215 protein-coding genes, 3 pseudogenes and 1 riboswitch (2 of these 219 running past the window's edge) are annotated in these 230,686 nt (G+C 45.8%); of the genes and pseudogenes, 38 read left to right on the top strand and 180 right to left on the bottom strand.

Annotation, left to right across the window (positions count from 1 at the left end; genetic code table 11):
- The 16 genes from B9N86_RS18745 to adhE form a co-directional block, all read right to left on the bottom strand.
- Positions 1–715, bottom strand: the 5' portion of a protein-coding gene (locus B9N86_RS18745) for a metal ABC transporter permease (protein WP_208914659.1). It extends 92 nt beyond the left edge of the window; only the first 715 of its 807 coding nucleotides appear in the window; its start codon is at positions 713–715; the stop codon falls past the left edge of the window.
- Between the two features lie 36 nt (positions 716–751).
- Positions 752–1,501, bottom strand: coding sequence for a metal ABC transporter ATP-binding protein (locus B9N86_RS18750; protein WP_208914660.1), 750 nt, complete (start codon positions 1,499–1,501; stop codon positions 752–754).
- A gap of 43 nt (positions 1,502–1,544) precedes the next feature.
- Positions 1,545–2,501: a metal ABC transporter substrate-binding protein gene (locus B9N86_RS18755; protein WP_210190590.1), complete on the bottom strand. Its 957-nt coding sequence runs from the start codon at positions 2,499–2,501 to the stop codon at positions 1,545–1,547.
- Between the two features lie 193 nt (positions 2,502–2,694).
- Positions 2,695–4,671, bottom strand: coding sequence for a methionine--tRNA ligase (gene metG, locus B9N86_RS18760; RefSeq protein WP_208914661.1), 1,977 nt, complete (start codon positions 4,669–4,671; stop codon positions 2,695–2,697).
- Between the two features lie 389 nt (positions 4,672–5,060).
- Positions 5,061–5,324: a membrane protein insertion efficiency factor YidD gene (gene yidD, locus B9N86_RS18765; protein ID WP_208914662.1), complete on the bottom strand. Its 264-nt coding sequence runs from the start codon at positions 5,322–5,324 to the stop codon at positions 5,061–5,063.
- Positions 5,321–5,812 (bottom strand): Fur family transcriptional regulator, encoded by a 492-nt coding sequence (locus tag B9N86_RS18770; RefSeq protein WP_244562752.1) that lies wholly within the window; start codon positions 5,810–5,812, stop codon positions 5,321–5,323. Before B9N86_RS18770 ends, yidD begins: the two co-directional genes overlap by 4 nt.
- A gap of 211 nt (positions 5,813–6,023) precedes the next feature.
- Positions 6,024–8,819 (bottom strand): copper amine oxidase N-terminal domain-containing protein, encoded by a 2,796-nt coding sequence (locus B9N86_RS18775; protein WP_208914663.1) that lies wholly within the window; start codon positions 8,817–8,819, stop codon positions 6,024–6,026.
- A gap of 175 nt (positions 8,820–8,994) precedes the next feature.
- Positions 8,995–10,617 (bottom strand): beta-N-acetylhexosaminidase, encoded by a 1,623-nt coding sequence (gene nagZ / locus B9N86_RS18780; protein WP_208914664.1) that lies wholly within the window; start codon positions 10,615–10,617, stop codon positions 8,995–8,997.
- A 51-nt stretch (positions 10,618–10,668) separates the two neighbouring features.
- Positions 10,669–11,457: a response regulator transcription factor gene (locus B9N86_RS18785; RefSeq protein WP_208914665.1), complete on the bottom strand. Its 789-nt coding sequence runs from the start codon at positions 11,455–11,457 to the stop codon at positions 10,669–10,671.
- Complete coding sequence (locus B9N86_RS18790; RefSeq protein ID WP_208914666.1) at positions 11,450–13,285, bottom strand: cache domain-containing sensor histidine kinase; 1,836 nt, start codon at positions 13,283–13,285, stop codon at positions 11,450–11,452. The genes B9N86_RS18785 and B9N86_RS18790 overlap by 8 nt, the downstream gene beginning before the upstream one ends.
- Before the next feature lie 25 nt (positions 13,286–13,310).
- Positions 13,311–14,138 carry a carbohydrate ABC transporter permease gene (locus tag B9N86_RS18795; protein WP_208914667.1) on the bottom strand — a complete coding sequence of 276 codons (828 nt, stop codon included), beginning with the start codon at positions 14,136–14,138 and terminating at the stop codon, positions 13,311–13,313.
- Positions 14,138–15,022, bottom strand: a complete 885-nt coding sequence (locus B9N86_RS18800; protein WP_208914668.1) for a carbohydrate ABC transporter permease — start codon at positions 15,020–15,022, stop codon at positions 14,138–14,140. The genes B9N86_RS18795 and B9N86_RS18800 overlap by 1 nt, the downstream gene beginning before the upstream one ends.
- A 93-nt stretch (positions 15,023–15,115) precedes the next feature.
- Entirely contained in the window at positions 15,116–16,471 is a 1,356-nt protein-coding gene (locus B9N86_RS18805) for an extracellular solute-binding protein (RefSeq protein ID WP_208914669.1), read from the bottom strand.
- A 174-nt stretch (positions 16,472–16,645) separates the two neighbouring features.
- Positions 16,646–17,383, bottom strand: a complete 738-nt coding sequence (gene pflA / locus B9N86_RS18810) for a pyruvate formate-lyase-activating protein (protein ID WP_208914670.1) — start codon at positions 17,381–17,383, stop codon at positions 16,646–16,648.
- A gap of 76 nt (positions 17,384–17,459) precedes the next feature.
- A complete protein-coding gene (gene pflB / locus B9N86_RS18815; protein WP_208914671.1) occupies positions 17,460–19,721 on the bottom strand; it encodes a formate C-acetyltransferase in 2,262 nt (753 codons plus the stop codon).
- Between the two features lie 270 nt (positions 19,722–19,991).
- Positions 19,992–22,607, bottom strand: coding sequence for a bifunctional acetaldehyde-CoA/alcohol dehydrogenase (gene adhE, locus B9N86_RS18820; RefSeq protein ID WP_208914672.1), 2,616 nt, complete (start codon positions 22,605–22,607; stop codon positions 19,992–19,994).
- Positions 22,608–22,923: 316 nt separating this feature from the next.
- Between adhE and B9N86_RS18825 the strand changes: the two genes are divergently transcribed.
- Both B9N86_RS18825 and B9N86_RS18830 read left to right on the top strand, forming a co-directional pair.
- Entirely contained in the window at positions 22,924–23,643 is a 720-nt protein-coding gene (locus B9N86_RS18825) for a Crp/Fnr family transcriptional regulator (RefSeq protein ID WP_208914673.1), read from the top strand.
- A gap of 143 nt (positions 23,644–23,786) precedes the next feature.
- Positions 23,787–23,945 (top strand): asparagine synthase, encoded by a 159-nt coding sequence (locus B9N86_RS18830; protein ID WP_208914674.1) that lies wholly within the window; start codon positions 23,787–23,789, stop codon positions 23,943–23,945.
- A gap of 236 nt (positions 23,946–24,181) precedes the next feature.
- Here B9N86_RS18830 and B9N86_RS18835 read toward each other — a convergent pair whose 3' ends face one another.
- The 10 genes from B9N86_RS18835 to B9N86_RS18880 form a co-directional block, all read right to left on the bottom strand.
- Positions 24,182–25,003, bottom strand: a complete 822-nt coding sequence (locus B9N86_RS18835; RefSeq protein WP_208914675.1) for a formate/nitrite transporter family protein — start codon at positions 25,001–25,003, stop codon at positions 24,182–24,184.
- Positions 25,004–25,061: 58 nt separating this feature from the next.
- Positions 25,062–25,382, bottom strand: coding sequence for a nitrite reductase small subunit NirD (gene nirD / locus B9N86_RS18840; protein ID WP_208914676.1), 321 nt, complete (start codon positions 25,380–25,382; stop codon positions 25,062–25,064).
- A gap of 22 nt (positions 25,383–25,404) precedes the next feature.
- Complete coding sequence (nirB, locus tag B9N86_RS18845) at positions 25,405–27,843, bottom strand: nitrite reductase large subunit NirB (protein WP_208914677.1); 2,439 nt, start codon at positions 27,841–27,843, stop codon at positions 25,405–25,407.
- 242 nt (positions 27,844–28,085) lie between these two features.
- Complete coding sequence (locus tag B9N86_RS18850; protein WP_208914678.1) at positions 28,086–28,829, bottom strand: hypothetical protein; 744 nt, start codon at positions 28,827–28,829, stop codon at positions 28,086–28,088.
- Positions 28,830–28,980: 151 nt separating this feature from the next.
- Complete coding sequence (locus B9N86_RS18855) at positions 28,981–29,298, bottom strand: winged helix-turn-helix transcriptional regulator (protein WP_208914679.1); 318 nt, start codon at positions 29,296–29,298, stop codon at positions 28,981–28,983.
- Between the two features lie 437 nt (positions 29,299–29,735).
- On the bottom strand, positions 29,736–30,464 hold the full coding sequence (locus tag B9N86_RS18860; protein ID WP_208914680.1) for a ThuA domain-containing protein: 729 nt from the start codon (positions 30,462–30,464) through the stop codon (positions 29,736–29,738).
- A 48-nt stretch (positions 30,465–30,512) separates the two neighbouring features.
- Positions 30,513–31,481, bottom strand: a complete 969-nt coding sequence (locus B9N86_RS18865) for a sugar phosphate isomerase/epimerase family protein (protein WP_208914681.1) — start codon at positions 31,479–31,481, stop codon at positions 30,513–30,515.
- Between the two features lie 59 nt (positions 31,482–31,540).
- On the bottom strand, positions 31,541–32,626 hold the full coding sequence (locus B9N86_RS18870) for a Gfo/Idh/MocA family protein (RefSeq protein WP_208914682.1): 1,086 nt from the start codon (positions 32,624–32,626) through the stop codon (positions 31,541–31,543).
- The gene (locus tag B9N86_RS18875; RefSeq protein WP_208914683.1) at positions 32,619–33,389 is read right to left on the bottom strand and encodes a sugar phosphate isomerase/epimerase family protein; all 771 of its coding nucleotides are present in this window, start codon (positions 33,387–33,389) and stop codon (positions 32,619–32,621) included. The genes B9N86_RS18870 and B9N86_RS18875 overlap by 8 nt, the downstream gene beginning before the upstream one ends.
- Before the next feature lie 39 nt (positions 33,390–33,428).
- Positions 33,429–34,538, bottom strand: coding sequence for a Gfo/Idh/MocA family protein (locus B9N86_RS18880; RefSeq protein WP_208914684.1), 1,110 nt, complete (start codon positions 34,536–34,538; stop codon positions 33,429–33,431).
- A 142-nt stretch (positions 34,539–34,680) separates the two neighbouring features.
- Here B9N86_RS18880 and B9N86_RS18885 point away from each other — a divergent pair, with 142 nt between their 5' ends.
- Complete coding sequence (locus tag B9N86_RS18885; protein WP_208914685.1) at positions 34,681–35,493, top strand: AraC family transcriptional regulator; 813 nt, start codon at positions 34,681–34,683, stop codon at positions 35,491–35,493.
- A gap of 101 nt (positions 35,494–35,594) precedes the next feature.
- Here B9N86_RS18885 and B9N86_RS18890 read toward each other — a convergent pair whose 3' ends face one another.
- Positions 35,595–35,921, bottom strand: a complete 327-nt coding sequence (locus B9N86_RS18890) for a hypothetical protein (RefSeq protein ID WP_208914686.1) — start codon at positions 35,919–35,921, stop codon at positions 35,595–35,597.
- Between the two features lie 98 nt (positions 35,922–36,019).
- Entirely contained in the window at positions 36,020–36,721 is a 702-nt protein-coding gene (locus B9N86_RS18895) for a TerC family protein (protein ID WP_208914687.1), read from the bottom strand.
- Positions 36,722–37,171: 450 nt separating this feature from the next.
- On the opposite strand from B9N86_RS18895, the gene B9N86_RS18900 reads away from it, so the two are divergent.
- Positions 37,172–37,786: a TVP38/TMEM64 family protein gene (locus B9N86_RS18900; RefSeq protein ID WP_208914688.1), complete on the top strand. Its 615-nt coding sequence runs from the start codon at positions 37,172–37,174 to the stop codon at positions 37,784–37,786.
- A 76-nt stretch (positions 37,787–37,862) separates the two neighbouring features.
- On the top strand, positions 37,863–38,831 hold the full coding sequence (gene msrA, locus B9N86_RS18905; protein WP_208914689.1) for a peptide-methionine (S)-S-oxide reductase MsrA: 969 nt from the start codon (positions 37,863–37,865) through the stop codon (positions 38,829–38,831).
- A 70-nt stretch (positions 38,832–38,901) separates the two neighbouring features.
- Here msrA and B9N86_RS18910 read toward each other — a convergent pair whose 3' ends face one another.
- Positions 38,902–39,582: a YitT family protein gene (locus B9N86_RS18910; protein ID WP_208914690.1), complete on the bottom strand. Its 681-nt coding sequence runs from the start codon at positions 39,580–39,582 to the stop codon at positions 38,902–38,904.
- Positions 39,583–40,125: 543 nt separating this feature from the next.
- Between B9N86_RS18910 and hmpA the strand changes: the two genes are divergently transcribed.
- Positions 40,126–41,331, top strand: a complete 1,206-nt coding sequence (gene hmpA, locus B9N86_RS18915; protein ID WP_208914691.1) for an NO-inducible flavohemoprotein — start codon at positions 40,126–40,128, stop codon at positions 41,329–41,331.
- 6 nt (positions 41,332–41,337) lie between these two features.
- Here hmpA and B9N86_RS18920 read toward each other — a convergent pair whose 3' ends face one another.
- Positions 41,338–41,730: a VOC family protein gene (locus tag B9N86_RS18920; protein ID WP_208914692.1), complete on the bottom strand. Its 393-nt coding sequence runs from the start codon at positions 41,728–41,730 to the stop codon at positions 41,338–41,340.
- 22 nt (positions 41,731–41,752) lie between these two features.
- Positions 41,753–42,253 carry a Crp/Fnr family transcriptional regulator gene (locus B9N86_RS18925; protein ID WP_208914693.1) on the bottom strand — a complete coding sequence of 167 codons (501 nt, stop codon included), beginning with the start codon at positions 42,251–42,253 and terminating at the stop codon, positions 41,753–41,755.
- Between the two features lie 184 nt (positions 42,254–42,437).
- Here B9N86_RS18925 and B9N86_RS18930 point away from each other — a divergent pair, with 184 nt between their 5' ends.
- Complete coding sequence (locus B9N86_RS18930) at positions 42,438–42,824, top strand: YhjD family protein (RefSeq protein ID WP_208914694.1); 387 nt, start codon at positions 42,438–42,440, stop codon at positions 42,822–42,824.
- Positions 42,825–42,855: 31 nt separating this feature from the next.
- Positions 42,856–45,006 carry a YhgE/Pip domain-containing protein gene (locus tag B9N86_RS18935; RefSeq protein WP_208920533.1) on the top strand — a complete coding sequence of 717 codons (2,151 nt, stop codon included), beginning with the start codon at positions 42,856–42,858 and terminating at the stop codon, positions 45,004–45,006.
- Positions 45,007–45,132: 126 nt separating this feature from the next.
- Here B9N86_RS18935 and B9N86_RS18940 read toward each other — a convergent pair whose 3' ends face one another.
- From B9N86_RS18940 to B9N86_RS18975, 8 genes are all read right to left on the bottom strand, one after another.
- Entirely contained in the window at positions 45,133–46,038 is a 906-nt protein-coding gene (locus tag B9N86_RS18940; RefSeq protein WP_244562753.1) for a hypothetical protein, read from the bottom strand.
- 19 nt (positions 46,039–46,057) lie between these two features.
- Positions 46,058–47,419 carry a nucleotide sugar dehydrogenase gene (locus B9N86_RS18945; RefSeq protein ID WP_208914695.1) on the bottom strand — a complete coding sequence of 454 codons (1,362 nt, stop codon included), beginning with the start codon at positions 47,417–47,419 and terminating at the stop codon, positions 46,058–46,060.
- Positions 47,420–47,481: 62 nt separating this feature from the next.
- Positions 47,482–48,282: a response regulator transcription factor gene (locus tag B9N86_RS18950; RefSeq protein ID WP_208914696.1), complete on the bottom strand. Its 801-nt coding sequence runs from the start codon at positions 48,280–48,282 to the stop codon at positions 47,482–47,484.
- Positions 48,283–48,337: 55 nt separating this feature from the next.
- A complete protein-coding gene (locus tag B9N86_RS18955) occupies positions 48,338–49,726 on the bottom strand; it encodes a glycosyltransferase family 2 protein (protein WP_244562754.1) in 1,389 nt (462 codons plus the stop codon).
- A 22-nt stretch (positions 49,727–49,748) separates the two neighbouring features.
- Entirely contained in the window at positions 49,749–50,942 is a 1,194-nt protein-coding gene (locus B9N86_RS18960) for a HEAT repeat domain-containing protein (protein ID WP_208914697.1), read from the bottom strand.
- 28 nt (positions 50,943–50,970) lie between these two features.
- On the bottom strand, positions 50,971–53,226 hold the full coding sequence (locus B9N86_RS18965; protein ID WP_208914698.1) for a hypothetical protein: 2,256 nt from the start codon (positions 53,224–53,226) through the stop codon (positions 50,971–50,973).
- 626 nt (positions 53,227–53,852) lie between these two features.
- The gene (locus tag B9N86_RS18970) at positions 53,853–55,085 is read right to left on the bottom strand and encodes an alpha-L-fucosidase (RefSeq protein WP_208914699.1); all 1,233 of its coding nucleotides are present in this window, start codon (positions 55,083–55,085) and stop codon (positions 53,853–53,855) included.
- A gap of 123 nt (positions 55,086–55,208) precedes the next feature.
- Positions 55,209–56,978: a glycoside hydrolase family 35 protein gene (locus B9N86_RS18975; protein WP_208914700.1), complete on the bottom strand. Its 1,770-nt coding sequence runs from the start codon at positions 56,976–56,978 to the stop codon at positions 55,209–55,211.
- A gap of 201 nt (positions 56,979–57,179) precedes the next feature.
- On the opposite strand from B9N86_RS18975, the gene B9N86_RS18980 reads away from it, so the two are divergent.
- Positions 57,180–58,031, top strand: coding sequence for an AraC family transcriptional regulator (locus B9N86_RS18980; RefSeq protein WP_208914701.1), 852 nt, complete (start codon positions 57,180–57,182; stop codon positions 58,029–58,031).
- A gap of 161 nt (positions 58,032–58,192) precedes the next feature.
- Here B9N86_RS18980 and B9N86_RS18985 read toward each other — a convergent pair whose 3' ends face one another.
- Positions 58,193–59,029, bottom strand: a complete 837-nt coding sequence (locus B9N86_RS18985; RefSeq protein WP_208914702.1) for an AraC family transcriptional regulator — start codon at positions 59,027–59,029, stop codon at positions 58,193–58,195.
- 119 nt (positions 59,030–59,148) lie between these two features.
- Here B9N86_RS18985 and B9N86_RS18990 point away from each other — a divergent pair, with 119 nt between their 5' ends.
- The 3 genes from B9N86_RS18990 to B9N86_RS19000 all read left to right on the top strand — a co-directional run bounded on the left by B9N86_RS18990 (position 59,149) and on the right by B9N86_RS19000 (position 62,569).
- A complete protein-coding gene (locus B9N86_RS18990; protein ID WP_208914703.1) occupies positions 59,149–60,144 on the top strand; it encodes a Gfo/Idh/MocA family protein in 996 nt (331 codons plus the stop codon).
- A gap of 25 nt (positions 60,145–60,169) precedes the next feature.
- Entirely contained in the window at positions 60,170–61,108 is a 939-nt protein-coding gene (locus B9N86_RS18995) for an aldo/keto reductase (RefSeq protein ID WP_208914704.1), read from the top strand.
- A 103-nt stretch (positions 61,109–61,211) separates the two neighbouring features.
- A protein-coding gene (locus B9N86_RS19000; RefSeq protein ID WP_208914705.1) for an IS3 family transposase occupies positions 61,212–62,569 on the top strand; the annotation gives its coding sequence in 2 pieces (ribosomal slippage) (positions 61,212–61,665 and positions 61,665–62,569; 1,359 coding nt in all).
- Positions 62,570–62,742: 173 nt separating this feature from the next.
- Here B9N86_RS19000 and B9N86_RS19005 read toward each other — a convergent pair.
- The 4 genes from B9N86_RS19005 to B9N86_RS19020 all read right to left on the bottom strand — a co-directional run bounded on the left by B9N86_RS19005 (position 62,743) and on the right by B9N86_RS19020 (position 66,953).
- Positions 62,743–63,813, bottom strand: a complete 1,071-nt coding sequence (locus tag B9N86_RS19005; protein WP_208914706.1) for a Gfo/Idh/MocA family protein — start codon at positions 63,811–63,813, stop codon at positions 62,743–62,745.
- Positions 63,814–63,897: 84 nt separating this feature from the next.
- Positions 63,898–64,989 (bottom strand): Gfo/Idh/MocA family protein, encoded by a 1,092-nt coding sequence (locus B9N86_RS19010; protein ID WP_208914707.1) that lies wholly within the window; start codon positions 64,987–64,989, stop codon positions 63,898–63,900.
- A 1-nt stretch (position 64,990) separates the two neighbouring features.
- The gene (locus B9N86_RS19015; RefSeq protein ID WP_208914708.1) at positions 64,991–65,944 is read right to left on the bottom strand and encodes an AraC family transcriptional regulator; all 954 of its coding nucleotides are present in this window, start codon (positions 65,942–65,944) and stop codon (positions 64,991–64,993) included.
- Positions 65,945–65,948: 4 nt separating this feature from the next.
- The gene (locus B9N86_RS19020) at positions 65,949–66,953 is read right to left on the bottom strand and encodes a Gfo/Idh/MocA family protein (RefSeq protein ID WP_208914709.1); all 1,005 of its coding nucleotides are present in this window, start codon (positions 66,951–66,953) and stop codon (positions 65,949–65,951) included.
- 227 nt (positions 66,954–67,180) lie between these two features.
- Here B9N86_RS19020 and B9N86_RS19025 point away from each other — a divergent pair, with 227 nt between their 5' ends.
- Both B9N86_RS19025 and B9N86_RS19030 read left to right on the top strand, forming a co-directional pair.
- Positions 67,181–67,366: a hypothetical protein gene (locus tag B9N86_RS19025; protein WP_208914710.1), complete on the top strand. Its 186-nt coding sequence runs from the start codon at positions 67,181–67,183 to the stop codon at positions 67,364–67,366.
- A 36-nt stretch (positions 67,367–67,402) separates the two neighbouring features.
- On the top strand, positions 67,403–67,951 hold the full coding sequence (locus tag B9N86_RS19030; protein WP_208914711.1) for a GNAT family N-acetyltransferase: 549 nt from the start codon (positions 67,403–67,405) through the stop codon (positions 67,949–67,951).
- A gap of 72 nt (positions 67,952–68,023) precedes the next feature.
- Here the strand turns inward: B9N86_RS19030 and B9N86_RS19035 are convergent, their stop codons facing one another.
- From B9N86_RS19035 to B9N86_RS19050, 3 genes are all read right to left on the bottom strand, one after another.
- Positions 68,024–68,569 carry a GNAT family N-acetyltransferase gene (locus B9N86_RS19035; RefSeq protein WP_208914712.1) on the bottom strand — a complete coding sequence of 182 codons (546 nt, stop codon included), beginning with the start codon at positions 68,567–68,569 and terminating at the stop codon, positions 68,024–68,026.
- 60 nt (positions 68,570–68,629) lie between these two features.
- Positions 68,630–69,811 carry a carboxylate--amine ligase gene (locus tag B9N86_RS19040; protein WP_208914713.1) on the bottom strand — a complete coding sequence of 394 codons (1,182 nt, stop codon included), beginning with the start codon at positions 69,809–69,811 and terminating at the stop codon, positions 68,630–68,632.
- 468 nt (positions 69,812–70,279) lie between these two features.
- Entirely contained in the window at positions 70,280–70,702 is a 423-nt protein-coding gene (locus B9N86_RS19050; protein WP_210190591.1) for a beta-galactosidase small subunit-related protein, read from the bottom strand.
- Positions 70,703–70,709: 7 nt separating this feature from the next.
- Between B9N86_RS19050 and B9N86_RS19055 the strand changes: the two genes are divergently transcribed.
- Entirely contained in the window at positions 70,710–70,913 is a 204-nt protein-coding gene (locus B9N86_RS19055) for a helix-turn-helix transcriptional regulator (RefSeq protein WP_208914715.1), read from the top strand.
- A 106-nt stretch (positions 70,914–71,019) separates the two neighbouring features.
- On the opposite strand, the gene B9N86_RS19060 is transcribed toward B9N86_RS19055, so the two are convergent.
- The 26 genes from B9N86_RS19060 to B9N86_RS19175 form a co-directional block, all read right to left on the bottom strand.
- On the bottom strand, positions 71,020–72,690 hold the full coding sequence (locus tag B9N86_RS19060; RefSeq protein WP_208914716.1) for a hypothetical protein: 1,671 nt from the start codon (positions 72,688–72,690) through the stop codon (positions 71,020–71,022).
- A gap of 761 nt (positions 72,691–73,451) precedes the next feature.
- Positions 73,452–76,115, bottom strand: coding sequence for a phosphoenolpyruvate synthase (locus B9N86_RS19065; protein WP_208914717.1), 2,664 nt, complete (start codon positions 76,113–76,115; stop codon positions 73,452–73,454).
- 373 nt (positions 76,116–76,488) lie between these two features.
- A complete protein-coding gene (locus tag B9N86_RS19070) occupies positions 76,489–76,941 on the bottom strand; it encodes an HTH domain-containing protein (protein WP_208914718.1) in 453 nt (150 codons plus the stop codon).
- 120 nt (positions 76,942–77,061) lie between these two features.
- Positions 77,062–77,751: an HAD family hydrolase gene (locus B9N86_RS19075; RefSeq protein WP_208914719.1), complete on the bottom strand. Its 690-nt coding sequence runs from the start codon at positions 77,749–77,751 to the stop codon at positions 77,062–77,064.
- Between the two features lie 24 nt (positions 77,752–77,775).
- A complete protein-coding gene (locus B9N86_RS19080) occupies positions 77,776–78,315 on the bottom strand; it encodes a GNAT family N-acetyltransferase (protein WP_208914720.1) in 540 nt (179 codons plus the stop codon).
- Between the two features lie 6 nt (positions 78,316–78,321).
- A complete protein-coding gene (locus B9N86_RS19085) occupies positions 78,322–78,783 on the bottom strand; it encodes an NUDIX domain-containing protein (RefSeq protein ID WP_208914721.1) in 462 nt (153 codons plus the stop codon).
- A gap of 22 nt (positions 78,784–78,805) precedes the next feature.
- Positions 78,806–79,378, bottom strand: coding sequence for a GNAT family N-acetyltransferase (locus tag B9N86_RS19090; protein ID WP_208914722.1), 573 nt, complete (start codon positions 79,376–79,378; stop codon positions 78,806–78,808).
- A 68-nt stretch (positions 79,379–79,446) separates the two neighbouring features.
- A complete protein-coding gene (gene pyrE, locus B9N86_RS19095) occupies positions 79,447–79,974 on the bottom strand; it encodes an orotate phosphoribosyltransferase (RefSeq protein WP_208914723.1) in 528 nt (175 codons plus the stop codon).
- A 40-nt stretch (positions 79,975–80,014) separates the two neighbouring features.
- Positions 80,015–80,479 carry a YdcF family protein gene (locus tag B9N86_RS19100; protein WP_244562755.1) on the bottom strand — a complete coding sequence of 155 codons (465 nt, stop codon included), beginning with the start codon at positions 80,477–80,479 and terminating at the stop codon, positions 80,015–80,017.
- A gap of 62 nt (positions 80,480–80,541) precedes the next feature.
- The gene (locus B9N86_RS19105; protein WP_208920544.1) at positions 80,542–80,835 is read right to left on the bottom strand and encodes a GNAT family N-acetyltransferase; all 294 of its coding nucleotides are present in this window, start codon (positions 80,833–80,835) and stop codon (positions 80,542–80,544) included.
- Between the two features lie 143 nt (positions 80,836–80,978).
- Positions 80,979–81,857, bottom strand: a complete 879-nt coding sequence (locus B9N86_RS19110; RefSeq protein ID WP_208914724.1) for a class I SAM-dependent methyltransferase — start codon at positions 81,855–81,857, stop codon at positions 80,979–80,981.
- Positions 81,858–81,922: 65 nt separating this feature from the next.
- On the bottom strand, positions 81,923–82,621 hold the full coding sequence (locus tag B9N86_RS19115; RefSeq protein WP_208914725.1) for a HEAT repeat domain-containing protein: 699 nt from the start codon (positions 82,619–82,621) through the stop codon (positions 81,923–81,925).
- A gap of 69 nt (positions 82,622–82,690) precedes the next feature.
- The gene (fosB, locus tag B9N86_RS19120; RefSeq protein WP_208914726.1) at positions 82,691–83,110 is read right to left on the bottom strand and encodes a metallothiol transferase FosB; all 420 of its coding nucleotides are present in this window, start codon (positions 83,108–83,110) and stop codon (positions 82,691–82,693) included.
- A gap of 45 nt (positions 83,111–83,155) precedes the next feature.
- Positions 83,156–83,290 (bottom strand): hypothetical protein, encoded by a 135-nt coding sequence (locus B9N86_RS30675; RefSeq protein WP_280174942.1) that lies wholly within the window; start codon positions 83,288–83,290, stop codon positions 83,156–83,158.
- Between the two features lie 38 nt (positions 83,291–83,328).
- The gene (locus B9N86_RS19125) at positions 83,329–83,814 is read right to left on the bottom strand and encodes a hypothetical protein (RefSeq protein ID WP_208914727.1); all 486 of its coding nucleotides are present in this window, start codon (positions 83,812–83,814) and stop codon (positions 83,329–83,331) included.
- A 167-nt stretch (positions 83,815–83,981) separates the two neighbouring features.
- Positions 83,982–84,368 (bottom strand): hypothetical protein, encoded by a 387-nt coding sequence (locus B9N86_RS19130; protein WP_208914728.1) that lies wholly within the window; start codon positions 84,366–84,368, stop codon positions 83,982–83,984.
- 464 nt (positions 84,369–84,832) lie between these two features.
- Complete coding sequence (locus tag B9N86_RS19135; RefSeq protein ID WP_208914729.1) at positions 84,833–86,176, bottom strand: alanine/glycine:cation symporter family protein; 1,344 nt, start codon at positions 86,174–86,176, stop codon at positions 84,833–84,835.
- 151 nt (positions 86,177–86,327) lie between these two features.
- Positions 86,328–86,427: riboswitch (glycine riboswitch) on the bottom strand.
- A 195-nt stretch (positions 86,428–86,622) separates the two neighbouring features.
- Positions 86,623–87,162 (bottom strand): GNAT family N-acetyltransferase, encoded by a 540-nt coding sequence (locus B9N86_RS19140; RefSeq protein ID WP_208914730.1) that lies wholly within the window; start codon positions 87,160–87,162, stop codon positions 86,623–86,625.
- A gap of 25 nt (positions 87,163–87,187) precedes the next feature.
- Positions 87,188–87,670, bottom strand: coding sequence for a class I SAM-dependent methyltransferase (locus B9N86_RS19145; RefSeq protein ID WP_342192880.1), 483 nt, complete (start codon positions 87,668–87,670; stop codon positions 87,188–87,190).
- A 44-nt stretch (positions 87,671–87,714) separates the two neighbouring features.
- Entirely contained in the window at positions 87,715–87,876 is a 162-nt protein-coding gene (locus tag B9N86_RS30840) for a hypothetical protein (protein ID WP_342192882.1), read from the bottom strand.
- A 90-nt stretch (positions 87,877–87,966) separates the two neighbouring features.
- Complete coding sequence (locus tag B9N86_RS19150; RefSeq protein ID WP_208914731.1) at positions 87,967–88,437, bottom strand: DMP19 family protein; 471 nt, start codon at positions 88,435–88,437, stop codon at positions 87,967–87,969.
- Between the two features lie 83 nt (positions 88,438–88,520).
- Complete coding sequence (gene csaA, locus B9N86_RS19155) at positions 88,521–88,850, bottom strand: chaperone CsaA (RefSeq protein ID WP_208914732.1); 330 nt, start codon at positions 88,848–88,850, stop codon at positions 88,521–88,523.
- Positions 88,851–89,148: 298 nt separating this feature from the next.
- On the bottom strand, positions 89,149–89,430 hold the full coding sequence (locus B9N86_RS19160; protein ID WP_244562756.1) for a histidine phosphatase family protein: 282 nt from the start codon (positions 89,428–89,430) through the stop codon (positions 89,149–89,151).
- Positions 89,431–89,597: 167 nt separating this feature from the next.
- A complete protein-coding gene (locus B9N86_RS19165; RefSeq protein WP_208914734.1) occupies positions 89,598–91,013 on the bottom strand; it encodes an MFS transporter in 1,416 nt (471 codons plus the stop codon).
- Positions 91,014–91,091: 78 nt separating this feature from the next.
- On the bottom strand, positions 91,092–91,517 hold the full coding sequence (locus B9N86_RS19170) for a MarR family winged helix-turn-helix transcriptional regulator (RefSeq protein ID WP_208914735.1): 426 nt from the start codon (positions 91,515–91,517) through the stop codon (positions 91,092–91,094).
- A gap of 120 nt (positions 91,518–91,637) precedes the next feature.
- A complete protein-coding gene (locus tag B9N86_RS19175; RefSeq protein WP_208914736.1) occupies positions 91,638–92,684 on the bottom strand; it encodes an NAD(P)/FAD-dependent oxidoreductase in 1,047 nt (348 codons plus the stop codon).
- A 443-nt stretch (positions 92,685–93,127) separates the two neighbouring features.
- Between B9N86_RS19175 and B9N86_RS19180 the strand changes: the two genes are divergently transcribed.
- On the top strand, positions 93,128–94,492 hold the full coding sequence (locus tag B9N86_RS19180; protein ID WP_208914738.1) for an FAD-binding oxidoreductase: 1,365 nt from the start codon (positions 93,128–93,130) through the stop codon (positions 94,490–94,492).
- A gap of 219 nt (positions 94,493–94,711) precedes the next feature.
- Here B9N86_RS19180 and B9N86_RS19185 read toward each other — a convergent pair whose 3' ends face one another.
- Together B9N86_RS19185 and B9N86_RS19190 are read right to left on the bottom strand one after the other, a co-directional pair.
- Positions 94,712–94,987 (bottom strand): HesB/YadR/YfhF family protein, encoded by a 276-nt coding sequence (locus tag B9N86_RS19185; protein ID WP_208914740.1) that lies wholly within the window; start codon positions 94,985–94,987, stop codon positions 94,712–94,714.
- Positions 94,988–95,163: 176 nt separating this feature from the next.
- The gene (locus B9N86_RS19190; protein ID WP_208914741.1) at positions 95,164–95,520 is read right to left on the bottom strand and encodes a HesB/IscA family protein; all 357 of its coding nucleotides are present in this window, start codon (positions 95,518–95,520) and stop codon (positions 95,164–95,166) included.
- A 172-nt stretch (positions 95,521–95,692) separates the two neighbouring features.
- Between B9N86_RS19190 and B9N86_RS19195 the strand changes: the two genes are divergently transcribed.
- From B9N86_RS19195 to B9N86_RS19205, 3 genes are all read left to right on the top strand, one after another.
- A complete protein-coding gene (locus B9N86_RS19195; protein WP_208914743.1) occupies positions 95,693–96,334 on the top strand; it encodes a helix-turn-helix transcriptional regulator in 642 nt (213 codons plus the stop codon).
- Between the two features lie 205 nt (positions 96,335–96,539).
- Entirely contained in the window at positions 96,540–97,154 is a 615-nt protein-coding gene (locus tag B9N86_RS19200; RefSeq protein WP_208914745.1) for a superoxide dismutase, read from the top strand.
- Positions 97,155–97,214: 60 nt separating this feature from the next.
- Positions 97,215–97,454, top strand: a complete 240-nt coding sequence (locus B9N86_RS19205; RefSeq protein WP_208914749.1) for a ferredoxin family protein — start codon at positions 97,215–97,217, stop codon at positions 97,452–97,454.
- 185 nt (positions 97,455–97,639) lie between these two features.
- Here the strand turns inward: B9N86_RS19205 and B9N86_RS19210 are convergent, their stop codons facing one another.
- The 29 genes and pseudogenes from B9N86_RS19210 to B9N86_RS19335 all read right to left on the bottom strand — a co-directional run bounded on the left by B9N86_RS19210 (position 97,640) and on the right by B9N86_RS19335 (position 123,700).
- A complete protein-coding gene (locus tag B9N86_RS19210; RefSeq protein WP_208914750.1) occupies positions 97,640–98,296 on the bottom strand; it encodes a DJ-1/PfpI family protein in 657 nt (218 codons plus the stop codon).
- On the bottom strand, positions 98,254–98,517 hold the full coding sequence (locus B9N86_RS19215; RefSeq protein WP_208914751.1) for a hypothetical protein: 264 nt from the start codon (positions 98,515–98,517) through the stop codon (positions 98,254–98,256). Before B9N86_RS19215 ends, B9N86_RS19210 begins: the two co-directional genes overlap by 43 nt.
- A 98-nt stretch (positions 98,518–98,615) precedes the next feature.
- On the bottom strand, positions 98,616–98,954 hold the full coding sequence (locus B9N86_RS19220; RefSeq protein WP_208914752.1) for a phosphotransferase-like protein: 339 nt from the start codon (positions 98,952–98,954) through the stop codon (positions 98,616–98,618).
- 342 nt (positions 98,955–99,296) lie between these two features.
- Positions 99,297–99,599 (bottom strand): hypothetical protein, encoded by a 303-nt coding sequence (locus B9N86_RS19225; RefSeq protein WP_208914753.1) that lies wholly within the window; start codon positions 99,597–99,599, stop codon positions 99,297–99,299.
- Between the two features lie 181 nt (positions 99,600–99,780).
- A complete protein-coding gene (locus B9N86_RS19230; protein ID WP_208914754.1) occupies positions 99,781–100,281 on the bottom strand; it encodes a hypothetical protein in 501 nt (166 codons plus the stop codon).
- A gap of 45 nt (positions 100,282–100,326) precedes the next feature.
- Positions 100,327–101,090 (bottom strand): IS5 family transposase gene (locus B9N86_RS19235; protein ID WP_208914755.1). Its coding sequence is split into 2 segments (ribosomal slippage): positions 100,327–100,754 and positions 100,754–101,090, totalling 765 coding nucleotides; the frame shifts between segments, so codons are not numbered across the junction.
- 317 nt (positions 101,091–101,407) lie between these two features.
- Entirely contained in the window at positions 101,408–101,899 is a 492-nt protein-coding gene (locus B9N86_RS19240) for a GNAT family N-acetyltransferase (RefSeq protein ID WP_208914756.1), read from the bottom strand.
- 231 nt (positions 101,900–102,130) lie between these two features.
- The gene (locus tag B9N86_RS19245) at positions 102,131–102,829 is read right to left on the bottom strand and encodes a nucleotidyltransferase domain-containing protein (RefSeq protein WP_208914757.1); all 699 of its coding nucleotides are present in this window, start codon (positions 102,827–102,829) and stop codon (positions 102,131–102,133) included.
- 120 nt (positions 102,830–102,949) lie between these two features.
- Positions 102,950–103,474, bottom strand: a complete 525-nt coding sequence (locus B9N86_RS19250) for a P-loop nucleotide/nucleoside kinase family protein (RefSeq protein ID WP_208914758.1) — start codon at positions 103,472–103,474, stop codon at positions 102,950–102,952.
- Positions 103,475–103,716: 242 nt separating this feature from the next.
- Positions 103,717–104,181 (bottom strand): NUDIX domain-containing protein, encoded by a 465-nt coding sequence (locus B9N86_RS19255; protein ID WP_208914759.1) that lies wholly within the window; start codon positions 104,179–104,181, stop codon positions 103,717–103,719.
- 300 nt (positions 104,182–104,481) lie between these two features.
- Positions 104,482–104,667: a DUF6985 domain-containing protein gene (locus B9N86_RS31025; RefSeq protein ID WP_425298616.1), complete on the bottom strand. Its 186-nt coding sequence runs from the start codon at positions 104,665–104,667 to the stop codon at positions 104,482–104,484.
- A 237-nt stretch (positions 104,668–104,904) separates the two neighbouring features.
- Entirely contained in the window at positions 104,905–105,150 is a 246-nt protein-coding gene (locus B9N86_RS19260) for an acylphosphatase (RefSeq protein WP_244562757.1), read from the bottom strand.
- A 275-nt stretch (positions 105,151–105,425) separates the two neighbouring features.
- Positions 105,426–106,340 carry a phosphotransferase gene (locus B9N86_RS19265; protein WP_078503234.1) on the bottom strand — a complete coding sequence of 305 codons (915 nt, stop codon included), beginning with the start codon at positions 106,338–106,340 and terminating at the stop codon, positions 105,426–105,428.
- Between the two features lie 80 nt (positions 106,341–106,420).
- The gene (locus B9N86_RS19270; protein ID WP_208914760.1) at positions 106,421–107,467 is read right to left on the bottom strand and encodes an IS1595 family transposase; all 1,047 of its coding nucleotides are present in this window, start codon (positions 107,465–107,467) and stop codon (positions 106,421–106,423) included.
- Between the two features lie 734 nt (positions 107,468–108,201).
- A complete protein-coding gene (locus B9N86_RS19275; RefSeq protein WP_208914761.1) occupies positions 108,202–108,360 on the bottom strand; it encodes a hypothetical protein in 159 nt (52 codons plus the stop codon).
- Between the two features lie 95 nt (positions 108,361–108,455).
- Positions 108,456–108,620 (bottom strand): DinB family protein, encoded by a 165-nt coding sequence (locus B9N86_RS30430; protein ID WP_244563156.1) that lies wholly within the window; start codon positions 108,618–108,620, stop codon positions 108,456–108,458.
- 8 nt (positions 108,621–108,628) lie between these two features.
- Positions 108,629–108,901 carry a hypothetical protein gene (locus B9N86_RS30435; RefSeq protein WP_244562758.1) on the bottom strand — a complete coding sequence of 91 codons (273 nt, stop codon included), beginning with the start codon at positions 108,899–108,901 and terminating at the stop codon, positions 108,629–108,631.
- 120 nt (positions 108,902–109,021) lie between these two features.
- A complete protein-coding gene (locus B9N86_RS19285) occupies positions 109,022–109,210 on the bottom strand; it encodes an HAD family hydrolase (RefSeq protein WP_244562759.1) in 189 nt (62 codons plus the stop codon).
- A gap of 7 nt (positions 109,211–109,217) precedes the next feature.
- Positions 109,218–109,343, bottom strand: a complete 126-nt coding sequence (locus tag B9N86_RS31095) for a hypothetical protein (RefSeq protein ID WP_483243738.1) — start codon at positions 109,341–109,343, stop codon at positions 109,218–109,220.
- Positions 109,335–109,817 (bottom strand): annotated as a pseudogene (locus B9N86_RS19290) (transposase); the annotation flags it as partial. The pseudogene B9N86_RS19290 and the gene B9N86_RS31095, both read right to left, overlap by 9 nt.
- Positions 109,818–109,981: 164 nt before the next feature.
- Positions 109,982–111,826 carry a glycoside hydrolase family 127 protein gene (locus tag B9N86_RS19295; protein ID WP_208914762.1) on the bottom strand — a complete coding sequence of 615 codons (1,845 nt, stop codon included), beginning with the start codon at positions 111,824–111,826 and terminating at the stop codon, positions 109,982–109,984.
- A gap of 27 nt (positions 111,827–111,853) precedes the next feature.
- Positions 111,854–112,684, bottom strand: coding sequence for a carbohydrate ABC transporter permease (locus B9N86_RS19300; protein ID WP_208914763.1), 831 nt, complete (start codon positions 112,682–112,684; stop codon positions 111,854–111,856).
- The gene (locus B9N86_RS19305; RefSeq protein ID WP_208920545.1) at positions 112,684–113,592 is read right to left on the bottom strand and encodes a carbohydrate ABC transporter permease; all 909 of its coding nucleotides are present in this window, start codon (positions 113,590–113,592) and stop codon (positions 112,684–112,686) included. Before B9N86_RS19305 ends, B9N86_RS19300 begins: the two co-directional genes overlap by 1 nt.
- Positions 113,593–113,723: 131 nt before the next feature.
- Complete coding sequence (locus tag B9N86_RS19310) at positions 113,724–115,118, bottom strand: ABC transporter substrate-binding protein (RefSeq protein ID WP_208914764.1); 1,395 nt, start codon at positions 115,116–115,118, stop codon at positions 113,724–113,726.
- Positions 115,119–115,236: 118 nt separating this feature from the next.
- A complete protein-coding gene (locus tag B9N86_RS19315; RefSeq protein WP_208914765.1) occupies positions 115,237–117,015 on the bottom strand; it encodes a cache domain-containing sensor histidine kinase in 1,779 nt (592 codons plus the stop codon).
- Positions 117,012–118,643, bottom strand: a complete 1,632-nt coding sequence (locus tag B9N86_RS19320) for a response regulator transcription factor (protein ID WP_208914766.1) — start codon at positions 118,641–118,643, stop codon at positions 117,012–117,014. The genes B9N86_RS19315 and B9N86_RS19320 overlap by 4 nt, the downstream gene beginning before the upstream one ends.
- Before the next feature lie 400 nt (positions 118,644–119,043).
- Positions 119,044–120,792: a glycoside hydrolase family 2 protein gene (locus tag B9N86_RS19325; RefSeq protein ID WP_208914767.1), complete on the bottom strand. Its 1,749-nt coding sequence runs from the start codon at positions 120,790–120,792 to the stop codon at positions 119,044–119,046.
- Between the two features lie 54 nt (positions 120,793–120,846).
- Entirely contained in the window at positions 120,847–121,854 is a 1,008-nt protein-coding gene (locus tag B9N86_RS19330) for an aldose 1-epimerase (protein WP_208914768.1), read from the bottom strand.
- A 67-nt stretch (positions 121,855–121,921) separates the two neighbouring features.
- Positions 121,922–123,700, bottom strand: a complete 1,779-nt coding sequence (locus B9N86_RS19335; protein ID WP_208914769.1) for a glycoside hydrolase family 2 protein — start codon at positions 123,698–123,700, stop codon at positions 121,922–121,924.
- A 173-nt stretch (positions 123,701–123,873) separates the two neighbouring features.
- Here B9N86_RS19335 and B9N86_RS19340 point away from each other — a divergent pair, with 173 nt between their 5' ends.
- Positions 123,874–124,791 carry an ArsR/SmtB family transcription factor gene (locus B9N86_RS19340; RefSeq protein ID WP_208914770.1) on the top strand — a complete coding sequence of 306 codons (918 nt, stop codon included), beginning with the start codon at positions 123,874–123,876 and terminating at the stop codon, positions 124,789–124,791.
- A 225-nt stretch (positions 124,792–125,016) separates the two neighbouring features.
- On the opposite strand, the gene B9N86_RS30035 is transcribed toward B9N86_RS19340, so the two are convergent.
- The 19 genes and pseudogenes from B9N86_RS30035 to B9N86_RS19430 all read right to left on the bottom strand — a co-directional run bounded on the left by B9N86_RS30035 (position 125,017) and on the right by B9N86_RS19430 (position 145,119).
- The gene (locus B9N86_RS30035) at positions 125,017–125,190 is read right to left on the bottom strand and encodes a group II intron maturase-specific domain-containing protein (RefSeq protein WP_425298617.1); all 174 of its coding nucleotides are present in this window, start codon (positions 125,188–125,190) and stop codon (positions 125,017–125,019) included.
- Positions 125,191–125,600: 410 nt separating this feature from the next.
- The gene (locus tag B9N86_RS19350) at positions 125,601–126,080 is read right to left on the bottom strand and encodes a DinB family protein (protein ID WP_208914771.1); all 480 of its coding nucleotides are present in this window, start codon (positions 126,078–126,080) and stop codon (positions 125,601–125,603) included.
- An 81-nt stretch (positions 126,081–126,161) separates the two neighbouring features.
- Positions 126,162–127,065 (bottom strand): annotated as a pseudogene (locus tag B9N86_RS19355) (IS30 family transposase).
- A 492-nt stretch (positions 127,066–127,557) separates the two neighbouring features.
- Positions 127,558–128,214, bottom strand: a complete 657-nt coding sequence (locus B9N86_RS19360) for an NUDIX domain-containing protein (protein WP_244562761.1) — start codon at positions 128,212–128,214, stop codon at positions 127,558–127,560.
- 39 nt (positions 128,215–128,253) lie between these two features.
- A pseudogene (locus B9N86_RS19365) lies at positions 128,254–128,835 on the bottom strand (histidine phosphatase family protein); the annotation flags it as partial.
- 701 nt (positions 128,836–129,536) lie between these two features.
- Positions 129,537–130,172 (bottom strand): hypothetical protein, encoded by a 636-nt coding sequence (locus B9N86_RS19370; protein ID WP_208914773.1) that lies wholly within the window; start codon positions 130,170–130,172, stop codon positions 129,537–129,539.
- Between the two features lie 217 nt (positions 130,173–130,389).
- Entirely contained in the window at positions 130,390–130,830 is a 441-nt protein-coding gene (locus B9N86_RS19375; protein ID WP_208914774.1) for a GNAT family N-acetyltransferase, read from the bottom strand.
- Positions 130,831–131,101: 271 nt separating this feature from the next.
- Positions 131,102–132,187 (bottom strand): CHAP domain-containing protein, encoded by a 1,086-nt coding sequence (locus B9N86_RS19380; RefSeq protein WP_244562762.1) that lies wholly within the window; start codon positions 132,185–132,187, stop codon positions 131,102–131,104.
- Between the two features lie 339 nt (positions 132,188–132,526).
- A complete protein-coding gene (locus B9N86_RS19385) occupies positions 132,527–132,787 on the bottom strand; it encodes a hypothetical protein (RefSeq protein ID WP_208914775.1) in 261 nt (86 codons plus the stop codon).
- Positions 132,788–132,838: 51 nt separating this feature from the next.
- Complete coding sequence (locus B9N86_RS19390; protein ID WP_208914776.1) at positions 132,839–133,027, bottom strand: hypothetical protein; 189 nt, start codon at positions 133,025–133,027, stop codon at positions 132,839–132,841.
- Between the two features lie 410 nt (positions 133,028–133,437).
- The gene (comI, locus tag B9N86_RS30440; protein ID WP_244562763.1) at positions 133,438–133,533 is read right to left on the bottom strand and encodes a competence inhibitor ComI; all 96 of its coding nucleotides are present in this window, start codon (positions 133,531–133,533) and stop codon (positions 133,438–133,440) included.
- Between the two features lie 1,080 nt (positions 133,534–134,613).
- A complete protein-coding gene (locus tag B9N86_RS19395) occupies positions 134,614–135,591 on the bottom strand; it encodes a zinc-dependent alcohol dehydrogenase family protein (RefSeq protein ID WP_244563157.1) in 978 nt (325 codons plus the stop codon).
- Positions 135,592–135,710: 119 nt separating this feature from the next.
- A complete protein-coding gene (locus tag B9N86_RS19400; RefSeq protein ID WP_208914778.1) occupies positions 135,711–138,278 on the bottom strand; it encodes a beta-mannosidase in 2,568 nt (855 codons plus the stop codon).
- A gap of 73 nt (positions 138,279–138,351) precedes the next feature.
- Positions 138,352–139,413, bottom strand: coding sequence for a BtaManbiosPhlase (locus tag B9N86_RS19405; protein WP_208914779.1), 1,062 nt, complete (start codon positions 139,411–139,413; stop codon positions 138,352–138,354).
- A gap of 34 nt (positions 139,414–139,447) precedes the next feature.
- Complete coding sequence (locus B9N86_RS19410; RefSeq protein WP_208914780.1) at positions 139,448–140,395, bottom strand: MTP-1 family protein; 948 nt, start codon at positions 140,393–140,395, stop codon at positions 139,448–139,450.
- 15 nt (positions 140,396–140,410) lie between these two features.
- Positions 140,411–142,054, bottom strand: coding sequence for an alpha-glucosidase (locus B9N86_RS19415; protein ID WP_208914781.1), 1,644 nt, complete (start codon positions 142,052–142,054; stop codon positions 140,411–140,413).
- Positions 142,055–142,098: 44 nt separating this feature from the next.
- Complete coding sequence (locus B9N86_RS19420; protein WP_208914782.1) at positions 142,099–142,938, bottom strand: carbohydrate ABC transporter permease; 840 nt, start codon at positions 142,936–142,938, stop codon at positions 142,099–142,101.
- Complete coding sequence (locus tag B9N86_RS19425; protein WP_241933888.1) at positions 142,925–143,803, bottom strand: carbohydrate ABC transporter permease; 879 nt, start codon at positions 143,801–143,803, stop codon at positions 142,925–142,927. Before B9N86_RS19425 ends, B9N86_RS19420 begins: the two co-directional genes overlap by 14 nt.
- Complete coding sequence (locus B9N86_RS19430; RefSeq protein WP_208914784.1) at positions 143,803–145,119, bottom strand: ABC transporter substrate-binding protein; 1,317 nt, start codon at positions 145,117–145,119, stop codon at positions 143,803–143,805. Before B9N86_RS19430 ends, B9N86_RS19425 begins: the two co-directional genes overlap by 1 nt.
- 484 nt (positions 145,120–145,603) lie before the next feature.
- On the opposite strand from B9N86_RS19430, the gene B9N86_RS19435 reads away from it, so the two are divergent.
- Positions 145,604–146,623 carry a LacI family DNA-binding transcriptional regulator gene (locus tag B9N86_RS19435; protein WP_208914785.1) on the top strand — a complete coding sequence of 340 codons (1,020 nt, stop codon included), beginning with the start codon at positions 145,604–145,606 and terminating at the stop codon, positions 146,621–146,623.
- A gap of 463 nt (positions 146,624–147,086) precedes the next feature.
- On the opposite strand, the gene secA2 is transcribed toward B9N86_RS19435, so the two are convergent.
- The 3 genes from secA2 to B9N86_RS19450 form a co-directional block, all read right to left on the bottom strand.
- Positions 147,087–149,378 carry an accessory Sec system translocase SecA2 gene (gene secA2 / locus B9N86_RS19440; RefSeq protein WP_208914786.1) on the bottom strand — a complete coding sequence of 764 codons (2,292 nt, stop codon included), beginning with the start codon at positions 149,376–149,378 and terminating at the stop codon, positions 147,087–147,089.
- A gap of 404 nt (positions 149,379–149,782) precedes the next feature.
- A complete protein-coding gene (locus B9N86_RS19445) occupies positions 149,783–151,099 on the bottom strand; it encodes an MFS transporter (protein WP_208914787.1) in 1,317 nt (438 codons plus the stop codon).
- A 264-nt stretch (positions 151,100–151,363) separates the two neighbouring features.
- Positions 151,364–151,729 (bottom strand): group I truncated hemoglobin, encoded by a 366-nt coding sequence (locus B9N86_RS19450; RefSeq protein ID WP_208914788.1) that lies wholly within the window; start codon positions 151,727–151,729, stop codon positions 151,364–151,366.
- A 160-nt stretch (positions 151,730–151,889) separates the two neighbouring features.
- On the opposite strand from B9N86_RS19450, the gene B9N86_RS19455 reads away from it, so the two are divergent.
- Complete coding sequence (locus B9N86_RS19455) at positions 151,890–152,885, top strand: MerR family transcriptional regulator (RefSeq protein WP_244562764.1); 996 nt, start codon at positions 151,890–151,892, stop codon at positions 152,883–152,885.
- 90 nt (positions 152,886–152,975) lie between these two features.
- On the opposite strand, the gene B9N86_RS19460 is transcribed toward B9N86_RS19455, so the two are convergent.
- From B9N86_RS19460 to B9N86_RS30450, 4 genes are all read right to left on the bottom strand, one after another.
- Entirely contained in the window at positions 152,976–154,472 is a 1,497-nt protein-coding gene (locus tag B9N86_RS19460; protein ID WP_208914789.1) for an alpha/beta hydrolase family protein, read from the bottom strand.
- Positions 154,473–154,670: 198 nt separating this feature from the next.
- Positions 154,671–155,084, bottom strand: coding sequence for a MerR family transcriptional regulator (locus tag B9N86_RS19465; protein WP_208914790.1), 414 nt, complete (start codon positions 155,082–155,084; stop codon positions 154,671–154,673).
- Positions 155,085–155,109: 25 nt separating this feature from the next.
- Positions 155,110–155,745: an alpha/beta hydrolase gene (locus B9N86_RS30445; protein ID WP_244562765.1), complete on the bottom strand. Its 636-nt coding sequence runs from the start codon at positions 155,743–155,745 to the stop codon at positions 155,110–155,112.
- Between the two features lie 33 nt (positions 155,746–155,778).
- Positions 155,779–156,564, bottom strand: a complete 786-nt coding sequence (locus tag B9N86_RS30450) for an alpha/beta hydrolase (protein WP_244562766.1) — start codon at positions 156,562–156,564, stop codon at positions 155,779–155,781.
- Between the two features lie 260 nt (positions 156,565–156,824).
- Between B9N86_RS30450 and B9N86_RS19475 the strand changes: the two genes are divergently transcribed.
- The 3 genes from B9N86_RS19475 to B9N86_RS19485 are packed head-to-tail and all read left to right on the top strand — an operon-like array spanning position 156,825 to position 158,800.
- A complete protein-coding gene (locus B9N86_RS19475; protein WP_208914791.1) occupies positions 156,825–157,187 on the top strand; it encodes a YhjD family protein in 363 nt (120 codons plus the stop codon).
- Positions 157,188–157,205: 18 nt separating this feature from the next.
- Positions 157,206–158,471: a DNA polymerase IV gene (locus B9N86_RS19480; RefSeq protein WP_208914792.1), complete on the top strand. Its 1,266-nt coding sequence runs from the start codon at positions 157,206–157,208 to the stop codon at positions 158,469–158,471.
- Positions 158,468–158,800, top strand: a complete 333-nt coding sequence (locus B9N86_RS19485; RefSeq protein WP_208914793.1) for a YolD-like family protein — start codon at positions 158,468–158,470, stop codon at positions 158,798–158,800. Before B9N86_RS19480 ends, B9N86_RS19485 begins: the two co-directional genes overlap by 4 nt.
- A gap of 151 nt (positions 158,801–158,951) precedes the next feature.
- On the opposite strand, the gene B9N86_RS19490 is transcribed toward B9N86_RS19485, so the two are convergent.
- Positions 158,952–160,253, bottom strand: a complete 1,302-nt coding sequence (locus B9N86_RS19490) for an NCS2 family permease (protein ID WP_208914794.1) — start codon at positions 160,251–160,253, stop codon at positions 158,952–158,954.
- Between the two features lie 422 nt (positions 160,254–160,675).
- On the opposite strand from B9N86_RS19490, the gene B9N86_RS19495 reads away from it, so the two are divergent.
- Positions 160,676–161,350, top strand: coding sequence for an SOS response-associated peptidase (locus tag B9N86_RS19495; RefSeq protein WP_208914795.1), 675 nt, complete (start codon positions 160,676–160,678; stop codon positions 161,348–161,350).
- Positions 161,351–161,514: 164 nt separating this feature from the next.
- On the opposite strand, the gene B9N86_RS19500 is transcribed toward B9N86_RS19495, so the two are convergent.
- From B9N86_RS19500 to B9N86_RS19515, 4 genes are all read right to left on the bottom strand, one after another.
- Positions 161,515–161,802 carry a stage VI sporulation protein F gene (locus tag B9N86_RS19500; RefSeq protein WP_208914796.1) on the bottom strand — a complete coding sequence of 96 codons (288 nt, stop codon included), beginning with the start codon at positions 161,800–161,802 and terminating at the stop codon, positions 161,515–161,517.
- 81 nt (positions 161,803–161,883) lie between these two features.
- The gene (gene recG / locus B9N86_RS19505; protein ID WP_208914797.1) at positions 161,884–163,935 is read right to left on the bottom strand and encodes an ATP-dependent DNA helicase RecG; all 2,052 of its coding nucleotides are present in this window, start codon (positions 163,933–163,935) and stop codon (positions 161,884–161,886) included.
- A 13-nt stretch (positions 163,936–163,948) separates the two neighbouring features.
- Positions 163,949–164,806 (bottom strand): DegV family protein, encoded by an 858-nt coding sequence (locus B9N86_RS19510; RefSeq protein ID WP_208914798.1) that lies wholly within the window; start codon positions 164,804–164,806, stop codon positions 163,949–163,951.
- A gap of 96 nt (positions 164,807–164,902) precedes the next feature.
- Positions 164,903–166,684 carry a DAK2 domain-containing protein gene (locus B9N86_RS19515; RefSeq protein WP_208914799.1) on the bottom strand — a complete coding sequence of 594 codons (1,782 nt, stop codon included), beginning with the start codon at positions 166,682–166,684 and terminating at the stop codon, positions 164,903–164,905.
- 367 nt (positions 166,685–167,051) lie between these two features.
- On the opposite strand from B9N86_RS19515, the gene rpmB reads away from it, so the two are divergent.
- Positions 167,052–167,240: a 50S ribosomal protein L28 gene (gene rpmB, locus B9N86_RS19520; protein WP_054957233.1), complete on the top strand. Its 189-nt coding sequence runs from the start codon at positions 167,052–167,054 to the stop codon at positions 167,238–167,240.
- A gap of 305 nt (positions 167,241–167,545) precedes the next feature.
- Here the strand turns inward: rpmB and spoVM are convergent, their stop codons facing one another.
- The 18 genes from spoVM to B9N86_RS19610 form a co-directional block, all read right to left on the bottom strand.
- Positions 167,546–167,626, bottom strand: a complete 81-nt coding sequence (gene spoVM / locus B9N86_RS19525; RefSeq protein WP_095263314.1) for a stage V sporulation protein SpoVM — start codon at positions 167,624–167,626, stop codon at positions 167,546–167,548.
- 161 nt (positions 167,627–167,787) lie between these two features.
- Positions 167,788–168,447, bottom strand: a complete 660-nt coding sequence (gene rpe, locus B9N86_RS19530) for a ribulose-phosphate 3-epimerase (RefSeq protein ID WP_208914800.1) — start codon at positions 168,445–168,447, stop codon at positions 167,788–167,790.
- A 4-nt stretch (positions 168,448–168,451) separates the two neighbouring features.
- Complete coding sequence (gene rsgA, locus B9N86_RS19535) at positions 168,452–169,360, bottom strand: ribosome small subunit-dependent GTPase A (RefSeq protein WP_208914801.1); 909 nt, start codon at positions 169,358–169,360, stop codon at positions 168,452–168,454.
- 37 nt (positions 169,361–169,397) lie between these two features.
- Entirely contained in the window at positions 169,398–171,620 is a 2,223-nt protein-coding gene (pknB, locus tag B9N86_RS19540) for a Stk1 family PASTA domain-containing Ser/Thr kinase (RefSeq protein WP_208914802.1), read from the bottom strand.
- Positions 171,617–172,393: a Stp1/IreP family PP2C-type Ser/Thr phosphatase gene (locus tag B9N86_RS19545; RefSeq protein WP_208914803.1), complete on the bottom strand. Its 777-nt coding sequence runs from the start codon at positions 172,391–172,393 to the stop codon at positions 171,617–171,619. The genes pknB and B9N86_RS19545 overlap by 4 nt, the downstream gene beginning before the upstream one ends.
- 7 nt (positions 172,394–172,400) lie before the next feature.
- Positions 172,401–173,441, bottom strand: coding sequence for a dual-specificity RNA methyltransferase RlmN (gene rlmN, locus B9N86_RS19550; RefSeq protein ID WP_244562767.1), 1,041 nt, complete (start codon positions 173,439–173,441; stop codon positions 172,401–172,403).
- A 135-nt stretch (positions 173,442–173,576) separates the two neighbouring features.
- Positions 173,577–174,902 carry a 16S rRNA (cytosine(967)-C(5))-methyltransferase RsmB gene (rsmB, locus tag B9N86_RS19555; protein ID WP_208920548.1) on the bottom strand — a complete coding sequence of 442 codons (1,326 nt, stop codon included), beginning with the start codon at positions 174,900–174,902 and terminating at the stop codon, positions 173,577–173,579.
- A gap of 56 nt (positions 174,903–174,958) precedes the next feature.
- Positions 174,959–175,900, bottom strand: coding sequence for a methionyl-tRNA formyltransferase (fmt, locus tag B9N86_RS19560; protein ID WP_208914805.1), 942 nt, complete (start codon positions 175,898–175,900; stop codon positions 174,959–174,961).
- Complete coding sequence (gene def / locus B9N86_RS19565; RefSeq protein WP_208920551.1) at positions 175,897–176,394, bottom strand: peptide deformylase; 498 nt, start codon at positions 176,392–176,394, stop codon at positions 175,897–175,899. Before def ends, fmt begins: the two co-directional genes overlap by 4 nt.
- 41 nt (positions 176,395–176,435) lie before the next feature.
- The gene (gene priA, locus B9N86_RS19570; RefSeq protein ID WP_208914806.1) at positions 176,436–178,964 is read right to left on the bottom strand and encodes a primosomal protein N'; all 2,529 of its coding nucleotides are present in this window, start codon (positions 178,962–178,964) and stop codon (positions 176,436–176,438) included.
- On the bottom strand, positions 178,964–180,208 hold the full coding sequence (coaBC, locus tag B9N86_RS19575; protein WP_208914807.1) for a bifunctional phosphopantothenoylcysteine decarboxylase/phosphopantothenate--cysteine ligase CoaBC: 1,245 nt from the start codon (positions 180,206–180,208) through the stop codon (positions 178,964–178,966). Before coaBC ends, priA begins: the two co-directional genes overlap by 1 nt.
- 183 nt (positions 180,209–180,391) lie before the next feature.
- Positions 180,392–180,592, bottom strand: coding sequence for a DNA-directed RNA polymerase subunit omega (gene rpoZ, locus B9N86_RS19580; protein ID WP_208914808.1), 201 nt, complete (start codon positions 180,590–180,592; stop codon positions 180,392–180,394).
- A 68-nt stretch (positions 180,593–180,660) separates the two neighbouring features.
- Positions 180,661–181,236: a guanylate kinase gene (gene gmk, locus B9N86_RS19585; RefSeq protein WP_208914809.1), complete on the bottom strand. Its 576-nt coding sequence runs from the start codon at positions 181,234–181,236 to the stop codon at positions 180,661–180,663.
- Between the two features lie 14 nt (positions 181,237–181,250).
- Positions 181,251–181,511: an extracellular matrix/biofilm regulator RemA gene (gene remA / locus B9N86_RS19590; RefSeq protein ID WP_006209218.1), complete on the bottom strand. Its 261-nt coding sequence runs from the start codon at positions 181,509–181,511 to the stop codon at positions 181,251–181,253.
- 51 nt (positions 181,512–181,562) lie between these two features.
- On the bottom strand, positions 181,563–182,447 hold the full coding sequence (locus B9N86_RS19595; protein WP_208914810.1) for a YicC/YloC family endoribonuclease: 885 nt from the start codon (positions 182,445–182,447) through the stop codon (positions 181,563–181,565).
- Between the two features lie 38 nt (positions 182,448–182,485).
- Complete coding sequence (locus B9N86_RS19600) at positions 182,486–184,366, bottom strand: bifunctional homocysteine S-methyltransferase/methylenetetrahydrofolate reductase (RefSeq protein ID WP_208914811.1); 1,881 nt, start codon at positions 184,364–184,366, stop codon at positions 182,486–182,488.
- Between the two features lie 177 nt (positions 184,367–184,543).
- A complete protein-coding gene (gene dapF, locus B9N86_RS19605) occupies positions 184,544–185,404 on the bottom strand; it encodes a diaminopimelate epimerase (RefSeq protein WP_208914812.1) in 861 nt (286 codons plus the stop codon).
- A gap of 73 nt (positions 185,405–185,477) precedes the next feature.
- Positions 185,478–188,270, bottom strand: a complete 2,793-nt coding sequence (locus tag B9N86_RS19610) for a calcium-translocating P-type ATPase, SERCA-type (protein ID WP_208914813.1) — start codon at positions 188,268–188,270, stop codon at positions 185,478–185,480.
- 181 nt (positions 188,271–188,451) lie between these two features.
- Between B9N86_RS19610 and B9N86_RS19615 the strand changes: the two genes are divergently transcribed.
- Complete coding sequence (locus B9N86_RS19615) at positions 188,452–190,212, top strand: Rqc2 family fibronectin-binding protein (protein ID WP_208914814.1); 1,761 nt, start codon at positions 188,452–188,454, stop codon at positions 190,210–190,212.
- A gap of 1,012 nt (positions 190,213–191,224) precedes the next feature.
- Here the strand turns inward: B9N86_RS19615 and B9N86_RS19620 are convergent.
- The 8 genes from B9N86_RS19620 to B9N86_RS19655 all read right to left on the bottom strand — a co-directional run bounded on the left by B9N86_RS19620 (position 191,225) and on the right by B9N86_RS19655 (position 199,256).
- Positions 191,225–192,106 (bottom strand): PHP domain-containing protein, encoded by an 882-nt coding sequence (locus tag B9N86_RS19620; RefSeq protein ID WP_244562768.1) that lies wholly within the window; start codon positions 192,104–192,106, stop codon positions 191,225–191,227.
- Positions 192,107–192,199: 93 nt separating this feature from the next.
- Complete coding sequence (locus B9N86_RS19625) at positions 192,200–192,637, bottom strand: hypothetical protein (protein ID WP_208914815.1); 438 nt, start codon at positions 192,635–192,637, stop codon at positions 192,200–192,202.
- Positions 192,638–193,016: 379 nt separating this feature from the next.
- Positions 193,017–193,280, bottom strand: coding sequence for a YlbG family protein (locus tag B9N86_RS19630; RefSeq protein WP_208914816.1), 264 nt, complete (start codon positions 193,278–193,280; stop codon positions 193,017–193,019).
- Positions 193,281–193,323: 43 nt separating this feature from the next.
- Positions 193,324–193,761, bottom strand: a complete 438-nt coding sequence (locus B9N86_RS19635; protein WP_208914817.1) for a YlbF/YmcA family competence regulator — start codon at positions 193,759–193,761, stop codon at positions 193,324–193,326.
- A 168-nt stretch (positions 193,762–193,929) separates the two neighbouring features.
- Entirely contained in the window at positions 193,930–195,819 is a 1,890-nt protein-coding gene (locus B9N86_RS19640; protein ID WP_208914818.1) for a helicase-associated domain-containing protein, read from the bottom strand.
- The gene (locus B9N86_RS19645; protein ID WP_208914819.1) at positions 195,816–197,642 is read right to left on the bottom strand and encodes a DNA repair helicase XPB; all 1,827 of its coding nucleotides are present in this window, start codon (positions 197,640–197,642) and stop codon (positions 195,816–195,818) included. Before B9N86_RS19645 ends, B9N86_RS19640 begins: the two co-directional genes overlap by 4 nt.
- A 158-nt stretch (positions 197,643–197,800) precedes the next feature.
- Positions 197,801–198,982 (bottom strand): M20 family metallopeptidase, encoded by a 1,182-nt coding sequence (locus tag B9N86_RS19650; RefSeq protein ID WP_208914820.1) that lies wholly within the window; start codon positions 198,980–198,982, stop codon positions 197,801–197,803.
- Between the two features lie 130 nt (positions 198,983–199,112).
- Positions 199,113–199,256: a hypothetical protein gene (locus tag B9N86_RS19655; RefSeq protein ID WP_208914821.1), complete on the bottom strand. Its 144-nt coding sequence runs from the start codon at positions 199,254–199,256 to the stop codon at positions 199,113–199,115.
- Positions 199,257–199,447: 191 nt separating this feature from the next.
- Here B9N86_RS19655 and B9N86_RS19660 point away from each other — a divergent pair, with 191 nt between their 5' ends.
- Both B9N86_RS19660 and ftsW read left to right on the top strand, forming a co-directional pair.
- On the top strand, positions 199,448–199,795 hold the full coding sequence (locus B9N86_RS19660; protein WP_208914822.1) for a YugN family protein: 348 nt from the start codon (positions 199,448–199,450) through the stop codon (positions 199,793–199,795).
- 10 nt (positions 199,796–199,805) lie between these two features.
- Entirely contained in the window at positions 199,806–201,032 is a 1,227-nt protein-coding gene (ftsW, locus tag B9N86_RS19665; protein WP_208914823.1) for a putative lipid II flippase FtsW, read from the top strand.
- A 35-nt stretch (positions 201,033–201,067) separates the two neighbouring features.
- Here ftsW and B9N86_RS19670 read toward each other — a convergent pair whose 3' ends face one another.
- The gene (locus tag B9N86_RS19670; RefSeq protein ID WP_208914824.1) at positions 201,068–201,454 is read right to left on the bottom strand and encodes an Asp23/Gls24 family envelope stress response protein; all 387 of its coding nucleotides are present in this window, start codon (positions 201,452–201,454) and stop codon (positions 201,068–201,070) included.
- Positions 201,455–201,611: 157 nt separating this feature from the next.
- Between B9N86_RS19670 and cax the strand changes: the two genes are divergently transcribed.
- Positions 201,612–202,682, top strand: coding sequence for a calcium/proton exchanger (gene cax / locus B9N86_RS19675; protein ID WP_208914825.1), 1,071 nt, complete (start codon positions 201,612–201,614; stop codon positions 202,680–202,682).
- Positions 202,683–202,853: 171 nt separating this feature from the next.
- Here cax and B9N86_RS19680 read toward each other — a convergent pair whose 3' ends face one another.
- The 5 genes from B9N86_RS19680 to B9N86_RS19700 all read right to left on the bottom strand — a co-directional run bounded on the left by B9N86_RS19680 (position 202,854) and on the right by B9N86_RS19700 (position 207,785).
- Entirely contained in the window at positions 202,854–203,141 is a 288-nt protein-coding gene (locus B9N86_RS19680; protein ID WP_208914826.1) for an Fpa/YlaN family protein, read from the bottom strand.
- Between the two features lie 147 nt (positions 203,142–203,288).
- On the bottom strand, positions 203,289–203,534 hold the full coding sequence (locus B9N86_RS19685; RefSeq protein ID WP_208914827.1) for an HPr family phosphocarrier protein: 246 nt from the start codon (positions 203,532–203,534) through the stop codon (positions 203,289–203,291).
- A gap of 95 nt (positions 203,535–203,629) precedes the next feature.
- The gene (locus B9N86_RS19690; protein ID WP_208914828.1) at positions 203,630–204,745 is read right to left on the bottom strand and encodes an aminopeptidase; all 1,116 of its coding nucleotides are present in this window, start codon (positions 204,743–204,745) and stop codon (positions 203,630–203,632) included.
- A 111-nt stretch (positions 204,746–204,856) separates the two neighbouring features.
- Complete coding sequence (locus tag B9N86_RS19695; RefSeq protein WP_208914829.1) at positions 204,857–205,660, bottom strand: hypothetical protein; 804 nt, start codon at positions 205,658–205,660, stop codon at positions 204,857–204,859.
- A gap of 136 nt (positions 205,661–205,796) precedes the next feature.
- Positions 205,797–207,785, bottom strand: coding sequence for a sensor domain-containing diguanylate cyclase (locus tag B9N86_RS19700; protein ID WP_208914830.1), 1,989 nt, complete (start codon positions 207,783–207,785; stop codon positions 205,797–205,799).
- A gap of 530 nt (positions 207,786–208,315) precedes the next feature.
- Between B9N86_RS19700 and rpsD the strand changes: the two genes are divergently transcribed.
- Both rpsD and B9N86_RS19710 read left to right on the top strand, forming a co-directional pair.
- Positions 208,316–208,915, top strand: coding sequence for a 30S ribosomal protein S4 (gene rpsD / locus B9N86_RS19705; RefSeq protein ID WP_208914831.1), 600 nt, complete (start codon positions 208,316–208,318; stop codon positions 208,913–208,915).
- A gap of 361 nt (positions 208,916–209,276) precedes the next feature.
- Positions 209,277–212,348, top strand: coding sequence for a transglycosylase domain-containing protein (locus B9N86_RS19710; protein WP_208914832.1), 3,072 nt, complete (start codon positions 209,277–209,279; stop codon positions 212,346–212,348).
- 255 nt (positions 212,349–212,603) lie between these two features.
- Here the strand turns inward: B9N86_RS19710 and acsA are convergent, their stop codons facing one another.
- On the bottom strand, positions 212,604–214,328 hold the full coding sequence (gene acsA / locus B9N86_RS19715; RefSeq protein ID WP_208914833.1) for an acetate--CoA ligase: 1,725 nt from the start codon (positions 214,326–214,328) through the stop codon (positions 212,604–212,606).
- A 281-nt stretch (positions 214,329–214,609) separates the two neighbouring features.
- Here acsA and B9N86_RS19720 point away from each other — a divergent pair, with 281 nt between their 5' ends.
- The gene (locus B9N86_RS19720; RefSeq protein ID WP_208914834.1) at positions 214,610–215,242 is read left to right on the top strand and encodes a GNAT family N-acetyltransferase; all 633 of its coding nucleotides are present in this window, start codon (positions 214,610–214,612) and stop codon (positions 215,240–215,242) included.
- Between the two features lie 97 nt (positions 215,243–215,339).
- On the opposite strand, the gene B9N86_RS19725 is transcribed toward B9N86_RS19720, so the two are convergent.
- The 4 genes from B9N86_RS19725 to B9N86_RS19740 all read right to left on the bottom strand — a co-directional run bounded on the left by B9N86_RS19725 (position 215,340) and on the right by B9N86_RS19740 (position 218,083).
- Positions 215,340–216,041 carry a 5'-methylthioadenosine/adenosylhomocysteine nucleosidase gene (locus B9N86_RS19725; RefSeq protein ID WP_208914835.1) on the bottom strand — a complete coding sequence of 234 codons (702 nt, stop codon included), beginning with the start codon at positions 216,039–216,041 and terminating at the stop codon, positions 215,340–215,342.
- Between the two features lie 159 nt (positions 216,042–216,200).
- The gene (gene ccpA, locus B9N86_RS19730) at positions 216,201–217,211 is read right to left on the bottom strand and encodes a catabolite control protein A (protein WP_208920556.1); all 1,011 of its coding nucleotides are present in this window, start codon (positions 217,209–217,211) and stop codon (positions 216,201–216,203) included.
- A gap of 106 nt (positions 217,212–217,317) precedes the next feature.
- Positions 217,318–217,665, bottom strand: a complete 348-nt coding sequence (gene ytxJ, locus B9N86_RS19735) for a bacillithiol system redox-active protein YtxJ (protein WP_208914836.1) — start codon at positions 217,663–217,665, stop codon at positions 217,318–217,320.
- 94 nt (positions 217,666–217,759) lie between these two features.
- Positions 217,760–218,083 (bottom strand): hypothetical protein, encoded by a 324-nt coding sequence (locus tag B9N86_RS19740; RefSeq protein ID WP_244562769.1) that lies wholly within the window; start codon positions 218,081–218,083, stop codon positions 217,760–217,762.
- 423 nt (positions 218,084–218,506) lie between these two features.
- Between B9N86_RS19740 and B9N86_RS19745 the strand changes: the two genes are divergently transcribed.
- Positions 218,507–219,040: a type 1 glutamine amidotransferase domain-containing protein gene (locus B9N86_RS19745; RefSeq protein ID WP_208914838.1), complete on the top strand. Its 534-nt coding sequence runs from the start codon at positions 218,507–218,509 to the stop codon at positions 219,038–219,040.
- A 162-nt stretch (positions 219,041–219,202) separates the two neighbouring features.
- On the opposite strand, the gene ptsP is transcribed toward B9N86_RS19745, so the two are convergent.
- The 4 genes from ptsP to aroA all read right to left on the bottom strand — a co-directional run bounded on the left by ptsP (position 219,203) and on the right by aroA (position 224,737).
- Positions 219,203–220,966, bottom strand: coding sequence for a phosphoenolpyruvate--protein phosphotransferase (gene ptsP / locus B9N86_RS19750; RefSeq protein ID WP_208914839.1), 1,764 nt, complete (start codon positions 220,964–220,966; stop codon positions 219,203–219,205).
- Positions 220,963–222,846 carry a glucose PTS transporter subunit IIA gene (locus B9N86_RS19755; RefSeq protein WP_208914840.1) on the bottom strand — a complete coding sequence of 628 codons (1,884 nt, stop codon included), beginning with the start codon at positions 222,844–222,846 and terminating at the stop codon, positions 220,963–220,965. Before B9N86_RS19755 ends, ptsP begins: the two co-directional genes overlap by 4 nt.
- Positions 222,847–222,969: 123 nt before the next feature.
- Positions 222,970–223,392, bottom strand: a complete 423-nt coding sequence (locus B9N86_RS19760; RefSeq protein ID WP_208914841.1) for a CoA-binding protein — start codon at positions 223,390–223,392, stop codon at positions 222,970–222,972.
- Between the two features lie 52 nt (positions 223,393–223,444).
- Positions 223,445–224,737 carry a 3-phosphoshikimate 1-carboxyvinyltransferase gene (gene aroA, locus B9N86_RS19765; RefSeq protein ID WP_208914842.1) on the bottom strand — a complete coding sequence of 431 codons (1,293 nt, stop codon included), beginning with the start codon at positions 224,735–224,737 and terminating at the stop codon, positions 223,445–223,447.
- Between the two features lie 144 nt (positions 224,738–224,881).
- On the opposite strand from aroA, the gene B9N86_RS19770 reads away from it, so the two are divergent.
- Positions 224,882–225,190 (top strand): rhodanese-like domain-containing protein, encoded by a 309-nt coding sequence (locus B9N86_RS19770; RefSeq protein ID WP_208914843.1) that lies wholly within the window; start codon positions 224,882–224,884, stop codon positions 225,188–225,190.
- Between the two features lie 90 nt (positions 225,191–225,280).
- Here B9N86_RS19770 and B9N86_RS19775 read toward each other — a convergent pair whose 3' ends face one another.
- Positions 225,281–225,814 carry a shikimate kinase gene (locus B9N86_RS19775; protein WP_208914844.1) on the bottom strand — a complete coding sequence of 178 codons (534 nt, stop codon included), beginning with the start codon at positions 225,812–225,814 and terminating at the stop codon, positions 225,281–225,283.
- A 180-nt stretch (positions 225,815–225,994) separates the two neighbouring features.
- Between B9N86_RS19775 and B9N86_RS19780 the strand changes: the two genes are divergently transcribed.
- Entirely contained in the window at positions 225,995–226,303 is a 309-nt protein-coding gene (locus B9N86_RS19780) for a hypothetical protein (protein WP_244562770.1), read from the top strand.
- Here B9N86_RS19780 and gndA read toward each other — a convergent pair.
- Entirely contained in the window at positions 226,287–227,696 is a 1,410-nt protein-coding gene (gene gndA / locus B9N86_RS19785; protein WP_208914845.1) for an NADP-dependent phosphogluconate dehydrogenase, read from the bottom strand. The genes B9N86_RS19780 and gndA overlap by 17 nt on opposite strands.
- A 196-nt stretch (positions 227,697–227,892) precedes the next feature.
- A complete protein-coding gene (locus B9N86_RS19790; protein ID WP_208914846.1) occupies positions 227,893–228,489 on the bottom strand; it encodes a hypothetical protein in 597 nt (198 codons plus the stop codon).
- 369 nt (positions 228,490–228,858) lie between these two features.
- Between B9N86_RS19790 and B9N86_RS19795 the strand changes: the two genes are divergently transcribed.
- Positions 228,859–229,482 (top strand): DUF1054 domain-containing protein, encoded by a 624-nt coding sequence (locus B9N86_RS19795; RefSeq protein WP_208914847.1) that lies wholly within the window; start codon positions 228,859–228,861, stop codon positions 229,480–229,482.
- A gap of 80 nt (positions 229,483–229,562) precedes the next feature.
- Here B9N86_RS19795 and B9N86_RS19800 read toward each other — a convergent pair whose 3' ends face one another.
- Positions 229,563–230,686 carry the 3' portion of an MFS transporter gene (locus B9N86_RS19800; RefSeq protein WP_208914848.1) on the bottom strand. The gene runs 172 nt beyond the window's last position, so 1,124 of the gene's 1,296 nt are visible here — the last part of the coding sequence; its start codon lies beyond the right edge, outside the window — the gene reads right to left on this strand; its stop codon occupies positions 229,563–229,565.

Below are 230,686 nucleotides of genomic sequence, written 5' to 3' on the forward strand. Positions count from 1 at the left end.
CCCCAGCTAATATAAGCCCCATAATGACCGCAATCTCCGATATGATGACTGACAGCACAATAGAAGATCGAAAGCTCTTCGCAAGCAGAAGACTGATGGCAACCGGAATGGTCAGAAGCGCAGAAACGAGCAGAGCACCTACTATTTTGATTGCTGTACTTACAACTAACGCTGTAAGTACCGTGATTAGCATGTTCATCATTTTGACGGGAAGACCGCTCACGCTTGCTGCATCTTCCTCAAAGCTAAGCAGGAAAAACTCCTTAAACAACAGTCCGACGACCACGACCACAACTAACGTTACACCACCGACCATATAAAGATCCATCGTATCGAGTGTATATATGCTACCGAATAGATAACTCATAACGTCTGTATTATAACCCATTCCTAATGTGAAAAAGAGTGATGCCAGCGCAATACCTCCAGACATTATAATCGCGATGGACAGCTCGGCGTAGCTTTTGTATGCCTTTCGGAGCTTCTCGATAGCAAATGAAGCCACTACAGCAAACACAAGTCCGGCTGCCAGCGGATATACCTCGATCAGAAAACCAAGTGCTACCCCCGCTATTGTAACGTGAGACAGCGTATCTCCAATCATGGACAATCTCCGCAGCACCAGAAAGATACCGATAAGCGGTGCTGTTAAACCGATCAAAATGCCGCCCAGGAGTGCCCGCTGGAAAAAATCACTTTGTATAATATCAAGCAATGATAACGACTCCTTCGCGTGCTCTACATAGATTCATTAAACGAGTGTGTGCTGCAAATCCTGCTCTGCACAATCCTCAATTTCGTGTGAATGCCGAACGAAAAACTGTATTTTACCGTTTTGCTGGACCGGTGAAGCTCCCAAATAATCCTTAACCATATCCATATCATGCGTCACCATTAAAAAGGTCATGTTGTGATGAGCATGCATATGTGTGATCAGTTCAAAAAAGCTTGCCTGAGTTTCAGCATCAATGCCAATGGTGGGCTCATCCAAAATAAGCAGATCGGGACGGTTAATCAAGGCTCTTGCGAGAAATACACGCTGCTGCTGTCCACCTGACAGCTGGCCTATGCGCTTATCCGCTATGTCTTGAATCCGCATAACCTCAAGCGCATCGTCGCACTTTTGCTGCTGCTGACGGCTTACCCGGCGGAACATATTTTTTCTGTTGTATAATCCCGACATAATAACTTCCCGTACGGTAGCCGGAAATAAAGGGTTGAACGCATTCTTCTGAGGCACATATCCAATACGCTCCCAGTCACGGAATTTACGTATCGGTTGTCCGAATAGCTCGATGCTGCCCTGTGCGGCAGGCAGAAGGCCGACAATCATCCGTAGCAGTGTTGTTTTACCGGCTCCGTTGGAGCCTACTATACCGACAAAATCACGTTCTTTGACGGCAAAATTAAGGTCTTTAATAACCTGCTGTTCCCGGTAAGAGAATGATATATCTTTCAGTTGTATAATCGATTGGTGGCAATCCTGAGATACCGGTATCATACCTTAGCCGCCTTTCTAGTAAATTTCTTGAGTCCATCCTTATTCATTGTAAAGCCTTAGTAAGATTTTGCAAATTTTTCTCCATCAGCGTAAAGTAGTTATCTCCCTTTTGCTCCTGCTCTTTGGTTAAACCTTCAACGGGGTTAAGTACGAGCGTCTCTACACCGGTCTCGGAAGCCAAGGTTTTGGCCAGTTTATCAGAAACTAACTCTTCAAAGAAAATGTAACGAATACCTTTCTCTTTAACCGTCTTTGTCAGCTTAACCAGATCTTGTGCTCGGGGCTCAGCATCCGGCGACAACCCCATGATGGCGTACTGCTCAAGGTTGTAATCTCTCGCCAAATAGCCAAACGCCTGATGGGAGACAACGATCTCTTGTTTAGGCAAACCGGACAGTTGAGACGAAAACGATTCATCCAGCTTCTCCAGTTTTTGTTTCAGTGCAGCGTATCGTTGCTCATATCTATCAGCATGGTCCGGGTCGATCTCTACAAGGCTGTTGCGGATATTCTCAGCCATAATCAAAGCAGACTTCGGACTAACCCATGTATGTGGATCTACATGGTGATCATGCTGCTCTTCTGCTCCTCCCTCATCTCCATGACCATGACCATCATCGCCTTCGGAAGAAATCAGCTTAACTCCCTTGCTAACCTCCACCGGCTTCACCTTCGTGTCTTTATCCAGCCCCTTCAGAAAGGCTGGAGCCCATCCTTCAAGACCTGCGCCATTGTACAGAAACAACTGTGCCTTTGAGGTGTTGACGATATCCTGGCTCTTTGGAGTCCAGTCATGCGGCTCTACGCCAGCAGGAAGCAGATTGATGACATTGACTTCATCTCCACCAATCTCTTTCGTAAATTCATAAATCGGATAAATCGTTGTCATCACATTGATCTTATCCTCAACGATTCCGCCCGATTTACTTCCGCAGCCTGAAATAACCAGCAAAAATGCCAGCATTAGTGCTCCGTAACCTATTGTTCTTCTATTGTTCATCTCTTAATGCACTCCGATCTGCTATTAAATCGTAATAATTACTAACAAGATTATAAGAGTATATAAAAGGTCTTGTCAACCTAATCGTAAAAATTACTATTAAGAATAAGGATGCTAGATTAAAAGAGAACAAAAACGGCATACCCTTTAACAGGGTATACCGTTATGAAAGTAAGCATTCATGAAGCTTTTTTTATTTTACGATTGCTCCGTTTGGCATGCTGTCTGGTACCGTTGCCAGCGTAAGCTCACTGCCTTTGGAAGCAGCCAAAATCATTCCCTGAGAAAGCTCTCCTCTAAGCTTGACCGGCTTCAGGTTCGTTACACAGATAACTTTGCGGCCGACAAGATCCTCCGGCTTATAAAACTTCGCAATGCCGGAGACGACCTGCCGTTGTTCATAGCCGAGATCGAGCTGGAGTTTAAGCAGCTTGTCTGCTTTTTTTACCGGCTCGGCTGAGAGAACCTGAGCTACGCGAAGTTCGACCTTCGCGAAATCCTCGATTCCAATCTCTTCTTTATGCTCAATCTCTTCATCCGGATCAGCGGAGACTTCAGATTTCGCTGCCTCTTCGGAAGCCTTGGCACCTCCAGTCATCGCCTCAACGATATAAGCAACCTCCTGTTCAACATCCAGACGCGGGAAGATCGGCTCTCCTTTTACAAGCTTCGTTCCAACAGGAATACTTCCCAACTGACGTCCACTCTCCCAAGTGGTCAGTTCACCTTCCTGTATTCCAAGCTGTTGCCAAATTTTAAGCGGTGTGCGGGTAAGGAACGGCTGCAGCAGGATCGAAGCAACCCGGAGAGACTCCACCAAGTGACTCATGACAGAAGCAAGCTCTTCACGTTTGCTGTCATCTTTAGCAAGTCCCCACGGCTGTGTTTCGTCAATATACTTGTTGCTGCGGCTCACGAATTGACCGATCGCTGTCAATGCTACCGAGAATTCCAGGTTTTCCATGGACTCCTCCACCTTGTCATAAACAGCCTTCGCTGCTTCTTCGATAGCAGCATCAAATGCGGTTACACCTGCTTTGAAAGCAGGTACTTCTCCGTCAAAATATTTATCAACCATCGCCACAGTACGATTCAGCAGGTTGCCGAGATCGTTGGCCAGATCGGAATTAACGCGTTCCACGAAGCTTTCCGGTGTAAAAGTGCCGTCCGCACCAAATGGAACTTCGCGAAGCAAGTAGTAGCGAAGCGCATCAAGCCCATATCGGTCAATCATGGTGACCGGATCGACAACATTGCCTTTAGACTTCGACATTTTTCCATCTTTCATGAGAAGCCAGCCGTGTGCGAACACCTTTTTCGGAAGCGGTACATCTAGAGCCATCAGGATAATCGGCCAGTATATCGTATGGAACCGGACGATTTCTTTGCTCATCAAATGTACGTCAGCAGGCCAGTATTTGTCATACAACGAACTGTTCTCGGTTCCGTATCCTAGCGCGGTAATATAATTCAAAAGCGCATCGATCCATACATAAATCACATGTTTCGGATCGCTTTTCACCTTAACTCCCCACTCATAGGTAGTACGTGATACGGCCAGATCCTCGAGGCCCGGCTTGATAAAGTTGTTGATCATTTCGTTCTTACGGGAGAGCGGCTGAATGAAATCCGGATTCTCATCATAGAACTGAAGCAGACGGTCTACGTACTTGCTCATCCGGAAGAAATAGCTTTCTTCCTTAACCAGCTCGACTGGTCTGCCGCAGTCCGGGCAGTTGCCGTTCACCAGCTGGCGCTCCAGGAAGAAAGACTCACAAGGTGTACAGTACCATCCCTCATAATCGCCTTTATAAATATCACCCTGTTCCAGAAGACGTTCGAACACATCCTGGACAACCTGCGTATGGCGCTTTTCCGTTGTGCGGATAAAATCCTCGTTCGAGATGTCAAGCTTCTTCCATAAATCCTTAATTCCCGCAACAATGTCATCAACGAATTGCTGAGGCGTCTTTCCGGCTTCCGCCGCTTTGCGCTCGATCTTCTGACCGTGCTCATCTGTACCGGTCAGATAGCGGACATCATATCCACGTAACCGTTTGTAGCGAGCCAAAGCATCGCCAGCTACGGTCGTGTAAGCGTGACCGATATGGAGCTTGTCGCTCGGATAATAGATTGGGGTTGTAATGTAAAACGTCTTCTTTTCAGTCATGATTCATACCATCCTTTTCACTGATTAGTGATCGATTTCGGAACGTGAAAATACAACAAAAAACCCCCGCCCCTATGGGACGAGAGTTGTTCTCACGTGTTACCACCCAATTTCCCTGTACCCTTACGGGTTCCAGGCTCACCGGTCATCTCTAAAGAAAGAACGACCGTCCATTAACGCTGGATCACGCCGCTCCTTTACGCCAGAGAATACTGGATCGCTCAAAAGCGGTTCCTCCAAGACCATATTCCGAAATACGCCCAGACCGGTTTGCAGCTACCCCGGCTCTCTGTACAAGGCTTGCCTTTCGTACTTATCTCTTCCTCGGAAATACTTTATATAACTTCAATATAATCAACGAACCCGCAGAGTGTCAAGGCTGCCTGTAATCAGTTCTGGACTTCTGTATCCTTCGGAGAACCTTTTCGAGGGGGAACCAGATCAATTCCGCCCAGATTAAAAGGATGACACCGGGCAATCCGCTTCGCAGCGAGCCATGATCCCTTTAGTGCTCCATGCACTTCGATGGCTTCCAGAGCGTAGGCAGAGCAAGTAGGATAGAATCGGCATGTAGCCGGTTTCAAAGGCGAAATACATTTGCGGTATATATGAATCGGCACCTGAACTACGCGTCTGGCCGTCAACTTACTCATAATGTGGATTCCGGCTCCCCGCCACCGCATGATGCATGGCTTTGTGCCAAGGGACGCTTTTTCGTGATCGTATTGTCATTGACACAGTCTTTACAGTATCCAAATACTTCAAATTTGTGCTGCACCACCTGAAAGTCCTTCGGCCCATCTGTCACCTGCATAGGGCAGAATTTAATCGGGTAGGTCTTCTGACACTGTAGGCAAATCATGTGATGATGATGGTGATCCTCACTGCAGCGTGCTCTAAATTTGATTCCTTCTTCAAACACAACCTGCTCCAGGACACCGAGTTCATACAACACTCTAAGATTGCGGTACACCGTATCAAAGCTGAGGCCGCTGTATTTTTTGCCCATATATTCATACACATCCTTGGCTGTTAAATACCCGGGATGCTCTCCAAACAATTTGGCAAGCGTTTTGCGCTGATCGGTGATGCGCAGCCCGTTCTCGGACATACCGTCTATGATCTGTTCCGTCGTCAGCATACGCAGTTAGCCTCCTGTATAACGTAAATGTCAAAAACTATCTTCTTCTAATAATGCATGAAAAAATCCGCCTCGTCAAACGAATCAGGCACAGCATCGTACCCAAAACCGATCACATGGAGCACTTTCTTATCCCTTAAAATAAATAGCCCCCGTTTGCCTCCGCTTCTGCGGAAACCCGGGGGACACTATTCATTAACGCAGGATTTGCTTAATTCGATTTCAGTTCCGGCAACGGCGTGAACAGAAGACTAATCGGCAAGCTGCTGCCTGGGGCAGCTGTAAACAAGATCTCTACCGACTGCTCATATTGGCCTGTACGGAATAAAACACTAGCTTCGTTAGGAGCGGATGCGGCGCCAGAACTTGGCGCACCTATAATATTGCCATTGACCATAATCACACCCATATACTTTCCTCCGCGCGGATTAAATGAGATCAAAGTATTCGGCGCTACACGGTTCATTTTGATGCGGTAAACGACGCCGAAATTACCTGCATTGGACGTTTCATATCCGGTAATGCCATCGTATCCGGTCAGATTCGGATCGTTCACTTTATCTGCGATCGATAGACGTGCAGGTGTTTTGCCAACTAGCTCGTTTGATTCAATCAAACGAGTTGAATCCGGATACGTGCCACGGTTGTGGATTCCATCACTCGGATGCAACTTCAAGAAAGGCAGTTTTTGAATCGGATCTTTGTTTTCTTCGATCATGACAATATTATATCGAATCGGTGAATCGGTATAAAGATCGGCGAACATAGATATAACCTGATCGTTTTTCATTGATTGAGCACTTAACTCTTTCAATATAACTTTACTTTCACCAGGCTGGAGTGTAATCGTCTGATAATCTTTACCGCTCTGCATTGATTCGAAATATCTCTGAACGGACGCTTTACCAGTAGCCGTCGGAATGTTAATCGGACCACCGAAACCGACGTTTTCTGTTGTCAATGATGCTCGTGTGTCATTGAAGTTTGTCGCTACGACATACATTTTTACATTTTTACCGGTTTCATTCAGGTGATGAATCATAAATCGTGTGGCCCCGACACCAGTCTCGCGGTATACAACGCCTTCTGTATAAACCCTCTCCGGGCTATTGCTGCGGATAAGCATTCTTGGCTCAGAAGTTCTTGTATACGGAACTAGATCCATGGAAGGTACATTTGCGCCGTTAAAAATGTATTTCTCACCAATCTCGGTGAACAATTGATTGAATTCATCCCGGGTGTAAAAGGTTTCACCATTAATGATGATCGTTTTCTCATAATAGCTCGTCGCACCATGCTTGTCTGTTACCGTTAATCCGATTGTTGCTGGTCCCGGTGCAAAAAATGCTAAAGCATTATTGTCCCAGTCCCACTTCACAATCGCATTCTCATCGTCTGTACTTTGATCAATATAGGTGATTTTTTCACCCATTTTATATTCTTCCTTATCCGTAGTGAACATTGCTACCGGCGGTTCGTTCGGGGCCAACACCCGAATGGTCACCGAATACGGATCGCTCCATTCTCCGCTTGAATCCTGTACGTAATAAGTTATTGTTCTCGTACCTGGCTCAGCAAATATGTCCTCTCGGCCTTCCCACTTCTCGTTAACGATCTGAAGCCCGTTAGGGGAGTAAGCATTCGTCTTGTATTTAACCTTTGTCTTTCCGGCAAAAATCTCATCGTTCTCTACAGTAAACGCAGCAACCGGCTTGGTGCCCAAGTTAAGAATGATGCGCTTGTTGGCTTGATCCACTTTGTAAGGAATATCAAGTGCTTGTGTAATGGACGTCAGCGGAACCATAAACACGTTATTGGTCTGATAAGCAGCACCTTTCATGCTAGTCTTAACACCGTTCACTGTATAGTACTTGCTGTCTGTCTTAAACCGCAGTTCATCGGATCCGCGAATAATGACCGTTTCTTTTGTTTTGCTGTCATAAGTAAGCTTTAGGCCAATGCGCTCAACCAAGGAACGAATGGCTACATATGATATACCGTTCTTCACAGCCATCGGCTGTCCCGCTATATACAGCTTTCCATTATGATACATTTTGTCACTGTTCATCATCAAAATAAGGCCTGGCTCATTATTAATCGGCGGTTTAGGATCTACAGATCCGCCTCCAGAACCGCTTCCATTGTCATTGCCGTTGATGCCGGACAAATCTAATATGACTTTCTTCTCAGGCTGGTTTACTTTATATGGAATACCAAGAGCCTGTGTGATGGAAGTGAGAGGAACCATAAACGTATTGTTGTACTGATAAGAAGGGCCCTTCATCGTCCGGGACTCGCCGTTAACTTTATAAGTGCTGCTATTCGTTTTAAAACGTAGTTCATTTCCGTCTTTCATAATGATGGTTTCTTTGGTGGTATTATTATATGAAAGCTTCAGACCTACACGTTCAACCATCGCACGGATGGAAACGTACGATACACCATTTTTCACAGCCATCGGCTGAGCTGCCTTATAATGCTTGCCGTTGTGGTACATATCGGCACTGTTCATGAGCAATATAAGCTCATTAATGGAAGAATCTACAGAGTTTGATTTAGGATCTTCCGTATTCGGGGACTGATCGTCCTGTGTTCCCACTTGATCTTCTTCATTCTTCTCTGCTTCTTCAGTTACTGATTCGTCATCCGGTATAGATTCTGATGGAGATTGGGTATCGTCAATCTTCCCGCTTTCATCAGCATTTGATTGAACAGAATCCGGATCGTTAAGATCGGTATCGGTGCTCTTATCAGGTGACGATTCTTCTAAGGGTACTGAGTTATCTGGCGTCAACGATGAGCTCGTTACAGATTCTGAGGCTTTATCTCTTTGCTGTAACAATTCTTGAGATTGCTGCTGTTCTACATTCCCGCTGTTCGCAGCCTCGGATTGAACCATAACTTGACCGGGCACCATGACAGCAGAAGACTGAGCACTCACAGGTACAACCGTTGACACTTGTGCCACTGCGAGTACAGTGATGATTGACATTCTCTTAAAGTTCATGCTCTGCTCCTTACTCCTATGTTATTCTGAATCTCTCTTTATAAACAGACATACTATTAGACGTCAAGTTCCGACAAAAGTTGCTATTTTTCTGGCAAAAAAGAAGAGGCCGGTATTTCTCCTGCCTGAGCAGGACTCCCGACCTCTGAAAAAGCATGAAAAATAAAAGAATATATTATGCCTTCGATCCTGATAGATGCTTGTCACTAAGACTGACTGGAAGACGGCCTTCCGGCTTCACTTCCCCATATAAAACCCCGGCTAAAGCATCCATATAATATGGTGTATTTTCATAACAGCACAAGTAGGTTGGTATATTAGGGAGGTCATTCAAATCATAAGGATTACGGGTTGAAGCCACAATCAGTTTAACCCCATCCAGCTGCAGCAGCTTCTCCACCAGTTTCCGCTGTCCTTCGGGAAGCCTACTCTCCGATGTGTAGGTCGCGACGACTACCTGCTTAAAGCGTCCTGCCTCCTGAACTGCTGCGTCAACTTCTTCATCCGACAAATCTGTTCCGATACGAATTTCCTCAATCCGTCCGCTACGGCCGTTAAGTGCGTCACCTAGTGTGAAGGAACGGCTCCAAGCTTCATCCACCTGGGTGGCACGAAGCAGCTCCGGCCAGTATACCAGCACGGACTCATCTTGATTTAATGGCAGCTGATCATGATCACGGACCAGCGTAATCCCTTTACCTGCGATTTCGGACAACAGCCCTTTAGCTTCTTGGCTTAATGAGGCCAAATCTACGGCCGGCAGGTTACGCACCGTATGAGCGTTTCTCGCCTTAAGGGTCAATATACGTTCAACAGACGCATCAATTCGATCCTCTGAAATCCGTCCGCTGCGCACCGCATCCGCTACAGCCCGGATAGCGGCTTCCTGATCCTTCAACGTGTGACTGACCAATACGCAATCCGCTCCAGCCTCTATAGAGCGGATAGCCCCCTCGGGTATGCCAAATTCTTTTGCAATCGCATGCATTTCCAGACAGTCCGTAATGATCAGACCTTGAAAACGCATCTCTTCCCGAAGCAAACCAGTAAGCACCGCATGAGACAGAGTTGCCGGGATTCCGTCGTCCGGTTCAATAGCCGGGAAGCTGACATGTGCAGTCATAATAGCGTCAACCTCATCTTCTATCGCTTTCTTGAACGGATACAGCTCCACCTGATCCAGCCGTGCACGCTCGTGAGGAACGGAGGCCAACCCCAAGTGGGAATCTACACTCGTATCCCCATGACCTGGAAAATGCTTTGCTGTTGCTGAGACTCCTTCTTCCTGATAGCCCTTAATAGCAGCCACTCCGTGAACAGCTACGGCCTGAGGATCTTCTCCAAATGAACGTACTCCGATAACAGGGTTCAATGGATTGTTGTTAACATCAAGACACGGGGCAAAGTTCATGTTGATCCCCAATGCACGAAGCTCCTTGGCACCTATTTTTCCAACCTGGTAGGTATATTCCTGACTTCCCGTCGCTCCCAGTGCCATATTTCCAGGAATCCGGCTAATACCTTCATGATCTATCCTCGCCACCATACCGCCTTCCTGATCAATCGCCACGATAAGTGGAGGCTCACCACTGGATGCTGCCAAATCCTGAAGTGATGAGGAAAGCTCCGAAAGCTGGGATAACTTTTGTACGTTTCTTCGGAAATACACGATCCCGCCTACATGATAATCTTGAATGAGCTTTTTTGCGTGGTCATTAGGTGTGAGTGCATCAAAACCACAAATAAACATCTGTCCAATCTTTTGTTCCAGGGTTAAACCCGATACTTTCCAGTCCATATCATACAAACCTACCTTCTAAATTATTTAGCAGATCTTGCTATACACATCTTACAACACCGAGGAACCGCCGCATACCTCCCGGAACTCTGAAGGTGTCATCCCCGTCGCTTTTTGGAACACTTTAGTAAAATAACGACGCTCATGATACCCGACAAATGCTCCGATCTGAGCAATATTTTTGTCACTGTTGGTGAGAAGGAACTTGGCTGCTTCCATGCGCTGTTTGGTGAGGTACTCGACAAAGGTAATACCCACATGGTTTTTGAACAACAGACAAAAATAACTGGAGCTGATTCCAAGGTAGTCCGATAATTCCTCAATTCCCAAATCCGCACCCAATTGGGTGTTAATATAATCCAAGGCGGCTGTCATCAGCTGTTCCGGAGCCTTTTTTACCGAATCGGGATTCGGTTCACTGTCGATAAGAGAAACTGTACTGAAATATTTCTCTTTTACTCTCTTTTTGCGGATTTCTTCACCGATCTCCCGGATCCGATCCTCTAACTCAAAATAATGTATTGGCTTGCTGATGTAATCTTTCACACGGAGTTTAATCGCCTCCCGGGCATACTCAAACTCCTGATAGCCAGTCAACAAAAAAATTTCAGCGTCGCTTCCATTTTCTCTTAATTTCGTAATAAACGTTAGTCCATCCATCACCGGCATACGGATATCACATAAAACCAGATCCGGATCATTCTCTTCAGCAAGCGCCATAGCCTCCATACCGCTTCGGGCCAATCCGATTACTTCCATACCTATGTCCTTCCAGGGTATGACCTTGTTGAGATTGTTTAGAATAGGTGCTTCATCATCCACCAGCAGAACCTTAAGCATGCTGTCCTTCCCCCCCACCGTAATTGGGTATGACACAATGTATAACCGTACCTCCAGGCTGGCTTGAGCATATAAACAATCCGTAGACGTCTCCATACTGGATTCGAATTCGATCGGCAACACTCCGCAACCCAAGTCCACGCCGTTCCTGATTCAGTTTCAAATCTCCCTCTCCTGATTGTGGTGACTCTTTCTCTTCCGGTACCATATATTCAAACAATGAGAGTTGCTGGGAAGTCATACCAAGCCCGTTATCCTCTACATGTACAATCAGATTGCCGCGTTCACTCCATGCCTTGATAACAAGCATGCCCGTATAATCAATTCCTTCAAAACCGTGCTGAATGCTGTTCTCTACCAGCGGCTGAAGTGTCAGCTTCATGATACGACAGGACAACAATTCTTTTGGAATATCAATTTCGTAGTCGAACACGTCTTCGAAACGGAACTTCTGAATCTCCAAGTAGCTTTTCAGATGCTTGATCTCTTCTTCAAGTGTAATTTCTTCCCTGTCCTGAATGCTGATCCGTAAAATACTGGCTAGACGGCACACCATCTCACTGACTTTGCGGCCTTCATTCTGGACAGCAAGGACATTAATGGACTCCAGTGTATTAAATAGGAAGTGCGGCTTAATCTGAGCTTGCAGCACCCGCATATGCGCCTCCGTCTTCAAGCGCTGTTCATCGCGAATCTGATCGAACAACCGGTTGATCCGATCCATAAGATCATTAAAGCCCCTGGATAAGAGAAGCAGCTCGTCCTCCCCCTTCTCTTCTACTCTGGCGCTTAAATCTCCGTCTTCCACACGCCGCATAAAGCGAACAATAATCGCAATTGTGCCAGTAATACGGTTCATGAAAAATTTATTGAACGCAACTGCGGTAACAAGGCAGAGACCGAGAATGACGATAAACCACTTGGCGAATGCGGTAACCTCCTGAGAAAGGGAGGCCCAGTTCGTTACAGAAACCAGACTCCAAGGGTAACCTTCCAGCTTATGAATCGAAATGACGCTCTCTTCGCCGTCAAACTTGGATTTAAAGCTCTGATACTCTGAACCGTAATCGATCCCTCTATCCATGAAAGCGTTCATATTTTGCCCGTCACTGTGTTCCTTCGGATCAAACAGAATCAGCCCTTCATCATTGACAAGTAAAAATGACGTATCCTGAAGATTGTTCGGCAGCGTTAAATTCCGAAATATCCGTTCAAATTCAAGCCGCTTAATCTGAACAACGAGAATTCCCTCTTTTCGGAACGTCTCCATGTTTTTCACAAGACGGATTTGCGTAAATACAGATTCTTTTCCGGTTAACTCCGGGTATTCATGCGGTGCGATCCACTTGGGGACGCCGTTCAGTTTAACCACTTCCTCATAGAAGTGGCTTTTTTGGAAATCAATGAACGGCATCGCACCAAAGTCCTCCTTAGTGAAGATCGGAACATGGCTCGATCTTTTGTTCATATTGTACAAAAATGCATAACTGATCGCCGGGTGATTATATAACATGTTACGGAAATTCCGCTGACTCGCATTCAGATTCAACTGCTCTGCATTGGTAATAAAGTCCTGAGAAGCGGGATCGTCGGCTTTTAATGCTGTTGTAAATACCGAAGATACGATCCCCGTATCGGTCACTTTTTCCATCTCATCAAATACGTTCAGTATGCTGTAACTGATTGCCTTTAAGGAATACTCTGCCTGTTGACTGTATTTTTTCTCGATAGAATTATAAGTTACGAAGAAAGTGAACAAACCCAGTACAAGCAAAGGAATGATTATTAGTCCCAAAAAAGCCGTGAATAACTTGTTCCTCAGGTTCATACACAAGCTCCTATTTCATCATAAGTTATCCCTTAACGCTGCCGGCGGTAACGCCCTCAATAATTTTCTCTTGAAGGATAGCATAAATGATCAGGACCGGCATGACACTGAACACAATTCCAGCAGACATCTGCGCGTAGTTCGTGTTATAAGCATCCCGGAATCCGACCATACCGACAGGCAATGTTCTCAGTTCATCGTTGGATAAAAAGTAGTTGGCTAATAGGAACTCGTTCCAATTGCCGAGGAAGTTAATAATGAACACCGTAACGATGGCTGGAACAGTTAGAGGTAATATAATCTTAGCAAACAAACCTCCTGACCTCAATCCATCAATCACAGCTGCTTCTTCAATTTCTCCCGGAATGGAACGCATGAATGCCGCGAGAATAATGACAGAGAATGGTATGGCATTGGCGATATAAGGCAGAATGAGTGCCATATGGGTGTTCAGAATATCCAATTTTTTCATTATGCCATAAATCGGTAGAAGTAGTGAATTATTGGGAATGAGCATACCAATCAGAATGAGTTGAAAAATAATAGCGCTGATGCGGTTATATCTCATTCGCGTGACCGCAAAGGCCAGCATTGCTGCAAACAGAATCGATAAACAAGCGGACAGTATTCCAATATACAAGCTGTTTAAGAAATAGGTGCTAATTTTGGCGTTCACCCATGCATTCACATAGTTGTCTAGTATGAATGTGTCTGGTAATCCGAACGGATTTGAAGCGATCGCCTGATTATCTGTTTTAACTGAAGAAAAAAGAACGAACAGAAAAGGATATAATATGACGAGCATGTAAGCCATTAGAAAAATGTGCGGGATCAATTTTTTGACTGGTCTCATCAGTATTCAATCCTTTCATTTCGTCTTGCTATCAGAAGTTGGTAAGCGACGGTTACGAGAATGGTAAATATGAAGATCAATACGGCAATGGTATTACCGAAGCCATGCTGGAAGCTCGTAATCGCATAACGGATCATATAAGTTGCCATGACATCTGTAGAACCCGCAGGACCGCCTTTGGTCATGACGAGTACGATATCCGCCGCTTTCATAGCCCCTGCGATCGAGAGCATGATGACAACGGAAATAATCGGCATGATGAGCGGTAGCGTAATTTTACGGGCCCGCTGAAATCCGGTTGCACCATCGATCGCAGCAGCCTCATCCAATTCTTTAGGTATGGAAATAATCGCGGCAAGCACCATAACGATATAAAATCCGGTCCACTGCCAGGCGTTAGTTATCAAAATCGAGATCATAGCCCATTTCTTCTCGGACAGCCAGTAGATCGGTTCTACACCAAACAACCCCAAAATTTCATTCATTAAACCGAAATCCGGATTGTAAATGAACCCCCACAGAATGCCGATTACGGCGGTGGACATGATGGATGGAGCAAAAACTGCTGTTTTGTATAGCCCCTTCAGCTTTTTAACATTGGCGATAAGCAGTGAAAAGAAAATAATAACTGGAACTTGGATAAAGCATGAAAACAAAATAAAATACAGATTATTTTTAACCGATTTCCAAAATGAAATGTCTTCAAAAGCTTTGGTATAATTATCAAAACCGATATACTTAACATCCTTGGATATCCCATTCCAGCTCGTAAAACTGTTATCAATCGCTGTGTAGATGGGGTAAATAAAAAAGGCTAAGAACAGTATGAATGCCGGCAGAACAAACAGGATGTAAATCAGAGGGTTTCTCAGCGCTTTATTCATGGTAACCTCCGTAGTCTGTGTCTAATGCTTAGAGGAAAGGGCACCCCCATGTTTCAAGCGGGTGGCGCCCTTATCATCTAAACTTTGATATATCTATTCTCCTTCGGACTCATTAGCCGCATCTTGAGCCGCCTGCACGTTCTTAAGCATTTGCTCAGCATCAATCTCTCCACCGATAACCTGCTGAATTCCAAGGCTCAGTGCTGTATTGACGCTTGCTTGAACCAAAGCATCAAATGCAGGGAAGGATTTGTCAATTTCGCTGACCGCCTTGAAAATATCCTGCATAATCGCATCATCGGAAGTGGAGTTCATCGTCGCGACATCCATCTTCATGGCCGGCAGTACGCCATCTTCCTTCAAACCGCGAAGCTGCATTTCATCGGTCCACATGTTTTTGATTAACTCTTTAACTGCCTGCATTTTACGCGGATCATCTTTGATCGAAGCAGAGAAGCCATATCCGTTGTTTGCATCCTGCATGACGACTACAGGATCACCTTCATTTACAGGAGGCAAGTTGAAAAATCCGATCTTGCCTACCATGTCACCAGCCTGCTCAGGATCTCTGAACACACTTGTTGCCCAAGAGCCATCCATCATCATGATGGCTTCACCCGAAATAATCTGATTTCTCATATCTGCATATTCGAATCCGAGCTCGCCCTTTTTGTAATATCCTTTTTGAACCCATTCCTGATGTTTCTTCACACCTTCAACCACTTTCGGATCTGTCCATTTGCTTTCCCCTGTCTTGAAACCGTAAGTGATTTCCGGTCCTGCGTAATAAGCCCACAGGTTATTCGTTGTCATTAATGGAATCCATGCATCTTTGGAAGATTGGGCAAATGGTATTTTTCCGTCAGCCTTGATGGTCTCCGCAATTTTCTCCAGTTCAGCCAGCGTCTTAGGAACCGATAGACCTTTTTGTTCAAAATATTCTTTATTATAGAAAAACCCTTCTATGTTGCCGCCAATCGGCAGTCCATATAATTTGCCATCGTGAGTAAACGGATCCAGTGTAGTGAATTTGTCTTTAATACCCAGCTCATCCACGATTGGAGTAATATCCAGCATCAAACCTTCCTTAGCATAGACACCTGCATCGGGGCTGCCAAACACATCAAAAATTTCTGGTGGTTTCCCGGAAGCCATCTCGCCTCTCAGCTTCTCTTTTCGGTTTACTTCAGAGTCAACACCATCCAGGTTAAGCTTAAGTCCGGGTACAGCTGCTTCCGTCTTCTTCACCACATCCTGAAGCAACGCCAATCTGAATTTCTTAGAATCACCGACTTGGGTATGACGGATCGTCATTTCAAACGGTTCATTGCCGGCTTCTGGCGTTCCTTCACTGCCTTTGGCCGGTTCTTTGTCTGCGCCACAACCAGACACAAAAGCCGAAGTGACTAGAAGCAGTGACATTAGCAATGCAAGGCTCTTTTTCTTCATGATTGTTTGACCCTCCCAAAAATTTATTTATGTTATATACCCATTATAGAAAGCGATTTCATTTTAAGTAAGATCGTTAATTATCTTAAAGAGGGGTAAAATCCTCTAATAAAATACAAAAACCTTGCCATAAATAGCAAGGTTTTTGTCATATAAGATAATATTTATAACTGATTACACCATCTGTGTCTGCCTTCTGCCTTCCTCAATCAACCGATATGCGCGAGCTACTTCCTCTTCTGTCGGAGATGGTACGCCTTCCAGTGGATAAACTTTACCCAAAGCTTCCCATTTATACACACCCATCTGGTGGTATGGAAGAATCTCAAATTTCTCTACACCGTTTAAAGTGCCAATGAAACGTCCGAGTTCAAGTAAATCTTCTTCCTGCTCATGAATTCCAGGCACGTATACGTGTCTGATCCACATTTTACGGCCATTATCAGAGAGCCACCGCGCCATCTTCAAGGTACGCTCATTTGATTTTCCTGTCAGTTCGATATGCTTCTCATCGTTGATGTGTTTGAGATCGAGCAGTACCAAATCGGTATTTTCGAGCAGTTCACGAATCTTCTCCGGTTCATTGTATCCGTTGCTATCCAGTGTCGTGTGAAGGTTCCAGCGACGCTTCGCCTCCTTAAACACCTGAGTAACGAATGGAAACTGTAGGGTCGGCTCTCCGCCTGATACGGTGAGTCCGCCACCGGAAGAACGATAGTACTGAAGGTAGGGTTCGATTTCAGAGAGCACCTCATCCACCGACATTTCATTCCCCTCATTCAAGCCCCACGTATCCGGGTTATGACAGTATTGGCATTTTAACAAGCATCCTTGCATGAAGAGCACAAAGCGGATACCCGGACCGTCCACCGTTCCGAACGTTTCTATGGAATGCACATGGCCTTTAATCATATGATGTCATCCTTTCTGTATCCGCTTTGTCATAAGCAAAGTTTGGTCATTTAATTATATACTTTATCCGGCCGTATTACATCGAACCGTGGAAAGTACGATTAATGACATCCAGCTGCTGCTCACGAGTCAATTTAATGAAGTTTACAGCATAACCCGATACACGGATCGTTAATTGCGGATAATTTTCTGGATGCTCCATAGCGTCCATCAATTGCTCACGATCAAATACGTTAACGTTCAAATGATGCGCTTTGCTGCCAAAGTAACCATCCATCATTGCTACCAAGTTAGTCTCACGGATAGCAGCTTCTTTACCGAGTGCTTTTGGCACGATTGAGAAGGTGTTCGAGATACCGTCCAGGCTGTCTTCATAAGGCAGTTTTGCTACCGAACTCAAGGAAGCAAGCGCACCTTTTTTGTCGCGTCCGTGCATTGGGTTTGCACCAGGTGCAAATGGCTCTCCCGCTTTACGTCCATCTGGAGTAGTACCCGTCTTCTTACCGTATACCACGTTCGAAGTAATCGTCAGTACGGACTGTGTTGGCAGTGCATCACGGTAAGCTTTATGTTTGCGGATCATGCCCATGAAAGTCTCAACCAGTTCAACAGCGATGCTGTCAACTCGGTCGTCGTTGTTTCCGTAGCAAGGGAAGTCGCCCTCGATTTCAAAATCAACAGCAATGCCATTTTCATTGCGAACTGGCTTCACTTTAGCATATTTAATGGCACTCAAGGAGTCAGCGGCTACCGACAATCCGGCGATACCACATGCCATCGTGCGCAGAATATCACGGTCATGCAGCGCCATCTCAATACGCTCATAGGAATATTTATCATGCATATAGTGAATTACGTTCAGCGTGTTCATATACAGCTTCGCGAGCCATTCCATCATCGGCTTGAAGCGTTTCATTACTTCTTCATAGTCGAGGGTCTCTGCAGTAATAGCAGGGAACTCAGGACCAACTTGAACACCGGATTTTTCATCACGGCCGCCGTTAATAGCATACAGAAGCGCTTTAGCCAAGTTTGCACGTGCTCCGAAGAACTGCATTTGTTTACCGATACGCATAGCCGATACGCAGCAAGCAATACCGTAGTCTTCACCGTAGATCGGACGCATCAGATCATCGTTCTCATACTGAATGGAGCTCGTTTCGATGGATACTTTTGCACAGAATTTCTTAAAGCCTTCAGGCAGCTTCTCTGACCACAGTACAGTCAGGTTTGGTTCAGGTGCAGGTCCAAGATTGTAGAGTGTGTGCAGGAAGCGGAAGCTGTTCTTCGTTACACGAGTTTCGCCGTTCATTGACATACCGCCAATGGATTCTGTTACCCAAGTTGGGTCACCGCTGAACAGATCATTGTAATCCGGTGTACGCAGGAACTTAACGATACGAAGCTTCATTACAAAATGGTCAACCAGTTCTTGTGCTGTTTCTTCGGTCAATGTGCCTTCAGCCAGATCACGCTGGATGTAAACATCCAAGAATGAAGATACACGTCCGAGGGACATCGCTGCACCGTTCTGTTCTTTAATAGCTGCCAAGTAACCGAAATACAGCCACTGGAATGCTTCTTTTGCTGTTGCTGCCGGTTTAGAAATATCAAAGCCGTGCATTTCAGCCATTTGTTTCAGTTCTTTCAATGCACGAATTTGCTCTGACAGTTCCTCACGAAGACGAATCACATTCTCGTCAATCACATCAACCTCGAGACTGTCCAGCTCTTTCATTTTATCTTTAATTAAGAAATCAATACCGTATAGTGAAATCCGACGATAGTCGCCGATAATGCGTCCACGTCCGTATGCATCGGGAAGTCCTGTAATGATACCGGCTCTACGCGCAGCCCGCATCTCGGAAGTATAAGCGTCAAATACCCCTTGGTTATGGGTTTTGCGAATGTTTGTGAACATATCAACGATGCCTTGCGGAAGTTCAAATCCATAAGCATTACATGCGTCGATCATCATCTTAATGCCGCCGAACGGCTGAATGGAACGTTTGAATGGCTCATCGGTTTGTACCCCGACGACTTGTTCTTTGCTTTTATCCAAGTAACCTGGCTGGTGCGAAACAATTGTAGAAGGAGTGTTTACATCCACATCCAGCACGCCGCCCGCTTCCCGTTCTTTTTTTGTCAGGTCCGATACGATGTCCCATAATGCTTTGGTGTTCGCTGTAGGACCAACCAGAAAATCATCAACACCGTAATAAGGATCAATATTCAGCGCAATAAATTCGTTAACATCTACTGCTCTGTTCCATTTTCCTGTTTTGAACCCTCTCCAACCGGACTGCATGTCTTTAATTTCTTTTTCAATCACCGACATTTTTAAATCCCTCCATGTTCTGTTGTTGAGGCATGAGTTTATAGTATATCTTTCTCATGTCCACCATCCCAGATCAATAAAATGTGACACATTTCACAATGTTGGGTGTGAAGCCCCGGCTACATTCCGAGCCGCTAAACTGTAAGAGTTATTATCTGAGATTGTTTTTACACTTTAATTGTAGTCCCGTTAACTGAAAACAGCTGTGACAAATATCACAAACAAGGTGATATTTGTCACGCTGATTCACTTACAATTTATCTATCTATATTAGCTGTCAAAACGTCCGTAGAACGCGTTGCGATACACATCTGCGAGCTCAGTTACGAGAGGCAGTTTTGGATTCGCAGTTGTACATTGGTCTTCAAATGCACGGTCTGCCAAGTACTCCACCCGGCTTTCAAAGTCTGCCGGATCAAAGCCGAGCTGCTGGAACGATTCCTCAATGCCAAGTTTTTTGTTTAGGTCGCGAATCGCTTTGATCAAGCTGTTCACGCCTTCTTCGGTTGTGCGAGCCGGCAATCCAAGAATGCGGGCAATCTCTGCATACTTTTCATCTGCTACGAAGTGGGTATATTTAGGCCATGCAGCAAACTTCGTCGGTTTCATGGCATTGTAACGGATGACGTGAGGCAACAGAATCGCATTGGTCCGTCCATGTGCGGTATGATATTGACCGCCCCATTTATGAGCAAGGCTGTGGTTGATGCCCAGGAATGCGTTGGCAAAAGCCATACCAGCAAGTGTCGATGCGTTATGCATTTTTTCACGAGCCAGTTTGTCGCCAGTCAGTGCCGACTTCTCAAGGTACTGGAATACAAGCTGAATAGCTTTGATTGCAATACCATCTGTATAGTCGTTGGCCATTACAGATACATAAGCCTCAATTGCGTGTGTCAGAACGTCCATACCCGTATCGGCAACTGCTGTTTTAGGCAAGCTGTACACATACTCTGGATCGATAATTGCCACGTCAGGCGTCAGCTCATAGTCTGCCAGAGGATACTTCGTATTCCCATGCTCTTTATCGGTGATAACCGTAAATGAAGTTACTTCCGAACCAGTACCCGATGTTGTTGGGATTGCTACGAACTTCGCTTTTTGACCAAGTCTTGGGAATTTGTAAATCCGTTTGCGAATGTCCATGAATTTTTGCTTCAGATTGTTGAAATCAGTGTCCGGATATTCATAGAACAGCCACATCCCTTTTGCTGCGTCCATCGGAGATCCACCGCCAAGGGCAATGATGCAGTCCGGCTGGAATCTCTTCATCATTTCAGCACCGCGCTGAACCGTAGTTGTTGATGGATCCGGTTCTACTTCAGAGAATACTTCGATGGCAACCGGAACCTGACGCTGACGAAGATAATGCTCAACTCTTTCTACATAGCCGAGTTTCACCATCATAGGGTCAGTAATAATGGCAACACGTGTGATATCCGGCATTTTGGCAAGGTACTGGGTTGATCCTTTTTCAAAATAAATTTTGTTCGGTACTTTGAACCACTGCATATTCACGGTACGACGGTTCACCCTTTTCACGTTGATGAGATTGACGGCGGTCACGTTCGAAGATGTCGAGTTACGACCATACGATCCGCAGCCCAAGGTCAACGACGGCAAGTTTGTATTGTAGATGTCACCAATACCACCCTGTGACGAAGGCTGGTTCACGAGTATCCGGCAAGTTTGCATACGGTCCGAGAACTTATTGATGATTTCTTCGTTATTCGAGTGAATAACTGACGAGTGACCCATACCGCCAAAAGCAACGATTTCAGCAGCACGGTCAATTCCTTGATCTGCTGTCTTCACTTTGTAGCAGGCCAGGATCGGGCTAAGCTTTTCAGCTGATAGCGGGAACTTCGGTCCCACGCCTTCAATCTCAGCTACCAGGATTTTTGTTCCTTTCGGAACTTCAATTCCACATGCTTCAGCGATCTTCACAGCAGGCTGTCCGACGATTGCAGGGTTTACCGCGCACTTCTCTGCCACTATTGCACCTGCGGTCAGCTTCGCCGCTTCTTCTTTGTTCACGAAGTAGCAGCCGCTCGCGATCATTTTTTTCTTCACTTGTTCAAAAATAGCTTCTTCTATAATAACAGCCTGTTCCGATGCACAGATCATGCCGTTGTCAAACGTTTTTGAGAGAATGAGGTCATTGACCGCTTGATCAAGATTGGCCGTTTTTTCAATAAAGCAAGGTACGTTCCCGGGTCCTACACCGAGTGCCGGTTTCCCGCAGCTGTACGCTGCTTTTACCATGGCCGATCCGCCTGTAGCCAAAATGCAAGCTACATCAGGATGGTTCATCAGGACATTGGTCTTTTCCATAGACGGTTCGTCAATCCATTGAATACAGCCTTCCGGAGCACCGAGTTTTACTGCGGCATCCAGCAAAATCTTCGCTGCTTCACGGCTGCAGGCTTGTGCGGATGGATGGAAACCAAAGATGATCGGATTTTTCGTCTTAATGGCAATAAGTGCTTTAAAAATTGTCGTTGATGTCGGATTCGTTACTGGGGTAATCCCCATAATGATACCTACAGGCTCAGCAATCTTTTGGAAGTTGTCATAAGAGTTATCTTCAATAACGCCAACCGTCTTATTGTACTTAATACTGTTATGAATATATTCGGTGGCAAACATGTTCTTGATGATTTTGTCTTCGTATACTCCACGGCCCGTTTCCTGCACAGCCAGTTTGGCCAGATGCATATGCTTATCCATCCCTGCCAGCGCCATGGCATTAACGATCTTGTCGATTTGTTCCTGATTAATGTCAACAAACTGTTCTCTAGCCTTGTTTGCCTTGTCGATTAAGCCTTGAATATACTCACCTGCTGTTTGCTGTTTCACCTGAGCGGCTTCATTCTTAATGGCCATCTCCCTCATCCTCCTGTAAAAAAATGTTTATTATCTCTCTACACATTGATCATATCACAGGCCTCCTCAGAAAGATAGTGAATTTTTTCACATAGTTAAAACTTTTTTCAGAAAATAAATTCAAACGCAATCATTTCCATCTTTTCAAATTGTCTGTGTTGTCTTACACTACATTATCTCTGTTTCAAGTGAAAATAATCACAACGTTTGAAAATTCGCCACTTTTGCCCCTGCTTTCTGCCCCACAAGTGAATGTATTCACGTTATAATTAATTTAAATTTAACAGAAAATATTAGGGAGTTAGGGGATAGCGACATGAGAACAATGGAGAAGGTCATGGAAACCCAAGGGAATACCAGCTGTTTTTCGGAGCAAAACCTCAACCGTCTGCTCGTTAGCATGAAGGATCGTGTGATTCCGGAAGGATCCCATTTGTTCTGGGAAGGCGATTTTTCCGATAAACTTTACTATATCAAACGTGGACGCATTAAATTAACCAAATCGACGGATGAAGGCAAAGAACTTATCCTATATATGTATCAAGCTGGTGATATGGTTGGCCAGGCCGATCCCTTCTTCAGCACCAAACACAGCTTCTCGGCTGAAGTGTTGGAAGAAAGTGAAGTCGGCGTTATTGAGCATAAGGATCTCGAAATTCTCATCTGCCAACACTGCGATTTCGCCATCGACTTCATGAAATGGATGGGGATTCATCACCGGATAACACAGACCAAATTTAGAGACCTGATGATGTATGGAAAGCCCGGGGCACTCAGCTCAACACTGATCCGACTTGGCAATACTTATGGGGAAATTCTCTCGGACAACTCGATCTTGATCAACAAGAAAATTACCCATACAGATTTATCGAACATGATTGGCGCTACTCGCGAGAGCGTGAACCGCATGCTGAGCGACCTCCGCAAAAAAGAAGTTGTCGAGTATGTAAGTGGAATGATAGTGATCAAAAACTTAGGAGCCCTGCAGGAAATCTGTCACTGTGAGCTATGCCCAAATGAGATCTGTCGTATATGATCTCCCTGCTGCAAAACTCATTAGAAGCTTATAAAGACGCTCGATGGTGATCGGGCGTCTTTATTGTTTTTGAGTATAAAAGCAGAAAAATCGACCACAATAAAAACGTCTTTCCAAACCATTCAAAAGGGAGTGCTTCTCGCATGCGTGAAGGTTTGATTCCTGCTGTTCTTGGAACTGTAGTATCTGCTTCCGGCGCCGCTCTGCTTTGCAGCAAGTATAAACTTGCCGCAACCGGTATCCTTGGGTTCGGGCTCGCTCATATCGCACTTGGTGCGATTGACCTTGTGCAACACCGGTGACTGTTTTGGAAGACTTTAAGGGGCGCTCTGAATAGCCATACGATGGCTAAAGGACGCCCCTTCTTCTATATGTTTAAACTTATGGTTTGTGAGACGCTTCGTGCATATTCATCGTTAAAACGTACACAAAAAAATCACCCCCTTGTGAGTGGCAGTAACTATCCGCCATCTAAAGGGAGCGATTTCTTATCTTTTAATGCCTGCCCAAACTCATTCTCTAACATAGCATTTAGAACTTATTTATGGGAAAGTTCCTTATCGTTCACATACTTTTGTGTCTTTTTACCTTTAATCGGGGAGATAAACCAGTAAGACATACCTACGAACAACCCACCACCAATAATGTTCCCCAGTGTGACCGGAACCATATTGTTAACCCAACCAGCAATCGAAACGGTTTCCGGATGTCCTGGCAGCATCGTTGCGAGAGACAAAAGCGTCATATTCGCTACACTGTGCTCATAACCCGTAGCAATGAAAGCAAACAGACACCACCAGATGAGAATGAGTTTGGCTGTTTCTTCTTTTGCACGGGTTCCCATCCACAAGGCAAGACAGACAAGCCAGTTACACAAAATACCGCGGAAAAATAATTCCATAAAAGGCGCATTCATTTTATTGGCAGCCGCCGTAAAGATCACATGATCAGATGGAATAGCCTTAAACAAGCCGGTACCCCATACCAGCAGACTGAGCAGTACAGCTCCACCCAGATTGCCAAGAAATACGATCACCCAGTTTTTCAATGTATCTCCCACGGATGTTCGTCCAGCAAGAGTGCTCATCGTAAAAAACATATTGTTACCGGTAAACAGTTCTGCTCCAGCAAAAACAACCAGTGTCAGTGCAATTCCGAAAGAAGCTCCCATCACCAAAGTCTGAAACGGTGAGCCTGCAGCCGCAAATGGCGCACCCAGTTTAAAGATCAGAACAATTCCAATACCAACATATGCGCCGGCCAGGAAAGCCGAGACGAAGTAACGGATCATATTCGCGTTCATATGTTCTTTCTTTTTGACAGCCGCCTCAATGATGCTTTCCACTCCCTGTGTGAACATAGGGGTACCTCCTGTTATGGTTTCTCTCTACTTGGTATACACAACCAGCTGGTATTCCCTATACGGCGATCTGTACAACATCTCCCTCTAACCGGACCGGGTAAGTCCGGACCTGACCACTATCGGGCTCTTGCACTTCACCGCTTTCCAAGTCAATTCTCCAGTCGTAAAGTGGATCATACAGGTAGTGACCAGATACAATCCCCTCAGCCAATGGTCCGCCTCTCGGGTGCGGGGTTTTATTCTCCAGAGCAAACAAACGACCATCCGATGTGTGAAAAACGGCAATCTCTTCATTCTTGATTACCACAACTTTTCCAATACGCATCATAAACTCATCTTTTTTTCCAACATCAATATACTCGCCTGTCATCGTCATGTTTTGGTCTCCTTTACTCTATTTACTCCGCCGCTGCGGGACTTGTGCTCTGGAACATCGCTCTTAGCACCTGTTTATCGTTCAGCACTTTCTTCCAAGGTTCCTCGACCTGCTGCAAGGCTACCTCGATTCTTTCTACCAAAGCCTTGCGCTGATCATGGTCTTCAAGAATGGTTTTCTTGATGTCGTCCAGACCTACGCGTTCCACCCATTCCGAGGTTCTTTCCAAATACTTACCTGTTTCTCGATAATATTGGATGACCGCACCACATATTTCAAATAACTCCTCGTCGGTTTTAACCTTGCAAAATGCGTCTGCGATGCGTGCCTTGATTCCACCGTTACCGCCAATGAATATCTCCCAGCCTCCGTCATTCCCGACGATGCCAATATCCTTCGTGCACGATTCGGCGCAGTTACGTGGACAGCCATTCACGGCTATTTTAAATTTTGCAGGAAGATCGAGTCTCTCGAATTTTTTCTCAATCAATGCTCCTATACCCATCGAATCCTGCGTACCAAAGCGGCAAAATGTCGAACCTACACATGTCTTAACCGTACGAAGCGATTTGGCGTAGGCATAACCCGAAGGCATATCGAGTTCTTCCCAAACCTTCGGCACATCCTCCTTCTTCACTCCGATAAGAGCCAGACGCTGTCCACCGGTCACCTTCACGACCTTGACATCATACTTAAGCGAAACGTCCGCAATTCTCTTCAAATCTTCCACTGTTGTCACTCCGCCATACATCCGCGGAACTACAGTATATGTGCCGTCTTTCTGGATATTGGCATTCATCCGCTCATTGACGAAACGTGATTCCTTCTCATCCTCGTAGGTTTCCGGGTAAATCATACCAAGATAATAGTTGATAGCAGGGCGACATTTCGAGCAGCCTTCAGGCTGGCTCCACTCCAGCACATTCATGACTTCACCGATTGTTCTTAGTCCCTTGGCACGGATTTCAGCTACGATCTCGTCACGACTGTGTGTTGTGCATCCACAAATTCCTTGTTTACTTGCACTTTTGAAACCGTCACCGAGCACATATTGCAAGATTTGTTCAACGACTGGCTTACATCCGCCGCAAGAGCGGGTTGCTCCAGTGCATGCCTTGATTTCATCCACCGTGGTCAGTCCCTGAACCATTACTGCATCCACAATGGTCTTCTTCGTCACCCCGTTGCATCCGCAAACAATTTCTTCATCTGCCATACTTTCAACCGAGGTTCCTTTTTTGGCGCCTGCGCCGCAACAGCCCGTTCCCATGACCGTAGCATAGATCTCATCTGTCATCTGCGCCTCTTGCTTGATCAGCTTTTGCAGAGCCGCCGACTCGGTTACATCTCCGAATAAAACCGCACCGACGATCACATTGTTCTTCAACAAAATTTTCTTATAGGTCTTTTTCCATTCATCTTTAGCAGCAATAACGGTATGTTCCGAACCTTCAATAAATTCACCAGCAGAGAATACATCCACACCGCTGATTTTCAGCTTGGTCGATACAACGGAGCCTTCATACGGCAACGTGTCCACTCCACATAAATGCTTCGCAAGCACCATACCCTGCTCAAACAACGGAGCCACAAGACCATAGCATACACCCCGATGCTCATCACATTCCCCAACGGCATATACATTCTCCATGGAAGTCTGCAGATTGTCATTGACCACAATGCCGCGATTAACTTCAATCCCACTCGCCTTAGCTACGGCTACATTCGGTTTAATACCGACAGCCATGACAACAAAACCGGCTTCCAGTTCTGTTCCGTCATTAAATCGCAGTCCAGTTACCCGATCTCCGCCCAGTAACGCTACGGTCTGCTTACCCATGGCAAACTTGATACCTTGACGCTCCAGCTCAGCTTGCAACATAGCCGATGCATTGTGATCAAGCTGGCGTTCCATGAGGTCATTCATCAAGTGGACAACCGTGACATCCATACCTAGGTTAACGAGTCCCTTAGCGGCTTCAAGACCGAGAAGACCTCCGCCGATCACCGCGGCTTTCTTGTACTTCTTAGCAGCCGCAAGCATCTGATTGCAATCCGCGATATCACGGAAGCCTACTACACCCTCTTTATCGCTTCCAGGCACAGGCAATATAAACGGATTTGAACCTGTGGCAATAATAACGCGATCATATGGAACTGCAAGTCCATTCTCGGCTACAACCACCTTGTTCTCCTCGTCAATCTTGGTGACCGTAGTTCCCGTGTGCAGTGTGATATCATTATCTTTGTACCAATTCCAATCATTCAGTACAATATCATCTAGCGTTTTACTGCCTTCCAGAACGTAAGACAGCATGATCCGGTTATAGTTGGGATGCGGCTCACTGCCGAATACGGTAATATCATAAGCGCCACCTAATTTTATGATTTGCTCTACCGTGCTAATACCCGCCATGCCGTTACCTATGACCACTAGCTTTTGTTTGTTCTTGCCAGTCATGATCTTTTCCTCCTTAAAAGGTCTATCCAACCCTCTTGATTTCACTTTAATCAAGCCGTCTCGTGTTTAAATTCGATCGTTTTATTAAATTCATTTCCATTTCATTGATCTTTTAAGGTCATTATACATTTAAAATTTAATTGTTATTGTGATTATCTTCACTCCAATTGTGAATTCTTTCACACCATTTTTAACAATTGCACACAAAAAAAGACAGCCAATGCTGTCTCCTTTATTTGTGACTATACGATCAAAGCTTTCATGTAAGTACGGCCACCCTTAGGAATTTTCAAATAGGGACGGAGGCCAGAAAATCCTTTAGAGCTCAGATCAACCCCCGTCATCCAATTTCCGGAGACGCTGGCGCCTTCTGACTGCATCACGAGAGAGGGTGCAGATATTCGCTCCTGATAAAGAGGAATTCTTGTTTGAATTGTCTTGAAGTCTTTCCCTCTTTCTTTCAGAGGGACTGGACTTAGATAAGTAGGGACAAAATAATCTGAAATGACCTCCATCTCTTCCTCGGTAAAAAACGGCTCATCACCAAGGAACGGCTGGAACAGTCGAATTTCCTCAAATTGTGACCAGATCACCATCTGCAGCAATCTGTCTGGAAGCCCTTTGTCGTGAAATGTGAGGCTATCCCCATCTCCTGTTTCAAAAGATGATTCTCCCTCCGCTTGTGTCGGTGTTTCCGAAATTACCGAAGGGTGTCTGTATCTTTCACATCCAATACATTTCCAGCCCTTCGGGCTTTTGACCCATTTTTGAAATATTCCACTTTCCAGATCCCCCTCCCAAAGCTTGGGTACCTTCGGGTTGCGGCTCATTCCAGTCATTGCGGTCCACATGGAATCCGGCATATAGCGGTCCAAAAGATCCTGGGTCTTGTCATAAATATGCTGCACTCTTATCGAAGCCCTCTCAAGCTCGGCGGCTTCCTCTTGTCCATAATGAACGTGCGGCAGTTTAACCGAATTTTTCATAAAGGCTCGCCTCCTCAAGTGCTTTAGGGCTATTTTTCCAATTATACTATATTTGACTGGTTCAAGTGCAAGTCCACTTCAATCGACAGCAAAAAACCCTGGTCAAAGCAAGTCTGCCTTGCACCAGGGCTAACGCTGAGGTTATTTCATTTTACTTTACCCATTGTTCCGCCCAGTTCGAAATCTGTTCCATAACAGGCTGCAAGGCTTTTCCCTTTTCAGTCAGCTCGTACTCTATACGAACCGGCGTTTCGGGGTATACATGTCTGATTAATATGCCTTCGCTTTCCAAATCCTTCATTCGCTCGGACAGCATTTTGTCGCTCATAGACGGAATGAAATTTGAGATATCCTTAAACCGTTTCGGACCACTCATCAGTGTCTGGATAATTAGTCCGTTCCAACGCTTTCCAAGGAAGGCGAAAGCGGACTCGAAACGGGGGCATAAACAGGGATTTGTAACTTCCATATCATTTCACCTCTTTACAGAGTCACAATAGTTGCTGTGAAACATAAAACTTACAATAAGTTAGTACATTTAAATTTTAGCATATTTTTATGGAACTGAAAACCACTTACCTGTTTTAACTTTAAAATGGTGCTTTATTGCTTGGTCATATGAACCAATATTTCGAGATTAAATCAATAACTTGGGACAATTTTCTATTATACAGTACATTTGCCGAATGGGACAGAGGGAAAATGTCCACATTGGTGAAACAGTCCTATAAACATGAATACCCTAATTTTGTCGTTTTATATTTCAACTTATTCCTCGACTTGAAAATTCATTTTAGCAGTAGCTTTTCTTGCGAGATAAGGATGCACTTTACTCCGATGATTATTCTTTCTTATCTCTAAATAAAAACGGCTGCCGATGGTCGGCAGCCGTCTTTGAAATCCTTATTACACAAGAGCGCCAAGCGGACGAACAGGCTGGCTGTTTCCGAATACAGGTTTAACTGCATAAGAATTAGCTGCTGCCCATCTGATTCCGTTGGAAATGACTTTTAAAATTTCAGGGTTATAGTATGTCGGATATGTCTCATGACCTGGGCGGAAGTAAAAAATGTTTCCTTGTCCGCGCTTAAAAGTACAACCGCTCCGGAATACTTCCCCGCCCGCAAAGTTGCTGATAAAAATCAGCTCATCCGGTGTAGGGATATCGAAAAATTCACCGTACATCTCTTCTTGTTCAAGAATGATGTGGCTGTTCACTCCTGCTGCAATTGGATGTGAAGGATTGACAGACCATAAAATCTCTTGTTCTCCCACCTCACGCCATTTCAAATCGCAGCTCGTTCCCATCAGCGCTTTAAACGGTTTGGAGAAATGCCCGGAATGAAGCACAACAAACCCCATGCCTTCCTGCACCCGTTTTACGACCTTGCTGACAATCTCGTCATCCACACGGTCATGAGCCATGTGACCCCACCACAGCAGCACATCGGTCGAGTTCAAGACTTCATCGGTTAAACCGTGCTCCGGCTGATCCAGCGTTGCTGTCCTAATTGTAAACTCCGGACTGTTTAGACCTTCAGCTAAAGCCATATGGATGCCTTCCGGATACACCCGTTTAACCTCATCATGAATATTCTCGTGAACGAACTCGTTCCAAATGGTTACGTTTAACATGTTGCTGTTTCCCCCTAGTTGATTACAAATCCGCATATTCTACGCGGTTTACACCCACCACATATCACCAAGCGGTTCTTCGATCAGTACTTGCTGCAGGTTTTGAACGGCTTTCGAGAAGCCTTCCTCAACAGACATCAGACCATCTTCATGCTCAATACTTACTACATAATCATATCCAACAAGACGCAGGGCACTCATCATATCAGCCCATTCTTTCAGATCATGACCGTAACCTACGCTACGGAATTGCCAAGCACGATCCATCATATTAGTGTATGACTGCATATCTGTTAGACCGTATTTATTCACGTTCACTGGATCGATTACCGTATCTTTTGCATGGAAGTGGTGAATCGCACCTTCACGTCCCAAAATTTGAATCGCTTGCACCGGATCGATGCCCTGCCACCACATATGACTTGGGTCAAGGTTCGCACCGATGACTTCTCCTGCAGCTTCGCGCAGACGAAGAAGTGTTGCAGGTGTATGAACTGAAAATCCGCCATGAAGCTCCAGACCGATCTTCACACCGCGATCGGATGCGTATTTCCCCCATTCACTCCAATACGGAATAACTTTATTCTCCCATTGCCAATTCAAAATTTCCTGGTAATCATTTGGCCAAGGTGCTACAGGCCAGTTTGGATACTTCGCATCCTCATGGTCTCCCGGGCAGCCCGAGAAGGTGTTGACAACCGGAACTTCAAGCTTTTCAGCCAGTTCAACCGTTTTTACATAAACGTCATGAAATTCCTTTGCAATCTGTTTTTGCGGATGCAGCGGGTTACCGTGACAGCTCAGAGCACTGATAATAAGACCTCGGGATTCAACCGCATTTTTGAAGTTCTTTAAAGCCGCTTCGTTTTCCAACAGTTCTGCTGGATTACAGTGTGCGTTCCCAGGGTAACCCCCTGTTCCGATTTCCACCGCCTTAAGACCTTTTGAAACGACATAATCGAGTGCATCCTCCAATTTACGACCACTCAACAGCACCATAAATACTCCCAGTTTCATAGTACCCCTCCTGATTCAATGTTTAGTACATTGCTTGTTTGTGTTATATCTTCAAAGACTTAGTCTTCAAAATAAACTGCTTTTCCACTTTTAGCGGACTCGTAGATGGCTTCAAGGATTTGAGTTACGACATAAGCTTGCTCCGGCTTCACGACCGGCTCTTTATCTTCCAAAACCGCCTCAACCCACAATCTGGCTTCACGGTCTGAGTCGGATTCGGCAGAGCCACTGTAAAATGCAACGCCACCTGCACCAAGGTCAATGTTCGTTTCATACAATCTGCTCATTTTCTCTCCGTTAATGCGCAGGCCTTCCTTCATATCAGCTCCACCTTCGGTGCCAGCCAATACAGTTTTCGCTTCACCTGTTTCGATCACGTTAAGAGCCCAGCTAGATTCCAGTATAATGGTTGCCCCATTGTCCATGGTAATAAAACCGAATGCGGAATCTTCCACGTTAAACTCTTTTGGATCCCATGGTCCAAATGCATTCGCTGCATTCTCACGCTGGCCCAGCTTGTGGAACGTAGTTCCCATAACACTTTTCGGCTTGTAATTATCCATCAGCCACAGGGTCAAATCAAGCGCGTGAGTACCGATATCGATCAACGGTCCTCCACCCTGCTTCTCCTCGTCAAGGAATACACCCCAAGTCGGAACAGCACGGCGGCGGATAGCCAGTGCTTTACCGTAATAAATGTCTCCCAGCTCGCCATTATCACACATTTCCTTTAAGTACAGGCTGTCGTTACGGAAACGGTTCTGGTAACCGATTGTCAGCTTTTTCCCGGTACGCTTCGCAGCTTCCAGCATTTCTTTTGCTTGGGCAGTTGTTTTAGCCATCGGCTTTTCACACATAACATGCTTCCCGGCATCAAGTGAAGCAACAGTAATCTCAGCATGGGAATCATTCGGCGTACATACATGGATTACATCCAGACTTCCGTCTTTAAGCAGTTCCCGGAAATCCGTATATACTTTCGCGCCTTCTGCACCAAACTCCGCAGCCGCTTTTTCCGCACGCTCCGGAACAATGTCGCAGAAAGCTACCATTTCGACTTGTTTTTGCTTCTTGAGGCTCGGCATATGTTTGCCGTTGGCAATACCGCCGCATCCGATGATACCGATCTTTAACGTCTTAGACACGTACATTTCCTCCTTCAAGGGCATGTTTTTTCAACCATTCCATACTTTTGGCGATGCTGTCCATCGGCGGATTCTTACAGAAGTCCTGCTCGACAATAATCCACTGTACTCCTGCTTCATCGGATGCCTTCACAACAGCGGCCAAATCCACTTCTCCTTCACCCAGCTCCACAGTCATCGGGGATCCGTCTTCCTGTCTGCGAAGGTCTTTCAGGTGAACGAGTGGAGTTCTTCCTGCATATTTCGCAATGACTTCGGATGGAACGTACCCGGCATAATGTACCCAGCAGGTATCAAGCTCCACTTGGAGCAAGGACGCTGGCACTTCATCATACAGAGCGTACAGAAAAGGTCGTCCATCTTCCATCTTATCAAATTCGAAGTCATGATTGTGGTAAGCAATGGAAATGCCTTTATTTTGTGCAGCTTCACTAAATATACGAATATGGTTTACGAGGCTTTCCAAGTTGCCCCGATCTTCGTCAGCAAGCCAAGGCACGATAATATATTGGTTTCCGATAGCCTGATGGAAGGCGAGTTCTTCCTCAAGTGCTTCCTGAAGCCGTATGTACGGCACATGAGTCCCGATTACTTCCAGACCCGTTTCATCCAAAAGCGCTTTCACCTGCTCTGCTGTGCGTCCATAAAAATGATGGAACTCGACACCTTGATAACCCAGGCGTGCTACCTCTCTGATCGTTCCTTCAAAATCATTCTCCAGCTGATCTCTCAGCGTATAAAGCTGCAATCCCACATTTAACATCCGGTTTCCACCTCTCCCATAATCGGTGTTACGTTGTTGTTAAATACTGTTGTTGATCATTTCCGTCTGCAGCGGAGCCGGCAGCTTGCCGAAACGGTAAGTGCTCTGCAGAACGACATGCCTTCCTTCTAAGGAGGACTGCTGGAACGACTGCATGATTTCCAGAATGTGATAAGCCATTCGCGCATTCGCCCGGTGATCCCGGTTGTCCGCAATCGCCTCAACCATGTCATTTATACCAAGACCTCGCTCGTTCTTGCCGCATTCGAACACAGGCTTAAGCAATTCCCACTCCTCTGATCCCATACGGCTCAATTTAACATCACCGTTAAAATAATTCGGATCCGTGAGATTGAGCGTCCCATGTGTTCCGTAAATCTCCATCCATGGCAACCCGGAGCCGCCAAAGATGTCAAAGCTGGTTATCATGGTCAAAATTGAGCCGTTCTCGAAATCTACCGTACCGGCCAGATGTGTAGGCGTTTTAACGGTAATCGGCTTTCCGCTGTTCGGTCCTGATCCTACGGTACGATCCGGAATTTGAATTCCGGCTGATGCGCTGACCCGGCGTGCGGGGCCCAAGAGTTCAACCATGGCCGCCAGGTAGTACGGACCCATGTCCATCATCGGTCCGCCGCCCGGAGCGTAAAAGAACTCAGGGTTAAGATGCCAAGCTTCGGGTCCAAGACCCATGTTAAAGGCGGTCGCTGCAATGGGTCTTCCAATCAGACCTGAATCGATTGCCGCTTTTGCCGTCTGGACGGTTGATCCAAGAAACGTATCCGGTGCGCATCCCGCCCGTAGTCCCTTTTTGTCTGCCAGATTCAGCACCCGAAGCCCTTCCTCAAGTGTAATAGCAAGAGGTTTCTCGCTATATACATGCTTGCCCCATTCCAATGCGGCAATATCCACATTGGCGTGGCTGGCCGGGATGGTTAAATTGACAATCAATTCGATCTCTGGTTGAGCGAGCAATTCCTCTACGCTGTATACGTTTGCGATGTTGAATTCATCAGCACGCTCCTGAGCACGCTCGGGAACTAGATCAGCGCAGGCAACCACTTCAACCAAAGGACTTTCTTTTAAATTTTTAAAGTAGATGCCACTGATATTCCCACATCCGATTATGCCTGCCTTCATCTTGTTCATCGGTGTCACTCCTTGAGTGCGGATATGCTCGGGCAATCTAAGTACCATGGTATTCCGAAATGTTTTCATTTAAAATGAATTATATGATCAAAACATGAACAATCTGGTCATTATTTTTTTATTGTTAAAAGGGGACTCACCAATGCATGAAGATATTTCCACCCACGTCATGGCAGCCAATTTCTCATTTCACCGAAAACCGTTTGAAATGACCAAGTTGAACGGTTTTGACACATATTTGATGCGGCTTCAAACTGACGGCCGCTGTCGTGCCCGAATCGACAGCAAGCTATCGCTCATTGAACCCGGAGACCTTCTGATATTCAGTCCGGGTCAACCTTATGAGCTTAAAATCGACGACGAAGTTAACCCTCAAGGAGAATTAACCGTTGAGAGCGGTGACTACCATATTTTTTTCAAAGGTCCTTGGATAGATTCCTGGTGGAAATCACAAAAACGCCCTACACGGATCCGTATTCCATTAGATGAACGCTACCTCGGTCTCTTCCGTCAGCTCGTACTGGAACAGCGCCGCTTGTCCAATCCCTTTCCCGAGATCTCGGACTACACGATGCGGATACTTTGCCTCGAAGTGGACCGACTACTTTCTGAGCAGCCCACCACAACGCCTAAATCGTACCTTGCGCATCGCATGAAGCATTATATAGAAGAGAATGCCTCCTCTATTTTCAAGCTTGAGGATGTCGCTGCTCATGTCGATATCAGCGTGTCACGTGCGGTACATTTGTTCAAAGAAGCATTTGGAACGACCATCATGCAGTATACGCTGGAAGTTCGTCTCGATATGGCTCGGGAGAGGATCATTTTCAGCCCCATGTCGCTAGAGGATGTAGCGGAAACATCGGGCTTTGCGAACTATACGTATTTTCACCGGGTTTTCCGTTCACGATTCGGAGTTTCGCCAAAACAATTTCGAATTGCTAATAGAACCTAAAGCTAATCCTTGTTCCATCGCTTTATTTACGTGTAATAACAACACAAAGCCCCCTGAACATCAGGGGGCTTTGTGCATTGATTATAAATCATTGGAAAATTTTATTCTCCAGGATGACGTTTGGCCTGATCACGCTCAGTAATCGCATCGACCACCGTAATGGCCAGATCGTCATTCCCAAATAAAGAAAGTACGCCAAGAAGGGTTTGATCCGGGATATCTCCAGCCTCCTCTCTTGATACCGTAAGCTCCAGCACTCTCGCCAGACGCTCATTGACCAACTGATCGGGGTAGGCCTTCCGGTATAATTCGGCGGGATCCAGTCCGTGATTGACACACCACTGTGCAAAAACGAGAATCATCATATCCTCATCCTGCCTGTAACTTTCCACAATCCGCTCTTCTACGGATTTGTCCGCAGATTCCATACGCTGTCTCCTCCTCATGTCGGGGAAGGCATAGATTATTGCCCCCACGTTCCATGAAGCCATTATACCCGCTTTAATGAATAAATTAAAAATAATTCCTAATCAACCATCTTCACGTGGGCAGGATTGCGCTTGGCTTGTTCTTCTTTCTTTTTCTTAGCCCATGTGCCTAGGCTAATGATTGCCGCAACAACGATTAATTCAAAGCCATATTTCACAACTGAATTTGTGAACCAGTCGTGGATAAGCGGCTCATCCACAAGCATTTTCGATGCCGTCCATGCTAGTACAGCCGCACCGATCGTAATAACAATCGGATATTTATCTGTCAGCTTCAGAATGAGTGTGCTACCCCAAACCATAATCGGAACCGAGATCGCAAGACCGATAATGACGAGCATGAAATCCCCTTCCGCTGCACCAGCAACCGCCAGCACATTATCCAGACCCATCATCGCATCGGCGATAATGATTGTACGGATAGCAGCCCACATTTGGCTGCCTGCTGATATTTCGTGTTTTTTCTCATCCACCAGAAGCTTGTAAGCAATCCACAGCAATGCCAGACCTCCGACCAGTCTCAAGCCCGGTATTAACAGGAGCTGAACGACCAGAAGCGTGGCAATAATGCGGATTATAATGGCGCCAACGGTACCCCACAGGATTACTTTTTTCTGGTCTTCTTTCTGAACATTACGCGCTGCAAGACCAATCACGATCGCATTGTCTCCTGCAAGCACCAAGTCAATGACGACAATTGACAAGAGTGCCATCCAGAATTCCATTGACATAAGATCCATGTTTCTTCTTCCACCTTTCTTTGTGTATCTAATATGTTTCCTCTTACCGATGCACTCCATCCCATGAAAAAAGCGCCGTCTCCTTAAACAAGGCAAACGGCACTTTTTGGGCACATAAAAAGACCTTTACCTTATTTAAGAATAGGCAAAGGTCTCGCTAACAACTGTATTCGTTGCCAATAAAGCCGGGGAGTTATTAACGATCCCGTAATGACGACTTTACTGTTGAAGCTACTCCCCTTTGGGAAATATTCGGTTAGATACTATTGTATCATAAGGTTATCCCGCTTGGCTAACTATTATTTTTGATTTAAACTATTGCCTTCACATATCAACCGCGTATCCACTTTTTTTCGAAACCAGGCCCAAAAGTTCATGATTAAGCAGACCGACTCTATTTTTGATATGATGGACCTGGACAATATCCCGTAAATGCAGAAAGGACTTATTATGAAAAAATGGATTACTCCAGTTGTATATATCCTCGCACTTTATCTCGCGTTTACATATAGAGACGAAATTTTTGACTGGCTAAAGACCAACGATTCCATGCCTCTGCTCTTTGTTCTGACCACCCTCCTCGCCCTGTTCCCCATCCTCCCCTACAAAGCGGTAATCGGCGTATTGGGGTATACCTGTGGGACTTTATCGGGGGCTTCAATTGCCTGGCTGGGAACGACTACCGCCGCCGTGATCATTTATGCAGCAGCCGCTTCCGTTTACCGCGAACCAGGAAGAAGGTTCCTGGCTAAATTCCGCTATCTGGACTCGTTTACTTCCGCCGTGGAGAGGCATCCTTTTAAAGCTATCGTTATTGCACGTCTTATGCCGATTGTTCCACAGATGGCAGTAAACGTATATGCCGGCGTCGCATCCATCCCTTTCTGGATTTACACGACTGCCTCAGGACTCGGAAAAATACCCGCTATTCTGATCTACGCCTATCTTGGAAGCAGCCTTGCTAATAATCCGCTACAGTTTGCCATCATCGCAGCAATTATGATGGCTGTGTCCGTTATCGGTTTCGTGGCATATCGAATGAAACACCGCAAAAACAGCATCTGATGTTTTTTTGGATACAAGGGTAAAATGATTTATAATGAGATTTGCAATGACTTCACCCTGACTATGGAGGGATATCATGAATAATACACAATCAAACACAACAGAGCTGGCCACGTTTGCAGGAGGATGTTTCTGGTGCATGGTCTCTCCTTTTGAAGAAATGCCCGGCATTCTCAAGGTCGTCTCCGGCTACACCGGCGGCCATACGAAAAATCCGACTTACGAAGAGGTTTGCTCAGATACAACGGGTCATTATGAAGCCATACAAATAACGTTTAACCCTCAAATTTTCCCCTATGAGAAACTGCTAGAGCTCTTCTGGCAACAGATCGATCCGACAGACGCTGGCGGACAGTTTCACGATCGGGGCACTTCATACCGTACAGCCATCTTCTATCACACAGAGGAGCAGCAGCGTCAGGCTGAAGCATCCAAGCAAACTCTACAGGCAAGCGGCCGGTTTGATAGACCTATAGTGACGGCAATCATTCCAGCAAGTGAATTTTATGAGGCTGAAGAGTACCATCAGGGCTACCATAAGAAAAATCCGTCTCATTACAAACGATACCGCAAAGGATCGGGACGTGAGGATTTTATCGAAACGCACTGGTCATCAGTTAAAGACAAACATAAACTGAAGAACCGCCTGACACCTCTTCAATATGAAGTAACACAGAACAACGCAACCGAACCTCCTTTCCAAAATGATTTTTGGGATCATCATGGCGAAGGGATTTATGTGGACATCGTATCTGGCGAGCCACTCTTCAGTTCCCTGGACAAATACGATTCCGGTTGCGGCTGGCCAAGTTTTACCCGTCCGATACGGGAGTACAATGTTAAAGAAAAGACAGATCTAACCCATATGATGGTGCGTACCGAGGTCCGCAGCAAGCAGGGCGATTCCCACCTCGGACACGTCTTTGAGGACGGCCCTGGTCCGAACGGCCTCCGTTACTGCATCAACTCAGCCGCTCTGCGCTTTGTACCTAAAGAAGATATGGCAGGCGAAGGATACAGCGAATATTTGCGGCTGTTCCAATAAAAAAACATCAAGAGGTTCACTGCACATAAAAAAGCTCGCCCTGATCCAGGCGAGCTTTTCGTATTAATAATTAACGGCCTCCAACAGAATGCTGTGCAGTTGGAGCAACCTGATTGCGTGTAACTCGTGCCGTTTTCGGTTTCTTCTCCACGCCATACGTAGCCGTTATAGTAATCATCTGTCCAGCAATGGACACGGCAAGAATCGTATACAGCGTTTCAACCAGCGGCAGATAGAACAGCGAGAGCAGAAGCACGACGGCGTCCATTAAGAAAAATACCGTCCCTACCTTTAGTCCGCTCCTTTCACTAATCAATACGGATATGGCATCATCCCCACCCGTTGCTCCGCCGTAGCGAAGAACGATCCCCGCTCCAAATCCGGTAAGCAGACCAGAAAGTACAGCGGCTGCTAACAAGTTATGGTTAAGATCAATAACCAAAGGAGAATAACGTTCCATAAGTGCATAAAAGAATGAAAACATGCCAGCGGCAATCATTGTGTTGATAATAAATTTATGGCCTTTTAAGAACCAGGCGATAATCAGCACTGGTATGTCCAAAAGAATCATACTAAGCGCTGGAGGTATATCTAAAATATACTTGCCCAGCAGCGCCAGCCCCACAAATCCGCCTTCCGATAAATGGTTCTGAAAATTAATGTGATAATAGGTAAATGCGAGTAAAAACGTTCCAAACAACATAGCTAACATCGTGTGCATCATCATAATGATGTCTTTTCTTGTCCTCATACAGGCTCCCTCTAGTCGTAGTAGATTGGTCAGACATAGTCCAACCTCTACGGAAAGGTAACCTTGAGGAGTTCATCCTTCGCATCAAAGCTTCCTTCCTTTCGCAGAGACTGTCCTTGTCTTTAGACGTCCGACTTCGCTCTACGAAGGAAGCTATGTGTATGAGAGATCATAACGTTTCCAAATCGTCCTTTGGGGATTCGTCCTTCGGGGACACATGGTATCCTGATCCTTTCTTGTTTAGTTAATTTGTTATAGATAGACTGAACTAGAGAAGAAACTCACCGGTGAAATCTCCTTCCGTTCAATCTGTGCTAAATATATTATAACACATTTACGATGTTAACTAAACAGCTTACTTGAAAAAAATGGCAATCATCCAGGTTGTTGTGAATTTACTCATTGCCAACTTATTAGATTCATGTATATGTTCACGATTCTGAAATATGCCCTGTGATCAAAATCACCATCCCTCCTCTCCCACACTGCCTATAATTATATGAGAAAAGTCACACGATACTTTTGGAAGAGAGGGATATTGACATGTTAGACCCACATACCATTGAAATCATCAAGTCCACAGTTCCCGTTCTGGAAGTCCATGGGAAGGCAATTACCACCGTTTTTTACCAAAAACTATTTCGACATCATCCTGAGCTCTTAAATATTTTTAACCATGCAAACCAGCGTCAAGGCAAACAGCCAACCGCCCTTGCGGGTGCTGTCTATGCTGCCGCCGCCAATATCGACCGTCTGGAAAATATACTGCCTGTCGTCAAGCAAATCGGAGAAAAGCACCGCGCCTTGAACATCCTTCCAGAGCATTATCCAATCGTTGGTGAAACACTGCTCGCCGCCATCAAAGACGTACTTGGTGATGCTGCCACACCCGAGATTATGGATGCATGGGGTAAGGCCTACCAGATTATAGCCGACGTGTTTATTAGTGTGGAAGCAGATATGTACAACACTGCTGAAGCTGCGCCGGGCGGGTGGAGAGGCTACCGGAACTTCATCATCGACCGTAAAGTGGAAGAAAGCCGTGTCATCACTTCCTTCTACTTAAAACCCGAAGACGGGCAAGCAATTTCCCAGTATGAACCAGGACAGTATATTACATTGCGGGTGAAGCCTGAAGGCGAGCAATATACGCATATCCGGCACTATACCCTTTCTGCAGCCCCGGGACAACCTTATTACAAAATCAGTGTCAAGCGTGAAGACGCCGCAGAAGACAAACCTGCCGGAATCGTATCGAGCTGGCTTCACAGCCATGCTGAGCCCGGCACAGTAGTGGAGCTTAGCGCACCTGCCGGGTCCTTTACGCTGGATCAGACCGATGAACATCCCCTTGTGCTCATTAGCGGAGGCGTTGGTCTAACTCCAATGGTAAGTATGCTTGAAGCAGTCCTTTCTACTCAGCCACAACGCCCTGTAACCTATATTCATTCCGCTATTGACGGCAGCCATCATGCCATGAAGGAACATGTCGAAAAACTGGCCTCCACCCATAAACAGTTGAACTCCTATGTTATCTACGAACGTCCACTGGAGGGAGAAGCCTGCCATAAAACGGGATACATCGATCTTTCCTTCCTTCGCGACACGGTCGATCCGATGTCCGATTGCTATTTCTGCGGACCCGTGCCATTTATGTCTTCGGTACAGCAGAATCTCAAGGCTCTCGGACTGCCAGACGAACGGATTCATTATGAATTTTTCGGCCCTGCAGCATCTTTGGAAGCTTAAACTGGCCTATTCGTGGTCCGGTGCCACAAGCTCTACCTTGATCCGATCAGGATCTTCGAAAAACACGGCATAATGGCCTGGACCACCAGCATTGGGATACTTGTCCTCATACAGGACAGCTATCCCTTTTCTTTTTAATTCTGACGCCATATCATCCACCTGCTGACGGGATGTTGCATGAAATGCCAGATGATTCAGGCCCGTTCTGCGCCGATGGTAAGGATGGGAAAGAAAACGTTCCTCTGTCTGCACAAATACAAGATAGGTAGCTCCTTGTTTCCAGCTAATGCCGCTGTCCCACTCCTGATATGGATGATAGCCCAGTTCTGTAAGTAGCCACCCCCAAAACTCCCGACTCCGATTCAAATCACTTATATTTATCTCCACATGATGCAGCAAGAAACATTCCTCCTGATTTTTCTTAATGCTGTCCTCTTAACAGCCGATTCACGGTCTCACGCCGCACCCCGATCAACTGACCGATCTCTTCCTGTGTAAGCAGTTCGGTCAGATGCAATCCTTGTGAATAATCATCGAGCCATTTAATCAACAGCTCCAGCCGCTCAGCGGGAGTGCCTACCGTCAGGTGATCCAGGCGCTGCTGCATGAACCTCACCTTCTCTTGTAAAAGTCTTGCCACTTCCAGCGGCCTGTCTGGGTTCTCCTTCAACTCGCGGTACCATTCTTTTGCCGAGATGATCTCGATTTCGCTGCGGATGACCGCTGTGGCTGTACCATGTGTTTCCTTTGGGCTGATGAGTGAGTGATGCGGAACTGTCTCACCCGGATACAAAATGTTGAACAGCACGATATTCCCGTTCTCATGCAGCCTTGTTACCTTAAACAATCCGCTTTTGATGTGATATAAAAATTCACCGCTATCCCCTTGATGGAACAAAACTTCCCCTTTGTGCAAAATCACTAATATCACTCCCTGCTATCTGAATCAGATCCCTCTGCATGCCGCAAGCGGACACATATTTGTCATTATAACAAAAAGAAGACGAGTTCCGGCCCCAAAATTTTTTTGGCTTGCCAGAGTTATAAACGTCGTTTAACATGAGTAATGTATAAGAACATGTGTTTCTATATTGTAAGGAAGTGACATGATGAAAAGCCCCCTCCTCCCTCCAGTTCCGACGGAAGAAGATGATCTGCTTGTCAGATCCTATGTGGTACACGGCATTATGCTGAAAATGCTGAGACGGGACATCGATACCCTTCATACACTTTCCCTGAAAATGCCCACACTTTATATCCGTAGCCTCGGCCTCATTGAAAAGGAAACCTCCAGAAATCTCTGGTCTGTCCGCCAAAGGCTTCGCGTTCACGGTATCCGGATCTCGGAAGAAACTCGTAAATCTGGAGGAATTGAAGCCGTGTTTATGTGCCGTGGCTATCACCGGACTCTATGGTTATCATGGGAACTTATCCAGAAAGAAGCCATGAACAGGCTTCATCGGTATTCAGGTTCAAATTTGGCGGCATACTAGCCTAAACGGACTTGAAAGAGAGGGATGTGTCATTCGGAATATGATCCGTATCTACCTCACCGACCTCAAAAACATAACGACAAATTGGGCTACCGCCATATTGATTATAGGTCTCGCCGTGCTGCCTTCGCTCTACGCCTGGTTTAATATTGCATCCTCATGGGATCCATACAGCCAAACCTCCGGTTTATCCATCTCGGTAGCCAATTTGGATGCAGGTACGACGCTTCACGGCACGCCGATCAACGCAGGGCAAGAAATTATACGTTCACTCCAGAACAACCACAGTCTGGGGTGGCGGTTTACAGATCAAGAATCGGCTATAAAAGGTGTACAACACGGTGATGATTATGCCGCCATTGTTATTCCTGAGGATTTCTCGGCACGGATCGGCACCGTACTTACGGACGAACCGGTAAAAGCGGAAATTCTATATTATACGAACGAAAAAATAAATGCAGTCGCTCCAAAGGTCACAGCTAAAGGAGCGTCCAGCATTGTTGAAGAGGTCAGCAAAAATTTTATTAAAACAGCTGACGGGACTATCTTCCAAATGTTCAATGAACTTGGGATCGAGCTGGAAAATGAACTCCCAACGATTAAAAAGGTTGAGAGTTTAGTGTTTCGCATCGAGAATCATTTTCCAGAGCTAAACAGGGCCTTGGAAACCGCCATAACGGATATGCAAACCGCCAGCAAACTGGTCGCCCAATCAAAAAAGACACTGCCAGTGCTGGAGGAGATGGGCCGCAGCGGTCAGGAGGCGGCAGGGGCTCTTGCCGGATTTGCCAAACAGGCATCCGAAGCGTCCGTGTCGCTTGAGCCGCGTGTAAAGCAGGACCTTGCTGTTCTGAATGAAGCTGCAACCTCCGTTCAGCAGGCAATAGCCCTCGCAGAGCAGTCCGGGATTTCTCCTGAGGAAGCTCAGGCTCGCTTGAAAGAGGTTGGGACACGCGCCGGGGAAGCCGCAATAGTGGCGAAACGGCTGTCCGAATTGTTCCAACAGCTGGATTCAGCTATACCGGGCACCGGCGCGGCCGCTGCGGGCGCCGATCTAAAACGTATCAGCGAGCGATGGGCTTCGCTTCAAGAAGGAATTCAGGCCGCCATTACGGCCATAGGAGAAGATGGTGAAGCTGGAGCAGATCAGCTCACTAGATTAAAGCAGCTGGCAGATGATGCAGCCAAATTGTCAGGTAGGCTGCTAAGTCGCTATGATAGCGAGATCGGCCCCCGGATTTCTGCAGGTCTGGAACGGGCGGGGAAGACAGCTCAGACTGTCCAAACCGAGCTAAACCAGGCTTTAAAGGCACTCCCTGATGTAAACCAAATTCTCCAGCATGCAGAAACCGGCCTTGCCGCAGGTGGAAAAGAAGCAATTGCCGTACAGAACCGTCTTCCAGAAGCCGAGCAGCAAATTTCCAAACTCGCAGACGGGTTCCGCAAGCTGGAGCAAGAAGGGGAGCTCGGGGAGATTATCAGTTTGCTCAAGAACAATTTCGAGAAGGAAAGCCAATTCTTTGCGGAGCCGGTGGTACTTAAAGAAAACCGGTTGTACCCGATTCCGAACTACGGCTCAGCCATGTCTCCCTTTTTCACGACCTTATCACTGTGGGTCGGGGCACTACTACTCGTTTCACTGCTAAGCGTGGAGGTGCATCATGAAGAGGCTGCGTTCGGAAGCACAGCAGTATATTTTGGCCGCTTTCTCACCTTCTTGTCCATCGCAGTCTGTCAGGCGCTGTTCGTCACGCTCGGTGACCTGTTTCTTCTGGGAACCTATGTCGTTAATCCCACCTGGTTTGTGTTGTTTGCTGTTGTAATCAGCTCGGTATTCATGCTGATCGTATACACGCTCGTATCCGTCTTCGGCAATGTAGGCAAGGCGATGGCGATCGTATTGCTTGTGCTTCAGCTGGCAGGCGCGGGAGGAACGTTCCCCATTCAGATGACTCCCGCCTTCTTTCAGGCTCTTCATCCCTTCCTTCCCTTTACCTATGCCATCAGCATGATGCGCGAAGCGGTCGGGGGCATTTTGTGGGACATTGTATATCGCGACTTACTCATCCTGCTCGTCTTTGCGGTCGCGGCACTCGCCATCGGTATCGGACTGAAGAAACCTATAAACCGCGCGGGGAACCGTCTGGTGCGGAAAGCCAGAGAATCAAGGCTAATTCATTGATCCCGCTGAGAACCATTTACTTCATCTAAGCGCTACTCAGAAAAATAACAGCCGTTCCCCATCTGTATCGGGAAACGGCTGTTTACCATAAAGTGTCTGCTTTTCACTCTGAATCCTGTTCATCCATTATCGATTGTCGTTCTCGTTCGTCATAGCAGTTGTTTTGCGGTGCCATGCCTGATAATGATGAACAGCAAGGCCGGCAAAAGACGGATGTTCCGTCCCTAATGCAGCCGCACGGTGCGCTTCGTTCTTCATCACCTTTGCACTTTTACCGTGGAAAGTTAGATGATCTCCTTCTTTCGTATCTGTCAGTTCCATACCGATCCAAACGGATTTGCCCAGCTCATCCGCCTGCTCCAGCTCTTCGCGGGACAATTCATACATCTTCTCCCCATCGTCCCGGTAAGACATGACCGCAACAGCATCACTCTGTTCCAGCATCCAACGGCTGAAATTGCCTGAACCTTCAGGCCCTGGTATCGAATCCAGCCAAAAAGGAACCGCAGCGCTAATCTCCAGCCCCTGGCGTCTTGCTTCCTGCACCCATGACTCCATATTCCTGCTCCATTCCCTGACGACCTGCTCCTGTTCACGTTCCCAGCGTCTTAAGACATAGGGCTCAACATCCAGCTGAACACCTTGAAAGCGTTCCTCCGGCTTCGACTCCATATTATATTCTTCAAGCCAGGACATTAATTTCCCCCCTTCTTCACGCTGATCAGCATACGCCCAGTCAGGTGCCCCGCCCAAGGCATGTACAGCAATATTCGCCTCATGTGCAGAACGGACAAATCGGCGGTAATCTTCCGTAGGCACACTCTCTTGAATTTGCAGAAAAATGGTAGTGACTCCTTCTCTTCCGCTGAAATCCAGAATCTCTTCAGATTCACTGCGAATGATAGCAGCGTCCCACAGCCATGTCGCTTTATCTTGTTTCACAGGTGCTGATGGAAGAAGAAAGAGGAGCAGCAAAAGACAGATGATCACGGCGGTGATGTAAAACTTGGCTTTTGCGGATAAACGCCTCATTCCTCTCCTCCATTCCAGTTCAAATTAGCATCGCTTCGCCCGGCTCCGGAACATGCTGAACCGAGTGGCCGATTTTATATATATGTGGCTGGGCATACGTGTTAAACGCGTTGCGGGTGTCAAGAATAGGCACACCCATAGAAGCGATAAGACTGTAATCGAAACTGTTGTGATTCGTAATTAACACCATGCAGTCATACTTGCGGAACTTTTTTATATCATAATCGACGCTATTGACCGTTTCGCCGTTTTTGTCCACGAAGCTGCGAGCATGCGGATCGTAATAGTCAACGTTAGCCCCGTTCTCTTTAAACTGCTCGTAAACCTCAAGCCCAGGTGATTCCCGCAGATCGCTAATATCCGGCTTGTACGCCATACCGAGCAGCAGAATATTCGAGCGTTTAATAGATTTGGCATATTCATTCAGAATGGTAGCCGTCTTGTTAATCACATAGTAAGGCATATTGTCATTGGTCGACTGGGCCAACTCGATAAACTTGCTGTAGAAGCGGAATCCCTTCGCCTTCCAGGACAAGTACATCGGGTCCAGCGGGATGCAGTGCCCCCCAATGCCGGGCCCAGGATAGAACGGCATAAAGCCAAACGGCTTCGTGGCTGCAGCATCAATGACTTCCCAAACATCGATACCCATTCGATCGCACATCATCGCCATCTCGTTAACAAAAGCGATGTTGACGCTCCGGAATGTATTTTCCAGTAACTTGGACATTTCGGCAACCTTCGGCGAGCTGACGGGCACAACCGTATCCACGTATTCTTTGTACAGGGCTGCTCCCAGCTTCAGACATGCTTCCGTCGTTCCGCCAATCACCTTAGGCGTGTTCCGGGTGTTAAAGCGACTGTTCGACGGATCGACACGCTCCGGGGAGAAACAGAGAAAAAAATCTTTACCGGCCGTGTAGCCAAGGGCTTCAATCTCCGACTGGATCAATTCCTCCGTTGTACCCGGATACGTTGTGCTCTCCAGCGTTATTAGCAGTCGCGGCTTCATGAAACGCTTGAGCTGCTCTACTACCATGGTGATATATGAAGTGTCCGGGTCCTGATTCTCGCTCAGAGGAGTCGGCACACAGATGCTGATCGCATCAATGACAGCAATCATGCTGTAATCCGTTGTAGGTTTGAATCGCCCTGTCTGCATGCAAGCAGCCAGTTCTTCGGACGAGATATCGGAAATATAGGAATCTCCCCGATAGATCCGGTCAATTTTGTCAGGGTCAAGATCGATACCTACTACCGTAAAGCCCTGCTTAACCATTTCCACGGCCAGGGGAAGTCCCACATAACCGAGTCCCACTACCCCCAGAACAGCTTTCTTGCTTTCAATCGCGTTTAACAAAGTTTCGTATTCCTCGTTCACAAACATCTACCTCCATCGGTGTATAGTCTTAAGAAGCTCCAAAAACGTGCTATTTCAATTGTTTAGTGAAGGCATCGGCGGATACGGGCATCCAGCTCTACCGGTGAGAACGGCTTGGTCACATAATCGTCCACCCCGTTCTGGAAGCATTGGCTAATCGTCTGCTCTACACGCTTCTCGGTCAGCACGACAATTTTAGGCGGTGCCTTCACATCAAGCTGCTGAATATGATAAATGAACGGAAGACCATCAATGCCATACAGATTTAGCTCGGTCAGTACCAAGTCAGGCTCCCACTTCGGAATAAGCTCCAGCGCCTCCAGTCCATCGACTGCTTCCAAAGTTTCGTAACCCTGCATAGCCAGACGAATTTGCAAAAATTCACGCACCGTCGCGTCATTATCCACAATCAGAATCCGGTTCGTATCCGCACCCGCCTCATCTTCGGTAAAGATATGAATGTCTGGAGAGGTGCTGAGGCGGGCGGACTCCGCCATCTGCTTCAGCACTTGCGGCGGAGGGGCATCGGACATAGCCGCGAGTGTGATCCGGGGATCATAATTCTCGTTCATCTCCAGCAAAAGCTGCTTGAGCAGCAGCGCCTGGTAATGGGCTGCATCCAGCGTCATACCCGGCAGGATGACTGCCAACGTCTTCGTGACAGGATCCTTCCGGACCTCGCCATGTAAGCCGGACAACGGATTAAAGAAACCTTTCACCTGGCCTTCAAGACCAGGTGATTCACCAGCGCAGTATAAGAATAGGAGGGCACACGTCCCGCTTGGGTCTTTCCGTACTTCTTGTTCCAAAATACTGTACAGATCCGTACCTTGCTCTCTTTGCATTGTTGCCGTTTGAGACATGATCAAATCCACCTTTCTCACTTTGAATTATGATAAAATCAATCGGGCCCGGAAGTCAGGCGGCCTTTTTCTCATCTTTCCAGCTCTGCCGGGTCATCGTTCCCCAGGAGTTATTGTTCTGAAGGTATTGAATATGTCCCTGCACTCTCCACAAGACGCCAAGTTGGTGATATCCGACAAACTTGAGCGCCGAGAAGAGAAGCATTTTCACAAGATCAGACAGCTTGTTGTATCGGCGGAAGGCCATCTCCTCCAATATGAGCGCCCCCACACTAAGCAGGTAACCACTCAAAAGGTTCACCAATCCGAACACCACAAGAATCTGCCAATTGGTCATATCCAGCAAAACATATCCTATCAGAGCCAGCAGGCCCGTGATTCTAATGTAAGGGTTTAATGCTTCGAAAATAACGTTGTAAGGCATGGTCATCATGCCCATCGTCTTGTACTTGGGGTTGAATACCATGTCCCGGTTCTCGATCATGTTCTTCAGATTCCCCCGGCCCCAGCGCTTTCGTTGGTTGGACAAAATATGATAGCTGTCCGGTGCCTGCGTCCAACAGACCGCCTCGGGGCAAAACGCGATCCGGTAACGGATTTTGTTCTCCAGCATATAGCGGTGCAGTTTGATAATAATGTTCATATCCTCTCCGGGATATCCACCACGGTATCCGCCAACGGCAATGACATAATCCTTACGGAACAGACCGAAAGCTCCAGAAACAATAATAAGTCCGTTAATATGACTCCATCCAATCCTCCCGCCAAGGAACGCCTTCAAATACTCAATAGATTGGAACATCGGCCACATCCGGCGCGGCAGCGAAACGTTCTTAACCGCTCCATTCTCGATGACACAACCATTGGCAATGCGTACATCCCCGCCAACAGCGACAGTTTCCTCCGGATTTTCCATGTACATCCGTGCCATGCGGATTAGCGCATCCTTCTCCAGCAAAGAGTCAGCATCAATGGAGGAAATAAGAGGATAACGGGACATGTTAATGCCCGCATTCAGCGAATCCGCTTTACCCCCATTTTCCTTATCGATAACGAACAGATGTGGATACTGCTCGTTATAGTAAACGCCTCGGACCTTTTTCGTATTAATCGTCCCTCGAAACTCAGGATTCGAGATACGTTGAAGGCCATATTCCTTGATGAGCACATCCAGTGTTTCGTCGGAAGACCCGTCGTTAATCACAATGACCTCATACGTCGGATAGTTAAGTGTCATAAGACAGCGGACGTTCTCAATAATGGTCAGTTCCTCATTGTAGGACGGAACGAGCAAGGATACCGATGGAACCAGCTCCGAGCCCGACAGCGTATTGTATTTGGAAAACGATGCCCGCCTGAAAATACTTCCGATATTCATGAAAGAAAACAATAATATTGCAAAATAGAGCACATTGACGATCATGACATAATAAATAGCTACCATACCGTATGTGAGCAGGATGTCTCTAAGCAGTGTAATCCCCTCCTACTCTTGCCACTTGTACGGTCCGCTTGTTCGGCTGAACACCGAAATAACTTTCGTAAAGCAGCTTTTTTTTGTTAAATGCAACCATTTGGTCGACCGCCTCGTGATCACTTTCTTTCGCCATAATCCGTTCAATCCGGTTGAGTGCCGTTTCCCGCGCCGCACCGGTCCTGGTTAATGCAGCTTGGCAAAGTACATCAAAGCCTTGCTCTCCTAATAACGACAAACTTTCCGCACTATTATTCCGGACATGCCAGTTCTCATCCTGAAGCGCAGCGGACAACAGCGGTATGCTACCTGCCGCATGAAGCGGACCGAGTGCTTTAGCGGCTGCCGCGCGCACCTCCCACTCACCGTCATTCATAAGCTGGGCGATCGTCTCGTCCTTCAACACCGGATTTGAGCTGAGATACAGTTTAACCGCCTCAGCACGAACATCCTTCTGCTCGGATCCGACCAGCCGGTCGAGTGCGGGAACGACCGCAGGCACCGCCTGTCCCCACATGGCAACCAGAGCTACTTTAACCAGACCTGGATTCGGATCATCCAGTAGCTTGCGCATCAGACCAGCTGAATCCAAACGGGTTTCGAGCAAAATATCGGCTGCCATATGGTGAATCGGCTTCTCATAAGATAAAAGCTTCGACAGCATAGCGCGGATTTGATCCGGCCGGTCTGCACTCTTGGCAATAGCCCGGGAAATAATAATGGTCGAGGGACCATACTTGGTTCGGTCCAGCAGCACTTCGAGTGCTGGAACCGCCTCCTCAGCCCTCATGCCACCCAGACGGTAAGCCGCCTCAATTCGTCGACCGTAACGGAAGCTTCCAAGTGCACGGATTTCAAGTTCAACGAAACCGGCCTCTTTGCACAACCCGATCAGTTTGGTCTGCGCTTCTCCCTTGAACTGCTCGATCCATTCCATAAATTTATCTTGTATAACCCGGCGTTCCAGCGCTTTGAGGTTCCCTGGCGGAAGCTCAAGCGAAACATCATCATGCAGATGAGCCTGCACGTACATGAAATAATCACGGTGTTTCTTTTGGTATAACTCTGACTGCTTTTGTTCGGCATTATGCTTTATTTTCATTTGGAACAACAGGATTATGCCGAGTGCGATCAGGCCCAGACAAACATAAATGAACATATAAGCCAAGGCTAAATTTGAAAACATATCCGATGGTTCCTCCTTTTTTTGTTAACTATTTGCTGTCCCGGATATCAGGCACTCCGGTAAAAAACTCCTTCATCGCATAATAGCTCTTCTTCAAACGTTCGCTGTACTTGACCGTTTCCCACGGTTCCCATGTATACGGAGCGGTGCTCTGCAGGCTAATTACTTCACCTACTGTACTGTTATTGTCCACATTTCCAACCTCTGTTCGGTCTACAATCCACGGTACCAGACGTATACCTCCGGCTGTCGCCGTCTTGAATGTTCTTCGATCCTCTATCGCGCTATAGTCAATGACCTGTAGAGAACTTGGATCCGCGAAGCCGAGTAGCATCCATGGAATACGTATTTCAACGACATTGCCTTCGTACTGCCAGGTGGCAAGCGAGCTGAAATCCTGCGCTTCGGGATTCGTGGAGCCGCGCTTTAGAAATCCGACCGTCTCATCAACAAATGGATGCGCAAAGCGCGTATCCGGCGGATTCATCATGAGGCTAATACCCAGTTTCCAGGAATTAAACGGCACAGGATTTCCGGCCGGATTGTTTCCTTGGTCAGCCTCCTCTTCATCCTCAGGAAGCATCCAGTATCCTTCCTTGCCATAGAGGCGTTTGTGGAAGTCATAGGAAGGGGCGATCTTGACCTGTGATTCACTGTCTTTTCCTAGCCCAATAAGCGTCTCTAGACCACCGCCTTCCAATGTTCGGCCTGCCAATTCTTTCAGCGGCTGCTCGCCGCCTTCTATCGTATCCGCCCCGATGTAGAGCTTAGATTTCTTCGGATCAAATTCCTGATCAAGCTCCATACCAATGTACAGATAAGCCTCATCATGAGTCAGCTGCATTGCTTTCACACCGGAAGCCTTACCTTCCCAGTGTTTCACCTCTCCTTCCGGCAACTTGTCCCAATCTGACAAATTTCCGTCCATGGTTAGTAGCTCCTCCTTGCCAGGCAGCATGGCAAGGACGCCGAACATCTTTTCGTTCGTCAGCACATTCAGCCAGTAAGCCCGCCTATCTGCAGGGATTTCGAACGGCATCGTATTCCAAGTCTTCTTGAACCATTCATCCTGCCACATAAAAAGGATAGCTCCCGAATAACCTTCATCATAAATATCATTGGTTAAGGAAACGTTGATCTCTCCCTGCTCCTGTTCATCATGTCCACCCTGATCTCGGCCGCCCGGTCCGTGATGGGATATTCCCATGGAAGACGGTACACCGTATTCAGTGACCATAATCGGCATATCCGTATATTCCGCCTTTAATTTCCGCAGATAGGCTTTATAGGTGTTATAACCTCCCTTTCCGTCGGAAATCGTTCGCAGACTTTTGTCAGTCCGGAAAAAATCGGGATAATACGGATAAACGTGATAGGAAGCAAAATAACCTGCGTCCCAATCCACCGGCTTGATATGCCGTGCATCTACAGACACCATGTCTTCTTCGAACAGTGGCTCTCCCGGATGCTCAAGCACATCTGTCGTAACCCAGTTCGTAAAGGTAATCGGATGCTGCCATCCGTATTTCTGCTCTTCTGCAGCTGTGTAGTCAAGCAAGCCCGCAAGCCAATTCTCAAACGGACTCGCTTCTGCAGTAGCAGAGAAATAGGTCCCTTCAAGACGTGAGACATCCTTATGTTTATCATTCGTATTTTTGACCATGGCCGGATCCCATTCTGTACCTACATGCCACGCCATCAAATATTTCCCGGCATTTGTTGTGTATTTACCGCTTGAAGCACCATGCTTTGCATCCACCGTCACATCCCCGTACACAGCAGCTACCGCTTTGGCGATCTCCTCCTTGAACATCTGATGAATATTGTCCGCATATGCATCTTGCTGTTCGATAAGCTGCTCTTCGGGGGACCATATGCCCTGCATGAAGTAAAGCGGATCCTCACCTTTATCCCGGTTATATTTCACGATTGCTGAGTAAAAAACCGGGTTGTGTACGGTATAAAGCCGTATTACATTCGCCCCCATCTCATCAATCTGTTTAAACCAGCGAAGATAATCCTCCTCGGTTGCGGGCAGCTCGCCTGGAAAGTGACCCGGAACCGTTGCTCCCAGATTGACGCCTTTTACAAACATTTCGTTCCATTTTTCATTTTCACCGTATAGAAGAAAGCCTGTACCCTCTGTTTTGAATTTCAATTTTGTCCCATCTGTATCCGCGAAGGTTTTTAATGACGGCCGAAAAAATCCAAAAATGGCGGCGGCACCACAGAGCAGTACGACGATCAATACTCCTAACAGTACCCATCGTTTTGTTTTGCTCATTGCCTTATCAACTCACCTTCTTCTTGTTCTTAATATGCTCGGTCTAGTTTGCCGTGCTTTTCGGCAGTAGCTATACAGGCCATTCTAAGTCTGGTATAGCCTTGAGCGCTATGCACCTGATTTACCAACTTTTCATATCAGTATAATAGTCATAAGGATGTAACAGGGTAACAGGCTTGTCTCTGCCAGACCAAGTCCCTCTCTCAGGCAGCGGAAGAGGAATAAACAGCATCACTTTCTCCTCGTTCTCACATCATCAATTAATGGCCGGTCTCCCACATACCACGCATAAAGACGATAAGAATTCCACTGTAAACCACGAGAGAGAAACCAGGCTATTTTCAGAAAATTTTCTCTAATCGTTTAATTAGACGCTGAAAAATTGCTAAAGTTACGGCTATTTTTACATCATTATCCATAGTTATTACAAAATTGATACCATAGTATGACATGAAAGTAGTTGAAAAGTGCGCCACTACGGGATTGTTAAATGTTGGGTTGTTATACAAAATAAGAAGAGAGTCCCACTCTGGGACCCTCTTCTTTGATCAATATTTTCCAAATAAGTAAGCATAGTTATAAAAACCTATTTATGAGTTATTTCGATAGTATAAGTTTCTTTTTCTTTAGATATTAAATGTCTTAAGAGAACGGATAAGCGGCTCTCCCGCACTTTCCAGCACCCTTAACCGGATCCGGTCTGTACGAATGGTGTCGAAAGAGTCAATTTTCTTATGGCCGATCGCGCTTCCGCGAACCAATTCTGTCCAGGTATCCTGCTGCCAGGCCTCCAATACATAAGCACGGATTCGCTCTCCCTGAGAAATTTCCTCCATCAGTACTATATGATTTATAGATTCTTCCGTTTCCATCAACAGTTCCACAATGCTTCCAGCGCTTGATGTTTCAGCCAGCGGGGCAGAAAACCTCTTTCTTAGCTCATTACCGAACTCCAGTACACGTTCTACATCCGTCTTCGGCAGCAATCCCGTATGATCAGGTGCGAGATTAAGAAGCAGATTGCATCCATGTCCAACGGATCGGTAATACACATCCAGTAAGTGATCCAGGGTGTGCAGACTGTGCTCATCATCAGGGTGCCAGAACCAGTGCTCCTTGCGAATAGGAACATCGCATTCAGCAGGTACCCATCGAGGCGTCTCCGGCAACCATGTCAGCGACTCCTCCGTGAACATACTGACTCTGGCACTCTCCGCGGTATTCCAGCAAGGATAAGGAGCCACCCCGTCCTCGTTCCCCACCCAGCGAATCGTCGGCGCCCCCATATTGAAGATCAACGCATCCGGCTGATACTGCTCTATGAGTCCCATAATCCGGGGCCAATCATACTCTCTTCCTTCAGACCCCGCCCCGTCAAACCATATTTCCACGAGCGGTCCATATTGTGTGAGAAGCTCTGTCAGCTGCTCGGCATAAAAATCGTCATACGCTTCTTTGTTTTCATAACACGGCTCATGCCGGTCCCAAGGGGACAAGTAAATTCCAAAGCCAATACCTTCCTCCATACAAGCATCCGCACATTCCCGAACCACATCCCCTTGCCCCTGTCTCCACAGACTGGACTTCACCGAGTAATCCGTTGTGCGAGTCGGCCATAGACAGAAACCATCATGGTGCTTGGTGGTTAAAATAAAATATTTGAATCCCGCTTCTTTTGCCGTTCGAACCCACTGCCTTACATCTAAGCGGGAGGGGTTAAACAAGTCAGGTGAATCGTTGCCCTCCCCCCATTCCTGATCGCAAAACGTATTCATTCCAAAGTGGCAAAACATGCCCATCTCCATATCCTGCCATTGCAGCTGCTGTTTTGTAGGTTTTGCTAAGATTTCTGTTTCCATTGGATCGTCTCCCTTTATTACCTCAAGCCCGCAGCGCTTGATCGCATTTAATAATTACAGTAAGCGTCGTCCGAAGTCATGATATTCGCCTAAATGTTCAAGGGGCCGTCGGTCCTGCTCCGGCTAACCCAAATCCGGTTTATCCACCAGTTCAATCTGAGCCGTATCCGTATGATGCAATTCAAGAATTACGATTTCATTAGTGCCTTTTCGAAGGAGCGGGCCGGGAAGGTACAGTGTCCGTTGTGGTCCTTCCTTCCAGTAACGCCCAAGATTAAAGCCGTTGATCCAAACAACTCCCTTGCACCAGCCATCTAAGCGAACGAAAGTGTCGGCGATATCTTCGACATCAAACTCGCTCTTATAGAACCCCGGTCGGTCGGTTCTTTCCTCGATCGCCGCCATATCCGTGAACAGAACGGAGGATGTGTCTTCCAATGGCAGCGGATAAATCGTCCAGTCAAACAGAAACTGATTGTTCATCCTTACCCCTTCGGTAATTCCTTTATGGTCCTTGAGCTTGGGACCGTAGTTCACGCGGCCCATGTTCTCAACAACAATATCCAGTTTGGCGCCGCTTTCAGGAATATGGAGTGGGAAACTTTTCGGGTTCCACCGCTCTGTCGTTCCTTGATAAACGCCGTCCAGAAAAATCTGAGCCCGGTCGTGCACCTCTTGAAGGTGCAAAGACTCTCCAATACGGGGCCCAGAAATATGCGTTGAATATACGATGAAGCCATAACTTTGTCCAAGCATTTCCATGGGAACGGGGGCTATGCTCTTCACTGGCTCTGACAGATGAGGCAATTGATCTAACATGTCAGCTTTTTGTGTCATTGTGATAGTACCGTAACTCTTTTTCGGTATAGGTGATGGCAGTTCCGCCAAGTCGGGCAGGTTCAGAGCAACCTTTTCCCGAAAACCTTCGATGACGCTGCGCACAGCCTCATATTTATCGGTTACATCCCCACTCTCAGATAAGGGAGAATCGTAGTCATAGCTCGTAATGGTCGCTTCATACTTGTCATGATAATTAGCTCCATTATAAAAACCAAAATTCGTTCCTCCATGGAACATATAAAAATTAACGGAAGCGCCCGCTTGCAGCATATTGTCAAACACACCGGCTGCATCTTGAGCATCACGCGTATGATGCGGCTTCAGCCAATGATCGAACCAACCATTCCAGTACTCCATGCACATCAGCGGTTCATCCGGGCGGTATTCTCTTAACTTTGCAAAAGCCTCTTCCGGTCTTGATCCGAAGTTAACCGTTGCAAGCACACCTGGCATACTCCCGCCTTGCAGCATTCCGTTGTCCGGGCCGTCGGACGTAAACAGCAGTACGTCCACCCCTCGGCTGATCAGGCCTTCTTTCAAGTAATTCAAATAGGATTGGTCATTACCGTAACTGCCGTATTCATTCTCGATCTGCACGGCAATAACAGGACCACCGTTCGTGCTCAGCAGCGGAACTAGTCGAGGGATCAGTGTATCGTAATATCGGTCGACCTTCTCTAGGTACACCTCATCCATACACCTCAATTTGATATCCGGGTAACGGAGAAGCCATGCCGGCAATCCTCCGAATTCCCATTCCGCACATATATATGGACTAGGTCTCAAAATCACATGCAGGCCCAGTTTCTCGGCAATCCGGACAAACCCTTCCACATCTGCTAAACCTTCAAAACAAAATTGTCCTTCCTGCGGTTCATGCAAATTCCAGGGAAGATACGTTTCCACCGTATTGAATCCGCATGCTTTCAGTTTTAAGAGACGATCTTCCCAATATTCCGGAACTACACGAAAATAGTGCACTGCGCCGGACAGGATTTGAAACGGCTTCCCATCCCATTGAAATTGTTGGTTTACCACTTGTAATTGAGTCACGGCTATCCCTCCATAATGTAATGAACATTAACGTTGCCATACTTGTATCATCCATGAAAGGGGCATTTTCCTCAATCTCCAAATGGAGCATTTTCTATACCTTTTGTGCCATATTTACACTTACTCTCATTACACTCATGTTATGATGGTTATACGGCAACAGATCAGTAGAAAAGCTATTACATATACAAGGAGCTGCCTATGGATTTGATCAATACTTTGCAGGTTGTAGGCTGCCATTTCGACGTCCAGCCTCCCGGATGGTGTTATCCGAGACATCACCATCATTTATTCGAGCTGTTATGCTGCCTTGAAGGCGAAGTCATTCAGGAGGTCAACCGTGACAACATTATTTTGCGCCCGGGAGATTGGATTCTGATCAAGGCTGGTATGAGACATCAGACGATGAATACTTCCGGCTCGCAGTACGGATATTTTAATGTGCATTTTGATCTGGATGTTCCCGAAATCCGCAGTATGCTGGCCACTGCTCCGTATCGGCATATCCCTCATCAAGAAGCAGAGCGGACGAAACTAAGCTCCTACGTCGCCGAACTTGAAAGAATCATTCAACGTAACCAGTCTCCAGAAGGCTCTGAAACGACAGAAACTTTCCGGTTTGAAGACAAGCTGCTGCTGCAGTCCTATACCCTTCTTATCATTCATGATATTCTAACCTTGCTGCGCGAGCTTCCTGCACCACACATTCCAACAGCCCGGGAGGGATCTCTGCCAGCAACGGATGTTGCCCATGCTATTGAAGAAAAATTGTCCCAAGGCATAAACGAGGAAACGTCCGTAGCCAGTGTAGCGAAGGAGTTGAATTTAAGCCGCAGCCAATGCAGCAAACTCTTTTCCAAAGTTTATGGTCTGTCCCCAAGACAGTATATAAGCCGCCAAAAGCTCAACTCTGCCAAAGAGCTCCTCGTCACGACCAATCTGCCGATGACAGACATTGCCGAGAAGCTTGGCTTTCGTTCAGCCAGCCATTTCTCCAGACAGTTCCGCCGCTGGACCGGTCAGTCTCCGACCGATTATAAGCCCAAGCAATAAACTCATAAAGAGCCACCGCTGGTTAACAAGACCAGGATAGATCATGTATGTTCACAAAAATATGATACGGAAGTTCTTACGCAGGAAGCACCCGGAAGCAAAGGCAGATGATTCGCCTTTCTTACGGGTGCTATGCCTTGAATATAGGGGATAGACGTTGATTACACCTTAAACAACCGTCTATACTCCGATGGCGTCATTCCCTCATGCTCCATAAACCTTTTGTTAAAATAACTCACGCTTGGATAACCGGCATCTACAGCAATCTGCCCGATCGTAATATCCTTTCGTTCCAGCAGCCACTGCTTCGCCATTTGAAGCCGGCAGCGAGTGATGAAATCCATCGGCGTCATCTCCATTACATTCCGGAACAGCTTACAGAAATAGTACGTACTGACACCGAGCCGTTCCGCCCATTCCTCCAAAACGAACGGCTGAGCCGCCTCTTGTTGCATCATGGGCAGCAGCTCCAGAATACGCTTGCCAGACGTATGCAGTTTACTCCGTGATAACGGTGAGGCCTGCTGAACGAATACGGCAAGTAAAGCGTAAGTAAGTGTCGACAGATGCGTCAAATCCAACATACGGTTTGTTTCAGCCTCGCGAAGCAGTGCTTCATGGGCGAGTTCAAAAGCGGCTTGCTGGCGAATACTCCACAATTGGCTTTTGTGAAAGTTTCGCTCAATGAAGTAATTTTGTAGACCGCTCCCATAAAAATGCACCCAGCGAACGTCCCAAGGATCATCTTCACTGCTGTAGTAATGCTGAATTTGCATCGGTAAATATAATACCGCTTCTCCCGGTCCAAGCTCATACACTTGGTTATCGATCTCGACGTACCCTTTACCAGAAGCGACATAGTGAATATTGAAGTTGTTCAATGCCCCGGCTTTTCGAAATACATAGTGATCTGGCTCATCCCGATAGATACCAACCGATTCCGGGAAACAGAAAAACGGCATTTGCGGAAGGGTAAGCAGGTGAATTTGTCTTTTCATACAGCATCTCCATGACAATATTGTTATACATACTCACAAAATAATACTATATTAATTTTAGAATCGGTCTCATATAATCACAATATAATATTAATTACATTTAGGAGCTGATCATTCATATGAGTCGCAAACTTAAATGGGGTATACTGGGCTGCGCCAGCATCGCGAAACGGGCGGTCATTCCAGGTCTCCAGGAATCCAAGTTCAATGAAGTATCTGCCATCGCCAGCCGCGATATAGACAAATCCAAATCTACAGCAGAAGAATTCAATATTCCAGAAGCATACGGTAGCTACGAAGCTCTGCTGGAGGACCCTGATATCGACGCTGTATACATACCGCTTCCGAACCATCTGCATAAAGAATGGAGCATTCGGGCAGCGGAAGCAGGCAAGCATATTCTATGCGAGAAGCCGCTTGCGTTAACGGCGCGTGAAGCAGCTGAAATGGCGGAAGCGGCAGCAAAAGCTGGTGTCATCCTGTCCGAAGCTTTCATGTATCGTTATCATCCGCGCTATGACATGATCAAGGACCTGCTAAATTCAGGCTCCATTGGCCAGATTCGCGCCATACACAGTTCATTTACATTCAACAATGCGGCGGACACTCAAAATGTTCGCTATCGAAAAGATTGGGGAGGCGGTTCAATCTACGATGTTGGCTGTTACCCTATTCACGCTGCCCGTCTTTTGTTGGATCAGGAACCTGAAGCTGTTACCGTCCAAGCGTTCTTCTCTCCAGAGCATGATGATGTCGATATGATGGCCTCCGGACTGATCGAATTTGGCAATGCTGTGTCACTAACGTTTGATTGCGGCATGTGGGCAGCGTTCCGAAACCCGCTTGAAGTCCTCGGAACGGAAGGAAGCATCGAAGTTCCTTACGCCTACAGCATACCGGCAGGCGGCGACCATTTTTACCTGAACAAAAACGGTGAACGACAACTAATAGCGATCTCTGAGGCAAACGCTTACAGTGAGCAAGGAGATCATCTGGCCGATGTTATCTTGAATAACGCACCACTGCGTTTTGGAACAGAAGACGCGATCAGCAATATGAAAGTAATTGATGCTTGCTTGCTGTCTGCCCGCGAACGAATAAGAGTTACACTTTAACTGGATTGAAGGAGGTTAAGCAGTTATGAAAACCATCTCCATTAAAGGATTAAACAAACCTGTATCTGTCCTGATGAAGGGATCCGATTACTTCTATCACGACAATTATGAGAAAGCCGCTGCCAATTTGGATGCTTATTTTTCCATCGGCGGCAATTCCATTGACACGGCCCATATATACTGCGGGGGTCAAAGTGAGGAAGTCATCGGGCGTTATATGCAGGAGAGGGGCAATCGGGACCAGTGGGTCATTTTGACAAAAGGTGCTCATCATGATCAGAACGGCCCCCGTGTGAACAAACAGGACATCCGAAGCGACATTACGATGAGTCTGGAAAAATTACAGACCGATTTTATCGACTTGTACGCTTTGCACCGGGATGACCCTGCGGTACCAGTCGGTGAAGTTGTGGAAGCCCTGAATGAATACATGGCATCTGGAACCGTCGGAGCCATCGGAGTTTCCAACTGGACCTGGCAGCGGATTCAGGCAGCGAACGAATATGCCTCAGCGAACGGCTTGGCCGGGTTCTCCTTCAGCAGTCCGAACTTAAGCCTCGCGAAGGCCAATGAACCGTTCTGGACAGGGTGTGTCTCCGCAGATGCCGAGACCTGTGCTTGGCATGAAGCGGAGCAACTTCCACTGTTGTCATGGTCTTCCCAAGCTAGAGGATTTTTCACTGGGCGTTTCTCACCGGAAATCCGTGATAATGCAGACCTGGTTCGGGTGTTCTACAATGATGACAACTGGGAGCGACTGGAGCGTGCGAAACAGCTCGCAGCCTCCAAAAATGTAACGGCAATACAGATTGCTCTCGCCTACGTGCTGAATCAGCCGTTTCCGGCCTGCGCCCTAATCGGTGCACAAAGTACCGAAGAGCTTACCTCCTGTCAAGAGGGAGCGCTCCTAAAACTGTCGCGTGAAGAAATGAACTGGCTGGATTTAACATCAGATCAGCTGTAACCTGCTTAATAAAAAGACCACTTGCCCCGTAAGCAAATCTTTGTGGAGTGAACTGCACCCCAATTGTTAGACACCATCTAACTATTGGAGGTGCAGTTTTTATATGACCAGATTCAGTACAGATGAAAAAATACAAGCAGTTATGCGTTACCAAAAGGGATCCGACAGCTTAAAAGCTATCGCAAAATCCATAGGTATTCACCATACTGTCTTTTTAAACTGGATTAGACAATATGAGCATCATGGTGATGAAGCTTTTAAAAAGGGCTATACATCATATCCTGTACAGTTTAAACTAGACGTACTTAATTATATGAACGAATTTGGGACGTCTGTTAGAGAAACGGCTGCGGTATTTAATATTGCGAGTCATAGTACCATTTTAAGCTGGCAAAGGAGCTTAGAATTACATGGAATGGACGCTCTACAACCAAAGAAAAAGGGGCGTTCACCCATGAAAAAAGAATCTAATAAACAAAAGAATCAAACGTTAGTAGAAGGATCTGTAGAGGCTTTACATGCAGAGGTAGAGCGTTTACGAATGGAGAATGCATATTTAAAAAAGTTGAATGCCTTAGTTCAAAACAAGGAAAAATCACCAAACAAGACAAAGCTCAAGTAGTCTATGAACTAAGGAACGAATTTTCGGTGAAAGCACTTCTACAGCTAGCAGATATCCCTCGTAGCACGTATTATTACGCGGTAAAAACGTTTGGGATGCCAGATAGAGATACGGAGTTAAAAGACATTATCCAAGCCATTTATGAGGAGCATGAGGGGCGCTATGGTTATCGTCGTATTCGTGACGAGTTAGTGAATCGTGGATACCGTGTGAATCATAAAAAGGTACAACGTTTGATGAAAGTATTGGGATTAAAATGCTTGGTACGCATGAAAAAATATCGTTCGTACAAAGGGACGGTTGGCAAGATTGCACCGAACATATTAGAACGTAACTTTTACGCTGAAAAGCCAAATGAGAAGTGGGTTACAGATATTACAGAGTTTAAATTATTTGGAGAAAAGCTGTATTTATCTCCAATGCTAGATCTATACAATGGTGAAATTATTACGTATACGATCGGTTCAAGACCGGTCTACTCGCTTGTTTCAACGATGTTAGATCAAGCATGTAGCCGATTAACAGATGAAGATAAGCCCCTTATTCATTCTGACCAAGGTTGGCACTATCAGATGAAACAGTATCGTCATGCCCTCAAAGAATGCGGTATCAAGCAAAGTATGTCCCGAAAAGGTAACTGCTACGACAACGCTGTCATCGAGAACTTCTTTGGCATCATGAAATCTGAATTTCTGTATTTAAAGGAATTTGAAAGTATCGCACATTTTAAAAAAGAGCTATCAAAATACATCGATTATTACAACAACAAGCGTATTAAGGCAAAACTAAAAGGCATGAGTCCGGTACAGTACCGAATTCATGCCCAACAAGTCGCCTAATGACATAACCTGTCTAACTTTATGGGGTCACTTCAGAGCAGGTGGTTTTTTGCAGTGAATTGCTTAAACTTTAAAAACAAAAGATCAGTTATGGCTTTAGAGTAGTTCTAAAACATAACTGATCTTCAGCAGTACGATTCATTTCTGTTAATTACTCCTGCTGCTATGTTTCCTTACGCAGGGTAAATATCAAAATCCTTCAAGGTTTCTCCCGTTCTGCCTGACTCGAATACAGCATCAATCAGATTCAGTACACGCAGCACTTCCTCGTTCTTCACAATCGGCTCACTCTTTCCTTCAATGACAGCCGCAAAGTTGTCGAAAAAGCTGCTGGAATTACGGAACGGTTCAGGAAGCGTACCTGTGATGGTAGCTTCTTCCGAAGGAGGAGCCATCGTTTTGGTCAGGCCCACCCCAGCTTGAATCGGAGTAGGTTCCACTTTAACGGCATCCTGATTTCTTGAAACCACTCTGCCATTTAAAGACCAGTCCTCAATAACACCTGTTCCTTCGGTTCCCTTGACATACCAACGTGGCAGCGTGATGAAATTGGTCGTTCCGACTTCAATAACGGCGGATACCCCATTTTCGAATTGCAGATTAGCTTCAAAGCCGTCATCAACTTCGTCGCCCAAAATAAAGCTCAAGCGGCTGCTCAGGCTAGTAATCCGGCTGTCAACCATAAAGAGGATTTGATCCAGCAGATGAACGCCCCAATCGAGGAGCATGCCGCCGCCATGTTGCTCGAGATGGCGCCAGTCTCCTGGAATGCCGTTAGCCCCGTGAACCCTTGATTCAATACGGAATAGGTCCCCAATCGTTTTCTCGTTATACATTTGCTTGATCGTCAAGAAATCTTCATCCCAACGGCGGTTTTGGTGAACCATCAGCACTCGGCCTGCTTCATCAGCGGCAGCAACCATCTCCTTAAAGTCTTGAACGGAAAGGGTAACCGGCTTCTCGCAGATGACATGCTTGCCGGCTTTAAATGCTTGTAGTGCCAATTCTTTGTGCACATCGTTAGGCGTAGCGATGAGGACTACATCAACGGCAGAGTCGCTCAGTACCTCTTCGTAGCTTTCATAAGCAGGGTAACCTGCTTCAATAGACGCTGTCCGACGATTTTCCAAGATGTCGTACGTTCCTGTAACTTCAAGATAATTGTTATCCTTGATCAGCTTGGCATGGTAACTTCCCATACCTCCATACCCTACGATGACGATAGCGTGTTTAGTAGTAGTCATGAATTTACAGCTCCTTTGATCTTCAGCAATTAACATGTGTCTTCATAAATTATAAATATATTGTGCAGATAAACGTTATCTTTATTATTTGTTTTCATTCATATAAACGGCTTTTCCGGTACGGGCCGATTCATACAAGGCTTCCAAAATTTCAGAAACGACACATGCCTGTTCAGGAGTTACAACCGGCTCCAGATCCTTGTCAATCGCTTCAATCCATTTTCTCATCTCAATATCCGGCGCACTTTCCTCACGACCTTCATAAAAAGCGACCCCGCCAGACCCTAAATCAATGTTGTTGGTGTATAAGCGGCTGAATTTCTCACCGTTGATACGAAGGCCTTCCTTCATATCCGCACCTGCCTCTGTACCACTCAAACTGCACTTCGCCTCATCCACTTCAAGAGAGTTCAGTGCCCAGCTAGATTCCAACATGACCGTAGCTCCATTCTCCATAACGATCATGCCGAAGGCTGAATCCTCTACCGTGAACTTCTCCGGATCCCACGGACCCCAAGCATTCGCAGCATTCTCTTTTTTAGCAAGCTCGTGATACTTCGTTCCCAGAACTACTTTCGGTTTGTAGTTGTCCATCATCCACAGAGTAAGGTCCAGCGCGTGGGTACCGATATCGATCAACGGGCCTCCGCCTTGCTTTTCTTCATCCAGGAATACTCCCCAGGTTGGAACGGCTCTTCTGCGGATCGCATGCGCTTTTGCAAAATAAACATGACCAAGCTCTCCATCTTCACACAGCTGTTTCAGATACAAGCTGTCTTCTCTGAAGCGGTTGTTGTAACCGATCGTCAGCTTCTTACCACTTCTCTTTGCTGCTTCAACCATGCTACGTGCTTCTGCAGCGGTCTTTGCCATCGGCTTTTCACACATAACATGTTTGCCTGCTTCAAGGGAAGCAATAGAAATTTCTGCATGGGACTCGTTTGGCGTAAGAACATGAATAATATCAATCGTGTCGTCCTGCAGCAGTTCTGTGTAATCCGAATAAACCTTTGCCTCGTCGATACCATATTTTGAAGCTGCTTCTTCTGCACGGCTTTGAACGATATCACAAAACGCTACAAGCTCAACACTGTTCAGCTTGCTTAAACTCGGCAAATGCTTGCCGTTCGCAATTCCGCCACATCCGATAATACCTACACGATATACTTTACTCATCCTAATCACCATCACTTTTCATTATTTTTGTTTTTGCCTTGCGGTATGCTCCTGGCGTCATGCCCAAACGCTTGCGGAACACCGCATGTAAATAGGTAGCATTCGCAAAGCCTTCAGACTGGGCAATTTGTTCAATCGGCATCGAGCTTTCTTTCAGCCTGCGGCATACCGCTTCCAATCGGATATCTTCCAGCGCCTTACTAAAGGAGCTTTTCGGGTTCATCTGCTTAAAAACCCTTTGCAGCTGCCTTGGGCTGATATTCAGTTTCTCAGCCACATTTTCCAACGTAAGGCTTGCCGGATAATTTGCCTCCATATAATGAATGGCATATTGATAACGATAAGAAAGCATATCCCGAACCGGCGCCTCTGCTCGAATTCCATCTGAATCGTAAGCTCTTGCGGCCTTCATTAAAATACTAATGACCAATTGTTTAATCGATGTGTAATATCCTGCAAACTTACCGTCACACACATGATAGGCTTCGAGAAAACAATTCATCGCTTTATGGGAATCATAGGCTGGTATGAGCGGTAGCTTTCTCAACTTCTCGATACACTCCTCAGCCTCAGCAGCCTCCCAGGGGTCAACATCTATCCTTAGTTTCTCCGTAATATCGACATGCAGACAAAGCTCATCCATAGCTTCATGGATATCCGCCTCCTGATAATGCATGACGCCAGGGCCCGTTAAATAGAACATCCCCTCCGATAAAGAGTAAGCCTGCTCCTCGAGAATCACCCGCCCCTTACCTCTCGGGATAAAATGAAACTCAAATTCAGCATGATTATGAAAATCTATCACTTTTCCCGGGGAAAACGTGGTCAGATGAAATCTCAAAACATGAATCTCGTAATGGCCCCACGCGATCCGAATGTCCAGCCTCTCGAGCATATCCTGCTTCTCAAACATCACTCCGTAAGGAAAAGTGGTTCCACGCTTTAAATCATCCATAAACTTAAGATTTTAACTCTTCCAGCCGGACAACACGGCCTTCTTTATTAGAAAGGTTAGCGGCTTCCATCAAACGGGTAAGTTCTATAGCCATGTTAATATTATCATCAGCTGTTGTACCATTCTGAATGTGACCAACCCACTGATGGAACGCGCTTTCACGATTATCACGCACAGGCACTTCTGTCCAGACCGGGTTGCCTTCTCCGGAGCGGTTCGTTTTTAGCAGGAGCTTCTCTTCTGGTGTTCCGTACAACAAAGTACCCTCGGTACCGTGAACCTCGATTGTAAATGGGGAGTGACAGTTCACAAAGCCCGCTTCCACCACACCGATTGCACCAGATGCCGTATGCAATGTTGCTGCTGCATTATCCTCTACCTCTTTGCCTGTCACATAACCGAAATTAGCGCTCACTCCAGTTACCTCTTCTCCCAAAAACAACCGGGTCAAATACATCGGATGACAGCCAAGATCAATCAGCGCACCACCAAAGCATTGCTCCAGACTATAAAAATGTTCAGGAAGCCAGCCAGCTAAAGCCCCGTTATGGGACAAACGGACTCTGACGTAAGTAATCTTTCCAAGCAGATCCTGGTTCAAAATGTCCTGAACAGCCAGCGTGTATCCATCATTTAAACGAGGTAAAGAAACAGTCAATTTCACGCCTTGCTTCTCAACCTCTGACACAATTTCATTCACTTCCGTTAATGTCGGAGCAATCACTTTTTCGGTAAAGATGTGTTTTCCCGCCTTGGCAACTGCAAGCATAACATCGCGGTGCATATTCGTAGGGGCATCCACAATGACCGCATCGAGATCCTTTTGAGCAAGCATGTCATCTAGATTTTCATAAAATGGAACTTGAAGCTGATCGGCGGCTTTTTTTCCGCGTACCGGATCTTCATCCCAGACTGCTGCAATCTCCGTATCGTCATGCTCCTGAGCCTGTTTCGTATAATCCCAGGCGTGAACATGCCAGTAGCTGATCTTGCCGATTTTAATGCTCAATTGGTCATACCTCCCAATATATAATATCCTGACATTCACTTATAAAAGTAACACATCTTGAATCATTTTTTTAGTAGAACTATACGACAAATATTATATAAAATTACGACACATAAAAATATAGTGAGCGGTTTCATAAATGACATACTATAATTAGATTTATTATGCTTTATTCTCAATAAATGGAGGTTGGATACGTGAGGAGACCGTTGTATAACAGACCTTTCATGAAATTGTTGTCTGCTGTCGTTTCAACTCTCTCTATCTCGCCATTTACGGGAATATACAATTATGTGCCAATGAATGACCAAAGCACAGACGTTTATTATTTTTCCTTCAGCTATGAAATTGCGATAAGCTCCATCATAAATCTTGCGTTATTTCTGTTCTTGATCATGCCGTTGGTAGTATGATAAAGCGTATAATATACTTCGTTTGGAGGATGAACCATGATCTATCTGGAAACCGCGAGATTGAAATTTCGTGACTGGGAACAAGCAGACTTGGAGCCATTTAGTAAACTCAATGCAGATAAAGAGGTTATGACATATTTCCCTAAATCCTTATCAACGGAGGAAACCCAAATATTCTATCAATCCATTGTTTCCGAGCTTAAAGAATGCGGATTTGGGTTATATGCCGTTGAAGTGAAGGATAATAAAGAATTTATTGGGTTTATAGGATTTCATAGGGCAACATTTAAGGCCGATTTTACACCGTGTATAGAAATTGGCTGGCGACTAAAAAAAGAAGCTTGGGGAAAAGGATATGCAACGGAGGGTGCTGCAGCCTGCTTGCAATACGGATTTAACGAATTGGGCCTTCGCGATATTTACAGTTTTACAGCCGATATTAATGAGCCTTCGAAAAACGTAATGACAAAAATCGGTATGCGATTTATTAAAACGTTCAGTCACCCGAAGGTTGAGAAAGACAGTCCATTAAACAAGCATGTACTATATCACATCCATCAAAATACGATTCTCCCCTCCCCATAACTTACTCAAGCAGCCTAGGATGGATTAAAAAAGTCAAGGACAGAAGCTGATTCAGCCTCTGTCCTGCAGTAACTATGATTCTTCCCTGTATTTACGATAATAATAATAACTTTCGCTTTCCATGTTAGGTTGCTTATGACTAATAGGGGTTCTTTTTTCAAATAATTCAAACCCTGCTTTTTCAGCCACTTTGCATGACGCCTCATTTGCACAGTCTATTGTTAATATCAAATATGAAATATCTGACACATCAAAGCACCATTTCATTAAAGTAGATAAAGCCTCTGTACCATATCCTTTACCTTGGTAATGTTCATCTATAAAATATGCCATTTCTACTTCATTTAACGTATCTTCAATTCCCATACCTACCATTCCAATTAGTTCATCGGTATTGGCTAAGACTACTGCATATCTTTTATTTTCATATACATCGGTTGACTCTTTTTGACTTTGATGCCAGTCAATATACTCAATAAAACTTTCTGGTGATGAATTATCTTCTGACCAATCTCGCATAAAACGAACTAAATTTTTTTGATGGACAATTTTATATAAATTTTCCTTGTCCTTTCTTTCTAAATCGCGAATGATTATTCTATCTGTTTTTAAGAACATATTTATCCCCCACGTCTGTTGATTATCCCGTAGCCTCTGAGCTCAGCCTCCGTCCAAACTTTACCCTACAAGCTTCTTCTTCACTTTTTTCAGCATCATATAGGTGAATGAAAAAGCAGGGGCCGGATCTTTAAAGCTCCATACTGCAGGTGCCTTTTTTCTAAAATAAGACTTCAAGATTTCGGTTCTGGTCAGCTCTTTGTTTCTAACGTATTGCCTGGATGATATCAAATCCTCTGTCAGAAAACAAAACGCTATCCCCGTATCTTCCCGAAGCGCCTTGCTTCCAATCTCTTTTCCTGTTAGCTCGTTATAAGCCAACAGTGGGAAATTAATACCGCATTTGTGAAGCAGCGAGTTCAAGGTTGTCGTTCTTGCATTAATCTCCAGAAGATAAAACTCACCTGTTTTCGCGTCTTTTTTAAACTCGATCTCGGCAAAGCCCTTATATCCTATCGCTTCCAAAAAAGGTGCTCCGATCGTATACAGCTCCTCTACATACTTCTGCTTTGTATACGTGGAGGCTCCAAAATGTATCGGAAATTGCCTCTGCTTCTGGCAAGTCATCCAATGGGTAACCTTGGAGTTTTGATCCAGATAGGCATCAAATGTATACACATGGTCATCAAAACCCGGTATAATCCGCTGCACAACAACCTCAAGATTAGCGTCATTGGCTTTTTTGACAGCTGCTCTTACTTCATCCATAGTCTTGCATATAAAAATCTTCGCCCGGAAAGTGGATACAAACAATGGGGAGTCCGTCGGCTTCACGATGCATGGAAAACCAATCTCAGCTGTTACCTTATCTTCAAAACCTTCTTCAAGAGGGTGAACCGTTTCGGGCAGCCGCACCCCATGCTTAGAAGCAAGAGTATGTAAAAATGCCTTATCCATTATGCTGCTCCAAAATCCCTGCTCCGTCATGTTTATGAGATAATACGGTTTCAGCTCATCCAAATGGGCGTCAACAAATTCCACATACGGATCAACCGTCGCAAACAAAACTGGCTTGCCTTCCTGCTGCTTGGAATACTCGATCAGGAATTTGACCAATTCGTCTTCCTGCTCTTTATAGTGGGGAACAATAATTTGCTCACTTAAATATTTGGATTTGGCACCATATGTATTTTCCTTGGAATAGTCCATAGCCACCGTGTACATACCATGAGTTCCAAGACATCGGATGACGCTTAGTCCTATATAAAAGTTCGAACCGAGGACAACAGCTTTATGATTCATTCTAAGAACCTCTCTTTCATTCTGCAATGATCAAAACTTATTAATTCGTTGTTACCTGCATGTATAACCGAGATATACTTGTCTCACATCCAATTTCAGTGAGGATTTGGAATATTCTAGTCTTAAGCAATAATATAGCATAATAATGATATTTTGCTAACATGGACTTCTTGGGGCGAAAAAGGGGTGTCCCAAGACGCTACGTGCATAATCAATGGTTTTAAAAGAAGAAATCTCCGTATACGAAGCCACACGTGAATTCGTCTCTTTCATGTATCTGGCCGGACTCCAGCGTCTGCTCTCTCGTACTCCTCATTGCATTAATCATTCTCTTACTTGACCACACCTTTACGGTAGCACGTTCAGTTCAAACTTCGGCAAGCCTTGAATGATGACTCCGGTGCCTTGACTGTCCGTAGTCGAGGCTCTGCGGACCTCCGTCTTGTTACCGCACTCCTGCGGCCGCAGCTAAGGAACCCACTGAGCCTTCACCGTGCCGGAATAAAGACCGATTTTAGCGCCGGTGTTCCGGTCTGAATAATTTTCAAACGGCCCTTTGCCATACCAAGACAATTGATCAAACGATCCGTCCAGCTCAAACATCAGCCCCACTTCAGGTATTTCGGGTAGCCCGGTTCCTGGGGTTAATTGCTGCAGCACCTGCACCTCTCCATCCCCGCGCACAGTATAAATTAATGTACAGAATGATTCCGGAGATGTTGGAAGGAGATAATGAACTTCTATCGTTGCAGAGGACGGCCACTGCTTACATCTTAACTTCTGTAGACGTCTTTCTTCACTAACAGACCGCCAGACTGCACTTCGCTCTTCCAGCTTGTTACCTCTGTCATTATCAGTCAAAGCGCGCCAGAACCTTTGCTTACTATTCAAGCAAGCTATGAATATTCGGCCGATGGAATATGTGAACAGGGAACGGATTAACCGCAGTAAACAGCTGATTTTTCTGGAGCCTGAACAAAAAATACAGGACATCTCCATGCGATCCGGCTTTGAGCACCCGAGTTATTTTTGCACCGTATTCAAAAGACTTGAGGGTATGACCCCGGAGCAGTTTAAGAAATCTCATGGCTTTGGTATATGAGCGCTTTTATGCACCTGTTATATAAAAAAATCGAGATGGGACGTCCCATCTCGATTTTTCACGAAGTCGATATCTTTTAAACCAGCTTTACTTAGTCATATAGACTCTACACGGTATAATTATCAAAAGAAACAGCTGCTCCGTCAACTTCAGCAGTCGCTATTCCGCTGCCCGCAGTACATATGAGCTTATGATTTCCGACCCAGCTTGTATAGGTAGCCTTCACCGTCGAAGAACTATTAAACTCAGGACTGTGTTTCTTCATGGCATCGGCAAACTGCTCGAGCCCCAGAATCCCTTGTTCCTCTGCTTCAGCAGATCGGATTGCTTCTACTACAACCCCACCTGGCAAGCCCTTCGCTGCCACTTCGATATATTTATTTCTCTGTATAAGCTCATAAGGAACAGAAAGATATATGGCAAAATAAACTCCCCTCGCTTGTCCGAACAAGGATCGATCATGCATAATCCATTTTCCCTTCGGAAGCACGCCAACAAGGTTATCTTGATCTTCACTCGAAACTGGAAATAGCGCCATAATCACATTCCGATGATATAGCACTTCCATATGCCCACTTTGATGTCTCGGATCACCCTCATAATAGTAGTCACCCGGATGGAAAAAGAACAATTGGTTGGCCTCACCTTCTCCCGACACCGGAAGTGAGAAGCTCCATCTTAACTGCTCATTATCAAATTCATCACCCCGTTCCCACAGACCACCTGCAGCAAAGTCTGGAGTAACATAGGTGTAGCTGTGGAGTTTAGGGAATTCCGAAGCGCCGGGGACTACCTTATGCGTTAGCTTTTTCACCTCAATCGGTTCTCTTTTTTTCAATGCCGTAGCCTGTGCACTTGCTGGAGCCTCGTAGAACAAAAATCCAGCATATTCCGTACGCGGCATTTCCTTCGGCAGCACAAAATCCCCGAATTGAATATAATCGTGCAGTAGGTTACCATCTCCCGGAATATCATGCGGCCAGCCGCGGGAATGCGGACCGACCCAAGCGCCTTTCAAATAAAACGATGCCCGCTCATTCCACAAGAAATCCAGCATTTCACACAATAAATTCTTCAGCTCCATGTCACTGTCACCCGTTATTTCAAGTGCGCAGGTGAACGCTTGCACCCAATGCCAGAACCAAGGGAGAGCTCCGTATTCAGGCATGCCGTTGCTCTTTATATATTGAAGTGTTGTCTTCAGGCTGTTCAGGCCGTCTTCTCTTAAATCCTGATCATCAAACAACGTCCCGAAAATAAGCTTCGCCGCCGTATATTTTGCCTCGTGGTGGTTGTAATAAACCACAGGCTTTCGGAAGAAACCACTGTTATAAATATGCTCTAGTGTGTGGTCGAAGGCCATTTTCAGCTGCACGCTGAAATGAGCACCATATTCCTGGAAAAAATAAGCCATCAATGAACCCATAATTTCAACAGGGAGTTCATTCAGAGGCGCGTCTTGCGGAACGGGATGAAGTCCGAGCGGCCAGTGACCGTACAACTTCGTTCCAAGCTGTTGATTTTGCAGAGAAAGTACTTCGAGCAGCACTCGCTCTGCTGTTCCCTTGGCCTGCTCTCTGTCAAACTCCACAGGAAGTTCAGGATTTACTGCAGCTGCAAAAAGATAGGAAGCATAATAAAAGTTATTTCTGACATCGTTGTGAAACCACAAGCTGCCCTCCAGAAGTGTTCTGCTTTCCGCGTTATGGGCGATTAGACTGATGATTTCAGCCTGCCGCTTTTGATAAGGACTTTTCAAGCCTTGTGTATGTATCACGTCTCCACGTCCCTTCTTTTAATACAATGCCACCTTCTATATTGCAGGTTTTTCGTTCATTTGGCAATCATATAAACCGTGATTTGAACTAAAACGAACGGTTTTAATTTGTATATTGAACTTAATTGAACTAAACAGAACCAATTTTCATTACAAAAACCGAAAAACCCGATGACCGAGCTACTTTGTCTCTTATGAGACGCTACGATTACGAATCGTTCCTACAATCGCTCTTGCCCCCCGAATTTCCTGAATTACTTCTTAGTGGAAGAAATTCGGGGACAAAGAGCATATGCTTTCGATGCGAGCTTTCCTTTGGAAAGCTTTTACCGCTACCGCTTCTCCGGAATCGCTTCGTCCTCTCCGCTGCTTTGTGCATATCTCCTCCATAAACCAATAGCACTGTTAAAATTACGTCACAATCTAGGAAGCAATTTTAGATGATATAGTTTTCAAATGTACATTCAAAATACCGTGGATCTAAAAGAAATATATCGAAAAACCTTGTCATCGTTAACGAAATAATGGACGTAAACCGATTAAGCGAGAAGCTATCGCTCTGTAGGTACAAACTCAACTAATTTATGTAAGTCCGCTCTCACTACCGATGCAACGAACGAACTTTGTCTAACATAATCAAATGCTTAATAAGCAACCGATGGACAAGCCGCTGAGGGAGAAAGCGGCCCGTGAACCACAAAAATAAGCAGGCCCCCCAGGATGAATCCTTGAGTGGCCTGCCTAGATCGCAATACTTCTACTTATTCTCCATTCCTTTTAAGGATCTCAATATAACCTTCGGTCCCGTTAACTCTAATCCAATCCCCATCCTTCACTAATTCAGTTGCGTTATCGATGCCTACCACGGCGGGAATACCGTATTCTCTGGCTATAACAGCACCATGCGTCATCATTCCCCCAACCTCCATAACCAACCCTTTGGACGCGTTAAAGAGGGGTGTCCATCCCGGGTCCGTAAATGGGGCAATTAAGATCTCGCCCGGGCTCAGGTTTGCTTCGTCCGCCTTAAGTACAACCTTGGCATAGCCTTCGACAATGCCAGCAGATACAGGTGTTCCAAGAAGTGCCCCTTCCGGTGCATTGGCATTGCTCCGCTTCCCTGTAATGATTTCCCCTTCGCTTGTAATCACTCGTGGAGGTGTACGTTTTTGGTCCTGCTCCATTTGCCTCATTCTTGATTCCACTATTTTTTGAGCATCTACATGTTCATCGCCCTTTACAAGATTGAAGAGCTCGGAGAGTGTCAGATAAAACACGTCGGATGGCAGCTTCAAGACCCCTCCGTTTACAAGCCTCTGTCCTTCTTCCAACATGGCAGTTCGAAATATTTCGAGATACTGCACCATCGTATATTTAGGCCATTCACGCAGCCCCATCACGTTCCGGAAAATACGAATCCACCTTGTCATAATCTTCGCTTTCATAAGTCCTCCAGGAGTTTTGCGAAGCTTGGCTATGATATCCCTAGCTGTTTCTTCTGCTTCAATCATCCCCGCATTAAAGCGTGCTCGATGCTCTCCCTGCCTGAGACCATGAAGCTGATTTAGAATAGAAGGGACAAGTAAAGTCGGATCATCCTTCCATCTCACATTTTGCACATCAATCTCTCCGGGGCATCTCATACCGTATTCCTCCATAAAGAGCATAAACTCTTTGGTGAAAACCCCATTCTTATCTGTTTCTTTAAGGTCTTCGTAAAAACGATCAGCTGTCGCTACTTTGAGGTACTCTGCAATCTCAGGATTCTGCCGGGCGATGTCTGCCAAATCCCCAATCCGGAGACCCATTTCCGACGTCACATTACCGGGTAAAGATTTGTTTAACAGACTTACGCTATGGTCATCCCCCAGCCATTTTTTTGACAAGTACTGAATTCGTTTCATAGCAATCATTCCTGGCGCTACCAAAGTCGCTACATTCGTAAAAAGCGGCAACACAAAACTGCCGCAACTTTCCTGAATTCTTGCAATACGTTCAGCGCCAGAGGCATTACGGATATAAGCCTGACATTCCTGCAAATAGCCCTGAGTTATTTTTTGAGCTCTCGGCATGGCTTCAACCGGATTTCTTATCAAAATATTTTTCAATACATTTCCGGCAATCGGGAATAACGTCTTTTTAACTTTCTTTTTTACGCCTGGGTCGACTCGATTTTGTATAAAATCCGGTCGTTGAACAAATTCCCGGAACGCACTCCCAATAAGCTCATCAACCTCGCGTAACAAGAGCGGTACAACTTTTCGGGCCTGCTTAATTTGCAGCAGCGAGGTTAAATCGATAAAGAGCCTACCTCCCGCTTCGAGCATATACTTTGATTCTGAGATGACAGACGATTTTCCAAAAGGGAACATGGTACGCCATATGGATCTGGCCATCGGACTTAGAACAGCAGGCATCATCTGCTGATGACCAAAAGAAAAGAACAAATGCAAATGTTCATCCGAAACTTTAGGAACCGGATAAAGCGATGTAATCGGACGGCTCTGCACAATGTAAAATTTCTGATCATACCAGCACCACTCGATATCTTGTTCAGAGCCATAGTGTCTCTCAATCCGCTTTCCCAACTCAGCAAGCTCGATAATGTCTGCATCACCCAAAGCCTGAAGATCCTGCTTTTCTCTGGGAAGTTCCTCCGTCACCGTACCACCAGCTGGACTGGAGTAGATAGCCACTTTCTTGGTTGCAATTTTCTTTTGGACAATAGCTCCTTTATGTACTTGATATAAATCAGCGGACACGATCCCTGATACGAGTGCTTCACCCAGTCCGAAGCTCGCATCCACAGATACCGTATTCCGATTTCCGTTTATCGGATCCGCCGTAAACATAATGCCCGAAACCTCTGGAAAAATCATCTCCTGCACAACAACAGACAGCAGCACGGAACGATGATCAAATCCATTTTTTGAACGGTACACGATAGCTCTATCGGTAAACAACGAAGCCCAGCAGCATTTTACGGATTCCAGAAACTGCTCTTTCCCCTTAACATTCAGATAGGTTTCCTGCTGTCCGGCAAAAGAAGCATCTGGTAAATCTTCCGTAGTCGCGCTGGAACGAACAGCATAGGCTTTGTCTGTACCTAGCTGCCCCCACGCCTTCAAGATGGAAACTTGTATGGATTCCGGAATTGGAAGTTCCTTCAGATGCTCTCTGATTTGTTGACCTAATACGCGAATTTCATCCAGATTCTCATAAGAAACTTGATCCAGTAAACGAAAAAAATGATCCATCCTCTCACTCGTCTGAATGAAAGCAAAATAAGCAGAAGTGGTGATACAAAAGCCTTGTGGCACTGGAAAACCGGCCTTTGTCATTTCGCCAAGATTAGCACCCTTCCCCCCAACGTATGGTATGGAATTTTGATCAATTTCATGGAAGAGCAATACATGGTTACTCATTGGATTCGCCTTCCTTTTGTTCAATGATTTCTGAATCCATTTAAAAATAGATCAATCAACTGTCGCTTCCCTTGATTAAAAGCCTATTTTTCAGAGCTGTCTATGTCAGAAATCAGAAAACAGAGTATCAAAATATAAAATTATTGCTAATCGACTAAAGTAAATTCAGTCCTTCAAGATACAGGGTATCCAAAAAAGGGGAAATTGGATCTTATGGCATCATATTAGATCATGCAAGAAAACATCCATTCCATTCTAAGAACGACAAAAAAAGCCGCAACCTATAAGCAGCTTTATAGTCGTCGAGCAGTTTCACACCAACACCAACGGTTCACATGATTGTGGATGAAGCACTGGAACGATCGGTGACACCCTATATCTTTTGCGACTGCTTAAATAAGTAATGAAGAAAAAGACTTGTGACTGCGATGCGATAGCGCTTCTCAAGCGGGACAGAGTTAACATCCTTCAGAAACTGTAAAATATCGTCACTATGCACTTTGGAATATAGTGCCAAGGTATCGATTGTAATATCATAGACGTGATTCAAGCCTTCAATAATAGCCCTGACCCTATCGTTTTCATCAACCTTCTCCATGCCTATAGATAGCATCGTAATTAGTTCCAATAAGGAATTAAAGTCTTTTCTAAGATCAATAGATACATCCATGTCACCGTTTGCAAAGCCCGTTATTACATTTTCATCAATTCCAGTAATTTTGCTTAATGAATGTGGTGTAATTAGATAGGTGTTCATCGTGTTATTTAGTAAAGCTCTAAATTCATCGTCTCCACATGTACTGCCTAATACTTCAACAGAAACCATGACAGCCGCTTCCTTTCGTAACGTAAATAGAAATGCCTTTGACTATAGTAAGCGCCTGTTCGGACTTTCACTCTATAGGTGGCCCTGTTGATTTATAGTACTCATTTGTGTTTAGTTCTATCATTGTTTATGACCCACCTCTTCCAAAATCACTTTTATTGCATTCAAGTTATCGATTACATATTTAGGCTCTTCAATATTGTCTCCCCAACCCATAAAGCCCTTTAACCATATCGCATTAAGTCCTGCATTTACCGCTCCCTGTATATCATTCATCGGATGGTCACCAACATACCAACTACCTCGGGGATTGACGTTCAATCTTTCAAGTGCAAGTTCAAATATCCGTTTATCTGGTTTCTTCAGCTTTACTTCATCCGACACTATAATCGTATCAAAATAGCTTCTTAACATAACTTGATCTATTTTTGAGTTTTGAGTGTGTACAGAACCATTTGTAATTAAGCCTAGCTTTATATCCTTTTGTTTTAAGTAATCTAGTATTTCGAAAGCTCCGTCCATAAGAACCGTATGTTTATAAAATTCAGAAAACCATGGTTCCAATAAATCTTTAACGGTTATTTCAGAATTTTTCATTGGCAAAGTAGTTAACAGTTCTTCATAAAGCTCACCTCTTTTACGATAACCATCTCGATCTGCTATTCGTATATATTCGATGATTTCATTTCTATGTAGTGTATCAGTGGTTACTACAAATTGATCAATAAACCATTCCGAATATTTCATGAAAGCATTCTTTCGATTAACAAGTGTATTGTCCAAGTCAAAGATCACGGCTTCTACTGTCATCTTCATAGTCCTTTCAAGGAGTGGTCAGTTCCATTCCTCCGCTTTTAATCCATAAATTACTCTATTAAGAAACCTTCCATTAATATATTCATAATCTCTTAGTTCACCTTCACGTTTGAATCCGAGATTTTCTGGAATAGCACGGCTCTTCATGTTCTCTGTAGCGACTCCTATTTCAACTTTATTCAACTTAAGCTCATCAAAAGCATACTGAATTAGCTCTTTTACAGAATTAAAAATAATTCCTTTGCCCTCACATTCTTTACCTAGCCAATATCCAATTTCCGTTTTTTTATTCTCTCGATCTATATATAAATAGCCTATAGAACCCACTAATTCGTTGTTATTCCATATTCCTAACCAGTACCCTTCATCCTGAGCATATCGCATACGTGTTCTCTCAATAAAAGCTTTAGAATCATCCGCTTGTAAAGTAACACTCGGAAACTTCAGCCACTCACCAAGGTGAGTCCGATTTCGATCGATTAAGTCATATAATTTTTCTGCATCCTTGATCTCAAATAACGACAGAAAAATAGAATCATCTATTTCATATTTAAACATTTCTGATCATCCCCACCCCATGTTGTCGAATAAGTCTTTAATATCAACACTGTGTTTCTGTGTGTTCTTCCGATTGTATTCATTCCACTTGTTTAATGCGGTATAAAACATCTCTCCAAAATTCAGCCCTTCTGGTAATTGATCGACGAATTTAATTTCATCAATTTCATAATTAGGTAGGTCGGACATACTCTCTATTCCCGCAAAAAATACCATGCCATGATTCCCATTCAACATCGTTATTCCAAATGCCTCTAATTCAAATTGAGTCGCACCTGTTTCTTCATATAGCTCTCTACTTGCAGTAAAAAGTAATGATTCACCTGGCTCTCTATTGCCACCAGGAATTTCCCAGCCGCCACGTTTTTTATTTCTTATAATGATCAATTGGTCATTAAATTCCGCAATCAATATAACAAATTTAATGAAGTCATCATTAATTTCATTTAATTCATACCATGGAGTCATATTTTACTCATCCTCGTTGTTTCTATTCTATAGAATAATCTTTATCTATCTTCTTTCTCATGAACAATGCAATTTCCTCATTACCGTTATCTAGATTGGTATAAAAAGATAAGTCGACTCCTTCGATCATAAAGCCACATTGTTTATAAAAATGTATGGCCGGCGCATTCGTATTCTGTGTTTCCAGTGTAACGGCTCGGAATCCGTTCTCTTCAGCTAAATCAATCATTCTATTCATTAATATACTTCCATAGGATTTTCTTCTATAGTTCTCGTGAACCTGAAAATGCCACAGCAATAACGTGTTATTCCACAACTGTGGTTCGGCGATGGCAATCGCTGCTAGCTTGTTATCTAAATAAAGCCCCAGCGAATACCCCAGCTTAACAAGCTTCTGATACCGATCAAGGTCATCGTCATCATTCAATTCTTGCTTAACATACGGCTTATCAAGATTAATTAGATTCAATTGCAAAGAAAATGTATGTAATGTTTCTTCTTTGGTCACTTCATACTTTTGATTAGATGTGTAACCAAATATCCCAAGAGAGTTCAATTCTTCAATTGACAGATCGTATATCTTCTTTATTTCCATTGGATTTACCTCGTTGTATTTTAAATATCGTCTTGGTCATTATCGTGTCAAAACTTTGTTAGGCGATATCACGACTTCCCAGCAGCGATTAACTCCTCCATCTTAAAAAGTGAGTGTACTTTAAGTCCGATCTCTTCTAAGTTCCTTCTTCCTTCCGGATTTCGTTCAATTACGCATATCATATCTTCAACTATGGCTCCTGCACTCCGTAAGTCATTGGCACTTAGTATGACTTGTCCTCCAGTTGTTACAACATCTTCAATAATGCAAATTCTCTTACCTTCTATGTTAGTTCCTTCTGCTAACTTGCATGTTCCATATTCCTTAGCTTTCTTTCTCACAAATGCAGCTGGTATGTTAGATTTCAAGGAAAGAGCTGTAGCTATAGGTATCCCGCCCATTTCAAGCCCTGCCAGCACTTCGATACCATCTGGTATCAATAAAGCTAATTGATCAGCCACTTTAGATAACACTGCAGGATTGGATTCAAACAAATACTTATCGAAATATTCATTCGAGATTTGACCAGATCTAAGAGTGAAAGTTCCTGTTAAATGCGCTACTTCATAGATTTCTTTTGCTAAATTGTTATCCATAATGTCCTCCTCGATTTCTTTCTAAAGTAGTTACCAACTCTTATATATCAACTTCTGCATCCACAAAATATTTCCCCTTCACACCGTAAATAACTTTATACAGCTCGTCCCTTACTCTTTTTTCTTCTGTTGTATCTGTCCACCAGTTGTTTGCCTGTCCTAACTTCCGATCATCTGGACACCATACATATTCATACCACGGAGACATAAACGTCTTTAACAATAAAAGACATCGACGCATGTGCCCTGGCGCGCTAACTAACAATAAACGATTTATTTTTTCTAATCCTACAGCACGATCAAGTACCATAAGTGAAGCCAAAATATTCTCTTTTGTATGGTTTGATACTTGTTCTATAAGAATTGATTCAGCAGGCACTCCAAGTTTAATGGCCTCATCCCGCATAAATATGGACTCATGGGGGTTTCTTTGACCGAATCTATCTCCCCCAGTAAACAAAATCAACGGTGCCCGACCATTCTTATATAACTCAACCGATTTCAACACTCTTTCGTTAATTTTTCAGGGTTCATATTTGAAATCAGCAAAATAAAAACCTCCGATCATCAAAAAATGTTTCGATATTGCCATCTCATACCTGATGCATCATCAGGTCGATTCTCAAAACCAAATTTCTTATAATAAGTATTTTTATCTTTGGCTGCAAAAAGCTGCACCATCAATATTTCATTCGTTTCACATTGATATAGCAACTTCTTTAATATCTTACTTCCAATCCCTCTTCCTTGATATTCTGTTAACACGATTAAATCGCATATAATCGCTTGAAATACGCCGTCTGAGATAATCCTTCCTATACTGACTAATTTGTCTTCTTCATACCTGACATTACATACCAGCTATTGTGTAAAGCCAATCCTAATTTTTCTGGCCCCTTATCCCTTATCCGTTATCCCTTCCAGCTGGCACTTTCAATTAGCTTAATAAAATCTTCCCCGCTAGGAACAAGCTCCTTATATAATATGGTCATCCTGGCTCCTCTCTATCTCTTTACTGTTCCAAAAGATATTTTCATGTTTGGAGCATATGTTAGCCAGGATTGAGGTCCAAATTCTCTAGAAAACAGTAATTCAGCCTCATGCTGATCCGAGGCTTCTTGGTGCGTTAATCCCCTATTCATTAGGTTATTTAACGTATCCTTCAAACATTCAGGTTCTTTTCCTAACCCTTCTTCTCGTAAAGAATCAAAAAGTTTTTCCTTATTTTTCAAGTCCATGTTTTGGTCTAAGAAGTTAACTCTATCGCTCACTCTGCACTCTACATTGTCTAATCCCAATTGACTTAGGATGATTGGCAGTTGTATTCCGATGTTTCCGTCTTTACCATTTAGTCTAGAATCTTCTTCAAACAATTTTTGTAATATCCCTAACCGTATGTATTGGGACTGATCAAGACTATCAACATAATAATTCGACGAATTTGCAATCCAATGAGGTTCAAAACAAATCACTTTACCGTTATCAAAGACATGGTCGATCATCTTCTGAACAATTTTCCTAGAATCAGTCATATGTAATAAAAATGCATGACAAATAGCTATGTCATACATCGGCTGGCTATCCATTTCTTCTATATCGACTACTTTAAATTCAGTGGGATAAGGCAGGTTTAGAAATATTTCTTTTGCTCGATTGATTAAGTCAGTACCCTTGTCAATCCCCGTGTAGGTGGACCCTTCAGGTAACAGTGGAAGGAGCTTTAGTCCGAGAAATCCGTAGCCGCATCCATAATCAATGATGTTCACAGGCTTGTCGATCTTCCAAACTCCCTTAACCAAGAAGTCCAGATAATCATCATTGTAGTATAACCAACGAGTTTTTCTGAGATATTCGATCTGCTTGTCCCAATAATAATCAGACATTTAGCAAGCTCCTTTTATTCAGTTTGTTAGCGATAATACATTAGCCTTACGAGCCTTATGAACCCTCACCCTCGAAGTCTTGACAGAGCTCCTTTTGCTGCTTGTTTCCCATTATGCATTCCAGATTCCGAAACCTCGATTAACTTATCTTTAGCTGGAATATATCTGTGATATCCTAGAATTTCACAAGCTCTTTCCTGTACGTACATATCCTCATCATCTAAATATTTGACCAATGAATCGAGATGCATTTTTGGTGTTAAAGCCATGATTGAAAAAAGAAGCTGACATCTGAGATCGTCATCAAGATCATTGGAATTCAATAAATGGTTTAACTCATCAATGCTTTTCTGATCATCTTCAAGATCTTGAAGGCAACTTTCTGTTTCTACGGGGTACTCTTTTTTTAGTTCTCTCCAATCAAGATCAGGATCTTGTTCAATGGAACGAATAAATGAGCTTACACTTCTGAAGCTTGGTGAGATATCAGTTTCTTCATGGTCGATATAACAAATTTTGTATTTTAAAGGGCCTTGATAAAAGACTCCAACATAATTTGAGTTGTCATCAGTCCATAAAGGGATTATATTTTGATACACTTCAATATCAGATAAAAATTCAATAAGTTCTACGATCTCATCTGAATCCATTACTCTTAATGAAAACTCATTAGCGTTTTGTTTTTCTTTATGTAACTCCAAAATCTCTATGAAATCATTAGGTACTTCTATATTAAGTCTTGTAAATAGTTGTTTATAATACATTTATACCGACTCCTTTGAAGCATGATATTTATTTCTTGAGCTATGAATACTGAACCTACATTGCTTTGATCATTCATAAAACTCCATATGCTCTTTATCGGCCTTGTAATAATCTAACCGATCTTTTAGATGCCCTGTATGAAACTCAAACATATGACCATCAGGATCCAAGAAATAAATCGATTTTTTATCCTTTTCATCTCGATCTCTCCCTGGCAATATATCCACACGCAAATCTTTCAATCTATTTAATAATAGATCAAAGTCTTTCTCTTTAATCGTGAAGGCAATATGCGTATATGTCCTTTGATTCTGACTCCGGTCGATATCCTCTTGGTTTAGGGCAACCCATAAGCCATTTAAATCAAAATAAGCTAGCCTTCTTCCCTTTACTAATAGCTTTGCTTCAAACACATGGGTATAAAAATCAATGGACGTTTCTAAATCGGATACGGAAAAACATAAATGATTTATCGCTTTGATTTTCATAGTTTAGGTTTCTCCCATCTTTATTCACGCTCATATGATTCTTCTCTATAAGACTAAAGCCATATTAATCTGTCCATGCTCTTCTATTGTAATTATCATCGCATCATCTTCGCTAGCTTCATCATTTGAATGAAATTGCCATGCCCCATCATCTTCATCATGCGAAACGAAAAAGGCCAATCCTTCATTTTATATATGTATTCCCTTCGATTAATTTGTTATTTTGGAGGTTTTTGAGCTTGTCTGATCAGTTTTCCTCCATCAAAATGTCTACCATATTTTTTAATCGTTTCTTCGATTTCATGATCCATAGGAATCTGGTTTGAAATTTTCCAGGTTAAGAAATAGGCTTGCACCTTACCTCCATAAAAAACCCATGCAAAAAATTTGGTTGCAAATTTATGAGCTCCTTTGGTTCTAAAATTATTCATCGAGCTCCCATCTTTCCACACCGTAACAGTTTGACCAATTCCACTCTGAAGTTGTCCTGAGAGTTCGGCATATAATAATTTTTCATTCTTAGTTAGTTGTTTCTTAACAAATTCATTAACAATTCCATTTATGATAATTCTGAAAATATTGAATCTTTCTCCCCTTGTTACTGAAATAATCGCAGTCTCAGGCAAAAGTGTATCTCTATCGCCTAAAGTAAACTTAGCTCCGTACTTGTTGTTTGGATCTTGATGTTTTATCCATACCTTCATGGAAACACCTCCAAATTCTCTTTTTCAGTACTACAGCTAATATTTATGCGATATCCCACCTGATTAAGTCTGTCTGCGTATACAGTCAGCCGAAATATGCTGAGTCATGCATTGTCTCTCGCATATCAAGAAATAATTGCCTGCACTTCTATCTCTCCTTTAGACCCCTAATGATTTGTTTTTGGTGTAAGCCAAGCAATGTCATAGCCCATTTCGCTTAAAATTTCTAGTCCATTTTGAAATTCGATTATGTTTTCTCCGGTCCAACCATTTCTTAAGCCGTATAAGATGAACTTTTTAATCGTTTTTGGATGATGTAAATTAAAAGTTTCTACTTTATTTGTCTTTTTATTTTTCAAATCAACGCCTATCAATAGTGGGCTGCCAGTAATAGGATCATCCCATGTACAAAAAAGGAACGTTAATGTTAAATTTTTCTTATCTTTTAGAGAAACCTTTAATGTAATATGGCTTCTTTTTTCGTTATATTTTTGATTCAAAACATATACATATTCTTTTTCATCTATAATCATGTTTCTTGTCTTTTTCTTCATAACTAAACACCCTTATATTAATATCTACAGTCAATAAATGACTATTATTAAATCTGAAAATGATCTTGTATCCGTCATTCTCTGTATTGGCAAACTCCTCTTGGTGTGATTCTGAAGTATAATTTTTTGGTCAGTCAAACTAGTTGAGACTTTCATATAATTCTTCGTTCTATCGTATATCGCTCTCGTATTCATGACGACACACCACCTAAAAAAAGACGACCCGGCCTTAGATATCTCCTATCTTAGGTCAGGTCGCGTGTTGTCTGGATCATCTTCCTTGATTATACATCTGTAAAGCAAGGGGCGTAAGCCCAATAGCGGAAATGCAATATTTTGTTCACTCATCACATAAACAACTATACCGCTTTGAAAAATCCATCATGTCTCAGCAAACATTGTCTTATTGAGGTCCAAATGCCCTTCGCCCTTACTGTACTCTTATTATCTTTCAGAATCCCTTCTTATCTCTGTTTCATATGCCTTAGATAAAGACGCGTTTCAGTCACAACCACCCCAGACAAACCAAGCAGGGCAACTAGGTTCGGCAGTGCCATCAGTCCATTCACAATATCCGCGAGCAGCCAGATCGCTTGTAGCTTGATAAACGCGCCCACTCCGACCAGAACGATAAACACGATGCGGTAAGGCAGGATTGATTTAACGCCAAATAAGTATACGATGCAGCGTTCGCCGTAATAATTCCAGCCTAGAATCGTCGTAAACGCAAATAAAATGAGGCAAAACATAAGAATTAAGGAGCCAAACGGTAATGCCGCATCAAACGCCGCTTGTGTCATTTCCGCTCCTTCCGCAGCCCCATTCCAAGCGCCGGTTACAATCAGAGTCAATCCGGTCAGTGTGCATACAATAATCGTATCTATAAAAGTGCCCGTCATCGACACAAGTCCCTGCTCCGCAGGCCATTTCACCTTGGCCGCAGCGGCCGCAATCGGCGCACTGCCAAGACCGGATTCATTTGAAAATACACCTCTTGCGATGCCGTTGCGAATAGCCAGCATAACAGTAGCGCCGAGAAATCCGCCGCCTGCCGCGGTCGGATTGAACGCGCTCTGAAACACGAGCGACAGAGCGTATGGAAGCTTATCAGCGAAGGCAATAAGCACGATGCAGCTTGTTACCACATAGACAATGGCCATGATGGGCACAACTTTCGTGGTCACCCTTGTAATATTCTTGAGCCCTCCAAAGGTCACCAATGCAGTCAAAGCGGTCACTACAGCTGCAGTTGCAGCGACTGGAATACCCAAACTTGACTGCGTAGACGTTACAATGGCATTGACTTGCGGGAAGGTGCCAATCCCGAAAAATGCGACCAATACCCCACTCACAGCGAAAAACACAGCCAGCGGTTTATATCTTACACCCAAGCCTTGTTCAATATAATACATCGGCCCACCCGATACTTGCCCATTCTCGTCTATCTTCCGGTACTTTACGGCCAGCACACCTTCGGCGTATTTGGTTGCCATGCCAAAAAAAGCAGCCATCCACATCCAGAACAGCGCTCCCGGGCCGCCCATTTGAATAGCGGTCGCTACACCGACAATGTTCCCCGTTCCAATGGTGGCAGCCAGGGCGGTAGCAAGCGCGCCAAAGCTAGTTACGTCTCCTTGCCCTTCATTTTTTGCGGTGAATACGAGCTTGAGTGCCAGCGGCAGACGAAAAACTTGTAGCAAACCGAGGCGGAATGTGAAAAAAATCCCCGTCCCCACCAACAATACAAGAAGCGGCGGCCCCCATACAAAATGATCCACACTGTCTAACCATTGTTCTAACATGTACATTCCTCTTCCCCTCTTCAGCATCGATATCGATGTGTCTCACGACACGAAAAAAGAGTCAAATCGATAGATTTGACTCTGGGGACATTTTTGCAGAAAAGCAAATAAAACGATAGGTGATTATAATCACAAATTCGAATAATGATGCATAATATCTGCAATCCCTGTCCTTTTACCTGAGAGTTTTAACGTGTACTGACACGTCTTGCCCCTTCGGTGCCCCACATCAGCGGAGTCTCTCCAGAGTTCTGTCCGTCTACGGTCCTGCTTGCTTCAATCCTTTGAGAATGATGCAAACGCCTGAGAGTTTTGCCCCTTCGGCCAAGCCATCGCCTGTCTCCCGTAAACTTCATCCAGTTATGAAGTTGTTTATCTATTATAGAGAACCGTCTGCGATTCCGCAAGGATGTTCTCTATGGCAATACACCTTTATATTAATATCTACAAGTCTATAAATGACTATTATCAAATCTAAAAATGATCTTGTATCCGTCATTCTCTGTATTGGCAAACTCCTCTTGGTGTGATTCAGAAGTGTAATTTTGAATTGTTTTTCTCCAAAATGATTGAGCCCTCTTATTTGCTTCTGTCGGGTTTGTTTGCAGTTCCCAAGACCCTTTATGTTTATTAAACACTTGTACTGCTGCAGCTTCAGCTATACCTTTCCCACGGAATGGCCTCAACATAAAAAACTCATTCATGAAAAATTCACTGCCATGAGGCGTGTAAGGTGGAGTTGCTACAAACGCAAAGCCTGCCGGGATATCATCTACTCTAACTAAATACGGGAATAGTACAGATGGATTCTCCCACCAGACATCGAAAACTTTGTTTTGCTCATTCAACGTCAATATATCATCATCTTCATATACACCATATCTATTCGGTTTCCATTCCCATATTTCAGATAAATCATGTAAGTATAGCGGGTACAAGTTGTTTACAATAAATTTTGTAGATTGGTCAGTCAAACTAATTGAGATTTTCATATAATCCTCCCTGGTTGATCAACGTTCACACATGCTTCCACCATATTCCTGCACATTCAGGTACGGTTGACCACTGGTTTTCATCGATCTTTCTTGAAATATCTGAGCCAAAGAAAAACTCCATATTTTCTTTAGCTTCTGTCGTATTTGCAAACTGATAATCTGTCCTTATCCAGCGATGTGAAAAACCGTATTTACTCTCAAGAAGCGAATAATATTCTGTTAAAAACTTAGGTGGATTGGGGCTTTCAGTTCCAGTTCCCAAAGTCTCCAATATTATAATTGTCCCTGCAGGTTTCAAGACACGCATAAGTTCAGAAACGATTAACTCTAGGTTCTCTTTCCAATCAATATTGCCCGTGTTAGTTAAGTAACTAATGCTCCAACCAGATACAATTAAATCAATTGATGCATTGTCGATTGGAAGCTTTCGATGATCAGCTACAACGGTAGTCCAATTGCGAGACAAACTATTATTAATTAATTTTTTGTCTAAAAGCTCTAACATAGATTCAGATATATCTGTACAAACTAGTGAGTTAGCTTCCAGGGCTATAAAGCTTGAAAGCCTCCTGATCCAGCCCCTAGATCTAAAACATCCAGTCCTTTATATGACCTGATTTCTTTAATATACTCCGTTAAATCAGGTTGCCGACTAACCATATCCTCATATGAAAAAGATAGATCCTTATATATTTCATCATGACTTGGCACTAAGATCCCCTCCTAATTTCGTATTTTATTAACTTCACATGATTGAGCACTTGTATTCCGAGCTGTAATGTTCCCTCTTCATAAAAATCACTATTCAAAATCATTCCAATGGTTTCTTACAAATTCAATCAACAACTTGTATATTAAATTATAATCAATCCGATCGTACTTCTCGGTTAAATCTGACCAATATTTATATTTCGTTTCTTCATCCTCATTTGATAAATATGCCGTACTAGCTTGATCAAATATTTTTCTATGTTCATGTGCATTAAGAGATTGTAAACATTTAATTGTCTCTTCAATGTATACACCTTCACTATTTAAAAAATACTGTGACAATCCACCATTACCAATTTCTCCATCAAGCCTGCAAGCTAATGAGAGCGTCCTCTCGCTTTCATTCAGTGATTCAAAAGTTCGATTATTTCTGCTCATGGCAATCAACATCTCAGAAATCTTTTCTCTATCTGTATCATATCTTTGAAAGATATAGTCTTTTGAAAATATTATTTTAATCTCTCCTTTGTATCTTTTTGAATCACTCACTTGTTCTAACAAGTTTGCTTTCAACTCCTTTTTAATTATGTAATAAAGACCAAGTGTTACGAACACTTGGTCCAAACTAAATATTCACTAATGTCTTAGGCAATAGGTGTACCGTTTTTAACAGGTTCATCTGGTTTTAGGAGCACCACATCACCCTCTACAGGAACACCGCCGATGACCAACACCTCCGATTTAAAACCGGCGATACGTCTAACAGGAAAATTCATTACAGCGATTACTTGACGTCCAATAAGTTGTTCTGGTTCATATCTTTGTGTAATTTGAGCAGAAGAGTGTTTAATCCCCATCTCACCAAAATCGATTTCTAATTTTATTGCAGGTTTTCGAGCTTCTGGAAACGGCTCTGCTTTAATAACAGTACCGACACGAATATCTAATTTCATAAAATCCTCAATTGTCACCATGGTTGCTGCCTCCATTTTACAGTTATACTAATTTCACGATATCACAATTGATAGTTAATGGTAATCCTTTTCTCGAAGATCCTCAGGTAGATCAAGGAATTTCAGATCGCAGCGAAAAATCGTTGTTATATGATTAAGTGCTATCTTGAGATGCCTTCAACATGCTCTTAAACACCTCCGACTTAACAAATACCGCTTCATCAAAATGTCTCTGGCAAACCCAGAAGTGTTAGTATTGCAGCGCAAATACGATGTAAACAGGTAATGTCGTCTTCCTGCTCACTATCTGCCACTAAGTCTACATCCAAATTCGACCCACTTCATATTCCTGATTTTCTTTACTTATTAAATAAATATCAGGATTTGTTAATTTACGCCATTCTTCATATCCTATAGAATTATTAAAATACTTTAATATCAAAGACATTAATGCACCATGAGTTACTACCACTACATTTTGGTATGGTCCGTTGATAATTTCGTTAATTACTTCCATTCCTCTATTCATTGCTTCTCTGGATGATTCTCCTCCTTCATAAACTATTTCTAGGTTCTCATATGTTTCCTTTAAGAGTTCCATCCAGTTATCCAGATTCTTCGAACTTAAAACTCGTTCTCGTATTGAACTAAAACGCAGAAAAGAACCCATTTATTTAACAATGGGTTCTAACAAAAGTCTTCCAACAATTCGACTTCTTTCAGATCTTCTATGGCCTTCTTCCTATCAATAACGATTCTACAGACCCATTACGTCAATGGAAACGAAGACTGTTTAGCCTGCTTTTCTTTTTGTATGCGGAAGGAAATGACAAAACTTATGATGATAAAAAGCAGCTGAATCAACAACGCCAGCATAACCCCCGTAAAAATGCCCCACTTAAACGTTTCGCTAATCGCTATTAAAGCTCCGCCGATCCCGATGCTTAGTCCCGGACTAAATGCATCGATGAATTGAATAACGGCGGAAACTTCCCCTTCTTCGCCTGCCCGGGCATGCTGCAGTGCGATAGCGCCTGTCGTCGGATTGGCCAGGCCGATGCCGAATCCTGTGAATAGCTGCGATATCAATGCATATACGAGTCCGTCGTCTGGAAGCCTGATTGAAGCGATAACTAACGCGACTCCAACGATCATGATACCGATACCGATAATTACTCGTTTTCTTCTGCCGGTGCCGCCGTCTCTTTCATCAAACCGGGATTGCAGCCAAGCTGCGGTAGACCAGCTTAATGCACCAGCAGCAACAATCAACCCTGCGAGATCTGCAGAAAACCCCTTCACTTCGGTTAGCGCCAACACAACGTAGCTTTCCGTAGCAACGTAACACGCAACATATAACCCTCTTGTAACGATAGTTGCCGGCAAACCCTTTTTAACAGTAAAGGTACCTTCTGGCAATAACTTGCGCAAAGGTTTAATCATGATGAGAACTCCTGCAATCGTCAGCACAATTCCTTTCCATTCGGATATCCAACCTAACCCAGTTAGCAGCAATCCCGTACCGACAGTTAATATAATCGCATACACTTCTTTGGAAAAGCCTTTTTTAATCGTTGTGTTATTCACGCTTGCCTGAAGCTGAAGCTTACGGAATGAAGGAAGAGTCAGCATGACGGCTAAAGCGATCAACGGAAGAACAAACCAGAATACAACTCTCCACGAGAAAAATTCCGCCAGAAGTCCTGCCAAATAAGGACCGATTAATGCCGGCATAATATAAGCGCTTGAAAATGCAGCAAGTATTTTCGTTCTGAGCGCGTCGGGATAACTTAATGTAATGCTGTAGTAAACACAGGTTATAATCGCACCCGCGCCAAAACCTTGAAACGCTCTCCCTGCGATTAACATGGGCATATTCACGGAAGTCCCCGCAACCGTTATACCGATCACAAAGATGAGAATTGATACGATAAATGAGGTATACACGCCTAGTTTGTTAATCTGCTGTCCGATGATCATGGAACCAACGATTTGCGACAATAAAAAAGAGCTGAATATCCATCCATATAAATGCAGACCGTTCAAATGCTGCGCCACATTAGGAGCAATCGTCGTAATGGCCAGCCCTTCAAATGCTACGGTTGTTACGGCAAGAATAATACCAATTGTCAACGCTCGGTACGGAACGTCAAAAATTCCGGCTTTAGTATGATTTGTTTCCATCGTATCACTCTCCACAACTTCTTATTATATACTAGCTTTGATCATAATGGTCATGACAACTATATTCCCTGACCTCCTTTAGAGATCTTTAACATTGTTGTACATGACAGAAAGAATCCTGCGGAAAGTCTCAACTTCTTCTTCCGTTAATCCTTCAATCGTTTTCTTGTACGCTTCAATCGAAGGAGCAAGAATTTCATCTTTAATCTCGTGTCCTTTATCGGTCAAATATACGCGTAGAGATCTCCGATCCGTCTCATGCGTCACACGATAAATAAAACCTTTCTTCTCCAGCTTGAACAGCATGCGGGCAATGTTCGTCTGATCCTTGTACAATCTTTCGGCAAGCTCTTTTTGAGTAATTCCCTCCCTTTCCCACAGAATGACTAGTATTTCCCATTGATCGACTGTAATGTCAAAGGGGTTAACTACTTTTTGATAATAGTTGTTCAGCTTCAGATCAGCCCGGTGTACAATAACGCCTATATATTTTTCTAATTCCAATGGAGGCCTCCATGATAATTGACATGATGATAGTTGCTATGACCATTATAATTCCAGCCCTTGCAACGTGTCAATGCTCTCAGGCGCCAGTGGTATTAAAGGGATGGCTTAGTTCCCTTTTTACTCGTCATCGTCAACTACGCCTAACTGCCGGTTTAATTCATTGAATCGGGTGTTTTCGGACGATATTCTGGCCATCTTCTCCGCATTTGGCTCGATATACAGCTTCGCACTGTTTAGGGCCAGCACTGCATCATTGAACGCCCCGGCAATAAGCATGACCTTGCTCCCATAATGAACGAAATCGCCCACAGCGAAAATGCCGGGAATCGCCGTTTCCATTTTATCGGTTACGTCAAGATTCCATTTGCCAATGCCGAGTCCCCATTCCCGAATCCGTCCATACTCATATGTCACCCCATGGCATACAATCACCGCATCCACATGCAGTTGCTCACTCTCCCCCGATTCTGCATGGCATATATTGACCTGCTGAATCGACACTCCGTCTTCACTATGAAACCCCTCCACCCGATAAGGCGTCCGAATCGACACGGAAGAAGCTTTCATGTTTGATACGCTTCGCTCAAGCCCCTTGAATTGGTCACGCCGATGAACCAACGTCACACTCGCCGCAATCGGTTCCAACTCATTCGCCCAATCAACAGCCGAATCACCGCCTCCAGAGATCAATACCCGCTTGCCCCGAAAGTCTTCCAGATTATGTACCGAATAATATAAATTCGTATTTTCGTAGCGTTCTGCCCCGTCGATCTCGATCTTAACCGACTTGCGCAATCCGCCAAAGCCAATCGCCATAATAATAGTTCGCGTCCAATGCCGATCTCCGGCTGTGGAGGTAAGTACAAAAGTACCGTCATCCCTTCGCTCCAAATCGTCAATTTCTTGCCCCAACACAATGGTTGGTTCAAATGTATTCACCTGCTGGATCAAATGCTCAGTCAGCTGTTTGCCTGTTATTGGCGGTATTCCACCTACATCCCACACCATCTTGTCCAAATAATACAACAGTGTGCCTCCCAATTGGTACTGGGCGTCGATCACCTTCGTCTTTAATTCGCGTATCCCGCTGTAGAAAGCAGTATACATCCCCGCAGGGCCACCTCCCAAAATAGTAACATCATATAACTCCAGGTTCTCTGTCATTATCTCACCTTCACCTCATCTGAATCGTCCCGGACATGCAGCAAGAATTACACGTCCAAGCAACTTATTAATCATATTTTTAAACTTTATATATAAATATGATTAATAAGTATGGTACCAGCATTCTGATTTGTCAATATACATCTTTATTCATCTGGTATACATCTCGACCGCATTGGATTATGATGCCTCTGATTCCGGGCAGTCTCCCGTCATATAGCAGGTACAACCTCCGTCGCCAGTAGTTCGATCGCTGCAGCACAGCTTGAGAAGTCCTCAACTATTAAGTGGCATAGTATCGAAAATACATCCGATATATAATATATATTTATGTTTACTATGTATGTTATGTAACCTACAATGAACACAGTTCCATCTACGACGATAACGATCGAGTCTGAAAAGAGTGGTGGACAATCCACAATACCAAGGAGGGATCTCAATTGTTCGAGCAATTAAAGGCTAATGTGAACGGACGTCTCATTGTACCGGGCGAGGAAGGCTACAACGAAAGACGAAAGGTTTGGAACACCTCCGTAGATAAACATCCGGCGGCGATTTTGGTTTGCAAAGCCGTTTCCGATGTTGTCGCTGCCGTAAAATTTGCTAAAGAAAAGGGCTTCACGGTATCGATCCGTGGCGGCGGTCATCACGTGGCCGGAACGGCGGTATGCGATCACGGCATCATGATAGATTTATCCGATATGCGTAAGGTGACCGTCGATACAAAGCGACACATCGCGATTGTAGAAGCCGGAGCAACGTTGGGCGAAGTTGATGCGGAAACGCAAAAGTTCGGCTTGGCGACGCCAACGGGAACCGTTACGGAAACGGGCATCGCCGGACTCGCTTTATGCGGCGGGATCGGTTACTTGAGAGGTAAATACGGCTTAACGAGCGACAATATCGTATCGGCCCATATCGTTACGGCCGAAGGCGAAGCGATTCAGGTCAGCGAACAGGAACATCCCGATCTGTATTGGGCTATACGTGGTGGCGGAGGCAACTTCGGTGTTGTCACCTCATTTGAATTTCAATTGTATCCGATTGGACCTGAAGTTCTGGCGATTGACGTCATGTACGATTACAAGGATGCAAAACAAGTTTTGCATAATGCGCAAGCTTTTTTACGAACAGCTCCCGACGAAGTGTCGTTTAATATGATGACCGTTCAAATGCCTGCCGCTCCGGGTGTACCCGAGTCGTTGCACAATAAACGAGTCATTATTATAGCCGGTTTGTACTCAGGTGATAAAGCCGATGGAGAAAAAGCCGTTCAACCACTGCGCGAATTGGCTCAACCGATCTCGGATAACACAGGTATCGTCCGATATACGGAGCTGCAATCGAGATTTGACCAGGTGGCTCCAAAGGATGTCCCTGTTTATGGGTCATCGCTGTTTGTTAAAGAGTTAAACGATGAAACGATTGACGCCCTGCTGGGTAAATTGGAGCAATTACCAAGACCGTCCGTATTGGTTCAATTCTGGGAATGCCACGGCCGAATGAATCGCGTGTCTCCAGACGCAACGGCGTTTGCCGTTCGGGATGCATCATTCCTTCTCTTATTCGACATCGATTTTCCAATGGAAGAAGCGAAGCAGTGCAAGGAATGGATTGATTCCGTTTATGAGGCGATGCTGCCATATTCACTTCGCAGCACGTCCTATCTGAATACCGTTCAGGCCGATCGCCAAATTACCAAAGATACATACGGGGACAATTACGAAAAATTGGCGACCCTCAAGCAGAAATACGACCCAACCAACCTGTTCCGGCATAATCATAATATTGAACCGCAAGTTTAGCGCAGCTTCACGTCAAACACTCCACTTCAGAATTGAGGTGGAGTGTTTTGTATAAGATGCATTTATTCCTTTTCCTTCATGATGGCCAATTGCATGATGCACGACAATGGCTTCACCGCAAAAGGGATATTTTCATTTTCGATAGATCGCTGTTTTTTTATACTTCCATTAAGTCGTATATTTTCTTTGCGATTCCTTCTGGGATGAAGCTCGGACAGCTCACCCCCGGGCAAATACAATATCCTCATGGAAGCAATCGATTGTCAGATCGCGGCCATCCAAATACCATAAATCATTTTCCTCGATAAAAAATGTAATACCGCCATAAACATTCGATATTGCGGGATAACGTGGCTCGTCTCTCGTAATGCCAAATGCGAATGCATCTTCCCCACCGCCACTATACCGGACATATATACGTACATAGTCTCCTATGGAATATTCCCAGTCCTTCTTGAAGCAATCCACTGCTGCATCCGTAACGATAATCTTCAATATGTATTCCTCCTCGATCCCTCTCTATCCGTTTTTGAAAAAGTCAATTATTATTGATATTCGCCGTCCTTAATGCAATCGAGAGGACATACATCAATACAATCTTCCGCTTTTTCTCCAACACACCCAGACGTAATTACAAAGGTCATTTTTTTCAACCATCTTTTTCTGGACAATCAATCGCATTTTTTCGCTTTGCCCCGGTAAGTGGCAGTCCGAAAGCTGGCTCCGCAGCCGCATGTAAATTTGGCATTGGGGTTGTCGATCGTAAAACCTCCGGTCATACCCGTTTCCTTGTAATCGATTTGTACACCTTCAAGGAACTGTTCGCTAGCATAATCGATAGCAACCTGAAATCCCCCCCATCCAATGACCTGATCTCCCTCTTCCAGCGAATCGTCAAAGCTGATACTGTACGACAAACCGCTGCAACCGTCTTCGCTTACGCCAAGACGCAAAAAATATTGATCCCCGCCGATGTCCTTTAACATGTCGACGATCTTATCTGTTGCTACTTCGCTAATATGAATCATGGGTTACTCCCTCATTTCATTTATTTATATATTGTATACTATTATGTATATAAATTATGATGAATGCAGTCGTACTTGTCAACCCGTTATATTGTGTTACAATACTTTTTATAGATAAAATATCTTTTTGTTTTGTCCGCAAAATGAAGTTCTAATCAAGGTGGTGATTCCTTTGCAACCTAAAGCCGATTTATCGACTCGTGAAACGATATTACATCTGCTAAAAACAAATGACGAGCTTAGCGCTAAAGAACTTACGGATCGCCTGAACATTACGTCCATGGCCGTCCGCCGCCATATCGACGCACTGGAACGCGACGGATTCATTGAATCGAGAATTATTCGGCAGCCGATGGGAAGACCAACTGCCGCATACCATTTGACAGAACGCGCCAATGTGCTGTTTCCGAATAAATATCACGCCGTTGCCCTCGACTTGCTCGACGAGCTGGTGAAGGAATCGGGCGAAAATATGGTCGAGAGATTGTTTGAACGTCGTAAGGAAACGTTATACAAAAAGTATACCAGCTTAATGGAAGACAAAGATTTTCAAGACAAAGTATCTGAACTTGCCAATATTCAGAACGAAAATGGCTACATGGTTGAATTGAAGAAAACAAGCGATGACGAATATGTTTTTATCGAGCACAACTGTCCGATCTCCCAAATCGCCAATCAATACAACCATGCCTGCCAATGTGAATTGCGGTTGTTCGAATCTTTACTGGATGCGGATATTACTCGTCCAGAATGCCTAACCAAAGGCGATAAAAAATGCGTATATCGAATACGGCGACGAAACCTCCAATCCTAGATTCGAGGTTTATTTTTTTGATTTGAGTCCCGATCAAGACCAGATCGGCCAACGATACGGTGTCGATCCCTTTCCTCGTATCTCCCATATCATCGGACGGATCGAATATATTTTATACTTTATATAATTATATGTTGATTATATATCAAATATTGACTACACTTAAATCTGCAGCATCTAACTTTGTGAAGGAGGAATTTTGAATATGGCACACCAATTACCGACATTGTCTTACCCTGCAAACGCGCTGGAGCCGTACATTGATGAGCAAACGATGCTCATTCATCATGGCCGCCACCACCACACCTACATAACAAACTTGAATACAGCGCTGAATAAATATCCTGAGCTTCAGAGCAAAAGCGTCGATGCTCTTATTCAAAAGCTGGAGCTCGTTCCCGAGGACATTCGTACTGCTGTGCGAAATAACGGAGGCGGGCATGCCAACCATTCGTTGTTCTGGAAAACGATTGGACCTGATGGGGGCGGGCAGCCTGGTGGCGCGCTGGCCGAAGCGATCCATCAACAATTAGGCGGCTTCGAAGCATTCAAGGCGGAGTTTGCAAAAGCGGCTGCGGCACGTTTTGGATCCGGCTGGGCTTGGCTCAGCTTGGACAAACGCGAAAAACTCAAAATCTCTAGTTTGCCGAACCAGGACAGTCCTTTAATGGGCGGACTTACGCCATTGTTAGGATTGGACGTATGGGAACATGCTTATTACCTCAAATATCAAAACAAACGAGTTGATTACGTTGCGGCATTCTGGAACATCGTCAACTGGAGCGAAGTAGAACGGCTTTATGAAGCAGCAAAAAAATAATGGAGCAGGCTGCTTGAAGCCAAAACCATTCTAATCATAACGTAAAAAGGTTGGGATTCTATGTCATTTGTAATTACCGCTGACTGTATCGATGAAAAAGCTGGTGAATGCCTGGAGGTATGTCCGGTAGATTGTATTGAAGAAGGTCATGATCAATATTACATCAATCCCCGTATTTGCATCGATTGCGGCGCGTGCGAAGTGGCATGCCCCGTAGGCGCGATTGCCTGGGAAGATGAATTGAGGGAAGACGAAAAAATATACCTCGAGAAAGCAATCCAATTTTTTAAGAATCATTAATGCTTAGCAAAAGTAAATCTAAAGGTCAGGTGGCTTTTCCCTTGCCCATAATCTGTTGAAGTAAGCAAGCATAGACCAAAAAGTAAAGATGGTAGCTTCGGGATGACCCCTAAAGCTACCACTTTTACTCTTATAAGCCTAAAAATTTACCGGTGCCACGCCCACGTGGCTGACTTATTTGTGATTTAAATATTGGGCTCTCGCTTTGAAAACTCTTGAAGCATTCCTCTTATCGGTTCTACCAATGACGCCGGCGCTTTCTTTGTTGAACCCGTATCAAACGGAGGCTGAGGATCGTATTCCAAAATCAACTGGACTCCTTTGCCCATATCTTCCCCTAATTCCCATGCTACTAATTGAAGTGCCATGTCGATACCAGAGGAGACACCGGCTGCTGTTACAATTTTGCCATGGCGAACCACTCTCTCATCTGTTGGAATGGCTCCAAGAGACTGGAGCAGGTCGAAGGATCCCCAATGACTGGTTGCAGGGGCTCCATTCAACAAGCCTGCGGCGCTCAAAATCAGAGAGCCGGTACAAACCGACGTAGTCCATTTCGTGGTCTCATGTATTTGGCGAATCCAATTCAACGTTTCTTCATCATTCATTGGATTTTTATAATTTGGAGGACTGCAACCAGGAACGACAAGAATATCAGCTGAAGTAACTTCAGAAAAGCTGTAATCAGCATGCAAACAACCCATTTTTGAGTCCAGTTTGATTAACCCTTTTTTCTTGGCAACAAACTTCACTTTACATTTCTGTGTAGCAGCAAATACTTCATAGGGACCAATTGCATCTAATGATGTGATTCCATCGTAAAGCATGATTGCGATTTCCATGTCATCTCTCCCTTAAACATAATGATTAATTCATATGTATAATACCATACCCACGTAGGGTATATGTGTGTCGATGTTGTGAAAACACTTGTCCGTCTGACTCCTCTTTCTTGAAATTCTTCCGGTGGAGCACGGCCGGCGCCAGCCAGCTGCAGCGTGAATACGGTGTCATCTGATGCCACGGCCTTCCACGAGATGCCTTCTAATGGTTTTCTATTCAATTTCCTCCTTGTTTCCAAGTAATTCACTTTGCTTTTCAATATTTTGTGCTCTAAGATTGCTGGAATATCGTTTGCTACCCCTGTGTTTTTAGGATTTACTATCCACTCAAACTCTTTCCATTCCAGTTGCCCATCCAAGCAGGAAATCCACGATTTAATAATAAAATCTTAGAGTTTTGCTTAATAAAACAAACGGTAAACCCTAGCATTAATAAATCCTCAATACAATGCTGATATGTATTACTCACAAATTCTTTAATCATACTTGCACACTCAATGATTGAGTTTTTTTTCGTATTCACTTCTAGATCATATCTGCTATGTTTATGTACAATCTCAATTTGTGCTCTGGCTAATCCTATCGGTCTGTCTTTTCTTTCTCGTTCTCTTCGTTCGAGTTCGTCAATAGGACAATGTACGCCGATATAGAATGTCAAACGTTCTTATTTCCTCTCTGGATATGTGTTCACCATACATACTCATTAACATGTCATTCACACCAGCAATTGCGTTATCGACAGATAAGTAAATGAAATCTTCATTGAATATCTGCTTAAGCTGATTAGAAATACTTGTTTTCCCTGCACTTGAAGTGCGTTTAGGAAAATTACTATTCCGTTTTTCATAATTATTTTTCTCCCTTTATATAACTCTCTTTACGGTTTACATCATGATCTCATTACCATATATTGCATCCGCTGTTACCGCTCCTAATCCCGAAATGAATCCAAAAGATCTTCCTTGATTTAAAGTCTTTCGGATACATTCCGTTATCACACTTAATCTCCAGCAAATAATGCTTTTACTATTCTTCTGTCTCTCAATTTAATTATTAGTTCATTTATTCTGGCATGATATATTGAATTGATATTGCACATGTACTGTTCGAAATCGTCTGCAAGGGCTTTCACTTCAATTTCATTGTATTTTGCAGTCCCATAGTAGTCCTTTAGCTTTCTTAATTGAATATAGCTATTCCAGATCTTATGATTTTGAAAAATTGCTTCATGGAAGGCGTCTTCTATAGGAAAGTAATATTGTCTTTGATTATTCACATCCGATAAATATCCATCAAGGGCCATATATTTGCCTCCCTTCATTGTATCTATGAACCGGATAAGCGTAGTGACTGGGTCCGGTAGGACTTAGCCTCTCAGGTTTGTCCGGCTGATTCCGCTTCCTTGCTTCTTCACTTCGGTCCGGACCGAGGGCGTCAGCCCGAAGCGTGAATACAGTGCTATGTAATGCACCCAGCTTCCTCGATTATGCTTTCCAGACTATCCTTGCGTTTGTTATATCGTACTCACGTTCTTGTTCTACACTCGACTTATCAAAGATGCTCTTAAACTCAGGTAGAGCATCATGAATATCCTTAATAAACTTGTATTCTTTACTATCTAATTTATTTGTAAAGTAAATTTCGTAATCTCGAACCATTCCATTAATTATTGCAATTTGAAAAGTAGTAAACGGATTGGTTATCCCTCCACCATTTGTAATTTCATCTTCAATCTCATTTAATGAATTTAGTTGCCTTAAAAACATATCCTCATTGTGGCCTGTGTAATCAAATAATAAATATTCACCGGTCACTATTTCATTTCCCGTCATAGGAATATCTCTCTTCCTGAAATAAAAAATATTTTCATCAAGGTTTAAAGGGTTTCTTAGATGAAGATTATCTGCACCGATTATATCTAGATATTCAAGAATGTAATTTATCGTTTCTTGAACTTCTCCAAATGAATATACCTCGTTTTTCAAAAATGTTTCTTTAGCAATTAGCTCTGCTAGGGCCTGTCTTCAAACCTAAGCCAACCAAACCATAATGGAAGCCAGTGTCAAAAAAGCTCTAAACGTACAGGCTAATTTATCGAACCGGGTAGCTATCCGGCGGTAGTGTTTAATCTTGTTGAAAAAACATTCGATTTCATGACGTTCTTTGTAGAGCCACCAGTCACATTCACGCTGAATCTTACGAGATTTTTTGCTCGGAATCACGGGCTGAGCCTGCTGCTCATGAAGAAAATCGAGAATATCATTGGTGTCATAAGCTCGATCAGCCAACACGTTTGCTCCAGCGAGTTCCATGCATTTCAACATGTCATAACCGGTCACACAATCATGATTTTGGCCGCCGGTGAGTTCAAAACGCAAAGGGTTACCCAGCGCATCTACAATTGCATGGATTTTGGTTGTTAATCCGCCTCTGGAGCGGCCGATTGCCTGAAATTGCTGCCCCCTTTTGCTCCGGCTCCATGTTGATGAACGCGAACAATCGTCGCATCGATCATCACATTTTCGAAGTCGGGTTCAATCGAAATCTGTTCAAGGACTCGCTCCCATACGCCTGACATTTGCCACCGACGAAACCGAGTGTAAACCGATTTCCAGGGACCATAATACTCCGGTAAATCGCGCCAAGGCGCGCCGGTTCTAGCAATCCAGAGCATGGCATTGAGCATGGTCCGGTTATTTTTTGCAGGTCGTCCTCCTTGTTTCTTTCGTTCGGCTGGCAACACGTCTTTGATAAGTTCCCACTGATCGTCATGTATTTCGTATCGTCTCTTCATAACCTGATTTTACCACTTATAATGCTAGTTTTATAGTTTGAAGACAGGCCCTAGTTTAGATATTTTTGTTTTCATGTTTTCTGAATCCTTTCTGGGTGTTTCGCATAACGTTCGCACGTTCCTGACGTTCAAGCGACTTAAGTGACCAAAGGGAACGGGTCCTCAGACTTAGCTGGTTGAATGTGTCGCTTGAATTCGCTATATAGAAATTCCACTGGCGACCGTGGAGCAAACGCGACGAATTAGGAATCAGGCATCAAATTATATAATCCGGTTTGTTTAATATCCGCTCCAGTGTATTCAGTAAATATGCTCTTCTATTCTTTCGTACTAAATTCTTGCATGTATTTCCTTACATCATCTCTAAATCTCTCTATATAATTATCCTTTGTAAAATCCCTTATGACATTTCTCCAAAACGATATTGCAGGAGTGTTATTCTCCAATTGTACTACTTTCCACTTTGCTTTATACAAATTAAACGCCTTGATTGCAGCCGCCTTACCTATTCCTTGTCCCCTATATTTTCGCAGTATCATAAAGTCATAGATTACGTGTGTCGGATCGGGGTCAGTGTCCATATTCTCAAAAAGCACGACCAAAAATCCAACCTTAATTCCACTAATCTCAATAAAATATGGATTCCATCGAGGGTCACCCTCCCAATAATAATCAATGGTTATTTCATATTTTCCAAATCCGTTGTGATCCTCGTCTGTAAATTGACTAAAGTCATAGAGATAAAATTGATATAGATTGTATAATACATCTTTTTCTTCTTTTCTTATTGGAACAAGGTTAATATCCATATGAACTCCAATTCGATCTTTTATTTTGTATGCTTCTGGCGGGTTCGTCTAACGTATTTGTATTCACGAATCCTCACTGGCTTAAGGGGCGTATGCCCTGGGTCCGACGGACTTAGCCAGTGCACGGTTGTCTACCTGACTCTACTTCTCCGATATGCGCTTGGCAGACCAAGGGCGCTAGCCCGCAGCGTGAATACGGTTTTAGCTAAAGTTAACTCTTCTTCGAATTAGCTAGAGATCTTCCTTCTTGCTCAGAATTAAACCACCAACAGGGTTCAATATATAATTACATAACTTCTTTACTGCTTTATCATTATTAATACTTTCTTCAATAAATCTAACAAATTCTGGATCAAGATCCCGCAACATATTAATTTGATATTTAGTCTTTACAGCCCACCAATTTCTTATTGTAAAATGAGCTTCTACACAGACGGTCATAATTTGATTTTTAATCCACCTAGAGGTTAATTCATCAACCTCGTCGATGAAATTATTATACAACTCTGTAATTCGTCTCCGAATTCTTAGTATCTCATCTGTAGATACTGGAGTAGGACCTTGACCAAAAAATTTGATTGCTTCTTCTTTCAAGGCGCTCCATCTGGTTTCGTTGTAACTCCACCAGCAAATGCCATTAGCCAACATTGAGGTTATTGTTCCAATATTGCCTTTCCTTTCATAGGTACTAATAACTTCATGATACCATTCCCACGGGGCAATCATTAATTGAAACTCATAATCTTTAAAAGTTCTATACTCTCTCCTGAATTCTTTGAAGTTGCCAATACAGCAAAGATCAATATCGCTATGATCGGTGGCAAGGCCGTTGGCATGTGAACCGCACAAAATAATTGCCTCTAATTCTGGTTTTATAGACTTATCAAAATTAATAAATTCATCAATTAATTCTTTAATTTGTGTTTTCATTTTTTTGTTCCTCTGCTTCTACGTATTAAGCAATTTCATCTAACGTTTGTGTATCAACGAACCCTCACTTCCTCGAAATACCTCGAGCAGATCAGAGGGCGTTTGCCATCATAGAAAAACTTACAAATTCTCTATATATGTGATAGTTTGTTTTATTAGTTCGTCTATATTTTTAATACTGTCTATAACTAATTCACCGTCTAAAGGGGTTGATTCTATGCCTCTATTAAAATAGTGTTGTTTCATTTCTTCAAATTCTGTGATTATATTGTTGGGATTAGGATTAGCCTTTCTTTGATTGAAACGTTCGGCCCAAAGAACCTCATTGCTACAGATACATAATATTGGTTTAAAGATTCCCTTGTTGTTCTCAATGTGTTTCTTTAAATCAAGTAATTGATTATTAAAATGAAATGGGCAGTCAATAATAATATCAGTATTACACTCCATATTTGTTTGAATAATCTTTAATAGCATTTCATAACAAAATTTGTTTCTAAGGACATTATCCGAAATGTAATTGAAAACAGTATCAAAAATATCATCCTTTCTGATTATTGGTACATTCACTCTCTTAGCCAATTCATTTGAAATAAAAGTTTTCCCTACTCCGGCTTTCCCCCGAAGTAATATAATCTTTGACATACTTTCCCGACTTTCATTTAAATCTTTTGGTAATTTCCTATAACGTTAAAACATTCACGAACCCGAGAGGCTTAAGCTGCTCCAGCGATCAAGCGCAGCGATTGCCCAGACATGTCGCCAGACTTGCTTCGCAGGGTTGTCTGCTTGCCAATTTCTTCCTCGAATTCTCTTCTGCAGACCAGGGCGTAGCCTGCAGTGTGAATGTTGTGTTATACGAAGACTTGCCCTGTCGATAAACCCCACTAAACTTCTTCGAATGTACTTTCGAAAAAGGGCCCTTCAACATCATTTATATAGTTTTCAATAATCTTTCTCATTGGTTGAGGAAGAAGGTTATGTCGGTCCATCTCATTTATGGGTATCCAATAAAATTCTAAATGGCTCTCTTTTGATTCTGGATTCTTTCTATAATCTGCGTTTTCTAATTTAGTAATAAAAATATGGTTTATCTCTTGATGATATGTTCCTTCATCTTCGTGTTCAGCTTCTACTGCTCCTATATACGGCCCGACTTCACTTATTAAACCAAGTTCTTCATTTATCTCTCTATACAAAGAGGTTCTAATACTTTCATGAAACTCAACATGTCCTCCTGGTAAAAATGTGTTATCCATTCCTATGCAATGGGCAACTAAAAGATGGTTATCGGTTAATATGACTCCTCGAGCCAGCACGTGGTACTTTTGTGGTTGTTCTTCTCTTATCATCTTGAAGTCTCCTTCTAAAATTGTTGGTTTTTAATAGGGTTAGCACGTTTTCGTCTAACGTTCTTGTATTTACGAACCCGAGAACCTTAAGGGACCTAGTCCCGGCCCCGACTCAGTTAGGTTCGCAGGATTATCTGACTGATTCAACTTCCTCGAAATGCCTCGGGCAGACCAAGGCTCCGTCAGGGGCCACAGCGCGAATACATTGTTATAGGATGTCAGCGTCATCTCGAATTACTTAAATAATATCTTATATTGCCGCGGCACATCGCTTACTTATTCATTTCCGTCAGTCTTGTTTCATATTGCAAATTTGCCATAAGCTAAATACTCACGCACCTCAAGAACCTTACTGCCCCGAATAACAATTTCCATACCATTTTCAGAGTCCCATTCTGTGCCTCCACTCAGAGTTGCACCGAATGTATTATCGTTTCTATCGTAAGGATTTCGATAAAGATCAACTTCCCCTACGGAGTAGAAGATTCTTTAGATGAAAACAGTATATCTGGGTTTGGGTTGCTTGCTTTATTCCAATGTGATGTTAAAATAGATATCCCATCTTTTATAACCCGGTGTAATCTCTGGAATAAGTCACTTATACTATATGTACTTTATTCCACTATTGTAAAGCTTTCTTCACCCTCTCTAATAGGCAGATCAATTATTGTCATTTTCTTTACAGACGCCCGTTTCAATGACCGCATGCAATTGACCAGAAAATCAATATGCGACTTTTCCCCCTTGTAATTCTGCTTCCACACTCCCATCTTTTAAATTTCTCACCCATCCAGTTAATTTCATTCTTCGAGCAATACAATATATTTCTAAGCGGAATCCTACCTTTTGCATCCTCCCAGAAAAGGCTACTTTTTTTCTGACTATAGAGCTTGGTATAAATTCAGGAAACTTAACACGATTTGCATGCCAAATTACATATTCATTTCTTAATTTCTTAAAAATACTCATTCTTCCGCAGACCCCTTATACTACTATTTTTTTCTTTTAGATTATGGCTATGTTAAATTCTAATGTTGATATTTGACCATAAGAAAACCGCCTTCGTTGAAAAGGCGGTTTATTGCTATCGTGTCCCGTTAGCGCAACGACTTACTCTGTTGAATTTCGTGTTCCTCAACATAAAGCGGCATCAGAGAAGGCGGATCGTACCTTATCGCGGCCTTTAAACGACAAAATGGTGCCGATAGCCACCATAGCCCCATAGCCGCAACGAAATAATGAGCCTAATCCGACAGTGCCCGCATGATGTTGGATTTCGCCTCTGCCGCAATCGCTTCATTCCCGTCATCGACCGCTTGCATTAAGATCAGTATGGGGATGTATACCGCGATCAGCCGCGCCAGCAGCTTCGTTTCCTCGTCCGCTCCTCCGTACGTTTCGAAAAACACGCCGCGAGCGTAAGGTGGTAAAAAGCTATAAGCAACGCTCAAATCGCAAGCCGGATGGCCTACGCTCAGATCGCCCCAATCAATGATGCCGGAAACGATCCCGTTCTCATTCACAAGCATATTTTTGAAATGAAGATCGCCATGTAGCAGTGCATTCACCGCCTCGACACGGTCCTTTTGCAGCCTGCTAATATACGCTTCGATCACACCGGACTCCTCCGGCGACAAGTGTTCAACCACCTTAGATAGAAAGCCCTCCAATTTCACTTTGCGCGATGCTATGTCCGTCAAGTTTCGATGATCTTGCTGAACTCCGCACTTCAGCGCCGCCTGCACCGGAAACTCATGCAATCTCCGCAAAAATTTCGCCAGCGTCTCTGCCGATAAAGCCCGACGTTCTTCCGTCAAACCGATTGGGAAATCTCCTGGCACGTAGGCATAGCCAAGAAATGGTGCCGGGTATTCGTCACTTGCTTCGCCATAAAACAACGGTTTCGGATAGGGGATGGTCATATATGCCTCCAGCTTCGGCAGCAGCTTCCCTTCCATACGAATCGAGCCAACTGCAATCGTTCTTCTTGGAAACCGGAACACGTACTCGTCACCGATGAGAAAAACCGTATTGTCCCAGCCCCAGCCCAATCGCTTCACTTGCTTCGATGACAGCTGAGGGAATTGTCTGCCGATCAGCGTCCGCGCCTGCTCTTCGTTAACCTCCCACTCCGCATCCCATACATTCGTTCCTCCCATGAATTGTCTGCCTCCTCGTTCCTTACGTTATTATTTAGATGTTTACATTCCCTGGAAGTTACGCATAACTGCCCGTTAGCTTAACAAGAATAAGCAGAAAGCCGAAGTTTGGTGTTCGTGTCGGTCACAGTAAACAGGCACGATTTGACCAACATATTTTTCTTATTCGATGCGGTATTCTCATATTCCTTGCTGTCTAAGTAACGAAACCACGCCAAGTAATTCTGCAAATACTTTGTTGCAACACCATTGAAGCGATCCATCCATTTCTTCAAGCGGCTGTGGTAGCTGTTTACGTTTTGGATATGGTACACGCCTTTCACACGTTGTTTTCCGTCGGATTTGAATCGGTAATGAGTCATGCCTTTTGAATTCGCATAGGAGCTAAATGCCCTCCATGAATCAGTGCATAACACGTTTGAGTCAGATAGATGACCACCAATCGCTTCGTCTAATTTTGTAGTCCGAATACGTCCACGCCCAAGTACGCCAGAGTAAGTCATTTTCTGACGGTCACGGGCAACCAGCACGCACACTTGATCGTGGCTTATACCACGATATTTCGCTTTGCCGCCACGTTTACGTGGCTTGCGTTCGGCAATATTCCGCTTGCCCTTTTCCGAGTAAAGAAAGTAGGTCTCGTCCATTTCAACAATATCTTGAAATGCTTCGGTTGGAATCTGCTTCAGAGCGGAAAGAATCTTATGCCGCCAGTAAAACAAGGTGACATGCGTGACTTCATCGTTTAACTGCTCTGCACATTTTCTCAGAGAAAAGCCCTCAATCATGCATTCGATAAAACGAACCCACATATGAGGTCGCCTCGTTCGTTGCAGAGGGGTGTTCGTAAGGTCATTGAATGTTTGGCGACAGGACTTACAACGGTAACGTTGACGTTTAACCTCTCCAGTGCGTGTTCTTACAGCGTACTTTCCAAATCGAACAACAGAATGGTTTTTGCAATGCGGGCAAACAAGTCCATCTTTATGCTTCTGCTCTTGAATTTCATCAATCGCTCGAACTGGAAGTGCCACTCCCTTGGTTCGGGACTGCAAAAAGTAGATAAGTTCTCGCTTACCATTATCGTCCAACGTATCAGCAAGCTTTTTCAGTTCCTTTAAATCCATGGGCAAATCATCTCCGAACAGTTATATTGCCCTTATTATAGAACACTTGTTCGTAATTATCAAATATCAACAACAAAGTTTAACATAGCCTAGATTATTGAAACATACTACCACCAAATAAAGACCGGTTAGTTAATCCACAATGCGGTTACTCGATGAACCGATTTCTTAGATCTTCTAACACTTTATTAACCCTTTATTAAATCTATCTATATAATCCGCTTTCATATTTAAGGTGTACAATTCATTTACATTGTTTTCAGTGTCTTTAAAATAGACTCTATTATGTTGAAATCACTTTCAAATATGTCTCTTTTTATCTAGTCTTTCTATTAATTAATTTAACTGTTCAAGTTTTTTAATTGTGTTCATTCGACTTCTTGCTCTATAATTCCAAACCCATTCAATAAATTTCCAATCTAATTTTTCTTTGCATTCTGCATTCATATCAGGTCTAGTTTTCTGATGATACATAATTCGCCGTTTAATAATTCGATACATACATAGAAGTCCTGGCATGTCCAAAAAAATGATTAAATCCGCTTTCTTAATCCTGATATCCATGGTCCTAGAATAGTTACCATCAATTATCCAATGATCTTCGTTTGTAAATTGTTCAACAATCTTATCCTACTCTTCATTTGGTTTAGGGACCCAATTGGGATTCCAAAAATAAGTATCCAAATGTATGACCGGGAGATCCAGTATCACCGAGCTTTTGGGATAGGGTTGATTTACCCGATCCACCTGATCCAATAACCAATGTTCGCTTCATATTTCTCCTTAGCTGCACCTTCTAATTTACTGGCCTTCTTTGTTGGCATTTTCTCATTTATAATGTCTTCTAATATTTTTTCTAGTTCTTCAATTTGCTCTTTTTCTGTATCTGTCATTATTTAAATTGATTTTTCGGCTATTCCACATAACATGTTAAACAAGCAAACAATTAAAAACAGTTCTTCAGCAAGGATTACTTAATCTGATACATCTATCTTACAAAAGTAATATAATCCATGTTAACTGGATCAATACCATCTGCTCTAAATCGCGAGTTAATCTGTCCTCGATGATACTGACCATGAAGTGCTACGTGAGTTAAAATATCTCGTATAGAAGTCATAAATTCTTTACCACTACTATTTGTGTATGTTATTAAGTTATCTAAGTCAGTTTTTGCTGTTTCAGCAAGAGATTTATGAAGTTTTTTTCATTTTGTTTAATAAGTTTTGCACAGACTGTTATATCACCATCCGACCAGATGGGCATTTGTGAACTGTCCATTCCTTTTAATCTAGTTAGCCATACTTGTTCAGAATATAGAATATGAGAAAATAAACTTAACTGCTGCTCCCCAATCTCTACATTTTGCAATGTTTCTAGAATGCGTTGATTAGCCCAATTTAAATGCTCAAACATCTTTTGAATTGTTTTCAATGGGGTGCCTCCTATATAATCGATCACTTGTTTTATATGAACTCATAAAAAAGAGGAAACACAGTTATATCCATTCTTCAACTCAACTGTCCGATAGCTGTTCTAACTGGACCTCTTCGATTATTCCAACAAGAGATCCATCACCTTAATATCTCTTATGTTATTAACGATAGTATCCGCTCTTGATAAACCTTGATCTCCTGAATTCTGATTAATAAAACCTATACATTTCATTCCTGCAGCATTTGCTGCTTGAATACCATTTTTAGAATCTTCAAGTACCCAACATTCATTTGGCTTAATATTCAAATTTCCGTTACCGCATGCCATTTGCTTGAGTTTTCGACAACAGGGAGGGCAGTTGTTTTCCATCATCGCTACTGCCGGGCGTGACTTCAACCGCTGTAATAATCTCTTCTTCCGTCATAGCTAACCGTAACACGTCCAAAGGTCGCTGCTTTTGACTGCTTGCTGGGTATGAGTAGCATCCAAAATAATGGTTTTACTCTTAATGAGTCCTTTCTCCACACATTGACTCACCACTTGTTTCAACACGTCTTCCACTTGACTTGCACCAAGGCGATGATTCCGAAAGCGCGACAATTGCGAGGCATCTGGCAAGGGATCTTCTGGATTAACGCCAAGAAAACCATTTGTACGCTAAATTCACCTGCGCTTCCTGAACAACTCGTTCATCCGAAAGATTGTAAAGGATTTGCAAAAAGAGCAGACGAAAAAGAAGCTCAGGCTCATTAGCCGGTCTGCCGTAATATTTGCAATAGCTGTTTTCGACCAACTCATGAATGAAGCTGAAGTCTACAATGCGATGAATCTTTCGCAACAAGTGATCTTCAGGAACAAGATTATATAATTCCGCTTGGAATGATGCAGTTAATTGTCTACCGGCATGCAACAACAGGCTCGTCTCACTTTTACTTTTCTTCCATTATACAACAAACCCGGTACCGACAAGGTACCGGGCTTCATTTTACAGATACTGTATTCGTTTTGCAGGACTCTCCAAGAGGGTCCTTTGTATCAAAACATCCTTCTTGCGGGTTATAAGTCCAAGTCCCCGAATTAGCTTGAATACAGCACCTCTTCCTTAGCTTCTGGGATCCAAACCTGCATGAAGCCTGGTTCCCGATTATCCCATGCATAGTACGGGATAAGTGTAATCGGTCTGCCTTCCTCATCCCGGCCTGAAAGGGTCACAACGCCGCCTAGTAACTCGGGACGATCGTTTATAGCCATCGGCTGATGTGCAGAAATCGCTAATGAGTCGTACTCTACTTCCGGATTGTCCACCGCTTCTAGGCAATAGACGACCGGACCTCTTTGAATGGCGACCCGTTCGCGATTCGCCACCACTTCCGATCTGGCCCGAACAGCTTCAACTGGCATATCTAACTCCAGTACGATGGTTTGACCAGGTACCCACTCGCGTTGCAAGACAAGATATCCGTCATTGGTCAGTGTTTCGATATCCTTAGGCACGGTGTCACCGGCAGATATCTGATAACTCTTGCACCATCCAGGGATGCGCAGCTTCAACGTAAACGTTGCCGTTGTCTCCAGTTGTACCTCAAGCTCTATCCTGCCGTTCCACGGGTAGTTCGTCCGCTGGATAATACGAACGGACGGCCCGTCTCCACTAAGTTGCATTTCACTCTCGCCGTCAATATATTGATTGACCGCAATGCCGTCATCCGTAAGGGCATATACATATTGACCAATCGAAGGCAGGAATCGAGCAAGGTTGGTTGGGCAACAGGACGTATCGTACCAAGCCGTACGATGATGATCCCCCGTCGAAACCAGCGGATTAACATAGAAGAACTGGTCTCCCGATAGGGATATGCCTGATAAAGCCCCGTTGTACATCTCCCGTTCCACAATGTCCGCATATTTGGCATCGCCTTCTAGCAGGTTCATTCGATGATTCCAATATACCATTGCGATAGCTGCACATGTCTCACAGTAGGCTGTTTCGTTCGGCATGTCATAATCATGCGTGAAGCCCTCATTGTGCTGGGAAGGTCCGATACCGCCGGTGATGTACATGTTCCGCTCCACCGTGTTCGACCATACCTTATTGAGTGCGCCAACGTAAGACGTATCCTTCGATGCAAGAACGACATCAGCCATTGCGGCATACAAGTACATCGCACGTACTGCGTGCCCCGTCACCTTCTCGATATCTTTTACCGGTACATCATCCTGGCAGTAAGCTGGCCCCCATTCTTCCCGGTTCCAAATTGTACCCACGCCATGACCGTGACCCCGTTCCTCAAGCAGCCACAGGGATAGCTTCCAGTAACGCTCCTCACCCGTCACTCGGTACAACTTAACGAGCGCAAGCTCGATCTCTTCATGCCCTTCTACCCAGTGACGTTTCCCTGGACCGAACAAGTTGTCGTAATGATCAGCAAGTCGACAGGCGACATCCAGCAGTACCCGTTTGCCTGTTGCTTCATAATACGCAACCGCCGCTTCAATCAGGTGACCGCCATTATACATTTCGTGCCGCTCCATGTCGATCCATTTTTGATCCGGTGCCTCAAGCGTGAAGTAAGTCGAAAGATATCCGTCTTCTTCCTGCGCGGCTGCAATCAGATCAAAAATCCGATCGACCTCCTGCTCAAGTGCAGGATCACGATCTGTCATCAGGGAATAGGCGACACCTTCAAGCACCTTATACACATCGGAATCATTAAAATAAATCCCCTCAAAGTTCCCTTCCATCAAACCGCCCGCTTTGGCAAAATTCGAAATGCGCCCTGTCTGCTCGCATTTATCCAGGCAGGTTCTTAGCGTAACCCGCTTCAGCACTTCCAGGCGCGGCCGCCAGAAGGAATCCTCAATCCTTACTTTGGTAAAAGGAACGGCCTGCCAATATTGCAATTTTTGCTCCCTTTTCTTCATGTCATTCTCTCCTTGCCTCCATAATTATTAGCCCTTAAGTCCAGTGAGCGTAATACCTTCAAGAAAATAACGCTGTCCAATGAGGAACACGATCACGCATGGCAGAACAACCACAGCGGATGCTGCCATTAGCAAATCCCATTGTGCACTATACGACCCCTGAAACATTTGCAAGCCAAGCGCGAGTGTAAATCGATTATCGCTTTTCAAATAAATCAACGGCCCCATAAAGTCGTTCCAGGATGCCAAGAATGTAAATAATGCCACTACAATTACCGCCGAACGGCTAAGCGGCAATAAAATGCGGAAAAAAATCTGAAAATAAGAGGCGCCATCCACGACTGCAGCTTCGTCGAAATCTCTTGGAATCCCCATGTAAAACTGGCGTAGTAAAAATATATTGAACATGCCGCCGCCGAAAAATGCAGGTACTATCAGCGGGTAAAATGTATCGTAAAAACCAAGCCACTTCCACCCGAGGAAGCTTGGAATCATCGTTACCGCAGAGGGAAGCATCATGCTTGACAGCAGAATGGCAAAGACAATGTCTCGCCCTTTCCATTGGATACGCGAAAACCCAAACGCTGCAATCGTACTGGTAACCACGGTGCCGATCAGTGTGGAGATAACGATGACAAGTGTATTCACAAAAAATGTCCCGAACGGTAGTACCGTTAACGCTCTTTTGAAGTTATCCCATCGAAACGGATTCGGAATCCATTCCGGCGGCATAATGAAAATTTGCGATAAATCCATCAAAGCGCTGCGAATCAACCAGACAAATGGCATGATAAACATCATGGAAATGATAATCAGCGCCACATAACCTGCCGCCAGTTTCAACTTTGAATCTTTCATCAGCGCCCTTCCCCCTCGTAGTAAACCCATGATTTTGAAGTTTTGAACACCAAGAAAGTAAAGAAGAGAATAATAATAAAGAGTACCCAGGCCAGCGCGGAGGCGTAACCCATCTCGGTATTCGTAAACGCCGTTTTCCACAAGTAATACACATAGAACAAACTCTTGTTATTTGGTCCGCCTTGCGTCAAGATGTACGCTTCGTTAAATACTTGAAAGGAGCTGATAATTGTCATGACCGCATTAAAGAAAATCGTAGGCGTTACCATCGGAATGGTAATCGTGGTAAGTTTGCGGAACCATCCACCTCCGTCTACATCAATTGCTTCGTAATAGGATTTCGGAATGCCGGCCAATCCGGCCAAAAAGATAATAACTGTACCGCCGATGCCCCATAGCGTTGTCAGCACCACAGAGGGAATGACGGTCGATTCCGAGAACAGCCAATTGCTGGTCGGCAAATGTAGCCACTCTAATACCGTATTCACCAGACCAAGATCGGGATTGAGAAGCCAAAGCCAAATCATCGCTGACGCGACAGCCGGTACAATACTAGGTAGATAAATGATCGTTCTGAAAAGGGCTCTGGCCTTAATATTCATATTGAGCAGGAGCGCAATCATAAAAGAAATAATAATGACGGCGGGCACGCGCAGAATGACGAAGTAAAATGTCGCACTGAGCGATTTATAGAAGTATTCATCCTGTCCCGAAAACATCGCACTAAAATTTTCCAAGCCAACAAAACTGATCTGATCCTTAAACACACTATAGTCAGTGAGACCAAGCACGAGGCTCGCAATCATGGGACCGGCTGTAAACAGGATAAAGCCCAGTATTGCTGGAGCTGTAAATAAAAGCCCATACCATATTGCCTTCCGCTCTCGCCTTTTCGATTTTTGTTTCATTTTGGCGTTAAATTGATGCGTATTCATAGATGTATCCATTCGAGCCCTCCTAATCATAAGCTGATGGAAGGTAGAAGGCGTTCTATTTCTAGAACAACCTCCTCTCCGCATTGTTTCATGAACAAATCAATTTATTCTATATCACGACGTCCCTTAACATGAGCCTGCGCTTTATCAGCGATAGCGTCCATCGCTTCTTGAGCTGATTGCTGTCCAAGCCATACTTTATCCAACGCTGGAGTAACGACATCCATTAACTTGTTGAAATTTTTCACATAGCCGGTTGGTGTTTGATGACTGTAGTTGAGCATTACATCAATAACGGCATCCTTATAACCCGAAGGACGTGATTTAAGATTATCTGTCCATCTAGACACAAGCGCCTCGTCGGTATACCAACTTTTAAGCGCTGGCATCCAAACGCCATCCTGCAACATGTCAATCGATGATTCCGGATCGATCAGTGCTTTGACAAGTTCCCATGCTTCTTCCGGATGCTCGGTAGACTTAAATACGGAGAACATACCAGCAACAACGGTTGTAACCGGTTCCTTCATCACTGGTAATACACCAACATTAAAATTGAAGTTTGAACTTGCCAGAGCACTGGTGTTCCATTGACCGTCAACCGCCATCGCTACTTTTCTTGTCTGTAGCGCGACATTCGTTGCTGGAATATTCTTCGATTGGACAGGTGATGGTGACACGTGATGAACGTTAACCAGGTCTGCGAGCTTTTGGAGTGCCTCAACAGCTTCCGGTTGATTCATCGCAAACGTCTTTCCATCGGCTGAAATAAAATCGCCACCGTTTGAATAGATAAAGTTACTGTAAGCACCCCAGAAAGTACCTATGTTGACCCCGTATTGTTTAATATTCTTCGGATCAAATGCCGGATCGGCTGCATTTCGGCCTTTGTTGTCCAGCGTCAGCTGCTTCGCAACATCAACGAATTCATCCCATGTCCAAGCTTCTGAAATTTTGCTCGGGGGTGCGGGCAGTCCGGCATCCTTAAAAGCATCTTCATTGTAAAATAGAGCATACGACTCCGGTCCTGGAGCAATACCGATAATATTGCCTACTTCAGATGAATATGTAATGTTCGGCACCAAGCTATCCATACTTATATCTGGATCGTTTTCAAGATAAGGCTGTAAATTCAAGAACTTCCCTTCTTCCGCGAGCGGGTAAGCGATCGTTCCTGACTCCATCATCGCGACGTCCGGCTCATCATTGCCCGCAACCATCGTTGTCAGCTTGGTATCATAATCCGTTGGAATAAACTGCATATCGACTTTCACATTGGGATTCTTCTCTTCAAATTTAGCTACTGCTTTCTTGTTAACATCTATCTCTCTGGGCGATCCCCATAATGTTAGACGCAATGTAATTTGTTCCTCAGATGTTCCGTTTGTTTCCGAAGTAAGATCCTTACCTGCATCGGACTTCGTACAAGCAGGTAATACAGTCAACGTCATAATCAGCATTACGATTAACGCAAGTGTAGATTTCTTCTGTCGTTTCATGTCATATCTAACCCCTCTCAAACTCTGTCTATCACATAGCTGCAGTCTATATGATGTATGCTCCCATTATAAAATCCAGATAGCGCTTCCAAAACCCGAACTTCATTGGAATGGTGGACTATTTTTGGGGAATCGGCGGCAGCTTGATAATCACCGTTGTTCCCTTCCCTGGCAGAGAACTTATGTCAACGCCATATTCTTTACCGTAGGCCATTTGAATGCGCGAAATCGTGTTTATGATACCGACCGAAGTCGATCTTTTATCCAGAATCTTTTGAACCGTATCTTCGCTCATTCCCCGTCCGTTGTCAGCCACCTCAAATATTCGGTATCCATCTTCATTTCTTCCGCTCACCGTGATAAGTCCGCCCGTTTCAAGCTGATCGAGGCCATGCAGAATCGCATTCTCAACAAACGGTTGGAACAGAAGTCTCGGCACTTTCATTTCATACAGCATCGGATCGATTTTATATTCAACGCTAAACTTGTTCTCAAATCGGGTCGACATAATAAAGAAATAATGGTTCATCCATTCAATCTCCTCAGACAGATTTACCGCGTTCCAATCTTTTCGTGAAGTATAATGCAGCATATTGGAAAGACCGACAAGCATCTTACTAAGTTCCCTCTGGCCCGTTTCAATTGCCATCCAGTTCATAATATTAAGTGTGTTGTACAAAAAGTGGGGATTCATCTGCATGTTGAGAGCTTGAATCTCCGCCTGTTTTTCCTTGAGCTGAATTTCATAGTTTTCTTGAATTAACATTTGAATTCGGTCATTCATCCGATTAAACCGCAATAGCAAAAAGCCGAACTCATCCTTTGTCTCGACCGCTACGCGTGCCCCGAAGTCTCCTTCTCCGACGGATTTCATCGTTATAAGCAGCTTGCGGATCGGACCGGTAATTCGGCCTATAATGAAATAGGCAAAAATAACCGCAATCAGACCTAGAAGAGCGGAAAGTACGAGTGTTGAAATCTGAGCTGTGCTCACAAGTCTGCCGACAAGAGCCGACTCCGGCGTCATGACCACTGAGAGCCAGCCGGTTACTGAGGAACGGTCGAAGCACACGATCATCCGTTCATTACCCAGCTCTACTTTTCGCGTTCCGCTACCGATTTGCCGAAAGTCATCCAGCCAGGTTTCACCATAGATTTTAGTGATTTGATCAGCGTTGGAGCTTGCGACCACATGGTTTTCAGGATCGATAACCAAGTAATCGGAACCAGAAGGAATGCTGTTGTTGAACAGCGATTGAAACACATCCGCTTTGAAGCTAATATTTAGAATCGGACGCTCTACCCCGGACTTCAGTTTAACAATCGATGAGTTCTCCAGATGAGAAAAATTCAGGAGTCGGGTTGCCGAGAACATATAACGATATTCGATATCGCTATCACTCAGCCATTGCTGACCGAACATCTGAATAAAGTCATATGTCGGATACCAGATCATTTTCCCTTCCGCGTTCTCCGCTGTCTGATAGATGTGTGAGCGGGTCGGATCGCCCTGAGGCAGAGCACGCTGCGTACCGAATGTATAATACGATGTCCATAGTTGATAGGCATAGACATCTTCGTTCTGCGTAAAATATTTACTCAAAATAGACGATATTTGTCGATCGGCATCAAGCAACTCCGCCTTATTCGAAGAATCCAGCCCATTAAAGATTTTATATAACTCCTTGTCCACAAACAGAGCCAGCGTGCCTTGTTCCACTTTGCGCAGCTTCGTATCCATCACTTCGTTGCTTTTCTTAACGATTTCGTATACATTCTGCTGCGCTTGTTCCGTCACCATGCGCAGACTGGTGACGTAGTAGACGATGCTAAGCACCAACAGCGGGAGCGCAATCAGAACTAAGTAACTGGCCAACAGCCGATAGCGAAATCTCATAGGTTCTCACCCTTTTGCACCAGCGGAATGGACAGATGTCTGAAACTCTCCGGAGACATCCCTGCATGCTTCTTGAATACCCTGGAAAAATATTTGGTATCCCGGTAACCGCAACATTTAGCGATTTCATAGATTTTCATTTCATTACCTGCAAGCAGTTCCTCGGCCCGCTTCATTCGAACTTCTATCAGATAATCAGAGAAGCTCTTACCGGTCCGATTCTTGAACATCGTACTGAAATAGGAAACGTTAAAATGATATCGTGAGGCAACCGATTCTAGAGATAGATTCTCCATGAACCTTTCCTGAATCAGAGCAACGCAGCTGTCAATGACAAGTTCCCGCTTGTCGTGCTTCCATCGACGCCAACAACCGTGAACCTCGGCCAAACAAGCATCCAATATTTCCATCAAACTGGAGAATGACTCACAGGTTGATATGGATTCAACGGATGCTTCGGCCAACCTCTTCACGGTCTCCGTTCCAAGACGATCACCCAAGCTGTTCTGTAGCTTGGTCAACATAAAGGACGCATAATCTTTAATGACAGCCGGATCAGTCTGTCCTTCTCCGGCAAGCTTCTCGAATGCATTACGGCATAGCCGAATTGCAGTACCTGCTTCTTCCCCTTGCAGCGATTTCTTGAACACTTCTCCATCTAATTCAAAGGAAGGTTGCTTCCGTGTGTGCAGAAGCTCATCGCAGAACAGCACCCCTTTCCAGCAATCGTGAAATAGATATGTACTAGCTTCCATGGCAGATCGGTAAACACGAGACGCTAACTTTCCGAGATCTTCGCAACCCGGGCCTACTGCATGTGTCAGCCTGCCGTAGCTGTCCCATCTTGCGTTAAGCGTATCTAGTTCAGCATGTAAGCTACTGCGCCGTTCCCTCAAAACATTCCCCTGCACATGAACGACGGTAGCAATCTCAACATTGTAGTTGCGATTGTCCTCTGGCCCAGGTACATGCAAGACGACACTTAGAGCATTGCCGAAGCTAGACCAGAACGCCTCAACATCATGAATCAGTTCCTCTATATTTGCAGACAGCATAGATTTCTGTTCCCTTCCCGGCCGAAAAATACTGTAGACGATCGTGCCCTCACCTTGATGCAAGCCCATTCGTTCCAGCTCCCGCTGCCCAGCGGTGGACAAGGTTCCGAACAGCCACTCCATCACCAATTGTTTGCGGTGCGCGGTGACCGTCACCGCTAGTCTGTCCTGAATCCATTCAGCTTTCCTTCTCTCCGCGGCTTCCTTGGAAAGCTCGATCTCGATACGTGTTAGGACCTCTTCCAGCTTGTCGATGTCGACAGGTTTAAGTAAATAATCATAAGCTCCGTGGCGGAGTGCTTGCTGCGCATAATCAAACAAATTATAAGCACTTAGCATAACGACCTTCGGTTTATAATCACCCTCTGCAAGCTTAGAGAGCAAGGAAAGTCCGTCCATATAAGGCATACGAATATCGGTTAATATAACATCTGGGCGTTCGTTCCGAGCTGCTTCAAGGCCTTGAACGCCGTCCCTGGCGATGATGACCTGTGCATGGGAACGGGTTGCCCGAATCATACCAGCCATTCCCCTGCAATGCCTTGGCTCATCATCGACAATTAATATTTTCATTTCCTGTCCCCCCGTTGGTGAGTGTGATATGTACTGCGACTCCTAGATATGGAAATACCCATGGGAGATTCGCGTGAAATGGAGCCAACAACCACCATTACACAAGGAGCATCTCACCATGGGATACTCACATGTTAACATGACCGAACGAAGCAAACTATGAACTACTATCCAAGATGAAATGTTCATTCGAGGGGCCGCTGCTGAGAACTAGAAATCTGCCATAGCTTGACACCTCATCTACTAAAATAACAAACAGCAGTAAACTTAATCTCGCAAAGTTTACTGCTGATCTTTGTTTATTATTTAGTCATTTTTTACAGACCGCACAGCGGCAAAAATGTTTCTATTAGTCAGGCTTATTGGGCAGCGATGCACCAGTAACGGTCACGAGTCAGTTTTAATCTTCGATTGCAGCCTTACGGGAATTAATACGGCGGATGATTTCAGGATCAAATTTCGGCTTTCTGTCGTATGTGTACAGGCCATTCACTTCCTGCTCCACATCGTATAACTGTGTATAGCAAAATCCGAACATCATGGGATGATCAAGCAGTGTACTTGTTAACCCTTCATAACGTTCCAGAAAGGCCTCTTCGGATGTCGGTCTATCGCCATACCCCCAAGATTTCTCATCCTTCTGATCCGGATTCCACCAAATGCCACCATACTCGCTAATGAAATAAGGCTGTCCTTCATACTTTTGTCTATCCGGAAACGTATTGTAGACTTCTCCGCCAGCTTTCATTGGTTCATATTTCGCTCGGAACGTCTCCGGATTTTGATCGTAATCATGGATATCAAAAATATCCGTCACCACATGATAGTTTCCGCTAGTATCAATGACCGGTCGAGTCGGATCCATTCGTTTTGTAACTTCGTAAACAATCCGCAGGACATCGTTGTTTTGCCTTGTGCCATTATGATCCCACGTCTCGTTAAAAGGACACCAACCTATGAGCGCAGGATGATTGAAATCGCGTTCCATTCCTTCGAGCCATTCAGGTAAGAACTGAGACACGCCCTCTGGTTTGGTAATATCAAGTCCCCAATTCGCATGCTCCCCCCATACGAGATAACCTAACTGGTCAGCCCAGTATAGAAAGCGAGGTTCGAACATTTTCTCATGCAGTCTAGCACCGTTAAATCCAAGTCCCATCGATATTTCGATATCTTTACGTAGATCCTCATCGCTCGGAGCGGTATAGATGCCATCTGGATAAAATCCTTGATCCAGCACAAGACGCTGAAACACGGATCGTTCATTAATTCGGAAAGCCATTCCGTCCAACCTAACGGTTCGAAGACCAAAATAGGAATTGACTGAATCACTCACCTGACCTTGTTTATGTAGGGATATCTTCAGGTCATATAGCCTACCGTTGCCAACCTCCCATAAGTGAATTTCTGATAGTGGAATGGTCAGTTTTACAGATGGTCCTGACACATGTACACTGACATCACCAACCGGTTTATCTTCAAACATGGCGGATGCGGTAAGTTTTGCTCCTGCTGCATTCCCCTCAATCTTCAAGTCCAAATGCACGCAAGCATTGTCAGGATCAGCCACTAACTTCATATCAGATAAGTATATCTCAGACACTTGCTCAATCCATACCGTCTGCCAAATACCCGTGGTTCGCGTGTAATCGCAGCCACTCGAGTAAAATCTCCCACTTTGCTTGCCCCGCGGCTGAAGCCCTGAACGGACGTCATCCTCTGCATAGACGGTAATGATATTTACGCCCGCCCGCACACTCGAAGTGATATCAAAACTAAACGGGGAATACCCTCCACGATGCGTGCCGACGGATACGCCGTTAACCCATACCTCAGTTTCGTAATCAACTGCACCAAAGTGAAGTAGAATTCGGCCATTCGTCCATGACTCCGGTACGGTAAATTCCCTTTTATACCACACCGCAGCCATAAAGTCTTTATACTCTACGCCGGACAGCTTGCTTTCCGGACAGAAAGGAACCGTTATTGTTCCTGACAGATCGTGCCCGGATTCAGCATACCCCCGTTCCTTTCCACTTTTGCCATGATCGATTTCAAATTGCCATTGACCGTTTAAATTGATCCAGTCGGGACGTACCCACTGAGGTCTAGGATATTCGGGGCGTGGAACAGAATTGAAATGTGTCATATTGAAGACTCCTTTTTAATATTATTTTGAGTTAATTATGAAATACCACCGTGATCAACTTTCACTGCTCTGCTTCACATACATCCTGCTCGTCTCTTCCCATATTTCATTAGGCTGCAGACTGAACAGTCCGATTTCCTCCTTCGGCATCTCCATATTGGGTGCATTGACCAAGTTAATCTGCGGTTCAGGACAGAAGAATCCTTCGGTCGCTTCGTTATTCCAGATCATCCATTGCTTATAGGAGGTGCCAACGTCATAAATGAGTGTCAGTTTTTCTTTTATATCCGTAAGCTCCATTCGGTTTCGCCCGTTTTGAGCAGCGGAGGTATAATGATTGTCCATACTTTCAAAGAATGGATAGACGCCAGCGCCTTGCATGACCAGCTCATCCGGAGACAGTTCGAGATGCGATCCAGTCGGTAGCATTCGGCCATTAAGCTCCCACCGTTTTCCAATCGTAAGCTTTAAGCGGTAATCCTTAGCGTTGCCGCCCTCCACATATGGAGCATTGATCGACGTATGAAACGCCAGCAGACAAGGCATCACTTCTTGCCCGATATTGGTGACAGTTACACGTTGGGACAAGCCCTGATGACTCAGGCTGTAGCGGAGCTGAATATGAAATTGGAAAGGAAAGCTCTGAAATACCGGATGGTTCTCATCCACCTCGATAGAAACGGTGACAAATGCCTCCTCTTTGGAGTGACCGAATTCGTCCACCTTCCACGGAATGTTATATACAAATCCATGTAAATGATGACCCGTTGCTTCTTCATTAATCGGCAGATGATGGACCTCGCCGTTCCATGGAAATTTACCATCCTCATAACGGTTTGGAGGAAACAGCACAGGAATGCCATGAATCATCGGTCTCGCTTTAAATTCCTCCATTTGTTCAAGTCCAGGTTCATGTAAAAATCGATATCCTTTCTCATGGTTCCGGAAGGCAATCAAGTTCCCCCCAGTATCCGGGAGCATCACTGCTTCATAGGCTCCTGCCCTTAGATACACCGCGTTCTCATTATGATAAGCGCCCTCGTAGGCATTCGTTCCTGTCATGTCCTCATCTCCCTTTCCTCCTTCATACATGCCCCCTCTTTATCGGAAAGGCAAGTATACTAGGACTTCATTTTCCCATCATGATGCTGCGAATATCCTCAAGCGGCGCCTTAGGTTGTCTATCATATGTAAGCAAGCCATTGATTTCTTGCTCCACATCCGTCAGCTGTGTATAGCAATATCCTTGGATTACCGGCGAAGAGAACATCGGATCAACTACTGCCTTGAGCTTGCGCAGGAAGTCCTCTTCATTCTCTGCTCCCGAGTAACCCCAGCCCTCCCACTCGCTCTTCTTGAATGCAATACCGCCAAACTCTGATACAAGTATCGGCTGACCTTGATAGGAAGCTCCACCGACAAAAATCCGACGATTGGCCGGCATCGCTTGCACAGCAGATTCCGTTGTTGCATATCTGTCTTCCAGCACTTCTTGACGACTCTCGTAATCATGAATGGTTGCCAGATCGGTTGTCATCTGCTCCCATCCATCGTTATATACAACCGGTCTTGTCTCATCCAAAGACTTCGTTAGATGATACATGGCTAGTCCATGCTGCTGCTGGCGCTTATCGACCTGGACATTTGGAATCCCCCAGCTTTCGTTCAGTGGAACCCATGTAACAATACATGGATGGTTATAGTCACGCTCAATGATCTCCAGCCACTCTCTAGTGAAACGTCCAACATATTCTTCCGAGTAATCGTACGCATTTGCTGCCTCGCCCCATAGTAGCAGACCGAGCTTGTCACACCAATACATAAACCGCGGATCCTCGGTCTTCTGATGCTTTCTCACCCCGTTAAATCCCATTTCCTTCGCCAGCTCAACATCACGTTTCAATGCATCGTCCGTCGGCGCGGTTAGAATTCCTTCGGGGAAATATCCTTGATCCAGCGCGAGTCTCTGGAAATATGGACGGTTATTCAGACAGAACTTACCATCTTCAATCGAAACCTTCCGCATCCCAAAATAACTCATAACTTCATCAATAGCCTCTTCCTCACGAATGAGCCGGAATTGAATGTCATAAAGGTTCGTATGCTCAGGACTCCATAAACGGCCGAGGCCATGATCCGTAAAATCATTCAGTCCGATTGACCGGAACTCTTCCGCATGCCTGATCATAGATTGGTCCTCGGCAATCATTTCACCCTTATACGATACTGTCATTTGTAGCTTAAGATGATCTAAGGCCTTGAGGCCTTGGATATAAGTTCGAACCCGAATTTCATTACGATCAATATCCGGCGTGAGTGTTACCTTATTTATATGCACTGTCTCCAGTGGCTCAAGCCATACGCTCTGCCATATCCCCGTTGTACGGGTATAGAAAATACTTGCGGAATTCTCAAGCCAATATTGCTTGCCCCGCGGCAAGGTCACATCGCGGCTGAAATCTTCCGCTCGCAGAACTATCGTATTGCTACTTTCTACGAGCGAAGGTGTAATATCTGCCTGGAACGGCGTATGTCCACCCTCATGCACAGCAACCAGTTGACCGTTAACCCAAACTTTTGCTAAATAGTCAACTGCACCAAAATGAAGCACAATCCGCTTTCCACTCCAATCCTCCGGGATCTCGAAAGTTTTGCGGTACCACACAATATCATGAAAGGATGGGTCCTCTATGCCGCTTAGTTTACTTTGAAACGTAAAGGGTACATTGATTTCCCGCGTGAAGAAAGCGGATACATCTGTTTGATACCAATGTTCATCCTCACCGATTCCTGTATCATCAAAACTAAAATCCCACTCTCCATTTAGGCTTAACCACTCCTTGCGGAGAAACTGTGGTCTTGGATATTCCGAACGTGGGATTGCCGGGTTGCTTGATTCCATGGTCATCGTTAATCACTCCTGTTTAGTTAATCTAATGATTAATAATTAACTCAATGGTGCTTCAAGCAAATTTTAAAATAATAACTGAATTTAGTCAACCATAATCTTGTTTAGTTAATTAATTAGTTATACAATGGTTGATATCAACATAATGGAAATAGTAAAGGCGGGGTCCGGAAATGGAGTTAAAGGTTAATCAAAGTAATCTATCCTTATTTGTTGCGCTGGCCTCAGAAACTCGAATTCGAATGATCGAAATGCTGAGTAAAGAAAGCCTCAACATCAGAGAGATGGCTCAAAGACTAGACATGTCCTCTGCAATCGTGACTAAGCATGTCCAGCAGCTTGAAGAAGCTGGAATCATTCATACAGAGATGACAGCAGGCAAGCGCGGGATGCAGAAACAGTGCTCGCTTCGACTGGATACCGCGACATTAATTTTCAAAACCTCCAAAACACCAGAAGAGCCTACGCAGGATCAGAACTCATATTCCGTGTCTATTCCTGTGGGACAGTACACCGAATATCAAGTCAAACCTACATGTGGACTGGCCTCCGAGACGAAGCTGATCGGAATGCGAGATGACCCGCGATACTTCGCCGAACCTGAACATGTGAAAGCACAGCATATTTGGTTCGCTAGCGGGTATGTGGAGTACCGTATACCGAATTACATGACAGGTAGAAACAACATCACTAATCTTCGCATATCCCTTGAGATCGGTTCGGAAGCGCCCGGCTATGCGGAGGATTGGGCATCAGACATCTCGTTCTTGGTAAACGACACTCTCGTATGCATGTGGACTTCTCCTGGTGATTTCGGGAGCATACGCGGCAAGCTTACTCCCACATGGTGGGAACCAGGCAGCACTCAGCATGGCCTGCTCAAGACACTGCTCATTACTTCTTCCGGTACGTATATGGACGGAGTCCTGCTGTCCGATGTGTGCATTCAAGATATTCCGATCCAGCCGACCGAGGAACTCCGGTTCCGTATCAGTTCCCCGGAAGATGCCCGAAATGCGGGCGGCGTCAGTCTGTTCGGCAGATGTTTCGGCAATTATGAGCAGGACATTCAGGTGAAGATCAGTTATTAGGAGGAAAACTGGATAGGAATTGATTAAGGAGCTGCAACACCAATTTCTAAATATCGTCTCGGACTCCAAAATGAGGATTCCTCTATCATTTCACTGAACATAATCGGGTAGGAGGATACCCATTAGTTGAGTAGCCGACCCGAGTCCTTTGAGGGTATTATTCCCGAGGGATTTAGAGAGGATTGGGCTATTGGATATTCTCCAATAGCTCTTTCTTGTGTATGCCTATTCCCATGCTTTCTGTTTCTGGATTCTGAGTGATTGCAACATCGCGAACTTTGTCTTCACTCGTTTCCATTGTTTCCAGTAGATCATGCGAATTCGCCTTCTCATCCATTTGTCCGTAGTTTCGAGCAGTTTCTTCGTGTCGGCTATTTTGAAGTAGTTGATCCATCCCATAGTGTAGCGTCTAAGCTTCTCTGCTCGGTCTTTATTCCCCACTCCATTGCTTCTTCTGTCATTCCTTACAGTTGGATTCGTCGCAAAACCATCTTACGGAATGTTCAGATGTTTTTCTATTATTCAAGCACTCCTCGGGTCTACTAGGCAGAACTCCAAGGCGCTATGGCCATATTCATGGTTAATCTAAAACGAATATTGAAGCTGTTGAAGCAAGAATCCAACAATATAGGCCAGCTTAGATAATAAAAAGACGACCTTTACCCCCAGCAAACTGGGAATGAAGGTTGTCTTCTGATTCGTACTTCTTAACTACTCCGAAAAACTACAAGTTTCTTCAGTGCCTCATTAAACTGCCTGTTTTGTTTCTTATCCAAACGTTATAAGTTCAAGTGTGCGGGAAACCGTAATTAACTACGTCCTGCTTCGCTACTCAGCTGCCTCTTCAAAGTCTGAATCGCGCCAATATGCAGCCCTTCATGAAAAATGGTTCTGATGAGTACCTGCTCAATGGTATGCATCCCCATTTCTGTCGGAACAAACTCCTCCTCCATATGATCCTGATACCTCTCCTGAATGATGCGTGGCTGCTGTTGCAAAATCGGAATGAGCTTGGAAAATGTCGGAGTTTCATCATTGAACCGGGAAGGGCTGGAACCATAACCAAACCATTCATTGAATGTCATAGGGATAGGCATTTCCTCTTTCGTGAGTGCTCGGATCCATAAATATTGATCCACACAAATATGACCCAGATTCCAACGGATATTATTATTAAACCCTTTAGGAATAATCTCGGCCTCTGTCTCAGATAGCCCTGCAACCATTTCCAGCAGCTCGCTTCGGTATGTATTCAACTGCTCAAACAAGACCTCATGCCTTCTTTCCATACATGCACACCTTCCTTTTTGTTTGACGGATTGTCAAGCGAAGTGCGACAGCTCCCCCATGAAAGCTTCGTGAGCAGACTTCTAGCCCAGACATTTGCGAGCCCGGTTATTGATGAGAGAGACAGCGTACGCCAGCTCTTCATCCGTAACCATGGAAAAATCATATCCTTTAGGGAAGAACTCCCGAAGAAGGCCATTACCGTTTTCGTTGGAGCCTCGCTGCCAAGAGGAGTAGGGGTCTGCAAAGTACATCTGCACGCCATGGAAGTGCTCCAGATTTGCATAACAGGCGAACTCTTTTCCTCGGTCTGAAGTAGCTGTTAGCATTGCTGAGGCCGGGTATTGGCTAGCGAGAACACCAAAGGCGACTTCCATAGAATGAGCCGATTGGGCATTTGAGAGCCAAATACATCCGGGTTTTCCGTTCCACGAAGCTGGCAACACAAGCCTTGCTATTGCCGCGACTGGACACTACGGTATCGAGTTCCCAGTGGCCAAAGGTGGTCCGTTTTCGGACTTCTTTAGGGCGCTGGCTAATCGGGGTACCGACGAGGAAGCGACCTCGTGTTTCCACTGGCTTTTGCCGCTTGCCTTTATGCCGTAGAACCTTAACCTCTCTAGCTGCGAGACGCCCCGTGTAGAGCCATCTGTAGATCGTTTTGAAGCAGACAAAAGGCTTACCTTCGACTCGTCGTCTTTCTGCAATCTGCTCGGGGGACCAGGTTTCCTTCAGCTTGTGGTTGATTTCTTCTGCAAGCTCGGAAGTATACTTACCCTTGGGCCCGTTCGAAGCTCTGCGTTCCAAAGACGCCTGCTGGGCTGAGCGTGCTTCGTATTCCTTACCTTTTCGACCTCGATTGATTTCTCGGCCGATGGTGGAAGGATGACGGCCAAGCTTTTGGGCAATTTCACGCAGAGAGCATTTCATTTGTACGAGCAGTTCTAGTTTGGATCGTTCCGTTATGGTAAGATGTTTGTAACCCATGGTGAGATTCTCCTTGTGTAATGGTGAGTGTGGTAACTTCCATTTTACACGAATCCAACATGGGCTTTTGTTTTTTTAGGCGTCGCACTTCATATTACAATCCGTCGTTTTTAAAAGAATTAAATAAAAATCTGGGGATTCCTCCCATATTAACAAACAAGTCGAAGGGGTTACTCATTGCTCGAATTCGCTCGCGACTATTTATTCTTGTTGAGAATTATACTAGTAATTAGGATGTTATTCGTAATTAATAAATAAATAGTCTTGATTATGTTCATGGAGATTTCCGATAACGTTCCCGTATTCACGAACCCGAGAGGCTTAAGCTGCTCCAGCGATCAAGCGCAGTGATTGCCCAGACATGTCGCCAGACTTGCTTCGCAGGGTTGTCTGCTTGCCAATTTCTTCCTCGAATTCTCTTCTGCAGACCAGGGCGTAGCCTGCAGTGTGAATGTTGTGTTATACGAAGACTTGCCCTGTCGATAAACCCCACTAAACTTCTTCGAATGTACTTTCGAAAAAGGGCCCTTCAACATCATTTATATAGTTTTCAATAATCTTTCTCATTGGTTGAGGAAGAAGGTTATGTCGGTCCATCTCATTTATGGGTATCCAATAAAATTCTAAATGGCTCTCTTTTGATTCTGGATTCTTTCTATAATCTGCGTTTTCTAATTTAGTAATAAAAATATGGTTTATCTCTTGATGATATGTTCCTTCATCTTCGTGTTCAGCTTCTACTGCTCCTATATACGGCCCGACTTCACTTATTAAACCAAGTTCTTCATTTATCTCTCTATACAAAGAGGTTCTAATACTTTCATGAAACTCAACATGTCCTCCTGGTAAAAATGTGTTATCCATTCCTATGCAATGGGCAACTAAAAGATGGTTATCGGTTAATATGACTCCTCGAGCCAGCACGTGGTACTTATGTGGCTGTTCTTCTTTTATCATCTTGAAGTCTCCTTCTAAAATTGTTGGTTTTAAAAGGGTTAGCACGTTTTTGCTTAACGTTCTTGTACTCACGAACCCGAGAACCTTAAGGGACCTAGTCCCGGCCGCGAAGCGGTTAGGTTCACAGGGTTGTCTGACTGATTCAACTTCCTCGAAATGCCTCGGGCAGACCAAGGCTCCGTCAGGGGCCACAGCGCGAATATTTTGTTATGCAAAGGTCCTGCTTCCTGATCAACCTACAATAGGGTCTTCTTTAAAATGACTTATATCTCCATGTAAAATAATATTTGTTTTATTCATTTCGAATTCAATCTTACATAAACAGGCTGGATGTATATACGGAGGATTCCAAATATCCTTTATAGGTCGATCTTCAAAATATGCCATAAGCAATTTAACTACAACGGTATGAGTTACTATCAATATTGATTTACCTTGGTTTTTATCAATAATTTGATGTAATTGTTTTATTGCTCGTTTCGATACATCCTGAAAAGTTTCGCTACTCTGTACATTAAACTTCTCTGGATCCTGCCAAAAATAGTGAAATTGCTCCGGATATAACTCCTTAACTGCTTCTTGACGTTTACCTTCCCAAACTCCTAAATTAATCTCTTTCAAATTATCATTTTCAATTATTTCGATTTCCCTTAAACCCCTTATTAGTTCAGCTGTTCTTTCGGCTCTACGACTTGAACTTGAATAAATAATATCTATCTGCTCATTCTGTATTGATTCACCTAACCATTGAGCTTGTTTAACCCCTAAATCTGTTAATGGAGAGTCTTGATGTCCTTGTAATTTATGTTCGACATTCCATTCTGTCTATCCATGTCTTACATATTCTAGCCGAAAAAAAGCCCTAGCCTTTAGGCATGGGATGAATCGGCTTAGGGCAAGGGCTGTCATTAGACAGCTTAATTGCCCTACACTGCCAGTTAGGGTATAGTGAACGTATGCTCGCTCTTTGAAAATAGTATACATATGCGGTTGTGGCGACTAACTCTTTCGCCACGTAAAATGTATGAAGTCGTCAAGAACAAGACGCTAAAACATTTGAGCAAACAACCTGTCTCATCTGGTAACAGGGTGAGAGCCTAAGATGCTATATGCACTGTCTTAGGAGGGGCGATGACACGCCCTAAACTTGAGAGTTGTCCAAAACAGAAATGGATTGAGGGCGTTAACTACTCAAGAATCCTATCTGTGCCTGCAAACTTGCCCCTTTAGGGGTGGGAGTGTCAATAAGTAAATTGTAGTTGTTTTATTATTCATCATCGAATCCTTTCTCAGATATAATCTTTAGTCTTTCAGATTTATATGAATATATGTTCTCAGGACTTTCGCATAACGTTCTTGCATTCACGAACCCTCACCGGCTTAGATAACTCTTATCTTAGTCGGTACAGGGTTATCCGCTAAATCAGCTGCTTCGAATCTATTTCCCACGGACCGAGGGCCGTATGGATCGATGCGTGAATGTATTGTTAGGCGGTGTAATATGCCCCTCAGTATTATCCTTCAAGATCAGTATACTCAATTATTTGTTTCGCGTATTTATCCCATTCTTTAGAATCAGTATTTATCTCAATTGATGGCACTTTAGACAATTTAACTTGTTCTCTTAATAGTTTTTGTGTTTCTACTAGTTCATTACATGCATTTATAATCTCTTCTTTCGGTTTTCCTTTCCACAATCCAGCATCTCTGCTCATTATTCTTTCCTCAACAATATCATCCGAAATGGTCAACAATGCACATTTCGCATTAAGTACAACCAAATTCTGTTCTAATTCTACAATTTCATTGCTTAACGTATCGCTAAAGGCTACTCTGTGATTTAGATGAAAACGCTCTAGAACAAAAAACAATCCTCTTGATTTACGAGAAAATGGGCCTAACCCGATAGCCCATTCATTTAATCTCTTTAACATTTCTGCTCTTTCTTGCAGTAACTTAATATGATCGGACCTCCCTAAAGATAAAAAATCTCCGTTCACATTATTTAAAACTTGAGAATAGTGCTCTCCCAGAACAATAAGACTTCGTTCTGCACTTTCATCTTGAGACATCATTAATTTTATTGTTCTTAATAATGAAGTTTTCCCAGAGTTTGAATAACCCTCAAGGATTATTCCTCTAATATGCATCTAAGAATTCCCCCTTAAAAAAGTATTTGCATATGATTTCACCTAACGTTCCGGGTATTCATGAACCTGCGTCAGCAGGTTGTCAGTGACCAAGCCACATAGTGAATTCGCTATTTCTGACCGAGGCTGAGCCGATGCATGAATACTGTGTTATTGGATGGATACGTCATCTTTGATATACTTTCTGAATTATACTCGTGACATTATTAATCTTTCATTACAACTTCTTTTTCAAAAAATATTGTTTTATTCCATCTGGGTATTCATCATTAACTCCAAATATCTCATAACCCATATTCTTATAAAATTCCGGAGATTGATAGGTAAAAGTGCAAGTATGGGCAAATGTACATCCGAGTTCTTTCCCCAATCTTTCTGCTTCAGTCAACATAACTTTTCCATATCCTTTATGTCTATATTCATCAGCTATCCAAAAAACATCAAGATACAATCCGTATAACCAAGTTTCACAAAACAAACCGCCCATTGCTTTTCCCGATTCATCTTTTAAATATAAATTTATATCCTTCCCAGGTTTTTTTAATAATTCATTGGTTGCGCGAACATTATACTGATATAAATTATTACAAACCTCTTCATAATCAGTGTCATTCGATTCTAGTGTGATCTTGATATTTTCAAAAATGATATCAGACATATTATTCTCCCTCATAAACACATAAGTATTTTTATTAATAATTTCCTTGCGTATCTTTCCGATAACGTTCTTGTATCTACGAACCCTCACGCTTAAGGTCCGATAGGAACGGCCGCGATGCGGTTAGCCAGTGCAAGGTTGTCTGCCCGCAGCGTAGATACATTTTATAGAATGTCAGCGCTTTCTTCGAAATGCCTACATTATTAGTTAATCATACTTCTCCTGTAGTTCAAATCCTTACGAACAAAGCACAATCCATTGTCAATCATCCTTAAATAATTGGATTGTAATCGCCACTAAAATGAAATCGGTAGTCATTATCGATACGGATATAGCCAAGTATGCAACGCCACCTATCTCTGTAGAAAACGCTGGAGTAATTCTGATTATCTCTGTTACCCTCTGCAACTAATATTTCTTTGTCATCGCATGCTAAAACAATACCTATATGATCGTGTGAGACATCGGTTAGCAATTTTTCGTAGATCACGATATCGCCGCGTTGAGGAGTAAACCCATTCTGCCCATCAAAACAAAGAAATCCGGTTTCAGGTAACTGTGCCCAATCTAACCAAGCCCCTACCCCAGCCAGCCGATACATACCATTCGGGTCTCGAATCGGTAGTTGAAATCCAGCTTGCATGCAGCAGTGATACACGAAAGCAGCGCACCAATTGCTCTGTAATACTTTATAGATACCTTGATCAGGCCAATAGTTACAGATTTCTCGATATCGTTCATCTCCCGGCACTCCAATGATGTTCTCTCTCCCAAGTGCTTCCGCAATATCAGCCAATTTACTGCGTCTGTCCGTGTTCTGGAGAATCCCTCTCTTGTCACTGTCATGCATCTCGTCCGAAAAATCTTCTGGAATCGCCAATTCACGAAACACATTCCGAAGTCTACTAACATCCTGCTGCGATAAAATACGGCTCGAATTCTGAAAGTACAGCTGCATCACATATGCATCCTTGACGATTTCTTCATATGGACCATGGACCCTACTTCTGTCCCCTCGATGAAAGATTGCCTTTAGGATTGTGGTCTGCTCTTCTTTAGTAAAAATATTCATATCTCTTAATAGAGGTCTTACGGTCTCGGCACTGTTGGGACCAGGAAACTCATGGATTCCGGTTTTATAGTAATAATAATCGTGAAGTAATCCTATGATTGCTGCCAATTCCTGATTTTGTCCTCTTTTCTTTGCAAGCATTGAGGAAAAGTTAGACACCCCGTTCAAATGAACACACGCTTCCTGTCTCTGGAGTATGCTAACCATTGATATGATCATTTCTTGAACAAGTACACGAACACTGTCAAGTCGCTTATTTGCTTTTGATCCCATTTGTTCACTCACTGTAAATTTTCGCCTCCTCACTTCTACAATTTTTAATAATAGCTTTATTATTCAATACCATTATTATGTTAGAGTCTATATTTACTTCGGTGAATCTGGAGCTGGTTTCCTATAACGTTCCCGTATTCACGAACCCTCACTAGCTTAAGGCGACGAAGTCGCCGGGTCCGACGTACTTAGCCAATGCAGGGTTGTCCGCCTGACTCCGCCTTCATGCGCCAATCTCCTCTGGTGGACCAAGAGACGACGCCAGTCGGCCTACTGCGTGATATTATGTTATTGGATTTCAGCGCATTCCATTAAAAAGTTACATATGCTTTAATGATTGGTTTATTATAGTTATCCTCGTTTCCAATCATCTGGGACAAGCAACCATAAACCAGGCATAACACACTTATTTCCTTCTATATATTCAGCGGGTGTGTATTTAAAAGGTTCTTTCAATAGGTCTTGAATTGCCTTCAATGTATCCGAATTCGTTAAAGAAACCAATTCCTTATCATAAAATATTGAGTCTACACTTTTCTTATCAACCTCATACAGATCATTCTGCAACTCACTGAACCAACCATCATAATATTCAGACTTTGGACCACCCATTCCATGGGGACATCCTAATGATTCAGCACTATCCGGGTTTACATAACACCATCATGAAACATCGGTAACAAGTATACCTATAACTGATAGTTCACTAATAAAGTTCTCTAACTTATCCTTCATAACGATGCAGTCTATATATCCATTGCCAACGGGTTCAACTTTATATAGCTCAAATAATTTTTCTAACCGTTTAATTATATCTGTCTTTTCAGATTCTAAATGATCGAAATAATTCATATAGTATGGTCCACCTATTTTGTATTGATTTGCGCTGATTTCCTATAACGTTTCTGCATTCACGACGTTCAAGCGGCTTAAAACAGCGTAGCTGCCGGGTGGCTTCGCCACTTAGCCTTGCAGGGTTGTCTGCTGAATCCACTTCTCCGAAAACCTTCGGGCAGACCAAGGGGCGTAGCGACGCGGCGTAGATATAGTGTTATATGATAGTGATGCCTCCATTGAATTTCTTACATATTTTTAGATCGTTTTTCAATATTGTTTTGATACATGTTTTTACATGTGTTATTATAAGTTAATAAAAACCAAGTGCGCTAACACTTGGTCCATACAATTGGCTTGGATGGGTATTCCCTTCTTGGTCAGTACGGAACAAACCCACCTTCGACTTCCAATCTTAGGGTGGGTTTTTACTTTCTCTTGTTGTTATTAATGTAGGTTAAAAGAGCAAGAATGAATGATCCAAATAGGAGGAACATAATCGTTAATGCATCCTTAACTTCCATGGCTTCACCTCCTTTCGAAGGGAAACCATGCCCACCCAAGATTCAATTGTAGTTATATTTTACCTTTATTTACATCTACGCACAAGTGTTCTTATATTGTTTTTATAAGTTTTTGGAATTGTATTGTGCATCCCTTTCACATAACGTTGTTGTATTCACGAACCCGAGAGGGGAGGCTTAAGGTCGCTGAGCGACCGGGTGGCTCCGCCACTTAGCCTCGTAGGGTTTCGCCTGATTCCACGCCCCTGTCTAACGCATCTGGCGACCAAGAAGCGTATCTTTACAGCGTAAATACATTGTTAGCTGATGTTGATCTCTTCTTTGAAGTACACTCAAGCTTTCTTTAAATATTGATCTCTTCCCAATTGAGTACAACATAAATAAATGAAAGGATTACAATTATCACGTAAATAATATTGATTATGTAATTTGATTTTGAAGCTCTTAACTTATCATGAAAGGTTTTTATATCGATTTCTCCATTCTCATATCTCAATTTCAAATTCACAAATGTCTTCATTAAAATAATAAATTCATAGAACCCCAAAATCCCCCACAAGGTACTGCAAAATATTAAGCCTGCAAAAGAAGTTGAGGTAACTATTTTCATGCCTATATCCGTCGCAAAAATAAAAGATAATTTCATTATTACTGCAAGAACAAATATCATTATTCCTATAACACTAAAAAATGGAGGACGCATTAATCGTATTAATAGACTCATCATCTCACCCCTTATGGTCAATTTCAGCTAACATCTTATCTACGAACTTCGTGAACACTTCCATATTACGCGTATTACCGCACTTCGTAAATATACCTCTCACAAAGGGATTTGCGAATCATTCACTGAGCAAATCACTTATGAACTTTTGAAAAAAACACACATGTATGGATATATTCCTCAAGAGATTTATAGTTCGAGGCATTTTTCAAGTTCGGCTTATACGTTACCTCTTTGTCTCTGGCCATATGAATTGCCTAAGCTGCCTTGAATGAGGAAGAAAAAAGGCTATCCCACAATCATCTTTAATGACTGTAGGATAGCCTTATTCGTTGTCGCGGACAACTTTTGTCGAGCTATTTATGCACAACAACCGCTTTGGTTACATTGAGCTCCGGATACGTAGCCATGACATCCGGCAAGTCGTTCAAGTGAAAGCAGTGGCTGATGAGCGGTTCGATCCGCACGATGCCTTGCGCGATGAGCGCAATCGCCTCCTCGTGCGTGTACGGATTGATGAACGAGCCCATGATACGCAGCTCTTTGCTGAAAATTTCGTACGGTGAGAAGCTTGCGCTCGCATCCGGCGAGGCGACGCCGAAGAGCAGCACTTGGCCTCCCTTGCGCGCCGCTGCGACAGCCAGCTCGACCGATTCGGGCCGGCCGACGCATTCGATGACGACGTCGGCGGAGTCCAGCAGCCCGGCCGCCTCTTCGGTGTCAAACGGCGACACAACGGCATGCGCGCCGAGCGCCAGCAACGCTTCTCGCTTATGCGAATTCGGCTCGCTCACCGTAATGTGCGAGACACCCGCCGCCTTGACGAGCTGCAGGAATAACTGGCCGATGAAGCCACCACCTGCGATCAGCACGTGCTGATTCGGCCGCAGATCCAGCTTCTTGTAGCCGTGCAGCACACAACCAAGCGGCTCGACCATAGCCCCCTCCATCAAACTGACGTGATCCGGCAGCTTGTAGCAGTTGGCCGCCGGCACGACACACATCTCGCCCATACCACCGTCCCTTGTCACGCCGACGGCTTGCAGCCGGTCGCACAGATGAGCACGCCCACCGCGGCAATATTCGCATGACCCGCAATACATATTCGGGTCGACCGATACCCGGTCGCCCGGCTGCAGAGCCGTGACTGGTTCCCCCACAGCCTCGACGACACCCGCCAGCTCATGGCCGAGCACAATCGGCGGCTCGACCTCCGCTGATCCCGGATGGCCGTGATAAATATGCTGGTCTGTGCCGCAAATACCGCAGCAGGCGACACGCACCATAACCTCGTCTTTACCGAGCGTCCTTTCAACCCACTCCATCACTTCCATGTTCAACGTACCACGAAGAACCGCTGCCTTCATGCTCTCATCCCTTTTCTCCGAAATATTGATGTCCGGCTCAAGAGCCTACCAACTGACCGCTCCAAGCCTCAACCTGTTATTATTGGTCACCCGCGCGCGCTGTTCCCGATCACATTCAAAGCGGACACGCTCAATGTCTCCCATGGGATCGGCTTACCGTCAGATTGCGTTACCGATATTTCCTTCGTCTGCCCCGGTAGAAGATCGAAGAAATTATCGCTCAGCACTATCCACTCCTCATCAAGCTCCAGCTTGACCATGCGAGCTACCCGATCCGTTGTCACCCTGATAACAGCGGCCGCCTTGTCTACTTCCACCCGAAGCTGGGCCGAGTCGAAGCGCATATCCTTGTAATCTCGCAAGTAGATGAAGTTATCCTCCGTGGCGCCACTTCCCGAGCTCGCCACACATACGACGTCTGACGCATCAGCTCCACACGTGAGCTCCGCTTCGGACAACGAAGCGACCTGTACCTTGCCGTTAGCCGGTACGGACAGATCGAATTCGCGCTCTGACAATACCGTGCCATCCATCCGGTACACCGTCAGCTGCACCGTATCGTCATAGTTCTGAATGCGGTCATTCAGCGCCCACAACACAAACTCCTGATCGGCATCATGATCCACCGTCAGCAACACATGCGCAAAAAATTTACGCGAATAATGATACGCCGCCTTCGGCAGTCCGTAGTAATCGATGACCGACCAACTCGTTCCTGGCCAGCAGTCGTTCAATTGCCAGAACAGCGCGCCGCTCGTGTCCGGCTTATTGCGGCGGTAATGCTCGATACCGTACTTAAGCCCTTCCGCCTGCGTCAGCATGGAATAATTCATATATTCTTCTATATTGGTGGGCGCGCCCGTATATCCTTCCATGAGCAAAATACCCTTCGGATGGTGGATATCCTTGTTGCGGTACATCATCTCTTCGCTGCCCCAATAGAACTGGCTTTCCGGAATGTTGCGCTGCAGCGTATAGCGGTTAGACGACGCGTGCATGCCGAATTCGCTCGCGAACTTCGTTGTATCGCCCTTAAACTTTTTGAACGACAAACCTTCCACACTGTAGTCCTGCACCTGCGGCTCACCGAACACCCGCGGCTCGATATTGCCATGCCACACCTGCCAATTGTGGGTGTCACCCTCCTCGCGTGAATTGTGATCGTTGCCCCCATACGGCGAGCTCGGCCAGTACAGACGTGTCGGGTCAAGTGTGTCGAGTAGAGCTGGCATCAGCTCGTGGTAAATCTTCTCACCATAGAACGGATGAGGGATTTCCCCGCTCGCATGAAGCGCCTCATACAACCAGTCATTCTCGTTGTTGCCACACCAGATTGCAAGGCATGTCCGGCTGCGCAGCCGCTTGACAACTTGCTCGATTTCGTGGCGCACATTATTCATGAAGTTTTGATTGTAGTCCGGATAGAGCGCGCAGGCAAACATAAAATCCTGCCAGACAAGTAACCCTAGTCTATCGCATTCGTCGTAAAATATGTCACGCTCGTAGATACCGCCGCCCCAGACGCGCAGCATGTTCATGTTGGCGTCCTTCGCCATCCGAATCAGATGGCTGTAACGGGCGTCGGGCACTGCCGCAATAAAGCTGTCAATCGGAATCCAGTTCGCCCCCTTGGCGAACAGTTTCACACCGTTCAGCACAAATGTGAAGGCATGGCGGCCCTCCTCGTCGCGCCGCATCAGCTCCAACGTGCGAATACCGAACCGCTCTTCATGCACATCAACCGCTTCACTTTCGCTCAGCAGTGACACCTTTAACTGATACAGATATGGGTCACCCAGATCATGCGTCCACCATAGCGAAGGATTCGGCACCCGCAGAGTAACATCACCAGCCAAGCCATTCGCACAAATAGCTCCATCCTGCACGAGTCCCGTATTACGCTCAAGCGAGAACGACTCTGCTGCTACTTGTTTTCCCGTAGCATCCAGCAATTCTACGTAGGCCGAGTAGACCTTGCCCCGTTCAAACGCCCGCACGTCAACCGTTACGTCCACGGTTGCTTCTCTATCCGTTACTTCAACTGTTCGTGCAAATACGCTCTCTACATAAGCATGACGACGCTTGACGAGATGCACATCTTTCCAGATGCCCGCACAGACTAGTCGCGGACCCCAGTCCCAGCCATAATGGCTCTGCGCCTTGCGCGTCCAGATCCGTTTCTTACTGAATCCGGACCAATAATACTGCATCTTGTCCTTGGCATGCAGATGCACTGGGTCGATTTTAATTGCCAACACATTTTTACCCTTCTTCAGCTCCCGCGTCGCCTCAAATGAATGGGAGATAAACATGTTGTCCGTAGAGCCCAGCTCCACCCCGTTCAAATATACGGTCGCGAACGTATCTAGCCCTTCGAAGAGCAGCTCCATCCGCTCTCCGGCATCCATCTCACCATCCCAGGTAAATACAGTACGGTACCACCATACCTTTTCCTCGACCCATCGGCACTGCTGATCGTTGTGTCCATAGAACGGATCTGCGATAATGCCCCGCTCGATCAGCGTCGTATGAACGTCACCAGGCACCTTCGTCGTCATCCAGAAATAATCGATATAGTCGGGCGAAGCAACCTCCAAATCGCGTGCTTCACCAACGTTGAAATCGCGCAGCTTCCAGTTCTCGTTTAGTTTCATTTCCTTCTCCTATCCAGAAGACGCCAAAACCGTCTTGGTTTTGGCGTCTTCTCTTCACTCTATTTCTATAGGATTACAAATAAGTTAAGCTATCCAAAATTTCTTTCACGCTAAGCTCAGCGCATGCCATCGATGTATCGGCCACACCGTAATACATTTTCACCGTATCGCCTTCAACGACGGCCCCGCAAGAGAAGACAACGTCGCCAAAGAAGCCCTTCTTCTCATAGTCCGCATCCGGCTCCATAACAGGTTGTCCGGAACGAGCGATAACTTTTGTCGGGTCGTTCAAATCCAGCAGAACGGCGCCCATGCAGTAACGGTGCTCCTTCGTTGCACCATGGTAGAGTTCAAGCCATCCCTTTTCTGTCTTAAACGGCACAGCGCCGCCGCCCATACGGCCGCCATCCCACATTCCCGGACGCAGTCCGAGCAGATGCTTGTGGTTGCCCCAATAAAGCAGGTTCTCCGACTCGGCAATCCAGATTTCCGGGTTACCAATACTCTTTGTTGTCGGACGGTGCAGCGCATAATATTTGCCGTTGATTTTCTCCGGGAAGATGAGCACATCTTTATTGTCCGGGCCAAAAATCATGCCGTGATGTGTCACATTCACGAAGTCCTTTGTCGATACCATCGATTCGCCGACACCAACCGGAGATACGGCGGAGAAATAGATGTAATAAGTGTCGCCGATTTGTGTCACGCGGGGATCTTCGATCCCGAACGTTTCAAGCGAAGTGGACGGATAGACGAATGGCTCGTCGTCGATTGTAAAGTTGTGCCCGTCCTTGCTACGCGCGATACGGATATAAGAGATTGAAGTCAAATATTCAAATGTTGCACTTTGCGCCTTGTTACGGATGACGCGCGGATCGGAGAAGTCGTAACGCTCGTCATCTGTACGCAGCTCGATCAGGTCAAGCTCCTTCGTCTCCGGATTAAACACCGGTGCTTTAACGATGTTCGGATCGTTGCTTATCGGACGCTCCGCTACGCGCAGCAGCAAGAGCGTCTCCCCATTATAAGTCGCAACGCCCGCGTTGAACGCGCCAATGACTTCAAAGTCGTCGCGATGTGGCTTAACGTCAGCCGGCGTAATAAGCGGATTTTCTTCATAGCGGTAAATGTTCATTGATGTAGACTCCTTAAGCAAAATGTTAACCCTATTAAGCCTGTTCAAATTTCTCAAACGGATCAGCAATGGTCAGCCGATGCGCTTCCGCATCGCTGATGCCGGCGTACAGTGTAGCCGTTCCGTCTTCATTGCGTACGAGACCGCCACTGAATACGACGTCCTCAAGGTCACTACGCTTTGCAGCTCCCGGAAGAAACTTGTTCCGGACAGCGATCAGTTCGATGTCGGAAAATTGGCCCGTTGCCGGGTCGAGAGCGAATACCATCGGATAATAGTGGCGATCGCCTTGTGCATCGAAGCTGGCGACATGGCCCAGTACGCCGAGGTACCCATTATTCAGCAGGTGCGCCTCGTTGGCGCCTCCCCACTCTTCGTCGGTAAATTGTCCGTCAAGCAGCGGCGTTTCATTAATAAGATCGATTGATAAGTCCTCCAAACGGTTCACACGGGAAAAGCCGATCTTGCCACGGCCGCCCTTGTCTCCCTGTGGTCTGGTAAAGACGCCAATGCTGCCATCCTTCAGCTCGACGAGTCGCAGGTCTTTCATGCCGTCCGGTCCTGTAAAGAACGGTTGAAGCGAAGCAATGTTCTTGCCTTTATAAAATACGGTACGCCACATGAGCGCGTTTTCCATCGTTGGATGCGGATAAATCTGCACACCGCCGAGTACCAACTCGCCGCCGATGTGCGTTTGGAACGGATCCTGCAGCGTAAACATTGGCGCCCCTTCTCGCGGCACCCATTTTCCTTCCAGCTCGACGAAGAAATGGACTTCTGAATGCTCGCTGTCACGCGATTCTACGCGTCCAGCAATAACCTGCTCCCCTTCGTCTTCAAATGGGGCCGTAATATTGTAAACATCTTTGTCACCAACTCCGGTGAACACCAATTTCTCCGCTTTCTCTGCTAGCGGTGCATGCTCGTTATATTCCTGCAACAGTGTTTCACATGTCTTTACACTGCCTTTGTTTAACTCCATGTGGGTATATCTCCTTCACTGATTAATTCCGCTTATCCATATGGCCGCTTCGTGCGGCCCAAGAATAAACGATTCGATATCTGCTGCCGAATCACGGCTTGACGACAAGGCCAAGCGTGACTCGCCTGCCAGCAGCTCTTCGGGTGAAAGCTCCAACGGCTTCGCCCCGAAGTTGAGCACGACGAGGGCTTCTTCGCCGGCCGCACGCTTGACGTACATCAAGGCATCTTCTCGGCGTTCCAACCGCGCATAATCACCGTCGTGCAGCGCCGGATGCTGGCGGCGGAGCGCAATAAGCTTGCGATAGAACGCATAAAGCGAATCGGCCGACTGCTTCCCGGTTTGCACGTTCAGTACGCTGTGGTTCGACCCCATGCCGATCCAAGGCGGAACTGGCGAGAAGCCACCGTAGACGTCTTCGTTCCACTGCATCGGCGTCCGCGATTTATCCCGACACTTCGCATTAGCCGCCCGCAGAGCCTCGTCAGCTGTCTTGCCACTCTCCAGCGCCAGTTGAAAAGTGGTTAGCCCCTGGATGTCGCGCATATCTTCAATCCGCTCTGCCGTGAAATCACGCATCCCAATTTCGTCACCATAATAGAGGAACGGTACGCCCTTCGCCGTTAGCATCAGCGTAGCGATCAGCTTTGCCCGCTTCTCTTCCAGCTCCGAACCCCCGTCACCGAACCGGGAAATATGTCGCGGCATGTCATGGCTGCTAAAGAACAGCGTTGGTAGCTGATCGGGTGCGTGAATGTCTTCCATCTTTCGCAGTTCTTCATAGAGACGGCCTGGTGACAATGTCTCCTGGCTGCCCAGATTGAAGTTGAACACGACGTCAAGCAGTCCGCTGCCACTGTAGCGGCTCAGCACGTCCATATCCTCTGAACCGACTTCACCAACCATGAACGTTCCTTCCCGCTCATGCACGTAAGCACAAATATCCGCGATCGCGTCCAAAATGCCGTCTTGGTCCTTATCGTATACATGCTCCTGCTCGCCCTTGTCCGAGTCATACGGATTATCCGTAAATGACCCGGAAACCTTCAGGAAATTGATCACATCAAGCCGGAAGCCGTCGATGCCCTTGTCGAGCCAGAAGCCCATAACGTCCTTCATCGCCGTTCGCACCTCGGGATGCGCCCAGTTCAGATCTACCTGCTCTTTTGCAAAGGCGTGATAGTAATACTGTCCGGTCGATTTGTCGTATTCCCATGCTGATCCACCAAAAAATGATTCCCAGTTGTTCGGCGGGCCGCCGTTCACCGGATCTTTCCAGATGTACCAATCGCGCTTTGGATTCGAGCGAGATGAACGGGACTCATGAAACCAAGCATGATCCGCCGACGTATGGTTCAGCACGAGGTCGACAATAACTTTAATTCCCCGGGTATGCGCCTCGTGAATGAATTTATCGAAATCCTCCATCGTGCCATAATCAGGATCGATGGCAGTATAGTCGGCGATATCGTAGCCGTTATCCACCTTTGGCGAACGGTAGAATGGCGTCAGCCAGAGGCCGTCCACGCCTAGCTCCTGCAAATCATCGAGCTTTGACGTAATACCGGCGAAATCGCCGATGCCGTCCGCATTGCCGTCGCAAAAGCTCGGCATGTAAATTTCATAGAAAACGGCTGATTTCCACCACGGCGTTTCCATTTTCTCCACTCCCCATGCTTGACCCAGTTACTTGCAAGTGCTAGTTACTTAAGGCTGAACTGCATACCCTCTTTAAACTTCTTACCGAAGATGAGGAACATGATAATAATCGGCAGCGTCAAGAGCACCGAAGCCGCATACAGCGGGCCTGGATACCCGCCGTAAGGACCGAACATCTGCGACAGGAGTACGTTCAGCGTCAGCATGTTGTCGCTCCGTACAACGATCATGTCCCACAGGAGCTCTGTCCAACGTTCCATGAGCAGGAACAGGAAGATGACGGCCGTAATGGAACGCGACATTGGCAGCATGATGCGGTACAAAATCTTGAAGTCGGACGCTCCGTCCAACTTCGCCGCCTCAATGAACACCGTCGGAACCGCCTTGAAGAAGTTCGTATACATAAAGATAGCCCACAAGCTGACCGCTTTCGGAATGATCAGCGCCCAGTACGTGTCGTACAACCCAACCTTCTGAATAACGAGGAAGTTCGGGATGAGCAAAATGATCGCCGGGAAGAACATGTGAAACAACACGAAGTTGTTTATCGTATCTCTCCCCTTGAAATTAAGCTTAGACAACGCATACGCGACCATAACCCCGAAGAGCATCATAAGCGCCGTCGAAGCAACAGAAACGATAACGCTGTTGAAGAATGAATTTAGCCACGGCCTTGCAATGCCGACTTCCCCGCCCGTAAAGAGCCATTCGTACGATTTCAGGGAAAAAGTGGACGGCACGAGCTGGCGGTCGACCTGCGACCAATCGGCAAACGAGTTCAACACCATATACAAGTACGGGTATACCATGACCAGAAGCAGAAGCGTGGCAATGATATAACGGACTGTTAAACGGTACTTGTTGTTTTGTTTAGACCCAACCATTTCGCTTACCCCACATTTCTAGCAGTTTTTTGATGACAAAAATGGAAATGAACGTCACGACAGATGCCATTATGGCGATTGCTGATGCATAACCTGCCTGCAAGTTTTTGAATGCTTGATTGTAAATCTCCATCTGCCATGTGTTTGTGGCGAAGTTCGGTCCACCGCCCGTCAGCTGGTATACCTCCGTAAAGATGCCGAAAGTAACGCCGAATGACAAAATAAGTGTTGTGTACATCGCCGGATACAGCAAAGGAAGCGTGACCTTCCAAAAGCGCTGACGGTCCGTTACTCCGTCAATCGCCGCGGCCTCATATACTTCCTTGTCAATACTCTCAAGACCAGAAGTCAGAATGAGCGCATAGTATCCGGTAAATTTCCAGGCGATGATAAGCGCTACGATGAACAACGCCGACATCGGAGAGCCGAGCCAGTTGATGTCGAGCCCAAACTTATCACGCAGGAAGACGTTTATCGGACTGTTAAAGGACAAAAAGCCCTTCGCAATCAGCGACGCCACGACGCCTGAAGATAGGTACGGCAGAAAGAAGCCAATCAAGTACAGGCTGCGGAACTTTGGCAGTCCCTGTACAAGCACCGCCACCCCGAGCGACATAATGGTTACAAGCGGCACAAAGACGAGCATGAACTTGTATGTGACCCAGAAGGATGATTGCACGCCTGGTGAAGCTAGTGCTTTGGCAAAGTTTTTCAACCCTACGATGTCAAATGTCGGTGAAATCAAATCCCAGTTCGTAAACGAGAGAAAAAACGACCAAATCAGCGGTCCCAAAAAGAATATAAGTGAAAAAACAAGGTAGGGGCTGGCAAAAAGCCAGCCTAACCTATTGTTGCTTTTATTAATCATTGTTGAAGTTCCCCTTCAATCGCCTTCTTCATGTTCTCCCAACCGGTCTTCGGATCGATCTCGCCCCTAACCACTTTATTGAACGCTTCTTGTCCAATCAGTGTTTGCAGTTCGTTGTAACGGGCGTTATCGATAGCCGGGATCCCTTGTGGAACCGACTTCGCATACGGCTCAAGCTCTGGCGATTTCTCCATAATTGTCTTGAATTCAGGCAATTCCGCCAAGTCGTCGCGTGCCGGAGGCAAGTTCGTCGTTTCGAACCATTTCGCGTCGTTCTTCGCATCAGAGAATACCCACTTCAGGAACTCGGCACCTGCTTCCTGCTCTTCCTTCGGAGTGCTGGCAAACATAACGAGGCCCTTCGCGTCAGAGAACGTCTTCGCTTCAGCCTGGTTCATTCCGTCCGGAACCGGAGGCAGAGAAAGCGTAAAGTTTTCATTGTACTTCATTTCCGGGAATTTCTCTTTCCAATAGTTAAATGTCCATGGACCAAGATCCGTGAAGATGCCGGTACCCGACTCAAATGGATCTGTTACGTTTTTCGACAAAATTGCTTTTTCTTTGCGCAGGTTGTCAACAAACTCCAACACTTGGATACCTGCAGCATCGTCAGCTACGAAATTGTTTCCTTCAATGAACTTATTGCCATCGGAAGCAGCGTTGTACAGCATAAAGAAGTCGAACCAGCGCTTCCAAGCCGTAGGATCTTCAAGATCCGCACCTTTAGCCCATACGTATTTGTCAGGGTATTTAGCTTTCAGCTTTTTCGCCACGTCCAGCACTTCGCTATACGTTTTTGGCGGCTCGTTGTAGCCAAGCTCCTTCAAAATGTCAAGGCGCCAGCCGAACAACATCGGGTTGGAGTAAATTGGAATCACATATTGGTTATCGTCGGAAAATTTCCAAGGTTCGATCGTGTTTTTCATGTTGCGGCCAGATACGATTTCTTCATATTGTGGCAGTGTATTGAGTGGTACGAGCGCCTTGCTGTTCGCAAGCTGAGCCGCGAAGCCACGGTTGATGTTCTCCGAAATGGTTGGTGCGCTTCCGCCGGCAATCGCCGCCTGAATGCTCGCCTCTGAGCTTGGCGATTCTTTGATCGCGCTGACGTTTACTTTAACCTTCGGATTGACTTGCTCGTAAGCCTTAGCCATTTCCATCCAAAACGCCTGCTGCGGAGGATTCGGCGCAGCCCAGAACTCGATGGTCGTAACTCCATCTGCGGCTTTGTTAGGCGCTTCTGACTTGCCGCAAGCGGCCAAGACGGAAGCGATCATCGTTAATGCAAGCAAGATTGACAGTTTCTTCTTCATTAAACAAACCTCCTGAGAATGACTTCAGTGTAACAAAATTCATTACAATGTTAATTGTAACGTTACAAAATAAATTACAAACTAACTGAAAGCGTTTGTAGTCACATTATTATTTATTTTTTCAAGTTTGTCAATGCCTTATCAGCATTTTTTGACATGATTTAATAATGATCTACAAATCATTTACTTTCAATTCTTACTTTACTATTTATATTTGTAACGTTACAATACAGTCAATAATGATGTTTTGTAATTTTGAGTTATATGGCATAATTTATATTAGTAGTGATTACAGGCAACGAAGTTTTTATTACGCGAAGTATCATGATGAAGAGGTAATTTTTCAAATAACTTCTACTAGTATGAGAAATTTCCATAGCTTTTTATGCACAACTAACAATATGTAAACTTTTTTGAAACGTCGTTCTTTTTTGAGACATCGTTTCTTAAGACCACCGTTATAGAGAGGAAGGGTCCATCCCTTATGAAATCGAAAGTTACGATGCAAGATATCGCCGACCGGCTGAACATTTCCAAAAATTCTGTGTCACAGGCCCTGTCTGGCAAGGATGGAGTCAGCGAAGAAACTCGCCAGCTTATCGTCGATATAGCGGAGCAGATGGGGTACGTATACCCCGCTGCACGTAAGAAACGACGAATGGAGACTTCCGGCAATATCGCCCTGATTGCTTCTGATTTTGCGTTTGCTCGGAAGAGTTTTTTCGGGGAAATTTATTTGAGTGTGGAACAAGAGACAAGACAGCGCGGCAAACATCTACTTATCCAATCAATCGATAAAGATTCAGAGAGCTTGCTCATCCTGCCTTCTTTCCTAGAAAATCAGGACGTGGACGGCATACTCATTTTATCTCATCTGAGTACCTCCTATACGAACGCAGTTATCGACACAGACATCCCGACCGTCCTGATAGACCATCATCATCCGGCCATTCAGGCGGACTGCATATTGACGAACAACCGATTCAGTGCTTATGAGGCCACTCATCATTTAATCGAACTCGGTCACCGGAATATCGGCTTTATGGGTAACATCGATTTCTCGCCCAGCTATTACGAGCGTATGGAAGGATTCCGGCTTGCACTGCACGATTACGGTATCGAAGCCAACCCAGACTGGATCATAACAGATGCCATCGAGCAATCGGAATATATCATGAAGAAAATGACAACTGTCAGCACTCAACCTACCGCTTGGTTTTGCGTAAACGACGGCCTTGGCTTTCTCGTCAACTCCACGCTACACCAGCTCGGCTATCAGGTGCCAGATGACGTATCCGTTTGCAGCTTCGACAACGGGCAACTGTCTCGCTTGTCGACGCCGCTAACGACAACGATGGATGTTGATTTGAAACTGTTCGGACGCAAGGCGGTAGAGCAGCTGTTCTGGCGTATGGATCACAAGCATGAGCCATACATGGAACTATTGCTGCCAACGAAGCTTATTACAAGAGAATCGACCGCAGCGCCACGACCTGCAAAATAGTAACACACATAAAGCGAAGCCATTCCATTTACGATGGGATGGCTTCTTTTGTTGTATTAAGAAAAATCGGCCATCGACTTCATGCGGACGGACTCACGTTCCGTTATATGGGGCAAATTCGTCTATTAGAGTGAGGTTTCGGACTGAAACTATATAGCCCAGAACAGCGGTAGGAATATCCGATGCGTCGACGTATCCGAGCCACAGAACTGCTGCTCAAGCAAACCAACGATCCAATCAAGCTGATTACCGAATGAACCGGTTTCTCATCCGTCCATTATTTCACTCGACTGTTCACCCAGGACAAAGGCATTTCTCCCGCTGCTTTTCGGGTGCAATTGACAGCTTCTCCGGATAAAAGCTAGTCGTTTCTTTAATTAGTCAACAGCTTCCTCACACTAACCTACTACTGTAAGCAAAAAATCCGGTGAAGCCGTCGAACACACGCCTCACCGGATTCCAATTAGAACAAATTAACTCTGTTCTGAAAAAAATTATCGTTTATGATATATGTCCATGTTGCTGAAGGGATTCTCATCTCATTCAAATCAAGATTAATCATTTCTTTAGTTAAATCCATCTTTAAAAAGATGTGTAGTACCTCTGTTTCAATGTTTTGGTTCAGCTCTTCATAGGATTGAATAATAAGCCGATTGTACTCATCCAAAGGGTTTTTATTGCTCAAGCTTTCCAGATGTATGCCTTCTTTTACATAGGATGCATACTCCAGATAGTCAGACCAACATTTATCGATTTGAACCAGCAGGACATACTTCTCTTTTTCGTCAACTTCTATCTGTCCGAATGTGTGACACAATTTTCGATACCATTCCGGTTCTTTTGATGCCAATATACTAGGCTTTATAATATCAAAAAGTACATCCGTCCGTCTTGCATATAATATTCTTCGTTGTTGCTCAAGAAGATCAGCGTATTTATTTAGCGTCTTTTTAATGTCATAATTTTGACCTTCTATGACAAGCTGAATATGATTGATGATATTTTGAATTTTTGAACCTTTAAGAGGAGTTTCCTGCCTCAGACTACAGTACTCTTTAGGAAGCGCCTCTTTCAGTCCAAACTTAACCAAAATATCGTCTTCCAAACTTATGATAAACTTCGATGATCCCGGATCTCCTTGTCGGCCAGCTCGTCCTCTCAATTGCTTATCAACACGGCTGCTTTCATGAAGATTTGTGCCGATAACATATAGTCCCCCAAGTGCCACCACTTTTTTGTATTCTTCAGGATCTCCCCCGCCAAGAATGATATCCACTCCCCGACCAGCCATATTTGTTGAAACCGTGACTGCATTAAGCACTCCCGCCCTGGATATGATTTCAGCCTCTTGCTGATCATGTTGTGCATTCAGTACATGGCATGGAATCCCCTTCCTCACCAAATCGTTCGAGAGTTGATTGGATTCCTCAACGCTGGAGGTACCCACCAATATGGGTCGGCCCGTCTCATGAACAGAAACAATCTCACTAATGATTGCTTTCCTCTTTGCCTCTTTATCCGAAAATATTAAATGTGGAAAGTCGATTCTCTGACATGGTTTGTTGGGAGGTATTATTACAACATCCAAAGCATATATGTCTCTAAACTCATCTGCAGATGATTGGGCGGTTGCCGTCATACCACATATTTTTTGGTATAAGCTTAAAAAGTGCTGCAGAGTCATCGAGCCCAGAATTTTCCCGCCGGCTTGAACTTTGAGCCCTTCCTTTACTTCCACTGCCGCCTGCAAACCATCGGGCCAGTGCCTTTTATCCGCTATCCTTCCGGTAAACTCATCAATGAGCTGTACGGCTCCGTCTCGTACGATATAATGAACACCTTTCTTCAGCAAAACCTCAGCATGAAGCCCACAATTGAGCTCGGATAGCTTGTCGGAGTTTTCGATGTCGTATAAATTGCCGCAATGAAGCAACGACTCAACCTTTTCAGCTCCAGCTTCTGTTAAGTATACATTTCGCTCATTCTCGTCCGTATCGTAATCAATAACTGGCAGGAGCTGCTTAACAATACTGGACATCCTGCTGAAATTAACTCTGGTATCGTCTGTTTTCCCTGCAATAACAAGCGGTATCCTTGCCTCATCAATTAAAATCGAATCAGCTTCGTCCACCAGTACAAAATGAAGAGATCGTTGTACCCTTTTGTTTACATCGTATACCAACGAGTCTTTCATATAATCAAAACAAGCCTGCTTGGCTGTCAAATAAGTAATATCGGCAGAATAAGCTGACTTTCGCTCCTGCATGTTAGATCCTTCTGTTATGCGTCCTACGGTAAGGTCCAAAAATTGATAAACCGGTCCCATCCAGTCGGCATCCCTGCTTGCTAAATAATCATTAAACGTAAAGATATGAGATCCTTTTCCCTGCAGCGCATTTAAATAAGCCGGAAGAACAGCAGAAAGCGTCTTCCCTTCACCCGTGTGCATCTCCACCATATTTGCATCATGAAGGGCCAACCCAGCTACTAATTGTGTTTCGTACAATCGGATTCGCAGCGAGCGCCATACCGCTTCACCCACCAAAGCTGCCGCCTCGGTAAGCAAATTCTTTAGTGGAACGCCCGTTTGAGATTTATGCTTGAGTTCCTGGGCAAACCCTTTGATTTTCGAGTCGCTCCAATCGTTCATTTGAAAACTTTTAATACTCTTTAATATTTCATAATATGGCTTGAGCCGATGACGGTAGAGTGCCATATTCATTTTATTGTAAATATTGTGCTTAACCGATTTCATTGGAACCTCCTTTATGTGAACCGACCGATGAGAGACATTCAATTAGTAAGGCAGAATGGGTCCGGTTCCTTAAAGGTTTGAAATCGAGCGAGTATCCTTTCAGTTTCAAAACATATTATTGCAAAACATTGGACGATGTGATTTGAAATAAAGAGCTTTTGGGGTATAGCAATTAAGTTATGTCTCTTAATATAAATCTGGATTTTATCATAAAAAACCAAATCATACAACGGCACTCGCTTACCATCGGTCATCAAGACTACCATGAATTTAAAAATGAAATACAAAGTAAATAACCAGCTTGTATATTTTCGGATCATCATGGCTCCTCCCGCCGAACAAAAACTTCTCCATAAAGAGCAGATGTCATCACGACATCTACTCTTTTTAATTTCCGTATCGGTTTATAGTTTAGGTTCTATTTCAGTTCCCCGAATAACTTTCCGTACGGATACGAATGATTTGCGGTTGATCCACCCGACAAGAGCCGCAAAAACACTCAAGGCAGCGGCAAATAAGTACATATTCACAATTCCGAACAGTTCGGCAGCCGCGCTCATTAGCAGCAAAGAAACGCCAAACACCGTGTTAAGCAAGGTTGATTGGGCTGAGAACACCATCGGCAGTAATTCTTTTGGGGCGCTGCGCTGGATCAGTGTTCGCCGGGATACCGCAGCCAGTTCGGTAAACGGTCCTGTTAACAGAACTAACAAGAGCGCTAACGGCGCGGAAGTGTTAAGAGCGAACAACAGGGTCAAGACTGCGTACCCAAGCATTCCTAATAGCATGACCGAGAACATTCTTTTTTCCAACCGATCGACAAAAGCAACGACCAGAAGGCCCCCAAGCACCGCACCGGCAAAATAGCTGGCGTTAATGTACCCCCACCATTGTTCGTTTTTGTGCAGCACCTCTTTAACGAATACGAGCATGAATGCACCTGCCCATACGGAACCTCCCAGCATATCGGTCATGTCCATCATCGTGAGAGCGCGAAGGCGCGGAGATTTAAATAATACGATCCAGCCCTCCTTCAACGTATCCCAACGCGAGGCCGTACGCCTATTCGCTTCGGAATGCTCCCTCGGTTGTTTACTCAAGCCGATACTAGACGCTGTTCCATGCCAATCCCAAAAATTCCGGCGTTTAGGTTCTGTCGGATCTTCAATCATAAAGGTGACAACCATTGCCAGACCATACCCTGATGCCACGATAAGCAGCACTGGGAACGATCCCAGCATGGCGACTAACAGCCCGCTGACCGCCCAGCCGGCGAACTGAACTATCTGGTCCGTCGTTGCGATCAGCCCATTCGCCTTCATCAAGACGTGATCGGACACCAAGCGCGGTACCAAGGCGTTGCGGGTCGGTGTCGTCCAGCCGTCTAAAAAGGAGATGCAAATAATAAATCCGTATATTATCGTTAGGTTCTCACCACCGATCCAAGGCGATAAGTACCCCGCAAGCAGTACAAACAACAAAAATTGCCCGCACTGCGACAGGGCAAGCAAAATAGGCAATCGATATTTGGCGATGATTAACGGCGCCAGTAATCCGCTGATGAGTTGGGCGGTTACCCGAAAAAAAGGCACCAGCGTTGCAAAAATGACAGAATTGGTTCGCTCCAGGACAAAAGTAGTAAGAGCAACTAAATACAATACATCGACTGTATTGGAAAGGGTCTGCGAACCCCATAAATAGTAAAATGACCGTTTGAACATTACTTTCATAACTCCCTTATTCAATTTGATAGAAACCGGATAGCAGTTTCGGAAATAAGTTCAAATGGTCAGATCAAATCGGTCTCATGGATGTCTCCTTTTACGCAAAATAAAAACAGCTGCTTATACACCTAAGCTTCCATTGCTGTAATAAATTAGTTAACCCAGATTATACCTCGTCAAAGGTTAATAGGAAAGGAGAATAAAAAAGCCGAGTCGTGAGCAGGAATAGAATTAACTTCCTGAACCGCTCGGCTGAATTTCCTATTTGTACATTACATCGTCTCTCAAGGTTTCGACAGTACTTAGTGCTTGGTTGATATTATCTTCATTTACCCCAAAGTGTTTTAACGCATCATGTAAATGTTTCACGATCGCATCAAAGTGTACAGGTTGCAGATTCATGCCAGAGTGTACTTTTGACATGGATTGCCCTGAATATTGGTTTGGGCCGCCCAGAGCGAAGCTGATGAATTTGGTTTGATGTCGGCGTTGTTTCTCCATGTCCGTGTTGGCAAAAAAGTGGCTGACGGTTTCGTCAGCTAAAACGAGTTCGTAAAAATAATCCACAACTTTCCCAATCGTTTCTTCGCCGCCAAGTTTGTCGTAAAGTGCTGTAGTTGAAGCCATAGTTACCTCCTCGTTTCTGTCATGAGCATAGACAAAGATAATATTTCCAGTAGCGGATAAAATATACGATTGGCTCCCGCTCAAATTGTCGCTCTGTACATCCCAGACTTGAATCTCCAGCCGCCGGAACCTGTATAATAATGAATAAGGGGTGATACAGTTGCAGTCAAAAGATACCTACACCATTGGGGAAGCCGCAAAAATGATCGGGTCCACCGTTAAAACCATTCGTTACTATGACGAAATAGAACTGCTCAAGCCATCTAGCCATACCGAAGGCGGGCATCGCCTCTATACAGCGAAGGACCTCTGGAGGCTGGAGCTCATCTCAACGCTTCGTTATCTGAATTTCAGCATACAAGATATCCGCAATCTGATCTCCGGCGAGACCGGCATTACCGAAGCACTGGACCTACAGATCGAGGCACTGGAAGTACAGGTTGGGACGCTGAATTCCATGATTTCGATTTTACGTCAGGCTAAACAATACGAGTCAGAATCGGCCAGCGATGCCGGACAATCACTGCGCTACATCACAGGATTGGTTGATTCGCTGTCGGCAAACGTGGAAAAACGGAAACAATTTGTTTCCGCCAAGATGGAAGAATCCCGTATCCTGGAAGGAGTACCGCAGGAATGGAGAGTCTCGTTTTTTCATTTTTTCGACAAGTATATTATGAAAGAAAACAAGCTGTCCGCCAGACAAACGCTTGCCTGGAACGAGCTTCAGGAACTAATCAGTGATCCGGGCTATCTGGCTGATCTTGCTCGCTGCGAGCTTCCCTTCTTCAGCATGGTTCACCACCCGCAGGTTCGGGCAGAAGACTGGGTCAGGAAAATGGAGGAGATCCGCATCCGGACCACGACTGCGCTGGAGCAGCAATGGCCTGCGGGCAGCCCGGCCGTACAAGCCGTCGTCCAGGATTTTGTCATGATGTACGCCAGTTCAGAACAATCCGGTGACGAAGAAGCTTTTTTTCGTAAACAGGCCCGTTATATGCTAAACTCCGTCACAGAGCGGATTCTGCGCTTCAACAAACTGTGCACAATCCTTAACCCGGAGTCTAGTGTAGTTGTAGACGGCGTCAGCCTGCTGATGGATGGGATGCGCCATAGACTAGGGCAATTGGATCGCACACAGACGGAATCGTTGTAGCCGATCACCATCACTGCGGCAGGTCCAGTAGACAAGGTTGCATATTGGGCCGTCGCCGCTAAAGTTGAACCAGGCCGGGTATACAAGAGATTACCCTTGTTCCAGCGAGAATTCAGGGTTTTCTCCAACAGAGTGGTCTAGCTTCTCAAACGGTAGTCCTTTCAGAAAATGATTAAAAAAGTCCAGCGTGTAGTCGTTAACGAGTTCCTGCGTATCGCGCGCATCTACGCCCTGGGCCCATTCAAGGAGCGGAGAAACGAGCAACAGATCCGAAAAGCTCAGATGTACTGTATTGTTAAGCTTCATCCAGTAGTTTCCGCCTGCCGTTACCGGAGCATACCGGGCGAATACTTCTTCATAATAGGTTTTGATCACGTCACGGTTCGTACCCATCGCCGCAATCTCTTTATCACTCATACTGGTTGCACCATTCAGCGTATCGTCTGCACTGATCATCAGAAACGGCTTGCCTACACCTTCCGCCGGAATGCGCTTCTCGCCGTACAACACACCATCCATATTCATGCCTGCCTTGACTCTTGAATCGGTCAGCAGCATCTGCACGGCTGTTGCCCCGCCAAAAGAGTGGCCAAACATGCCGATGCGATCCAGGTCCATATGCCCCGTGAACCTTTGATCCGGATCATTAGCTGCAAGCTTCTCCACCTCATCCAACACAAACTGGACATCCTTTACCCAACCCTCGTTGAGCACATCCAAGTTATTGAATTTCAGCTTTTCAAAGCCTTCCTTACCTTGCGATTCAAAATAGGCCACCCGTCCATCCGAAAACACCGATGCCAGGCTGCTGTACGTATGATTAATGCCCACGACGATATAACCATTACCGACCAATTGTTCGACTTGGAACGTATTCTGGTTTTCGTATCCATGCAGGCCATGTGAAAAAACAAGTACCGGATACTTGGCTTCCGAGTCGGACAATTTCGCCTCCTGTATCGCATGTGTCTTGACATCCCCAAGGTTGGTGAATAGCAGCTTCGGCATTTCCAATACATCATGAAAAGCTTGCTCATACACAGCCGGATCAGACACGTAAGGCGCCGTTGTTCCTTTGGCATCCTTACTCGTCGGATACCAGATTTGCACCACCAGCTCGCGTTTATCCCCTGTTTCCGGAGTCAATACTTCTTCACGGCTGTTATCCGTCCAGTTATAGGTCACCGTCCCGATTCCATAAGGACCTGTCGGCTTCTCAAACGATAAAACCGGGAACAGCAACGGTAGCCCAAGCGCCACTGCGGCGTATACCAATACCAGCACGGATGATGCAATCATCCGTATGCGGCGCAGCTTCCCGCTTGATGTGCCGGAGCGTCCGTCCGTCACTTTGGACGATGACTGGTTCCGGGTTTTTACAACCAGAACAATCAACGGGACCAAGGTTAACAGATAACCGGGGATCAGGGGCCAACGTAGTCCCTCCACCAATCCATGCACAAGCAGGAGTGCAGCGGAGACGGCAAATCCTCCCCAGAGCATCCGCAGGGGCTTGTTCCGCGCCCCTATTAGCCATACAAGCATAACCACGTTAAAAATAAGATAAATCCATTCCACAATCCTCATATCCTATATGCCTCCTTGTCTGCTGCGTATGAAATAGAAATGCAGCAGCTTCTCTTGCACACATAATAAAACCTCCTGTAGCAGGAGATTCAAGGATTATTTTCGGGAAGGATCGCTATTAATCGTTAAATAAGAAATCAACCAGCAAAGGTTGCCTGCGGCAGCCTTGCTGGTTGTAGATGGAAAGCCGGGCGATATTTATTCGCCTTGGGCAGTAGCCGAGTTGGGCATTTTAAGAGCATCTAAATATTCGGAAATTTCCTCCTGGGACGTTTCGAGCAGCCCTGACAGCAAGGAATGCAACGATTGCAAGGTTTCCATATTCGCCTCGATTTCCTTAATCTTTTGGCGTACCGTGTTCTTCAGTAACATCTCTCTTTCTGCATCATGACTAATCATTCGCAGTATATCCCGAATTTCTTTCAGTGAATAGCCTAATAACTTGGCATCTTTAATAAATTTAACTTTCGCCAAATAATCCTGGGAGTACAGCCGATAGCCGTTGGCGGCTCGTTCCGGCATCGGCAATATGCCGTTATCTTCGTAATAACGTATCGTTGCCGTGCTCAATCCGGTCTGCTTGGCCAGCTCCCCTCGTGTCATTCCCGTCATATGAACCGCCCTCCCATCGAACCAGCTATCCTCTTTTTTTCGTATAGGCCCATCTTATATCAAACTTCACTTCAGGAAAATCAGGAGAAGGCCCGTCCAGCAACGGTTGATTCGTATCACCTTTCAAATACCGGTCAAAAAACGATTTTGCATAAGAGCGGTTTATGTCCACAGTATGCACTGGATCAAGGCCGTTAGCAAACAGCGGCGGAGACAGCAGCGCAAGTTCTGTAAAGCTCTGGTGGTGAAATTGATCGACCGTCAAATAATACGTATCGTTCAGGCTATTTGTCATAATGAATTTCAAATCGCCGACAAACTCATCATAAAATACAGAGACTTTCTCGGAACTCGGGTCAAAGCTTTTATCCGTGTCCTCAGTCATGATATACATGAAAGGCTGTTTCAGTGCCGTATGCGCGACTGTTCCCCAAGTGGCGCCTTCCCAGCTCAGGCCTGCCTTGAAGCGGCCATCTGTCGCCAGTGCCTCAGCTGCAGTAGCGCCGCCAAGGGAATGGCCGAAAATACCGACATGATCCAGGTCCAGCTTGCCAGTCAATCGTTCGTCAGGATCATTTGCATTCCATTGTGTGAGCGTGTCCAGTACGAAGCTGGCATCTGCCGCCCGAATGCCGACCATTCCTGAATTAAACTTGTACATTTCAGCCCCAGAGTCTGTCTGAAACCATTCCTTCTACACAATTTCCCTGCCGTCTGGGAACACAATTTTGGCAGCTGTATAGGGATGATCCATGCCGACAACAATGAAGCCGTGACTGACAAGCTCTTCGACCGTTGTCATGCTTTGGAAACGGGTGGAGCTATTGCCCGGCGAAAACAACACGACCGGATATTTCTTTTCAGCTGTTGAAATGGCCGCATCTTTCACCACATGAGTTGGGATAGCCTTCACATGGCTGAACAATTGTTTTGGAAAGCTGTAAACCCCCATGATCGCCTCGCTCAGTTCAGAGGCAAAATGTTCTTTGGGCATCGACTTGGCCGCTTCGGCGTCGACAGGATACCATACATTCACCATCAGCTCGCGTTTGTCGCCCGGTTCATCGGTTATCGTCTCCTCGCGAGTCTCATCCGTCAGGTGCCGAGAAATCGTGCCGACTGCATATTTACCGGTCGGTTCTGGCATGGTGAAGATAGGAAAATAATTGGAAAATAAAACTGAAATGACCGTAACTGCAACGACGACGACCGATAGCGAGCTTTTCTTGAAAACGGACTTTGGTCGTGGCTCAGCGACAGGCTTGAGCACCCTTATTACAAGAAAAACGGCGATTACGAGCACAACGGCGTAAGTTGGAAAAAGCTGCAGGCGGAACCGGTCCGACAGACCATGTAATAAAACGGATATCGCAACCAGCGCCAGCATTGCGATATCCAGACGCGGATTTCGTTTGACAAAAAGCATGGCAAGCGCCACTGCAATACTGTTTATAATCAGTAACCAATCCATGATATTCATTCTGATTACCTCCATCTCTTGTCCCTATCTTTTTTCCAGCTTCTAACCTGGATGTAGGGTAAATAGATCAAGCTTAAAGGTTGAAGTTAAGTGCAAGTCAAGCGTAATTTTAGCAGGGAAAATCTTAAATGGGTGTAGTGCAATAGCCAGTATTTACTTTTCCTAACCCAATTAACGGTATTTACCGCTTGCATACAGAACGTGTGTTCGGTATATAATAATGAAGAATGTATGAAGAACCGGAGGAGGCCGATGCAGCTATGTCCACATCTCCGCTGCAAACCGGGGAAGAGCTCCAAATAGTGAAGGAATGTACAATCCTGCCCATCCTGCTTGATGTCCTGGAGAAGGATATCCGGAGCATGGAAACATCAGGCCTGACGGATCTTTATATAGGACGCCTGAGGGAGATTCAGAGATCCTCCATGACCAGGCTGAGCCGGCTCAAAAATGACTGCCGAGCGCGCAGCATCACGATTATGGAAACCCACCGGAAGGAGTATTCGCTGCTGCTCCGTTACCGGTGCCGCGGTTACCAGCATCACATGGAGCTGCAGTGGGATTTTGTGAGAGCCGACATCGAGCAACGGCTAGCCAAGGCGCTTCACATCAGTCTTGAATAGGATAAGGGGTGAAATGACATGCATAAACGTCAGCAACGTGTCATCTTTTTGGCAGACTGCCAATCCTTTTATGCCTCTGTTGAAAAAGCGGCCCACCCCGCTTACAAAAACAAACCGCTCGTCGTATCAGGTGATCCGTCCCGGCGAAGCGGCATCATTCTAGCCGCCTGCCCCCTGGCTAAGAGTCACGGTGTAACGACGGCTGAAGCCTTATGGCAAGCTCAGCAGAAATGCCCTGATCTCATCGTCATGAAACCCCGGATGAGCGCCTATATCCGGTTGTCACTGCAGATCATGACCATCCTGGAGTCGTATTCGGATCTCGTGGAGCCGTTCAGCATTGACGAGCAATTCGTTGATGTGACCGCCAGTCTGGCGCATTTCGGATGTTCGCCTGCGGAGCTCGCCCGTCACATCCAGATGAGGGTGCAGGAGGAAACCGGCATTTACACCCGTGTCGGCATTGGACGAAACAAGATCCTCGCCAAAATGGCCTGTGACAATTTTGCCAAAAAAAACGAAGACGGCATTTACGAATTGAACGAACACAATATGGAAGCCCTCTGGTCTTGCTCTGTCCACAAAATGTTCGGTGTCGGCTCCAAAACGACACGCCATTTGGCCCGCCTTGGCATTCATACCATTGGCGAGCTGGCCCACACTCCTCTTGGAGAACTCAAGCGGAAGATGAAACGTTACATGAAAAAAAACTGCGACATCTGGAGCGAGGTACTATGGCGAACGGCGAACGGCTATGACGACTCCCCTGTCACCCCGGACGCTTTTGAGCAGCAAAAAGGAATTGGACGGCAGACCACACTGCCTGTCGATTATGACAGCCGCGAGGATATCGATGTCATATTAAATGAACTGTCCATGCTGATCTGTGCGCGGGCCCGCGCCAAGGGCTATATGGGCAATGTGGTTCAAGCCGGTGCGCAGGGCGCTGACTTTGACCACCCGGTGGGGTTTTCTCGTCAGGTAAAACTCCCGGATCCGACTCATCTCTCGCGCGAGGTATACGCTGTAGCGAAGCAGCTGTTCGATACTCACTGGAATGGAGGGCCGGTGCGGAAAATTTGGCTCTCTCTGGGCGAACTGCAGAGCGATGACGTCTACCAGCTTTCCCTGTTCGGAGACCGGGAAAGACTGATGCATCTGGAGCACACGATGGATGAAATACGGGAAGTATACGGACCTGCCTCGGTTTACTTCGGTTCCTCCTTGAAAAACACCAGTCAGCTAAAGTTTCTTAACACGAAGATCGGAGGTCACTACAAATGAAGAAACTGACGGGCAATGGACTATGGGAGTCCAGCCGGATGATGTTGTTTGAGCATCGTGACGCTATTTTAGCCAAACAGGAACAAAAGCATAAGCAGGAGCATCCTTTTCTCGATGAGCAGCAGGTGGAATGGATCGCTGAAAAGTTGAGCCTAGCCTACCATAACAAAGGGGCTGTACAACTTCAGGTATTCGGGGAATACGGGGATTACAACGTGACCGGCATGGTTGATCGCATTGATAGCTTCAAACAACGTATTTGCATTCAGGGCTCATGGATACCGCTTTGTGATATTTTGGAGGCAGCAGATACAGAGCTTCCTTCCTGATCTGTTTCTGGTAATGGATCACGCTCATATACGAGATAAGGTTGCAATTCACTCCGAAGTTTATGTTTTTACCTATCTCTAAAAAAAGCCAGAGAATCTCCCTGAATTACAGGGGAAATTCTCTGGCTTTTTTCGTTTCACATACCCATGATTAATGGGGAACAAACACAAGCTGCAGTACAAACAATACGGCAAAAATGTACATCAGCGGGTGCACCGCGCGGAATTTACCTTTAACCACTTTCATCAGCGGATAAGAGATAAAGCCAAGCGCGATACCTGTCGCAATACTCGATGTGAGTGGCATCGTCAGAATGACGAGAAATGCAGGGAACGCTTCATCGAAGTCGTCCCATTTAATGCTTCGGACATTGCTCAGCATCAGGCATCCAACCACAATCAGTGAAGGTGCCGTAATCGCAGACAAGCCGGATACTGCTCCAACGAGCGGTCCGAAAAACGCCGCAATAGCAAACAGCACTGCAACGACAACCGCCGTCAGTCCTGTCCGACCGCCAGCGCCCACACCGGCCGCAGATTCGACATAAGCGGTCGTAGGGCTCGTACCGACCATGGATCCGGCAACGGTTGCGATGGAATCAGAAAACATGGCACGCTCGGAACGCGGCAGCTTGTTATCCTTCATCAGGCCCGCCTGTTCAGCTACGCCGACCACTGTACCCGTTGTATCAAACAGGGTCACTAGCAGGAAGGAAAAGACGACCGCATACAAACTGTTGGAAATAACATTACCTGCGGCCTCAATTGGATTCCAGACCAAGATCCCCTCAGGGAGCGAAGGTACAGACATAATTCCGTTTGAAAAGGATAACATATCCGCAAAATAAGCGATAATACCAGTAATGATCATCCCGATAAACAAGGCTCCCTTAATATCTCGGGACAACAGAATCAAGGTTATCCCAAGGCCAACCAACGCGAGCACAACCGAAGGATGGTGCAGATCACCCAGTGCTACCAGATTGTCCGGGTGAGCTGTGACGATCCCGCTCATCCGCAAGCCGATAAAAGCGATAAACAAGCCGATTCCCGCCGTAATGGCATGTTTTAAATTCGGCGGGATCATTTCGATCAACCGACTGCGCAGTGTGGTCATCGACAACAGTAGAAACAGGATCCCTGCGATAAATACAGCCGAGAAAGCTTCAATATAGGACAAATTGGCATGCCCTTGAACAACAGAATATGTAAAATACGCGTTGAGCCCCATACCTGGCGCTACAGCGATCGGATAACGGGCTACTAGGCCCATCAGCAGGGTACCGATCACCGCGGCTATAACGGTTGCGGTAAAGCTCTGCTCAAATGGAACACCTGCTCCGGACAAGATCAGCGGGTTTACCACCATAATGTACGCCATGGTAAAAAACGTGGTCGCTCCTGCAATGACTTCTGTTTTGACCGAAGTCCCATTGGCTTTTAAATCAAACACTTGATTGCCTCCATTTCTGATGTTGAAAATCACGTGATGCAAAAAACACACCTAACTATTATAGGTGACAATTTCATTTTTCGCCAACATTAACTACGTGTATACTTTAGATTAAGCGAGCTATATAAGATGAACTAAAGAAATAGAAAAACTTCAACGGAGAAGGCGGAATTATTTTGGAGAAACGAAGTGTTCGCCTAAAAGCTTTCCACAGGAAAGCTCGCTTCGGAAGCATGAGCTGTCCCCCGGATTTCAACGTTATATGAATACATAAAAAAATCTGGGGGCAAGAGCCGATCGGAAGAATAATCCGCATTCGTAGTGATGCTTAGGCTAAGAATCTTTAATTCAATCTATATAGTACGAGATTTTTAATTTTCACAATGCGACTATTATCATTGTGCCTGAAGGAGGCGAATTGTATGTGCGGCCGTTTCACACTTACCGTCACATGGGAGGATCTGATGGAACGGTATCTGATTGATCCTGAATCCACTTCCCCTTTTCATACCCCCCGTTATAACATTGCACCAACGCAGATGGTCACTGCAGTTATTCATGACGGCGTACGCCGCCGCATCGGACAGTTGCGCTGGGGGCTTATCCCTTCCTGGTCACGCGACTCTTCCGGTGCCGCGAAAATGATCAACGCCCGAAGTGAAACGCTGGAGGAAAAGCCGGCATTCAAGACACCTTTCATACGCAAAAGATGTCTTATCCCCGCCGACGGTTTCTACGAATGGCAGCGCACAGCGGACGCCAAAACACCTCACCGGATCGGTATGAAGGACGGCGGGATATTCAGCATGGCAGGCCTATACGATATGTGGACCACACCGGATGGGAGCAAGCTCAGCACCTGTACCGTCATCACTACCCGGCCCAATCAGCTGATGGAACGTATTCATAACCGGATGCCCGTCATACTTAGTCCTGAAGACGAAGCCTTGTGGCTCAGCCGGAGCGCAGGTTCAGGTGATCTCAAGCGGCTGCTCGGTCCCTTTCCTGCTGTTGAGATGACTGCCACCGTTGTTGGAACAAGCGTTAATTCGGTTAAAAATGATACCCCAGACTGCATCAGGCCCATCACCAGCTAGAGCTTTTCACACCATTCGCAGCTCAGAGCGCGCGGCGTTTCCAACGCAGTGTGGCGTTACATGATAGCGGACGAACGGCTATGCCTTGCACATGAATAAGCCCCTGCAAGGAATGTAATCCGTGCAGGGGCTTATTGGTATCCACTTGGCATAAACCGCTGAACCTAGCGGAACATGCCCCAGAGCTTAATCAAGTGAAACGTATTGTTCGGATCAATACGCTGAGAAAGAACAAACTGAACAATCTGCTGTTCATGCGCTGGACTCAGTCTTTCATTCAAAATCCCTGTTATTGTCCGTACCATCTGATGCACTTTTGCACTATTTTGAAGATCAGCTTTTGATAAACCTTGAACCAGGTTTTTAATCCTTTCCTTATAGGCAGGATTTTTCATTTTCAGCTTGATGCGTTCCACCAGTTGCGGACTAATTCCATACTGTTGATAGCTCAAACGTTTGGCACCTCCCGTAATAACTCCTGTCACTGTTTGAGTATATGACGAGGGCCGGTCCATTGTGCTACCTTGTTCAACTTAATCAATAAGATCACCTTGAAAAATCTGTTCCTTCTGCAAATATTCACGTAAAGAAGCATAGGCTGGAGATGTCCAGAAAGAAGCATCCCCGACTAAAGTGGCAGCATCATCTCTTGCCTGCTCCACCACTTCAAAATCCGCAACCATGTCAGCCAGCCGGAACTCCGGAAGTCCGCTCTGCTTCGTACCGAAGAAGTCACCCGGTCCCCGCAGGTCCAAGTCCCGGCGTGCTACCTCGAATCCGTCTTCAGTCTCGGTCATGACCTCCATACGTTCCTGACCAACCTCAGACTTCGGATCGGCAACCAGGATACAGTAAGAGGCGTGAGCGCCCCTGCCTACCCTGCCGCGCAGCTGATGGAGCTGGGACAGACCGAAGCGGTCAGCGTCCATAATAATCATCAATGTAGCATTAGGAACGTCAACCCCAACTTCGACGACCGTGGTTGAAATGAGCAGCTGCAATTCGTTGCTGTAAAAGCCGCGCATGACCTCATCCTTCTCCGCTGGCGTCATTCGGCCGTGGAGCAGTCCCACGCGATATTTCGGGAAGGCCTGCTGCATCTGGACATGAAGATCAATCGCATTTTGCACATCGAGCTTGTCGGATTCCTCAATAAGCGGACAGATCAGATAAGCCTGACGGCCTTGCTCCACTTCTCTCGCGATAAATCCCAGAACACGTTCCATCAGATCATGCTTGACCCAGTAAGTCGTAATGGGAATTCGTCCCTTCGGTCTCTCCGACAAGGTAGAGACATCCATATCACCAAAGGCGGTAATGGCCATCGTCCGGGGAATCGGTGTAGCGGTCATCGTCAGAACATCCGGATTATATCCTTTCCGGCGAAGCACGCTGCGCTGATTCACGCCAAAACGGTGCTGCTCATCCGTCACCACAAGCCCCAGTTGGCGGAAATACACATCCTCTTGTATCAAAGCATGCGTACCGACAACGATGTCGGTCAACCCCATCTGCAACGAGGCAAGAAGATCCTTGCGTCTCTTCCCCGTCACGCTGCCTGTCAGAAGCCCCACAGTCACTCCAAACGGTTCAAACAGCTTTTGCAGTGAACGCATATGCTGCTCAGCTAAAATCTCCGTAGGCACCATCAAAGCACCCTGGAAGCCTGATCTTACAGTTGTGTACAAAGCGATCGCCGCCACGACCGTTTTACCAGAACCAACATCACCTTGAAGCAACCGGTTCATGCAATACGGCGAGCGCATATCATGCAAAATCTCAAGCTCCACCTTCTTCTGCGCATCCGTAAGCTCAAAGGGCAGACTCCGTACAAACTCCCTTATGGTTGAATTGTCTGTGGTATGTACTACACCGTCCATCCGGTCGCGGTTCAACGCACGGAACGCCTGCATTTTCAGCTGGAACATAAACAGCTCTTCATACACCATCCGCCGCCGCCCTTCCTGACCTTCTTTGGAATCCACCGGCTGATGAATGGTAGCGATAGCCTGCTTGCGCGGCATCAGATCATACTTCTGAAGAAGTGCGGGCGGAAGGATTTCTGGGATCATCTCACCGTACTGCTGCAATGCCTGTCCGATCGTTTTTCGAATCCAGCCTTGAGTTATCTTTCCGCCAATAGAATATACAGGCTGCAGCGTTCCGCTCCGGTACGCTCCTTTATCCGGAAATTCGGATTCCGACGCCGTCAGCTGTAGACGTCTCTGATCCCATTTTCCCGTCAGCACGATTTCCCGGCCCGTCGTCAGCTGATCCTTTAGGAAGTGGCGGTTAAACCAAGTAGCGGTAAACATCCAATTCTCAGCCAGCATTTTGCACGACAAACGGGACTTACGTCCGTATCTCTGTAGCACAGGGATACCCGCTATTTTGGCCTGTATCGTAATTTTATCCCCGTCCTTTACCTCGCTGAGTGAGCGGAGGCGGTAATCCTCATACCGGAACGGGTAATACTCCAACAAATCTTTAACCGTAGAGACGCCAAAGGCGTGAAGCTCCCCTTCTTTCAGGGCGCTCACGCCGTTTATCTGTCTTACGGATATTTGATCCAGATCGAGACTCATAATGCTCCCCCAATCAAGCGGGCCAGATATACGCGGCAATGGTACCCGGTCCGACATGGCTGCCGATGACGGGGCCGATGTCGGACAGGACCGTTTCTTTCACCGTAAACACGGCAGACAATTGCTCCAGAAAATCATCAACAGAAGCCGGATCTGCCGTAGTGCCCACCGCTACATTAATATTCGTAACACCTGCCAGATCATTTTGGAACAATTCAATCATTCTGGCAGTTGCTTTCTTGCGGCCTCTTACTTTTTCAACCGAATAAATAATACCTTCATCATCGATAGACAGGATCGGTTTAATATTCAACAGTGTACCCAGTACAGCTGAAGCTTTACCGATGCGCCCACCTTTTTGTAAATATTCTAGTGTGTCTACCAAAAAATATAGACAACGCTTACTGCGAAGTTCTTCGGTAGAGGATAGTATCTCTTCTACCGGCACTCCCTCAGCAGCCAACTGGGCTGCATGAACAATAAACAATCCATAGCCATATGACGCTGATTTTGAATCCCACACCGTTATATCAGCTTCTCCCTCTATTAGGGAAGTAGCCAGCAGTGCCGACTGGTAGGTGCCGCTCATTCCTGAAGAGAGGTGCATCGAAAGAATAGAACAGCCGGGAAACTCCTTCAGGATTGAATCATATACCCCCACAAAGTCAGCCGGGGAGGGCTGCGAAGTTGTCGGCAGTTGAGTCGATTCGACGAGCTTCTTATAAAACTCGCCAGCGGAAATTTCTACTCCATCGAGATACGTATCACTGCCGAACATAAGACGCAATGGGACAATTCGTATGTCGTATTTCTTCACCAGGTCTGCCGGAATATCCGCTGTGCTGTCTGTGACAATAACGGTTTTCTTCACCGGGAACCCCTCCTAATAAATGACCATCAATTTACATAAGTAGAAACGACTTCGTCGTCCTATTCAAAGGGCGACGGTGTTTCTGCGAGAAATATATTAAACTTCTACAGAGAACAGATAAGCGTAAATCGGTTGTCCTCCATAGTGTACTTCCACTTCTGCATTCGGATAGTTATCCTCAAGCCAAGAGATCAAACCCTCTGTGATTTCCTCGGTTGCATCCTCACCCGTAAGAAGCGTGATGATTTCATCTCCGGAACTCAGCATTTTACCGAGTAACTCCTGACATGCGTTCAGCAGATCTGGTGCTGCTGCAACGATCTTCGAATTTTGGATGCCGATGTATTCTCCGGCCTTAATCTGAAGCTCGTCAATATTGGTGTCCCGTACGGCGTACGTTACTTGTCCAGATTGAACACGGGAAACCGCTTCAAGCATATTATCGGTATTGCTTTCGACACTCTCGTCTTCCTGGAATTCAAAGGCGGCGGCAATCCCTTGTGGAATCGTCTTGCTCGGAATCACGGTTACGCTGCGCTCTCCTTCCAGCAGTTCTCTCGCCTGTTGTGCAGCAAGCACAATATTGGAGTTATTCGGCAGGATAAATATCTGTTGTGCGGAAATAGACGTTATCGCATTCACAAAATCCTCCGTGCTCGGATTCATGGTTTGACCGCCGGCCAGTACAACATCTACGCCAAGACTTTTGAAAATACTCGAAATGCCCTCACCTGACGACACAGCGATAAAACCGTATGGTGCCAGCTCGTCCGCAGGGGGAACAGCCGGGGCTTCAGGTGTCTTGGTTTCAGCCGGGATATCTGCAAACAGCTCAGGCATCGGTGCGATGTCCATGCCTGTAGACAACAGGTCACGGTGCTGCTCACGCATATTCAGAATATGAATCTGCGTAATTTCGCCATACAGCAAAGCTAGGTTCAGCACCTCACCCGGAGCTTTGGAATGCACGTGCACTTTAATCGTTTCATCGTCGGCGATCACGATGATGGAATCACCATTCACGGAAAGCGCTTTTCTAAATTTATCTTCATCAAATTCTGCAGGTTGGGCGTTGCCCAGCTGTCGGTTAATGAAAAATTCCATATCGTACAAATATTCGATATCTTCCGTCGAAAGTCTCGATTGTGCTGAAGCTGGAACCTGTACCGTCGCTAAATCCGGATGGGTTACAATACCAGTCACAGCTACCCGTGATACAGTCTGTTCTACAGATGCGGGAGACACTTCTGAAGAAGAAACACCATTTTTCAGCGCTTTCAGAAACCCTTCATAGATGTATACGAGGCCTTGTCCTCCGGAGTCCACAACACCTACCTGCTTCAAAACCGGCAGCATATCCGGAGTTTGGGATAGGGTCTCCTTGGCCTTTGCCAATACTTGCTCCATCAATTCCACGACATCGTTGCTTCTGCGGGAAAAATAAACAGCATGCTTGGCAGCTTCCTTCGCTACCGTGAGGATTGTTCCCTCAACCGGTTTAACAACTGCTTTATAAGCTGCCTCTACACCCGTCTGCAGCGCAGTAGCAAACTGACTAGGGTTCAGTTCCGTGTAAGGAGCTGCATAACGGCTGAAGCCGCGGAACAGTTGGGACAAAATAACCCCGGAGTTCCCCCGGGCGCCCATCAGGAGCCCTTTCGACAGTACACCAGCACTGTGCCCTAAAGATTCCGTATACTTGCTTTTCAGTTCGGCCACACCCGCAGTCATCGTCAAATTCATGTTCGTTCCCGTGTCGCCATCCGGCACCGGAAAAACATTCAGGGAATTGACGTGTTCTGCATGTAGCTGCAGTTGTTCCGCTCCGGCTAGAACCATCGCGGTAAATTCTGTTCCATTCAAAGAACGCTTACTCAATGAGAATTCCCCTTCCTGGCTTGATACAAATAACGCTTTAATTGTATGTTTTTTTGTTCTATTTCAGAGCCTTAAACCGATCATCGCCCAACAAATAATAGACATGCTATGATTAAATGAATTAGTCACAACGCCGGTGATGGGCTGGCCTCGCGTCTGACGAGCCTTCGGCAGCTTACTCTGCAAAGAGAGGGACATACCGATTAGCCCACCGTATTTCTTCGGAAATATTATGGACTAAATAACATTGTACTATAAGAGGAAAGAGAAATAAATGTTTTTAGGATAGTTGACGCAGCAATTTTTACTGTGATATTATATTTAAGTATTGTTTTATGCAGGGTTATGAAACAAGGAGGTGTAATCTATGTCTCGCAAATGTTATGTGACAGGTAAGAAACCAGGTACTGGTAACCACGTTTCCCACGCCAACAACCACAACAAACGTTCTTGGGGCGTAAACGTTCAGAAAGTTCGCATTCTGGTAGACGGCAAGCCAAAACGTGTATACGTTAGCACTCGCGCTTTGAAATCCGGTAAAGTGACTCGCGTATAATTAATCTATGCCCATACAAGCAGAAACGATTGCATCGTCCATTGAGAAGGACGATGGCGTTTCTGCGAGAAATATAAGCCAAGTAATGGAAATATAATACTTTCTTATATTTTTAGAAAAACTTTCTTAATCTCCAGCTTTCTAAAGGGCTGCGCGGGACAAGGAAGTTTTTCTTTCGTTTAGATACATGTGACTAAACAAAAAGCACCCTGAACGCAGCAGGTGCTTTTTTTAATGCCTCTTTCCCGGTAACAGTCACGCCGTTGCTGTCCCGGGCGGAGGTTTTGTTATGCCGGGACAAGCTGTCAGCCTTTGTGAAACGTGTTCAAAATGGCCTTCACAAAACCTCCCAAAAACTTCGGCAGCTTGAACGTATAAAATTTCATGTCTCACCCTCCCCATCATTCTCATGCCTTCTAGGTTATTTTATGCACCAAGCCCATAGATGTGAACACGAACAAAAAAGGCTACATGAGAACCCAGCTCATGTAACCATATTTATGCGGGTAATCTCCGCCCTATGCATCCAGCTCACAGACTTACGTCTTTAGAACTGCGCGCTCTTGCGAATCTCTGCGATAGCAGACGAGCGATCCGGCTTGCCAAAAACGGCGCTTCCAGCCACCAGTACGTCTGCACCGGCCTTCGTTACGAGCGGAGCCGTCTCGGATGTTATACCGCCGTCTACCTCTATATGAATTCCCGGATTCGGGGAATTGGCAATCCACTCTCTCAACTGCTCAATTTTCCGCACGGTGCGCTCGATGAAAGCTTGTCCGCCGAAACCGGGGTTAACGGTCATAACGAGCACCATATCCAGATCAGGCAGAACTTCCTGTAGGACATGGGCAGGAGTTCCCGGATTAATGGCTACACCAGCCTTAGCCCCGTGCTCCTTAATCAAATGAATGACACGGTGGAGATGTGGGCAGGTTTCTGCATGAACAGTAATATAGTCAGCCCCAGCTAATGCGAAATCAGCGATATAACACTCCGGCTGCTCAATCATCAAATGTACATCCAGTGGCAGTGTAGTGTGGGGTCTGATCGCCTGAACGATTGGAGGTCCAAGCGTAATATTAGGCACGAAATGGCCGTCCATCACGTCTACATGGATCCAGTCCGCTCCTCCCGCCTGTGCTTCTGCAATTTCATCACCAAGTTTGGCAAAATCCGCCGAAAGTATCGATGGCGCTATCTTAATCATAACGTTAGTACCTCCGCTTCTTGTCTTTCATTTCTGTAAAAAAATCAACATAGTGTTTATAACGGCTATCTGCGATGTCTCCATCTTCTTTGGCCTGAATGACCTGACAACCGGGTTCGTGTGTATGACTACAGCCTCTGAACTTACAATTCTCCGCATAAGGAATGAACTCCCTGAAGCAGCTGGACAACTCCTCTACGCCCAGTTCAAGAAAATCCAGCTGACTGAATCCCGGAGTATCGGCGACAAAGCCCCCATTATCCAGCTCTATCAGCTCAACATGCCTTGTCGTATGACGTCCGCGTCCAAGCCGCATACTGATCTCACTCGTCTCCAAAGACAGTCCAGGCATTAACGCATTGAGCAATGAGGATTTACCTACACCCGATTGACCGGAAAATACACTGATTTGTCCCGCGAGCCGTTCCTTGACTTCCTCAGTACCGACTCCCTGCAACGAACTCGTCACGATAACCTCGTAACCGATCTTCTCGTATACACGCTTTACTTCTTCCGTGGAGTCACCGGAATCATCGGCAAGATCCTGCTTCGTTAAACAGATTAGAGCCTTTAGATCAGAGTGCTCAATATGTACGAGGAATTTGTCCAACAGCAGCAAGCTCATATCCGGTTCTCTTACTGAAAATAAAAGAACGGCTAAATGAACATTAGCTACTGGAGGACGTATTAATTGGGAAGACCGCGGAAGAATTTCTTCCACGGTCCCCTCCCCATTCTCGGTCAAAGAGTACATTACACGATCTCCGACAAGCGGAGAAACACCTCTTTTTTTGAAAATTCCGCGGGCTCTGCATTGAACCGATGGGTCTTCCCCGGATACAACATTGCCTTCTCGCAGTGGTTTGACGTAGTAATATCCGCTCAGTGCCTTAACAATCAGTCCTTCAAGCATATGCAGGCCTCACTTTCGTGTAGTTGGTGTAAACTTCTTACCTGCCCCATCCTGCGGCATCAATATCATCGTGATTTTTCTTCGAATCCTTCATCTTATCGCCTTTACCTTTACCCTCATTGGATAAAGCCGAGTCATCTTCATGACCGTTCTCTTCACCCTGATCTGTTCCTTGATCTGTACCTTGATCTGTACCCTGATCTCCACCATTGTCTCCACCAATATCTTCCTGTGGAGGATCAGTAGTGACAGGAACCTCAGGCACAGGCGGTGCTTCAATCTCAGGCTGTGGCACCGTTCCGTTCTTGGCGTCGGTATATAATACCGAGTACGTATCAAGCGCACGGCCATCCCGATAAATTTCTACCGAGCCGTTTTTCTCCGGAGCTAGTAGGAGTTTCACCGGAATAATCTCCGTTGTGGTGATCGTGCGGCTTTCCCCTTCCTGATTGTCACCTAGCGCATCAGAGTAAACGATACGAATCTGGCTTTGCTCTCCCTCACGGTTAGGTGCCACCGGAACCTTAAAGGTATAGTTCAACGCTTCAGGCGGATAACCCGAGCTTACTTTCAAGCTTTGTTCCGTTCCCGGCGTGGCAGGCTGGTTTGGTTCCCAAGGCCACTGCTCGATAACTTCACCTTTTTTCACGGTGAAGCTTGGTACTGGTTCCACCGTACCTACCCGAAGTCCGAGCTCCCTAATCAGACTCTCCGCTTCGCTTCGAGACTTACCGATCAGGTTATACATAGTCACAGATTGCTTGCCTTTACTTACAATCAGCCGGACTTGGACTGTGTCCGGATCAAATTCCTCACCGCTAACTGGTAACTGGGAAATGATCTCCCCTGCCGGTACGCTGTCACTGTGCTCTTCATTTGTATCAATCTGGTCTTCGCTCACCTTTTGGCCTTTCAGCAGCTTGAGTACCTCATCTAGCGTTTTCCCGCTTAATTCCGGCATTTTGCTTAACTCTTTGGCGGCTCCTACCGATAATTGAATAATTGAACCTTCCTTGACGACAGTTCCTTCGTTCTTACTTTGCTCATACACAATACCTTCGTCTACACCCTGCTTGTAAAGTCTGATCACATTGTTATCAACAACAAGGCCCAGTTCCTCCAGCGTACGAACAGCATCTTCTTCTGTCATTTTCACTACGCTAGGAATCGTGACCTCAGGCACAACCAGCATTTTATTCACATAAATAACTACACCAGCCAGGATACCCAGAAACAGAAGGACTAAACCGATTATAAGCGCTGGTTTTTTCCATTTCTTCTTCGGATTTCCGGGCTTAACTTCTTCCTTATCCGGTTCTTCATCCTCAGGATCATAGACGGGAGCAGTAACATGATTACCAGGCTGCATCGTTTTGATAGCAGGCATCACACGGGTCTGATCCTCATCATCTTCGAAATCGACCTTAGGCTCATTCCGCCGGTTAGGCAGCAGACAAGTTTCCAGATCCTGCATCATTTCTTCCGCAGATTGATAACGTTCCTGCGGATTTTTACGCATCGATTTCAGAATAACATTCTCCACACTTTGAGGAATAAGCGGGTTCACTTCCCTAGGCTCATCAAATTCCTCCTGAAGATGTTTAAGCGCCACACTGATCGGACTTTCTCCGAGAAACGGCAGACGTGCCGTCAGCATTTGATACAATACAATACCAAGAGAATATAAATCCGACTTCTCTCCGGTAGCTACGCCCTTGGCATGCTCTGGGGAAAAGTAATGCACAGAACCCACAACAGATCCTGTCTGGGTAATCGTCGTAGAAGTTACAGCTCTCGCAATACCGAAATCCGTTACTTTTACACGGCCATTGCGACCGATTAAAATGTTATGCGGTTTGATATCACGATGAATGATCTGATTATGATGGGCATGATCCAGTGCATCACAAATTTGAGAAGCAATTCGTACCGCCTCGTCTACCTGAAGCGGAGCTCTCTCTTTAATGATTTCGTTGAGGTTGTTGCCCTCGATATATTCCATGACGATATAATGAACTTCATCCTCTTGGCCAACATCATAAATGCTGACCACATTCGGATGCGACAATGACGCCGCAGATTGTGCCTCACGCCTGAAACGGCGGATAAATTCCTCATCGTGCACAAACTGCTGCCGCAGCACTTTGATCGCTACGTTTCGGTTCAGTAAAATATCCTGTGCCTTGTAGACCAGCGCCATTCCACCGCCGCCGATTCGTTCTATGATCTTGTAACGACCAGCCAATTCATGTCCGATCATGAATTCCACCCCTTTATACGTTGCCCAGCACCTTCTTCTTGATGTTCAAACAGGGCGACGGTGATGTTGTCGTCGCCTCCGGCGAGAAGTGCCAGTTGAAGCAGGCGGTCTGCTTTTTCCTCCAGAGGAAGTTCAAGTGAGCCGACAATTTGTCCTATCCGGTCTCTTCTAACCGGATTACTTAGCCCGTCACTGCATAACAACAGCACCTCTCCCGCCTCAATGGCTACCGGGCTCAATTCAACAGATACATCTATATCCGTTCCTAGCGCCCGTATCAGCACATTTTTACGCGGATGAGACTCTAATTCCTCCTCGGTAATCTGACCGCTTTTAAACAGTTCATTGACCAGTGTGTGATCATCTGTCAGCCGGATCACTTGACCTGTTGAAATTTTATATGCACGGCTATCACCGATATGCCCGATATAACCTTCATGGCCCCGAAGCAGCACGGCTACAATGGTCGTTCCCATGTTGTGCAGCCGCTCATCGGCGGAAGCTTCCTGATATATCACTTCATTAGCATGCAGGATGGCGTCGCTTAACGCTGCCCGAATACCGTCCATGGACATATCCGGTTCCAGGGAAGATAAGTCTTCAGCCACGGTCTGAACCGCGAGCTTGCTGGCGGTGTCCCCCGCAAGGTGACCCCCCATGCCGTCGGCTACAATGCCGAGTGTATAGCCATGCTCCAAATGACGGATCAGGACAGAGTCCTCATTCACCTGCCGAACCCGTCCGACATGGCTGACATGAACCGTATTGATCAAATTATTCTCACCTCAACTCCATATGCTTGGCCCGAAGCTGACCGCAAGCGGCAGCAATATCGTGACCCTGTTCACGGCGGATGGTTACATTAACACCCTTATCTGCGAGCGTACGTTGAAAATTAAAAATATCGTTGCGCGACGTGCGGACGTACTTCCGTTCCGGCACGTGGTTGACCGGGATCAGGTTGACGTAGCAATTCATGTCTTTAATTACATCTGCCAGCTCTTCCGCATGCTCAGCCTGGTCATTGACACCACCGATCAAAGCATACTCAAACGTGATGCGGCGTCCTGTCTTAGCCTGGTAATACCGAAGAGCTTCGATGACATCATCGAATGGATAACGCCGATTGACCGGCATCAGCTTGGAACGAAGAGTATCGTTCGGCGCATGGATAGATATCGCCAGGTTGATTTGAGTGTTTTCCTCGGCAAACTTATAGATGTTAGGTACGATACCGCTTGTCGACACCGTAATATGGCGCTGCCCGATGTTCAGCCCTTTCTCATGAATCATGGTCCGCAGAAACTTCATCGTTGCTTCATAATTCTCGAACGGTTCCCCGGTGCCCATAATTACAATACTGCTGACGCGCTCCCCTTTCTTGTCAAGAATCTTCTGCGCTTGAACGACTTGGGCAACGATCTCGCCGGATGTTAAATCCCGTTTCAACCCGCCCAAGGTAGAAGCACAAAACGTACAGCCAATTCGGCAGCCCACCTGGGTTGTCACGCAAATGCTGTTACCGTAATTATGTTTCATAATAACGGTCTCGATCGCATGATCGTCATGCAGTCCGAACAGAAACTTGACTGTACCGTCTTTTGATTCAAACTTGGTAATTTCTTTCAAAGTTACGAAACTGAACTGCTCCTCCAGCTTTTGGCGCAGATCTTTAGAAAGATTTGTCATCTCTTCGAAGGAATCTACGCGTTTAACATACAACCAATCATATATTTGGGAACCGCGGAATGCGGGTTCTCCATTGTCCTGAGCCCACGCTTGAAGCTCCTCAAGCGATAAATCGTATATAAAAGGGTTCATCTCATTCCACCTGTCTTTTTCATTCATATGCATCTCTTTTCTCATTCTTCCTATTCTAACATAAATAAAAGAGACGGTAAAAGAGAAAACCCGCCAGCAAGGCGGGCCATTCCTATTGTCCTGCAAACAGAGCCCTTAAGAGAGCCTGCGAAGTCTCACAATATAAAATCCGTCACTGTGAAAATGCTGCGGAAGGATCTGCACGCCCCCACCTCGGGGGAGTGCATTCTTCAATGCCCGGCTCATACTACCGGCTTCATCATCAGCGACCTCAAAGTTTGGATTGTCGGCCAAAAATGCGGCAACCGTCCCTTCATTCTCTCCGGGTTCGATTGTACAAGTACTGTATACAAGTACTCCACCAGGCCGAACAAGGCCGGATACCGATTGCAGCAATTCACCCTGCAGTTTTGCAATTTCTTGAATATCCTCAGGCGTCTTGACCCATTTCAGATCCGGCTTCCGCCGGATCACGCCAAGCCCTGAGCAGGGTGCATCCAGCAAAATACGGTCGAAGGATTCAGGCTCGTAGTTTTTCGCTAAATCCAGCGCATTGCCTGTAACCGTCATAATACTGCCCAGACCCAGCCGCTCCGCCTGCTCGGATATGAGCTTCTGTTTATGGGAGTGCAGATCATTGGCTATGACGGAACCTTCGTCCTTCATGATTTCGCCCATATGAGCCGTCTTGCCGCCTGGGGCGGCGCAGCAGTCCAGAACACGCATGCCAGGGGCCGGATGAACAGCCTCGGCGACCAGCATCGAGCTCTCATCCTGGATGGAGATCATTCCGTCACGATACCAGTCTGTATGGGCCATATTTCCACCGCTTCTTACGATAATTCCATACGGACTCAGTTGTGAGGGTACCGCCTCAAGACCGCTGTTAATCATCTCTTCCAACATGCCATCACGGCTGATCATCGTTGTATTGACCCGGACACTAACGGCAGGCGGCTCATTATTAGCTTCACAAATCGCTTCAGCCGTATCCTCTCCATATTGTTCGATCCAGCGTTCCACAAGCCATTTCGGATGGGAATGACGGAGAGAAATCCGGTCCGCTGCGGGCAAGTTATCAGGGACAACCAGCTCATCCTTTTGCCGGAGTATGTTTCGCAGCACCCCATTGACCATACCTGATATTCCCTGATGACCGCGCCGCTTCGCCAGGTTAACAGCCTCACTGACAACAGCATGCTCCGGAATCCGATCCAGATACACAATCTGGTACAGGCTCAACCGTAGCAACGCTCTTACCCAGGGCTGCAGCTTGGCTGTACCTTTTTTGACAAACCGGTCCAGGAAATAATCCAAGGTGTTCAGGCGGGATATCGTTCCATATACAAGCTCCGTTGCAAGCCCGGCGTCACCCTTTTCAAGAGAAGCCTTCTGAAGGGCCGTATTGAGCAGCAGATTGCTGTATGCCCCTTCCTGCTCCACCTGCGTCAGAACATTCATAGCCAGTTCTCTGGCTGATAATGTACGCCCTCTAGGAGAGGTGTTTCCTCGTCCGCTCACGTCAGCACCGTCCCGAGCGTCATGCTTGTCCCACGGCTAAACTGTGCAGCATCCATCGCTTTTTTACCGCTCGGCTGAACCGATAACAATGTCAGGGAGCTGTCGCCGGTCTTCACCACGATCCCGTTCTCGCTCAGGTCGAGCACCGTTCCAGGAATAGCTTGGCCTGAGGCGGCACTTCCGTTCTCGGGAGCTGCAGCCGCCCATACTTTGAACACCTCGTCGTTCCAAAGGGTAAATCCACCGGAATACGGAACAAGTCCTCGTATCTGGTTGTAGATTTCCCGGGATGTGCGAGTCCAATCAATCTTCTCGTCTTCGCGTGACAGGTTCGGGGCATACGTTGCCTCCTCATTGTTCTGAGGAACGGCCTGCACCTTACCACCTGTCAGAGACGGAAGCTGCTCTTTCAGAAGAGAAGCTCCGGTGATGCTAAGCTTCTCGAACATCGTTCCAGCGGTGTCGTCATCCTGGATCGGAACTTCCACGCGGGCAATCATGTCCCCCGTATCAAGGCCTTCCGCCATATACATTAATGTGATGCCCGTAACCTTCTCCCCGTTGATGATACAACGCTGGATGGGAGCCCCTCCCCTATACTTAGGGAGGAGCGATCCATGAACGTTCAAGCAGCCGAGCGAAGGCATATCCAATACGGCTTTCGGCAAAATTTGACCGTACGCTGCCGTAACAATCATATCCGGCTCATATTTTGAAAGCTCAGCTACCGCTTCCGGGCTGCGCAGGCGCTGCGGCTGCAATACAGGAATGCCGTGACGCAAAGCCGCTTCCTTTACCGGTGTAGGTGTAAGTACCTTTTTCCGTCCCTGCGGTCGGTCCGGCTGCGTTACAACTGCCGTAATGTTGTAGCCTTCAGCCACCAGCATGTCGAGACTGGGCACGGCGAACGCAGGAGTACCCATAAATACGATATTCATCGGTTTTCCAGCTCCCTCCGTGGAGGCAGGTTCGGATCATATTCGTACACCCGTTCCGCGATGTCTGTAAACAGAACCCCGTTCAGATGGTCTATTTCATGCTGAAAAGCACGGGCTAGCAGACCCGTCGCCGTCACGATCAGTTCATTACCTTCGCGATCAAGTCCCTTCACCTTTACCTGCTCGGCACGGCGCACATCGCCGTTCCATCCAGGGATGCTTAGGCAGCCTTCAGGCCCGAACTGTTCGCCTTCACTTTCCAGAATTTCCGGGTTCATCATCTTGATCAACCCATGCTCATCCCCCGCATCTACCACAATAAGACGTTTTAATATGCCAACCTGAGGTGCAGCAAGGCCAACACCGTCCGCATCGTACATGGTATCCGCCATATCATCCAGCAGTTTCTGAACGTTTGGCGTTACTTTTGTAACTTCCTTGGCCTTTTTGTGCAGCACTTCATCCGGTTCCTTAACAATAATACGTATTGCCATCATGACACCTTCCTCACACTTTTCATTCAAAATATGCTGTATTACATTAACATTTGCGGGTCCACGTCAATGCTGATTTGCAACTTCGTGTCACGCACCGAATCCTGTAGCTCCTCAGCCACCTGCCTGACAAGCGAGACAGCATCCATCGTCCCACGCCATTTTATCATACATTGGAATCTGTATCTATTTTTTAGCCTTGGAATAGGCGATGCTACGGGCCCCAGAACATCCAGGGCGTCAGCGGCAAAACGGTCCAGACTGCCGAACCAGCCTCTTCGGTCCGCCCTTCCCTTCAAATCTGCCGCATAATTTTCCGCGAGACGGACAAGTAGCGGCAGCTGCTCATGCGATAGTGTCACCAGAATAAGCCTGCAATATGGAGGATAATGCAGCGCCTTGCGGTGCTTGAGCTCATCCTTAACGAACGTCAGATAGTCGTGTCCACTCGCATGAATAATAGAATAATGCTCGGGCGTATAGGACTGAATGACAACCTCTCCCGGCAGCTGATGACGGCCTGCACGGCCGGCAACCTGGGTTAATAGCTGGAACGTCTTCTCAGCTGCCCTGAAATCTGGCAGGTTCAGTGCCGAATCCGCTGTAATGACACCGACAAGCGTCACATCCGGAAAATCAAGGCCTTTGGCTACCATCTGGGTACCGAGCAGAACATCCGCTTTTTTATCCCTAAACTGCTTCAGCAGCTTTTCATGCGAACCCTTCTCTGTCGTCGTATCCACATCCATCCGGATCACCCGGATTCCCGGAAACAGTTTGGCAAGCTCTTCCTCGACACGCTGTGTCCCGGTTCCGAAATAACGGATATGCTCGCTTCCACAGTCCGGACACACTTCCGGAGCCTGATGCGCATATCCACAGTAGTGACAACGTAGATTGTTCGATTTCTGATGGTATGTCAGTGAAATGTCGCATTCCGGACAGCCTGCCACGTAGCCGCAACTGCGGCACATCACAAACGTGGAGTATCCGCGCCGGTTAAGCAGCAGCACCGTCTGCTCTCCCCGCTCTAGCCGGATCGCAATCGCCTCGTGAAGAAGACGGCTGAACATGGAACGATTACCTTCCTTTAACTCTTCACGCATATCAACAATAGTAACTTCCGGCAGCCGGTTGCCTAACGCACGTGTCGGCATTTCCAGCAATTCCGGTGCAAAATCCTCCTGGAATTGCGATCTGGCAGCATGATAACTCTCCAGCGAAGGGGTAGCCGAGCCCAAGATTACGGCTGCGCCTGTTTCTGATGCCCGGCGAATCGCCACATCTCTGGCGTGATACTTCGGCGTTTCTTCCTGTTTATAGGAGGTCTCATGCTCCTCATCCATAATGATCAATCCAAGGCGGTCAAAAGGTGCAAAAATAGCCGAACGCGCTCCAACGACCACCGAAGCGCGACCCTCATGAATTTTTCTCCACTCGTCATAGCGCTCACCGTCCGAAAGCCGGCTGTGCATCACGGCAACCAGATCTCCAAAACGTCCTTTAAATCGTTCAACCATCTGAGGTGTAAGTGAGATTTCCGGAACAAGCACGATCGCTTGTCGTTCCTGCTCCAGGCAGCGCTGGATACTCTGAAGATAGATTTCCGTCTTCCCACTCCCGGTGACCCCGTGTAATAGAAAGACGCTATGCCGGCGCTCATCCAGCTTATAAACAATTCGGCTGTACACCTTCTGTTGCTCTTGTGTAAGAACAAGCGGTTCGCTCGGTTTAAAATCCCGGCCTTTATAAGGATCCCGAAAGACTTCCATATCCTCGATCCGGATATACCCTTTATCAGCAAGAGCTTTAACGGTTCCGGCTGTCACCCCGAGAGCAGACAGCACTTCTTTCATGGCTATAGGAAGGAATGATTCCATTTCAATGATATATGCGAGAACTTCTTTTTGGCGCTGGGCTTTTGCCGGAAATGACGCTAGCGCTTCCTGTGCCTCTGCAACTTCTACAGCCAATTCCACAGCTTTCATCGTCTTTTTCTGCAGCTTGTCCTTAATCTGTTGATGCTCAAGCAGTAGCCCCCGTGCCAGCAAGGCTTTGATCTGATCTGAGTCATTCGGGAAAGCCCGGTTTACTTGCTCTAATGTGACTTCACCACGTTGTTTAACAAAATCCAAAACCGCTTGCCCCACTTCATTTTCGGGAAGCACAGCAAACAGGCCGTCTTCCGGCCCGCTGTTATCCTCATCAGGATTTCCGAGTGTAATATAACGCTCCGCTTTCCCTTTAAGCGCTGTTGGAAGCATGGACTGCAGTGCCGTGATTTGACGGCACGCATAACGCTCTTTCATCCACTCGCTGAGCTTAATCAGCGCTGGGGACAGCGGAGGAGCGAAGTCCAGAACTTCCTGGATTGGCTTCATTTTGGCATAATCCATCTCGGGACGCGGATGTAGAGACACAACGAAACCTTGCAGTGTCCGATGCCCGAAAGGGACGCCTACCCGACTTCCAACCTCAACCCACGGCCGAAGCCGTTCTGGGATCAGATAATCAAACGGCCGGTCGGTGTCCTTGGACGGAACGTCCACAATCACTCTGGCCATTTCCATCAAGATTCCCCCTTTGCCATTCGCTCAGCTGCCAAAGTAAGCAGGCGCCGGGCCACATCCTCCTTGGACATGAGCGGAAGATGAAGTGCGAGCCCTTCCGAGTCGAATATTTGCACACTGTTCGTATCTGTTCCAAATCCAACGCCGGATTTTGTAACGTCATTCGCTACGATAAGATCGCAGTTTTTACGGCGCAGCTTGTCCATCGCATACTGTTCCACCATATTGGTTTCGGCAGCGAATCCGATCAGAAACTGTGATTTTTTGGATTTGCCCATGGTCTCCAGAATATCTGTCGTTTTGACCAGCTCCAGCGTCATGGTCTCTCCCTGCTTTTTCAGCTTCGAAGAGGCTGCTTTCATCGGCCGATAGTCGGCTACCGCGGCAGCTTTGATGATCAGGTCACTGTCATCGAACTCCCGCATGACAGCTTCATACATGTCCTGAGCTGATTCCACCCGCTCCGCCTTTATACCCTCCGGAAGAGATACATCAGTATGAGCTGCGATCAAATGAACGTCCGCACCCATTTCTTTTGCCGCCTTGGCTATCGCAAAGCCCATTTTGCCAGATGAATCATTTGTAATGTAACGCACCGGATCAATGCGTTCGATCGTTCCGCCTGCGGTTACGACTACCTTTTTACCTGACAAAATCCCCTCTGCCTTATCTTTTCCAGAGAGCGCCCGGTCCATTTCCTGCTGTTCGAAAAACCTTTCCACCACTTCAACGATTCTTTCCGGCTCTTCCATACGACCTTTGCCGACATAGCCGCAAGCGAGTAGGCCCTCACCGGGCTCGATCATCGATACTCCGCGGGAAACCAGTGTTTCCATGTTCGCTACAACCGCGGGATGTGAATACATATGCACATTCATTGCCGGGGAAATAATGATTGGTGCCGTAGTTGCCAGAAGTGTAGTCGTAAGCATATCATCAGCAAGGCCGTTTGCCATTTTGCCTATGACGTTGGCCGTAGCCGGAGCTACCAATACCAAGTCGGCCAGATCTGCCAGATGAATATGGGATACGACTGAAGGGTCACGTTCATCAAACGTATCGCTGTATACCGGATTTTTAGTAAGCGACTGCAGTGTTAGCTCAGTAATAAACTGCTTGGCCGAGGACGTCATAATCACATGCACATCAGCCCCCTTTTGGACGAGTCTACTGCACAGCGTAGCGGCCTTGTACGCCGCAATGCCGCCCGTAACTCCAAGCACAATAACTTTACCGTTTAACATGACTGCTCCCCCCGCTTTATGTATTAAAACAACAAAGAAGCAAAACTTATATCGGTAAGCCGCTTCTGCGAGAATATAAGCCGAGTATAAATAAAATCTTATACATTGCTTATATTCTCAAAAAAATAACAACCTTTCGGTTGTCACATTTTTGTATAGCATCTTATTAAAATGTCAGGAAGCTTACTCTTCGCCCTTTTCAACACGAATGAAATCACCGTAGATTTCCTCGAGAGCAACACCCACATGTTTATGGGATTTCGGGTTTTTCAGCTCACTGTTCTCACCTTCGCGCAACTGACGTGCACGGCGGGAAGCCGCAACAACGAGCGAATACTTACTGTCTACTTTGTTCATCATTTCATCGATGGAAGGATATAGCATAGTTTCAAAGCACCTCATTTTCATATACTAATGATCTCTCACTGTCAAAAAGGAAGCTAATAATGATCTCACTTCACGACTTTACAGTGTTCGGCAATAATGATAGATTCTATTCGTTTGCATGCGTGATTGATTTCGTCATTGACAACCGCATAATCATAATGCCGTATCAATTCCATTTCATCAACCGCTACAGACATCCGGTGATCTATCGTGGCCTGATTTTCCGTGCCGCGCCCAACAATCCGGTCCTTTAATTCATCCAAAGACGGCGGAGTCAGGAAAATAAATATCCCCTCAGGGAACTTCTCTTTAACCTTCAACGCACCTTGCACTTCAATCTCCAAAATAATATCCTTACCGTTTGCTATGGTCTCTTCCACAAAATCGCGCGGAGTACCGTAATAATTACCGACATACTCCGCAAATTCCAAGAGCTGATCATTCTCGATCATGGAGAGAAACTGTTCACGTTCCTTGAAAAAATAGTTAACACCGTCCACTTCGCCCATACGCGGTTTGCGCGTTGTGGCTGAAACCGAGTATACCAGATCCGGAACTAAACTGCGCAGTGCGCTACATACCGTTCCTTTACCTACACCGGACGGACCGGACAATACAATTAATAATCCCTTTGTAGACATAATACTCCCCATCTTTATTCGTCGTTGTCATCATCTTTGCTGGATAAACGGTGAGCAACCGTCTCCGGTTGCACAGCCGACAAAATGACATGATCGCTGTCCGTTATGATCACAGCCCTTGTCCGGCGGCCGTAAGTGGCATCAATCAGCATATGACGATCCCTTGCTTCTTGAATAATCCGCTTAATCGGAGCTGATTCGGGGCTTACGATAGAAATGATACGATTAGCCGATACGATATTCCCGAAGCCGATATTAATGAGTTTGATTGCCATATTGCGGTTGTTCCCCCTATACATTTGACTCTATTTGCCGAATAAGCCTGCTTATTCTACATTTGCGGCTTGTTCACGAATCTTCTCCAGTTCCGCTTTCATTTCGACAACACGGTTTACCAGAGTCAGATGATTGGCTTTGGATCCAATCGTATTGACTTCCCTGTTCATTTCCTGGATCAGAAAATCCAGTTTGCGTCCTGTAGGCCCCTTCTGATGCAAAAGCTGTCTGCATTGATTGAAATGGCTATGCAAACGAATCAATTCTTCATCAATATTGGAGCGCTCCGCAAACAAAGCGACTTCCATTCCAAATATATGTTCATCGAAAGCCAACGAGCCGTCATTCAAGACCTCCAAGCGCTGACGCAGGCGTGTCCGGTATTCAGCTGTGACGGTCGGAGCAAGGCTCACCATCTCTGTCTGCAAAGACTGAAGGCGTTCAAGCCGTTGCTCCATATCTTGGGCTAGGTGAGATCCTTCTGCACTGCGCATTTGCATCAGTCCATCCAGAGCACTGTCAAGCCCGCCGCATAACATTTCGCCCCATTGCTGGCGCTTATCTTCGCCCGGCTGCTCACTTCGGCTGATCAGAACTTCAGGCAATGAAAGAATGTCACTAATTGTTGGCTTCCCTTCAATGCCGTAGCCCACCAATTCATCCGCGGCTTTCAAATAAGCCTTAACCATCGCATGATTAAGGACCGCCGAGGAGTTCTCGCCGTCGCTTTCTTTATTAATGTAAACATCGATCCGCCCACGTCCGATGCGGGACTGTACGGTCCTTCTTAAAGAATCTTCAAAGCAAGCCCATTCACGCGGCATCCGGAATAAAACTTCGCAATACCGGTGATTCACTGACTTCACTTCAAAGGTAACCGTATAACCCTCAAATTTGATGGCGGATTGACCAAATCCGGTCATACTTAATGACATCGGAATCACATCCATTATACTATTGTAATTGATAACTATTAATGAAACAAGGGGGACAATCGGCGGTCGGATAACTCCCATACGTATTCTGTTAACTGGGCCGTCATCTCATAAAACATAAACGGTGTCATCAGGTATATGCCTTTAAAATGCTCAGCCGCGACATCCAATAGTTCTTTCCCAATCTTCACACCCATAGACCTGCCCTCTTCACCTTCAAGGCCAGCCATCCGTTCACGCACTTCGTCGGACAACTGGATACCAGGCACTTCATTATGAAGATACTCTGCATTCCGACCGCTTGCTAAAGGCATAATCCCGATAAAAATTGGAATGTCCAGATGCTTGGTAGCTTCCCTCAACTTTACGATGAGTTCCGGATCATACACTGGCTGGGTCATCACATAGTCGGCACCGCTGGCTATTTTTTTCTCCAGCCGCTGCACCGCTTTATCAAGATGCCTTACATTCGGATTAAACGCTGCCCCAACAACAAACTTCGCCTTCTGCTTCAGAGGCTTACCCGAGAAAGCCACGCCCTCGTTCAACTGCTTGATCATGCGTATAATTTCAAAGGAAGTCAGATCATAAACAGAGCTGGAACCCGGTAAATCCCCGAACCGGGCAGGATCGCCTGTGACAGCCAGTACATGATCAATTCCAAGTGCATCAAAGCCCATCATGTGGGACTGCGTCCCAATCAAGTTCCGGTCCCGGCAAGCGATGTGAATCAAAGGCCGGAGACCGGTACGGCTGTGAACAAGATGGCCAAGTGCCATATTGCTCATCCGGGTGACAGCCAGCGAATTGTCGGCCATCGTCAGCGCGTCTACTCCCGCTCTTTTTAACGCTTCAGCGCCCTTCATGAATTTTGTAATATCTAGATCACGAGGCGGGTCCAGTTCGACAATGACCGTATGCCGCTCCTTTACAAGATCAACAAGTGTAGGCTCGCCGCTCTGTTCCATTCCTTGTTCTTGTTCCGGATGTTCATGCAGTACGATCCGGTCTCGGTCTACGTCTTCCATAGAAGGCTCCGGCAGCGGAGACGGAATGTAGTTCGTAAGAGCAGACGAAATCTCGGCGATATGCGCCGGTGTCGTCCCACAGCAGCCCCCGATAATCCGGGCCCCCATGTCAGCAAACTGCACTGCCATTTTCCCGAAGTATTCAGGACTGGCTCCGTAACGGTATTCACCGTCCACATAATCGGCAATACCCGCGTTAGGAAATACTGAAGCCGGTAGTGTCTTGACTCCCTGTAGTGTCTCCAGGGCACGCAGCATTCCATTAGGTCCAGTCCGGCAGTTGAATCCGAATACATCCGCACCTTCCTGAGAAACAATGCGAAACGCTTCTGTCATCGTATGTCCATCAAGTGTTCTAGCGATATCTTCCACCGCAAACTGAGAGATAACCGGCATATCACTTACCTTACGCACCTGGGATAAAGCCAGAAGCATTTCCTCAACATCATAAAAGGTTTCCAGCACTATACCATCCACGCCCTCCGACAGCAGTGAATGAATCTGTTGTTCAAAGTGCCTTTTCAGCTCATCGGTCGATATATTGTTCCGCTTCCCTCCACGTATGGAGCCTATTGCCCCGACAACGTATCCGTCCTTGCCAGCGGCTTCACGAGCAATGCGTACGCCTGCCCGGTTTATCTCATCCACTCTCGATTCAAGACCATACTTCGAAAGTTTATCGTAATTCGCAGAAAACGTATTGCTCTCGAGTACCTGAGCACCAGCTTCTATATACTGGCGATGTACATCTCCTATGACTTCCGGGGAGGTCAGATTCAACTCCTCATAGGATATCCCTACCGGGAAACCTTTTTGATATAAGAAAGTACCCATCGCTCCATCCCCGATTAGTACCTTGTTTCCCCATGCTTGTCGCAGATCCGGTCTCATCGTACTCCCCCTACCTGACTATAGTTTCATATTAATGTATCATAAATACTTCCCAAAGATAAAGAGACAAAAAGAAACGCTTTCGGTATCCTTTATTAAGGATGAAGAGCGTTTCTTCGAGAAATATTAAGTGACTTATACATACGTGAAACATATAAAATAAATTTCCATCCGATATTACTGTATCCCTGCAGCCCGCAGCTCTATCGGAATCTCTCCTTCAAATACCATCTCAGCCGGACCTGTCATATATACATGGTTATCAGCCTTATCCCATTCAATGAACAAATCACCGCCTTTAAGTGAGATAACAGCAGCCCGATCCGTTTTGCCGTTCAGCACTGACGCTACCAAAGTTGCGCATGCACCAGTCCCGCAAGCCAGCGTAGGCCCGACACCCCGCTCCCACACACGCATATCCACATAATTCCGCGCCTTTATGGTAGCAATTTCAACGTTGATCTTTTTCGGAAAAAACGGATGGACTTCCAGCTTCGGTCCCCATACCGATAGGTCAAAGTGAACGGCATCATCTACATAGATCACGCAGTGAGGATTGCCCATCGACACAGCCGTAAAGCTGAATTGCCGTCCGTCCACCTCGATTGGATGTTTCACTACCGGGTTGTGATCCAGCGTAGTTGGAACCTTCAACCCTTCAAGTATTGGTTCTCCCATATCTACCCTTACGCTTCGGACCTGATTCCCATCCATTTTGAGATTGACTTTCTGTACGCCTGCCCCTAGCGTTTCAATCGTGACCTCACTGCCATTGGCATATCCGTGATCGTAGACGTATCTAGCCACACAACGAATGGCATTTCCGCATTGCTCGGCTTCAGAACCGTCAGAATTCATGATTCGCATCTTAAAGTCGGCTTTGTCAGAAGGCAATATATATACAAGTCCGTCGGCCCCGATTCCGAAAAATCGATTGCACCATTTTACAGCTAGTTCTGCAGCATTAATCGGTAGATCCTTCTCGCCGTATACGATAATAAAATCATTTCCAAGTCCGTTCATTTTCGTGAATAACATAAGAAAACCCATCTCCTCTGCAGCTGCTAATGGAAATCAGCATACCGCAGCAAGACGGATTTTCAAATTTACTTTATGCCGAAAGATTTGCACTTTTCGTCATCATGTTGCGGCGGTCACGGTGACGCTTACCACCCCACACGCTACCTACACCCATCAAGAATGTTGGAATACCGGCACCAACAAGCGTGATCGCCCAATCTCTCAGTCCCAGCGGAACCGTTTTAAATATCGGCTGCAGAGCTTCGATGTATATAACACCCAGCATGAGCAGTACCGAAGACAGTACGGCTAATACCAGATATTTGTTCTGAAGCGGATTACGGTGGAAAATGGACCGTGAGCTACGGCAGTCGAACACGTGAATCAACTGAGCCATGACGAGGGTGGCAAATGCCACTGTCTGCGCCTTAGCCAGCTGTCCGGCCTGATCCGGTGCTGTCCGCAGCGTAAGCCAGAAGGCTCCCAATGTACACAGACCGATCAACACACCGCGGCTGATAATCTTCCATCCGAGACGTCTTGCAAATATATTTTCCTTGGCCCCGCGCGGCTTATGCTCCATTAAATCTTTCTCAGGCTGATCAACCCCGAGCGCCATAGCAGGAAGTCCGTCGGTCACAAGGTTCACCCACAAAATCTGAATCGGTACCAATGGCAGCGGCAGACCCATCATCATAGCAAAGAACATCGTCAATATTTCGCCAACATTAGAGGCAAGGAGATATCTGATAAACTTACGGATATTTTCGTATATGCTCCGCCCTTCTTCAATCGCGGCTACGATGGTGGAGAAGTTATCGTCGCTCAGTACTAGCGCTGAGGCTTCTTTGGTCACATCCGTACCCGTAATCCCCATAGCTATACCGATATCCGACGCCTTGATCGCAGGGGCATCGTTGACACCGTCTCCGGTCATAGCGACCACATGTCCCTTTCGCTGGAGCGACTTTACAATTCTCAGCTTGTGCTCAGGTGAGACTCGGGCATATACGTATGTCTGATCGACCTTCGCATCCAGTTGCTTGTCGTCAAGACGGGACAGTTCCTGCCCGGTCATCGAATGTCCATTACGCGGCATAATACCAAGCTGACTTGCGATGGCTTCCGCTGTCGTGCGATGATCTCCCGTAATCATAACCGTCTTGATTCCCGCCCGGCGGCATGTTGCAATCGCATCCCGGACTTCACGACGCGGAGGATCAATCATACCGGCAAGCCCCGTAAAGATAAGTTGACATTCAGCCTCTCGTTCAGATTCCGGCTTATCGTAAGAACGAAGATCCCGATATGCCATCCCGAGTACGCGCAGTGCCGAGGAAGCCATGGATTCGTTGGCCGCCAGCACCTTTTGCCGTAGCGTCCCGGTCAAAGGTACGACATTGCCTTCCCATAAAATATAAGTACAAGCATCTAGCAGCACATCCGGCGCACCTTTAGTACATAGCAAGCGTCCGCCTTGGTGACTGACAATAACAGACATCAGTTTACGTTCGGAGTCGAATGGGAATTCCTTATCACGCTGATAAGAAGCAGCGAGTGTACCCTGGCTAAGCCCCATTTTTGCAGAGAGTGTAAGCAGCGCGCCCTCTGTCGGATCACCCTTGAGCTCCCAGCTGACAGGCTGCAGCTCTTCTTCCTTACCCTTGCGTTTTGACCTTGTTTCTTCAGACGTACTCTCATGAATTTCGGCATTGTTGCACAGACCGCCGATCTGTAGAAGTCTTCGTAAAGCTTGATCCGTCCGGAGCTCGACGGACTTTCCGTCCTTCAGGATTTGACCGGATGGCTCATAGCCTTGTCCCGTAACTTCCAGCATCCGGCCACCAATCCAGACGCGGGTTACCGTCATTTTATTTTGCGTCAACGTACCGGTTTTGTCCGAACAGATAACAGAAGCGCAGCCTAGCGTTTCAACCGATGGGAGTTTTCTTACGATAGCTTTACGTTTGATCATCCGCTGCACACCAAGCGCCAGCGCTATGGTCACGATGGCTGGAAGACCTTCAGGAATCGCGGCAACAGCAAGGCTGACTCCTGCCAGGAACATGCCTGCCGCCGGCTGGCCATGCAAAATTCCCGTAACAACAACCAAAACGGTCAGTGCAAGTGAGACGCCGATCAGTATTTTTCCAAGTTGCTCCAAACGATGCTGCAGCGGAGTTTCCTGGGATTCAGTATTTTGAATCAAATCCGCAATTTTGCCCATCTCGGTATCCATCCCTGTACGGACGACCATTCCCTTCGCTGTTCCGCGGGATACCATCGTGCCCATGTACCCGATATTTTTCAGGTCACCAAGAGGTACATCATGCTCTGAAATAGGCTCTGAATGTTTGTTCACAGGCAGCGATTCACCGGTTAAAGCCGATTCTTCCACACTGCAGCTGCTTGTCTCCAGCCAGCGGACATCCGCTGGAATCCGGTCTCCGCTTTCTACCAGAATAATATCTCCCGGAACCAATCCTTTTGCCGCAATATGGATTACTTTTCCGTCCCGCAGCACTTTGGAAGTAGGTGCTGACAGCTGTTTCAATGCCCGGAGTGAACGTTCGGCCCGAAATTCTTGTACAAAGCCGAGCACTCCATTAATTAAAATGATGGCGATGATGGTCACGGCATCTAGGTATTCTCCGAGCAGACCGGATACCAACGTGGCACCAAGGAGCACGAGCACCATGAAGTCCTTGAATTGATTCAACAACAGTGTGAACGGAGATATTTTCTTGCCCTCGGACAGTTCGTTCAACCCGCTGGTTTTCCGTCTTTCTCCTGCTTCCTCTTCCGTGAGGCCCTGCTGCGGATGCACCCGCATCACCTGCTGCAGTTCATCAACATCCATCTGGTGCCATAACTTTTGTTCCATGCTTCCTTTCCCTCCCGGTTGTTTCTCCAGTTCCGGCGGACGACAGCTTTTCCACCTCTTAACGTAAATGTATTCGGACAGGACCACAAATATCACAGCCTGGCCCTTAAGTTTTTGCGCGAAGTATGGCATCATAGAGAAGAAAGCAAGAAGGGTAACGTAACAGATAGGAGAATGACGAATGGCATTGGACGGTATTGTAACACGGGCGATTGTGCATGAGCTTACAGCTTGTCGGGGCGCCCGGATCAGTAAAATATATCAACCGAATGAACGGGATATTGTGCTCCACATCCGATCACAGAACGGAAACGCCAAGATTTTGCTTTCCGCAAATCCGACGTATCCCCGGGTGCACCTGACGGAAGAGAGCTTCCTCAACCCGCCCGAAGCTCCGATGTTCTGTATGCTGATGCGGAAACATTGTGAGAGCGGAATTATCGAGGAAATCAAACAAATCGGCATGGAACGAATCATCCACATCCGTGTCCGGCAGCGGGATGAACTTGGAGATGTTTCCTCCAAAACGATCATCATTGAACTTATGGGCCGTCACAGCAACATCATCCTCCTGGATCATTCCACAGGAACCATACTCGACGGAATCCATCACGTCACACCAGCGATCAGCAGCTACCGGATCATTATGCCGGGGGTGGCTTACACTGAACCTCCGCAGCAGAATAAGCTGAATCCACTGGAGACCGTGCAGGAACAGTTCCGGGAATCTTGTCTGCTCAGTTCAGATGATCCTATTGCATGCCTGGTAGATTCTTTTAGCGGAATGAGTCCTCTTGCAGCACAGGAGATTGCCCATCGGGCTGGTTATACGACTGGTGGAGATCCTTCCAGTGCCGAGAAAGACTGCGGCGGGTTATGGAACGCTTTTTCCGAAATAATGACCGAAGTTGAAAACCACCGCTACACACCCGTGAGCGGAGTGAACGTCAAAGGGAAAATGGTATTTTCCGTCATCCCGCTCACAATGCTTCCGGGGCAAACAGAGCATTACGACTCCCCTAGCAAATGTCTGGAAGATTACTACGGCGACAAGGCTCAGCGGGATACCGTTAAGCAGAAGGTGAGCGATCTGCTCCGTTTCCTGCAGAACGAACGCTCCAAAAACATCAAGAAGCTCGATAAGCTGCATGAGGATCTGGAGGAAGCCGGAGACGCTGACCGTTACCGCATTTCCGGCGAGCTGCTATTCGCCTCACTGCACAGTATTCAAAAGGGTGACAAACAAGCAGAACTGCTTAATTATTACGACGAGGATCAGCAAATGATCACCATCCCGCTTGATCCTCTGCTGTCTCCGTCCGATAACGCACAGCGTTATTTCAAGAAGTACAACAAATACAAAAACAGCCTGGCCGTTATCGATGAACAGCTCATCAAGACCCGTGAGGAGATCAGTTATATTGAAAACCTGCTGCAACAATTGGCCCACGCCTCACTGAACGATATTGACGAGATACGAGAAGAGCTGATCCAGCAAGGCTATCTACGCGACCGTAGCCGCAAGACACGAAAGAAGAAAAAGAATGACAAACCTACACTGCATATGTACACTTCATCGGAAGGGATCGAGCTATACGTAGGTAAAAACAACTTGCAAAATGAATATGTCACGAACCGTCTGGCCTCGTCGAACGACACCTGGCTTCATACAAAAGATATTCCCGGTTCTCACGTGGTCATCCGCAGCGACAGTTTCGGGGAGAACACATTGCAGGAAGCTGCCCAATTGGCCGCCTATTACAGTCAAGCCAAAGAATCCAGCAGCGTGCCCGTTGATTACACGTTGATCCGTCATGTTCGTAAGCCAAGCGGCTCGAAACCGGGGTTTGTCATCTATGATCACCAAAAGACGCTATTTGTGACACCGGATGCACAGCTCATCAAGAGCCTGCCGAATGTTATTAAGAACCAGAGAAAGTAATGGTCGAACTAATGATTCTTAGTCTGAGCATCACTAAGAATGCGGATTATTCTTCCGATCGCTGTTGCCCCCAGATTTCTTTTATTATTTTATTCTAATGTTGAAATCCGGGGACAGCTTATGCTTTCGAAGCGAGCTTTCCTGTGGAAAGCTTCGGTCGACCACTACCGTTTCTCCAGAATAATTCCGCCTTCTCCGTTGAAGTACTTCCTTTTCTTTAGTTCAATCTATATAGCTGGGTGTGACTTCTACCTACACCCAGTTTCATTTTTCACATCACTTATCCTGTATTCGTAGCCATGTGCCCCTTATAGTACTCCGGATACGTCTCTCCACCGCATTCCTCACAGCTAAATTATCTTAGCTACCTTTTGTTTCTTGGGTATCGGTGACATCTCAAATCATCCTTTCCAGAACATGCCTTTGAGATGGAGTACACGGCGTACTTCACCTTTACTTTCCCACCACCATGGCGGTGGTTTACTTGGAATACCTCTTGCTCGAGCAAACACGCATATTCTTCAGTCTCCCACATAATATTTAAAAAGGTCTGCATGACGGGCGGTCATCTCACGTCAAGCAGACCCATAATAAAAAACTATCGTTTAAACGACTGCTTCCCGATAAATAATCGGTGATGCGGTCATTTTCTTTATCAGGAACGTTGCCCTTGTTCTTAAAATCGTGGGCAAAAAACAGTCGCCCACATCTTCACCCACCCTCCCCCTTGCAATCCGAAGGGACGGTGCTTGAAAGGGATGGACTCAGCTATTTAGCAGAAAGAGTATGTGTGCTAAGTGAGATAAAGGATTGATGGATAAACACGAAGCAGCGGAAAGGACGAAGCGATTCCGGAGAAGCGAAAGCGGTCGCCTTTGCTCCCGAATTTCTTCCTCTATGGAATAATTCAAGAAATTCGGGAGCAACAGCGATTGGAGGAACGATTCGTACTTGCAGCGTCTTTAAAACGTAGGCTTAGTGGATTCATTTAATTCAATAATAATTACCGGCTCTATCCACGCGCAGCCTTTAACTGCTCCAGCACATCTTCAGGCACAGAGCGATTGCCAATATCCCCATGAAACACAGCTCCCTGCCGCTCACCGTGATAATCGGAGCCTGCCGTCACGATCAGACCAAAATCCTCAGCCATTGCCCCATAACGGCGTTCTTCCTCTGGTCCGTGATCCGAGTGGAAAACTTCAATACCAGATGGATGGGCCTCCTTAATAATTTCACTTACAAGTCCGTCATCATCATACAGACCCGGATGCGCCAATACCGCCGTTCCGCCAGCCTCTCTTATCCACGAACACGCTTCCTGCGGAGAAATGCGAGGCTGAGCAGCGTAGGCTAGACCCCCGTGCGCCAGGTAACGGTCAAATGCATCACGCATATTCGAGGCAAATCCTTTTTTTACGAGTGTGTCTGCTATATGAGGACGGCCAATGCTTTCATCCGGCTTCAAATCCCGATCAAGGCCTGAAATAACCTCTTCCATCGTTATTTCAATACCAAGACTTTGCAGATTACGAATGATTTTCTCGTTGCGCTCATTTCTCGTATTACGCAGATTGGACAGACGGTTCAGAAAATCTTTGTCTTCCGTATCTACGTAATATCCAAGAATATGAATATCCTTACCACCTGCCATGGTGCTGATTTCCACGCCTGGGACAACTGTCATCCCGTAACGCTTACCCGCTTCAAGAGCCTCTTGAACACCAGAAACCGTGTCATGATCAGTTATCGCAATAGCGTATAGACCTTTTTCGTACGCAAGGCGCACGTTCTCGGAGGGCTCGTTCATCCCGTCCGAAGCCAGCGTATGTGTATGAAGATCGCAGCCTTTTCTTCTGTCAGCCATTGATGACGTTTGTTGACCCGATTCCATCTCTACAACTCCTCTTTGCATCATTTATTTCTCTATTTTACCGAACTTCTCAGATCTATACAAAAAGAGCATCCGTGCTGTCACACGCATGCTCTATTTCCGTTTACGGCTGTTTTTTATTAAGGTCATACGCCGGGAGTGACGTAACCATGAATAATAGGATTTTAGATCCCGAAGTTCAATCGTCTCAGACATCCGTCCGAGAAAAGTCACAATAATCATCCGATGCAGCGGGTTTCCGATTAGATCACGTTCGTGTTCCAGCTCTGAAAATTCCGCAACTACGACGAGATCATCATCAATAAGATACACATCCTGCTCATTTCTGTAATAAGGCACAATGCGATCCTGTTTCAAACATTCCCACATCCAGGCCCCAATCTCCTCATGAGGAGTATCGTGATGTTCCACCCGATCCGTGTACCGACTTTTGGCATGATTTGTTATGACGATGTCTGCTATTTTCTTGTCATTTAACGTAATGTAAAACGGTTCGTAGGTGCTCCACCGCTCTGTCCCTTTGTCGCGCATGGATTATCACTCTCCACCCAATGGGTCTTTATGTCTATGTATATATACCCAACATATTACATCATTCCTTAATTATGCACAAGTCAGAAACTTTTTTCTTTGTGAATAGTTCTTGAAAATTAAAATCACGGTATTTCATGGATTCGCAAAGTTCTATTTTCTAATGTAAAAAAATCTATCGACGTACCTCAAGGAAGACAGACCGCACTTAGTCGTAGTTTTTCTTGCTAGATAAGTTGATAACTACAAACCCCCACAGTGGACTTTCACCACTAGTTAATTGCCATGCGTGGCACACTAAAAAAAGCGGCCTCGCGGCCGCTTGTATTTTGCATATTCAACTTATCGGCAAGACCGGGTGCTAACCGGAGAAGTTCATTCATGGTCCGAAAAATTTGGTCTTGTCAGGCACGTTACTGCTGTATTCCGTCTTAATCTCGTTCCGGTACGAACGCTCGATTTTACGGACGTAGGAAAGTCTGCGAATATTCTTGACTGTCTCGTCCGCACGATCAGCGTTAACGTACATTACAACATATTGCATTCGACGTGAAATATAGTGCACACTGCCGTATTTCTCAAGGTTTCTTGCTGCTTTCACATCACTTACCCAAATAATATAACCGGTTCGTTCCGCCAGCATCCTGGTCTCGCCTCTCTTTCATCTCTATCTATTACCGCTCAGATCAGCCGCACTGGCAGCCGCCGCCGCTTGCGCACCCTTTTTTTGGAAGGGCGTTGTTGCTTGGAACTTTAATCGTGTCCGACACTGAAAATGCGATTTTCTCGGACATATTAAACAGCAGATCATCCAGGTTCTTCTCTGCAACCTTAAACCGCACAACAGCTTCAAATGCTTCAAGCTCCGCTTCTACCGCACTAACTTCATCTTTAGCCGAATGATAATTAGGGTGGAAATGACCGAACCGCTGTGTTTCCTCGAACAATTCCTTCTTGGCGTCAAGTTTATTAATCAGGGCCTGAATTCCCGGATCGTTCTCAACAGCCTGTTTCCAATATAGATAATCCGCCACCTCGACGGATGCATTAATCATGTCGCCCAATTCATAGGCGTAGGTGAGCACTTCGGCCATATCAACCGTGTTCAATTCCGATACGCTCATGATCTCATCCCGCTTCTTTATAAATTAGTCCGCCCAAAAGGTGGACTTCTTTATCATAGCATAACGGACGCTGCTTAAGAAGGGGGAAACTGCAGTTGAACACCGCCAAAATGATTGAAAAGATGCTGATTGGGAACTGTTTATTCTATAGAGAAATGGACGTCCGCCTCAGGATTGACCCGGCACAATCAGTCTCATCTCCTGCCATCCGCCTTCACTCAGCTCAATCTGTTCCGGCTTCTCCGAGTCTGATGAATATATCAGCCCAGATACCCTCCATGGATTACGGAACAGCCGTTTCGGTATAAATTCGGTTTTTTTATTTTCCATACCAAGCTCCACCTTAACTTTCCAATCCAGCGCCTGTTCCATGATTTGCTTAGCTGTTGTACTGTGATAACTGCGCCAATCCCTTGTCCACATGACAGGAATCTTTGCAAGTCCGGGAAACAGATCCTGCTTGTCCGGTATTTCGGAATCTGGCTGAAAATAATGCTCATTCCTTCCACTATATACAAGACCCGAGGATTTGAAATGATCGTAATCCCCTTTTCGGTAAAGGCTGTCCGTTCTTTCTGCTTCTGCTTGTCGATGTTCCTCTTGCCGCCATTGGCCAGCAGTCTGATCAAAACCGCCAATCTGGCGTTTAGGCGGAAGTCCGGCAACTGTAAGGATCTTTCTGATTTCGGTTACATGTTCGGGCTTTACGGCAAAATACAGGGGGCCCAGGCGATGAATCCACTCCGTTAATTTGGGATGAGCCGCGATCTGATCACCTTCTTCCACCGTTTCACACTGCATTACAGTTAGTTCCGCAAATGAAGTTCTACCCACTTCACGTCCCCACTGTGCGAGAGCTGCCGCCACATTGTCAGGTACACCAGAGAGCGCCTGGCTGACAATAAAATCAGTCACCTGTTCCGGGCTCATCCCCAGATCAGCTGCAAGCGCAACAGATCCTTTGGTAAGACGGTAAACCGACATATGGTCATCGGATACACGTTCTGCACACTGGGCCAAGCTCCAACGAACTGAGAAGGGGGTATCCGGCGGCACCATAACTTCATAATCCGGCTGAATAAATAAGTACCCTGTAGCAGAAGCAGTCCTGTCGTCGACCTCGCCTTTGAGAAATCGTCCAGCAGGTATTTTCCACCGGATCAGCAAATGTTCGTCATTACTTGTGCCTACATCAGCCCAGCCCGCCCCTGCCAGAAAACGGAGCCATGCCTTTCCTTCATCATATAATTCATTCCTGCGCTCCTTCATCTCGATACCTGCAGCCGTCATTTCGTCCAGCAGGCGGTCCACATCATACCAGACGTCTTCTCTAAAGCCCTTATGACACAATAACTGGCGTAAATGCTGACTTTCCGGATTCGTTCGACCGTATCTTTCCATAATGCTCTGAAAGAGGAGACTATTCATACGCTCCAGTGACAGATCCAGCCATTCTTGAAGTGCATCCTCCTTTAACACAAGGGCGTTACTCTCCTTGGACAGCAACCCCAGACTAAGGAGTAGGTCCAGCAGCACGGCAGCACGTGGAGGATAGGCATCCGAATGGGCATACTGCAGCCCGATGGCGGCAATATCCGATCCTGTAAGGCCCTCAGGTTCATCCAGCTTTTGAATATGCTTTTTATGTACTGTCCCTTTTGAAGTTAGCGGAAAACCACCATTCTTCGCACCGTACACCAACGCATTAAATACATCCAGAGCCAGTCCCAGCTTCGCCTCAAACGACAGAATCGCTGCAGAAACTTCCTCCAGAGTCTGGGATGGTGTAAAAAAAGCTTCCTGCACAAAGAGCAGTCTTTCCGAGGGAATGAAGTATAATCGCTCGCCCCAGGCTTTCTTGACTGCTTTCACCCATCCGTCTTGCCTGAGACCCAAGAAGGCGGTCAGCACTTCAGCCCCGATGAGTGGCGGGATATCAAGGGAAAGCAGCTTTTCCTCATCAAATACCTGGCCGGCAAAAGCAGTCCAAATCCGATACAATACGTTTTGTTCCGATGTTGGTAATTGGCGGGGTGACCTGTCTTGAATATCCATCATGTCGTACCTGCTGCCTCCTTTCCAGGCTCAGCGCCGTCCTCGAAAGCTTGAGAACCCTTATTTCCGATAGAAGGCTCCGTTACAGTCCGATACTGATAGCCCTGCTCAATAAGAAACAGTTGCCTGCGAAGTGCAAATACCTCTTCCCGGCTATCCTGTGAAACGAGCGCATAAAAGTATGCCTTGTTATCACCAGCCTTCGGACGCAGAATACGACCAAGCCTCTGTGCCTCTTCCTGTCTCGAACCAAAGCTACCGGATATTTCAATGGCCACTGAAGCGTCCGGCAAATCCACTGCAAAATTAGCTACTTTGGAGACGACAAGAATTCGCTGATCTCCTCTCCTGAAAGCAGCATACAGCTCGTTGCGCTGGTGCTGTGGCATTTGACCCGAGATGAGCGGAATATCCATCTCCCTGGAAATTGAATCCAGTTGGTTCAGGTACTGTCCTATAATGAGAGTCTGAGCACCGGAATGACGCTCTAGTAGTCTCTTCACTACGTCCATCTTCGCAGGATTTTCCGATGCCAGACGATACTGCTCGCGGGTGCCGGCATAATGGCATTGTTCCTTCAGGCTGTCCGTCATGGGTACCCTCACTTCTGCACAATCCACGGTGGCAATCCAGCCTTTTTCCTCTAACGTCTTCCAAGGCATCTCATAACGCTTTGGACCGATCAAGGAGAACACATCATGCTCCCGACCGTCCTCCCTGACCAGCGTTGCCGTTAAACCGAGTCGCCGGGTTGCTTGAATGTCTGCGGTTGCCCGAAACACAGGTGCAGGAAGCAAGTGAACCTCATCGTATATAATCAGTCCCCAACTTCTTTCGTTGAACAATTTCATATGGCGGAGCTCGTCCTCTTTGTTGTGGCGATGAGTCAATATCTGATATGTTGCCACCGTCACCGGCCGCACCTCTTTACGCTGACCCGTATACTCACCGATATCGGAAGATTGGAGCGAAGTCTTCTCCTGCAGCTCCGACATCCATTGCCGGACCGAGGTCGTATTGGACGTCAGAATCAGTGTTTCGCATTGAAGCTCCCGCATCGCCGCCATACCGATGACGGTCTTTCCTGCTCCGCAAGGAAGAACGAGTACACCGCTCCCCCCTTTTCCTCCACTGTCCCGAAACGCTTCCGCTGCCTCCTGCTGATAATCACGTAGGCGGAAAGATGTGCGATTACTTTGACCGTGCTTTGTTTCTCCTGAAGCCTCATCCGCCTTGTACAGCCTGTTTGTTCCAAGTCTGCCGGGGCCTTCTACCTCATACGCTTCACCTTGCCAATGAATCCGAAGAAACTGTCCGTCCTGATATCCGGCGTAATCCATCACGGGGTATCCAAGACGCGTCAGCTCCTGCTTCAACATCCCTCTTCGTTCCGAGGGTACCTCTGCGACCGTATTCGTCAAAAAGGTTAGTCCTGCCTTAGATAAGGAGGGCTGCAGTTTAATATCATGCATAAGTTCTTCATCCTCACATCGGAGGATAAGCGACTCTTCACGTTCTGGATGTTTCAATAGTGTGAGCTGTCCGTATCTCGATACAAGCCTTAAAATTTCCTCTAACAGTGTAGAAGGCACGTCGAAGCGGGATAGTGACTGAAGGCTCCCGCATATTTGTTCGGCATTCCATCCCGATGCTACTGCGTTCCACAAAGACAAAGGAGTAATCCGGTATGTATGAAAAGAGGACGGACTTTTAACCAAATCAGCATATCGTGACAACTGTTCACGGGCTTCTTCAAAACCGGAATGCTCCACTTCCAAGAGGATCGTCCGGTCTCGCTGGACAATGCACGGTTTGTCTTTTATCAATTGTATTCCTCCTTGGCTATTCCTATAGATTTGGCTGTATTCGCAAAAAGAAGTTCATCCCCGTCTGAATACGGATCTGAACTTCCCCAAGTTTACTATTCCCAATTTATCCCGGTTCCATGCGGCTTAGAAACGCTTGAACTCTTTCAACCTTCAGGTCATCCTTGAGCAAACTCATCTTGATAGGAGCGCACCATTTCGATCATTAGCTTTAGCCCGTGCAGCATGGCATCCTCGTCGAAATCAAATCTTGGGTGATGATGAGGATAGACAGCGTCCTTTTCTGCATTCCCCGCTCCCACAAACATAAAGCATCCCGGTATTTCACGCAAATAGTAAGCAAAATCCTCAGCTGGCATGATTTTAGGAGAAAGATGAACCTGATTCTCTCCAAAAATGCGCGGGGCCGTCCGGAAAAAGCGTTCTGCTTCATTCTCATCATTCACAACCGCAGGATAACCGCTGAGATATTCAATCGCGGTTTCCGTTCCGTATGCTTCAGCTGTCATCCGTGTGATCGACTCTAATCGGGTACGGATAAGCTTACGAGTATCTTCATCAAATGTACGGACTGTTCCGGTAATCCGGCATCGGTCGGCAATCACATTTTGGGCGGAACCGCCTTCGATCGTTCCTACCGTGACGACTGCCGGCTGCAGCGGGTCGACCGACCGGCTGACAATGGTCTGCAGCTGCATAACGAGAGCAGAACCTGCCACGACGGCATCAGCGGTCACGTGCGGCATTCCGCCGTGTCCGCCCCGTCCGATAATGTCGATAAAGAACTCATCCGCAGCTGCCATTACAGGACCGGGCGTGCTTGCTGCCGTCCCAAGCTTAAGCGGTGTCCACAAGTGCAGGCCGTAAATGACATCCGCTCCGTTTAGTGCGCCTGCTTCAATCATTCCAAGAGCGCCACCAGGGCACGCCTCTTCCGCTGGCTGAAACATAAACCGGATTTCTCCACGGACCGTCTCCTGATTTTGCCGGAAGTAAGAAGCAGCTGCCAGAAGGATAGACGTATGTCCGTCATGACCACAGGCGTGCATTACACCTGTTACAGTGGATTTGTACTCACAGCTCTTCTCATCCTGAATCGGCAGTGCGTCCATATCCGCACGCAGCACGATTGTCTTTCCAGGCTGCCCTCCTTTTAGAACCGCCATCACTCCATGACCACCCATTCCCGTGGTTACTTCGTACCCCATTTCACGTAAACGCGCCTCGACAAAAGCGGATGTCTTCTCTTCCTGAAAAGACACTTCAGGGTTCATATGTAAATAACGCCGCCATTCCACCATTTTCGGAAACAGCTGTTCCAAGTATACTTGCTCGTTCATATCGATCATCCTTCCCCCCGCCTGAACGGCTCAATCTAACCTCAGCATCTTTATCCGGCTGCAGCTTTCGCTACCTTGCGTACATCATCGGTAAGAAAAACGTCTATCGGGTAAGCGCTTCCTACTTATTTTATTTCACCGCACAATACGTCTGTTTCTTCCTCCAGTTCCCTCTGCGTGATGACCTTATCTTCCCCGGTTTGATCGTACCTCCCGAAGCTCCCACCGCCATGACGGGATCACCAAACACCGCAGAAGCCTTCATTAATTTCATTGTAGCAGAAAAAAGACGGTCTATATACTTCTTATTCTCAAAATAATCCACTCGGTTACTCCGCGCTATTCTTGTAACACCATCATGCCAGACCTTACAATTGGCGGGCTATCAGGCTTGCACAAGTTCTTGAAAAATACTATCATATTTAAAGAACTTTGTAGGGACTAATTAAGGGGGTTACTAACGCCATGATTTTTGAGAATACGGGCTTGGATGGCTTAAAAAGTGATTTGGCTTATCTCGATGAAAGTGCCGAGAAGGTAGGCTTTATCCGCTGGCAGTGGGAATACTACCGTGCTACATATGATTTGAAAATTGAAGATAAGAAGAGCGATGCAGAGTACTTCCTTCGGATCAATACCCGCGCTGTGGAAGGAAAACTGGAGAAACCCGACACCGTGCTTCAAATTGAAGCCGTTTACTTGGGAAAAGCCACATTCCCGCATGGGCTGGAATATGACACTCCGGCTCCGCAGCCTATTCTGAACGTTGCCACGAAGAAGTTGCAAGAACTAAAATTGCTGCTGGAAGCGTAACGGTAATGTTATGAAAACAAACAAACCACAGCCCAAGAGAGGGACGCCGGATTTCCAGCTGCTGATCCTTACCTTGCTGTTGGTGGGATTCGGATTGCTTATGGTGTTCAGTTCCAGCTCCAGCTTGACCGTCTTTAGCCAGAAATGGGGGCACGACCCGCTTTATTTCACCAAACGTCAACTTATTTTTGCGATTGTCGGTACCTTTGTGATGCTGGTCGCGATGAACATCAATTACAAGAAGTACAAAAAGCTATTTATACCCGTTTTTTTCTTATCGTTAATCATGCTGATCCTTGTTGTAGTCGTCGGAAAAGCTACCAACGGTGCTTCCAGTTGGTTTAATCTTGGTAAACTAGGCATTCAGCCGACAGAACTGGCCAAGATCGCCACGATTGTATATCTGGCTGCACTGATAACGAAGAAGGGGGAACGGATCCGTCAATGGAAGGGCGGTTTCTTCCCGGTTCTTATTATCGTAGGGATTGTTGCCGGTCTGATCATGCTTCAGCCCGATTTAGGTTCTACCTTTATCCTTGTGGCCACAAGCGGATTAATCATCTATGCCGGTGGCGCCAGTGTGAAGCATATTACAGCGTGTATATCGCTTGTCGCACTCGGATTGGCTTTGACGATCGGAGTCGGCTCCCTGTTCGATTCTATCTCCGGCGGAGATGTGCAGCAAGAGGCCAGCAGCAACTACAAAATGGGCCGGATTGAGGCTTACCTCGATCCCTTTAAGGACCAATCTGGTACAGGATATAACCTGGTCCAATCCCTCATTGCCATCGGGCAGGGGGGGGCGACCGGGGCTGGATATGGTGAAGGCGTGCAGAAACTTCATTATTTGCCGAACCCGTACAACGACTTTATCTTTTCCGTTATCGGTGAAGAATTTGGGTTTATAGGCACCTCGATATTTTTACTGATTTATCTGTATTTTATATGGAGGGGTATAATCGTTGCTCTACGCTGCCCGGACCCTTTCGGAACACTTACCGGCATAGGGATCATGGGTCTTATCGCCATTCAGGCATTCATCAACATTGGCGGAGTAACCAACACCATACCAATAACGGGTGTAACTCTTCCATTCATCAGCTATGGCGGATCTTCCTTGCTGGTTATGATGCTCGCCATGGGAATCATGCTTAGCATCTCTAGAGAAAGTAACCGTCCCGATAAGGAAGAACATGTAAAATCCGTCATAAAAAAAGACTACCGGGCAACCCGGTAGTCTTTTCTGATTTATATTTCCTTATTCTGATTGGCTTATTTCGCACGATATGGAATGTCATCAATCTCATCGTCCTTGAAAGCGACGCCTTCGACTTTGACATTAACTTCGACAACTCGAAGTCCTGTCATGCTCTCTACAGCTTCACGTACGTTCTGCTGAAGCATACGGCACACTTCATGTATCGGTGTCTCATACAGCACAATAATGCGCAGGTCAATCGCTGCTTCAAGTTGACCTACCTCCACTGTCACACCTTTTTGTACATTTTTGCCGCTAAGCCGTTTCGCCCAGCCTTCAGACAATCCACCGGACATTGCTGCGATCCCTGGAGTCTCCAAGGCAGCCATTCCGGCGATTTTCGAGACGACATCATCCGATATCCGAATCAAACCGTTATCCAGTTGAAGTTGTTCCGCCATGTCAAATCCTCCTTCATCCTCATTATTCGTTATTGTAAATCCTAACAGGCCTAAAAAGCAAATGCTGGTTAAAAACTTGCGTTTATTTTAGTCAAAGTTTGGGGTATATTGTAAAAGAATACTCAATTTTTTACATAGCTAAAGGTAGGTGTACGCTTTGAAAAAGTGGTTAAGTCCCGCACTGCTAGTCATTACATTCCTGCTGAGCGCAGCAGGACACTTCTTAGGTTGGAATTTTACGCTGCAGTTCATTTTGTCGGCCGTCTCGGTTATTTTTGTCGCGGGATTTCTCGGAAAAGCGACAGAAAGCGTCGCCCACTATGCCGGACAGCGGCTCGGAGGTTTCCTGAATGCGACCTTCGGTAATGCTGCCGAGCTCATCATCGCCATCCTTTTGGTAAGGCAAGGGCTATACGATATGGTAAAAGCAAGTATCACCGGTTCTATCATCGGTAACCTACTGCTCGTCCTCGGACTCAGCCTATTTGCAGGCGGTCTGAAATTCAAAGTCCAGAAATACAACGTCACTCTTGCCGGATTGAACGGTTCCCTGATGATATTAGGTATTATCGCGCTATTCATCCCCGCCGTATTTCTGAATACCCACTCCATTACGGAGTCGGACACTAAATTCTTGAGCCTGATTGTGGCCGGAATTCTCATTGCCGCCTATCTCGCGTGGCTGTTATTCTCCATGATCACACACAAAAACTATTTGGCTGATGTCAGTGACAGCAGTGATCAAGAACTTCCGCATGAACACGGTCCTACATGGTCCAAAGGGCGTTCAATCACTTATCTTATCGTGGCCACCGTAATGGTCGCCTTTGTCAGTGAATGGCTTGTCGGGGTTCTGGAGCCCGTCAGTCATGAATACGGACTTAGTGAACTGTTTGTCGGTGCATTCCTCGTAGCGATTGTCGGTAACGCCGCAGAACATAGTGCAGCCATCATGCTCGCTATGAAGAATAAAATCGGTGCGGCCGTAGAAATTGCAGTCGGCAGCAGTCTCCAAATTGCCTTGTTTGTAGCCCCTGTTCTGGTATTCATCAGCTTTTTTATGGGTGATACGATGGATATCGTATTTACGACCATCGAGCTCGTGGCAATTGGTGTGGCCGTTTTTATCGCCAAATCGATCACACAGGACGGCGCAACCAACTGGTACGAAGGACTTATGCTTCTTGCGGTCTATGTCATCCTGGGCTTCTCTTTTTATCTCGTTTAGAGCCCTGTTGTTTTGCTCATTTTCAAATAAAAGACGCGTCATACTGAGTCTTCCTCCGTATAACGCGTCTTTTGTATTTTAACCGTCTCAATAAAACCAAAACATTAAAAAAACGCATGCCGACACTCCCCCGCGCGCATGCGTTTCTATGTATCGCCTGTACTGGACAGGCTATTCGGCTTGGTTCATGGCTTCATATAACAGAGCCAGATTACGTTCCAGCTTGCTGAGCAGTTGTTTCCCCGTCACTTCCGGAAGAAGCCCGGCACGGACAGCAAAATCAACTTCTCTTGAAAATCCGTACATTTGGGTATCCAGCACTTCCTCATAGAGAGGGCAGTAACGGGTTGCCAGATTCTCCATCTGCACTTCAATGAGCTTTTGAATTTTATCTGCATCTTCATGTAGAAGACTGATCGCTTTAAGGTGAAGCTGTTCTTGCAAATCAGATGAAGTCATGATCTTCCCCCCTATGTTATTATCACTGCACGGTTACTACATCTAATATTAGACGAAATCGCAAGTCAATACAAGGACCAGTTCAAAAGTGCTCCTCAATGATATAAAAACATCCTTCCGTTTTAGGAAGGATGTTTTTCGCTGAATTTATTCAGCAACCACGGTTACATTCAAGCCATGCTTTGAAAATACGTCGATCATCGCTTTTTTTGCTTCATCGGCATCCGGACCGTGAACGTGTAGCTCATAGCTCTGGTGGCTCACCAATGTTGTGAACAAGCCCAGAATGCTCTTTACATCGATGTACTTGTTCTCAGCCTGCAAAACAATAGAAGATGAGAACTGGCCTGCTGTCTGAGAAATGTCTACAACGATCGCATTGTTATTGGACATACGAATCCCTCCGTAACTTTAAGATGTAAAGAAATGCTGTTTATTTCTCCTTCATGATACATTGAATCCGTTTTCTTATGCAACTATATTTCATTTTATTTCAGATTTTCTGGATTTAGTCCCTCAAGTTCAGGAATCACGAACATACCATCTTTACGGATCAGCACATCATCAAAATAGATTTCCCCACCGCCATATTCCGGACGCTGAATCAATACCAGATCCCAGTGGATGGAAGAACGGTTGCCGTTGTCCGTCACATCATAGGCTTGACCAGGTGTAAAATGAAGACTTCCAGCGATCTTCTCATCAAACAGAATATCTTTCATCGGTGTTAGAATATACGGGTTGAAACCGATCGCGAATTCACCGATATAACGGGCGCCTTCATCGGAATCCAGAATTTCGTTTATCCGGGCCGTATCACTGCTCGTTGCTTCTACAATTTTACCGTTCTCGAAACGGAATTTAATATTTTCAAAAGTGACACCGTTATACAGCGTCGGAGAGTTGTAACAAATCGTTCCATTAACGGAATCACGAACCGGCGCAGTGTATACTTCTCCGTCTGGTATGTTCTTCTGACCAGAGCATTTTTCAGCTCCAATCCCCTTAATCGAAAAGCTAAGGTCTGTTCCAGGACCAACAATACGGACCTTGTCGGTCTTTCTCATCAGTTCCGCCAACGGATCCTGTGCACGATCCATCTTGGAGTAATCTAGGTTGCATACGTCAAAGTAGAAGTCTTCAAAGGCTTCTGTGCTAGTGTTAGCCAGCTGTGCCATGCTCGCATTCGGATAACGGAGAACTACCCATTTCGTGCGCTTCACACGCTCTTCACTATGTACAGGATGCGAGTACAGGGAGTTGTACAGCTTCATGTTCTCTTCCGGGACATCGGACAGATCGTTTACGTTCTCTCCTGCACGGATACCGATATAGCAGTCCATCTGTTTCATCCGGTTCAAGTCCAGTTCAGCCCACAGTGTAAGTTGCTCTTTCGTAGCATTCTTCAGCATTGCACGCTGTACCGTTTTATCGGTCAGCTGGACAAAAGGGTGACCTCCCTTTTTCCCAACTTCTTCGATAATGGCATTAAGCAGATCACGTTCTGAGCCGATCATCTCGATCAGCACATTCTCACCTGGTTGCATATCCACCGAATAACCAACCAGGTTTTCGGCTAATTTCTGAATTCTTGGATCACGCATTCATATAACCTCCTTGAGCTGATTTGCCTGCTTGTTCTCAATTGAACAGCGGTAAATTCATTATTATATTGTATCACGGTAAAAGGTGTGACGTCAGCCGCCACCGGAAAATTATCGGAATTCCGAAAAGCTGATGTCCGACACCATCGTTTCGTCCCACTTACGCCCGGAAGGATCTTTATAAGAAATTTTACGCTCTGAGGACAGTTTTTGGGGCAGGTATGATTTTTTGTTTACTGTCAAATGAAAAACGGTCGAAACATCTGTATTGGAAAGTAACCGGTTTAACTCCTGATTCTCCCGCTCCCACACTGCTTGAAGTCTCTCTCGTGCCTTGGCGTTATCTGAGTAGAGTAAGTCGCCCTTTTGGTCCATACGATTACGAAGTTGCTTCATTTGCCCGTTCAGCGCTTCACTCAGCATCTTCCGGGAAGCTTCAGGAGCCAGTTCAATCCGGAGCACTTTGGTACCACGCGCTGCACCATACTCCTCTGCTACTTTTTTATCGGTATCACCGATGTATTGAAGCTGTTCCAAGGGATTCAACCGTGACATCCAGTCACCATTCGAGTAGCCGGAGGCAAGGGGCCGCCAAGCGCCCTTCTCATATTTCATCTTCCCCTTCAAACCGTCCATGCTCATACTTCCAGCGGAATACGTTGAGGCTGTAGACGAAGAAGGGGGCGATTTAGCAGTCGTTAAAGTGAGTAGGTTATGATTCTGAAGCTGACCTTCAAAAGCGACCGTCTGCTTAAAAATACCGCTGTCCCCGTTCCGGATCGCCGCATCTCCTTTAAACGTAAAATTATCCACTCCTTCCAACCCGGCAACTGCCCGATTAAAAGATTGTTCAGCAGAAAGCTGCTCCATTCCGCAGCCCTGTACACAGAGCGTCAAGCTCAGCCAAAACATCATATTGCGAAAACGTAAAATTGTTCTGTATCCTATCATCATGATCAGCCTTTCGTATATTCATCCCTCTTAGGCTAACCGTCCCTTTCCCATTTATACAAAAAAAGCCCACCGGCATATCACAGCCGCTGGGCTTCCTTTATTCCTCCGAAGTATCGGTTTTTTCAACCACAATCCGATTTCGCCCGCTGTTCTTGGCTTCGTAAAGCGCCATATCCGCACGGTAAAAAAGAGATTCAACACTAATTCTGTCATGCATCCAGTTCCATTCCGATATGCCGCAGGAGACGGTCACTCTCGGCTCTGTCTCATCCGCAACCCTTAAACGTATGCGCTCAGCCACCTGAAGTGCCTGCTCAATACCTAAGCCGGGAAGGTAAACCGCAAGTTCTTCCCCACCCCACCTGGCAGCAATGTCACTTTGCCGGATGGACGTTCTTACGATACCGCTGACCTGCTTTAATATTTTATCGCCACGCTGGTGCCCAAAAGTATCGTTCACCTGCTTGAATTGGTCAATATCGACCACGATTAGCGAGCCACAAAAATCACGGCTTTGGCATTCATGTATAGCTTCATCGAGATAATGCCGAGCATAAAGCTCTGTCAGCATGTCCCGATTCGCCATCCGTCTTACCTCCGCATGCAGGGAAGCATTCCCTACCGCAAGTCCGATATGGCTCGTTAGCGCTTGAAGCAGGCGGTAGTTATCGTAAGAAAAATAATGTTTTTTTCTGTGGGTCAACAATATAACGCCCTGTATTTCCCCATTTACGGTCAGAGGTGTCGCGATAGTTGAATTGGATCCCGTCGTATCCATCAGCTTGGATACCGCAGGACGTTCTTCCGTGTAATCCGCCAGGATCAGAGGCTCTTTTGAATGATATACCAGCCCTCCCAAGCCATAATCTTTCTCGAACATTTCTTTAGTCAGCCACGCGGCATTACACGACATGACCTCCAGTCCACCAAGCTCCTCGTTATAACTCAGAATACAGCAATACTCTGCGGCCAATATTTTACGAAGTTCCTCATTGGCAAACTGATAAATGTCCGCCAACTGCAAACTTTTGTTCAGCTGCTGGGTCAGTTCGTTGATCATTCGCAGTTCGTGGATCATCAGGTTCGACTGCTCGTACAACTTGGCATTTTCGAAAGCCGTCCCTGCGGCATCCGCCATCATACCAAGCAGATCAAGATCCATATCCTCCATTTCCTCACGCTTGACCACAAGGTGAAGAACACCATAGACACCCTGCTTTCCCCCTACGGGAACACCGATTTCTATTAGTCCCTGCGGCTGATCCCGATTCTCGCAAATAGTCAGGGCACCTTCCATAAAGGTTCGGACATACACTTTTTCTTGCCAATGGTGCAAAAGCAAAGGACGTACCAATGGATGGCTGCTCTGGTGATCCTGCGACATGAACAGCTTCACGTTCACGTTTGGATAAAGGTCAAGAACGCTGACCAGCATTTCAGTAAGTACCCCGTCCACATTAATCTGGGCATGCATTCGCTTCACAACTTGAAACAGGACAGAGCGTCTGCGGGCTTCCCGCTCTGCTTGGCTATGAATTTTAGCCAAATCTTCTACAAATATGCATTCAAAACGGCGGTAAAAACAAGCGCGAAGCATTAACGCTGCCGCTTCTGTCATAAATTGAGCCTGTTCTTTCCCTATCTCTGCAGAAGAGACACTGATCAGTACAGCAAACAAATCACCGTGAGTTCTTGAAAACACAGGAGACGCACATACAATTTTGCCGCCAAGACGGTCTTCACTGCTACCAGCCGCAGCCGCTCTTATCTCCAAGGCTCGCTTTAAAGTGCTGTCATCCCCGGCTGAGAAATATTCCTGCAGCATGGGATCTCCAACCAACCATTCCCCAGTCGAACTAATGACAGCCCAATCAGCCTTGGATACCATTTGGAGCCCTGCGCTCTCCTTCATCCACTCTTCAAAACTCTCTTCCATTAACTGCTGAAGATAGGGGAAGTCTGAAGGTGTTATATCCATCGTCTGGTGCCACACATAAGACTCCGTTTTAGGAATTCGCCCGGGACCGTTAAACATGGCCGTAGAACCGGGAGAGCTTTCAGAAACTTTCCGTTGTTCTTCTGACATAAAGGGCGCTCCTTTGCACCATTATAAAGGTCTGTCTAAAGACCCAGTATTCCGGTTTAAATGCGCAAGCCTTCATCTAACCAATGCCTGCGCGACTGCGACGTAGTAACCCGCCGCTTTCCTTCTCACTGTTAAGCAGTACAGCAACATAGTATGTATTCTAGATTAAATCAATAATTTACTATTAATCTTATATTACTCTTTTCTACCCAATTTTGCATTATAATTTCGGAGTTTCACTCATATTTTTTAGGTCCATGGTCCTATCGACAAAATTAGACAAAGGTTATAGGAATCTTCAACTTGACTTTATATCACCATTTCATATAATATTTATTGTTGAACAAGAATGCAATGCATTCCATTTGAATTGGGCGGAACGTTGTGTCACCCTCACGATATTTGTTGCTGACAGGACAGCGGCTGAACTTTCCCGTCAGATCTGCCGGATACCATACCGGACAGTAATAAACAAATACGGCGCAAATAGAGCCCTAAATGAAACTTAATTACAAAGGAGTCTATATTACATGGCACGTTACACCGGTCCTAAATTTAAATTAAGCCGTCGTGTGGGCATCTCCCTCAGCGGTACTGGCAAAGAATTGAAACGCCCTTTTCCTCCAGGACAACATGGTCCTAACCAACGGAGAAAAATGAGCAACTACGGAATGCAGCTTCAAGAAAAGCAAAAACTGCGCCATATGTATGGTTTGGGTGAGAAACAATTCCGCACCCTGTTCGATAAAGCAACAGGCATGAAAGGTATCGCCGGTGAGAACTTTATGTTCCTGCTTGAGAGCCGTCTGGACAACCTCGTTTATCGTCTTGGCTTCAGCAACTCCCGTGCAGGTGCTCGTCAACTGGTTGCACATGGTCACGTAACTGTAAACGGCAAAAAAGTGGACATCGCTTCTTTCGCTGTTAGCACAGGCGACGTAATCGGTCTTCGTGAAAGAAGCCGCGGCCTTTCTGCAATTAAAGATGCTTTGGCTAACCGCGTACATCTTCCTGCTTACCTTGAATTCGATGAAACTGCAATGGAAGGCAAGTACATCCGTCTGCCAGAACGTTCCGAATTGTCTCAAGATATCGACGAGAAACAAATCGTCGAATTCTACAACCGTTAAGATTGATTTACAAAACCCGGAGGTTTTACTTCCGGGTTTTTCTCTGCCAATAAAGACAGATACACCAGGATTCTCTCCCAAAATGATAGGAAGAGCTTCCTCAGGTGCACCTGTCTTTTTTTTGTCAAATATACTTTTAAAAATACTGCGAATGGCCCCCCCACCGACTCTGTAAACATCTTTTTACCCTTCTACTGAGGTCCTTCTAAGCTTTTTTCGTTATGCGCTTTTACCATTATTTATAATACAGCAATTCCAAAAAAATAAACTTCCGTAAAATGGGAACGACAGGATGCGATATGATGATTCAAAACCGTCAATTTATGCTATAATAGGTGCGTTAAAAGGAGGAGTAACATTCATGGTTGAGGAGAAAAAACAGGAGCCTGAGAACAAGCGCCCTCCGAAAAGATCCATTGGACGAAAAATTGGATCTGTACTGGGCTGGCTCTTTGTGATTGGTTTGATGGGAACGCTGTTCATCGGAGGATCCGTCTTAGGGTACGTAACCTCTATCGTTAAAGATGAACCCGTAAGATCAAGAGCTCTCATCGAACAAAAGATGGACGATAACGCCGTCACTGGCTTCGCCTACTTTGGCGACGGCTCCCCTATTGGACAGCTCCGGACAGAAGAAGACCGGCGACCCGTAAAACATGATGAAATTCCCCAAATTGTCATTGATGCGGTTGTATCCATAGAAGATAATCGTTTTTATACACATAAAGGGGTAGACTTCATGGGCACTGCCCGTGCTGTAAAGCAGCGCCTCTTGAATGAGCCTATTCAGACAGGCGGCAGCACACTTACACAGCAGCTCGCAAGGCAAGCCTTTTTAAGCCGCGACAAGACAAGTGACCGGAAAGTGAAAGAAATTTTACTATCATTCCGCTTGGAACGTTTTTTAAGCAAGGAACAAATCATAACGGCCTACTTGAACAAAGTACCTTACGGGAATGGTTCAAACGGCTATAATGTGTTCGGAATCAAAGCAGCGTCTAAAGGTATTTTTAACATTAGCGATCTTAACAAACTGAACATTGCCCAGGCGGCCTATTTAGCAGGTCTTCCCCAGCTCCCTTCCGCTTATTCGGCTTTCAACGGTATCGGGGAGTTTGATGAGAAGTCATTTAAACGTGCTATGAAACGACAAGGGCTCGTGCTTGATCGTATGCTGGAGGAAGGTAAACTCACTCCGGCCGAGCATAAAGAAGCAAAAGCTTTCGACATTAAAAAATCTCTTGCTCCACGTACCCAAAAGGCATATGTTACCTACCCATATCTGATGATGGAGGTTGAACGTCAAGCTTCCAAAATTATTATGGAGCTGAACAATCCGAAAGTCGATGGGGAACAAACGAAAGAAAACGGCGATTTGATGGATGAGGCACGGTCTGAGCTGAGCACCGGCGGCTATCGAATATACACGACCATAGACCGCACAATTTATGGTGCGATGCGGAAGATTGCGGAAGATGACAGCAACTTCTTTCCCGACAGTGAAACCAAAGGGAAAGAACAAACCGCCGCAATGATGATCAACAACAAGACCGGCGCCATCCTTGGTATGATTGAGGGCCGGGATTTTAAAACAGAAGAGATGAACTACGCTACCCAGATGGTCCGTCAGCCGGGATCGGCCATGAAACCGATTGCCGCTTACTTGCCTGCGCTTGATTCAGGTAAGGTTCAACCAGGCAGCATTGTGGATGACTCTCCGGTTATTTTGAAGGATGGTTCGAACGGCTATCATATCCCGAAAAACGTAAACTGGCGCTATAAGGGTCTTATGACCGCGCGAGAAGCGCTGAACCACTCAACGAACACCGTCGCGCTGAATCTATTCAACAATGTAATCGGCATTGAGAGTGCCTTGGAGTTCTCTAAAAAACTCGGTATTACCACCCTAGTGGAAAGGGACTATGCCGCAGGTACCGGTGTTATAGGCGGACTTACTCACGGCACGTCTGTTGAGGAGTTGACTAATGCCTATAGCGCAATCGGTAACCAAGGGAAATTTACAGACGCTTATTTAATCGATAAAATTGTGGATTCTAATGGCAAGATTGTATATAAACATGAGACTAAACCTGTTCAGGTATTTTCTAGTCAGACCGCTTACCTGATGACCGATATGATGCGTACCGTTATAACCAACGGATCAGGCAGCACTGTGCGGGACAACTATAAGCACTTCAATAAAGTACCGGTAGTCGGTAAGACAGGTTCAAGCCAAGACTATGGAGACAGCTGGTTCTTAGGCTACTCTCCCGACATTACTTTGGGTGTGTGGGTCGGCTATAAGCATTCCGTAAATACGCTGGATAAACCTCAACGAACCCATGCACAAAGCATCTGGGCCAAGGTCATGAATGAAACGATCAACCTTAAACCTGACCTGTTCCCAACAAAAGAGTTTAAAAAACCTGAAGGTATCGTGTCCAAAACCGTATCAGCATACAGTGGAAAGCTGCCAACTGAGCTGACTGACAAGTTTGTTACGGATCTGTTTAATGCAAAGTTTGTACCTACGGAAAGAGACGACAGCCTGGCCAAAGCCAAATATATTACTTATAAAGGCGCTAATTATATTCCTAGAGATGGAACGCCTGAAGAGTTTCTCAAAGAGCAGATCGTCATTAAACGGGTAAAGCCGATCGATGAACTGATCAAGGAGCTTGAAGCTGCATTCGCTGTCATGCGTGGAGGTCATGAGTCGTTGCAATTCTACATTCCAGAGGATGCCAACAAAGGCATGCCGACTAAGGTCGACCCGAGAGTGGATGATGGAAGAGCACCAACTCCTCCGAAAAACTTAAACTACTCCAAGGGTGTTATCACCTTTTCGCCAAGTGGATCACCTGATGTTGTTGGCTACAGACTGTACCGTTCCGCAAATGGCGGTCCGTTTATGAACCAAGGTCAAGTTGTTATGGCAGACGGTACGAAACAATTTACCACTTCTGGGGGCTCAAATGTAACCTACTACATTGTTGCAGTGGACGTCGCAGGAAAAGCCTCTGAGCCAAGTGCTATCGTTGGAAACAGTCCTGTCCCTGATCCAGATCCAACACCAGATCTGGGCAATGAAACTGACGGCGTTACACCTGATGAAGGAACGGAAGAAATTCCTGACACTGGTCCTCAGGGACCAACCTCTATGCCTCAACAGCCGGGACAGCCAACGATCCAGGCTACACCTGACGGATTCCGGGCAACTTGGAGCGCTAACCCTTCTGAGGATGGAGTAACCTTGTATAACGTCTATTTCAGTCCTAACAATGACGGGATCTATCAAATAATCGGAACAAGTCAAACCAACGAATTCCACTCCAGTAATAGTTCCCCAATCAGCGGGACGTTCCGGATTACAGCTGTAAATCCAGTTGGAGAATCTTCAGCTTCACCAACGGTATTTTTCGAAAAAAATTAAACCAATCTATGCAATAAGGGCCACCTCTATAGCAGAAATATCTGCTCATAGAGGCGGCCCTTGTTATTATTCAACGAAGTATACGCAAAACCTCTATCGACGTAACTCAAACAAGACAGACCGCTCTTAGCGGTAGTTTTTCTTGCGAGAGAGACGTAATTTACTCCGATGTTTACACTTTCTTATCTCTTGAAAAATAAAGAGCAGTCGCTTGAGTCGTGTAAGACTCAAGCGACTGCTCTTTCATTTAAGTAATTAATCCTCAATCGTCGACAGATCGCCTGTTGGCAGATCCAGCTCCCATGCCTTCAGAACACGGCGCATGATTTTACCGGAACGGGTCTTTGGCAATTTATCTTTAAATTCGATTTCCCGCGGGGCAGCATGCGCTGACAATCCTTCCTTCACAAAGCGGTAAATCTCGTCCTTGAGCTCCTGTGTAGGCTCATAACCTTCACGGAGCGAGATAAAGGCCTTGATGATCTCGCCTCTTGTTACGTCAGGCTTACCGATAACACCTGCTTCTGCGACCGCAGGGTGCTCTACCAGCTTGCTCTCCACCTCAAAAGGCCCGATCCGCTCACCGGAAGAATTAATGACATCATCAATCCGGCCCTGGAACCAGAAATATCCTTCTTCGTCCATGTAAGCAGAGTCACCGGAAACGTACCAGCCCGGAATTCTGAAATATTCCTCATATTTAGCAGGATTGTTCCAGACCTGTCTCATCATGGACGGCCATGTTGTTTTGATTGCGAGGTTGCCCATCGTGTATGGCGCCACCTCTCGTCCTTGATCATCGAGAATGGCTGCGGTTATACCCGGCAGCGGTCGGCCCATGGATCCAGGCTTAATCGCCATGCTCGGATAGTTACAAATCAATTGTGCTCCAGTCTCCGTCATCCACCATGTATCATGAATACGCTGCTTGTAAGCTTTATAGCCCCAGCGCACCACCTCAGGGTTCAGAGGCTCTCCTACAGACAACACATGACGCAGATTGCTCAGGTCGTACTGGGAGATCAAATCAGAGCCTGCACCCATCAGCATGCGAAATGCGGTGGGAGCACTGTACCATATCGTTACCTTATACTTCGCAAGCGTTCCATACCAGTCCTGGGGACTGAAACGACCGCCTCGAATAACATTCGTTGCCCCATTGAGCCAAGGCGCAAAAATACCGTAAGATGTTCCGGTAACCCAGCCCGGGTCCGCAGTACACCAGTAAATATCATCTTCTCGCAGATCCAGAACGACCTTACCTGTGTAGTAGTGCTGAATCATAGCATTCTGCACATGATACACGCCTTTAGGTCTGCCTGTCGAACCAGATGTATAATGCATGATCAATCCGTCTTCTCGATCCAGCCATTCGATCTCCAGATCAGACGAAGCACCTTCCATTGCACTGAAAAAATCGATAATTCCCTCGTCCTCCGGCGTATTCTCGCCGACAACGAATATATGCTTCAATTCCGGCAGCTCATCTCGTTTCACACGAGACAACAGAGCAGGGGTCGTAACGAGTGCTACGGCACCGCTATCCTCCAGCCGGTCCTTAACAGCTGTTTCCATGAACGCTTCGAACAATGGGCCAACCACAGCCCCTACCTTCAAAATACCAAGCAAGCTGACATAAAGCTCAGGTGAGCGCGGCATAAAGATGAAAACTCTCTCGCCTTTTCCTATTCCGTATTTACGGAGAATATTTCCGAATTTATCGGACTGCTCCTTCAATTGGGCGAAGGAGATGGCTTCATCACGCGATGCGTCACTATACAGCAGCGCTGTCTTCTCTCCCCGTCCTTCGGCTACATGCCGGTCAATTGCTTCATAAGCCATGTTGACTTTCCCTGTCTCATACCAAGTGAAATGGCGTTCGATCTCATCCCAGGAAAACTGGGCGACCGATTGCTCGTATTTGTTCATGTTCGAACTAGATACTTCACTAGGCAGTACTTCGCTATGCGTTTGATTCATGATTGCATCCTCCTCATTCTTAAATCGTTCCCCTACTTGTGGACAGCGCTTACAAATGATATGAATGTAACTATAGAATTCACAAACGGCAGGTCATCTTGAGGCTCAAGTCATCGTGCATTGACCTAAGATTTTCGAGAGAAAACTCGAAAGTCAATGATATAATTGTGAAGGTTTTATGTCGAAGTGATTATATCATAGGTTAGGAATTCCTGTCATTGCTTTTCATTTTTTTATTTTTTTGCTATAAGTAGGTTATGTACTTGAAAGGAGCGTACCGGATGGAACACTGCAAGCTGTACAAGTCTCATCTCTTGTTTCCTGAAGACCGCCGCCTGATTATTGAAGGCCCAGTACCGCCCCAGCGTATCTCAGAGCTGACGATGCACCCTGATCTCAATGCCTTTCGCCGTCCTGCGGAACAGCATGAAGCGCTGATTGAAATAGCAGAACTGCCTGAAGGAAGAATTATTATTACCCGCGACGGAGAAACCATTGTCGGATATGTGACCTTTCACTATGCTGATGAACAAGAGCGATGGTCCCAAGGAAAAATGGAAGATTTGATCGAGCTCGGAGCTATTGAAGTAGCGAATGATTACCGTTCATTAGGACTAGGCCAAAAAATGATTCAGACTGCTTTTGAAGACGGACAAATGGAGCAGTATATCGTATTTACAACTGAATATTACTGGCATTGGGATCTCAAAGGAAGCGGCCTGAACGTATGGGATTACCGTAAAATGATGGAACGGCTGATGAAAGTCGTAGAGATGGAATGGTATGCTACCGATGATCCGGAAATTTGTTCCCATCCGGCGAACTGTCTCATGGTGAAGATCGGTAAACAGGTACCTCTATCCTCGCAAGAACAGTTTGACCGAATACGATTCCAGCAACGGTTTATGTATTGATTAAATTTAGATATACTTAATGGAAACGGCGCTGCCATCCTTTTATGGATGGCAGCGCCGTTTCAACATGAATATATGAAATGCAAAACTTTATATTTTACAGATGATTTAATATATGACTGACAATAGAATGAGATCGCTGGGAAGCTTTAACGGTGAATTCTGCAAAATTAACATGTGCGGATCCGTCAGCTTTATCCGACATAGAACGAATAACGACGTAAGGCACACCATTCATATGGCAGACCTGAGCTACAGCAGATCCCTCCATCTCCGCACAGGCACCGTTCAGCTGCTCATACAGCGTTTGTACAGTGTCTCTGCTGGCGATAAATTGATCTCCAGATAATACCTTCCCCACAAGGTAACCTTCCGCTGCAAGCTCCTTACAAGCGGTCTCAGCGAGGCTGATCAGGTGCTCATCTGCTAGAAAATCAGAAATGCTCTGGTATGGTATCACACCCCGTTCATAACCAAGAGGCGTCACATCCATATCATGCTGCATGCAGGAAGAAGAAATGACAATATCCCCAATATTCAATCTTGGATCAAGCGCGCCCGCCACACCCGTAAACAACACTTGGGATACACCGAAATAATCGATCAATATTTGAGTCGTCACTGCGGCATTTACCTTACCTACACCTGACTTACATACCACTACTTTTCTCCCTTGCAATGTGCCAGCTACGTAATTCACTCCTGCTTTCGACACTTTTTCACTACTATCCATTTGAGCCAAAAGCAGCTCAATCTCTTCGTCCATCGCACCAATCAGACCAATTATAGAAGTTGTCATAATTCTTTATGCCCCTCCACTCTTTCATATACCAGCATATACGCACTCTAATTTCCAGGACGTAAGCCGTACAAAGACTTCAAATTTCAAACACTAGAAAAAAGCTCCCTGAAGGAGCTTTTTTCAACAAATATACATTTGTATGTTAAACATGAACAACTACTCGTTTACATGACTAACGGAAAGACGAAGAATCGTCTCATGCGGTAAAATAACACGAGAATTTTCCACGTTTTCTTTTTTCATCAATTTAGTAAGCAAGCGCATTGCCACGGCTCCCAAATCGTACATCGGCTGGGCAACTGTTGTCAGCTGCGGACGAACCATGGACGCCATACGAATGTTGTCGACACTAATGATTGAGAAATCATCCGGAACTTTATAGCCTTCATCTTGAATGCTATGAATCGCTCCGATGGCCATTTCATCCGTTGCCGCAAATATAGCCGTCGGTTTCTTCTTCAGGCCCAAGAAATACTTCATAGCTTCTACACCAGATTCATAACGGTAATTACCGATACGCACGAGATCTTCTTGGTATTCAATACCAGCTGCCTCAAGTGCCTTCTTATAACCGTGAAAACGGGCATAGCCATTAGCTGGATCCTGCAGAGTACCACTGATCATTGCAATCTCGCGGTGTCCATGTCGAATCAGAGTACTCACTGCATCAAAAGCAGCTTGCTCGTGATCGATATCAACCGAAGGGTATGAGCCTTTCTCATCACGAGTAGCACAGAGAACAATCGGCACTGCCGAGGTCTGGAATGCCTGGATGTGCTCGTCCGTCACGGTTCCGCCCATGAACAAGAGCCCGTCCACCTGCTTCTCAAGCAACGTATTGATAACACGAATTTCTTTTTCCTTCCGCTTGTCGGCGTTACACAAAATGATATTGTAATGGTACATGTTGGCGATATCTTCGATACCCCGAGCAATTTCAGCAAAAATAGAGTTCGAAATGTCTGGGATTACAACGCCGACGGTTGTTGTCTTCTTGCTAGCCAGACCTCTGGCTACCGCATTAGGACGATATCCCAAACGCTCTATTGCTTCATAAACTTTCTTCCGGGTTTGAGGCTTAACGTTGGGGTTATTGTTGACAACCCGCGATACCGTCGCCATCGAAACGCCTGCTTCACGCGCCACATCGTAAATGGTTACCGTCAAATTCCTTCTCTCCATTGCCAATAAATTTTCTTTCATTCAAACATACGTTCAAAAGCCAATTAAATTTATGATACGACAAATTACTGCTTTGTGCAATGACACAGCCTTACAGGCTGTCCAATTTGCCTCTCAGCGCTTCAGCCGTAATATGGGAATGGGATGTATGCCAGACCGGCGCTCCTTGCCTTATAACAATAACTTGCGGCGATTCATGCTTAACGCTTAAAACGTCCGCGGCTTCATTCGAAACCGGACGATCAGCCACCACATCAATCATAGCGTAGTCTATCTGTTCGTTCGGATGATTCTGCAGATAAGCAGTCACTTCCTCGTAAGCTCTGACGCTGATGGGACATCGTGTGCTGTGCTTGAACAGTAGCAGCGCCTTCTGGTGAGTTGATTCCAGCGCTGTACGCAATTGTTCGTTTGTAGTCATTTTGGTCATAGTCGCCATAGGATATACATTCCCTTCATTGTATTGAAGTTCCTAACTTATATCCTAACAAAATGTTCGTGAAAAATCCAACAACCTCGACAAAATATGTCGATTAACTTGCACAAAAATCTGAATTTTCCATTTTTAACTGTAAAAAAGCATTTACCTTCTCAAGACGGGTCATGATTTCATCCATCCATACCGAGTCATCCTTCATTTTAGCAAAGCGGTAAAGATCAAGCAGCATATTAACGCGATCTTCAAACGCAGCCTTGTAACGCTGCTGAAATTCCTGGAGTGAATCACTGGATGACGACAATACTTCCCGCAACACAGATACGGGTTCATAAATATCAGCAAATGAAACCCAGGTTTGGCTCTTTACATCTCCCAGCGAGTTTATGTAGTCCAGCAAATCCGGCTTTACCAGAGGCATGAGTTCATATGTTGAACAATTCTGACAAGCATAAACAGGGACATGACAGATGCATGCCTTTCGTGCATATACTAACTTTCTCAGTTCCATTCTCATAATTTGTCCGCAGTTGCAAAGCTTCAACAAATGGGCCACCTCAAATCCTATATCATAATGTCTAGTTAATCTGAATTCTGGGTCTTTCAATCGATTACAAAAAAATATTACTCTTCGATATGAATAGTCCTATTTGACTATCATATCAGAGATCTCTTCAAATTTGTGATGATGCTTTTATTACCATTTATGTATCTAAATGTTTTAAATATGGCGAAAGAATGAATCCTCGTAAACTTTTTGTTACAATAAACTTATTCGGCAGCGGATTATTTTAGATTTATTAGATCATGCCGGGATTTGTTCACCGAAAGGAGCTCTGTACCTATGAGACTAACTGGTAAAAAAGTAATTGCTCTTGTTGACGAAGAGTTTGAGGATTTGGAATTATGGTATCCCGTTTACCGGGTTCGTGAGGAAGGTGCTGAAGTTCATCTGGCCGGGCTGGAGAAAGGGAAAACTTATATCGGCAAGTACGGTGTTCCAGCCACTGCAGAATATTCGTTTGATGAGCTTGACAGCAAAGATTATGATGGAATTCTCGTGCCGGGTGGATGGGCGCCCGATAAACTTCGCCGTTATGACAAAGTACTTCAATTCGTACGTGAAATGCACGAGGATAAAAAGCCTATCGGGCAAATATGTCATGCAGGATGGGTGCTGATTTCAGCCAAAATTTTAAACGGCGTCACCGTCACTTCCACACCCGGAATCCGTGATGACATGGAAAACGGAGGGGCTGTCTGGATAGATGAAGCGGTAGTCACCGACGGGCACATTATATCTGCACGGCGTCCTCCGGATCTCCCTCCTTACGGCAAAGCGTTTTGCGATGCACTGGCAGGCGGGCAACAATATTAAGACTATTTTTGTAACCTGAATATATGCTTCTAACGAAAAAGCCGTCTACGACTGAGTTCAATCTCATCCGTGACGGCTTTGTTCAATTTTATCTGGTTTGGAGAAGGCTTGTCCTATCCAAAAAACGATCACAATATATTCAGAGTTAGACTAAAAGCACCATTACGAAGCCGAAATATCCTTACCGTTACCATCGGTTAAAAAACTGTTCCGTTCCGCGAAATTGGTAAGACGTTCTTCAACCTCAGCACTCGTACGAAGCTTGAAACAGGCTGTCGCCTCCTTCTTGGCCTCCTCCGAATTCGTATTAAGAACACGGTGCTTTACCTTAAGCAAAGAAAGCGGAGACATACTCAGGTCCTGCACTCCGAGCTTAAGCCAGAGTGGAACTGCACGTTCATCGCCAGCGAGTTCTCCACATACACTGACAGGTATTCCAGCTTGCTTGGCGGCCTCTACAGTAGACCGAAGCATACGCAGCACCGCCGGGTGGAACGGATGGTACATATGAGCAATCTGCTCGTTCATACGATCCACCGCCAGTACATACTGCACTAAATCGTTCGTTCCAATACTGAAAAAGTCACTCTCCTCAGCAAGGAGATCGGCAATGGTCACCGCAGCCGGCACTTCAATCATGATGCCAACCTTGATGTGTGGATTATAGGAAATGCCACGACGGTCAAGATCGGCCATGGAGCGTTTAAGAATTTCATTAGCTTGGTGTATCTCATCAACGGAAGAGATCATCGGATACATAATCTTAACATTTCCGTAGCTGCTGGCTCTTAAAATGGCGGTCAGCTGCGTCTGGAACAACTCCGTCCGATCCAGACTGATCCGGATCGCGCGATATCCAAGCACTGGGTTTTCTTCCTCAGGCAATGAAAAATAATCCAACTGCTTATCGCCGCCGATATCGAGTGTTCGGATAACGACAGATGAATCCCCTGCTTTTTCAGCAACCTGTCGGTATACCTCGAACTGTTCATTTTCCGTAGGGAATGTGCTTCGGTCCATGTAAAGAAATTCTGTGCGGAACAAGCCTACGCCCTCAGCACCATTTCCCAAGGCCATATCCAGTTCCTTCAAAGAGTTCATGTTCGCTGCGAGGTGGAAATATGAACCATCCTTTGTAACAGCCTCCACAGTCGAGAGCAGCTGAAGCTGTTCCTTCTTCTTTCGCTGCTCATCCCGGATCGCCTTGTAGCGGTCCAGTATCATCTGATTGGGATTAATGTACAGATGCCCCTCATCTCCGTCCAGCACAAGGAACTCTCCTGTCTGGATCGGCTTCTCCAAACGGTTCTCAATGCCAGACACAAGCGGAATCCCGATTGCTCTGGCCATAATAGCAGAATGGGAAGTTTTCCCACCCGCCATTGTCACAATGCCCAAAACGTGAGATGGGTTGAGGTGAGCAAGCTGCGACGGAGACAGCTCCTTAGCCACCAGAATATATGGCTGTGTATCCGACGGCAGTGTCACTTCAGGCGCACCAAGCAAATGTTTGAGAAGACGGTTTCCGACATCCTTGATATCAAGCGCCCGCTCTTTCATATATTCATCATCGAGCAGATCGAACATCGATACAAAATGGTCAATAGCTTCCTTTACAGCAACTTCGGCCGCTTTGTATTGACGCTCAATCAGACCCTGAATTTCATTCATGAACACCGGATCCTCCAAAATAGCGAGGTGTGCATCAAAAATATGCGACTCTTCATCCCCCACCATTTCTTTGAATTCGTTCTTGATATATTCAATTTCATCCTTGGAGGTCCGTATGCCTTCATAAAGGCGCTCGAACTCTTTGGCCAAATCGACGGCGTCGATTTCAGAATCTGGCAGATCAAGCTCCCAATGAGGAAGCACAAACGCCTTGCCGAACGCAACGCCCGCTGCTGCGCCAATGCCTTGAATCATGATTCTCTACCCCCAGCGTTACTTTCATTTAATACAACTGACATGACCGATGATTGCCCTTTTTTGACCGATTTGAACGGTGCAAAACTCCATGACCTTACTTTATCCGGATTCGTAATAACCATTGGTGTTGCAAGTGAGGCCGCGTGTGTCTTTAGATAACCAAGATCAAATTTTACCAGTAATTGTCCTGGCTCCACCGCGTCTCCTTCGCTTACGACGGCCGTAAACGGCCCCTTCAGCTGCGAAGTATCGATACCAATGTGTATTAGAACCTCCAAGCCTTCTGGCGTGGAAATACCGATAGCGTGCATTGTAGGATATATATGCATAACTGTTCCGTATACAGGCGATACCAACTCACCCTTTTCCGGAATAAAGGCCACACCGCTGCCCACTAGCTTGGCTGCAAAAATATCATCCGGCACTTCCTCAATAGGCAGCATCCGGCCTTGGACTGGAGCACTGAACAATACCCGTGGCAGATCCCGCTGCATCAGCTTGTTGATCTCCTCGCGGATCAGCTCGGAATACGTACCGAATACAACCTGCACGTTGCCGCCGCCCAGCTTAATAATGCCTGCCGAACCGAGAAGCTTAAGTGCGTTTGTATCAATCTGACGATCGTTGTATACGGTCAACCTTAACCGAGTCATACAGGATTCTACCTGTACGATATTGTCCTTACCACCCAGCGCATCCAAAATTAGCGGAGCCTGATATGGGATATTCCCGGCCCATCCTTCCAGCGCAGAGCCTTCCTCACGTCCCGGTGTTGGAATCCCGAACCTGCGGATCGCCCACCTGAATAGAAAATAATAAATTAATCCGTAGGCAATACCAATCGGAATGAGTATCCACGCATTTTGGGACAGATGATAGTTGATCACAAAATCGATAAACCCTGCGGAATACGAAAAGCCATGATGAATATCAAATGTATACGTCAAAACCATGGCAAACCCGGCCATCAACGCGTGCAGGACATACAAATATGGTGAAGCAAACAAAAAGGCGAACTCTATCTGCTCTGATACCCCTGTCAAAAAACATACGAGAGCCGAACGCATAAACGTCTTTTTGACCTTTGGTTTCAGATCCTCCCGTGCTTCCCCAATAATTGCGAATGCAATAGCAGGCAGGGCGAACATCATGATCGGAAACAATCCGGCCATAAAATCCCCCGCTGTCGGGTCACCTGCAAAAAATCGGGGCAGATCACCTTGAACGATCGTGCCGTCCGCTGTTTCATATGTACCAAGCTGAAACCAGTAAACATTGTTTAATATATGGTGAAGCCCAAAAGCCGTCAGAACCCGGTACAAAATCCCGTATAAAAACAATCCGAATCCACCCATATGTACGGTCAGCGTATAAAAGGCTTCAAACCCCCTCTGTATGAATGGGGCAACACTTATCATTCCCCAGGCAAAAAGGGCGGAGAAAAATCCCATAGTGAGCAGAACAAAACGAGAGCCTCCGAAAAATTGTATCGCCTCCGGAAGCTTTATATGTTTAAAACGGTTGTAAACTATACTCGAAACAATTCCGAATATGATACCGATCAAGGTTGATGGCTGAACGCTTCCGTCACCGGCGATCGAGGTGACCTGAGCATAGATGAACATACCTGCCAGCGCCGCTAATCCCGCAGGACCTCCCTGATTAGACAGTCCCCAAGCGACTCCGATCGCGAATAAATAGGGCATATAATAGAACACACCGTGGCCGGCCGCAGAAGCGATCTCGCCCAAATTTTCAAATCCCCATGAAGCCCATGGCAAACTCCCTATACTAAGCAGGAGAGCTGCCGCAGGAAGAGCCATAGTAGGGAGCATGACTGCTCTGCCCAATTGCTGTAATGATCCCAACCAGTTCAAGGCGAGCCCTCCTTTCTATTCTAGATGGTAAGCGCTGATCTGGATTTTGTCAAAAGATATGGCCTATGAAAAAAAGGACAAGCCCCAATGCTGGGACCTGCCTAACACTTTAGTCATGAATGATTATTTTCCCCTCAATGCGATGGAATCCTCTACCTTTATACACCGATCCATGATCGCGATCATACCGTGCTCATCCGCAATTGCTGCAGCCTCGCTACTAACCACACCTTGCTGAAGCCATAATACCTTAGCACCGATCTCAGCTGCCTCACGCGCCACGTCAGCACAGTATTCACTTCTTCTGAACACATTCACAATATCAACCGGCTCAGGGATGTCCTGAAGTGATGCGTAACACTTCTCACCCAGAATTTCGGACGCTTTTGGATTCACAGGGATAATGCGATAGCCTCGGTTTTGCATTGCCTGCGAGACCATGTATGACGTACGGTCCGTTCGGTCTGACAAACCAACGACCGCAATGTTGCCAGCATTCCGTAAAATGTCTGCTATTTGTTCACGTGAAGGATTCTCAAACGCCATCTTGAATACCTACCTTTCCGGAGTTTCCCGAAGATTTCTTTATACCGCTAATCTATTTTACCCATTCCACATCGGCGCCAAGCGCTTTTAAATGATCGAAGTATTGAGGATATGACTTAGCAACATGGTGCGCGTCCTTAATGAGCAAGGGTTTCTCAGAACGAAGTCCAACTACGGTCAGAGCCATAATAACCCGATGATCATAATGCGCATTAATTTCTACGCCGCCTTCCACACCTTCCGGACGACCGTGAACGATGATTTCGGCCTGCTTTTCCTCAACATTTGCTCCTGCTTTGCGAAGTTCGTTCAAATAATCCGTAATCCGGTCACATTCCTTATAGCGAAGATTCTCCACGTTATAGAAACGGGAAGTCCCTTCCGCGAACACTGCGGCAGCAACCATGGCCAGAACGGCATCCGTTGCCGTATCCCCGTCAAATTCCAGCGCCTGCAGTTTGCCGTTTCCTTGTACACGAACATCCCCATTCTCATGTGTCAGAGGAGTCTGCATCATCTTCAGCACATCGATAATCGCTCGTTCACCCTGTTTGCTGTCCTCGGACAGATTTCGAATCGTCACATCCGATTGTGTAACCGCAGCAGCGGCAAGAACGGCTGCCGACCCAGGATAGTCTCCCTGCACGGTATATGTTTTAGCTTGATAGCTCTGACCTCCCGGAACACGGAAATGCATATAGTCATCAGTTGCATGAATGACGATGCCTGCCTGTTCAAGTACTTCAAGCGTCTGGCCGATCACGACCTTAGACTTCAGATCACCTGTAACCGTAATTTCACTGTCTTCCGCTAGCAACGGCGTAACGAACAGTAGCGCGCTGAGGTACTGGGAACTGACCGAACCCGAAACCGAAATATTTCCGCCTTTCGGCTGGCCACCACGGATTGTAATCGGCAGCCGTCCATTGTTGTGATCCACCTCAACCCCTAGCTGACCAAGTGCGTCGATGAGGTCATCATGGGGACGTTTGCCAAGTGAATCCGGATAAGTATTTACAAATGTAACTTCCTTGGACAATACAGTAATTCCCATCAAAAACCGGAGTACGGCTCCTGCATTTCCAACATTCAGTTCTTTCACATTTTTCGGAGAGCGTCCAAAGCCAGTAATAACCGCCTTCTCGTCATCTTCAACCAGCGTTGCTCCGAGGTCCTGAATGCAGCGTCTCATCGCATCGCTATCTTCACTGTGGGCCGGATAGTAAATCGTACTTTCCCCTTCGGCAAGCGCCGCAACAAGCAAATAACGAGTGGTATAGTTTTTGGAAGACAAGGCTCCAATTTCCCCTTTTAACTCGGGTGTCGGTCTGACAATAACGTCCATTATGTATTCTCTCCTTTTTTAGTAAGTATCGTTCTATCTTCATTCTCTTTTCACAAAATGGAAAAATTGACATGTAATTCTCTGCTTCGGTATCATAAAGGCATAATTATATGCACGATAATCTTCAGAAAAGAGGTCACATTAATGAAACCAATTTCTCAAATTGAACCTTCCGAATTAAAAAGCAGACTCCAAAGTGGAGAAAACATTTACATGATCGACGTGCGTGAAGACGATGAAGTTGCGCATGGCATGATTGCCGGCGCCAAGCATATTCCGATGGGTGACATCCCTAGCCGGCTGGACGAAATCCCCCGGAACACCGAAGTTATTTTCATCTGCCGCAGCGGCAGACGCAGCGAACATGTGTGTAATTTTTTGAGCCATCAGGGTATCGACAATATTGTTAATATGAGTGGCGGCATGCTCCAGTGGTATGCGGATGAGGAATAGTCCCGCGGACAGGGTCTCCTCATTATGTGGCTACTGAGCTGGGCGGGAATGGTTTCCCGCCTCTTATACGCCGGATACAATCCTTGAGGCTTAGCCGCGGTAATGCATTAAAATATCAAGGGCTACTTCATGAGCAGATTTTCCCGTTGTGTCCACGGTAACATCCGCAAACTGATAACATTCTTTGCGTTCCTTCATAATCTGTCGTACTCGTTCCACCAAGTTCCCGGCCAGCAGCGGACGACCCACATCTCCCCGGACACGCTGGACGATAGCCGCTTCATCAGCCGTAAGCGCTGCAACCCAGCCTTTGCTGCTCATAAGCTCACAATTTTCTTTCCGAAGTACAGCTCCTCCACCAGTGGCAATAACAAGTCTTTGTCGTCCGAGAACTTTCTCTAATACATCAGCTTCTGCATTGCGAAAAAAAGGTTCCCCTTCAGACTCAAACATGGCCGGTATCGACTTACCCACCGCCTTCTCAATTTCAGAGTCCAGATCAACGAGGGTATAATTCAATTGCTGTGATATTAGATGGCCGACCGTGCTCTTCCCCGTCCCCATCATACCGATCAGAATGATATTGCGGTCTGTTTGATTCAATTCCTCACCCCATTTACGCATTCATCCTATTAAACTTTTTCATATCATACCACAGGCCGAAAAGTTTGGACAATCCAGCAACCTAGCCTGATGAGAGCATTTCATATATTTATATTTTACGAGTCTATGTTTTGCCCATTTGTCATAAAAATAATAATACCCATTTCAAAGATTAAGATTGTCAGGAGTGATATCAAGACTATGTCTTACGACCATTTCACCCGACCGGAACCACCAAAGAGACTCAGCCAGATTTTGGACCCTACGCATCCTCTCTGTCGTGAGGACATTATATGGGTCCTGCACTACGTGCAAAAAAAAGTGGCTTCGAAAGACCCAGCGCTGCTGGACCTCTCAAAGCCACGGTTATTGCAAAGCTTCAACAGTTACTGTGAGGCAGCTATGCTACTGCTCAACAGTAAAGCGCACTTTCATGCCGATAATGACAACATTCGCGCTTGTCTATTGGATATCGTGCATGGACTAACCGATATTAATCCATCCAGTTGAAGTGGAATACGCCTTCTTTATCCACACGTTTAAAGGTATGCGCTCCGAAGTAGTCACGCTGCGCCTGAAGCAGGTTGGCTGGAAGATTCGCTGTACGGTAGCTGTCGTAATATGCCAGCGCACTTGCGAAGCCTGGTACCGGAATTCCCAAAGTCACAGCGGAAGTGATGACCTTACGCCATGCATCCTGATAATTTTCAATGATCTCTTTAAAGAATGGATCCAAGAGCAAGTTTTTCAGTTCAGGATTATTATTGTATGCGTCGGTGATATTTTGCAGGAAACGGGAACGGATGATGCAACCACCACGCCAAATTTTAGCCAGTTCTCCGAATTGAAGATCCCAGTTGTATTCATCGGAAGCTACGCGAAGCTGTGCAAAGCCTTGAGCGTAGGACACGATTTTGCTCGCGAACAGCGCTTTGCGGACATTTTCGATAAATTCCGCTTTGTCGCCAGAGAAGCTTTCCGTTTTTGGACCGTTCAAAATTTTGCTTGCTTCCACACGCTCTTCTTTCATAGCTGACAGGAAGCGGGAAAATACGGATTCGGTAATCATCGACAATGGAACGCCTAGATCCAAGGAACTTTGGCTTGTCCATTTACCAGTACCTTTTTGACCAGCGGTATCCAGGATGACTTCAACCATCGGTTTACCAGTCTCTTCATCGTATTTCGAGAAGATATCAGCAGTGATTTCAATCAGGTAGCTGTCGAGCTCGCCTTTGTTCCATTCCGAGAAAATAGCATGCAGTTCTTTGGCATCCAGTCCCAGCACATCCTTAAGGAGATGGTAGGCTTCGCAAATCAGCTGCATGTCGCCGTACTCAATGCCGTTGTGGACCATTTTTACATAATGCCCAGCACCATCCGGGCCGATATATGTACAGCAAGGTTCTTCGTTTATTTTAGCAGAAATCGCCGTTAAGATCGGTTGAACCAGTTCATATGCACTCTTTTGTCCGCCAGGCATGATGGAAGGCCCTTTAAGCGCTCCTTCTTCTCCGCCTGATACACCGGCACCGATGAAACGGAAGCCTTTGGCTTCAAGCTCTTTGCTACGGCGAACGGTATCCGGGAAGTAAGCATTACCTCCGTCGATAATAATGTCACCTTGGTCCAGATGAGGCAGAAGCTGCTCAATCGTACCATCAGTAGCTTGTCCAGCTTGAACCATGATTAGAATTTTGCGCGGAGTTTCAAGCGACTTCACAAATTCCTCGATGGAAAAGGTTCCAGTAAGGTTTTTTCCTTCCGCTTCCTTCAGCAAATCCTCTGTCTTTTGCGGAGAGCGATTATATACGGATACGGTGAAGCCTTTGCTCTCGATGTTAAGAGCCAAATTTTTACCCATTACAGCAAGGCCAATCACACCAATTTGTTGTTTTGCCATCTGGTTTCTCCATCCTTTACTCCAATATATTTGTACATTTCATCCCATATTGTCAAAATGAGAGATAAGTAACAATACACTTATATTAACGTTTTTCCGCAGAGAAGTGAACCCCTTCTACGAAAACAGGTCGCGCGAAAACACCCCTGGATGCTTGAGGTGTTGTTCGTGCTTTTTAGTTTGTGCAAGAATCCTGTTACCATTCAAGACGAAACAATTCCAGAGAAAGCTCCTGAAGTCTTTTTTTGCAGTCGTCAGCGGCGCTTACATTTCCCGCTTGTATCGCCTCGTGCAGTTTCTCCAGCTCGTCATCGGTCTCCAGCTTGCACAGCAGCAATCGGCGTTCCCCTTCCTTCGATTCGAACAGACGAACCATCTCTTGCTCCGTCATTGGCGTTCCTTTCTGGTAGAGCACACGCTGCCGATAGCCTGAGATCTCTACAAGCCGGATAACTTCGCCAAACAAAATATTTTCAATCAAAATCTGCCGGTCTTTAAACCGTTTAACGACCGCATGACCGCGCGTGTTCTCGATCAACTTCTCCATCCACTCCGCAAGCTTCGGATCCCTGATCATATAATCACCGACCAGTTTATAGCCGCTGCCCGTACGTTGGAAGCGCAGTTTCACAAGCTTTCGACCCGTCCTGATCGAAATAACGAATTGGGCCTCGTTCTCACTCCAATAAAGCGAATACCCTTCCTGGATCAGTTCCTTAATCAAGTCCTGGATATGCCGGCGGTCAAACCGGAGTTCCAGATTGCAGTACTCCACTTCCTCGCTCTTATTCACGGCACTCCCTCCCCGGTACTCCTTCTCCTATCTTACGCGGCTGAGATGTTTTGCCCCGATGGATTGCTTTGACGTTGTCTTATCTATATCTTATACTTCATCTTATGTAACGGTAACTTGGTTTATTGACTATTTTTACCCTCCAAGAAGAAACGCCTTCGGCGTCCATTATAAAGGATGGCGGCGTTTCTTCGAGAAATATAAGTCAAGCATGTAACATGAAATTTATACTTTCTTATATTTCAAAAAAGGGGCCCAAACCTTATACTCCGGCTTATGTCCGGTTATTGCCCGGTCCGCCTCAACAAAGGGTCTCGTGGGTTGTCCACAAGCACACGTTATAACTAGATACAGGGAGGCTGTTTATATATGAATTTCACGGGATTTACCGCAGACGATTTCGATGTATTCCTTGTTCCAGGTCTGGAAAACCGTATGGAAGTGTTGATTGAACGTGTCCGTCCGAAGCTGGAGACGCTTGGCGCAGAGATTGCTCCATACATATCCGCCTTATGCGGTGAAGAAATGTTCGTCCATGTTGCCAAACACGCGCGCCGTACCGTCAATCCGCCTATTGATACTTGGGTTGCCTGGGCAGCCAACAAACGCGGTTACAAGGCCCTTCCCCATTTCGAGGTTGGCATGTTCGAATCGCATCTGTTCATCATTTTTGCGATTATATATGAAAGTCCGAACAAAACCGTGTTCGCTGGCAACCTTGAAAAGCAGTTATCCAAAATCAATTCCAAGCTACCCAAGTCATATTACTGGTCAACGGATCATATGAACCCTGATGGCACACCACATGCCGACATGAGCAAAGAAAGCTTCGGCGTTCTCATCAACAAACTGAAACAGGTGAAAAAAGCCGAAGTTATGTGTGGCCTTCGCATTCCTCGAGAGGAAGCTGCAAGCATTGAAGGTGACAAGCTGGTCGAAACCATTCAGGATACCTTTGAGACTCTGCTACCACTGTACCGGATGGCATTTTAAATTTTTGGGTTTTAAAAAAATATAGCCTTCATTCGCATTATGCGAGCAAAGGCTATATTTTGTTGTACCTTTATTTTGAATCAAGCCTTGGCACGTCTCGGATGAACAGAAGGTCTCTGACGGCGACTAAGGAAAAGGTGAATGAAGAACAGTATCCCCATAACGATTCCGCTCGCTATAAATGGTGCACCGTGACCAACACCGTCCCACAGCCAGCCAGATACGATGGGTCCAAACACCATACCTGAGCCCTGCAGAGTTAAGAAGAAGCCCCAGACGGTACCTCTCTCGCCTTTCGGGACCATACTGGCAACAAAGGTGTTCCAGGCCGGCAAAATCATGGCATACGCGATACCGACAACGGACACCAGACCAAAAACAATCGGTAGTGCTGTAAACAAAGTAAAAATACTCAGTGTAAACGCGCAAAGTAGAAATCCGGCGTTCAGAAACCATTTCGTTCCAAAACGGTCAATCAGTTTACCTGCCGGAATAAGTGCAAGCACCGTAATTCCTCCCCCGACAATGAGCATCAGACTATATTGGTTTGGTGAAGCCCCAAGCTCGTTGCTGACATACAGCGTCAGTACCGGACTGAGGAGCCCGATGACAGAGGACTGTAAAAATAACGCTGGATACACCAGCCAGCTGATATTCAAAGTCGTCTTTATCTCATGAAGTGTAGCCTTGACGCTTGTCCGTAGTTTGTTAAATCCATATTTCAATCCCTTTCCAGCAGCTGCTGCAGAAGAAGAAACTTCGGATTTCACTTTTGACTTCACTCTGCCTGGAAGCAGCAGCGCGGTCAGGACAAGAATAATGCCCGCTCCAATCATAATTAAGAAAGTTGTCTGATAATTTTTGTTCGTATGCTCCATCACAAAGTTCATCGTGATCGGCCCGACTCCCGTTCCTGCCAGTGCCGCAGTCTCCAGGGCTCCCATCGCCGTCCCGTTGCTGTTGTTCGGGCCGGATATTTCCGTGGCTCCGGTCATGGCGCAAGGCCATAGAGGAGCTGTTCCCGTTCCAAGGATAAGGCATGCTAGCGACAGCCAAAACGGCCCGTCGGTAAATGCAATAATTACCACGCCGATGACAACCATCGACAGTGCTACGGACATGGTTGCCCGGAAGCCAAGGCGTTCCGCGATCCAGCCTGCAGGACTGCGAAACAGGTTGTCCCCCAAATACTGTAAGGCAAAGG

The sequence above is a fragment of the Paenibacillus uliginis N3/975 genome (assembly GCF_900177425.1).
Lineage (GTDB): Bacteria > Bacillota > Bacilli > Paenibacillales > Paenibacillaceae > Paenibacillus_AQ > Paenibacillus_AQ uliginis.

Coding starts and splice junctions, on each gene's coding strand:
- B9N86_RS18750 (WP_208914660.1), bottom strand. CDS start 1,501: ATGATACCGGTATCTCAGGATTGCCACCAATCGATTATACAACTGAAA.
- B9N86_RS18755 (WP_210190590.1), bottom strand. CDS start 2,501: ATGAACAATAGAAGAACAATAGGTTACGGAGCACTAATGCTGGCATTT.
- metG (WP_208914661.1), bottom strand. CDS start 4,671: ATGACTGAAAAGAAGACGTTTTACATTACAACCCCAATCTATTATCCG.
- yidD (WP_208914662.1), bottom strand. CDS start 5,324: ATGAGTAAGTTGACGGCCAGACGCGTAGTTCAGGTGCCGATTCATATA.
- B9N86_RS18770 (WP_244562752.1), bottom strand. CDS start 5,812: ATGCTGACGACGGAACAGATCATAGACGGTATGTCCGAGAACGGGCTG.
- B9N86_RS18775 (WP_208914663.1), bottom strand. CDS start 8,819: ATGAACTTTAAGAGAATGTCAATCATCACTGTACTCGCAGTGGCACAA.
- nagZ (WP_208914664.1), bottom strand. CDS start 10,617: ATGGACTGGAAAGTATCGGGTTTAACCCTGGAACAAAAGATTGGACAG.
- B9N86_RS18785 (WP_208914665.1), bottom strand. CDS start 11,457: ATGCTTAAGGTTCTGCTGGTGGATGATGAAGCACCTATTCTAAACAAT.
- B9N86_RS18790 (WP_208914666.1), bottom strand. CDS start 13,285: ATGAACCTGAGGAACAAGTTATTCACGGCTTTTTTGGGACTAATAATC.
- B9N86_RS18795 (WP_208914667.1), bottom strand. CDS start 14,138: ATGAGACCAGTCAAAAAATTGATCCCGCACATTTTTCTAATGGCTTAC.
- B9N86_RS18800 (WP_208914668.1), bottom strand. CDS start 15,022: ATGAATAAAGCGCTGAGAAACCCTCTGATTTACATCCTGTTTGTTCTG.
- B9N86_RS18805 (WP_208914669.1), bottom strand. CDS start 16,471: ATGAAGAAAAAGAGCCTTGCATTGCTAATGTCACTGCTTCTAGTCACT.
- pflA (WP_208914670.1), bottom strand. CDS start 17,383: ATGATTAAAGGCCATGTGCATTCCATAGAAACGTTCGGAACGGTGGAC.
- pflB (WP_208914671.1), bottom strand. CDS start 19,721: ATGTCGGTGATTGAAAAAGAAATTAAAGACATGCAGTCCGGTTGGAGA.
- adhE (WP_208914672.1), bottom strand. CDS start 22,607: ATGGCCATTAAGAATGAAGCCGCTCAGGTGAAACAGCAAACAGCAGGT.
- B9N86_RS18825 (WP_208914673.1), top strand. CDS start 22,924: ATGAGAACAATGGAGAAGGTCATGGAAACCCAAGGGAATACCAGCTGT.
- B9N86_RS18830 (WP_208914674.1), top strand. CDS start 23,787: ATGCGTGAAGGTTTGATTCCTGCTGTTCTTGGAACTGTAGTATCTGCT.
- B9N86_RS18835 (WP_208914675.1), bottom strand. CDS start 25,003: ATGTTCACACAGGGAGTGGAAAGCATCATTGAGGCGGCTGTCAAAAAG.
- nirD (WP_208914676.1), bottom strand. CDS start 25,382: ATGACGATGACAGGCGAGTATATTGATGTTGGAAAAAAAGATGAGTTT.
- nirB (WP_208914677.1), bottom strand. CDS start 27,843: ATGACTGGCAAGAACAAACAAAAGCTAGTGGTCATAGGTAACGGCATG.
- B9N86_RS18850 (WP_208914678.1), bottom strand. CDS start 28,829: ATGAAAAATTCGGTTAAACTGCCGCACGTTCATTATGGACAAGAGGAA.
- B9N86_RS18855 (WP_208914679.1), bottom strand. CDS start 29,298: ATGGAAGTTACAAATCCCTGTTTATGCCCCCGTTTCGAGTCCGCTTTC.
- B9N86_RS18860 (WP_208914680.1), bottom strand. CDS start 30,464: ATGTTAAACGTAACCATTTGGAACGAGTTCGTTCACGAGAATATTCAT.
- B9N86_RS18865 (WP_208914681.1), bottom strand. CDS start 31,481: ATGAAACTGGGAGTATTTATGGTGCTGTTGAGTGGTCGTAAATTGGAG.
- B9N86_RS18875 (WP_208914683.1), bottom strand. CDS start 33,389: ATGTTAAATGTGGGATTGCAGCTTTATACGCTGAGAGATCAGCTGGAG.
- B9N86_RS18880 (WP_208914684.1), bottom strand. CDS start 34,538: ATGAACAAGATGAAGGCAGGCATAATCGGATGTGGGAATATCAGTGGC.
- B9N86_RS18885 (WP_208914685.1), top strand. CDS start 34,681: ATGCATGAAGATATTTCCACCCACGTCATGGCAGCCAATTTCTCATTT.
- B9N86_RS18890 (WP_208914686.1), bottom strand. CDS start 35,921: ATGGAATCTGCGGACAAATCCGTAGAAGAGCGGATTGTGGAAAGTTAC.
- B9N86_RS18895 (WP_208914687.1), bottom strand. CDS start 36,721: ATGGATCTTATGTCAATGGAATTCTGGATGGCACTCTTGTCAATTGTC.
- B9N86_RS18900 (WP_208914688.1), top strand. CDS start 37,172: ATGAAAAAATGGATTACTCCAGTTGTATATATCCTCGCACTTTATCTC.
- msrA (WP_208914689.1), top strand. CDS start 37,863: ATGAATAATACACAATCAAACACAACAGAGCTGGCCACGTTTGCAGGA.
- B9N86_RS18910 (WP_208914690.1), bottom strand. CDS start 39,582: ATGAGGACAAGAAAAGACATCATTATGATGATGCACACGATGTTAGCT.
- hmpA (WP_208914691.1), top strand. CDS start 40,126: ATGTTAGACCCACATACCATTGAAATCATCAAGTCCACAGTTCCCGTT.
- B9N86_RS18930 (WP_208914694.1), top strand. CDS start 42,438: ATGATGAAAAGCCCCCTCCTCCCTCCAGTTCCGACGGAAGAAGATGAT.
- B9N86_RS18940 (WP_244562753.1), bottom strand. CDS start 46,038: ATGAGGCGTTTATCCGCAAAAGCCAAGTTTTACATCACCGCCGTGATC.
- B9N86_RS18950 (WP_208914696.1), bottom strand. CDS start 48,282: ATGTCTCAAACGGCAACAATGCAAAGAGAGCAAGGTACGGATCTGTAC.
- B9N86_RS18955 (WP_244562754.1), bottom strand. CDS start 49,726: ATGGTAGCTATTTATTATGTCATGATCGTCAATGTGCTCTATTTTGCA.
- B9N86_RS18960 (WP_208914697.1), bottom strand. CDS start 50,942: ATGTTTTCAAATTTAGCCTTGGCTTATATGTTCATTTATGTTTGTCTG.
- B9N86_RS18965 (WP_208914698.1), bottom strand. CDS start 53,226: ATGAGCAAAACAAAACGATGGGTACTGTTAGGAGTATTGATCGTCGTA.
- B9N86_RS18970 (WP_208914699.1), bottom strand. CDS start 55,085: ATGGAAACAGAAATCTTAGCAAAACCTACAAAACAGCAGCTGCAATGG.
- B9N86_RS18980 (WP_208914701.1), top strand. CDS start 57,180: ATGGATTTGATCAATACTTTGCAGGTTGTAGGCTGCCATTTCGACGTC.
- B9N86_RS18985 (WP_208914702.1), bottom strand. CDS start 59,029: ATGAAAAGACAAATTCACCTGCTTACCCTTCCGCAAATGCCGTTTTTC.
- B9N86_RS18990 (WP_208914703.1), top strand. CDS start 59,149: ATGAGTCGCAAACTTAAATGGGGTATACTGGGCTGCGCCAGCATCGCG.
- B9N86_RS18995 (WP_208914704.1), top strand. CDS start 60,170: ATGAAAACCATCTCCATTAAAGGATTAAACAAACCTGTATCTGTCCTG.
- B9N86_RS19005 (WP_208914706.1), bottom strand. CDS start 63,813: ATGACTACTACTAAACACGCTATCGTCATCGTAGGGTATGGAGGTATG.
- B9N86_RS19010 (WP_208914707.1), bottom strand. CDS start 64,989: ATGAGTAAAGTATATCGTGTAGGTATTATCGGATGTGGCGGAATTGCG.
- B9N86_RS19015 (WP_208914708.1), bottom strand. CDS start 65,944: ATGGATGATTTAAAGCGTGGAACCACTTTTCCTTACGGAGTGATGTTT.
- B9N86_RS19025 (WP_208914710.1), top strand. CDS start 67,181: ATGAAATTGTTGTCTGCTGTCGTTTCAACTCTCTCTATCTCGCCATTT.
- B9N86_RS19030 (WP_208914711.1), top strand. CDS start 67,403: ATGATCTATCTGGAAACCGCGAGATTGAAATTTCGTGACTGGGAACAA.
- B9N86_RS19035 (WP_208914712.1), bottom strand. CDS start 68,569: ATGTTCTTAAAAACAGATAGAATAATCATTCGCGATTTAGAAAGAAAG.
- B9N86_RS19040 (WP_208914713.1), bottom strand. CDS start 69,811: ATGAATCATAAAGCTGTTGTCCTCGGTTCGAACTTTTATATAGGACTA.
- B9N86_RS19055 (WP_208914715.1), top strand. CDS start 70,710: ATGAATATTCGGCCGATGGAATATGTGAACAGGGAACGGATTAACCGC.
- B9N86_RS19065 (WP_208914717.1), bottom strand. CDS start 76,115: ATGAGTAACCATGTATTGCTCTTCCATGAAATTGATCAAAATTCCATA.
- B9N86_RS19070 (WP_208914718.1), bottom strand. CDS start 76,941: ATGGTTTCTGTTGAAGTATTAGGCAGTACATGTGGAGACGATGAATTT.
- B9N86_RS19075 (WP_208914719.1), bottom strand. CDS start 77,751: ATGACAGTAGAAGCCGTGATCTTTGACTTGGACAATACACTTGTTAAT.
- B9N86_RS19080 (WP_208914720.1), bottom strand. CDS start 78,315: ATGTTTAAATATGAAATAGATGATTCTATTTTTCTGTCGTTATTTGAG.
- B9N86_RS19085 (WP_208914721.1), bottom strand. CDS start 78,783: ATGACTCCATGGTATGAATTAAATGAAATTAATGATGACTTCATTAAA.
- B9N86_RS19090 (WP_208914722.1), bottom strand. CDS start 79,378: ATGGAAATAAAGAAGATATACGATCTGTCAATTGAAGAATTGAACTCT.
- pyrE (WP_208914723.1), bottom strand. CDS start 79,974: ATGGATAACAATTTAGCAAAAGAAATCTATGAAGTAGCGCATTTAACA.
- B9N86_RS19110 (WP_208914724.1), bottom strand. CDS start 81,857: ATGTCTGATTATTATTGGGACAAGCAGATCGAATATCTCAGAAAAACT.
- B9N86_RS19115 (WP_208914725.1), bottom strand. CDS start 82,621: ATGTATTATAAACAACTATTTACAAGACTTAATATAGAAGTACCTAAT.
- fosB (WP_208914726.1), bottom strand. CDS start 83,110: ATGAAAATCAAAGCGATAAATCATTTATGTTTTTCCGTATCCGATTTA.
- B9N86_RS19125 (WP_208914727.1), bottom strand. CDS start 83,814: ATGAAGGTATGGATAAAACATCAAGATCCAAACAACAAGTACGGAGCT.
- B9N86_RS19130 (WP_208914728.1), bottom strand. CDS start 84,368: ATGAAGAAAAAGACAAGAAACATGATTATAGATGAAAAAGAATATGTA.
- B9N86_RS19135 (WP_208914729.1), bottom strand. CDS start 86,176: ATGTACATGTTAGAACAATGGTTAGACAGTGTGGATCATTTTGTATGG.
- B9N86_RS19140 (WP_208914730.1), bottom strand. CDS start 87,162: ATGAAAATCTCAATTAGTTTGACTGACCAATCTACAAAATTTATTGTA.
- B9N86_RS19145 (WP_342192880.1), bottom strand. CDS start 87,670: ATGTTAGAGCTTTTAGACAAAAAATTAATTAATAATAGTTTGTCTCGC.
- csaA (WP_208914732.1), bottom strand. CDS start 88,850: ATGGTGACAATTGAGGATTTTATGAAATTAGATATTCGTGTCGGTACT.
- B9N86_RS19160 (WP_244562756.1), bottom strand. CDS start 89,430: ATGGAACTCTTAAAGGAAACATATGAGAACCTAGAAATAGTTTATGAA.
- B9N86_RS19165 (WP_208914734.1), bottom strand. CDS start 91,013: ATGGAAACAAATCATACTAAAGCCGGAATTTTTGACGTTCCGTACCGA.
- B9N86_RS19175 (WP_208914736.1), bottom strand. CDS start 92,684: ATGACAGAGAACCTGGAGTTATATGATGTTACTATTTTGGGAGGTGGC.
- B9N86_RS19190 (WP_208914741.1), bottom strand. CDS start 95,520: ATGATTCATATTAGCGAAGTAGCAACAGATAAGATCGTCGACATGTTA.
- B9N86_RS19200 (WP_208914745.1), top strand. CDS start 96,540: ATGGCACACCAATTACCGACATTGTCTTACCCTGCAAACGCGCTGGAG.
- B9N86_RS19205 (WP_208914749.1), top strand. CDS start 97,215: ATGTCATTTGTAATTACCGCTGACTGTATCGATGAAAAAGCTGGTGAA.
- B9N86_RS19210 (WP_208914750.1), bottom strand. CDS start 98,296: ATGGAAATCGCAATCATGCTTTACGATGGAATCACATCATTAGATGCA.
- B9N86_RS19225 (WP_208914753.1), bottom strand. CDS start 99,599: ATGGCCCTTGATGGATATTTATCGGATGTGAATAATCAAAGACAATAT.
- B9N86_RS19240 (WP_208914756.1), bottom strand. CDS start 101,899: ATGGATATTAACCTTGTTCCAATAAGAAAAGAAGAAAAAGATGTATTA.
- B9N86_RS19245 (WP_208914757.1), bottom strand. CDS start 102,829: ATGAAAACACAAATTAAAGAATTAATTGATGAATTTATTAATTTTGAT.
- B9N86_RS19250 (WP_208914758.1), bottom strand. CDS start 103,474: ATGTCAAAGATTATATTACTTCGGGGGAAAGCCGGAGTAGGGAAAACT.
- B9N86_RS19255 (WP_208914759.1), bottom strand. CDS start 104,181: ATGATAAGAGAAGAACAACCACAAAAGTACCACGTGCTGGCTCGAGGA.
- B9N86_RS19260 (WP_244562757.1), bottom strand. CDS start 105,150: ATGAGTATTTTTAAGAAATTAAGAAATGAATATGTAATTTGGCATGCA.
- B9N86_RS19265 (WP_078503234.1), bottom strand. CDS start 106,340: ATGGGAGGAACGAATGTATGGGATGCGGAGTGGGAGGTTAACGAAGAG.
- B9N86_RS19270 (WP_208914760.1), bottom strand. CDS start 107,467: ATGGATTTAAAGGAACTGAAAAAGCTTGCTGATACGTTGGACGATAAT.
- B9N86_RS19275 (WP_208914761.1), bottom strand. CDS start 108,360: ATGACAGATACAGAAAAAGAGCAAATTGAAGAACTAGAAAAAATATTA.
- B9N86_RS19295 (WP_208914762.1), bottom strand. CDS start 111,826: ATGAAGAAAAGGGAGCAAAAATTGCAATATTGGCAGGCCGTTCCTTTT.
- B9N86_RS19300 (WP_208914763.1), bottom strand. CDS start 112,684: ATGAAAGATTCAAAGTTGAAACTGGCGGCAGGTTATGTGGCGCTGATT.
- B9N86_RS19305 (WP_208920545.1), bottom strand. CDS start 113,592: ATGAAACAAAAATCGAAAAGGCGAGAGCGGAAGGCAATATGGTATGGG.
- B9N86_RS19310 (WP_208914764.1), bottom strand. CDS start 115,118: ATGAAACGACAGAAGAAATCTACACTTGCGTTAATCGTAATGCTGATT.
- B9N86_RS19315 (WP_208914765.1), bottom strand. CDS start 117,015: ATGAGATTTCGCTATCGGCTGTTGGCCAGTTACTTAGTTCTGATTGCG.
- B9N86_RS19320 (WP_208914766.1), bottom strand. CDS start 118,643: ATGAAAATATTAATTGTCGATGATGAGCCAAGGCATTGCAGGGGAATG.
- B9N86_RS19325 (WP_208914767.1), bottom strand. CDS start 120,792: ATGACACATTTCAATTCTGTTCCACGCCCCGAATATCCTAGACCTCAG.
- B9N86_RS19330 (WP_208914768.1), bottom strand. CDS start 121,854: ATGACAGGAACGAATGCCTACGAGGGCGCTTATCATAATGAGAACGCG.
- B9N86_RS19335 (WP_208914769.1), bottom strand. CDS start 123,700: ATGACCATGGAATCAAGCAACCCGGCAATCCCACGTTCGGAATATCCA.
- B9N86_RS19340 (WP_208914770.1), top strand. CDS start 123,874: ATGGAGTTAAAGGTTAATCAAAGTAATCTATCCTTATTTGTTGCGCTG.
- B9N86_RS30035 (WP_425298617.1), bottom strand. CDS start 125,190: ATGGGATGGATCAACTACTTCAAAATAGCCGACACGAAGAAACTGCTC.
- B9N86_RS19350 (WP_208914771.1), bottom strand. CDS start 126,080: ATGGAAAGAAGGCATGAGGTCTTGTTTGAGCAGTTGAATACATACCGA.
- B9N86_RS19370 (WP_208914773.1), bottom strand. CDS start 130,172: ATGCATATTAGAGGAATAATCCTTGAGGGTTATTCAAACTCTGGGAAA.
- B9N86_RS19375 (WP_208914774.1), bottom strand. CDS start 130,830: ATGTCTGATATCATTTTTGAAAATATCAAGATCACACTAGAATCGAAT.
- B9N86_RS19385 (WP_208914775.1), bottom strand. CDS start 132,787: ATGGGTGGTCCAAAGTCTGAATATTATGATGGTTGGTTCAGTGAGTTG.
- B9N86_RS19390 (WP_208914776.1), bottom strand. CDS start 133,027: ATGAATTATTTCGATCATTTAGAATCTGAAAAGACAGATATAATTAAA.
- comI (WP_244562763.1), bottom strand. CDS start 133,533: ATGGAAGTTAAGGATGCATTAACGATTATGTTCCTCCTATTTGGATCA.
- B9N86_RS19395 (WP_244563157.1), bottom strand. CDS start 135,591: ATGGAAGTGATGGAGTGGGTTGAAAGGACGCTCGGTAAAGACGAGGTT.
- B9N86_RS19400 (WP_208914778.1), bottom strand. CDS start 138,278: ATGAAACTAAACGAGAACTGGAAGCTGCGCGATTTCAACGTTGGTGAA.
- B9N86_RS19405 (WP_208914779.1), bottom strand. CDS start 139,413: ATGAACATTTACCGCTATGAAGAAAATCCGCTTATTACGCCGGCTGAC.
- B9N86_RS19410 (WP_208914780.1), bottom strand. CDS start 140,395: ATGGAGTTAAACAAAGGCAGTGTAAAGACATGTGAAACACTGTTGCAG.
- B9N86_RS19415 (WP_208914781.1), bottom strand. CDS start 142,054: ATGGAAACGCCGTGGTGGAAATCAGCCGTTTTCTATGAAATTTACATG.
- B9N86_RS19420 (WP_208914782.1), bottom strand. CDS start 142,938: ATGGTTGGGTCTAAACAAAACAACAAGTACCGTTTAACAGTCCGTTAT.
- B9N86_RS19430 (WP_208914784.1), bottom strand. CDS start 145,119: ATGAAGAAGAAACTGTCAATCTTGCTTGCATTAACGATGATCGCTTCC.
- B9N86_RS19435 (WP_208914785.1), top strand. CDS start 145,604: ATGAAATCGAAAGTTACGATGCAAGATATCGCCGACCGGCTGAACATT.
- secA2 (WP_208914786.1), bottom strand. CDS start 149,378: ATGAAATCGGTTAAGCACAATATTTACAATAAAATGAATATGGCACTC.
- B9N86_RS19445 (WP_208914787.1), bottom strand. CDS start 151,099: ATGTTCAAACGGTCATTTTACTATTTATGGGGTTCGCAGACCCTTTCC.
- B9N86_RS19450 (WP_208914788.1), bottom strand. CDS start 151,729: ATGGCTTCAACTACAGCACTTTACGACAAACTTGGCGGCGAAGAAACG.
- B9N86_RS19460 (WP_208914789.1), bottom strand. CDS start 154,472: ATGAGGATTGTGGAATGGATTTATCTTATTTTTAACGTGGTTATGCTT.
- B9N86_RS19465 (WP_208914790.1), bottom strand. CDS start 155,084: ATGACGGGAATGACACGAGGGGAGCTGGCCAAGCAGACCGGATTGAGC.
- B9N86_RS30445 (WP_244562765.1), bottom strand. CDS start 155,745: ATGTACAAGTTTAATTCAGGAATGGTCGGCATTCGGGCGGCAGATGCC.
- B9N86_RS30450 (WP_244562766.1), bottom strand. CDS start 156,564: ATGAATATCATGGATTGGTTACTGATTATAAACAGTATTGCAGTGGCG.
- B9N86_RS19475 (WP_208914791.1), top strand. CDS start 156,825: ATGTCCACATCTCCGCTGCAAACCGGGGAAGAGCTCCAAATAGTGAAG.
- B9N86_RS19480 (WP_208914792.1), top strand. CDS start 157,206: ATGCATAAACGTCAGCAACGTGTCATCTTTTTGGCAGACTGCCAATCC.
- B9N86_RS19485 (WP_208914793.1), top strand. CDS start 158,468: ATGAAGAAACTGACGGGCAATGGACTATGGGAGTCCAGCCGGATGATG.
- B9N86_RS19495 (WP_208914795.1), top strand. CDS start 160,676: ATGTGCGGCCGTTTCACACTTACCGTCACATGGGAGGATCTGATGGAA.
- recG (WP_208914797.1), bottom strand. CDS start 163,935: ATGAGTCTCGATCTGGATCAAATATCCGTAAGACAGATAAACGGCGTG.
- rpmB (WP_054957233.1), top strand. CDS start 167,052: ATGTCTCGCAAATGTTATGTGACAGGTAAGAAACCAGGTACTGGTAAC.
- spoVM (WP_095263314.1), bottom strand. CDS start 167,626: ATGAAATTTTATACGTTCAAGCTGCCGAAGTTTTTGGGAGGTTTTGTG.
- rpe (WP_208914800.1), bottom strand. CDS start 168,447: ATGATTAAGATAGCGCCATCGATACTTTCGGCGGATTTTGCCAAACTT.
- rsgA (WP_208914801.1), bottom strand. CDS start 169,360: ATGCTTGAAGGACTGATTGTTAAGGCACTGAGCGGATATTACTACGTC.
- pknB (WP_208914802.1), bottom strand. CDS start 171,620: ATGATCGGACATGAATTGGCTGGTCGTTACAAGATCATAGAACGAATC.
- rlmN (WP_244562767.1), bottom strand. CDS start 173,441: ATGAACCCTTTTATATACGATTTATCGCTTGAGGAGCTTCAAGCGTGG.
- rsmB (WP_208920548.1), bottom strand. CDS start 174,902: ATGAATGTTCTGACGCAGGTGGAGCAGGAAGGGGCATACAGCAATCTG.
- fmt (WP_208914805.1), bottom strand. CDS start 175,900: ATGAATATCGTATTTATGGGTACTCCTGCGTTCGCCGTGCCCAGTCTC.
- def (WP_208920551.1), bottom strand. CDS start 176,394: ATGGCAATACGTATTATTGTTAAGGAACCGGATGAAGTGCTGCACAAA.
- priA (WP_208914806.1), bottom strand. CDS start 178,964: ATGGAAATGGCCAGAGTGATTGTGGACGTTCCGTCCAAGGACACCGAC.
- coaBC (WP_208914807.1), bottom strand. CDS start 180,208: ATGTTAAACGGTAAAGTTATTGTGCTTGGAGTTACGGGCGGCATTGCG.
- rpoZ (WP_208914808.1), bottom strand. CDS start 180,592: ATGCTATATCCTTCCATCGATGAAATGATGAACAAAGTAGACAGTAAG.
- gmk (WP_208914809.1), bottom strand. CDS start 181,236: ATGTCTACAAAGGGATTATTAATTGTATTGTCCGGTCCGTCCGGTGTA.
- remA (WP_006209218.1), bottom strand. CDS start 181,511: ATGGCAATCAAACTCATTAATATCGGCTTCGGGAATATCGTATCGGCT.
- B9N86_RS19595 (WP_208914810.1), bottom strand. CDS start 182,447: ATGTCATTAAGTATGACCGGATTTGGTCAATCCGCCATCAAATTTGAG.
- B9N86_RS19600 (WP_208914811.1), bottom strand. CDS start 184,366: ATGAGACCGGATCTGCGACAAGCATGGGGAAACAAGGTACTAATCGGG.
- dapF (WP_208914812.1), bottom strand. CDS start 185,404: ATGTTATTCACGAAAATGAACGGACTTGGAAATGATTTTATTATCGTA.
- B9N86_RS19610 (WP_208914813.1), bottom strand. CDS start 188,270: ATGGAACAAAAGTTATGGCACCAGATGGATGTTGATGAACTGCAGCAG.
- B9N86_RS19615 (WP_208914814.1), top strand. CDS start 188,452: ATGGCATTGGACGGTATTGTAACACGGGCGATTGTGCATGAGCTTACA.
- B9N86_RS19620 (WP_244562768.1), bottom strand. CDS start 192,106: ATGGAATCGGGTCAACAAACGTCATCAATGGCTGACAGAAGAAAAGGC.
- B9N86_RS19625 (WP_208914815.1), bottom strand. CDS start 192,637: ATGCGCGACAAAGGGACAGAGCGGTGGAGCACCTACGAACCGTTTTAC.
- B9N86_RS19630 (WP_208914816.1), bottom strand. CDS start 193,280: ATGCTGGCGGAACGAACCGGTTATATTATTTGGGTAAGTGATGTGAAA.
- B9N86_RS19635 (WP_208914817.1), bottom strand. CDS start 193,761: ATGAGCGTATCGGAATTGAACACGGTTGATATGGCCGAAGTGCTCACC.
- B9N86_RS19640 (WP_208914818.1), bottom strand. CDS start 195,819: ATGATGGATATTCAAGACAGGTCACCCCGCCAATTACCAACATCGGAA.
- B9N86_RS19650 (WP_208914820.1), bottom strand. CDS start 198,982: ATGAACGAGCAAGTATACTTGGAACAGCTGTTTCCGAAAATGGTGGAA.
- B9N86_RS19655 (WP_208914821.1), bottom strand. CDS start 199,256: ATGAAATTAATGAAGGCTTCTGCGGTGTTTGGTGATCCCGTCATGGCG.
- B9N86_RS19660 (WP_208914822.1), top strand. CDS start 199,448: ATGATTTTTGAGAATACGGGCTTGGATGGCTTAAAAAGTGATTTGGCT.
- ftsW (WP_208914823.1), top strand. CDS start 199,806: ATGAAAACAAACAAACCACAGCCCAAGAGAGGGACGCCGGATTTCCAG.
- B9N86_RS19670 (WP_208914824.1), bottom strand. CDS start 201,454: ATGGCGGAACAACTTCAACTGGATAACGGTTTGATTCGGATATCGGAT.
- B9N86_RS19680 (WP_208914826.1), bottom strand. CDS start 203,141: ATGACTTCATCTGATTTGCAAGAACAGCTTCACCTTAAAGCGATCAGT.
- B9N86_RS19685 (WP_208914827.1), bottom strand. CDS start 203,534: ATGTCCAATAACAATGCGATCGTTGTAGACATTTCTCAGACAGCAGGC.
- B9N86_RS19690 (WP_208914828.1), bottom strand. CDS start 204,745: ATGCGTGATCCAAGAATTCAGAAATTAGCCGAAAACCTGGTTGGTTAT.
- B9N86_RS19695 (WP_208914829.1), bottom strand. CDS start 205,660: ATGATGTTTTGGCTGAGCTTGACGCTCTGTGTACAGGGCTGCGGAATG.
- B9N86_RS19700 (WP_208914830.1), bottom strand. CDS start 207,785: ATGTCAGAAGAACAACGGAAAGTTTCTGAAAGCTCTCCCGGTTCTACG.
- rpsD (WP_208914831.1), top strand. CDS start 208,316: ATGGCACGTTACACCGGTCCTAAATTTAAATTAAGCCGTCGTGTGGGC.
- B9N86_RS19710 (WP_208914832.1), top strand. CDS start 209,277: ATGGTTGAGGAGAAAAAACAGGAGCCTGAGAACAAGCGCCCTCCGAAA.
- acsA (WP_208914833.1), bottom strand. CDS start 214,328: ATGAATCAAACGCATAGCGAAGTACTGCCTAGTGAAGTATCTAGTTCG.
- B9N86_RS19720 (WP_208914834.1), top strand. CDS start 214,610: ATGGAACACTGCAAGCTGTACAAGTCTCATCTCTTGTTTCCTGAAGAC.
- B9N86_RS19725 (WP_208914835.1), bottom strand. CDS start 216,041: ATGACAACTTCTATAATTGGTCTGATTGGTGCGATGGACGAAGAGATT.
- ytxJ (WP_208914836.1), bottom strand. CDS start 217,665: ATGGCGACTATGACCAAAATGACTACAAACGAACAATTGCGTACAGCG.
- B9N86_RS19740 (WP_244562769.1), bottom strand. CDS start 218,083: ATGCCTCTGGTAAAGCCGGATTTGCTGGACTACATAAACTCGCTGGGA.
- B9N86_RS19745 (WP_208914838.1), top strand. CDS start 218,507: ATGAGACTAACTGGTAAAAAAGTAATTGCTCTTGTTGACGAAGAGTTT.
- ptsP (WP_208914839.1), bottom strand. CDS start 220,966: ATGATTCAAGGCATTGGCGCAGCAGCGGGCGTTGCGTTCGGCAAGGCG.
- B9N86_RS19760 (WP_208914841.1), bottom strand. CDS start 223,392: ATGGCGTTTGAGAATCCTTCACGTGAACAAATAGCAGACATTTTACGG.
- aroA (WP_208914842.1), bottom strand. CDS start 224,737: ATGGACGTTATTGTCAGACCGACACCCGAGTTAAAAGGGGAAATTGGA.
- B9N86_RS19770 (WP_208914843.1), top strand. CDS start 224,882: ATGAAACCAATTTCTCAAATTGAACCTTCCGAATTAAAAAGCAGACTC.
- B9N86_RS19775 (WP_208914844.1), bottom strand. CDS start 225,814: ATGCGTAAATGGGGTGAGGAATTGAATCAAACAGACCGCAATATCATT.
- B9N86_RS19780 (WP_244562770.1), top strand. CDS start 225,995: ATGTCTTACGACCATTTCACCCGACCGGAACCACCAAAGAGACTCAGC.
- gndA (WP_208914845.1), bottom strand. CDS start 227,696: ATGGCAAAACAACAAATTGGTGTGATTGGCCTTGCTGTAATGGGTAAA.
- B9N86_RS19795 (WP_208914847.1), top strand. CDS start 228,859: ATGAATTTCACGGGATTTACCGCAGACGATTTCGATGTATTCCTTGTT.